Source organism: Microbispora cellulosiformans (assembly GCF_008728085.1).
Taxonomy (GTDB): Bacteria; Actinomycetota; Actinomycetes; order Streptosporangiales; family Streptosporangiaceae; genus Microbispora; species Microbispora amethystogenes.
In genome coordinates this window covers 114,389-345,074 of sequence record NZ_VYTZ01000006.1, presented here as the reverse complement: position 1 = coordinate 345,074, position 230,686 = coordinate 114,389, and the positions used below count along the sequence as shown (strand labels likewise).

At 73.0% G+C, this 230,686-nt stretch carries 194 protein-coding genes and 1 pseudogene (2 of these 195 cut by a window edge); 72 read left to right on the top strand and 123 right to left on the bottom strand.

Features of this window, described 5'->3' with window-relative positions; all coding sequences use genetic code 11:
* The 3 genes from F5972_RS18650 to F5972_RS18640 all read left to right on the top strand — a co-directional run.
* On the top strand, positions 1 to 255 hold the 3' portion of the coding sequence (locus F5972_RS18650; RefSeq protein WP_150934827.1) for a helix-turn-helix transcriptional regulator. The gene continues 717 nt to the left of window position 1, outside the view; only the last 255 of its 972 coding nucleotides appear in the window; its start codon lies beyond the left edge, outside the window; it ends in the stop codon at positions 253 to 255.
* A 49-nt stretch (positions 256 to 304) separates the two neighbouring features.
* Complete coding sequence (locus F5972_RS18645) at positions 305 to 1,120, top strand: DUF4253 domain-containing protein (protein WP_150934826.1); 816 nt, start codon at positions 305 to 307, stop codon at positions 1,118 to 1,120.
* A gap of 137 nt (positions 1,121 to 1,257) precedes the next feature.
* A complete protein-coding gene (locus F5972_RS18640; protein WP_225311621.1) occupies positions 1,258 to 2,115 on the top strand; it encodes an SAM-dependent methyltransferase in 858 nt (285 codons plus the stop codon).
* Positions 2,116 to 2,137: 22 nt separating this feature from the next.
* Here the strand turns inward: F5972_RS18640 and F5972_RS18635 are convergent, their stop codons facing one another.
* From F5972_RS18635 to F5972_RS18625, 3 genes are all read right to left on the bottom strand, one after another.
* On the bottom strand, positions 2,138 to 3,136 hold the full coding sequence (locus F5972_RS18635; protein ID WP_150934825.1) for a lactonase family protein: 999 nt from the start codon (positions 3,134 to 3,136) through the stop codon (positions 2,138 to 2,140).
* A 136-nt stretch (positions 3,137 to 3,272) separates the two neighbouring features.
* A complete protein-coding gene (locus F5972_RS18630) occupies positions 3,273 to 4,016 on the bottom strand; it encodes a sensor histidine kinase (RefSeq protein ID WP_191910196.1) in 744 nt (247 codons plus the stop codon).
* Between the two features lie 123 nt (positions 4,017 to 4,139).
* A complete protein-coding gene (locus tag F5972_RS18625) occupies positions 4,140 to 4,883 on the bottom strand; it encodes a TetR/AcrR family transcriptional regulator (protein ID WP_225311620.1) in 744 nt (247 codons plus the stop codon).
* A 194-nt stretch (positions 4,884 to 5,077) separates the two neighbouring features.
* Between F5972_RS18625 and F5972_RS18620 the strand changes: the two genes are divergently transcribed.
* From F5972_RS18620 to F5972_RS18610, 3 genes are all read left to right on the top strand, one after another.
* Positions 5,078 to 6,100, top strand: coding sequence for an aldo/keto reductase (locus F5972_RS18620; protein WP_150934823.1), 1,023 nt, complete (start codon positions 5,078 to 5,080; stop codon positions 6,098 to 6,100).
* Between the two features lie 62 nt (positions 6,101 to 6,162).
* Complete coding sequence (locus F5972_RS18615) at positions 6,163 to 7,125, top strand: alpha/beta hydrolase family protein (protein WP_150934822.1); 963 nt, start codon at positions 6,163 to 6,165, stop codon at positions 7,123 to 7,125.
* A 147-nt stretch (positions 7,126 to 7,272) separates the two neighbouring features.
* On the top strand, positions 7,273 to 7,653 hold the full coding sequence (locus F5972_RS18610) for a hypothetical protein (protein WP_150934821.1): 381 nt from the start codon (positions 7,273 to 7,275) through the stop codon (positions 7,651 to 7,653).
* Positions 7,654 to 7,704: 51 nt separating this feature from the next.
* On the opposite strand, the gene F5972_RS18605 is transcribed toward F5972_RS18610, so the two are convergent.
* The 3 genes from F5972_RS18605 to F5972_RS18595 all read right to left on the bottom strand — a co-directional run bounded on the left by F5972_RS18605 (position 7,705) and on the right by F5972_RS18595 (position 10,367).
* A complete protein-coding gene (locus F5972_RS18605; RefSeq protein WP_150934820.1) occupies positions 7,705 to 8,292 on the bottom strand; it encodes an Rv1733c family protein in 588 nt (195 codons plus the stop codon).
* A gap of 369 nt (positions 8,293 to 8,661) precedes the next feature.
* Positions 8,662 to 9,651 (bottom strand): Acg family FMN-binding oxidoreductase, encoded by a 990-nt coding sequence (locus F5972_RS18600; protein ID WP_150934819.1) that lies wholly within the window; start codon positions 9,649 to 9,651, stop codon positions 8,662 to 8,664.
* Positions 9,652 to 9,704: 53 nt separating this feature from the next.
* Complete coding sequence (locus F5972_RS18595) at positions 9,705 to 10,367, bottom strand: CBS domain-containing protein (protein ID WP_150934818.1); 663 nt, start codon at positions 10,365 to 10,367, stop codon at positions 9,705 to 9,707.
* Positions 10,368 to 10,623: 256 nt separating this feature from the next.
* Here F5972_RS18595 and F5972_RS18590 point away from each other — a divergent pair, with 256 nt between their 5' ends.
* Positions 10,624 to 11,325, top strand: coding sequence for a CBS domain-containing protein (locus tag F5972_RS18590; RefSeq protein ID WP_150934817.1), 702 nt, complete (start codon positions 10,624 to 10,626; stop codon positions 11,323 to 11,325).
* A gap of 177 nt (positions 11,326 to 11,502) precedes the next feature.
* Positions 11,503 to 12,387, top strand: a complete 885-nt coding sequence (locus tag F5972_RS18585; protein ID WP_191910195.1) for a PRC-barrel domain-containing protein — start codon at positions 11,503 to 11,505, stop codon at positions 12,385 to 12,387.
* 157 nt (positions 12,388 to 12,544) lie between these two features.
* Here the strand turns inward: F5972_RS18585 and F5972_RS18580 are convergent, their stop codons facing one another.
* The 5 genes from F5972_RS18580 to F5972_RS18560 all read right to left on the bottom strand — a co-directional run bounded on the left by F5972_RS18580 (position 12,545) and on the right by F5972_RS18560 (position 18,933).
* Positions 12,545 to 13,084: an FxsA family protein gene (locus F5972_RS18580; protein ID WP_150934815.1), complete on the bottom strand. Its 540-nt coding sequence runs from the start codon at positions 13,082 to 13,084 to the stop codon at positions 12,545 to 12,547.
* An 83-nt stretch (positions 13,085 to 13,167) separates the two neighbouring features.
* Positions 13,168 to 13,911 (bottom strand): polyprenol monophosphomannose synthase, encoded by a 744-nt coding sequence (locus F5972_RS18575; RefSeq protein ID WP_150934814.1) that lies wholly within the window; start codon positions 13,909 to 13,911, stop codon positions 13,168 to 13,170.
* Positions 13,911 to 15,479 carry an apolipoprotein N-acyltransferase gene (gene lnt, locus F5972_RS18570; protein ID WP_225311619.1) on the bottom strand — a complete coding sequence of 523 codons (1,569 nt, stop codon included), beginning with the start codon at positions 15,477 to 15,479 and terminating at the stop codon, positions 13,911 to 13,913. Before lnt ends, F5972_RS18575 begins: the two co-directional genes overlap by 1 nt.
* 542 nt (positions 15,480 to 16,021) lie before the next feature.
* Entirely contained in the window at positions 16,022 to 18,358 is a 2,337-nt protein-coding gene (locus tag F5972_RS18565) for a HelD family protein (RefSeq protein WP_150934813.1), read from the bottom strand.
* Positions 18,359 to 18,459: 101 nt separating this feature from the next.
* Complete coding sequence (locus F5972_RS18560) at positions 18,460 to 18,933, bottom strand: Lrp/AsnC family transcriptional regulator (RefSeq protein WP_150934812.1); 474 nt, start codon at positions 18,931 to 18,933, stop codon at positions 18,460 to 18,462.
* 502 nt (positions 18,934 to 19,435) lie between these two features.
* Here F5972_RS18560 and F5972_RS18555 point away from each other — a divergent pair.
* Both F5972_RS18555 and F5972_RS18550 read left to right on the top strand, forming a co-directional pair.
* Positions 19,436 to 19,810, top strand: a pseudogene (locus F5972_RS18555) (IS110 family transposase); the annotation flags it as partial.
* 490 nt (positions 19,811 to 20,300) lie between these two features.
* Complete coding sequence (locus tag F5972_RS18550; protein ID WP_191910194.1) at positions 20,301 to 20,807, top strand: DUF2716 domain-containing protein; 507 nt, start codon at positions 20,301 to 20,303, stop codon at positions 20,805 to 20,807.
* A gap of 87 nt (positions 20,808 to 20,894) precedes the next feature.
* Here the strand turns inward: F5972_RS18550 and F5972_RS18545 are convergent, their stop codons facing one another.
* Positions 20,895 to 22,436, bottom strand: a complete 1,542-nt coding sequence (locus F5972_RS18545; RefSeq protein WP_150935052.1) for an acyl-CoA carboxylase subunit beta — start codon at positions 22,434 to 22,436, stop codon at positions 20,895 to 20,897.
* A gap of 382 nt (positions 22,437 to 22,818) precedes the next feature.
* Here F5972_RS18545 and F5972_RS18540 point away from each other — a divergent pair, with 382 nt between their 5' ends.
* Positions 22,819 to 23,292 (top strand): SgcJ/EcaC family oxidoreductase, encoded by a 474-nt coding sequence (locus tag F5972_RS18540; RefSeq protein ID WP_150934810.1) that lies wholly within the window; start codon positions 22,819 to 22,821, stop codon positions 23,290 to 23,292.
* A 114-nt stretch (positions 23,293 to 23,406) separates the two neighbouring features.
* Here the strand turns inward: F5972_RS18540 and F5972_RS18535 are convergent, their stop codons facing one another.
* Together F5972_RS18535 and F5972_RS18530 are read right to left on the bottom strand one after the other, a co-directional pair.
* Entirely contained in the window at positions 23,407 to 24,150 is a 744-nt protein-coding gene (locus F5972_RS18535; protein ID WP_225311617.1) for a DUF2306 domain-containing protein, read from the bottom strand.
* Positions 24,151 to 24,207: 57 nt separating this feature from the next.
* Positions 24,208 to 25,392: an acyl-CoA dehydrogenase family protein gene (locus F5972_RS18530; protein ID WP_150934809.1), complete on the bottom strand. Its 1,185-nt coding sequence runs from the start codon at positions 25,390 to 25,392 to the stop codon at positions 24,208 to 24,210.
* Positions 25,393 to 25,810: 418 nt separating this feature from the next.
* Here F5972_RS18530 and F5972_RS18525 point away from each other — a divergent pair, with 418 nt between their 5' ends.
* Positions 25,811 to 27,208, top strand: coding sequence for an FAD-dependent oxidoreductase (locus tag F5972_RS18525; RefSeq protein ID WP_150934808.1), 1,398 nt, complete (start codon positions 25,811 to 25,813; stop codon positions 27,206 to 27,208).
* 86 nt (positions 27,209 to 27,294) lie between these two features.
* Positions 27,295 to 28,473 carry an epoxide hydrolase family protein gene (locus F5972_RS18520; protein ID WP_150934807.1) on the top strand — a complete coding sequence of 393 codons (1,179 nt, stop codon included), beginning with the start codon at positions 27,295 to 27,297 and terminating at the stop codon, positions 28,471 to 28,473.
* A gap of 52 nt (positions 28,474 to 28,525) precedes the next feature.
* Here F5972_RS18520 and F5972_RS18515 read toward each other — a convergent pair whose 3' ends face one another.
* The 4 genes from F5972_RS18515 to F5972_RS18500 all read right to left on the bottom strand — a co-directional run bounded on the left by F5972_RS18515 (position 28,526) and on the right by F5972_RS18500 (position 32,609).
* Positions 28,526 to 29,287 carry a DUF899 domain-containing protein gene (locus F5972_RS18515; RefSeq protein ID WP_225311616.1) on the bottom strand — a complete coding sequence of 254 codons (762 nt, stop codon included), beginning with the start codon at positions 29,285 to 29,287 and terminating at the stop codon, positions 28,526 to 28,528.
* Positions 29,288 to 29,476: 189 nt separating this feature from the next.
* The gene (locus F5972_RS18510; protein ID WP_150934805.1) at positions 29,477 to 30,286 is read right to left on the bottom strand and encodes a TIGR03084 family metal-binding protein; all 810 of its coding nucleotides are present in this window, start codon (positions 30,284 to 30,286) and stop codon (positions 29,477 to 29,479) included.
* A gap of 77 nt (positions 30,287 to 30,363) precedes the next feature.
* Positions 30,364 to 32,043: an FAD-dependent oxidoreductase gene (locus tag F5972_RS18505; RefSeq protein ID WP_150934804.1), complete on the bottom strand. Its 1,680-nt coding sequence runs from the start codon at positions 32,041 to 32,043 to the stop codon at positions 30,364 to 30,366.
* On the bottom strand, positions 32,040 to 32,609 hold the full coding sequence (locus F5972_RS18500) for a DUF5987 family protein (protein ID WP_150934803.1): 570 nt from the start codon (positions 32,607 to 32,609) through the stop codon (positions 32,040 to 32,042). The genes F5972_RS18505 and F5972_RS18500 overlap by 4 nt, the downstream gene beginning before the upstream one ends.
* Positions 32,610 to 33,144: 535 nt before the next feature.
* Between F5972_RS18500 and F5972_RS18495 the strand changes: the two genes are divergently transcribed.
* Both F5972_RS18495 and F5972_RS18490 read left to right on the top strand, forming a co-directional pair.
* Positions 33,145 to 34,134, top strand: a complete 990-nt coding sequence (locus F5972_RS18495; protein ID WP_150934802.1) for a ParB/RepB/Spo0J family partition protein — start codon at positions 33,145 to 33,147, stop codon at positions 34,132 to 34,134.
* 446 nt (positions 34,135 to 34,580) lie between these two features.
* A complete protein-coding gene (locus F5972_RS18490) occupies positions 34,581 to 35,333 on the top strand; it encodes a helix-turn-helix domain-containing protein (RefSeq protein ID WP_150934801.1) in 753 nt (250 codons plus the stop codon).
* Positions 35,334 to 35,430: 97 nt separating this feature from the next.
* On the opposite strand, the gene F5972_RS18485 is transcribed toward F5972_RS18490, so the two are convergent.
* The 9 genes from F5972_RS18485 to F5972_RS18445 all read right to left on the bottom strand — a co-directional run bounded on the left by F5972_RS18485 (position 35,431) and on the right by F5972_RS18445 (position 50,569).
* Entirely contained in the window at positions 35,431 to 36,855 is a 1,425-nt protein-coding gene (locus tag F5972_RS18485; protein ID WP_150934800.1) for a cytochrome P450, read from the bottom strand.
* Positions 36,852 to 37,412 carry a flavin reductase family protein gene (locus F5972_RS18480; protein WP_150934799.1) on the bottom strand — a complete coding sequence of 187 codons (561 nt, stop codon included), beginning with the start codon at positions 37,410 to 37,412 and terminating at the stop codon, positions 36,852 to 36,854. The genes F5972_RS18485 and F5972_RS18480 overlap by 4 nt, the downstream gene beginning before the upstream one ends.
* Positions 37,409 to 37,897, bottom strand: coding sequence for an acyl-CoA thioesterase (locus F5972_RS18475; protein WP_225311615.1), 489 nt, complete (start codon positions 37,895 to 37,897; stop codon positions 37,409 to 37,411). Before F5972_RS18475 ends, F5972_RS18480 begins: the two co-directional genes overlap by 4 nt.
* Positions 37,898 to 37,899: 2 nt before the next feature.
* Positions 37,900 to 43,845, bottom strand: coding sequence for a type I polyketide synthase (locus F5972_RS18470; protein WP_150934798.1), 5,946 nt, complete (start codon positions 43,843 to 43,845; stop codon positions 37,900 to 37,902).
* Positions 43,842 to 44,855, bottom strand: coding sequence for an enediyne biosynthesis protein (locus F5972_RS18465; RefSeq protein WP_150934797.1), 1,014 nt, complete (start codon positions 44,853 to 44,855; stop codon positions 43,842 to 43,844). The genes F5972_RS18470 and F5972_RS18465 overlap by 4 nt, the downstream gene beginning before the upstream one ends.
* Positions 44,852 to 46,912, bottom strand: a complete 2,061-nt coding sequence (locus F5972_RS18460; protein WP_150934796.1) for a CRTAC1 family protein — start codon at positions 46,910 to 46,912, stop codon at positions 44,852 to 44,854. The genes F5972_RS18465 and F5972_RS18460 overlap by 4 nt, the downstream gene beginning before the upstream one ends.
* The gene (locus tag F5972_RS18455) at positions 46,909 to 47,892 is read right to left on the bottom strand and encodes a DUF1702 family protein (RefSeq protein ID WP_150934795.1); all 984 of its coding nucleotides are present in this window, start codon (positions 47,890 to 47,892) and stop codon (positions 46,909 to 46,911) included. Before F5972_RS18455 ends, F5972_RS18460 begins: the two co-directional genes overlap by 4 nt.
* A gap of 594 nt (positions 47,893 to 48,486) precedes the next feature.
* Positions 48,487 to 49,488: a DUF1702 family protein gene (locus F5972_RS18450; protein WP_150934794.1), complete on the bottom strand. Its 1,002-nt coding sequence runs from the start codon at positions 49,486 to 49,488 to the stop codon at positions 48,487 to 48,489.
* A 103-nt stretch (positions 49,489 to 49,591) separates the two neighbouring features.
* The gene (locus tag F5972_RS18445; protein WP_191910193.1) at positions 49,592 to 50,569 is read right to left on the bottom strand and encodes a hypothetical protein; all 978 of its coding nucleotides are present in this window, start codon (positions 50,567 to 50,569) and stop codon (positions 49,592 to 49,594) included.
* 763 nt (positions 50,570 to 51,332) lie between these two features.
* On the opposite strand from F5972_RS18445, the gene F5972_RS18440 reads away from it, so the two are divergent.
* Positions 51,333 to 53,003, top strand: coding sequence for an FAD-binding oxidoreductase (locus F5972_RS18440; protein ID WP_225311614.1), 1,671 nt, complete (start codon positions 51,333 to 51,335; stop codon positions 53,001 to 53,003).
* Positions 53,004 to 53,117: 114 nt separating this feature from the next.
* On the opposite strand, the gene F5972_RS18435 is transcribed toward F5972_RS18440, so the two are convergent.
* Positions 53,118 to 53,765 (bottom strand): streptomycin biosynthesis protein StrG, encoded by a 648-nt coding sequence (locus F5972_RS18435; protein ID WP_150934793.1) that lies wholly within the window; start codon positions 53,763 to 53,765, stop codon positions 53,118 to 53,120.
* 289 nt (positions 53,766 to 54,054) lie between these two features.
* Between F5972_RS18435 and F5972_RS18430 the strand changes: the two genes are divergently transcribed.
* Genes F5972_RS18430 through F5972_RS18420 form a run of 3 tightly spaced genes read left to right on the top strand, consistent with a single transcriptional unit; the run spans position 54,055 to position 57,375 of the window.
* On the top strand, positions 54,055 to 55,347 hold the full coding sequence (locus F5972_RS18430; RefSeq protein WP_150934792.1) for an activator-dependent family glycosyltransferase: 1,293 nt from the start codon (positions 54,055 to 54,057) through the stop codon (positions 55,345 to 55,347).
* Positions 55,348 to 55,363: 16 nt separating this feature from the next.
* On the top strand, positions 55,364 to 56,314 hold the full coding sequence (locus F5972_RS18425) for a putative sugar O-methyltransferase (protein WP_150934791.1): 951 nt from the start codon (positions 55,364 to 55,366) through the stop codon (positions 56,312 to 56,314).
* A complete protein-coding gene (locus F5972_RS18420; protein ID WP_150934790.1) occupies positions 56,311 to 57,375 on the top strand; it encodes an NAD-dependent epimerase/dehydratase family protein in 1,065 nt (354 codons plus the stop codon). The genes F5972_RS18425 and F5972_RS18420 overlap by 4 nt, the downstream gene beginning before the upstream one ends.
* Before the next feature lie 36 nt (positions 57,376 to 57,411).
* Here F5972_RS18420 and F5972_RS18415 read toward each other — a convergent pair whose 3' ends face one another.
* From F5972_RS18415 to F5972_RS18400, 4 genes are read right to left on the bottom strand one after another with little or no spacing between them, the layout of a single operon-like run.
* Positions 57,412 to 58,014 (bottom strand): dTDP-4-dehydrorhamnose 3,5-epimerase family protein, encoded by a 603-nt coding sequence (locus tag F5972_RS18415; protein WP_150934789.1) that lies wholly within the window; start codon positions 58,012 to 58,014, stop codon positions 57,412 to 57,414.
* Positions 58,015 to 58,017: 3 nt separating this feature from the next.
* Entirely contained in the window at positions 58,018 to 59,268 is a 1,251-nt protein-coding gene (locus F5972_RS18410) for a class I SAM-dependent methyltransferase (RefSeq protein ID WP_150934788.1), read from the bottom strand.
* A 57-nt stretch (positions 59,269 to 59,325) separates the two neighbouring features.
* The gene (locus tag F5972_RS18405; RefSeq protein ID WP_150934787.1) at positions 59,326 to 60,447 is read right to left on the bottom strand and encodes a DegT/DnrJ/EryC1/StrS family aminotransferase; all 1,122 of its coding nucleotides are present in this window, start codon (positions 60,445 to 60,447) and stop codon (positions 59,326 to 59,328) included.
* A 30-nt stretch (positions 60,448 to 60,477) separates the two neighbouring features.
* Entirely contained in the window at positions 60,478 to 61,755 is a 1,278-nt protein-coding gene (locus F5972_RS18400; RefSeq protein WP_150934786.1) for an L-evernosamine nitrososynthase, read from the bottom strand.
* A 322-nt stretch (positions 61,756 to 62,077) separates the two neighbouring features.
* Between F5972_RS18400 and F5972_RS18395 the strand changes: the two genes are divergently transcribed.
* Positions 62,078 to 63,142 (top strand): glucose-1-phosphate thymidylyltransferase, encoded by a 1,065-nt coding sequence (locus F5972_RS18395; protein ID WP_150934785.1) that lies wholly within the window; start codon positions 62,078 to 62,080, stop codon positions 63,140 to 63,142.
* A gap of 72 nt (positions 63,143 to 63,214) precedes the next feature.
* On the opposite strand, the gene F5972_RS18390 is transcribed toward F5972_RS18395, so the two are convergent.
* The 7 genes from F5972_RS18390 to F5972_RS18360 all read right to left on the bottom strand — a co-directional run bounded on the left by F5972_RS18390 (position 63,215) and on the right by F5972_RS18360 (position 70,831).
* Positions 63,215 to 64,231 carry an alcohol dehydrogenase catalytic domain-containing protein gene (locus F5972_RS18390; RefSeq protein ID WP_150935048.1) on the bottom strand — a complete coding sequence of 339 codons (1,017 nt, stop codon included), beginning with the start codon at positions 64,229 to 64,231 and terminating at the stop codon, positions 63,215 to 63,217.
* Between the two features lie 5 nt (positions 64,232 to 64,236).
* Positions 64,237 to 65,469, bottom strand: coding sequence for a cytochrome P450 family protein (locus tag F5972_RS18385; protein ID WP_150934784.1), 1,233 nt, complete (start codon positions 65,467 to 65,469; stop codon positions 64,237 to 64,239).
* A 117-nt stretch (positions 65,470 to 65,586) separates the two neighbouring features.
* On the bottom strand, positions 65,587 to 67,212 hold the full coding sequence (locus F5972_RS18380) for an MFS transporter (protein WP_150934783.1): 1,626 nt from the start codon (positions 67,210 to 67,212) through the stop codon (positions 65,587 to 65,589).
* A 59-nt stretch (positions 67,213 to 67,271) separates the two neighbouring features.
* Entirely contained in the window at positions 67,272 to 67,733 is a 462-nt protein-coding gene (locus F5972_RS18375; RefSeq protein ID WP_150934782.1) for an SRPBCC family protein, read from the bottom strand.
* Positions 67,730 to 68,083: an ArsR/SmtB family transcription factor gene (locus F5972_RS18370; protein ID WP_150934781.1), complete on the bottom strand. Its 354-nt coding sequence runs from the start codon at positions 68,081 to 68,083 to the stop codon at positions 67,730 to 67,732. The genes F5972_RS18375 and F5972_RS18370 overlap by 4 nt, the downstream gene beginning before the upstream one ends.
* A 71-nt stretch (positions 68,084 to 68,154) precedes the next feature.
* A complete protein-coding gene (locus F5972_RS18365; RefSeq protein WP_150934780.1) occupies positions 68,155 to 69,546 on the bottom strand; it encodes an NDP-hexose 2,3-dehydratase family protein in 1,392 nt (463 codons plus the stop codon).
* Between the two features lie 160 nt (positions 69,547 to 69,706).
* Entirely contained in the window at positions 69,707 to 70,831 is a 1,125-nt protein-coding gene (locus F5972_RS18360) for a M24 family metallopeptidase (protein WP_225311613.1), read from the bottom strand.
* A 221-nt stretch (positions 70,832 to 71,052) separates the two neighbouring features.
* Between F5972_RS18360 and F5972_RS18355 the strand changes: the two genes are divergently transcribed.
* Both F5972_RS18355 and F5972_RS18350 read left to right on the top strand, forming a co-directional pair.
* A complete protein-coding gene (locus F5972_RS18355) occupies positions 71,053 to 72,099 on the top strand; it encodes a PP2C family protein-serine/threonine phosphatase (RefSeq protein ID WP_225311612.1) in 1,047 nt (348 codons plus the stop codon).
* A 25-nt stretch (positions 72,100 to 72,124) separates the two neighbouring features.
* Positions 72,125 to 73,015 carry a 5'-3' exonuclease gene (locus F5972_RS18350; RefSeq protein ID WP_150935046.1) on the top strand — a complete coding sequence of 297 codons (891 nt, stop codon included), beginning with the start codon at positions 72,125 to 72,127 and terminating at the stop codon, positions 73,013 to 73,015.
* Here the strand turns inward: F5972_RS18350 and F5972_RS18345 are convergent.
* Complete coding sequence (locus F5972_RS18345; RefSeq protein ID WP_150934778.1) at positions 72,999 to 73,691, bottom strand: MBL fold metallo-hydrolase; 693 nt, start codon at positions 73,689 to 73,691, stop codon at positions 72,999 to 73,001. The genes F5972_RS18350 and F5972_RS18345 overlap by 17 nt on opposite strands.
* A 212-nt stretch (positions 73,692 to 73,903) precedes the next feature.
* On the opposite strand from F5972_RS18345, the gene pdxR reads away from it, so the two are divergent.
* Complete coding sequence (pdxR, locus tag F5972_RS18340; RefSeq protein WP_225311611.1) at positions 73,904 to 75,343, top strand: MocR-like pyridoxine biosynthesis transcription factor PdxR; 1,440 nt, start codon at positions 73,904 to 73,906, stop codon at positions 75,341 to 75,343.
* A 44-nt stretch (positions 75,344 to 75,387) separates the two neighbouring features.
* On the opposite strand, the gene F5972_RS18335 is transcribed toward pdxR, so the two are convergent.
* The gene (locus F5972_RS18335; RefSeq protein ID WP_150934776.1) at positions 75,388 to 76,743 is read right to left on the bottom strand and encodes an FAD-binding oxidoreductase; all 1,356 of its coding nucleotides are present in this window, start codon (positions 76,741 to 76,743) and stop codon (positions 75,388 to 75,390) included.
* A gap of 231 nt (positions 76,744 to 76,974) precedes the next feature.
* On the opposite strand from F5972_RS18335, the gene F5972_RS18330 reads away from it, so the two are divergent.
* The 3 genes from F5972_RS18330 to F5972_RS18320 all read left to right on the top strand — a co-directional run bounded on the left by F5972_RS18330 (position 76,975) and on the right by F5972_RS18320 (position 79,765).
* The gene (locus F5972_RS18330; protein ID WP_150934775.1) at positions 76,975 to 77,664 is read left to right on the top strand and encodes a cytidylate kinase family protein; all 690 of its coding nucleotides are present in this window, start codon (positions 76,975 to 76,977) and stop codon (positions 77,662 to 77,664) included.
* 105 nt (positions 77,665 to 77,769) lie between these two features.
* Positions 77,770 to 79,188: an RNB domain-containing ribonuclease gene (locus F5972_RS18325; RefSeq protein ID WP_150934774.1), complete on the top strand. Its 1,419-nt coding sequence runs from the start codon at positions 77,770 to 77,772 to the stop codon at positions 79,186 to 79,188.
* A gap of 85 nt (positions 79,189 to 79,273) precedes the next feature.
* Positions 79,274 to 79,765 carry a hypothetical protein gene (locus tag F5972_RS18320; protein WP_150934773.1) on the top strand — a complete coding sequence of 164 codons (492 nt, stop codon included), beginning with the start codon at positions 79,274 to 79,276 and terminating at the stop codon, positions 79,763 to 79,765.
* Here F5972_RS18320 and F5972_RS18315 read toward each other — a convergent pair.
* From F5972_RS18315 to F5972_RS18295, 5 genes are all read right to left on the bottom strand, one after another.
* Positions 79,660 to 80,766 (bottom strand): GDP-mannose 4,6-dehydratase, encoded by a 1,107-nt coding sequence (locus F5972_RS18315; RefSeq protein WP_150934772.1) that lies wholly within the window; start codon positions 80,764 to 80,766, stop codon positions 79,660 to 79,662. The genes F5972_RS18320 and F5972_RS18315 overlap by 106 nt on opposite strands.
* A gap of 47 nt (positions 80,767 to 80,813) precedes the next feature.
* Positions 80,814 to 83,240, bottom strand: coding sequence for a beta-ketoacyl synthase N-terminal-like domain-containing protein (locus F5972_RS18310; protein ID WP_150934771.1), 2,427 nt, complete (start codon positions 83,238 to 83,240; stop codon positions 80,814 to 80,816).
* A 40-nt stretch (positions 83,241 to 83,280) separates the two neighbouring features.
* A complete protein-coding gene (locus F5972_RS18305) occupies positions 83,281 to 88,527 on the bottom strand; it encodes a type I polyketide synthase (protein WP_150934770.1) in 5,247 nt (1,748 codons plus the stop codon).
* Between the two features lie 61 nt (positions 88,528 to 88,588).
* Positions 88,589 to 90,349, bottom strand: a complete 1,761-nt coding sequence (locus tag F5972_RS18300; protein ID WP_225311610.1) for a fatty acyl-AMP ligase — start codon at positions 90,347 to 90,349, stop codon at positions 88,589 to 88,591.
* Positions 90,339 to 91,583, bottom strand: coding sequence for a cytochrome P450 family protein (locus F5972_RS18295; protein WP_225311609.1), 1,245 nt, complete (start codon positions 91,581 to 91,583; stop codon positions 90,339 to 90,341). The genes F5972_RS18300 and F5972_RS18295 overlap by 11 nt, the downstream gene beginning before the upstream one ends.
* Before the next feature lie 559 nt (positions 91,584 to 92,142).
* On the opposite strand from F5972_RS18295, the gene F5972_RS18290 reads away from it, so the two are divergent.
* A complete protein-coding gene (locus F5972_RS18290; protein ID WP_150934769.1) occupies positions 92,143 to 93,342 on the top strand; it encodes a glycosyltransferase in 1,200 nt (399 codons plus the stop codon).
* Between the two features lie 31 nt (positions 93,343 to 93,373).
* On the top strand, positions 93,374 to 94,642 hold the full coding sequence (locus F5972_RS18285) for a cytochrome P450 (RefSeq protein ID WP_150934768.1): 1,269 nt from the start codon (positions 93,374 to 93,376) through the stop codon (positions 94,640 to 94,642).
* Between the two features lie 28 nt (positions 94,643 to 94,670).
* Here the strand turns inward: F5972_RS18285 and F5972_RS18280 are convergent, their stop codons facing one another.
* The 7 genes from F5972_RS18280 to F5972_RS18250 all read right to left on the bottom strand — a co-directional run bounded on the left by F5972_RS18280 (position 94,671) and on the right by F5972_RS18250 (position 101,925).
* Entirely contained in the window at positions 94,671 to 97,388 is a 2,718-nt protein-coding gene (locus tag F5972_RS18280) for a DEAD/DEAH box helicase (protein ID WP_150934767.1), read from the bottom strand.
* 183 nt (positions 97,389 to 97,571) lie between these two features.
* Positions 97,572 to 98,462 (bottom strand): diacylglycerol/lipid kinase family protein, encoded by an 891-nt coding sequence (locus F5972_RS18275; protein ID WP_150934766.1) that lies wholly within the window; start codon positions 98,460 to 98,462, stop codon positions 97,572 to 97,574.
* A 48-nt stretch (positions 98,463 to 98,510) separates the two neighbouring features.
* Positions 98,511 to 99,380: a twin-arginine translocase subunit TatC gene (tatC, locus tag F5972_RS18270; RefSeq protein ID WP_150934765.1), complete on the bottom strand. Its 870-nt coding sequence runs from the start codon at positions 99,378 to 99,380 to the stop codon at positions 98,511 to 98,513.
* A 38-nt stretch (positions 99,381 to 99,418) separates the two neighbouring features.
* Positions 99,419 to 99,745, bottom strand: a complete 327-nt coding sequence (tatA, locus tag F5972_RS18265) for a Sec-independent protein translocase subunit TatA (protein ID WP_150934764.1) — start codon at positions 99,743 to 99,745, stop codon at positions 99,419 to 99,421.
* Positions 99,746 to 99,809: 64 nt separating this feature from the next.
* Positions 99,810 to 99,998 carry a hypothetical protein gene (locus tag F5972_RS18260; RefSeq protein WP_150934763.1) on the bottom strand — a complete coding sequence of 63 codons (189 nt, stop codon included), beginning with the start codon at positions 99,996 to 99,998 and terminating at the stop codon, positions 99,810 to 99,812.
* Between the two features lie 35 nt (positions 99,999 to 100,033).
* Entirely contained in the window at positions 100,034 to 100,987 is a 954-nt protein-coding gene (locus F5972_RS18255) for a helix-turn-helix transcriptional regulator (RefSeq protein WP_225311608.1), read from the bottom strand.
* Positions 100,984 to 101,925, bottom strand: coding sequence for a helix-turn-helix transcriptional regulator (locus F5972_RS18250; protein ID WP_150934762.1), 942 nt, complete (start codon positions 101,923 to 101,925; stop codon positions 100,984 to 100,986). Before F5972_RS18250 ends, F5972_RS18255 begins: the two co-directional genes overlap by 4 nt.
* Positions 101,926 to 101,963: 38 nt before the next feature.
* Here F5972_RS18250 and F5972_RS18245 point away from each other — a divergent pair, with 38 nt between their 5' ends.
* Complete coding sequence (locus F5972_RS18245; RefSeq protein WP_150934761.1) at positions 101,964 to 103,055, top strand: DUF3866 family protein; 1,092 nt, start codon at positions 101,964 to 101,966, stop codon at positions 103,053 to 103,055.
* Here the strand turns inward: F5972_RS18245 and F5972_RS18240 are convergent.
* Both F5972_RS18240 and F5972_RS18235 read right to left on the bottom strand, forming a co-directional pair.
* Positions 103,001 to 103,477, bottom strand: coding sequence for a DUF3291 domain-containing protein (locus F5972_RS18240; protein ID WP_150934760.1), 477 nt, complete (start codon positions 103,475 to 103,477; stop codon positions 103,001 to 103,003). The genes F5972_RS18245 and F5972_RS18240 overlap by 55 nt on opposite strands.
* 14 nt (positions 103,478 to 103,491) lie before the next feature.
* Positions 103,492 to 104,193 carry a helix-turn-helix transcriptional regulator gene (locus tag F5972_RS18235; RefSeq protein ID WP_191910191.1) on the bottom strand — a complete coding sequence of 234 codons (702 nt, stop codon included), beginning with the start codon at positions 104,191 to 104,193 and terminating at the stop codon, positions 103,492 to 103,494.
* A 73-nt stretch (positions 104,194 to 104,266) separates the two neighbouring features.
* Here F5972_RS18235 and F5972_RS18230 point away from each other — a divergent pair, with 73 nt between their 5' ends.
* Positions 104,267 to 105,154 carry a chitosanase gene (locus tag F5972_RS18230; RefSeq protein WP_318527606.1) on the top strand — a complete coding sequence of 296 codons (888 nt, stop codon included), beginning with the start codon at positions 104,267 to 104,269 and terminating at the stop codon, positions 105,152 to 105,154.
* A 137-nt stretch (positions 105,155 to 105,291) separates the two neighbouring features.
* On the opposite strand, the gene F5972_RS18225 is transcribed toward F5972_RS18230, so the two are convergent.
* The 5 genes from F5972_RS18225 to prcB all read right to left on the bottom strand — a co-directional run bounded on the left by F5972_RS18225 (position 105,292) and on the right by prcB (position 110,251).
* On the bottom strand, positions 105,292 to 106,254 hold the full coding sequence (locus F5972_RS18225; RefSeq protein ID WP_150934759.1) for an FKBP-type peptidyl-prolyl cis-trans isomerase: 963 nt from the start codon (positions 106,252 to 106,254) through the stop codon (positions 105,292 to 105,294).
* 71 nt (positions 106,255 to 106,325) lie between these two features.
* The gene (gene pafA / locus F5972_RS18220; protein WP_150934758.1) at positions 106,326 to 107,684 is read right to left on the bottom strand and encodes a Pup--protein ligase; all 1,359 of its coding nucleotides are present in this window, start codon (positions 107,682 to 107,684) and stop codon (positions 106,326 to 106,328) included.
* Positions 107,685 to 107,753: 69 nt separating this feature from the next.
* Positions 107,754 to 108,434, bottom strand: a complete 681-nt coding sequence (locus F5972_RS37310) for a hypothetical protein (protein WP_191910190.1) — start codon at positions 108,432 to 108,434, stop codon at positions 107,754 to 107,756.
* Positions 108,435 to 108,577: 143 nt separating this feature from the next.
* On the bottom strand, positions 108,578 to 109,408 hold the full coding sequence (gene prcA, locus F5972_RS18205) for a proteasome subunit alpha (protein ID WP_150935042.1): 831 nt from the start codon (positions 109,406 to 109,408) through the stop codon (positions 108,578 to 108,580).
* 27 nt (positions 109,409 to 109,435) lie between these two features.
* The gene (prcB, locus tag F5972_RS18200) at positions 109,436 to 110,251 is read right to left on the bottom strand and encodes a proteasome subunit beta (protein ID WP_204285672.1); all 816 of its coding nucleotides are present in this window, start codon (positions 110,249 to 110,251) and stop codon (positions 109,436 to 109,438) included.
* A gap of 370 nt (positions 110,252 to 110,621) precedes the next feature.
* Here prcB and F5972_RS18195 point away from each other — a divergent pair, with 370 nt between their 5' ends.
* From F5972_RS18195 to F5972_RS18185, 3 genes are all read left to right on the top strand, one after another.
* Positions 110,622 to 111,845: a Gfo/Idh/MocA family protein gene (locus F5972_RS18195; RefSeq protein ID WP_225311607.1), complete on the top strand. Its 1,224-nt coding sequence runs from the start codon at positions 110,622 to 110,624 to the stop codon at positions 111,843 to 111,845.
* Entirely contained in the window at positions 111,805 to 114,927 is a 3,123-nt protein-coding gene (locus F5972_RS18190) for a glycoside hydrolase family 38 N-terminal domain-containing protein (protein ID WP_225311606.1), read from the top strand. Before F5972_RS18195 ends, F5972_RS18190 begins: the two co-directional genes overlap by 41 nt.
* A gap of 108 nt (positions 114,928 to 115,035) precedes the next feature.
* Positions 115,036 to 116,586: a phosphatase PAP2 family protein gene (locus F5972_RS18185; RefSeq protein WP_150934754.1), complete on the top strand. Its 1,551-nt coding sequence runs from the start codon at positions 115,036 to 115,038 to the stop codon at positions 116,584 to 116,586.
* Between the two features lie 154 nt (positions 116,587 to 116,740).
* On the opposite strand, the gene F5972_RS18180 is transcribed toward F5972_RS18185, so the two are convergent.
* Positions 116,741 to 116,953 carry a ubiquitin-like protein Pup gene (locus tag F5972_RS18180; protein WP_117408698.1) on the bottom strand — a complete coding sequence of 71 codons (213 nt, stop codon included), beginning with the start codon at positions 116,951 to 116,953 and terminating at the stop codon, positions 116,741 to 116,743.
* A 256-nt stretch (positions 116,954 to 117,209) separates the two neighbouring features.
* Here F5972_RS18180 and F5972_RS18175 point away from each other — a divergent pair, with 256 nt between their 5' ends.
* Positions 117,210 to 118,361 (top strand): serine/threonine-protein kinase, encoded by a 1,152-nt coding sequence (locus F5972_RS18175; protein ID WP_191910187.1) that lies wholly within the window; start codon positions 117,210 to 117,212, stop codon positions 118,359 to 118,361.
* A 46-nt stretch (positions 118,362 to 118,407) separates the two neighbouring features.
* On the opposite strand, the gene F5972_RS18170 is transcribed toward F5972_RS18175, so the two are convergent.
* The 3 genes from F5972_RS18170 to F5972_RS18160 form a co-directional block, all read right to left on the bottom strand.
* Positions 118,408 to 118,797 carry a PepSY domain-containing protein gene (locus F5972_RS18170; RefSeq protein WP_150934752.1) on the bottom strand — a complete coding sequence of 130 codons (390 nt, stop codon included), beginning with the start codon at positions 118,795 to 118,797 and terminating at the stop codon, positions 118,408 to 118,410.
* 35 nt (positions 118,798 to 118,832) lie between these two features.
* A complete protein-coding gene (locus F5972_RS18165; protein WP_150934751.1) occupies positions 118,833 to 120,143 on the bottom strand; it encodes a sensor histidine kinase in 1,311 nt (436 codons plus the stop codon).
* Between the two features lie 253 nt (positions 120,144 to 120,396).
* Entirely contained in the window at positions 120,397 to 121,077 is a 681-nt protein-coding gene (locus F5972_RS18160; RefSeq protein ID WP_150934750.1) for a response regulator transcription factor, read from the bottom strand.
* A gap of 157 nt (positions 121,078 to 121,234) precedes the next feature.
* Between F5972_RS18160 and F5972_RS37305 the strand changes: the two genes are divergently transcribed.
* Entirely contained in the window at positions 121,235 to 121,849 is a 615-nt protein-coding gene (locus tag F5972_RS37305) for a hypothetical protein (protein WP_191910186.1), read from the top strand.
* A gap of 129 nt (positions 121,850 to 121,978) precedes the next feature.
* On the opposite strand, the gene dop is transcribed toward F5972_RS37305, so the two are convergent.
* From dop to F5972_RS18130, 4 genes are all read right to left on the bottom strand, one after another.
* Positions 121,979 to 123,496, bottom strand: a complete 1,518-nt coding sequence (gene dop, locus F5972_RS18145; RefSeq protein ID WP_150934747.1) for a depupylase/deamidase Dop — start codon at positions 123,494 to 123,496, stop codon at positions 121,979 to 121,981.
* Positions 123,497 to 123,571: 75 nt separating this feature from the next.
* A complete protein-coding gene (locus tag F5972_RS18140; RefSeq protein ID WP_225311605.1) occupies positions 123,572 to 124,783 on the bottom strand; it encodes an acyltransferase family protein in 1,212 nt (403 codons plus the stop codon).
* 202 nt (positions 124,784 to 124,985) lie between these two features.
* The gene (gene arc, locus F5972_RS18135) at positions 124,986 to 126,749 is read right to left on the bottom strand and encodes a proteasome ATPase (protein WP_117408706.1); all 1,764 of its coding nucleotides are present in this window, start codon (positions 126,747 to 126,749) and stop codon (positions 124,986 to 124,988) included.
* A 205-nt stretch (positions 126,750 to 126,954) separates the two neighbouring features.
* Complete coding sequence (locus F5972_RS18130) at positions 126,955 to 127,818, bottom strand: tRNA (adenine-N1)-methyltransferase (RefSeq protein ID WP_150934746.1); 864 nt, start codon at positions 127,816 to 127,818, stop codon at positions 126,955 to 126,957.
* Between the two features lie 129 nt (positions 127,819 to 127,947).
* Here F5972_RS18130 and F5972_RS18125 point away from each other — a divergent pair, with 129 nt between their 5' ends.
* Entirely contained in the window at positions 127,948 to 129,060 is a 1,113-nt protein-coding gene (locus tag F5972_RS18125; protein WP_150934745.1) for a GNAT family N-acetyltransferase, read from the top strand.
* 157 nt (positions 129,061 to 129,217) lie between these two features.
* On the opposite strand, the gene F5972_RS18120 is transcribed toward F5972_RS18125, so the two are convergent.
* Positions 129,218 to 130,441: an aminotransferase class III-fold pyridoxal phosphate-dependent enzyme gene (locus tag F5972_RS18120; protein ID WP_150934744.1), complete on the bottom strand. Its 1,224-nt coding sequence runs from the start codon at positions 130,439 to 130,441 to the stop codon at positions 129,218 to 129,220.
* A 75-nt stretch (positions 130,442 to 130,516) separates the two neighbouring features.
* Positions 130,517 to 131,419 carry a carbohydrate kinase family protein gene (locus F5972_RS18115; RefSeq protein WP_150934743.1) on the bottom strand — a complete coding sequence of 301 codons (903 nt, stop codon included), beginning with the start codon at positions 131,417 to 131,419 and terminating at the stop codon, positions 130,517 to 130,519.
* A gap of 52 nt (positions 131,420 to 131,471) precedes the next feature.
* Between F5972_RS18115 and F5972_RS18110 the strand changes: the two genes are divergently transcribed.
* Complete coding sequence (locus tag F5972_RS18110; RefSeq protein ID WP_150934742.1) at positions 131,472 to 132,065, top strand: TetR/AcrR family transcriptional regulator; 594 nt, start codon at positions 131,472 to 131,474, stop codon at positions 132,063 to 132,065.
* Positions 132,066 to 132,145: 80 nt separating this feature from the next.
* On the opposite strand, the gene F5972_RS18105 is transcribed toward F5972_RS18110, so the two are convergent.
* Together F5972_RS18105 and F5972_RS18100 are read right to left on the bottom strand one after the other, a co-directional pair.
* Complete coding sequence (locus F5972_RS18105; protein ID WP_150934741.1) at positions 132,146 to 133,768, bottom strand: FHA domain-containing protein; 1,623 nt, start codon at positions 133,766 to 133,768, stop codon at positions 132,146 to 132,148.
* Between the two features lie 251 nt (positions 133,769 to 134,019).
* Positions 134,020 to 135,150 (bottom strand): site-2 protease family protein, encoded by a 1,131-nt coding sequence (locus tag F5972_RS18100; protein WP_150934740.1) that lies wholly within the window; start codon positions 135,148 to 135,150, stop codon positions 134,020 to 134,022.
* A 193-nt stretch (positions 135,151 to 135,343) separates the two neighbouring features.
* Between F5972_RS18100 and F5972_RS18095 the strand changes: the two genes are divergently transcribed.
* The 3 genes from F5972_RS18095 to F5972_RS18085 all read left to right on the top strand — a co-directional run bounded on the left by F5972_RS18095 (position 135,344) and on the right by F5972_RS18085 (position 138,565).
* A complete protein-coding gene (locus tag F5972_RS18095; protein ID WP_150934739.1) occupies positions 135,344 to 136,204 on the top strand; it encodes a RecB family exonuclease in 861 nt (286 codons plus the stop codon).
* 200 nt (positions 136,205 to 136,404) lie between these two features.
* Positions 136,405 to 137,823, top strand: coding sequence for a sensor histidine kinase (locus F5972_RS18090; RefSeq protein WP_150934738.1), 1,419 nt, complete (start codon positions 136,405 to 136,407; stop codon positions 137,821 to 137,823).
* A 58-nt stretch (positions 137,824 to 137,881) separates the two neighbouring features.
* Positions 137,882 to 138,565, top strand: a complete 684-nt coding sequence (locus F5972_RS18085; protein WP_150934737.1) for a response regulator — start codon at positions 137,882 to 137,884, stop codon at positions 138,563 to 138,565.
* Positions 138,566 to 138,797: 232 nt separating this feature from the next.
* Here the strand turns inward: F5972_RS18085 and F5972_RS18080 are convergent, their stop codons facing one another.
* From F5972_RS18080 to metH, 8 genes are all read right to left on the bottom strand, one after another.
* Complete coding sequence (locus F5972_RS18080) at positions 138,798 to 139,865, bottom strand: ABC transporter ATP-binding protein (protein ID WP_191910184.1); 1,068 nt, start codon at positions 139,863 to 139,865, stop codon at positions 138,798 to 138,800.
* On the bottom strand, positions 139,862 to 140,887 hold the full coding sequence (locus F5972_RS18075; protein ID WP_150934736.1) for an ABC transporter ATP-binding protein: 1,026 nt from the start codon (positions 140,885 to 140,887) through the stop codon (positions 139,862 to 139,864). The genes F5972_RS18080 and F5972_RS18075 overlap by 4 nt, the downstream gene beginning before the upstream one ends.
* Entirely contained in the window at positions 140,884 to 141,903 is a 1,020-nt protein-coding gene (locus tag F5972_RS18070) for an ABC transporter permease (protein WP_150934735.1), read from the bottom strand. The genes F5972_RS18075 and F5972_RS18070 overlap by 4 nt, the downstream gene beginning before the upstream one ends.
* A gap of 87 nt (positions 141,904 to 141,990) precedes the next feature.
* On the bottom strand, positions 141,991 to 143,748 hold the full coding sequence (locus F5972_RS18065) for an ABC transporter substrate-binding protein (protein ID WP_225311604.1): 1,758 nt from the start codon (positions 143,746 to 143,748) through the stop codon (positions 141,991 to 141,993).
* 77 nt (positions 143,749 to 143,825) lie between these two features.
* Positions 143,826 to 144,815 (bottom strand): ABC transporter permease, encoded by a 990-nt coding sequence (locus tag F5972_RS18060; RefSeq protein WP_404803063.1) that lies wholly within the window; start codon positions 144,813 to 144,815, stop codon positions 143,826 to 143,828.
* 395 nt (positions 144,816 to 145,210) lie between these two features.
* Entirely contained in the window at positions 145,211 to 145,693 is a 483-nt protein-coding gene (locus tag F5972_RS18055) for a cellulose synthase (RefSeq protein ID WP_150934733.1), read from the bottom strand.
* A gap of 74 nt (positions 145,694 to 145,767) precedes the next feature.
* On the bottom strand, positions 145,768 to 146,409 hold the full coding sequence (locus F5972_RS18050) for an HAD family hydrolase (RefSeq protein WP_150934732.1): 642 nt from the start codon (positions 146,407 to 146,409) through the stop codon (positions 145,768 to 145,770).
* 100 nt (positions 146,410 to 146,509) lie between these two features.
* Positions 146,510 to 149,974: a methionine synthase gene (gene metH / locus F5972_RS18045; RefSeq protein WP_150934731.1), complete on the bottom strand. Its 3,465-nt coding sequence runs from the start codon at positions 149,972 to 149,974 to the stop codon at positions 146,510 to 146,512.
* 219 nt (positions 149,975 to 150,193) lie between these two features.
* Between metH and F5972_RS18040 the strand changes: the two genes are divergently transcribed.
* Positions 150,194 to 151,048: a PAC2 family protein gene (locus F5972_RS18040; RefSeq protein ID WP_150934730.1), complete on the top strand. Its 855-nt coding sequence runs from the start codon at positions 150,194 to 150,196 to the stop codon at positions 151,046 to 151,048.
* A gap of 129 nt (positions 151,049 to 151,177) precedes the next feature.
* Here the strand turns inward: F5972_RS18040 and F5972_RS18035 are convergent, their stop codons facing one another.
* The 7 genes from F5972_RS18035 to F5972_RS18005 form a co-directional block, all read right to left on the bottom strand.
* Positions 151,178 to 151,891, bottom strand: a complete 714-nt coding sequence (locus F5972_RS18035; RefSeq protein ID WP_150934729.1) for a sirohydrochlorin chelatase — start codon at positions 151,889 to 151,891, stop codon at positions 151,178 to 151,180.
* Positions 151,892 to 152,017: 126 nt separating this feature from the next.
* Positions 152,018 to 153,181 carry a uroporphyrinogen-III synthase gene (locus F5972_RS18030; RefSeq protein WP_150934728.1) on the bottom strand — a complete coding sequence of 388 codons (1,164 nt, stop codon included), beginning with the start codon at positions 153,179 to 153,181 and terminating at the stop codon, positions 152,018 to 152,020.
* Positions 153,178 to 153,534, bottom strand: coding sequence for a nitrite reductase small subunit NirD (gene nirD / locus F5972_RS18025; protein ID WP_150934727.1), 357 nt, complete (start codon positions 153,532 to 153,534; stop codon positions 153,178 to 153,180). Before nirD ends, F5972_RS18030 begins: the two co-directional genes overlap by 4 nt.
* On the bottom strand, positions 153,531 to 155,984 hold the full coding sequence (gene nirB / locus F5972_RS18020; protein WP_150934726.1) for a nitrite reductase large subunit NirB: 2,454 nt from the start codon (positions 155,982 to 155,984) through the stop codon (positions 153,531 to 153,533). Before nirB ends, nirD begins: the two co-directional genes overlap by 4 nt.
* 14 nt (positions 155,985 to 155,998) lie before the next feature.
* Complete coding sequence (locus tag F5972_RS18015; protein ID WP_150934725.1) at positions 155,999 to 157,399, bottom strand: FAD-dependent oxidoreductase; 1,401 nt, start codon at positions 157,397 to 157,399, stop codon at positions 155,999 to 156,001.
* Positions 157,396 to 159,516, bottom strand: a complete 2,121-nt coding sequence (locus tag F5972_RS18010; RefSeq protein ID WP_225311664.1) for a molybdopterin oxidoreductase family protein — start codon at positions 159,514 to 159,516, stop codon at positions 157,396 to 157,398. The genes F5972_RS18015 and F5972_RS18010 overlap by 4 nt, the downstream gene beginning before the upstream one ends.
* A 248-nt stretch (positions 159,517 to 159,764) precedes the next feature.
* Positions 159,765 to 161,135, bottom strand: a complete 1,371-nt coding sequence (locus F5972_RS18005; RefSeq protein WP_150934723.1) for an MFS transporter — start codon at positions 161,133 to 161,135, stop codon at positions 159,765 to 159,767.
* A gap of 537 nt (positions 161,136 to 161,672) precedes the next feature.
* Between F5972_RS18005 and F5972_RS18000 the strand changes: the two genes are divergently transcribed.
* Positions 161,673 to 162,500: a peptidoglycan recognition protein family protein gene (locus F5972_RS18000; protein ID WP_225311603.1), complete on the top strand. Its 828-nt coding sequence runs from the start codon at positions 161,673 to 161,675 to the stop codon at positions 162,498 to 162,500.
* A 27-nt stretch (positions 162,501 to 162,527) separates the two neighbouring features.
* Here the strand turns inward: F5972_RS18000 and F5972_RS17995 are convergent, their stop codons facing one another.
* The 12 genes from F5972_RS17995 to F5972_RS17940 form a co-directional block, all read right to left on the bottom strand.
* Complete coding sequence (locus tag F5972_RS17995) at positions 162,528 to 163,337, bottom strand: class I SAM-dependent methyltransferase (protein ID WP_150934722.1); 810 nt, start codon at positions 163,335 to 163,337, stop codon at positions 162,528 to 162,530.
* Positions 163,338 to 163,351: 14 nt separating this feature from the next.
* Positions 163,352 to 164,329 carry a dTDP-glucose 4,6-dehydratase gene (gene rfbB, locus F5972_RS17990; protein ID WP_150934721.1) on the bottom strand — a complete coding sequence of 326 codons (978 nt, stop codon included), beginning with the start codon at positions 164,327 to 164,329 and terminating at the stop codon, positions 163,352 to 163,354.
* Positions 164,326 to 165,393: a glucose-1-phosphate thymidylyltransferase gene (locus F5972_RS17985; protein ID WP_150934720.1), complete on the bottom strand. Its 1,068-nt coding sequence runs from the start codon at positions 165,391 to 165,393 to the stop codon at positions 164,326 to 164,328. Before F5972_RS17985 ends, rfbB begins: the two co-directional genes overlap by 4 nt.
* A 16-nt stretch (positions 165,394 to 165,409) precedes the next feature.
* A complete protein-coding gene (locus F5972_RS17980; RefSeq protein WP_150934719.1) occupies positions 165,410 to 165,823 on the bottom strand; it encodes a GtrA family protein in 414 nt (137 codons plus the stop codon).
* Positions 165,820 to 166,770, bottom strand: a complete 951-nt coding sequence (locus tag F5972_RS39395) for a WxcM-like domain-containing protein (RefSeq protein ID WP_150934718.1) — start codon at positions 166,768 to 166,770, stop codon at positions 165,820 to 165,822. Before F5972_RS39395 ends, F5972_RS17980 begins: the two co-directional genes overlap by 4 nt.
* On the bottom strand, positions 166,767 to 167,762 hold the full coding sequence (locus F5972_RS17970; RefSeq protein WP_150934717.1) for a glycosyltransferase family 2 protein: 996 nt from the start codon (positions 167,760 to 167,762) through the stop codon (positions 166,767 to 166,769). The genes F5972_RS39395 and F5972_RS17970 overlap by 4 nt, the downstream gene beginning before the upstream one ends.
* Before the next feature lie 4 nt (positions 167,763 to 167,766).
* On the bottom strand, positions 167,767 to 168,876 hold the full coding sequence (locus F5972_RS17965) for a DegT/DnrJ/EryC1/StrS family aminotransferase (protein ID WP_150934716.1): 1,110 nt from the start codon (positions 168,874 to 168,876) through the stop codon (positions 167,767 to 167,769).
* A 116-nt stretch (positions 168,877 to 168,992) separates the two neighbouring features.
* Positions 168,993 to 171,236: a hypothetical protein gene (locus F5972_RS17960; RefSeq protein WP_150934715.1), complete on the bottom strand. Its 2,244-nt coding sequence runs from the start codon at positions 171,234 to 171,236 to the stop codon at positions 168,993 to 168,995.
* Between the two features lie 176 nt (positions 171,237 to 171,412).
* Positions 171,413 to 173,587 (bottom strand): hypothetical protein, encoded by a 2,175-nt coding sequence (locus F5972_RS17955; protein WP_150934714.1) that lies wholly within the window; start codon positions 173,585 to 173,587, stop codon positions 171,413 to 171,415.
* Positions 173,588 to 173,882: 295 nt separating this feature from the next.
* Entirely contained in the window at positions 173,883 to 175,286 is a 1,404-nt protein-coding gene (locus F5972_RS17950) for a polysaccharide biosynthesis protein (RefSeq protein ID WP_150934713.1), read from the bottom strand.
* Positions 175,283 to 176,386: a glycosyltransferase family 4 protein gene (locus F5972_RS17945; RefSeq protein WP_150934712.1), complete on the bottom strand. Its 1,104-nt coding sequence runs from the start codon at positions 176,384 to 176,386 to the stop codon at positions 175,283 to 175,285. Before F5972_RS17945 ends, F5972_RS17950 begins: the two co-directional genes overlap by 4 nt.
* A gap of 21 nt (positions 176,387 to 176,407) precedes the next feature.
* Entirely contained in the window at positions 176,408 to 177,643 is a 1,236-nt protein-coding gene (locus tag F5972_RS17940; protein WP_150934711.1) for a hypothetical protein, read from the bottom strand.
* 354 nt (positions 177,644 to 177,997) lie between these two features.
* Here F5972_RS17940 and F5972_RS17935 point away from each other — a divergent pair, with 354 nt between their 5' ends.
* The gene (locus F5972_RS17935; RefSeq protein WP_225311602.1) at positions 177,998 to 179,275 is read left to right on the top strand and encodes a hypothetical protein; all 1,278 of its coding nucleotides are present in this window, start codon (positions 177,998 to 178,000) and stop codon (positions 179,273 to 179,275) included.
* 72 nt (positions 179,276 to 179,347) lie between these two features.
* Here F5972_RS17935 and F5972_RS17930 read toward each other — a convergent pair whose 3' ends face one another.
* Positions 179,348 to 180,445, bottom strand: coding sequence for a glycosyltransferase (locus tag F5972_RS17930; protein ID WP_150934709.1), 1,098 nt, complete (start codon positions 180,443 to 180,445; stop codon positions 179,348 to 179,350).
* A gap of 376 nt (positions 180,446 to 180,821) precedes the next feature.
* Here F5972_RS17930 and F5972_RS17925 point away from each other — a divergent pair, with 376 nt between their 5' ends.
* The 5 genes from F5972_RS17925 (at position 180,822) to F5972_RS17905 (ending at position 186,498) form a co-directional block, all read left to right on the top strand.
* On the top strand, positions 180,822 to 181,979 hold the full coding sequence (locus F5972_RS17925) for a glycosyltransferase (protein WP_225311601.1): 1,158 nt from the start codon (positions 180,822 to 180,824) through the stop codon (positions 181,977 to 181,979).
* The gene (locus F5972_RS17920; RefSeq protein ID WP_150934708.1) at positions 181,976 to 182,929 is read left to right on the top strand and encodes an NAD-dependent epimerase/dehydratase family protein; all 954 of its coding nucleotides are present in this window, start codon (positions 181,976 to 181,978) and stop codon (positions 182,927 to 182,929) included. Before F5972_RS17925 ends, F5972_RS17920 begins: the two co-directional genes overlap by 4 nt.
* A gap of 163 nt (positions 182,930 to 183,092) precedes the next feature.
* Complete coding sequence (locus tag F5972_RS17915; RefSeq protein WP_150934707.1) at positions 183,093 to 184,088, top strand: NAD-dependent epimerase/dehydratase family protein; 996 nt, start codon at positions 183,093 to 183,095, stop codon at positions 184,086 to 184,088.
* The gene (locus F5972_RS17910) at positions 184,085 to 185,116 is read left to right on the top strand and encodes a glycosyltransferase family 4 protein (RefSeq protein ID WP_191910183.1); all 1,032 of its coding nucleotides are present in this window, start codon (positions 184,085 to 184,087) and stop codon (positions 185,114 to 185,116) included. Before F5972_RS17915 ends, F5972_RS17910 begins: the two co-directional genes overlap by 4 nt.
* 2 nt (positions 185,117 to 185,118) lie before the next feature.
* Entirely contained in the window at positions 185,119 to 186,498 is a 1,380-nt protein-coding gene (locus F5972_RS17905; RefSeq protein ID WP_191910182.1) for a polysaccharide biosynthesis tyrosine autokinase, read from the top strand.
* Between the two features lie 48 nt (positions 186,499 to 186,546).
* Here the strand turns inward: F5972_RS17905 and F5972_RS17900 are convergent, their stop codons facing one another.
* The gene (locus F5972_RS17900; RefSeq protein ID WP_150934704.1) at positions 186,547 to 188,325 is read right to left on the bottom strand and encodes a DUF4012 domain-containing protein; all 1,779 of its coding nucleotides are present in this window, start codon (positions 188,323 to 188,325) and stop codon (positions 186,547 to 186,549) included.
* 18 nt (positions 188,326 to 188,343) lie between these two features.
* The gene (locus tag F5972_RS17895) at positions 188,344 to 189,243 is read right to left on the bottom strand and encodes a hypothetical protein (protein ID WP_150934703.1); all 900 of its coding nucleotides are present in this window, start codon (positions 189,241 to 189,243) and stop codon (positions 188,344 to 188,346) included.
* A 294-nt stretch (positions 189,244 to 189,537) separates the two neighbouring features.
* On the opposite strand from F5972_RS17895, the gene F5972_RS17890 reads away from it, so the two are divergent.
* Positions 189,538 to 190,251 carry a class E sortase gene (locus tag F5972_RS17890; protein ID WP_225311600.1) on the top strand — a complete coding sequence of 238 codons (714 nt, stop codon included), beginning with the start codon at positions 189,538 to 189,540 and terminating at the stop codon, positions 190,249 to 190,251.
* Between the two features lie 11 nt (positions 190,252 to 190,262).
* Positions 190,263 to 190,403 carry a hypothetical protein gene (locus F5972_RS37300; RefSeq protein WP_191910180.1) on the top strand — a complete coding sequence of 47 codons (141 nt, stop codon included), beginning with the start codon at positions 190,263 to 190,265 and terminating at the stop codon, positions 190,401 to 190,403.
* Between the two features lie 42 nt (positions 190,404 to 190,445).
* Here F5972_RS37300 and mshC read toward each other — a convergent pair whose 3' ends face one another.
* The 6 genes from mshC to F5972_RS17860 form a co-directional block, all read right to left on the bottom strand.
* The gene (mshC, locus tag F5972_RS17885; protein ID WP_150934702.1) at positions 190,446 to 191,657 is read right to left on the bottom strand and encodes a cysteine--1-D-myo-inosityl 2-amino-2-deoxy-alpha-D-glucopyranoside ligase; all 1,212 of its coding nucleotides are present in this window, start codon (positions 191,655 to 191,657) and stop codon (positions 190,446 to 190,448) included.
* 10 nt (positions 191,658 to 191,667) lie between these two features.
* Positions 191,668 to 192,492: an NRDE family protein gene (locus F5972_RS17880; protein ID WP_318527604.1), complete on the bottom strand. Its 825-nt coding sequence runs from the start codon at positions 192,490 to 192,492 to the stop codon at positions 191,668 to 191,670.
* 94 nt (positions 192,493 to 192,586) lie between these two features.
* Complete coding sequence (locus tag F5972_RS17875; protein ID WP_150934700.1) at positions 192,587 to 193,363, bottom strand: SCO1664 family protein; 777 nt, start codon at positions 193,361 to 193,363, stop codon at positions 192,587 to 192,589.
* Between the two features lie 48 nt (positions 193,364 to 193,411).
* Positions 193,412 to 193,978, bottom strand: coding sequence for a DUF3090 domain-containing protein (locus F5972_RS17870; protein WP_117409432.1), 567 nt, complete (start codon positions 193,976 to 193,978; stop codon positions 193,412 to 193,414).
* 9 nt (positions 193,979 to 193,987) lie between these two features.
* Positions 193,988 to 194,689, bottom strand: a complete 702-nt coding sequence (locus tag F5972_RS17865) for a histidine phosphatase family protein (RefSeq protein ID WP_150934699.1) — start codon at positions 194,687 to 194,689, stop codon at positions 193,988 to 193,990.
* Positions 194,686 to 195,504 carry an undecaprenyl-diphosphate phosphatase gene (locus F5972_RS17860; protein ID WP_150934698.1) on the bottom strand — a complete coding sequence of 273 codons (819 nt, stop codon included), beginning with the start codon at positions 195,502 to 195,504 and terminating at the stop codon, positions 194,686 to 194,688. Before F5972_RS17860 ends, F5972_RS17865 begins: the two co-directional genes overlap by 4 nt.
* A 35-nt stretch (positions 195,505 to 195,539) precedes the next feature.
* On the opposite strand from F5972_RS17860, the gene F5972_RS17855 reads away from it, so the two are divergent.
* Both F5972_RS17855 and F5972_RS17850 read left to right on the top strand, forming a co-directional pair.
* The gene (locus F5972_RS17855; RefSeq protein ID WP_150934697.1) at positions 195,540 to 196,487 is read left to right on the top strand and encodes an aldo/keto reductase; all 948 of its coding nucleotides are present in this window, start codon (positions 195,540 to 195,542) and stop codon (positions 196,485 to 196,487) included.
* Positions 196,488 to 196,628: 141 nt separating this feature from the next.
* On the top strand, positions 196,629 to 197,648 hold the full coding sequence (locus F5972_RS17850) for a hypothetical protein (protein ID WP_150934696.1): 1,020 nt from the start codon (positions 196,629 to 196,631) through the stop codon (positions 197,646 to 197,648).
* 15 nt (positions 197,649 to 197,663) lie between these two features.
* On the opposite strand, the gene fabI is transcribed toward F5972_RS17850, so the two are convergent.
* Both fabI and F5972_RS17840 read right to left on the bottom strand, forming a co-directional pair.
* Entirely contained in the window at positions 197,664 to 198,428 is a 765-nt protein-coding gene (fabI, locus tag F5972_RS17845; RefSeq protein ID WP_150934695.1) for an enoyl-ACP reductase FabI, read from the bottom strand.
* Positions 198,429 to 198,499: 71 nt separating this feature from the next.
* Positions 198,500 to 199,204 carry a beta-ketoacyl-ACP reductase gene (locus F5972_RS17840; protein ID WP_150934694.1) on the bottom strand — a complete coding sequence of 235 codons (705 nt, stop codon included), beginning with the start codon at positions 199,202 to 199,204 and terminating at the stop codon, positions 198,500 to 198,502.
* Positions 199,205 to 199,280: 76 nt separating this feature from the next.
* On the opposite strand from F5972_RS17840, the gene F5972_RS17835 reads away from it, so the two are divergent.
* Positions 199,281 to 200,774 (top strand): TldD/PmbA family protein, encoded by a 1,494-nt coding sequence (locus tag F5972_RS17835; RefSeq protein ID WP_150934693.1) that lies wholly within the window; start codon positions 199,281 to 199,283, stop codon positions 200,772 to 200,774.
* Positions 200,771 to 202,189, top strand: a complete 1,419-nt coding sequence (locus F5972_RS17830; RefSeq protein WP_225311599.1) for a metallopeptidase TldD-related protein — start codon at positions 200,771 to 200,773, stop codon at positions 202,187 to 202,189. Before F5972_RS17835 ends, F5972_RS17830 begins: the two co-directional genes overlap by 4 nt.
* A 27-nt stretch (positions 202,190 to 202,216) precedes the next feature.
* Here F5972_RS17830 and F5972_RS17825 read toward each other — a convergent pair whose 3' ends face one another.
* On the bottom strand, positions 202,217 to 202,432 hold the full coding sequence (locus F5972_RS17825; RefSeq protein WP_117409424.1) for a dodecin: 216 nt from the start codon (positions 202,430 to 202,432) through the stop codon (positions 202,217 to 202,219).
* A gap of 86 nt (positions 202,433 to 202,518) precedes the next feature.
* On the opposite strand from F5972_RS17825, the gene F5972_RS17820 reads away from it, so the two are divergent.
* Positions 202,519 to 202,842, top strand: a complete 324-nt coding sequence (locus tag F5972_RS17820; protein WP_204285579.1) for a DUF3099 domain-containing protein — start codon at positions 202,519 to 202,521, stop codon at positions 202,840 to 202,842.
* A 264-nt stretch (positions 202,843 to 203,106) separates the two neighbouring features.
* On the opposite strand, the gene F5972_RS17815 is transcribed toward F5972_RS17820, so the two are convergent.
* From F5972_RS17815 to moaA, 3 genes are read right to left on the bottom strand one after another with little or no spacing between them, the layout of a single operon-like run.
* Positions 203,107 to 203,394: a DUF6457 domain-containing protein gene (locus tag F5972_RS17815; protein WP_150934691.1), complete on the bottom strand. Its 288-nt coding sequence runs from the start codon at positions 203,392 to 203,394 to the stop codon at positions 203,107 to 203,109.
* The gene (gene mobA / locus F5972_RS17810) at positions 203,391 to 204,050 is read right to left on the bottom strand and encodes a molybdenum cofactor guanylyltransferase (RefSeq protein ID WP_150934690.1); all 660 of its coding nucleotides are present in this window, start codon (positions 204,048 to 204,050) and stop codon (positions 203,391 to 203,393) included. The genes F5972_RS17815 and mobA overlap by 4 nt, the downstream gene beginning before the upstream one ends.
* A gap of 12 nt (positions 204,051 to 204,062) precedes the next feature.
* Positions 204,063 to 205,052: a GTP 3',8-cyclase MoaA gene (gene moaA / locus F5972_RS17805; RefSeq protein ID WP_150934689.1), complete on the bottom strand. Its 990-nt coding sequence runs from the start codon at positions 205,050 to 205,052 to the stop codon at positions 204,063 to 204,065.
* A gap of 128 nt (positions 205,053 to 205,180) precedes the next feature.
* On the opposite strand from moaA, the gene F5972_RS17800 reads away from it, so the two are divergent.
* Positions 205,181 to 205,513, top strand: a complete 333-nt coding sequence (locus tag F5972_RS17800) for a cupin domain-containing protein (RefSeq protein WP_150934688.1) — start codon at positions 205,181 to 205,183, stop codon at positions 205,511 to 205,513.
* 75 nt (positions 205,514 to 205,588) lie between these two features.
* Here the strand turns inward: F5972_RS17800 and F5972_RS17795 are convergent, their stop codons facing one another.
* The gene (locus F5972_RS17795; RefSeq protein WP_150934687.1) at positions 205,589 to 206,038 is read right to left on the bottom strand and encodes a hypothetical protein; all 450 of its coding nucleotides are present in this window, start codon (positions 206,036 to 206,038) and stop codon (positions 205,589 to 205,591) included.
* 281 nt (positions 206,039 to 206,319) lie between these two features.
* Between F5972_RS17795 and F5972_RS17790 the strand changes: the two genes are divergently transcribed.
* Positions 206,320 to 207,474: an RtcB family protein gene (locus F5972_RS17790; protein WP_150934686.1), complete on the top strand. Its 1,155-nt coding sequence runs from the start codon at positions 206,320 to 206,322 to the stop codon at positions 207,472 to 207,474.
* Here the strand turns inward: F5972_RS17790 and F5972_RS17785 are convergent.
* From F5972_RS17785 to F5972_RS17775, 3 genes are all read right to left on the bottom strand, one after another.
* Complete coding sequence (locus F5972_RS17785; RefSeq protein WP_150934685.1) at positions 207,462 to 208,778, bottom strand: cytochrome P450; 1,317 nt, start codon at positions 208,776 to 208,778, stop codon at positions 207,462 to 207,464. The two genes, F5972_RS17790 and F5972_RS17785, sit on opposite strands and share 13 nt — an antisense overlap.
* 85 nt (positions 208,779 to 208,863) lie before the next feature.
* Positions 208,864 to 210,072, bottom strand: a complete 1,209-nt coding sequence (locus F5972_RS17780) for a cellulose binding domain-containing protein (RefSeq protein ID WP_150934684.1) — start codon at positions 210,070 to 210,072, stop codon at positions 208,864 to 208,866.
* A 145-nt stretch (positions 210,073 to 210,217) separates the two neighbouring features.
* Positions 210,218 to 211,534: a hypothetical protein gene (locus tag F5972_RS17775; RefSeq protein WP_150934683.1), complete on the bottom strand. Its 1,317-nt coding sequence runs from the start codon at positions 211,532 to 211,534 to the stop codon at positions 210,218 to 210,220.
* Between the two features lie 92 nt (positions 211,535 to 211,626).
* Here F5972_RS17775 and F5972_RS17770 point away from each other — a divergent pair, with 92 nt between their 5' ends.
* Genes F5972_RS17770 through F5972_RS17760 form a run of 3 tightly spaced genes read left to right on the top strand, consistent with a single transcriptional unit; the run spans position 211,627 to position 213,559 of the window.
* Positions 211,627 to 212,271, top strand: coding sequence for a glycosyltransferase family 2 protein (locus tag F5972_RS17770; RefSeq protein ID WP_150934682.1), 645 nt, complete (start codon positions 211,627 to 211,629; stop codon positions 212,269 to 212,271).
* Positions 212,268 to 212,951 carry a TIGR04282 family arsenosugar biosynthesis glycosyltransferase gene (locus F5972_RS17765; protein WP_225311598.1) on the top strand — a complete coding sequence of 228 codons (684 nt, stop codon included), beginning with the start codon at positions 212,268 to 212,270 and terminating at the stop codon, positions 212,949 to 212,951. The genes F5972_RS17770 and F5972_RS17765 overlap by 4 nt, the downstream gene beginning before the upstream one ends.
* Positions 212,948 to 213,559, top strand: coding sequence for a methyltransferase domain-containing protein (locus F5972_RS17760; RefSeq protein WP_191910179.1), 612 nt, complete (start codon positions 212,948 to 212,950; stop codon positions 213,557 to 213,559). The genes F5972_RS17765 and F5972_RS17760 overlap by 4 nt, the downstream gene beginning before the upstream one ends.
* A gap of 31 nt (positions 213,560 to 213,590) precedes the next feature.
* On the opposite strand, the gene F5972_RS17755 is transcribed toward F5972_RS17760, so the two are convergent.
* On the bottom strand, positions 213,591 to 214,463 hold the full coding sequence (locus F5972_RS17755; RefSeq protein WP_150934681.1) for a UbiA family prenyltransferase: 873 nt from the start codon (positions 214,461 to 214,463) through the stop codon (positions 213,591 to 213,593).
* A 100-nt stretch (positions 214,464 to 214,563) separates the two neighbouring features.
* Here F5972_RS17755 and F5972_RS17750 point away from each other — a divergent pair, with 100 nt between their 5' ends.
* The 10 genes from F5972_RS17750 to F5972_RS17705 all read left to right on the top strand — a co-directional run bounded on the left by F5972_RS17750 (position 214,564) and on the right by F5972_RS17705 (position 225,460).
* Positions 214,564 to 215,652 carry a type III polyketide synthase gene (locus F5972_RS17750; RefSeq protein ID WP_150934680.1) on the top strand — a complete coding sequence of 363 codons (1,089 nt, stop codon included), beginning with the start codon at positions 214,564 to 214,566 and terminating at the stop codon, positions 215,650 to 215,652.
* A gap of 54 nt (positions 215,653 to 215,706) precedes the next feature.
* Positions 215,707 to 216,264, top strand: a complete 558-nt coding sequence (locus tag F5972_RS17745; protein WP_150934679.1) for an isoprenylcysteine carboxyl methyltransferase family protein — start codon at positions 215,707 to 215,709, stop codon at positions 216,262 to 216,264.
* On the top strand, positions 216,261 to 217,322 hold the full coding sequence (locus F5972_RS17740) for an NAD(P)/FAD-dependent oxidoreductase (RefSeq protein WP_150934678.1): 1,062 nt from the start codon (positions 216,261 to 216,263) through the stop codon (positions 217,320 to 217,322). The genes F5972_RS17745 and F5972_RS17740 overlap by 4 nt, the downstream gene beginning before the upstream one ends.
* 279 nt (positions 217,323 to 217,601) lie before the next feature.
* On the top strand, positions 217,602 to 218,315 hold the full coding sequence (locus F5972_RS17735) for a sensor histidine kinase (protein ID WP_150934677.1): 714 nt from the start codon (positions 217,602 to 217,604) through the stop codon (positions 218,313 to 218,315).
* Between the two features lie 230 nt (positions 218,316 to 218,545).
* The gene (lanKC, locus tag F5972_RS17730; protein ID WP_318527603.1) at positions 218,546 to 221,218 is read left to right on the top strand and encodes a class III lanthionine synthetase LanKC; all 2,673 of its coding nucleotides are present in this window, start codon (positions 218,546 to 218,548) and stop codon (positions 221,216 to 221,218) included.
* A 6-nt stretch (positions 221,219 to 221,224) separates the two neighbouring features.
* Entirely contained in the window at positions 221,225 to 221,350 is a 126-nt protein-coding gene (locus tag F5972_RS17725) for a SapB/AmfS family lanthipeptide (protein WP_150934675.1), read from the top strand.
* 72 nt (positions 221,351 to 221,422) lie between these two features.
* On the top strand, positions 221,423 to 221,548 hold the full coding sequence (locus F5972_RS17720; RefSeq protein ID WP_150935030.1) for a SapB/AmfS family lanthipeptide: 126 nt from the start codon (positions 221,423 to 221,425) through the stop codon (positions 221,546 to 221,548).
* A gap of 124 nt (positions 221,549 to 221,672) precedes the next feature.
* A complete protein-coding gene (locus F5972_RS17715) occupies positions 221,673 to 221,801 on the top strand; it encodes a SapB/AmfS family lanthipeptide (RefSeq protein WP_150934674.1) in 129 nt (42 codons plus the stop codon).
* A 105-nt stretch (positions 221,802 to 221,906) separates the two neighbouring features.
* The gene (locus tag F5972_RS17710) at positions 221,907 to 223,628 is read left to right on the top strand and encodes an ABC transporter ATP-binding protein (protein ID WP_150934673.1); all 1,722 of its coding nucleotides are present in this window, start codon (positions 221,907 to 221,909) and stop codon (positions 223,626 to 223,628) included.
* On the top strand, positions 223,625 to 225,460 hold the full coding sequence (locus tag F5972_RS17705; RefSeq protein ID WP_150934672.1) for an ATP-binding cassette domain-containing protein: 1,836 nt from the start codon (positions 223,625 to 223,627) through the stop codon (positions 225,458 to 225,460). Before F5972_RS17710 ends, F5972_RS17705 begins: the two co-directional genes overlap by 4 nt.
* Here the strand turns inward: F5972_RS17705 and F5972_RS17700 are convergent.
* The 3 genes from F5972_RS17700 to F5972_RS17690 form a co-directional block, all read right to left on the bottom strand.
* The gene (locus F5972_RS17700) at positions 225,362 to 226,018 is read right to left on the bottom strand and encodes a response regulator transcription factor (RefSeq protein WP_150934671.1); all 657 of its coding nucleotides are present in this window, start codon (positions 226,016 to 226,018) and stop codon (positions 225,362 to 225,364) included. The genes F5972_RS17705 and F5972_RS17700 overlap by 99 nt on opposite strands.
* 241 nt (positions 226,019 to 226,259) lie before the next feature.
* The gene (locus tag F5972_RS17695; RefSeq protein ID WP_150934670.1) at positions 226,260 to 227,216 is read right to left on the bottom strand and encodes a hypothetical protein; all 957 of its coding nucleotides are present in this window, start codon (positions 227,214 to 227,216) and stop codon (positions 226,260 to 226,262) included.
* 171 nt (positions 227,217 to 227,387) lie between these two features.
* A complete protein-coding gene (locus F5972_RS17690) occupies positions 227,388 to 228,053 on the bottom strand; it encodes a hypothetical protein (protein WP_150934669.1) in 666 nt (221 codons plus the stop codon).
* A gap of 78 nt (positions 228,054 to 228,131) precedes the next feature.
* Here F5972_RS17690 and F5972_RS17685 point away from each other — a divergent pair, with 78 nt between their 5' ends.
* Complete coding sequence (locus tag F5972_RS17685; protein WP_150934668.1) at positions 228,132 to 228,488, top strand: hypothetical protein; 357 nt, start codon at positions 228,132 to 228,134, stop codon at positions 228,486 to 228,488.
* Between the two features lie 126 nt (positions 228,489 to 228,614).
* Here F5972_RS17685 and F5972_RS17680 read toward each other — a convergent pair whose 3' ends face one another.
* Positions 228,615 to 230,474, bottom strand: coding sequence for an AMP-dependent synthetase/ligase (locus tag F5972_RS17680; RefSeq protein ID WP_150934667.1), 1,860 nt, complete (start codon positions 230,472 to 230,474; stop codon positions 228,615 to 228,617).
* Between the two features lie 168 nt (positions 230,475 to 230,642).
* Here F5972_RS17680 and F5972_RS17675 point away from each other — a divergent pair, with 168 nt between their 5' ends.
* Positions 230,643 to 230,686, top strand: the 5' end (the start) of a protein-coding gene (locus F5972_RS17675; RefSeq protein WP_150934666.1) for a peptide MFS transporter. 1,462 nt of this gene lie beyond the right edge of the window; only the first 44 of its 1,506 coding nucleotides appear in the window; the start codon lies at positions 230,643 to 230,645; the stop codon falls past the right edge of the window.

The following is a 230,686-nucleotide window of genomic DNA, read 5'->3' as shown; positions in this document are numbered from 1 at the left end:
GGCTCGATCCAGGGCGCGGTCGTCGCCGAGCGCCCCTGCGTGCTGCCGTACGACCTGACCACCCGGGAGGTCGAGGTGCTGACCCGGGTCGCGCGGGGCGACTCCAACCCCCAGATCGCCGCCGCGCTCGTGCTGAGCGTGCGCACCGTGACCACCCATCTGGAGCACATCTTCGCGAAGCTGGGCTGCGACAGCCGTACGCGTCTGACGACCAAGGTTCTCGCTGAAGGATTGGGCCGGCTCGACATCGCATAATGATCGCCCTGGCGGGACGCGCCGGGGCCAGGTCCGACATTATTGGCGCATGTCGGTTCACGAGCGTCGGCGGCTCCCCACGGGTCTGGAGCTGCTGTTCGGCGACGGCGGCGACGGCCGGGTGCTGTCCGCCGACCTGCCGTCGGGGTCCCTCGTGTGGCCGGACCCCGACTACGACAGGATGCGCACCCATCACCGCCCGTCGTTCTGGCTGAGCGACGAGCCGGTGCCCGCCGGGCTGTGGGCCCGGCTGCGCGCCGAGCACCCCCGATCGGGCCTGTGGCCGGTGCTGCTGGAGGACGGTGTGCAGCCCTGGGCGGCCGGGCAGATCGCCCCCGACTCGCCCGACCAGGTCGACTACTTCAGCGCGGCCGGGTTCATGGCCGAGGCGTGGCAGGACCTGCTGCTGGGCCACGAGGCTTACCTCGCGCCGTACGGGGCCGAGTGCCCGGGGCCCGCGCCGCCCGCCGCGCCGGTGGCCGACCCCGACGTGGTGGCCGACTGGTACGCCGACGTGATCGCCGAGCGCATGACGCTCCTGGGCCTGACCGCGGTGGGCCGCGGCGCCGACGCGATGGTCGCGATCGGCTGGCAGGGGGCGCTGCACCACAACGAGTGGACCGTGCCGCTGGCCGCCGTCGTGCGCAGCTGGGAGGAACGATTCGGGGCGCGGGTCGTCGGCATGGGGTTCAACACGCTCGATCTCAGCGTCGCCGCGCCGCCCGCGACTCCGGCGCACGCGTTGCACGTCGCGGCGGAGCACTGGACGTTCTGCCCCGACAGCGTCCTGCAGGGGCCGGGAACACTGGCCGACTACGCCGAACAGCTCGTGGGTAGCAACGCCTGGTCATTCTGGTGGGATTAAAGGTTTTCGCGGTTTTCCAGAGTGATCGGCATCCGACACAACGAACTTACCGGAATAATCAATCTTGGTTGATCCGGAGCGAGGGAGGCCGAGTGGACGGCGCGGAACTGGGTGGCCCGGACTCGGGCGGCCCAGACATGGCTGGCGCTGACATGGGTGGCGCGGGCTCAGGGGGCCGGGAACCGGACGACTCGTGGACCGCCAAGGTGGCGGGCCTCGACCCCAGCCGGGCCAACATCGCGCGGATGAGCGACTACCTGCTCGGGGGCAAGGACAACTTCGCCGCCGACCGGGAGTTCGCCGAGAGCCTGATGGCCATCGCCCCCGAGGTGAAGACGATGGCCGTGGACACCCGGACGTTCCTCGAACGGGTGGTCCGCTTCCTGGTCGACCAGGGTGTGCGGCAGTTCCTCAACGTGGCGTCGGGGCTGCCGACCCGCCGCAACACCCACGAGGTCGCCCAGGAGCTCGCGCCGGACGCGCGGGTGGTGTACGTGGACGACGACCCGGTGGTGCTCAGCCACGCCCGCGCCCTGCTCGCCCGCACCCCCGGCACCGGGGTGGTCAAGGGCTCGATCCTGCGCCCGGCGGAGATGCTGGCCGACCCCGAGATGCTCAGGCTCGTCGACTTCCGGCAGCCGGTCGGGCTGCTGATCCCCGCCCGGCTGCAGTATCTCCCGGACTCCGCCGAGCCGTACAAGTGCGTGGCGTACCTGCGCGACCACCTCGCCCCCGGCAGTTACCTCGCCGTCGGCCACGCCGTCTTCGACACCCGTCCCGAGCTGGCCGGACCGCTCGTGGAGCTGTTCCGCCAGATCGTGGCCCGGGCCGACGAGGTGCCGCGGACCAGGGAGAAGGTGCTGCGCTTCTTCGACGGGACCGAGCTCGTCGAGCCCGGCCTCGTCTACATCCGCCAGTGGCGGCCGGAGGCGAAGGAGAGCGTCGCAAGGGCCCAGCGGGTGTGGATCGTCGGCGGCGTCGGCCGCGTCCCCTGACCGTCCCGCCCGCCGGGGCCGGTCAGCGGACGAGCACGCACGAGGGGGTGCCCACGGCCAGCGCCTGGCCTCCGTGCTCCGGCAGCCCTTCCTTCAGCCCCAGCGCGACGACCACGTCCGACCGCTGGCAGGCCACGTAGAGACGGTCGCCGTCGATCGCGAAGTGCCGCGGCCACCGGCCCCCCGCGGGCGCCTCGGCCACCATCGTGAGCCGGGGCCCGTCGACGGCGAAGACGGCGACGGTGTCGGGCCCCCGGTTGGCGACGTACAGGTGACAGCCGTCGGCAGACAGGGCGAGGTGGGACGGCAGGTTCTCCCCCTCGGCGCCGCTCGCGCGGACCGTCCCCGCCTCCCGCCAGGAGGCGTCGTAGACGCGCACGGTCCCGTCGAGCTCGCCGGTGACGTACCAGTGACCCTCGTGGTGCAGGAAGTGCCGGGGGCCGCTGCCGGAGGCCAGCCGTACGGAACCCTCGGGGTGCGGGCGCATGCCGGGCAGGAAGCGGCGGACCTCGTCGGTGCCGAGGTCGGTCACATACAGCACGCCGTCGGGACCGAAGACGGCCATGTGGGCGTGCGGGCCCTCCTGCCGCTCGGGGTGGGGGCCCCGGCCCTCGTGCGGGAACGTCAGCGGGCCGGGCTCGGGCATGCCGTCCTCCCCCAGCCGGTACGCCGTGACGGTCCCGTCGCCGTAGTTGGCGATCGCGAGCCACTCGGCCCGGTCGTCGAGCGCGAGATGGCACGGCAGCGACCCGCCGCTCGGGTGCTCGGCCAGCAGGCGCGGAGCGGCCCGGTCCTCACCGGCGGCGAGGACCGCGAGCCCGCCCTCTCCTTCGCGTTCGAGCACGGCGTAGAGCAGCGGCAGGCGGGGGTGCCCGGTGACGAAGGACGGCCCGGACACGGCCGTCTCGGCCACCGGCTCCAGCCGCCCCTCCGCGTCCGGCCGGGCCACCGTCAGGCCGGGGCCCGATCCCTCCGTGTCGGGCGTGTATCCACCGATCACCAGGTCGCCGGGTCGGGGCATCGTCACTCCAGGGGGATGAGTCGGGCCAATAAGTGATCGAATGCTATCGGCGCGGCGGCCCTCGTCCGTCAGGAACCCGTCAGGCGGCGGGTCAGATATCCCGTCAGGGGCCCTGTCAGGCGGCCCCGAGAGCCTGTCAGGCGGCGGGCAGGCGGAGCACGAAACGGGCGCCGCCCGACGGCGCCTCCTCGACCTCGACGCTGCCCCGGTGGGCCTCGGCGATGACCCGGGTGATCACAAGTCCGAGCCCGCCGCCGTCGTGGTCGCGGTGGCCGCCGAGCCGGGTGAACCGCTGGAACACCCGCCTCCGGTCGGCCTCGGGGACGCCGTCCCCGTCGTCGTCCACGAGCATCCGCGCCATGCCGTCATGCCGAGACACCTCCACCACCACGCCGCGGCGGGCGTACCGCTGGGCGTTGTCCAGCAGGTTGGTGAGCACCTGGCGCATCTGCTCGCGCACGGCGCTGACGTTGACCTGGCCGGACAGGCGCACCGTGACCGGGAAGGGATCGCGGCGCGAGGCGACCTCCCGGCCGACGAGGTCGCCCAGGTCGACCAGTTCGCGCCCCTCGTCACCCGCCTGCCGCCCGGTCAGCAGGAGCATGCTCGTGACCACCGCCTCCGCCCGGTCGAGGCTGGGCAGCAGGCGCTCGGTCAGCGACACGACGTCGGCTTCGGCGTCCTGGGCCGCGTCCTCCAGTTCGAGCCGTACGGCCGTGAGCGGGGTGCGTAGCTCGTGTGACAGGTCGGCGGCGAACCAGCGCAGCCGGTCGCACTCGGCCGCGAGAGCCTTCCGCGCGCGTCGTTCCATCATCGTGGCGGCGGCCGCGTACACCAGCAGGCCCGCACCCGCGTAGACCGAGATTCGCTTAGTCAGCATCAGAACGCCCCGTACCCCTATCTCTTCTTTAGACATATACGACAAGAAGGGTTATGGGGTTGCAGCGACGTATCTTTTACCTAAATGGCGACAGAGATGACGAAAACGGCAAGATTCCCGCGCTCAAGAGTGAGCCTGCCTCGCATCGGCGCCGTAGCGGAGCCCGTCGACGAGCAGCCCGACCATGCGCCGGCTGAAAGCCGCTCCCTCGCCCGCCATGGGCAGGCACAGGTTGGCGACGGCATGGAGAAGGTCCTCGGGGCCGACGCCGGTGCGGATCTCGCCGCTCGCCGTGGCGGCGTCGAGCAGGGACCCGAGTGCGGGCCCCAGCCGTCCCATGAAGTAGCCCGGCAGGGCGTCGAACGCCGGATCGCCCGAGTGGAGGGCGGCGGCGAGGCCTCGCTTGGTCGCGACGAACTCGGTGTACCGGTGGAGCCACCGGGCGAGCGCCTCTCCCGGCCCGTGTTCCGCCATCAGCGCCGGGGCCGCCTCGGCGCAGGCGTCCACCTCGCGCTGGAACACGGCCTTGACCAGGTCGGAACGCTGCGGGAAGTGCCGATACAGCGTGCCGACTCCGACCCCGGCCAGGTCGGCGATCTCCTTCGCGGGCGCGTCCACGCCCGAGGTGGCGAAGACGGATTTCGCCGCCGTGAGCAAAGAGTCGACGTTGCGCTGTGCGTCGGCGCGCAGCCGGCGCGGCGCGCGCCCGGGCGCGCCGCCCGTGCCGGTGGCGTCAGTGGCGCCCGCCCTGCCGGCACTGCTCGTACCATCCGTGCCGCTCGTGCCGCTCGTGGCGCCCGAGCAGCCCGTGCCGCCGGTCGAGCCGGCGGCCGCCACCGCGTTCCCCGGCACAGCGTTCTCCGTCACGGCCCTCCTTCGCTTGCATAACCGGAAAGCCGTTCCGTATAGTCGTTTCCGGAAAGTCGTTCCGCTTCGTCTCAGGATACGGCACGCCCCGGCGTCCCGCACTCCGGCCTTCACACCCCCGTGCCCGCACGACCGGCGGCCCCTGCCTGGTCACCGCCCGGTCACCGTCACCACTCGTCGTCAGGAGTTCCCGCATGCGTTACCGACCCCTGGGCCGCACCGGCATCAAGGTCAGCCCCTTCGCCCTCGGCGCGATGATGTTCGCCACGTCCTTCGGCAACCCCGACCCCGACGACTCGATCCGCATCATCCACAAGGCGCTGGACGCGGGGATCAACTTCATCGACACCGCCGACGTCTACGGCGACTCCGAAGAGGTCGTGGGCAGAGCGCTCCGGGGACGTCGCGACAACGTCGTCCTGGCGACCAAGATGGGCCGCCCGATGGGCGACGACCCCAACCGGCAGGGCGCCTCGCGGCGCTGGGTCATGACCGCGGTCGAGAACTCGCTGCGCCGGCTGGGGACGGACCACATCGACCTCTTCCAGATCCACCGGCCGGACCCCGACACCGACGTCGAGGAGACGCTCTCCGCGCTCACCGACCTGATCCGCAGCGGAAAGGTCCGCGCGATCGGATCGTCCACGATGCCCGCCTCCGACATCGTCGAGGCGCAGTGGGTCGCCGAGCGGCGCGGCCTCGAACGGTTCCACACCGAGCAGCCGCCCTACTCGATCCTCAACCGCGGCATCGAGAGCGAGGTGCTGCCGGTCGCGCAGCGCTTCGGGATGGGCACGCTGGTGTGGAGCCCGCTCGCGCAGGGGCTGCTCACCGGCCGCGTCCGCAGGGGGCAGCACAACGACCTGCGCCGCGCGGGCCTCTTCCGGCACCTGAACGACGAGCGCCGGCTCGACGCCGTCGAGCGGCTCATCCCGGTCGCCGAGAAGGCGGGCCTGCCGATGACCCACCTCGCGATGGCGTTCGCGATCGCTCATCCCGGCGTGACCAGCGCGATCATCGGGCCGCGCACGATGGAGCACTTCGACGACCTGCTCGCCGGCGTCGACGTCACACTCACGGACGAGATCCTCGACCAGATCGACGAGATCGTCCCGCCCGGCACCGACGTCGGCGCGCTCGACCAGGCCTACCGGCCCCCGGCGCTTCTGCGCCCGGACCTCCGCCGCCGGCCGGTCACCGAACGCTCCGCCGCCTGAACGCCCCCCGCCACCGATCCCGCCCGCCGGTCCCGCCCGGCGCCCAGCTCAAGGAGTCTCGTATGAGCACGCCGTTCACCGAAGCCGCCGGCATTCCCGTCGGCGATCCCACCCCTGTCACGACCTTCAGCCCTGTCGTGCTGCCGGTCCCGGGCCGGGCCGTCGATCTGCGGATCAAGGTCTCCGCGCCCGCGACCGGGGGCGACCTGCCCGTGATCCTCCTGTCGCACGGCCACGGGCCGTCGAACTTCGTCTCCTCCCTGCACGGCTACGGGCCCCTCGCGGACTTCTGGGCCGCCCACGGTTTCGTCGTGATCCAGCCCACCCACCTGGACTCGATGACGCTGGGGCTGCGCGAAGCGGACGACCCGGAGGCGCCGGTGTACTGGCGGTCCCGGGCCGAGGACATGCGCCACATCCTCGATCACCTCGATCGGATCGAGGCCGCCGTACCGGGCCTCGGGGGACGCCTGGACCACAGCCGGATCGCCGCGGCCGGGCACTCGATGGGCGGCCACACAGTAGGACTGCTGTGCGGCCAGGGGGTCGCCGATCCGGCCGACGGGACGCCGGTGGACCTCTCCGACGCCCGCGTCGGGGCGGGCGTGCTCCTCGCTCCGCCGGGCGGAGGTGAGGACCTCGCCGCGTTCGCGTCCGAGCACCTCTCCGTCCTGAAGACCACGGACTTCGCCTCGATGACCACGCCCGCCCTCGTCGTCGTCGGCGAGAACGACCACAACCCGGCGTTCTCCGACCGGAAGGACTGGCACGCCGACGCCTACCACCTCAGCCCCGGCCCCAAGAGCCTGCTGACGCTGTTCGGGGCCGAGCACGGCCTCGGCGGCGTGGCCATGTACGACGGTGCGGAGACGACCGACGAGAACCCCGAGCGCGTCGCCGCGCTGCGGGCGCTCGTCTGGGCCTATCTCCGCACCACGCTCTACCCCGGCGACTCCGCCTGGGCCGAGGCGACCGCCGCGCTGAACGCCATGCCCGAACCGTTGGGGGCGGTGGAGTCGAAGTGAACCGGTGGGTGCCGGGCCGTAACGGTCGTTTCGCGGGTAATTTCCCTTCCCCTGCTTCCCCAAGGCGCATGCCTCGCCCCAATAGTGCGGGTACGGAACATATGTCGCTTGTGCCCACTTAGTGCCGGATTTGTAGGAGGTTCTCCGGTGGTGCCTCTCCGCGCGGAAGCTCTCCGATCCGAACCTGCCCCGCCGGTCCTGCGCCTCGGCGTGGCCGCGCTGCTGGCCGCCGCGGCGGCCGCGGTCACCCTGGCCGCACCGCCTCCGGCGGACGCCGCGACGGCGCACCGCCATCGGCCGCGCGCCGTCGCGGCCAAACCCGGTCCGGGCGTACGGCAGGTGGCCCGGGGCTCCCGGACCCACGCGAGGGCCTACCGGTCCGGCAACGGCCGGTACAACCAGAATCTCGTCGGCGTCTACACGCCGTCCTTCCTGGGCGGCCCGCAGCAGAGCACCGTCACCAACGCCGGGCAGAACAACGTGCAGAACGCCTCCGGTGGCGGTGACGTCTGCCAGTTCATGCGCTGATCAAGGCCGGTGACCGCCTCACCGGCCTCACTGATCCCGCGGTGAGACCGGTCAGATCCGATGCCTGCGCCACCGCTGGTCGGCGTCGGCCCAGGCGGCGTCCCACGCCTGGTAGCGGGCGCGGTCCAGCCGCCGCCGCGCGAGGACGAGACCGGCGGCGGCCAGTGCGAGGGCACCGGCCATGACGCCGAAGGCGGCGAGCCCCGCCCGGGCGGTCATCTCGGCGCGATGCGGCGGCGGCGTTACCGGTCGGCCCTCGCCGTCGATCCACAGCCGGGCCCGGGGCCCGTCCCGCAGCAGGAGGGCCGCCGGCACCATGCCTTCGCGGACCCCGCCGTCCGGCAGCGGCCAGCGCGCCGCCGTCGCCCCCAGCAGGACGTGCGCGTCGGCCGCGCTCGCGGTGGCCCCGCCCGTCAGCGTCGCCTCGACCAGGTGCCGCGCCCCCGGCCCCGCCGCCGCGTGCCCGCCGCCGTACGCCGCGCGGGCGGCCAGCACGGCGGGCCACACCGCGAGCAGGACCGCGACCAGCACGGCCGCCACGAGCCCCGCCTCGATCCGGTCCGACCGGCGGCGCAGCGGGTTCCGGTCGGGCCGGTAGCGGCGCAGCCCCGCCACGACCCAGCGGGCGATCGATCTCATGGCACACCTCCCACGCATGGTCCACGCCACCGTCAGCCCCCAGAGCAAGCCCCCAGAGTGAGCCTTGAAGGGTCGCTGCCGGAGGTCCGGCCGACCGGACGGCGTGGGCGGGACCTCGGGCGGGCCGGCGGTCCGTCTCCACTGCCCACGGCTCCGCCTTCCACGCACGCGCAGACCACACGAAAGCGAGGAAATCCGGCCGATAGCACTCAGGCCGTGCATACTCGCCCGATCCGCAGAGGCGCGCCGCTCGCGGCGGGCAGCGGGGTGCGGCGTACCCGGCAGTTGGCACCCGACACGCGGCACGCGCCGCCCAGCACCCGGCACGCGCCGCCCGGCACGCGGCAGGCGGCGGCACGCGGTGGAGGCTTACTCCAGGACGTCGGAAGGGGTGCGCCGGACGCTCTCGCTCTCGTCGAGGACGAAGCCCATTCTCATGATCATCTGAGGCGCCTCGCCGGAGCACAGGTGCCTGCGGATGAACTCGCGCAGCTCGCACATCTCCAGCGCCTGGGTGTGGAAGGCGACGCTCACCCCGTACGCGGAGGCGTGCAGCAGCATCCGCTGCAGTCCCTCCCCCGCGGTCAGCCAGTCCTCCCGGGCGTCGCCCGGCGTGCTGAGCAGCGCCACGAGGCCGGTCGAGGTGGACACCCGCTCCTCGGGTGCCGCCCCCCACTCGTGCCCCCTGCTGTAGTCGCGGGACGCGAAGTGCTGCGGGTAGGTCCGCCGGGGATCGGTCGGGTAGCCCGCCACCGGCACGCCGTCCCGCCGCACACTGCCCGGAGGCCGGGCCCAGCGCGTGAGTTCGAGCACGAACTGCCGGTCCTGCGCCTGCACGTCCTGGGCCGCCCCGGTGAGTGCGGCGAGCACCCGTGCCGGAGCCTCCGACCTGACGGGCGCGAGGTGCGCCCCCTCGGCCGCGGCCTCCCGTACGAGCGCGTCGGTCAGCGGGTCGGGCATGGGCAGTGCGGTGAACCCGGCCCGGTGGGTGCGGCGGCGCTGGACCTCGCCGTACAGCAGGCGGGTGTGCTCGCCCGCTTCGCGTCCCGGCCGCACCCGAACGGTGGCCAGCAGCATCGGGCCCTCCGGATTCGGCAGCCGGCGCACCTCGGGCTCGTACCCGAGCGCCATCAGCGTGATCCGTACGTTGAACAGCGCGGCGCCGCAACTGATGGTCATCTGACGGCCGGTGGGATCGGAGACGCGCAGCCTCCGGTCCGGGTCGGCACGCAGGCTGATCTCGTCGCCGGAGACGGCGAACGACCAGGGCTGGGTGTTGTGGATCGAGGGCGCCCACAGGGCGGCCTCCACGGCCTCCCGCGCCGCCTGCGCGATCCCTTCAGATGTGCGAGTGTTCACGGTCTTTCCCCCTCGCAGGGCGCGTACCGGCCCCGCCGCCGTAGCGTGCCGCGCTACAGCAGCGGCGGCGCGATGAGCAGGTCGTCGACGAGGAAGGCGAGGTCGTCGGCGTCGACCTCCACGACGCCCTCGACCCGGCGTACGGCATGCAGCAGCGGCTTCACGACAGATCTGCGGGGCACCTGCCCCTTGATCGTGACCACTCCGCCGGAGACGGCGACGTCGAGGTCGCCGAGGTCGAGATCCATCCGGCCGGCGACCCGCTCGATCTCGGCCCGGATCTCCGCCGCGGGCCGTGCGAAGACGCGCAGCAGGTCGCCCTGGTGGACGGTGCCCACGATGCGGCCGCTCATGGCGTCGATCACCGGGAGCTGCTTGACGCGGTTGCGGTGCATCAGCCGGGCCGCGTCGCGCACGGGAGTGCCGCCGGTCACCGTGATCGCCGGTCGCGTCATGATCTCGCCGGCGTTCGTGCCCGCCGCCTTGCGCTGCTCCACACGCCGGCGCGGACCGCCGAAGACGCGCTCGCCCAGGTCGATCTCCTTCAGCAGCATGTCGTCCTCGGAGACCACTCCCACCGGGCGCCGGTCGGCGTCGATGACCGTGACCGCCCCCACGCCGAACCGCCGCATGGTGGCGACGAGATCCGCGAACGACGCGTCCATCCGCACCGCGATGGCCACCTTGCCCATGACATCCTTCACCTTCGCCGTCATGACGACGCCTCCCGTCTCTCCATGCCAGCGTGCCCCGCCGGCGTTCCCCCGGGTGAGCGGTGAAGGTCCCGAGTGGGCGGGACTTTCGGCCACCGCTCCCTCCGGGGGCGGGCACGCCCGCACCGGGGTTGGTGGCGAAGGGCCCGCACCGGGGTGGTGGCGAAGGGCCCGGCCAGGAGGGTCGTCGGTCCCTTCGCGCCGGGTCCGCGGCGCGGTGCGATGGGAGATGAAGGACCACGTCCGGAAGGAGCCGATCATGCACATGAAGGTGCGGGACGTCATGACGAGTGAGGTCGCCTCCGTCAATGGCAGCACGCCGTTCCGCGACGTGGCCGAGATCATGATCGCCCATGGGGTCAGCGCGGTGCCCGTCGTGGACGGCGAGGGCCACGTCATCGGCCTGGTCTCCGAAGCCGACCTGCTGCGCAAGGAGGAGTTCCGCGAGCAGTTCTACCGTGAGGGCTACCGGCCGCCCCTGCGCGCCCGGCTCCGCGAGGCCGTGGGGCACGGGACCGTACGGACCCAGGAGCGGGCCCGGGGCGTGACCGCGGCCGAGCTCATGTCCGCGCCCGCGTTCACCACCCGGCCGTACACCAGCGTGGTCAGCGCGGCCCGCCTGATGAGCGAGCACGGGGTGAAGCGCCTGCCGGTCGTGGACGACGAGGACGTGCTCGTCGGCATCATCAGCCGGCACGACCTGCTCAAGGTCCTCGCCCGCGGCGACGCCGACATCGCCCGCGAGATTCGCGACGACGTCGTCGGCACCTGCCTGTGGGCCGACCTGTCGGGCGTCGAGGTGTCGGTCGAGAACGGGGTGGTGACCCTCACCGGCTCCGTCGGACGCCGCTCGCAGGCCCGCGTCCTCACCCGGATGGTCGAGCGGACCAACGGAGTGCTGGGCGTGGCCGACCGCCTCGAATGGAAAGAGGACGACCTCGGCCCCTGGGAAGGACACTGACGAATTTTTCCGCCGGGGTTCCGTACCGCGGCGGGCACCGTTCACCTGGGCCGATGCGGACGGAGAACGGGTGCGGGGAAGACGCGGATGCCCGTGTTTTTGCGCGGAAGTGGTTTTCGCCGGCCGATCGGCGGTAGCCAGACAAGGACCGATAAAGCGAGAGACAAGGAGAAGCGCGTGATCACTCACGAGCAGATCCCCATGGTGCTCGACCACCCGGTCCACGACTCGAACGGCGACAAGATCGGCGATGTCGCGCACGTCTTCCTGGACGACGCGACCGGCCTGCCGAAGTGGCTCTGCCTGAAGACCGGCCTGCTGCACACCAAGCAGGCTTTCGTTCCCCTCCACGAGGCGAACGTGACGGCCGACGGGATCGAGGTCCCGTACGACAAGGAGCACGTCAAGAACGCCCCCGACGTCGACCTGGAGGAGGGCGGGCACCTGTCCGCCGAGCAGGAGCGCCTGCTCTACCGCCACTACGACATGGGCTGGGACGAGGCCTGGGAACGCGCCAACGAGCCCGGCAGCCTGACCGGCTGGGCCGACAGCGTCGGGCGGCGCGAGCGTGAGCGCCTGGGCCGCCCCGGCGAGACCGCGGACGGCACCGTCGATGACACCGTCGACGCGGGTACGGGGACGGACTACGCGGTGACCCACCGCGGGGAGCGGTACGGCACCGACGACCCGTCGCTCGGCTCCATGGACCGGCTGGACGCCGAGATCCCCGGTACGCGGCCCGGTGAGCCGCTCGCGCCGCGCGACCCGGCCACCCGTTCCGGCGAGCTCTTCGGCGGCGGCGACACCGGCGTCACCTCGAGCGAGCCGTACGACATGGACGATCCGGCGAGCAGGTCACAGGAGCGGTTCGAGGACGGCGACCCGGTGAGCGGTTCCGGGGAACGGTTCGCCGGCGACGCCGACACCCGCGCCGAGAAGCGTTTCGACGCCACTCCGGACATCCGCGCCGGGCAGCGTTTCGGCACCGACGCGAAGAACCGCGACCGTTACGAGGATCCGGACGCCGAGCGGGACCGCGACCATCGGGGCCCCGGCCTCTGATCCCGGTTCCGGCACGGGCGTTCGCCCGTAACCAGCCCCGTTGCCCCGGTGTGCCTCCGCCGCCGGGGCAGCGGCGTGTCCGGACCCCGTCCGCTCCACGCGTCGACGCATCCGGGGCCGGGCCGCGGCGGCGAGGCGTCCTGGGCCGGGGCTCGGGTCAGTGCGAGCGGTTGTCGCCGGGGGTCGAGAGGGGGTCCTCCTCGATCACCTCGCCGCGCACCACCCGGCCGCGGGAGCCGTCCCCGCGCCCGGACCGCGCCCGACCGGTTGCCGCCGGGTCCGGCTCCACCTGGCCGAACAGCGGCGCGTACGGCGAGCGGGCGGCGAGCGACCGTACGCGGCGGCCGAGGAACCACGACAGCCACCGGCGGGCGATCGGCCGGGTGAACGGGAGGATCAGGAAGAACCCGAACACGTCGCTCAGGAAGCCGGGGGTCATCAGCAGGGTGCCGCCGGCCACGATCATCGCGCCGTCGGCGAGCTCGCGGTCGGGCATCCGTCCCGACTCGACGGCGCCGCGCAGCGCGGCCCACGCCCGGCGTCCCTCACGGCGCACCAGCCAGGCTCCGACGAGGCTGTCGGCGATGAGCAGGGCGACCGTCTGCCACCCGCCGATCACGCTGCCCACCTGGATCAGAAACCAGATCTCCAGGACGGGCACCAGGAGGAACCCCAGGAACAGCCCGATCCGCACCATTTCTCGCCCCACTCACCCCGGCACCCGTACGTTGCGGTCAACGTCCCCGCGCCCGCCGGGGTTCCTGTGGATCGCCTTCGCGCTTATCGCCGTGGGCGAAACCGCTCCCCCAGGCCGGCGATGCCCCAGAGGGCGACGCGCCAGAACGCCTCAAGGATGATCTTACGGCTCATCTTGCTGCTGCCCACGGTGCGCTCGACGAACGTGATCGGCGCCTCCTTGACCCGCAGGCCCTGCCGTACGGTCCGGAGCGTGAGGTCCACCTGGAAGCAGTAGCCCTGCGACTCGACGCCGTCCAGCTCGATCTTCTCCAGGGTGGCCGCGCGGTAGGCGCGGAAGCCCGCCGTGGCGTCGCGGACCGGGATGCCGAGCACCAGCCGCACGTAGGTGTTCGCGCCCCGGGACAGGAACTCGCGTGAGACCGGCCAGTTGACGGTCTTGCCGCCGGGCACCCAGCGCGAGCCGATGGCGAGGTCGGCGCCGTCGGCCACCAGGTCGAGCAGCTTGTGCAGCTCCTCGGGCTGGTGGGAGCCGTCGGCGTCCATCTCCACCAGCACGTCGTAGCCCTCGGCGAGGCCCCACCGGAACCCGGCGATGTAGGCCGCGCCCAGCCCCTGCTTGCTCGTCCGGTGCATGACGTGCACGTGGTCGTCCCGCTCCGCCAGCTCGTCGGCGATGCGGCCGGTGCCGTCCGGGCTGTTGTCGTCGGCGACGAGGAGGTGGACGTCGGGCAGCGCCTCCCGGAGCCGCCGCGTGATCAGCGGGAGGTTCTCCCGCTCGTTGTACGTGGGGACGATAACGAGCACCCGCCCTGGGGTCCGCTCCATCAGCTTCTCCTCCGCCCAGAGATGGCCCCAGAGATGGCCGCCACCGTCGCTCCGGCTCCCATGAGTACCAAAACCCACTCCGGTAGCGCACCTACCCGCGCCGCCACCGTCTTCTGTGTCCTGACCGGCACATCCAGCACGTTCATGCCCGCCACGAGCTCACCGGTCCGCCAGCCGACCCGGCCGTCCGGGCCGACGTACGCGGAGATCCCCGTGGTCGCGGCGGTGACCACCGCGCGGTTGAACTCCACCGCGCGCAGCTGCGACATCGCGAGCTGCTGCGGGGGCAGGTTGGTGAGCGCGTAGCTGGCGTTGTTGGTCTGCACCACCAGCGGTGTGCCGCCCGCCAGCACCGTGTCGCGCACCGTGCCGTCGAACGCGACCTCGTAGCACTCCACCGCGCCGATCGTGACCGGCCCCATCCGCAGCGCGCCCGGCCGGTCGCCCGAGACGGACTGCCGGCCGACCAGGTTGGCCCGCGACGACAGGGCCAGGAACAGATCCTTGAACGGGGTGTACTCCCCGAACGGCACGAGCCGCCGCTTGTCGTAGTACGCGCCGGGCCCGGTGACCGGGTCCCAGACCACCCCGCGGGTGGCGCGGTTCTCGGCCCCGATCTTGACGACCGCGCCGACCAGGATCGGCACGCCGATGTCCTTGGCCGCCGAGTCGATGACCTCCCGGGCGTACGCGTTGTCGTAGGGGTCGATGTCGGTGGAGTTCTCCGGCCAGACCACGATGTCGGGGCGCGTGAGCGTGCCGGCGCGCACGGCCTGCGCCATGCGGTGCGTCTCGTCGGCGTGGTTGCGCAGCACGACGGCGGGTTCGTCGCCGAGGAAGTTCATCCCCCGCCCAGGGACGTTGCCCTGGATGACCCCGATCCGCACAGTCCTGCCCTCGTCGCCGGGCCGGGGCACGACAAGCCCCAGCACAGGTACGGCTATCGCGGCGAGGAACGTTCCGGCAACCACCCGGTCGGCGCGCCACCTCTGCGGACGCCCCCTGACCAGCGCGGCGAGCAGTGCGCCGGTGAGGGCCACGGTGAAACTTACAAGCGGGGCGCCGCCCAGCGCGGCGAAGCCCGTGTACGGCGACTCGCCCTGGCTGAAGGCCAGCCGCGCCCAGGGGAAACCCCCGACGGGGAACAGCCCCCTGGCCCATTCCTGCGCCACCCACAGGCAGGCGACCCACAGCGGCCACAGGCGCAGCCGCATCACGAGCACGGCCGCGACGGCCAGCCCGGCCCAGAACAGGCTCTCGACGCCCACCAGGGCCAGCCAGGCGTCGTCCCCGATGGGGCGGACCCACGCCAGCGTGGGCAGCAGGAACGCGAGCCCTCCCGCGTACCCGATCCAGGCGGCCCGGCGGAGGCGGGCGCCGCGCAGCGCGAGGGCGAGCAGCGCCACGCCCAGCGGGGCGCAGAACCACCAGCCGGACGGCGGGAAGGCCAGGTAGAGCAGTACGCCGCCAACGACGGATGCGGCGAGGCGGGCCGGCGCCTCCGGCGCCCGCCACGAGCCCGCGCGGGAGGCGGCCGACGCCGGCTCCTGCGCCGTCTTCAATGCCACGGAGCGGTCTCTCCTCGCCTCTTCCGAGCACCGGTGCGTCTGTTGGAAGCCCGATGACCTGCCGCGAGCCGGTGCCACGCCTGCCCCGTACTCACCGAGGTCCAGGGTCGCAGACGACTCCGGAGCCCGCCAAACCGAGCCCCGGCCACTCTACGGCCGCCGCAGTGGTGATCTTCGCGAAGAGGAGAGGGGGAAAGGGGTCCCGGGCGCCCTTCGGACCGGTTCCGTCCCGTCGGCGGCGGGCGCGGAGCTCCGTTGTCTACTGGGCGCCCGGGCCCCTCCTGGGTCCAACCCCCCGGCCGGCTGGGGTGCCCCGCCTAGGCGGGACGCGGCTCTGCGCCTGGTGTGCTGACGGAGGTGTTCCCAGGTCAGGCCCGGGAGCCACGCTCCGTCATCGACGCAGGAGCCGACGGCGCCACAGTACGGCCAACCGGTCAGTCCCGTGCTGGACTGCGCAGCAAACTACCGACCTCAGCGCAGTTGTCAACCACCCTCCGACCAGCGCAAACACCACGTTTCCGCAGGTAGGAGGGGTGTCCGGCTCAGCGCCGTCCCAGGCCCTCCAGAACCTCCGGCAGCTCACCCCTGTGGACGACTCCGAGGCGGCTCGTGGCGCGGGTGAGGGCGACGTAGAGGTCGCTCGGCCCACGGGACGACTCGCGCAGGATCAGCCCCGGCTCGACCACGATCACCGCGTCGAACTCCAGCCCCTTGGCCTCGGCGACCGGCAGCACCGCGACCGGCGCGTCCAGCGCCGCCGGGCCCGTCCCGACCGCGGCGCCCGGCACCGCCGACCGGACGATGTCCCCGATCTCCGCCGCCATGCCCGCCGGGACGATCACCACGACGCGGCCCTCCTCGACCACCTCCGCGGCGGCCAGCGGGCCCGTCTCGGCCAGGGAGGCGACCGGCAGGGCCCACGGCCGCTCCCCGGTCTCCCGCACCGACTCCGGCGCCTTGAGGTCGGGGCCGACGAGCTGGAGCACGCGGGCGGCGACCTCCATCAGCTCGGCGGGGGTGCGGTAGTTGACGGTGAGGCGCTCCTCACGCCACCGGCCCGCGACGTACGGGTCGAGGACCCGGCCCCAGCTCGCGGCGCCCGCGGCCGACCCGGTCTGCGCGATGTCCCCGACGATCGTCATCGACCGGCTCGGGCAGCGGCGCATCACCATCCGCCAGGCCATCTCCGACAGCTCCTGCGCCTCGTCCACGATCACGTGGCCGAAGGCCCACGTACGGTCCCTGGCGGCCCGCTCGGCGGTCGTGAGGTAGGGGTCGTCGGCCTGGTGCCGCTCGGCGAAGCGCTCGGCGTCCATCACGTCGGCGAGGCCGGTCAGCTCCAGCACCTCACGGGCGTAGGCGATGCGCTCCTCGCGCTCCTGCTCGGCCCTGCGGGCCGCGCGCAGCACGCCCTCGTCGATGTCCCCGAGCAGCTCGGCGGCCTCGTCGAGCAGCGGCACGTCGGCCTCGCTCCACCAGTTCTCCCCCTGCTTGTCGCCGGGCCTCTCGCCCGGCCTGGGGGGCTCGCGCAGCAGCAAATCGCACTCCCGCGCGTCCAGCCCCGCCGCGGTCATCCGGCCGCGGTCGGTGAACAGGCCGATCAGCAGCTGCTGGGGCGTGAGGTACGGCCACAGCCGGTTGAGCGCCACCCGCACCGGTTCCTCGGTGCGCAGCTCCTCGCGCAGGTCGGCGAAGTCGGCCTCGTCGAGCGAGGCCCGCCCGAGGTGCCGGGCCGCCTGCCGGGTGAGCGCGGTCAGCAGGTGCCGGACGAACACGGCCCTGGCCTGGTTGTGCGGCCGGCGCGAGCGGCCGGCCTTAGAGCGGGCCGCCTCCAGCGTCTGCCGGTCGAGGGTGAGGGTGAACTTGTCGAGCCTGATCTGCACGGGCGTGCGCGGCATCCGCTGGCGCTCCCGCACGGCCCGCTCGATCACCCGGGCCATCGCGCCCCGGCCCTTGACCGCGGCGGCCTCGGCGGGCTCCCGCCTGCCCGGGGTGACCCCCGGATACAGCTCGCCGGCCGTGGACAGCAGCACGTCGGTCTCGCCGAGGGACGGCAGCACCTGCTCGATGTAGCGCAGGAACGTCGGGTTGGGCCCGAGGATCAGCACGCCGCGCCGTTCCAGCCGCTCCCGGTAGGTGTAGAGCAGGTAGGCCGCGCGGTGCAGGGCCACCACGGTCTTGCCGGTGCCCGGCCCGCCCTGGACGACGAGCACGCCGTTCAGGTCGCTTCGGATGATCTTGTCCTGCTCGGCCTGGATCGTCGCGACGATGTCGCGCATGCGGCCGGTGCGCTTCTCGCCGAGCGCGGCCAGCAGGGCCGCCTCGCCGTTCAGCGTGGCCCGGTCGGCCTCGCTGATGCGGTCGAGGTCGAGCAGGTCGTCGTCGATCGAGGTGACCGTACGGCCACGGCTGTGCAGGTGGCGCCGCCGGGTGACGCCCATCGGGGCGGCCGGGGTGGCCCGGTAGAACGGCTGCGCGACCGGGGCCCGCCAGTCGATCAGCAGCCGCTGCTGGTCGTCGTCGGACAGGCCGATGCGGCCGATGTAGAGCCGCTTCTCGTCGACCTGGTCCTGGCCGGTCTGGTCCTCGCCGGCGTGGCTCTCCTCCGCCCGGCTCTCCTCCGGCTCGCCGTCGTCGGCGAGGTCGAGGCGGCCGAAGCACAGGCCGTGCTCCACGGCCCACAGACGGGCGAGACGCTGGGCGTACATGCCGGCGAACGAGTCGCGCTCCGAACGGTTCTGGTGGGTGCCGGAGGCCCCCTGGGCCAGCACGGCGTCGAGCTGCCCGCGCGTGCGTTCCCGCAGCACGTCGAGGCGCTCGTACAGCGTCGCGACGTACTTCTGCTCCCGGGCCAGCTCGCCCGTCGAAGATGGTGGCATAGGCCGCCAGATTCTACGTGCCGTCCCGCCCTTCCCCATCATCGGGCGTGACGAAGTCACATATGCGTCCCCTGGTGGGACGTTTGCCCGCTTTGGTTAGGTCACCCCTCGGCGGCGCCCACGTCCGGTTCCCTTCCGAGCACCGGGGAGCGGTAGTCGTACGGCGTGCTGAGGACGACCGTCGTGCGGGTGCTGACGTTCGCGGAGGCGCGGATCTGCTGGAGCAGTTCCTCCAGGGCGAGCGGCGAGGCGACGCGAACCTTGAGGATGTAACTTTCATCCCCCGCGACGCTGTGGCAGGCCTCGATCGCGGTCAGATGGCTGAGCCGCACCGGGGCGTCGTCCGGCGCGGAGGGGTCGTTCGGCTTGATCGAGACGAACGCCGTCAGGGGCAGACCGATCTCGTCGTAGTCGACGAGCGCGGCGTATCCACGGATCACTCCGCGCTTTTCGAGCCTGCGTACGCGCTGGTGAACGGCGGAGACCGACAGCCCGGTCTCCTTGGCCAGATCGGTGAAGCTCATCCGGCCGTCCGCCGCCAGCAGCGTGACGATGCGGCGATCTATCTCCTCCACCCCTGCAACGGTAGCGGCGGCGGGACCCGGCCGGGGAATCGCCGCCGGACCCCGGTGACGGTGGAACGATCTCACTCCCGGGCCCTCACCGGCGCGGCCTCACTGCGCCTCCTGATAGAGGGGCTAACGGTGATCGCTAGGAAGGAGCGGGCGGGTATCGACGCCTACGGCCCTCCCGGGGTTGGAACCCTTCTCTGAGACTGCAGCGCGTCCGTCCCATAACCCCTGGCGATCACCGTTGGTTGTGATGGAAGTTCGTGTCCGGAGCCGCCTGCAGGGCTATCTCTGCCGTTGCGTGAGCCGGTGAGCTCTTGATCGAAACGGGGGACCCTGCGGTCTGCTGGGGTCGTGAACGGCTTGTGGGAGGTCGGGCCAAGAGCCCTGCTATTAGGACGCACGCCTGCCCCCGTACGGCTTCGACCAGCAGTTATGCCGAACAGAAGGGGAGAAGTCGGACATCACCTGCGGGATCGACTGGGCCGAAACCCATCACGACGTCGCGTTGGTCGACGCCGCGGGCACGCGCGTGGCCAAGTTACGCATCAGCGACGACGCCGCCGGCTTCGCCGCCCTGCTGACGCTGCTGGCCCAGCATGGCGACACACCGGACGATCCGATACCGGTCGCCATCGAGACCTCACGAGGGCGGCTGGTGGCCTGCCTGCGCGCGACCGGCCGCCCGGTGCAAGCGATCAACCCGCTCGCGGTCGCCCGCTACCGCGAGCCCTACTCGATGGCGCCTAAGAAGTCCGACGCGGGGGACGCGATGCTGCTGGCCAACATCCTGCGCACGGATGCCGCCGCGCACCGGCGGCTTCCCGACGACTCCGAGCAGGTTCAGGCGATCCGTGTCCTGGCCCGCGCCCAGCAAGACGCCGTGTGGGATCGCACCCAGCTCCTGCTGCGGCTGCGCAGCCTGCTGCGCGAGTACTTCCCCGCGTTCTTGCAGGCGTTCGGCAAGGCCGACGAAGGCCTGGCCGTTGCGGTCCCCCGCACGCTGCTGGAAGCCGCCCCCGACCCAGCCGCCGCCGCAGCCCTGACGCCCGAGCAGATCGCCGACCTGCTCATCAAGGCCGGACGGCAGCGCTTCATCACCAGGACCGCTCAACGCCTGCATGAGCTGTTCCAGGCGCCGCAGATGCGGCAGCCACAAGCGGTCGAGCGGGCGTTCGGCCGGCAAGCGCTGGCCCTGCTGCGCCAGTTCAACGCCGCCATCACCAGCTGCGACGAACTCGCCGCCGCCACCGTGGAGGCGTTCGAACAGCACCCCGACGCGCAGATCATCGCGCCTTCCCACCGGGCCACAACCATCAGCACGAGCAGGTCCCGCCCCGGACCCGCCGGCACCCATCGCTTACGGTCACCTCGTGACCGCCCCCGCCTGGCAGCAGATCAAGCCGGAACGCTACGAGGACTTCTGGGCGCCCTTCGACGCCCGGTTCAGCTTCCGGCCCGGCTACGAGCAGAACGGCGAACCCGCACTCAACGAGCCGATCCCGTCGGTGACCATCAACCTGGCCCCCATCTTCACCGGCGAGCCGGCCCAGTTCGCCGCCGCCGGAGACGCCATCAACGCGCTCGGCCTGCTTGCCATGACTCGCGCCTTGCCCGCCTCACAACGGCTGCTCGTGCTCGACTGGCAGCACCCCAGCTGGTGGTTTTGGCCCCACCGTCAGGCCCTCGACCCCGAACCACGCTGGCCAGTGGAGGTCTTCCCCAACGGGGACTACTACGTCTTCCTGTCCGAAGACATGACCACCGGCACCTTCGGCCACCCATGGGAACAGACCCTGTGCATCTTCGGCGACCCGCTGGTCAACGCTTTGGCGCCGCTCCTGACGTCATGGCTGCCGACCAAACGCGTCAAACCATGACGTCACCACCATCGCAGGGGGCTCCGCCCCCTGCACCCCCGGCCCTCGGACGGAGATGCGCTTGACAGCCAACCCCTGTGGGAGGTCTCAGAGGGGGATGTTGCCGTGCTTGCGGGGAGGCGGCTGCCGGCGCTTGTTGCGCAGCATCGCGAGCCCCCGCGCGACCGCCGCCCGGGTGTCCGCCGGATCGATCACGTCGTCGACCAGCCCCCGCTCCGCCGCGAAGTACGGATGCATGAGCTGCGCCGTGTATTCCGCGACGAGCTCGGACCGCAGCCCGTCGGGATCGGCGGCGGCGGCCAGTTCCCTGCGGTGGATGACGTTCACGGCGCCCTCGGCCCCCATCACCGCGATCTCGTTGGTGGGCCAGGCGAGCGAGAGGTCGCCGCCGATGGACCGCGAGTCCATGACGATGTACGCCCCGCCGTACGCCTTGCGCACGATCACCTGGACGCGCGGCACCGTCGCCTCGCAGTAGGCGTACAGGAGCTTGGCGCCGTGCCGGATGATCCCCGCGTGCTCCTGGTCGGTTCCCGGCAGGAAGCCCGGCACGTCGACCAGCGTCACCAGCGGGATCCCGAAGGCGTCGCAGAAGCGCACGAACCGGGCCGCCTTCTGGGCGGCGTCCGCGTCGAGCACCCCGGCCAGCACCATCGGCTGGTTGCCGACGGCTCCGATCACCTCCCCGTCGACGCGGCCCAGGGCGCAGACGACGTTCCGCGCCCAGCCCTCGTACACCTCCAGGAACTCCCCGTCGTCCACGATCTCGGCGAGCACCGTCCGCATGTCGTACGGCTTGCTCGCCTCCACGGGCACGATCTCCGGGAGCCGCGGGCGCACGTCCGTCGTCGCGCCGCACGGCGGCAGGGCCGGCGAGGGTTCCATGTTGTTGCCCGGCAGCAGCGAGACGAGGTAACGCACGTCCTCCAGGCAGCTCTCCTCGTCGTCGTGGACGAACGCGGCCACCCCCGTGCGCCTGCCGTGGACGTCGGCGCCGCCGAGTTCGTCGTGGCCGACCTCCTGCCCGGTGACGGCCCGTACGACGTCGGGGCCGGTGAGGTACATCCGCGCGACGTCGCGCACCATGAAGGTGAAGTCGGCGAGCGCCGGGGAGTAGGCCGCTCCCCCGGCGCAGGGCCCGAGGATGACGCTGATCTGCGGCACGACCCCCGACGCCTGCACGTTGCGGCGGAAGATGCCGCCGTAGCCGTCGAGGGACATGACCCCTTCCTGGATGCGCGCCCCGCCGCTGTCGTTGATCCCGATGAGCGGCGCGCCGTTCTCGACGGCCAGGTCCATCACCTTGTGGATCTTCTCCGCGTGCGCCTCGCCGAGCGAGCCGCCGAAGACGGTGAAGTCCTGGGCGTAGACGAAGACCCGGCGGCCGCCGATCGTCCCGGAGCCCGCCACGACGCCGTCGGTGTGCGGGCGCTGCTCGGCCATGCCCAGGGTGTGGGCCCGGTGCCGCCGGTAGATGTCGACCTCCACGAACGACCCCTCGTCGAGCAGGAGGTCCAGCCGTTCGCGTGCCGTGCGCTTGCCGAGGGAGTGCTGCCGGTCGACCTGTTCGCGCCGCCCGGCCAGGATGCGCCGCCGCAGCCGCCCGTGCTCCTCGCGGAGCACGGGCATCGGCCGCGCCTGGTCCGCCGGCTCGGGCACCCGGCCGCCGGCGGGAGGGCGTCCGTCCCGGCTCCCGCCGCCCTGACGGGGCACCGCCACCGGGAGGAATTCAGTCCGCGGAGTCGCCACCGCCTCTCCCCTCCTCGCTCGTCGTTTTCGCCGTCCTCGCCGTATCGTCGCTTTTTCCGGCCGGGCCGGGCATCTCCTGAATTGCGCACAGAACAGCAGGTGAAACGCCGGAATTCGCGGCTCCGCATTCTCGGATATGCGGGCCGGTACGCCCGGTGGAACGATGCGAGAACGCGGGAATTCATTTACGGGCGTTTTCCGCGTGGCCGGACCGGCCCGGCGCCGACCGGCCGCTCGCGCAGAAAGGCGAAAGGGAACAGCGATGACCAGTACACGCCCCACAGCCGGGACCCCCGCGGCGCCGGCCGTGACCGTGAGTCAGGACGACGCGGCGGCCGTGCTCTCGGTGATGCGGTCCCTGTCCGGCGCGTGGGCCGGGCACGACGCCGAGACCATGGCGAAGCTCTACACCGACGACGCCACCCTGATCCTGCCCGGCGTCACCTACCTCAAGGGCCGCGCCGCGATCAGCGACTACATGGACGCCGCCTTCGCGGGGAAGTGGAAGGGCACCCGGGTGGCCGGTGTCCCCCTGGAGCTCAGGTACGCCGCCGACGACGTGATCGTGCTGGTCTCGCAGGGCGGGGCCTACCGGCCGGGGTCGGCCGAGGTCACGGCGGAGGACGCCATCAGGGGGATGTGGCTCTTCACCAGGCGGGACGGGCAGTGGGCCATCAGCGGCTACGTCAACACGCCGCTGGGCGCCGCGGTCCCGCTCCCCGACACAGCCGGCTGAGACACGGCCGGACACGAGGAAGGGCGGAGGCGCCGGTCACCCGGCGCCTCCGCCCTTCTCCGTCACTTCATGCACTTCACTTCATGCACTTCATGAGACGTCACTTCGTGGAACTCACCCGGCGAGCCCGGCGAACCCGGCGGCGGGACGGGTGCGCCTCCGGTCGATCCACCACTGCACGACGACGAGGTTCACGACCCAGCCCAGCCAGCGGGCGGCCTCGATGAGGTAGACCGGGTCGACGGCGACCGGCAGGTGGGTCCCCACCACCACGATGGCCAGGCCCGTGTAGTTGATGCCGGCCACGATCGCGAAGTTGTAGAGCATCCAGCGGCGGTGCTCGGCGAACCGGCGGCGCCGCGCCATGCGATACCCCATCACCGTCGTGACCAGCCAGAGGACGGCCGCCGTGGAGACGCCGACGCGGCCGGGCACGGGCGTGAACGGCAGCATGACGACCGCCGCCACCGCGCTCGGGATCGCACCGGCGAAGACGTACACGCGTCCGGACCACCGGTGGACCGCCGGATGGCGCCGGCGCAGCCACGGCCACATCTGCAGGAAGATCGTCACCTGCGCGACGGTGCCGAAGACGATGTGCCCGATCAGCACGGCGTACTTCGGCGGAAAGGCCGCGGGCAGGACGACCCGGGCCCGGGCCGGGTCCAGCGTCAGGTACGGCGGCAGCTCGTAGGCGAGGAAGGCCGCGACCACGATCCCCAACGGGATGATCCACGGCCTGCGCCACCAGGCGCGGGGCCGCCGCGCCGCGGGGGCGGGCGGGCGGCCGCCGGGCCGCCCCTCCGGCCGCCGGACCGGCGTCGCCCGCGGCGCCGTCCTCTCCGTGTCCGGAATCACCGTCGGTTCCTCCTGTCGGCATCGGTGCGTCGCCGCCGGGACGGCCGGGGGCGCGGATCAGATGTAGAGCGTGTTCGGTTCGAGCCCGCACAGGACGCGCCCGTACAGCTCGTAGTTGGTGTCGGGGTGCAGGATGGCGTGCAGGTTGAGCGTCTGGGCGTCCCGCGCGATCCGCTGCATCGGCACCGAGGTGTAGACGGAGGAGGCCCCGCTCGCGGAGTTGTAGACGTCCACGGCCTCCTTGGCCCGCTCGTAGGCGCAGCCCAGGTCGAGCCGGATGCGGGCCCGCTCCTCGATCTCCCACTCCTCCCCCGCGGCGCTCTTGTGGTCCAGCAGCGCGGCCGCGCGGTGGGCGTGGAACTCGGCCTCGTCGATCAGCGCGGCGGCCTTGGCCACCTTCAGATGGGTGATCGGCGCCTCACGCTGGCTCTCGTAGGCGGTGTAGGTGATCTTCCGTCCGGGCAGCCGCTCGAAGAAGACCTCCCGCGCGGCCCGGGCGAGGCCGAGCACGGTGCCGACGGTGGAGGTGGCGGCGGTCGGCAGCATCGGCGTGCGGTAGACCGGCGTCGCGGCGTTCCGCTCGGACGCGTAGTGCTCCTGAAGCACCGGGCCCATCGGCAGGACCCGCCGCATCGGCACGAACAGGTCCCTGGCCACGGTCGTCACGCTGCCGGACGCCCGGAGCCCGGAGGTGTGCCAGTCGTCGACGATCTCCAGGTCGGACACCGGGACCAGGGCCAGGACCGGCCACTGACCGGCGCCGTCCGGGGTGGGCGCCATCGCGACGATCGAGTTCCACTCGCTGTGCAGCGCACCGGTGTTGAAGGCCCATCTGCCGTTCACCGTGAGGCCGCCGTCGGCGGGGGTCGCGGCGCCGCCCGGGCTGAGCAGCCCGGACACCCGCACATCGGGGGTGGCGAAGACCTCGTCCTGGACCTCGTCGGGGAACAGGCCGGTCAGCCAGGAGCAGATCGACCAGACCGCGAAGGTCCAGCCGGTGGACGCGTCTCCCCGCGCCAGCTCGGTCACGACGTCGACGACGGTGCGCGTGTCGCACTCGTAGCCGCCGTACCGGGCGGGCACGCGCAGCCGGAGCAGGCCGGCGTCCGCGATCGCCTCGACGACCTCGTCGGGCAGCCGTCTGTTCTCCTCCGCCCAGCTCGCGTGCTTCTGGAGCAGCGGCACCAGTTCCGAGGCGCGACGAACCAGTTCGTCCCTCGTCGGTGCTGTTGCGATGTCCATGGAGCGCTCCTCGTGAAGGCAGCCCCGCCGGTGCCGCGCACCGCCGAGGTCGTCGACGTCCTGGCCGGGCCACGCCGCCGGAACCCGCACGTCGGCGGTGGCGGCGCGGTCGCATATCCGACCCTCGCCCATTCGTTTCTCGCGGCGCTTCTTCTGGATTGCACTCACAGCGCAATCGATGAGAAGCCCTCGCATCGGCCGGTGGAGAAGCATTCATGGTGGCGGTGCGCCGGCTCGCCCGAAGGCGTCCGGCGGCCCGGGCCGGTCGCCGTACGGCGCCGCGGCTTTCCGCGTGCGGCGTCCTGCGGAAAGCGCCGCGGAAACGGTGCGCAAACAGCGCGGAAGCAGTGCCGCACGGAAATCGCGCCGCGCGGAGACAGGCCCTTTTCCTTATCGAGCGTTCGAGGAGATGACCGCAATGGGCAACCGGGTCGCGGACCGAGTGGTGCTGCTGGGCGGGAGCATGTGCGGCCTGCTGGCGGCCAGGGTGCTCGCCGACGCGTTCGCCGAGGTCGTGATCGTGGACCGGGACGACCTGACGGACGTCACCGGCCCCCGGCGGGGCGTGCCGCACGGCCGCCACGCGCACGGCCTCGTCGCGCGCGGCCACCAGATCCTGGAAGGGCAGTTTCCCGGCCTCACCGAGCAGATGCGCGCGGCGGGCGTCGAACCGGGCGACTTCAACGGCGACATCCGCTGGTACGTCAACGGGCGGAGGCTCAAGCCGTCCCGGTCAGGGCTCGTCTCCGTGCCCGCCACCCGGCCGGTCCTGGAGCACCACGTCCGCCTGCGGGTACGGAACATCCCCAACGTGGTCTTCATGGAGGGGTACGACGTCGCCGGACTGGCGACGACCCCGGACGGGGACACGGTGACCGGGGCCCGGATCCAGCGGCGGGCGGAGGGCTCGCGGGAGGAGGTGCTGGACGCCGACCTCGTGATCGACGCCACCGGCCGGGGGTCGCGCGCCCCGGCGTGGCTGGCCGACCTGGGCTACGCGCGGCCGGAGGAGGAACGGGTCACGATCGGGCTGGCCTACACCACCCGCCACTACCGGCTGCGTTCCGACCCGTTCGGCGACGACCTGGCGATCATCCCGGCCCCGACGCCGGATCATCCGCGCGGCGCGTTCTTCTACAAGCTCCCCGGCTACGGCGGGCGGATCGAACTGTCGCTCACCGGGATGCTGGGCGACCACCCGCCGGCCGACCCCGAGGGGTTCGAGGCCTTCGCGCGGTCGCTTCCGGTGCCCGAGATCTACGAGGCGATCCGGGACGCCGAACCGCTGGACGACCCGGTGACGTTCCGGTTCCCGGCGAGCGTCTGGCGGCACTACGAGCGCCTCGGCCGCTTCCCCGAGCGCCTGCTCGTCATGGGCGACGCGGTGTGCAGCTTCAACCCCCTGTACGCCCAGGGGATGACCGTCACGGCGCTGGAGTCGCTGACGCTGCGGCGGCACCTCGCCTCCGGCCGGCTGCCCCGGCCCGCGGCGTTCCTCCGCGACGTCGCCGCGAACGTGCGCGGGCCGTGGGAGTTCTCCGCCGGGGCCGACCTCGGCTACCCGGGTGCCGAGGGGCGGCGCACGCCGCGGACCCGGCTCGCGAACGCGTACGTGGCCCGCCTGCAGAGCGCGGCGGTGCACGACGCACGGCTCGGCGACGCCTTCATCCGGGCGGCCGGGCTCATCGACCCCCCGCAGGCCCTCCTACGTCCCGCCAACGTGGCGCGCGTCCTGCGGCACATGTGGCGACGGCCCGCCGAGGACGACCCCGAGACGCGGGCGGTACGGCGGAGCGACGCGGTCGCCGACGTGTGACCCGGGCCCGTCACGCACAACCGTGACCCAGAGCCGTGATCCAGAGCCGTGACCACGGCAGACGACGAACCCACGAGGTGGTGTCCATGCGCCAGTTCCATATCGACATCCCGGAAGCCGACCTCGACGACCTCCATCGGCGGCTGGCCGCCACCCGGTGGCCCGGGGAGGCGCCGGGCGGCGGGTACGCCGGCTGGGACCGCGGGGTCCCCCTCGACTACCTGAAGAGCCTCGCCGGCTACTGGCGGACGGGCTTCGACTGGCGGGCCGCGGAGGCGCGGCTCAACCTCCTGCCCCAGTTCGTCACCGAGATCGACGGGGTCGACGTGCACTTCGCGCACGTGAGGTCCCCCGAGCCGGACGCCCTGCCGCTGGTCGTCACGCACGGCTGGCCGGGCTCCTTCGCCGAGTTCGCGGGGATCGCCGGGCCGCTGACCGACCCGGCCGCGCACGGCGGAGACCCCGCCGACGCCTTCCACCTGGTGATCCCCTCCATGCCCGGCTACGGCTTCTCCGGCCATCCCCGGGAGGAGGGGTGGTCCACCGACCGGGTGGCGCGGGCCTGGGCGGAGCTGATGCGGCGGCTCGGCTACGACCGGTACGTCGCCCAGGGCGGCGACTGGGGCATGCCGGTCTCCCTGCGGCTCGGCCTGGCCGACCCCGCCGGAGTAGCGGGCGTGCACCTCAACATGTTCGCCGCGTTCCCGCCCGAGGACCCGGCCACCTGGGGCGAGCTGAGCCCGTCCGACCTGGAGCGGCTGGACTTCGCCCGTCGCTTCGAGGAGGACGGGTCGGGCTGGCGCAAGATCCAGTCGACCCGCCCGCAGACCCTCGCGTACGCGCTGACCGACTCGCCCGCCGGTCAGCTCGCCTGGATCGTGGAGAAGTTCTTCGAGTGGACGGACTCCGCCAGGGCGCCGGAGGACGCGGTCGACCGCGACCAGATGCTGACCATCGCCGCCCTCTACTGGTTCACGCGGTCGGCCGGCTCCAGCGCCCAGCTCTACTACGAGTCCAGCCACCACGACGCGGACTTCGTACGGACCTGGGGCGGGCCGTGGTCGCTCCGCGCGCCGGTCGGCGTCGCGTGCTTCCCGGCCGACGCGGTGCGGCCGGTCCGCTCCTTCGCCGAGCGGGTCCTGCCGTCGCTGGCGCGGTGGACCGAGTTCGACCGGGGCGGCCACTTCGCGGCGATGGAGCAGCCCGCGCTCCTGGTGTCCGACATCCGCGAGTTCGCCCGCACGCTCCGCGATCCAGGCAGGTGACGACGCCGCCCGGTGAGCGGCACAGCCGGCCGGTGTGGCGACCGGCCGGCTGTCACGCGTCCGGGCCGTACTCGTCGTGGCGGCGGACCCAGGACATGAAGGGGCCGTCGCCGCGGCCCGGGGGCGACTCCCAGTCCTCCTGCCGCCCGAGCGCGGTGAGGTCCAGCCAGTTGTAGGTCGCCGTGAGCAGGTCGGTGCCGCGCGCGTACGTCGAGTAGGTGTGGAAGACCGCGCCGTCCCGCCGGTCGCGGAGGAACACGCTGACGCCGTGGATCTCCCGTAGCTCCGCGCCGGTGTACCAGGGCTCGCCGGCCCGCTCGTGCTCCGCCTTCGTGCGGTAGTTGTAGAAGATCGGGGCGACCGACTCGTCCACGGTGACGTGGAAGTCGTGGTTGAAGTCGCCGCCGTAGGACGAGTACCAGGGGATCTGCCAGCCCATCCTGGCCCGGTACGCCTCGATCGCGCCGAAGGGGGCGCGGGACACCAGGGCCAGCGTGGTGTCGCGGGCGTGCAGATGGGCCAGGTGGCCGATGCCGTCGACCGTCAGCGAACAGCTCCGGCAGCCGGCGTCCCAGCCAGGGTCGAACATGAAGTGGTAGACGATCAGCTGGCGGCGGCCCTCGAACAGGTCGGGCAGCCTCGCCTCTCCGTGCGGCCCGGTGAAGAGATACTCCTTGCCGATCCTGACCATCGGCAGCGACCGGCGCCGCGTGTTGACGGCGTCGCGGGCGCGGGTGAGCGCCTTCTCCTCGGCCAGCAGTTCGACGCGGGCGGCCAGCCACTCGTCCCGCGACGCCACGCGGGGCAGGTTCACGTTCCTGTCCGGTTCTGTCGTGCCCGGTTCCATGCGGTTCCTCCGGGTTCGTCTCAGGCTTCTTCCGGTCGTGCGACGGCCCCGGTGCCGTAGGGCACCGGGGCGCGGGAGAGGATAGCCGATCCGGTTACGTACCGCACACCCCCTGTCACTCTTCGCCCGGACCGCTCTTCGCACGGGCGCGGTCTCCTACCCGTTCGCCGCGTCCAGGGCCGCGAACTGGCCCGGCGTACGGCCCTCACCGGCCGGCCCGCGGTAGGCCTGGGCGATGCCGAGCCACCGTTCGGCGTCGGGGCCGACGGCGGTCAGCGCGAGGTCGTCAGGGTGCCGCCGCCGGGTCACCAGCAGGCAGAAGTCGGCGGCGGGGCCGCTGATCCGCTGCTCGGCGTCCGGCGGGCCGAAGGCCCACACCTCGCCCGACGGTGCGGTCAGCTCGTAACGGAACAGCACATCCGGCCGGGTCAGGCCACGCGACTGGTAGCCGAAGTCCCACACCATGACCGCGAACCCGACCAGGTGCCTGATCCGGTCGGTCCACTCGCGCCGTACGCCGAGGGCGTCGTAGACGTCCTGGCCGTGCGCGACGACCTCCATGAGCCCGGCGCAGGCGAGCACGGACGGCGGCAGCGGCCGCACCAGCCAGGGCACCGTCCGGTCCGGCGGGACCGCGGCCAGCGCGCCGATCGCGGAGGTGCGCTCGGCCCGCCAGCGGGCGAGCAGCTCCGGCGGCTCGGCCAGGTACCGCTCGACGGCGGCGTTCACCGCGCCGTTGAAGTCGCGCGAGGCGGCGCTGGTCATCGTGGTGAACGCCTCGGCGTCCGAGGCGGCCGTACCGGCGAGGTTGAAGATGAAGGCGAGGTGCGCGATCTGGTGCGCGACCGTCCACCCGGGCGCGGGAGTGGGCAGCGCCCACTGCGCGGGTTCCAGGTCGGCGACCAGCTTGTCGAGTTCGTCGCTCTCCGCGGCCAGATCGCGGAAGACGTCCGGCGAGTCCGTCATCTGTCCGTCCTTTCGGCGGTGGATTCTCGGGTTGATTCCGGTGGTCGAGCAGGTTCGCGGGCTCCGCGGCGGCGGCGTCACCGCCTGGTCAGGCCGCCGGCCAGGGAGGCCACTCCGCGCCGCCCGCTGGTGGAGCCGTCGGGCGCGGGCGCGCCGTACCTGACCGGGACGCCCCGCTCCCGCGCCGCCTCGACGATGGCGGGCATGGCCCGCTCGGCGAGCGCGGCGATGGTCATCGCGGGGTTGACCGTCAGCGCCCCAGGCACGGCCGAGCCGTCGGTGACGAAGATGCCGGGATGTCCGCGCAGTTCGTGGCGGTCGTCCAGCGCGGAGCTCGCGGGGTCGTCGCCGATGCGGCAGGACGCCAGCGGGTGCACGGTGTAGGCGCCGACCACGTCGTTGGTCCACGGCATGACCTCGGCCAGCCCGTCGCGCTCCAGGATGTCGCGCACCGCGGCGTCCGCCTCGCTCCAGCCGCGCAGCGTGTTGGCGGTGGGGTGGTAGCTCAGGTTGCCGCGGCCCAGCATCTGCTGGGAGAGGCGCATCGCGTTCCCGGTGGCCGGAGGCGGCCCGAAGACGCCTTCGTTGTCGTCCTCGACCATGATGAAGACGGTCAGCCACGACTGCCAGCGCCGCAGGATCTCCTTCTTCTCCACGCCGAACCACGCGGGCCCGGTCGCGCCGGGCGCCTGGGCGAGGATCGTGCCCAGCCCCGGCGGGAAGTACAGCTGCTCCAGGGAGAACCGGGAGTGCTCGGGCAGCGACGGGTCGAGCCGGTCCCAGTTCGCCACGACCGGGCCGCGGCCGATCTGGTTGGCGGCGTACGCCAGGCCGTCGCCGCGCTCCAGGCCGAGAACCTCCCGCACCCGATCTTCGTCGACGATCGCGGTGTTGAGCCGTTCGCCGTTGCCGGAGAAGTAGCGGCCCACCGCGTACGGCATCGGGCCCAGGGCAGGCTCGGAGCGTTGCAGGATCACCGGCGTCGCGCCGGCTCCGGCCGCCAGCACCACCAGCTTGGCGTCGATGACGCCGCTGGAGTCGTGCACCCGGTAGTCCTCGCCGTCGACGACGTTGTAGTGGACCCGGTAGCCGCCGTCGTCGGTGCGCGACAGGTGCTGCACCTCGTGCAGCGGCCGGATCTCGGTGCCGTGCGCGATCGCGGCGGGCAGGTAGTTCAGCAGCAGGGACCTCTTGGCGTCGAACCTGCAGCCGGCCATCATCCAGTTGCAGTTGGTGCACCTGTCGTTGTCCACCGCGACGGGCACCGGGTTGGCCGTGCCGCCCGCGTGCGCGCACGCCGCCGCCCACAGGCCGCCCGCGTACGTCACGTCCGGCCAGTCCTGCCGGCTGACGGGCAGCGCCTCGGCGACGCGGTCGTACCAGGGGTCCAGGGTGTCCCGGGTCAGGGCCGCGGGCCACATCCGCCTGCCGATGCTGCCCCTGCGCTCGAAGACGAACCCCGGCGCGCGGGGCATCGCCGCGAAGTAGACGACGCTGCCGCCGCCCACGCAGTTGCCGCCGAGCACGCTCATCCCGTCGCCGACGACGAAGTCGAAGATCCTGGTGTAGGAGGAGCCGAGCTTGAAGTCGTGGTCGAAGTCCTCGCCCTTGAGCCAGGGGCCGCGTTCGAGCAGCACGACCTTGGCGCCGCCCGCGGCGAGATGATAGGCGGCGATCGCCCCGCCGAAGCCGCTGCCGATGACGAGGACGTCGGTGCGCTCCGTGGCACTTCCGGTGCCGCCTCCGGTGCCGCTCATGCCGGGCTCCCCGATGCCGTGGTGCCGGGATGACGCCGCGCCAGCGGCCGGCCGTACGAGTACTCGGGGAAGCGCCACAGCCCGTCGGAGTCCGGCGCGGCGAGGTTCATGGCGGCCAGCCCCGGATGTCCCGCCGCGATGGCGTCGAGGGTGTGCATGTGCGCCGCGGTGTCGAACGCCATGTTGCTGAACAGCGCCAGGCTGATCCACAGCTCCTTCTCCGGATGGCCGGGGGCGGTGAGCGTCTGGACCAGGGCGACCCGGTCGTCGAACGGCAGGGCGACGAACCCGGGCAGCGCGGGATCGAGGGAGAGCCCCTCGCGGGCCGCGTGCTCCCGCGCCCGCTCGTTCAGGGTCGTGACATACCAGTCCAGCCCCTGCGACAGCCCGGCCGCCGGCGTCTCGATCAGTTCGACGGCCCCCGCCGCCACGGCTCCGGGGCCGGACGCGGCGCCCGCGACCGCCCGGTCGCCGGGGAACCGCTTCTCGCCCGGGACGATCGTGTCCGCGAACGCTTCGAGCGTCAGCACTCTGACCTTCACATCGTCGTTTTCCTCCGGCCGCACGATATTCACCTCCTGTTGCCGCGTCCGTTCGATTTCTCGCGGATTTCGACCGCGTCCTTTCGGCACGTCCTTTTCCGCGCATCCTTTTCGGCGCATCCTTTTCGGGGCGCTCTCGGATATACCGGCCGGACATCCGCCAATCCATCGTCCGAGCCCGGCCGGGCGCCGCGCATCTTTCAAAATGTCATCCCGATGTCGCCCCGCGGCGGCGGCCGCCGATATGCCCGGCCGTACGGCGAGGGCGGGGGCGCCTGCGACGCGCGGTCCAGGATGCCGCGGCGCGAGACCGAACTTGACGCGTTTGCCCTCCTTTGTGCGGGGTAGCCAGGACATCGCCTCGACGTTTCGCAAGGAGCGGAGAGGATCGGCGCGACCAGGTGAGAAAGAGCGGACGACCGGCCGAGGTCCCCGCTCCGCGCTCGCATGCGCGCGCGAATGTTTGACAAAACGGCCTGGCCCGTCGCCTGCCCGGCGGCTCGCCCACCAGGTCCTCTCGGAAGTCCGGCTCGTGCGCGGAAGGGAGGAGTGCTGGACGATGGGATCGCGAGCGCGCCCCGGAGGGTCGGAGACCCACGTCGTCGCGGTCGACGCGCTGATGCCGGGGTTCTCACCGCGACACGTCGAGGACCGGGCCCACGCGCAGCGGCTGGCGCAGACGGAGACACCGCTTCCCCCGATCCTGGTGCACCGGGACACGATGCGGGTGATCGACGGAATGCACCGGCTCAGGGCCGCGCGGTTGAACGGCCGCCGGCACATCGAGGTGACCTTCTTCGACGGGAGCGAGGAGGACGCCTTCGTCCGTGCGGTCGAGGAGAACGTCGCGCACGGCCTGCCGCTGTCACTGGCCGACCGCAAGGACGCCGCGCTGCGGATCCTCGCCGCCTATCCGCAGTGGTCGGACCGGGCGATCGCCACGCGCACCGGCCTGGCCGCCAAGACCGTGGGCGCGCTGCGCGACTGTTCGTCCGGCGAAACGCCCCAGTCGAACACCCGGCTCGGCTCCGACGGGCGCGTGCGCCCGCTGAGCGCGACGGAGGGCAGGAAGCGGGCGGCCGAGGCGATCAGCGAGCTGCCGGAGACGTCGCTGCGGGAGATCGCGAAGATCGCCGGAGTCTCCCTCGGCACGGCCCACGACGTCAGGGCCCGGCTGCGGCGCGGCGACGCCCCTGTTCCGGCCGGCCGCCGGGGCGGCGGGCGGCGGGGGCAGGAGCCGTCCCGCCCTACCGCGGGTGCGGGCGGGCGCGCCGTACGCGCGGCCACCGCCCGGGACAACTCGGCTCTGCTGCGGAGGCTGATGCGGGACCCGGCGCTGCGGCACACCGACCCGGGCCGGCAACTGCTCCGGCTTCTGCAGGGCCGGTCCATCGCCGTCGAGGACTGGGCCCGGCTGGTCGACGCCGTTCCCGCGCACTGCGCGGAGGCCGTCGCGGAGATCGCCCGGCGGTGCGCCGCCAGCTGGGCCGAGTTCGCCCGCGAGCTGGAACGCCGCCGCGTCGCGGAGCGGGACCCGGCGACCGAATAGGCGCCCGGCGTCGCGCGCCGAATTCAGGCGGAATTCGCCCGCCACATCGTGTGCCGATGACGGCTGCCCGTTTTCCGGACCGGTCCGTCTTTCCGCCTGCCGTTTATCGCGGTGTGCCGATCGCGTGACCGCCTGCCGCGCTTCACGGGCGGGTCGCGTTCAAACGCGGCCGATTGACTGAGAATACGCAGCTGCTAGCCTTGATTCATGCGCTTGACAACCTTGACAACACCTGCTCCGGGCTGCGGCGCATATCGGAGTGCGACCGGCCGGCCCGCAGGTCGGAGAACGACCGGGCCTGGGCGCTGACAGGCACCGTGCCGGGGCTCGCGCTCCTCCCTTCATCTCGGATCTGCTGATCCCGACTGCTACAGGAATTACGCCGTCCTGCCGTCGTGTCTCTCGCGGCGGGACGGCGGCACCCCGCGACTCCGGGAAGGAATTCGATGAACGACGGCAGAGAACAGGCCGTGCGGCGCGCGGTCAGATCCATCAGGGAGAATTTCGGCGAACCACTCACCATCGACGACCTTGCCCGCGCGGCGATGTTCAGCAAGTTTCACTTCACCCGCGTTTTCCAGCAGGTGACGGGCGTGTCCCCGGGGCGGTTCCTGTCCGCCATCCGGCTGCAGGAGGCGAAGCGGCTCCTGCTCTCGACCACGCTGAGCGTCACGGAGATCAGCAACCGGGTCGGCTACACCAGCGTGGGCACCTTCAGTTCGCGGTTCAAGAGCAGCGTGGGCCTCTGCCCCAGCACCTACCGCCAGGTCGGCGGGGTCGCCTCCCGTATCCCGACGGAGGAGCGCCGCCCCGGCTCCCACCGGGTGGCCCTCCGCGGGGAGATCTCCTCGCCGCAGGTCCCCGGGCAACGCACGATCTTCGTCGGCCTGTTCCCCGACGCCATCCCGCAGGGGCGGCCGGTCCGGTGCCGGGTCCTGCACCACCCCCAGCCGTTCGTGCTGGAGGACGTCCCGCAGGGCTCGTGGCACCTGCTGGCCCAGTCCGTCACCGGCGGGCGCGAGGAGTACATCGACGACCTGCCGCCCTTCGTCGCCGCCTATGGGCCGATCACCGTGCGGCCGGGCGTGAGCATGGCGCCGGTGCGCCTGAGACTGCGGCCCATGCGCGACCTCGATCCTCCCGTGCTGCTGGCCCTTCTCGACGCCCGCCGGACGGCGCTCCAGGCCACCGCCGGCTGAGCCCGTGTGACTCCGCGCCCAGAACACCGCCGAGAACACGTGACGACGACCCCGGGCCGGGGGTCGTCGTCACGTGTGTGAAGCGGCCGGTCTCCCGTCAGCCCCGGCTCTTCGCCCGTGAGTCCCGGGAGGCGGCGTGCACGGTCATCGGCAGCCCGCCGCGTACGCGCAGGGAGAGCATCGGCTCGGGCACCACCGCGTGGCCCGGCAGCCCGGTCAGCCGGAGGTCCCGGGCCACCATGGCGACCACGAAGACGGCCTCCATCATGCCGAGGTGGTTGCCCACGCAGAACCGGGGGCCCGCGCCGAACGGGATGTAGGCGTAGCGCGGCCGGTCGTCGCGCCGTTCGGGGTCGAAGCGGCCGGGATCGAACCGCTCCGGCGCGTCCCAGAACGCCGGATGCCGGTGCAGCGTGTACGGGCAGACCAGCACGTCGGAGCCGGCCGGCACGTGGTAGCCGCCGATCTCGTCGTCCTGGAGCACCTGCCGGGTGAGGATCCACACCGGCGGGTAGAGCCGGATGGCCTCCTCCACGACCATGGCGGTGTACCGCAGCCGGTGCAGGTCCTCGTACTCCGGCAGCCGGTCGCCGAGGACGTCCCGCGCCTCGGCGTGCACCCGGTCCCTGACCTCGGGATGCCGGTCCAGCAGGTGGAATGTCCAGCCGAGCGTGCTCGCCGTCGTCTCGTGCCCGGCGAGCAGCAACGTGACCAGTTCGTCCCGCAGCCGCTTGCGGCCGACCCGGGGATCGGCCTCCTCCCGGGCGGAGACGATCAGGCGGGACAGGGCGTCTTCACCGCCGGCCGGGCCGGTCGAGCGGTCGGCGACCAGCCGGTCGACGACCCGCTGCAACTCGGCGCGGGCCCGGCGGAACCGCAACTGCTTGGGCAGCGGCACCCACGTCGGCACCATGCCCTGCGACACCATCTCGAACATCGCCTGGTCCTGCACGGTCTCGAACGCGTGCCCGAGCGAGCGGAACGGGCCGAGGTCGGCGTCGAGCAGCGTGCGTCCCAGGACGCCGAGGGTGAGGCCGGTCATCTCCCGCAGCACGTCCACCGGCCCGCGGCCCTCGCGGGCGCGCAGCCGGCCCACCAGGGCCGCGGCCTCCGCCGCGACGGCCCCGGCCTGCAGGGCGATCCGCCGGTTCTGGAACGCGGGCTGGACCGTCCTGCGCTGCTCGCGCCACAGCTCGCCCTCGCTCGTCAGCAGCCCGTCGCCGAGCGCTCGCTTGGCCTGCGTCAGGCCGATGCCCTTGTGGTAGTTGGCGCTGTTGTCGGCGAGCACGTGCTTGGCGTGGTCGGGATGGTTGAAGAAGTAGAGCGAGCGCGGCCCGATGCGCAACCGGACCGCGTCGCCGTAGCGGGCCGCCGTGGTCATCAGCGCGAGCCGGTCCACGGCCAGTTTCCGCAGCAGGCCGGGCGTCGCCCACAGGGACGGCCCCGGCGGCGTACGGCCCGGAGGGGCGCCCGCGGGCGCGCCCTGCCGGTGACCGTGCTGGAGGCGGGTCGTGGCGGTCATGCGGTCACCTCGCTGTGCTCGGGCATCAGCCGGCGGAAACGGCCCCCCAGGAACAGCAGCGCGTCACGGTCGCCGGTTCCGTCGAGGGACAGCACGTTTCCCAGGAAGATCGTGTGGTCGCCGCCGTCGTAGCTGCGCCACAGCGCGCACTCGAACCGGGCGAGCGCGCCGGAGATCAGCGGCACCCGCGTGCGCGGGCCCGGCAGGCACTCCGCGGCGTCGAACGGGGCGCCGCCCAGCGAACGCCAGTGGTTGGCGAAGTGCCGCGCCAGGTCCTCCTGGTGCGCGGCCAGCACCGACACGCCGAAGAAGCGCGCTGCGGCGAGGCGCTCGTGCATGACGGCGTCGCGGCGGACGCAGACCAGCACCAGCGGTGGGTCGAGCGACACCGAGGTGAAGGAGTTCGCCGTCATGCCGTGCGGGTGCGGGCCGCCGACCGTCACGACGGTGACGCCGGTGGCGAAGGTGCCGAGGGCCTCACGCAGCCCCCTGCCGTCCGCCCCGCGCGGGGACGGCGCGGTCTCGCGGCGCGGGGACGGCATGGTCTCGCGGCTCATGAGGCCCTCCCCGCCAGCGCCGGCGCCGGCGCCGGGTGCGCGTACGGGTCGAGCGCCCGGGTGAGCGACTCGGGCACCCGGGAGGGCACGGTGCGGCTGTTGGGCCCGCGCATGCAGGCCACCCGCTGCCGGCCCCGGGCGACCAGCGTCTCCCCGCCGCCCGGGTCCTGCCGTACGTAGTCGAAGGCGAACTCGAGCTGGGTCTGCGCCAGATCGACCAGGCGCATCCTGATGGAGAGCTCGTCGAAGGCCGTGATCTCGGCGAAGAACTCGCAGTCGACCCTGAGCGTGAACAGCTTGAGGTCGTCGCGCAGCTCCTCCAGGACCGCCGGGGCGCGTTCCTTCAGGAACATCTCCCGGCAGCGGCCCTGCCAGCGCAGATAGTTGACGTAGTACACGTTCCCGACGAGGTTGGTCTCCTCGAAGCCGACCGTGTGCCGGTACTCGAAGTAGGTCTCCATCCCGTTCCCCTTGTCGTCGTCCATCGCTATCTCCGCCCTTCGGCGAGCACCGCGAACACGACCGGGCCGGGCTCGCCGCGCAGGGTGGTGACGAGCGTCCCGATCCGCAGGCCGCCGGAGACGAGGACCGTCCAGTCCGGCGCCTCCGGCGGCGCCAGGGTGAGCGGCGCGTCCGCGGGCAGGCCCGCCTTGCGCAGGCACTCCGCGGCGGCCCACACGCGGGTGGCGGCGGCGTCGCGCCCCTCCCCCGTCTCGTCGGCGACCAGCCCCGCCAGGCGCCCGTACGGGCCGAGCAGGGCCTGCCATTCCTCCGCGGGCCGCTCCGCCACCGGTTCGACGTCGCAGGCCACGGTGGCCGCCGGACCGTCCCCGGCGACGCAGAGGGTGACGTCGGCCCCATGGGAGGCCGAGATCGCCGGGCCGCCGGTCTCGCCGCCGAGCTCCGGCCGGCCGTCGGGGCGGTGGCGCACCTCCGCCCGGCGGCCGAGGACCCGGCCCGCCGCCAGCTCGGTGAAGGCCCCGCGGCCGGTGCCGTCGCCGTTGGCGCTCGCGCTTCCGTTGGCGCTGCCGTTTCCGTTTCCGTTGGCGGTCCCGTTGCCGTTTCCGTTGGCGTTGGCCTGCTCGCGCGGCGGGTCCGGCTCGACGGCCACCGCCGCCGCGACGCCGAGCAGCTCTTCGGCGGTGCGCTCCAGGTAGGGGCCGAGCAGCGGCGCCGGCCACGGGCCGCGCCCGTCTCCCTTGCGCACCGCCCGCAGGCGCAGCCCCTCCCAGCGCTCGACGACCTCGCCGGCGTCCGTGCGGACCGCGACGTCGTAGACGTACAGGTCGCCGTCCCGGTAGCGCTCGGCGGCGCGCAGCCGCAGCCTGCCGCCGGTGGGCACCTCGCCGAGCGGATGGATGCGGTCCACCCCGGCGGGCAGCAGCGTGGCGTGCGGGACGCACACCTGCAGGCCGTGCATCAGCGCGTCGCGCAGGCCGGGGTCGCCGAGCAGCAGGTCGCCGGAGAGGAACCCGGCGAACCAGTCCTGCGCCGCCACGGCCGCCACGTCGGCGTCGACGTCGTGCGCCGCGGCCCGGTGGTAACCGAGCAGCCGCTGGAACCTGCGGCCCTGGAACAGCAGGCCGCCGTACAGGTCGCCCGCCGGGTCCAGCCGCACCTCGGGCACGTCGTCCCCGACCGGGTACGGCGGGCCGTCCGGGACCGGCTCCCCGGTGAACAGCAGCCGGGCGCGGAAGTGGTCGGCGGCGAAGCCGGTCTCCTCGCTGCGGATCACCGCCTCGACGACGTCGTCACCGGTGGCCGCGACGGCGATGCGGATCTTCGTCGACCCGCCGGGCGGCACCACGACGGGCCGGAGGAACTCCGCGTCCTCGATCACCGGTGTGGTGGTCCGGCCGGTCGCGGCGGCGGCGTTCTGGGCCATGGCCTCCATCCCGAAGACCGCCGGGAACAGCATGTTGCCGTCGAGCAGGTGGTCGTCGAGGTAGGGATCGGTGCCGGAGCTCAGCTCCGTCTCGGTGACCAGCTCGACGCCGTGGTAGCGGACGAGCGGCCGGTCCACGAAGCGCAGCAGGGGCAGCGGCGGCAGGTCGTACCGTACGGTGCGGATGCCCTCGGTGCGGCCGCTGATCACCACCACCGGCGGCGCGGCGGGGTCGGCCACCAGCCTGCGCAGGATCTCGACGCCCTGCGTCGGCGGGATAGGGGTGATGCCGTCGCGCGACAGTGACTCGACGACCGACAGCCTCTCCCCCATGCCCACGCCGGACCAGACCGACCATTCCAGGCAGAGGGCCCGGCAGCCGGGGTGCCGCTCGGCCAGGTCCTCGGTGAGGGCGGCCAGCCACTCGTTGGCCGTGGAGTAGTGCGCCTCGCCGCGCAGCCCGGCCCGGCCGATGATGCTGCCGAAGGTCACCAGCAGCCGCAGGCGCCCGGCGTCCACCACGTCCAGCACCGCCTTGAGGCCGTCCACCTTGGGGGCCAGGGCGTCGCGGAAGGCGGTCATGTCCAGGCCGGTGAGCGCGGCGGGCTCGTTGCGTCCGGCGCCGTGCAGCACCGCGGTCACCGGGCCGAGCGCCCGCTCGGCCTCCGCGACCGCCGCCCGCACCTCGCCGGGGTCGGTGACGTCGGCCCGGCCGTACCAGACGGTCACGCCGGCCTCGGTCATGCGGCTCAGGTTGGCGGCCAGCTCGTGGTCCTGCTCGGGGTCGGAGCGGCCGATCAGCGCCAGGCGGGCGCCGCTGCCGGTGGCCAGGGCCAGGGCGCACTCCGCGGTGATGCCCTTGCCGCCGCCGGTCACGAGCAGCACGTCGCCGTCGCCGATCGGGTGCCGTACGGCCTCGGACCTCACCGGCATGGCCCGCAGCGTGGGCACCCGCCGGGTTCCGCCCGCGTCGTAGCAGACCTCCGTGAAGTCCGTCGTCGCCGCCACCTCGGTGACGATCCGATCCGTCAGAGTGCCGTCCACCGGAACGCCGTCCGCCGCGTGGTGGCCCGTCTCGTGGTCGTCCGGGAGGCGCACGACGGTGACGCGCAGGTGGGGCGCCTCCAGCCGGAGCGTCTTCGCCAGCCCGGTCGCGCCGCGCCGGCCCTGCTGGACCAGCACGAACCGGCCGCCGGACGGGCCGGCCAGGGCCGCCCGCGCGCCCTCCAGCGCCGCTTCGAGGTGCTCCTCCGCGCAGTCCGGCGGCAGGCACACCAGGGCGCCGGCGCCGGCTCCCGCACCTTCCAGAGCGCGGCCGAGGGAGGCGGCGAAGGGGTGCCCCTCCGGCGCGTGGACCGTCCACGGGCCGTCCGCCTCGCGGGCCGGGCGGGCCGGCGGCTCCGCCGGGTCGAAATCGACGGCGAAGGGCCGGATCCAGGGCGCGGCCCCCGCCACGATCGGCGCCGGCCGCGCGTCGCTCTCCTGGCCCGTTCCGGCGAGCTCGTCGAGGGCCTCGGCGAGCTCCCTGACGGTCGCGGTGGCGAAGTTGGTCGGCATCGCGACCGGGGGCATACCCAGTCGTTTGGCGGCCTGGTTGACGATCTGGCCCACGGTGATCGAGCTCAGGTGCAGGTCGTCGAGCAGGCGGCTGTCGTCTCCCACGGCGTCCGGCGGCAGTTCGGCGCGCTCGGCCGCGAGGGAGCGCAGCAGGCCGGCGCTCGACTCCGAGGGGTCGGCGGGTTCGCCGTCGCCGCCGGTCGCGTCCTCGCCGCTCGCGTCGGCGGAGGACGGCCGGGGGCTCTCCGGGACGCCGACCGTGGGAGCCTGCTCGCACGGGCTGGCGAAGAACGTGAACTCCGCGCCGATCTCCAGCGGGCGGACCAGGCGGCCCTCGAACAGCGCTCCGTGGACGACGGGGGCGCCGGTCACGTAGGCGGCGCCCGCCACCCCGAGCAGCGTGCCCAGCGACTCGTCGTCGGTGTCCAGCGCGACCGCCGGGACGTCCGTGATCGCCGAGGCCAGCCCGCTGAGCACCCGGCCGGGACCGACCTCGACGAGCAGGTCGACGTCCCGCACCGACGCGAGCGCCTGCGCGAACCGCACAGGGCTGGTGATCTGGCGGCGCAGCAGCGGCGCGACCTCGGTGTCACGCGGCAGCGCCTCGCCGGTGACGGTCGAGACGACCGTACGCGTGACCGGCCCGAACTCCGCTCCGGCGAGCCACTCGGCGAACGCGTCGGCCGCCGGCGCCACCAGCGGGGAGTGGAACGCGTGCGAGACGGGCAGGCGCGTGCAGGTCACCCCGGCGCGCTCGGCGGCCCGCCCGAACGCCTCGACGGCCTCGACGGAGCCCGCGACCACGGTCTGGCCCGGCCCGTTGTATCCGGCGATCACCACGGGGATGCCGCCCGCCAGGCCCTCGACCACGTCGCCGGGGGCGGCCACGCCCGCCATGGTGCCCTCGGCGCTGTGCTCGGCCATGGCCCCGCCACGGGCGCGGGCCACCCTCAGCAGGGTCTCCTCGTCCATGGCGCCGGCCCAGTGCAGCGCCGTGATCTCCCCGAGGCTGTGGCCGACCGCGGCGACCGCGTCCACGCCGAGGACCGACAGCGCCCGCAGGCCCGCGGCCGACCCGGTCACGATCCGGGGCTGGGCCACCGCCGTCGCCACCGTGTCGCCGGTCGCGGGCAGCGCCGCCCTGCCGTACAGCTCGTCCACCTCGGCGAACCGCCGCCGCAGCGCACCGCCGCCGGTTCCGGTGCCCGAGCCCTGGCCGGGGAACAGGTACCCGACCCGCGCGGGGCCGTCCACCCGGCCGAGGAAGGTGCGGCCGTCCGAGGCGTACAGGGACGTCTGACCCGCGTAGAGGGCCTCGCGCACCCGCCGCAGCCGGCGCTCGGCGTCCTCCGGCGAGGAGACGACGACCGCCGCGCGGTACGGCAGGTCGCGCAGCTCGCCCTGGAGCACGGCGGCGAGGTCGGCGAGCTGGGCGTAGGACAGCCCCGGCACGAAGTCGATCAGACGGGTCAGCCGGTCGCCCAGTTCCTCCGCCGAGGAGCCGTCCACGAGCAGCAGTTCCGCGTCCTGGATCGAGGCCGCCACGGCCCGGGTGAGGGAGTCGAAGCCGGAGCGGCGGCGCGGGCCGTTCTCTTCGGGAACGCCGTCGCCGTCCAGGACCAGGTGGGTGTTGATGCCGCCGAAGCCCATGGCCGTGACCCCGGCGCGCAGGTGCGCGTCCTCGGGCCAGGGCTCGGCCGCGCGCAGGGCGCGCAGCGCCGCGCCCTCCTCGGTGAGCAGTTCGTGCGGCTCCAGGCAGCCCACGGCCGGCGGCAGCACCCGGTGGTGCACCGCCATCGCGGCCTTGATCAGGCCCGCCACCCCGGCCGCCGCCTTGGTGTGGCCGATCATCCCCTTGACCGAGCCGATCGCGGCGGGCGGGGCCGCCGGGTCGGCGTCCGTCCTGGCCGTCGACAGGGCCTTCAGCTCGGTCGCGTCGCCGACCGCCGTGCCCGTGCCGTGGCCCTCGAACAGCGCCGCCGTCTCGACGCCGAAGCCCGCGCGCTCGTAGGCGCGGCGCAGCGCCAGCCGGTATCCGTCGAGCTCCGGGCGGGTGATGCCGCCCCGGCCGTCGGACGACACGCCCCAGCCCGCGATCGTGGCGTAGACGCGGTGCCCCGCCTCCAGGGCGTCCCGCTCCCGCATCAGCACGACCATGCCGCAGCCCTCGCCCGGCCAGAAGCCGTTGGAGCGGCGGTCGTACACCCGCATCTCCTCGCGGGCGAGGGCTCCGGTCTTGGCGAACCCGATGATCTCGAAGGGGTCGATGGACAGGTCGACGCCCCCGGCGACGGCGATGTCGATCTCGCCTTCGAGCAGCGACCTCGCGGCGGTCACCACCGACAGCAGCGAGGAGGAGCACGCGCCGTCGACGGTGTAGCCGCCGCCCTTGAGGTCGAAGTGGTTGCAGACGCGGCCGGCGATCGTGTTGGACAGGCCGCCCGCGAGGGTGTCCTCGTCCACCGGCGGGAACGGCCTCTTGTACGCCGCCTCGAACTCGCCGAGGAACCCCGCGAGCCGGTCGTCGTCCCAGCTCTGCTCCTTCAGCGCCGCGGCGAGCAGACGGCGCACGTACGGCCAGCGCAGGCGCATCTGGTTGGCGCGGACGAACTCGCCGGTGAGCGTGTTGCCCACCACCACCCCGGTGCGTTCGCGGGCCAGCCCCTCGGCGGCGGGGAACCCGGCGTCGGCCAGCGCCGCGCCGGCCACGTCGAGCGCGAGCCAGTGCGTCAGGTCGGTGGACCGGTACGTGCTGCCCGCGATCTTGTGAGCCACCCGGTCGAAGGCGTAGCCCTCGATGACCGCGGCGTTGCGGGCGTAGAACCGGTCCGGGGCCGCGGGGTCGGGGTCCCAGTAGTCCTCCAGCCGCATCCGCACGTCGGGCAGGCGGCGGAAGGCGCGGCGTCCGGCCACCGCGTTGTCCCACAGCTCGTCCGGGGAGGTGGCGTCGGGATAGCGGCAGGCCATCCCGACGATCGCGATCCTCGTCATGCCGGCACCGCCTTCCGGCCGTTGGCGACGGGCTGCTTGGCGTCGGGCTGCAGGGTGCCGGGCGTCACGCTCGGGACGGCCGGCTCGGCGGCCGCGCGCTCCTGCGCCTCCCGCCGGAGCCTGGCCCGCTCGGAGACGTGCAGCGCCCACAGGTACGTGCCGCGGACGAGGCAGACCGCCGCGGTGGCGAAGAACAGGCCGTACGCGATGTGGATCGCGGTCAGGATCCCGTAGACGGTCGCGACCCCCGCCCCGAAGGCGAACTGCGCGGCGGGCCGCGACGGCGTGGTGCCGGGGTCGGTGATCATGTAGTTGGTGTAGAGGACGAACGCGACCCCGGTGACCACCGCGAGCGCGCCGGGGATCGCCGTGCCGAAGACGAGACCGCGGACGACCGCCTGCAGGGCGAAGAAGCTCACCCAACCGGCGACCAGCCACATGCGGCCGGTCAGCTTCGCGTTGATCATCGTGCCCGCGACCAGGATGATGGCCGGGATCAGCCAGTCGAACGGGGCGCCGACACGCTCGGTGAAGTGGTAGCCCGGCGCGATGCTGGCCCACGGGAACAGCAGCAGGATGACCGCGATGCCGAGGTTGGAGGGGTTCATGAAGTGGCGCAGCCTGCCGCGCACGGGCGCCCGCAGCACCCACTTCGCGCCGACGGCGACGACCACCCCGAACATCATCACCTGGACCTGGTCGTTGACGTAGATCAGCATGTTCACGGCGAGGCTGGTGATGTGCGCCGGATAGAGGAACTCGACCAGGCCGCGCACGCCGTTCCCGGCGAAGCGGGGCCGGCGTCCCTCGGCCCGGGCGCCGAGCGTCTCCAGCGTGATCTCGACCGTGTAGCCGGTGGCGAGGGCGATGAAGGGCCACAACCATGGCTGCTCGAAGCCGAGGACGGTGTAGCCCAGGGCGTTGAACACCGAGATCGAGATGGCGAAGCGCCGCAGCGCCGTGATGACCTTCGGATCGTGCCGGGGTGGTGTGCTGGTCTGGGTGGTCATGCCGCCTGCCTCTCCTTCGCCTGCGTGCCGAGGCGCAGCGAGTGCCATCCCGGCCGCAGCCACAGCTCCTGTTCGCGTATCTCGCCGGTGCCGTCGCGCCAGCACAGCCGCACCTGCACGGGCTCCCAGACGTTCTGGCCCAGGCCCACGTGCACCTCGCTGCTGCGCTTGCCCGAGTGCCCGCTGCCGCCGTCGACCCGGGAGACGAGCCTGCGGCCGTCGGGCGTGGTCACGGTCACCTGCGTCCCGACCGCCGGCGTCCCCGGGCCGTCCGGCGTCCCCTGCGCGGACCCGGCGGAGCCCGGCGCGGGGTCGCGGGTCAGCCGCAGCCCGAGGAACGAGCCTGTGGAGGGGCTCTGGTTGTGGTAGAACACGGGCTCGCCCCACTGCCGCGCGACGGCGAAGTCGAGCCGGCCGTCGCCGTCGGCGTCCCCGGTGGCGATGCCCCTGGTCGGCGTCGGCACGGCCAGGCCGAGATCCCCGGCCACGTTGGCGTACCCGCCGTCGTCGCGCCTGGCGAAGAAGTTCAGCGTCTGGTGGCCGGCGATGTCGTCGTTCGCCCTGACGTTCGGCCACAGCCAGGGGTGCTCCACCACCAGGTCGTTGGCCGCGGCCAGCTCCTGCAGCTGCGGCCACCGGTCGGTCTGGCCCTTGACGAACCCGTCCGCCTGCACGATGGCGAGCCGGCCGCTGTTGTCGAAGTCGGCCATCTTGACGTCCCAGCCCCAGCCCGACCAGGCCGTGCCCATCTCGGCGCTGCGGTCCTCCCACGGCGCCGTGCCGCCGGCCAGGTCCGCCCGTACGGCGGAGGTGTCACGGGCGGTCGACATGTACTGGAAGTTGCTCTCCTGCACGCCGTAGGAGGTGGTGATGTTGCTGACGAACATGTCGTAGACGCCGTCGCCGTTGAGATCGCCGAAGTCGACGCCCATGCCCTTGAACGAGTCGGCGCCGATCCGCTTGGACTTGGGGGTCATCGGCGTGCGCACGCCCGACACCGGAGTGAACTGGATCTTCCCCGGGGTGGACTGGTTGTGGAGCAGGGCGTCCCTGCCGTGGTCCTGGGCGAGGTACAGCTCCGGCCGCATGTCGCCGTCGAGGTCGTTGGCTCCGGCGGCGAGCACCCAGCCCTTGGAGACGTCCTCGGGCAGGACGTTCTCGACGCACTGGAAGGAGACCGACGGGCGGGAGCCGCCGGTGGCTCCGGTCCACCGCAGGACGAAGTCCGCGCCGCCGTTCATCGCGTTGGACAGCGACCGGTTCATCGACACGCCACCGCTGACGGTGTCGTCGAGCACCGGCCCGTCGGGGAAGTAGTTGCCGATGTAGATGTCGTCGTGGCCGTCACCGTCGAAGTCGTCCACGACGGCCGTGTTGGAGTTCCACTGCGGTCCCGTGTACGTGCCCGTGCCCGAGCCGGGGACCAGCTCGACCGGCACGTACGCCTGGGCGGTCAGCGCGTCCGCGCCGGCCTTCGCGCCGGCCGTGACCGTCTTGGCATCGGCCTTGGCGCCGGTCTTCGCGTCGGCGCCGGTCTGGGCGCCGGCCTTGGCAAGGTAGACGATCGGGGTGCGGCCCCACATGTAGACGAGCAGGTCCATCCTGCCGTCCTCGTTGAAGTCGCCGGGGACGCAGCCCATCGGGGCCATCGCGTGGTTCATCGGCAGCGGGCGCGGGTCCAGCGCGAACGGCGCGTACCGGCCGGAGCGCGCTCCCGGGACGGGGGTGACGACCACCTGGTCGATGCGCGGGTCGGTGACGCACAGGTCGTTGGCGAGGCCGTCGCCGTCGAGGTCGTTCATCGCTATCCCGGCCCCGACGGAGGAGATCCAGGCGTCGATGTCGGCGTAGTCCTTGTTCACCTTGCGGATCGTCTGCTCGGGATATCCGCTCGGCATCCCGATCGACATCGGCGCGAAGGCGTACCTCTGCGCCACGCTCGCCGTCTCGGCGGCGGAGGGCACGGGCGGGCGGACCACCAGGAAGCCGACGACCATGACGGCCAGCGCGACGATTCCCGGCAGTTGCCCGCGCAGCCGGCTGAGTGTCCCTGTCATCGTGAAACCCTTCCGGACTCGGCGAAGCTGTCCGCGACCCGCCGGCGCCACATCTCGTAGGCCGCGGGATCCCGCCTGGCCTCGTCGTCACCGGGGCGCGCCACACGGGAGACGCGGGCCGCCTCCTCCGGCGTCGTGTCGCAGAACACCGCCGTGGCGACGCCCGTGTGGGGCACGATCAGACCGGCGCGGATCCGGGCCTCGGCCGCGAACGCGGAACCCTGGGCGACCTGGGGCCGGTACTCCCCGGCGCGCCACGCCAGCGAGCGCAGCTCCGCCTCGTCGGCGCCGCCCGCGTACGTGGCCGCGAGCCCGGTGCCGCTGTACAGGTCGGCCCGCCGGTGCTCGGGGAACCTCTCGATGAGCGTGGCGACCTGGTCGACGTCGGTGCCGCCCACGAACCACAGCGCCCGTCCGATGCCCTGGTCGATCGCGTGCGGGGCGTACGCCCGGCCGGCTCCCCCGGGCCAGGGGAACCGCGGGTCCTGGTACTGCTCGTGGACGTACCTGCGCGTGTGGAAGTAGGCCTGGTGGAAGCCGTAGCCGTCGAGCGCGAGCCACTTCAGCAGAGGGTCCATCTCCTCCGCGTGCGGCCAGCGGAACCTCGGGACCCGCGCCATCGCCCATCCGACGCCGACGTAGACCATGTAGTCGTGGTCGCGCCCGCGTCCTTCCAGGAAGCGGGCGATCCGCCGGCCGCCCAGGGGGGACAGCGCGTCGACGACGGCGAACCCCATCGCGGCGCCTTCGTAGGCGAATCCCCGGAACCGGTCCGGAATCTCTTCCAGTCGAATTTCCGCGTCCGCCGGATAACGCGCCTCGGCGGCGTCCGCGAAACCTGTGAGAAACACCCGGCCGATCGTCTCCAGAAGATCGCGGGCGGCTGGGTTTTTCTCGTGAAAACCGCGTATGTCGAGTCTTGTGGCCGAAACGTTCGGCGTCAGCATGCGACGCCTCAGGGCCCGTGCTGCCTTGGTCAACTCGTCCTCCCGCCATCCTCTGATTTCCGGCGTGCAGATTCTCGTAATCCACGTCAGCGTAAGCAGAGCGGCCGAACCGCTGTCATCTCCGAATGTGCGGAGGGCCGGGACGGCATATTAAACGTGAGATGGCTGTCGAGCACGCCGGAAGAATGTATTCAGTCGCAACCGGTAATCCGGATGACCCTTTTCCGGGCGGTTTCCGGGCGTGGCGGAGCGGCACCGAGGTCCGGCCCGGAGACGCGGGCACGGCGATGCGGGGACGGCGATCGGGAAAGCATCGATCCCGCCCGCGCCGTCAGGGCGTACGCCGTTCGTAGGGCACGCCGTGATATCCGCCCTGGGGCTCGCCGGTGGGCATTCGCCGGGGGATTCGCTGGGAAAGGACCCGCGCGGACCGCGCCGGGGTAGTTCGTCCGCCGGCGGACCCGGCGATGCGACCGGCGTCCCGGGGCGGACCCGGGACGCCGGTCACATCGAGCCGCGTTGCCCACACCTGGGCGTGGCGCCGACATCTCGGTGCCGGTGCCTGGGCGCCGGTCCGGAGACTCCGTCAGGAGACGTCACGAGACTCACGAGACCTGGGGCGAGACCTCAGGACGCGGACCGGGAGACGCCGGCGGGGGCGGCGAAGTGGTGGCGCACCCCGCGCCGCCACAGCTCGTACGAGGGCACCTCGCCCTTGGTGCCGGGATCGACGGCGCAGTCGTCGGCGAGGGCGACGGCTCTCTCGACCGAGAGCCCGGCGAAGGCCTCGGCGGCCGCCGCCGTGTGCGCGGGGACGCACCCCGAGTAGTGGCGGGCCTTGAGGGCGAAGACCGCTCCCTGGGCCAGGTCGGCGTGGTGTTCGGCGGACAGCCGCCGCACCTGCGCCAGGCCGGCCGGGTCGCATCCGCCCGCGAACGCCGCGGCGAGCCCGACGCCGCTCCACAGATCGGCCCGCCTGCCGGAGGCGAAGCGGCCCACGGCCACGGCCACCTCCGTGGCGACGGCGCCGTGGATGAACCACAGCGCCCGGCCGATGCCCTGGTCCACCGCCCGCGGGAAGTAGCCGGGCGAGCCCTCCCACGCATAGGGGGCCGGTCTCTCCTGGCGGTCGACCCAGCGCCGGGTGTCGAAGTAGGCGCGGTCGAACCCGAAACCGTCCACCGCGAGCCAGCTCATCGTGGGGTGGTACGGAGACCCGGTCAGGTCCGGGACCGCCTTCTTCCAGAGCTGCCTCGGCAGGCGCGCCATGGCGAACCCGATGCCGATGTAGGCGAGGAAGATGTGCGGCCGTCCCGGCCCCAGAAGCAGGCGGCGCGTACGGTCGCCACGCCGCGGGCCCATCGCGTCGAGGATCGTGAAGGCCATCGTCGCGCCTTCGTACGCGAAGCCGCGCATCTCGGGCTCCACCAGGTCGAGCCGGCGCTCGACCTCCCACTGGTCCTGCGCGTCGATCCCCCACTCGAAGCCGCAGACGACCGACTGCGGGACGGCCTCGAGCCGCCGGGTCGCGTCCGTGGCCGTGACCGGGAATCCACGCCGTTCGAAGGTGACGTCCCGAAGCGACGGCGTCAGCAGAAGCCTGCGCAGCGAGCCGAAAGCGGTCGGCATCGGTCCTCCCTCATCCTCTGTCCTTGACGGAAAGTGACGTTCTCATCCTTGTCCGTGCTGATTTGGGGCGCATCTCCCGGATTGCCCTGTTGCCGGATCACCGTCAGGCCCAGGGAGCGGTGGGGTACCACGGGATGACCCCACGCCCGGCGAGAAGCCTGACGTCCCAGTACAGGAAGGTGAAGACACCCGCGACGATCAGCAGCGCCGCCGTCACGACCGCGAGCCGGTACGGCGTGGCGGTCAGCCACCGGTTCAACCGGCCTCCGGCGAAGTAGACCAGGATCAGGAACAGCAGGGCCATGACGGCGATGTTCCCGATCGACTGCAGGGCGAAGGCCAGCGCGCCGTACAGCGGGTTGCCGCTCTCCGCCGCGTCCCTGAACAGGTGCCGGAACAGCGGGAACGGCCGCCCGATCAGGAAGCCGCCGACGAGCGCTCCCATGAAGACCACCCGCGCCTGGGGGAAACGCCGGGAGATCCGATCGAAGGGGTCGGGCACGATGCCGAGCGCGGCGAGCCCGAGGTAGGTCATCGACAGGCCGATCAGACCGAAGATGACCATCGACTGGATGGTCCGGGCCGACAGCCCGCCCGCCGCGTTCTGCGTGGTCGAGAACTGCGGCATCCGCGTGCCCACGAACCCGACGACCGCGCCGTAGCAGGCCGAGACGGTCAGCATGCCCGCCGCCAGCCATCCCAGCGGCCTGAGCGCGAGCAGCAGGCGGCGCCTCCGGCCGCCGGCCCCGTCCAGCATCGGCGCCAAAGCGCCGAAGACGGCCACGTTGCAGGCGGTGAACGTGCCGGCCAGGCCGGAGACGAAGGCGAAGACCGTCCCGGCCACCACCCCCGTGATCGGCGTCTCCAGCGCCGGATGGCCCAGCAGCGAGCCGGCCACGTTGCCGCCGATGGTCCGGTCGACGAACTCGGCCGACCAGACCACGGTCAGCAGGAAGCCGGCCAGGCCGCTCAGCACGGCGACCAGTGCCCGCGAGGGCGGGAACCGGCCTCCGGCCGGTGCGGGGGTCGCCGCCGGTGCGGCGGCCCGGAGCGGATCATGCGTGATGCCGCTACGCGCCATCGTCGTCTCCTCGTCACGGTCTCGCGGTGATCAGGGCACTCCCGGACCGGCGAACGCCATCCGCACCGCCTCGGGCGGGCCGGGCACAGGCCCGGGCAGAGGCCCGGGCAGAGGCCCGAAACACAGTGCCGGGACCTCGGGCCGGTCCCTGTGGGCACACGTCCGGGCAGAGCTCCGGGCACGCATCCGGACACAGTCCGGGACACAGGTCCGGAACACGGTGCCGGAACACGGTGCCGGAACACGGTGCCGGAACACTCAGGCCGGTCCCTGCGGGCACAGGTCCGGACACTGCGTGGAAGGACGTCGCCGCCGACCTGGTGGGATCGGCGTCGCGACCACCCACGTCCTCAGGATGACCGCCCGCGCCCGCCCCGGGCCTCTTCTGAAGTGCGGCCCTCCCCGCCCACATCGCCCGCCCGGGGACCGGTCCCCGTCCGACGGCCGCCCCGCGTCCCGCTCCGGGGTCTGGCCGGAGCGCCGATGCGGCCGAAGCGACGGCCTGGCGAACGTCGTCGTCCGGCACGGTCACTCCGGCGCGAAGTGACATGGCCCACCGGAGCGAGCGCGTGGCACTCGCTTTCACGCGGGCGGTTTCGGCTGTGCAAGACCGCAATTCAGGAGATGCGCCCCCACAACGTAAATGATCATGATGGTGCCGCGACGGCACGCCGCGTTCGTGCCGTCCCGTGCGAGTGAGGCGGCTCCAGGAGGCGCCCGTCTGGACGCGCTGCCGGGAGGCGCCGCGGAGAGGAGACAGGCTGTGGAGGGTTTGGGACGTCGTGCTTTCCTGACCGGCGCCACCGTCGGCGGAGCCGCCGCGCTCATGTCGGCGGCGGGCGTGCCCGCCGTGGCACGCCCGGCGCGGGCCGCCCCGCCCGCGGACGGATGTGAACGGCCCTTCGGACCGGTCGTCATCGGCCCCGGCGATCCCCGCTACGACAGTCTGCTGCTCAGCCACAACCGGCGTTTCCGGGGCCGGCCCCAATCCGTGCAGGTGGTGGGCTCGGCCGAGCAGGTCGCCGAGGTGGTCGGCCGGGCGGTGGCGACGGGCCGGCGGATCGCCGTACGGAGCGGCGGGCACTGCCTGGAGAACTTCACCGCGTCGCCGGAGGTCGAGACGCTGATCGACCTGTCGCCCATGTCCGGCGTCACCTACGACGAGCGGCGCAGGGCCTTCGCCGTAGGAGCGGGCGCCACCCTGGGACAGGTTTACAAGGCGCTCTTCACGGGCTGGGGCGTGACGATCCCCGCGGGCTCCTGCCCCTCGGTCGGGGTCGGCGGCCACATCACGGGCGGCGGCTACGGCTTCCTCTCCCGCAGGTACGGCCTGGCCGCCGATCACCTGTACGCCGTGGAGGTCGTGGTCGTCGACGCCTCCGGCCGGGCCCGGGTGGTCGTGGCGACGCGCGACGCCGGGGACCCCGAGCGGGACCTGTGGTGGGCGCACACCGGCGGAGGCGGCGGCAACTTCGGCGTCGTGACGCGATTCTGGCTGCGCTCCCCAGACGGCGCCCCAGACGGCGCCCCAGACGGCGCCCCAGACGGCTCCCCGGGCGCCGACGGCACGGACCCGGCGCGCCTGCTGCCGAAGGCCCCGGCCGCCATGCGCAGGAGGATCGTCATGTGGCCGTGGGAGTCGATGGACGAGAAGACCTTCTCCCGGCTCCTGCGCAACTACTGCGACTGGTACGAGGCGAACAGCGCGCCGAGCTCACCGTACGCCGCTCTCTGGGGGGTGCTCCTGGCGAGCCACCGCTCCGCCGGGCAGCTCGGCTTCATCGTGGGCGGCGACGCCGGCGTCGCGGGCGTGGAGAGCCTGATGGCCGCGCACGCCAAGGCGGTGACGGCGGGCATCGGCATCGAGCCGGCGTCCGACACGCTGGAGCTGCTCCCCTACCTGGACGAGGCGAACTGGGTGAACGAACCCGCGGGCCGGTCCAAGAACAAGGCCGCCGACCTGCGCAAGGGCTTCACCGACCGCCAGATCGCCGCCGTCTACCGGCATCTCAGCCGCGAGGACTACACCAACCCGGGCGCCAACCTGAGCCTCACCGGCTACGGCGGGCGGATCAACGCGGTGGCCTCCGACGCGACGGCGACCGCCACCCGCGACGCGATCCTCCGCGCCTACTTCACCACCGGCGGCTGGGCCTCACCGGACGACGACGCCCGGCACATCGGCTGGATGCGGGACTTCTACCGGGACGTGTACGCCGACTCCGGCGGCGTGCCCGTGGACGGACCGGTGAACGCCGGCAGCTACATCAACTACGCGGACGCCGACCTGGCGGACCCGAAGTGGAACACGTCGGGCATCTCCTGGGAGACCCTCTACTACAAGGGCAACCACCCCCGGCTGCAGAAGATCAAGAAGCGCTACGACCCCCGCGACGTCTTCCGGCACACCCTGTCGGTCCGGCTCCCCAAGTGACCCCGGCCCAGGCGGCCCCGGCCGGATGACCGGGGAGACGTGAGGGCGGCGGCCGGCCGGTCGGCCGGGCGCCGCCCTCTTCTGTGCCGCCGACGTGGGGTCACAGCACGTCGGTCATAGCACGTCGAAGTAGTCGCCGATCCACAGCCCCCGCTTGGCGTCCACCGTACGGAGAGTGGAGGGGTTGTAGTCCGACAGCCGGATGCACCGGAAGTCGAAGCTCACCCGGGTCGACCCCGTCTCGTTGATCTTGTTTCCGTGGCTCCAGTCGACCGAGTCGAACACCAGCACCTGACCGGGGTCCAGCGTCATCGGGCGGTAGTCCCCCGATCCCAGCTCCCGCTCGATCCAGACGGAGTTCGTGTCGTAGGCCGGGGTGAACGGAACCCAGAAGTTCACCTCGCCGTCTCCGTGGTTGTAGTCGCGGTCCCGGTGGAAGTCGCCCACCGCCACATTGCCGGGGAAGTGCACCCGGAACGTCGGGACCCGCTGGAAGCAGAACTCCTCGGTGCCGAGGACGCCGGGGACGAACGCCGCGACGAACTCCCGGTAGAGGGGCTTCAGCTCCGCCTCGAACGCCTCGTAGAACTTCGCGTGGAAGTCGGTCGACTGGTCGGTCCTCCAGGTCATGACCTCGAGCTCGCCCTCCGGGCGGAGACGGGCCAGGTCGTCGACGTCGTAGATCTTCCGGAGGATGTCCCCGAAATCGAAGCGCGCCGCGTCGTAGTCGTAAATCACGGGCTCGTGAACTACGGGGTGCATCTCGTCGCCTCCCGAACTGGTTCGCCGGCATTTCCAGCCGGCCGTCTCCGCCGTTTCCGGGAACGGCCGGCTTGTTTCCCACTATTCGCAGCGCCGGCCCGGTGCGGCTACTTCTGACGTGCCGTTCCGGCCCGGACCTCGCCCTGAAACGGTCCGCCGCGCGGGCGGTGCGCATTCTGGAAGATGCGCGGCCGGACACCTCCGGAAAATCGTGGAACAACGTGCCCGTTTTTCGGGCCGAGGGCCACCCGCCCGTCACCAGGCCCGCTCGTCTCCAGGAAGGACCGACATGCGCGTTCTCTTCGCCACCGCCCCCTTCCGGTCGCATCTGTTCGTGCAGGCGCCGCTGGCCTGGGCCCTGCGTACGGCGGGACACGACGTGCGCGTCGCCGCCCAGCCGGACATGGCCGACGACATCATGCGCTGCGGGCTGACGGCCGTACCGGTCGGCCGGGGCGTGGACCTGAACACGCAGATGTCGGCCGCCGAGCCGCAGGAGAACCCGGCGGACCCGAGGAACCCGGGTCCCGGGCTGCCGGTGCAGACCGACTACGCCCGCGACGACCCGCTGGCGGAGCTCGGCGCCCACGTGGGGGGATGCCGGGCGCTGTTCAACCCCGAAGCGGTGATCGAGGAACTCGTCGAGTTCGCCCGCGACTGGGAGCCCGACCTCGTCGTCTGGGACACCTTCGCCTTCGCCGGCGTCGTCGCCGCGCGGGCGTGCGGCGCGGCCCACGCCCGGATGCTGTTCGGCGCGGACGGCCTGGGGCAGTTGCGCGCCGCCTGCCGTCCGATCTGGGACGGGCAGCCGCCGCAGGCCCGCACCGACCCCCTGCGCGAGTGGCTGGAGCCGGTCCTGGCGCGGTACGGCTGCGCCTTCGACGAGGAGACCGCCCTCGGCCAGTGGACGATCTTCCCCATGCCGACCTGGGTCTGGCGGCCCCCGGGCATCCACTACCTCCCGATGCGGCACATGGCCTTCAACGGCCCGTCGTCGGTGCCGAAGTGGCTGCACCGGCCGCCCACGCGTCCGCGCGTCTGCGTGACGCTCGGCCTCTCCCACCGTGAGCGCGACTTCGGCGTCGTCGCCTCGGCCGCGGACCTGTTCGCGGCGGTCGACGGCCTCGACGTCGAAGTGATCGCCGCACTCGACGCCACGCAACTGCGGTCGGTCACCCACGTGCCCGAGAACGTGCGGGTCCACGACTTCGTGCCCCTGAACGTGCTGCTGCCCACCTGCTCGGCCATCGTGCACAGCGGCGGCGCCGGCACCTTCGCCTCCGCGCTGGAGCACGGGGTGCCGCAGCTCATCGTGCCCAACATCTACTGGGCGGAGAAGTGGTGGGGGCCGGTGCTCATGGCCAACGGGCTGGAGGACCAGGGGGCGGGCGTGTACGTCGCCGACGCCGACCACCTGACCGCCGGCACGCTGCGCGACCGGCTGGTCCGGGTGCTTGAGGACCCGTCGTTCGCCGGCAACGCGGAACGGCTGCGGCGGGAGACGCTGGGGATGCCCACGCCCAACGACGTCGTGCCGATCCTGGAAAGGCTCACCGCGGCCCAGCACGGCCGGTCCAAGTGACGGGGCGGAGACGACGATGACGACCACCCGCAGGTACGGCCAGAGCCCGCTCTGGGAGAGCAACAACAGGATCCAGGTGACCGAGAGCGCCGTCGCCGATCTCCGGGGCTTCAAGTCCGGCACGGTCAACTTCAAGCTGGCGCTGTGGGACCCCCGCACCAACGGCATGCGCTACCTCAAGACGCTGATCTTCAACCTCGCCGCCGGGCTGAGTGAGGCCAACCGGGCGCGGCTCCGCCGCATCCGCAACCGCGACGTGGGCGACCCCATCACGGTCAGGTACGACGGCGAGGACGTCTGCATGGACTACCTCCAGTCCGTTCTGGAGCTCGACTTCATGAGCCGGGCCGTCCCCCTGGACGGCCTCCGGGTGCTGGAGATCGGCGCCGGGTACGGCCGCACCTGCCACGCCCTGATGTCCAACCACGACCTCGTCTCCTACGACATCGTCGATCTGGACAACGCCCTGCGCCTGTCCCGCGCCTACCTCGGCGCCGTCCTCGACCCCGGCCAGTTCGCGAAGATCCGGTTCCACTCCGTGGACGAGGTGGACGCGCTGCCCGCGGACCAGCGGTTCGACCTGTGCGTGAACGTCGACTCGTTCGCGGAGATGAACGCCGAGACGGTGCGGGCCTACCTGGACCTCGTGGCCGGACGCTGCCGCCACCTGTACGTGAACAACCCGGTGGGCAAATATCTGGACCCGTCCCTGGACGGCCACGCCCAGGGCGCGGAGGTCGTGGCGCTGGCCCTGCGCACCGGCCCCCTGCTGGACGTCATCGACATCCACGACAACCACGCGGTGGAGGCGCAGTCGCGCAGGTTCCTCGCCGCCTACCGGCCCGCCGACGACTGGACCTGCGTCGCCGACGCCCGGGCCGTGCCGTGGACCTTCTACTGGCAGGCCGTCTACGAGAAGAACGCCCCCGGGAAGGGCGGCCGCGAGCAGACGGACGCCCGATCGTGAACCGGCCGGGCACCACGCCGGGCGGCGGCCCTCCGCTGGTCGCCGTGCTCGGCGCGTCCGGCCTGGTGGGCTCGGCCGTCACCGCCCGGCTCGCGCGCCTGCCGGTCGCCGTACGCGCGGTCTCCCGCCGCCCCGCCGCGACGGGCACGGCTGAGTCGGGCACGGGCGGCGCGGGCGGGGTGGAGGTGCTGGCCGCCGATCTCACCGTGCCCGCGAACCTGGAGCGTGCGGTGGCCGGGGCGAGCGCGGTGATCCACCTGGTCCTGCACTCCGGCGGCTGGCGGGGAGCCGACGAAGACCCGGCGGCCAGCGAACGGGTGAACGTGGGCGTCATGCGCGACCTCGTCGGCCTGCTGCGGTCACGCCCCCGGAGTGGTCCCGCGCCGCTGGTGGTGTTCGCCGGCTCGGCCTCCCAGGCCGGCCCGGGCTCCGGCACGCCGATCGACGGCACCGTGCCCGACCACCCGGTGACGGCGTACGACCTGCAGAAGCAGGCGGCCGAAGACCTGCTCAAGCGGGCCACCTCGGAAGGGGTCCTGCGCGGAGTCTCCCTGCGCCTGCCGACGGTCTTCGGGCCGGCCCCGTGCGGCGCCGCCGACCGGGGGGTGGTGAGCGCGATGGCCCGCAGGGCGCTCGCCGGAGAGCCGCTCACCATGTGGCACGACGGCACGATCGCGCGTGAGCTGCTGTACGTCGGCGACGTCGCGGACGCCTTCCTGGCGGCCCTCGACCGGCCGGAGGCGCTGGCGGGCCGGCACTGGCCGCTCGGCCACGGCCGCGGCGAGCCGCTCGGCGACGTCTTCCGGAGGATCGCCCTGCTCGTCGCCGAACGGACCGGACGGCCTCCGGTGCCGGTCGTGCCGGTCCCTCCGCCCGCGAGCGCCCGGCCGGGCGACTTCGACAGCGTGGTGATCGACTCCTCCGCGTTCCGGGCGGCCACCGGATGGCGCCCGCGGGTTCCGCTCGACGAGGCCCTGCGCCGGACCGTCGCCGCTCTCGACACCCACGCTCTCGGCACCCCCGCTCTCGACACCTGCGGCACGCGCCCCCGGGAGTCGTGACTCCCTCACCCCCCACTTCGCCCGTGGCCGGGCCGTTCAGACGCGGCTGCCCGCCTCGATCTCGGCGCACACCCGGTAGTCCGGCAGGAGGCCGGCCGCTCTCGCCTCCTCCAGGCGGGGGGCCGCCCGGTCCCGCTCCGACAGGATCGGCGTGAGGTCCCCCGGGACGGGCAGGTCCAGCCCCGGGTCCAGGGGGGAGATCGCCAGCTCGTCGGCGGCCACGTACTCCCGCGACAGCAGGTACGACATCACGGTGTCGTCCTCCAGAGCCACGAACAGGTGCGCGACCCCCAGTGGGAAGTACACGGCCCGGAAGTCGAGGGAGTCGAGCACGACGCTGTCCCAGACGCCGAACGTGGGAGAGCCGACGCGGACGTCGAGGACGACGTCGAGGGCCCGGCCGCGCGGGCAGTGGACGTACTTCGCCGTGCCCGGCGGCGTCGCCGTGTAGTGCAGCCCCCGCACCACTCCCCTGCGCGAGACGCTGCTGCTCGCCTGCGCCACGGGGAAGAGCGGGCGTCCCACGGCGTCGCCGAACACCGATTCCTGGTAGTGCGACAGGAACCGCCCCCGGTCGTCGGGGAACTCCTCGGGCGTGAAGACGTACGCGCCCTCGACCGCCAGGCCGTTCACCCGCATGGCTCACACCACCCGGACGTCCGGCACGTAGAGGATCCACCGGCCGCCGGCGTCGCGGAACTCCTGCTCCTTCGCCATGATCTCCTCGGCGTGGTTCCAGGCGAACAACAGCGCGTAGTCGGGGTAGCCGCCGTCGGACGAGGCCGGGGAGAACCGTTCCGGCGGCACGACCGGCAGGTGGGCTCCAGGGGTCAGCAGCCCCTGTTTCTGCGGGGTGGTGTCGCACACCCACTCGACCAGTCCGGCGTCGAGACCGCAGAAGTTGGTCACGGTCGCGCTCTTGGCGGTCGCGCCGTACGCGACGACCCGCCGCCCCTCCTCCCGCAGCCGGCGCAGCAGCGCCGTCAGGTCGTCCCGTACGCGTTCCACGTCGGCGGCGAAGCGGCGCAGCGTGTCCGGAGCGGTCAGGCCGCGGGCCCGTTCCCGCTCGACGGTCTCCGCGACGGCCGCCGCGGGCGTGGCGGCGCCGCGGCGGGCGATCGTGTAACGCAGTTCGCCGCCGTGGACGGACAGCCGTTCCACGTCGACCAGTTCGAAGCCGAACCGCTCGGCGGCCGCCCGGACCGAACTCGCCGTGAAGAAGTAGAAGTGCTCGTCGTAGATCTGGTCGAACGACGTCTTCTCCACGATGTCCCCCCAGTAGGGATCCTCGAAGACGAACCGGCCGCCGGGGGCGAGCAGCGCGTCGACGCCGCGGAAGATCGACTCCAGATAGGGGATGTGGCAGATCGTGTTGGCCGCGTAGATCACGTCCGCGGGCCCCTCGGCCGCGCGCACCTCGGCCGCCGTCGGCTCCTCGAAGAAGTCGGTGCGCACCCGCACGCCGCGGCGCCGCGCCACCTCGGCCACCTTCCCCGAGGGCTCGAACCCGAGATGCCGCACGCCGGCGTCGCGCACCGCGCCGAGCATCACCCCGTCGTTGCTGCCGATCTCCACCACGAACGGGTCCGGCCCGGCGTACGCCGACTCCAGGAAGCCGTGCGCGGTCCGCGCGAAGTGCTCCCGCATCACCGACGAGCCCGACGAGTGGTACGGATAGTCCTCGCGGAACATCAGCTCACGCGGGACCTCCTCCATCAGCTGCACCATCCCGCACGACGCGCAGGCGCCGACGGCGAGCCGGTAGAAGAACTCGCCGGGAATCTCCCGCTCGGTCAGGAAACGGTCGGACAGCGGCTGCCGCCCGAGGTCCAGGAACTCGCCGAGCGGCCCGCGGCACACCCGGCACGTCGTCTCGCCGACTGGGGTCGTCATCGATCTTCTCCTCCGGATCGTACGTGTCGGGGTGGGAGGGCGGGGCGCGGCGCGCTCTCACAGGGTCGTCAGGACCTCGCGGAGCGCCTCGATCACCCGGTCCTGCGTGTCCGGCGGAAGCGACGGGTACATCGGCAGCGAGAAGATCTCGCGGGCCAGCCGCTCGGTGACCGGCAGCGACCCCTCCGCGTAGCCCAGCCGCTCGAAGCCGGTCATCGTGTGCACCGGCCAGGGATAGCTGATGTTCAGGTGGATGTCGTACGCCCTGAGCCGCTCGATGATCTCGTCGCGGCGCGGGTGGCGGACCACGTAGACGTAGTAGACGTGGTCGTTTCCCTCCGTCACGGACGGCAGCCGCAGCCCGGACGGCCCCGCGACGCCGGCCAGCCCCTCGGCGTAACGATCGGCCACCTCTCGGCGCCGCTCGATGTAGTCGTCCAGGCGGCCGAGCTTGCGGCGCAGGATCTCCGCCTGCACCTCGTCGAGACGGCAGTTGTGCCCGGGGGTGCGGACGACGTAGTACCGCTCCTCCATGCCGTAGTACCGCAGCCGCCGCAGGTTGCCGTCGACCGTGTCGTCGCCGGTCAGCACCGCCCCGCCGTCGCCGTACGCCCCGAGGACCTTGGTGGGGTAGAAGGAGAAGGCGGCGGCGTGCCCCATCGTGCCGGCCAGGCGGCCGTGGTGCCGGGCGCCGTGCGCCTGGGCGCAGTCCTCCAGGACGGCCAGGCCGTGCTCGGCGGCGAGCCGGGTCAGCGGCGCCATGTCGGCGCACTGGCCGTAGAGGTGGACCGGCACCAGCGCGCGGGTGCGGGGGGTGATCGCGGCGGCCACCTGTTCGGGGTCGACGAGGTGGTCGTCCTCGCGCACGTCGGCGAAGACCGGCGTCGCGCCGACCGAGTCGATCGCCACGACGGTCGGGGCGGCGGTGTTGGAGACGGTGACGACCTCGTCCCCCGGGCCGACCCCCAGCGCCTGCAGGCCGAGTTTGATGGCGTTGGTCCCGTTGTCCACGCCCGTGCAGTGTCTCGTCCGGTGGTAGGCGGCGAACTCCTCCTCGAAGCGCCGGACGCTCTCCCCGAGGATGAGCTGCCCGGATTCGAAGACCTTCTCGACCGCGTCGAGGACGTCCGTCCTCTCCTTCTCGTACTCCGGCAGGTAGTCCCATACGCGAATAGCCATGCGCGCCTTCTCCGATGCTCGCTCCGCACGTCACTGCCGGGCTCGGGGGCCGAGCGCCCGGAAGCTCATGTAGTCGTTGTCCCGTTCGAGGCCCAGGGCCTGCCCGCTGAGGTAGTCGACGCCGTCCACGTACGTGTAGGGCTGCATGAACCACCCGGCCCGCACGTCCCGGGAGAGGCGGGCCAGCGGGTGGTCCGCCGAGTAGGCGGCGCCGCCGGCCAGCGTGAGGCAGTCGTTGACGATGCCGAGCGCGAGCGTGTTGACCGTCATCTTCGCGCACTGGAAGGGGGTCATCATCGCCCTCCCGCGCTCGGCGGGGTCACCGCCGCGGTCGGCGGACCAGATGTCGGCGTTGACCAGGGCGGCGCCGGCCGTCGCCCGGAGGGCGTAGAGACGGGCGTCGGTCTCCGCGACCAGGGTGCGCACCGCCGCCGGGGGCGGGCCGGGGCGGCGGGCGGCCGCGCCGGTCGCGATGTCCCTGGCCGCCTGGGCCACCCCCGCGTAGATCCCGAGCATCGTGATCGAACTGACCGTCTGCCCGGCCAGGACCGCGTCGTCGCGGGCGTTGACCCGGCTGCGCTCCAGGACGTCGCCGGCCGCGACGGGGCAGGCGTCGAAGGCGATGTCGGCGGTGCCCGAGGCGCGCATGCCGAGGCCGTCCCAGGTGTCCAGCACGCGCAGCCCCCGGCTGTCCCGCCGCACGAGCGGGACGACCAGGCCGGCCGGCCGCCCGTCGGCCCGCCGCTGGGCGTGCACGAAGAAGTGCGTCCCGATCGGGGCCAGGCTCACCAGGGTCTTGCGGCCGGACAGCAGCCAGCCGCCCGACCCGTCGGGGACGAGTTCGGTGACGACGCCGGGAGAGTCCTTGAGCGCCCCGCAGACCACGGCCTCGCCGGTGGCCATCGAGCGCAGCAACCGCTCGGCCAGCGCCCGCGCCGAGGGCGAGCCGTGCCGCCACTCGTAGGTCAGCGTCAGGCCACGGCTGAACTGCACGTGCAGCGCCAGCGCGGCCGAGGCGTCCGCCTCCGCCAGCGTCCGGAGCGCCACCGCCACGTCGTACAACCGGCCGACCCCGAGGCCGCCGAGTTCGGCGGGGACCGTGCCGCCCAGCACGCCGTCCTTCGCGAAGCCGTCGAACGTCTCGTACGGGAACGCGCCCGCGCGGTCGTTCACGCCGGCCTCGTCCCGGACCCGCTCGACGTATCCGGCCAGCAGATCGGCGAGGACCCGGCCCTGCGGCGTGACCGGGGCGCCCAGGTCCGCCGCCCGCTGCGAATGCGCGCCGTCGTGCGCGCCGTCTGCAGACATCGCCCGCTCCCGTTCTCCGTTGCGGTCCGTTCGCGAACCCGTTTTCCCGGCCCGCGCGAGAGTGCCGGCAATTCGCCTTCCATCCGTTTTCCGGCCACGGTCATCGTAACTACCGGTCATTCCCGGGCCGCATCTCCCAAATTGCCCTGAACGAATTGCGGACCCCTGTCCGGCCGCCTCACGTCGGGCGCGGCGAAACGGCGGCCGCCGGTCGGCACGTTTTCCCGGCAGGGGCGGCACGCCGAAAGATGCGGCGGCGATCCGGTGATGAGACATTGCGATGAGCGAAATCGGCGGTATCACCAGTCGAGGGGAAAGCGGAATGAAGGCATTGGTGTTGTCGGGCGGGTCGGGCACCCGCCTGCGTCCTTTCAGCCATTCCATGCCCAAGCAACTGATCCCGGTGGCCGGCGAGCCGGTGCTCGCGCACGCGCTCGGCGCCGTCGCCCGCCTCGGGGTGACCGACGTCGGCGTCGTCATCGGCGGGTGGGAACGCGAGATAGCCGAGGCGATCGGCGACGGCTCCCGTTTCGGGGTCCGTGTCACCTATCTCCGGCAGGAGCGCCCCGACGGCCTCGCCAGCTGCGTGGCCCTGGCCCGGCCGTTCCTGGGCGACGACGACTTCGTCATGTATCTCGGCGACAACGTGCTCCCCGACGGCATCCACGGGCTCGCGGCGGAGTTCCGGGCCCGGCGCCCCGCCGCCCACATCGCCGTGCAGAAGGTCGAGGACCCGCGCGCCTTCGGCATCGCCGAGCTCGCCTCGGACGGCTCGGTGGTCCGCCTCGTGGAGAAGCCCGAGCCGCCCTGCGGCGACCTCGCCGTGATCGGCGTGTACTTCTTCACCGCCGCGGTGCACGCCGCCGTGGCCGCGATCCGGCCCAGCGCCCGCGGGGAGCTGGAGATCACCGACGCGCTCCAGTGGCTGCTCGACCAGGGCGCGCGGGTCACGGCCGGCGAGTACGCCGGCTACTGGAAGGACACCGGGCGTCCGGAGGACGTCCTCGCGTGCAACCGCCGCCTGCTCGGCGACCTGTGCCGGGAGGTCCGCGGCGACGTGGACGCCGCCAGCACGCTGTCCGGTCCCGTCCTGGTCGAGCCGGGCGCCCGGGTGGTGCGGTCGCGGATCGACGGCCCGGCGATCATCGGCGCGGGGGCGGTGGTGAAGGACAGCCACGTCGGCCCGCACACCTCCGTCGGGCGCGACTGCCTGCTGAACGCCGCCGGCGTCGCCGACTCCGTCCTCCTGGACGGCGCCACCATAGCGGCGGTCCCGGACCTGCGCGGCTGCATCGTCGGCCGGTCCGCCACGGTCACCGGAGGCGCCCGGCGCGTCCACCATCGCCTGATGGTCGGCGACCACGCCTCCGTCGAACTGCCGGGATGACCCGCGCACGGGTGCGGCCCGCGCGGCGCTCCGCGCGGGCCGGCCGGTGGCCCGTGTCGGTACGGGGCGCCGTCAGTACCGGACGACGGCGCGGAAGCGCACGGCGCCCTTGTCGACGGCCTCGACGGCGTCGGCGACGTCCTCCTTGGGGAACTCCTCCACCATCGGCGTCACCCTGCCCTCCGCCACGAGCCGGAACGCCTCGGCGAGCCGGTCCGGGCCGTCGTGGGTGACGCCGGTGACCCGCAGGCGCTTCGCCCAGACCAGGCTGGACGGCCCGAGCTCCAGCGCGCCCACCGGGTCGATCGTGGCCAGGGCGACCCGCCCGCCGGGCCGCATGCCCTGCAGGGCCTCCGTGGCGGCGGCGTACGACGTGTTCGTGACGAGGAGCACGTCCGCGCCGCCGGCGTCCCGCAGGCCCGCACCGCCGGACACGACGGCCCCGGCGCCGAGTGACGTCGCGAGTTCGCGCTTGTCGGGCGACCGGGTGACGGCGACGGTCTCGAACCCGCAGGCCCGCGCGAACTGCAGCGCGAGGTGCCCCAGGCCGCCGACGCCCAGCACGGCGACCCGGTCGCCCGGGGCCGGCTCCGCCGCCCGCAGGGCGCTCCACGCGGTGTAGCCGGCGCAGAGCACGGGCGCTGCGGCCTCGTACGACACACCGCCGGGGAGCAGGACCGTGCTGCTCGCCTCCACCGCCACGTACTCGGCGTGGCCGCCGGGGGCGGTCATGCCGGTCAGCACCGGCGCCGCGCAGCACATGGCCGTCTGGCCGGTGGGCGGCAGACCACGCGCGCAGTAGTCGCACCGGCTGCACCCCCGCTGCACCCAGGTGGCGCCGACCCGGTCGCCCACCTCGCGGGTGGTCACCCCCGGGCCCACCTCGACGACCTCCCCGGCCGCCTCGTGCCCGACGATCACCGGGTCGAGCGGCGGGAAGTCGTACACACCGTTGGTCAGCCACACGTCGTTGTGGCAGACGCCGCAGGCCCGCACGCGGATCAGCACCTGGCCCGGACCGGGCCGCGGCACCGGGACCTCCCCGAGTTCCCACCGGGCGCCGGGCGCGGGGACGACCGCCGCCTTCATCGTGCTCACGACGCGCCCCCGCCCTTCAGCAGGACCGGCAGGTTCCGCAGGCCGTTCATGATGAAGGTGCCCTGTGGCTCGATCCGGTCGGCGGGCACGGCCGGCCTCATCCCGGGGAAGCGCTCGAACAGCGCGGGCAGCGCGATCTCGGCCTCCATCAGGGCGAGCGGCTTGCCGATGCACCGGTAGATGCCGGCTCCGAAGGACAGGTGCTCCCTGTCGGCCCGCCCGGGGTCGAAGACGTCGGCGTCGGGGCCGTACCGGTCGGGGTCGCGGCCCGCCGCCGCGAAGTTCATCAGCACCGGATCGCCCTTGGCGATGGTGACGCCGCCGATCTCGACGTCCTCCGTCGCGAACCTGAACGGCAGGTGCGCGACCGGCGCCTCCACGCGGACGGCCTCCTGGATCACGTCCGGCCAGCTCAGCTCTCCCCGCGCGACCCGCGCGAGGTGGTCCGGATGGGTGAGCAGCAGGAGCACCGTGTTGGCGATGAGGTTCTTCACCGGCTCGGTCCCGGTGGCGAGCATGATGTGCAGGGTGCCCACCATCTCGGAGTCGCTCAGCGGCGAGCCGTCCTCGTCGCGGGCGGCGACCAGGTCGGTGGTCAGGTCGTCGCCGGGGTGGTCGCGCTTGGACCGGACGAAGTCGAGCATCAGCCGCTGCCACGCCGCGACGTTCGCGGCGGCCTCCTCGGGCGTGATGCCGGTGTCGACGTTGACCTCACCGCCGTGCAGCATGGCCTGGCGGTCGGCCGCCGGGACGCCGAACAGGTCGCAGATCACCGCGGCGGGCAGGGGCTTGGCGAACTCCGCCTTGAGGTCGACGGCCTCGCCCGGGGCCACCTCGTCGAGGCGGCCGAGGAGCTCGTCGGTGACCTTCTGCACGCTCCCGCGCAGGGCCTCCACCCGGCGCGGCGTGAACGCCTGGGCGCACGGCCGCCGCAGCCGCGTGTGGTCGTGCCCGTACGCGGTGGTGAGGTTCTCCATGAGGACCCAGCCGATCATCGGGAAGTCGTCGCCGATGCGGCCTTCGACGAAGTCGGTCCAGTGCTTGCGGGGGTCCTTCGAGAACCGGTGGTCGCCGAGCACCTGCCTGGCCACGTCGTGGCCGGTGACCGACCAGGCCATGACCCCGCCGGGGAGCACCACCCGGGAGACCGGTCCGCCGGCTCGGATGCGGGCTCCCTCGGCGTGGATGTCGTGTCCGGCCGGGTCGAGGACGACAGGGCGGATCGTCATGGATCCTCCTAGGCGTGAGGCGCGTGGGTTCCGGACCGCGGAGAACCCGTCCGGCCGGTCACGCCCGCCGGCGACGGCCCCGGCGCGTGGCGCGGGGCCCGTCCTCCGGAAATCCGCTCAGTCCGACGATGGCACCCGGCCGGCCGGCCGCGCATCTTCGATGGTGCGCTCAGGAGGCCCGTCCTGGCCCGCCTCCTGGGCCGTGTCAGGGGCCGCCTCAGAAGCCGCCGCCTCCGGGGCCTCCTCTGGGGCCTGCCGCAGGGCGTAGGCCGCGAGCACGGCGAGCGCCAGGCACAGCAGCGCGGCGAACGCGGCGACCACGTGCAGCCCGGAGGTGAAGGCCGCGTGCGCGGCCGACAGCAGCTCGTCCGAACGCTCGGCGGGCAGGTCCCGCGCGGCCGGGGCCGCGCCCGCGATGCTGTCGGCGGCCGGTCCTGCCGGCCCGCGATAGGTGTCGGCGAGAGCGTGCCGGTAGACCAGGGCGGCGATGCTGCCGAACACGGCCACGCCCAGCGCGATGCCGAAGTCGCCGCCGGTCTGGGAGACCGACGCCGCGGAGCCCGCCTTGGCCGGCGGCGCGGAGCTCACGATGAGGTTCTGGGTCAGCGAGGCCACCGGGCCGATGCCGAAGAAGACGACGACGGCGCCGGCCACCAACACGGGCAGCCCGCCGGGAACCGCGCGGGTGAGCAGCAGGTAGCCGATCGCGGTGACGGCCATGCCGGCCGCGACCGTGGGCCCCGGGCGCAGGAGCCGGGCGGCGTGCGGAGCCAGCAGGGAGCCCGCGACCATGGCCAGCGACCCCGGCATCAGCCACAGCCCCGTCGCCACCGGCGACAGCCCCTCGACGATCTGCATCTGCTGGGTGACCACCAGCATGATCCCGCCCTGGGTGGCCACGGCGAACATCAGGACGACCAGCGCGGCGGTGAAGGCCCGGCGGCGGAACAGCCGCAGGTCCAGCAGCGGGGTGTCCAGGCCGCCCTGCCTGCGGACGAACGCCGCGCCGAAGGCCAGCCCGGCGACGATCGCCAGGATGGCGACGACTCCGGGGCCGTTCCTGGTCAGCTCCTTCAGTCCGTACACGACGGGCAGCGCGGTGGCGAGGAACAGCAGGGTGCTCGGCAGGTCGAGGCGGCCGGCGGAGTCGTCGCGATACTCGGGGAGCAGCCAGGGGCCGACGGCCAGCAGCAGGACCATCACCGGTACGGCCAGCAGGAACACCGAGCCCCACCAGAACGCCTCCAGCAGCAGCCCGCCGACCACCGGGCCGATCGCGGCGCCGCCCATGAAGCAGCTCACCCAGACGGCGACCGCCGTGGTGCGCTGCCTCTCGTCGGCGAACATGTTGCGGATCAGCGCCAGCGTCGACGGCGCCAGGGTGGCGCCCGCGACACCCAGCAGCGCCCGGGCGGCGATGAGGGTCTCGGCGGTCGGCGCGTACGCGGCCAGCAGGGAGGCGACGCCGAACGCAGCCGCGCCCGTCATCAGCAGCCTGCGCCGCCCGACGCGGTCGCCGAGGGTGCCCATGGTGACCAGGAACCCGGCGACCATGAACCCGTAGATGTCGGTGATCCACAGCTGCTGCACCGAGTCGGCTCCGAGATCGTCGCTGATGTGCGGCAGAGCCAGGTACAGCACGCTCAGATCCAGTGCGAGCAGCAGGGTGGGCAGGGCCAGCACCGCCAGCCCGATCCACTCTCTGCGTCCGGCGCGGGGCGGCGCCGCGGTCCTCGTCTCCATCGGGCCCCCTCCTGTCCGTTCTCGGTTCGGGTCAGGCGCGTCGAGTCAGGCGCGTCGGGTCAGGCGCGGGAGGTCTCCCGCTCCAGGTGCGCCGCGAGCGTCTCCAGCCAGTCGCGGGTGCCCTGCTCGCGCCATTCCGGACGGTCGTGCCCGTCGAGGAAGGCGACCTGCTCCGTCAGCTCCAGGCGGGTGCCGCCGTCGGCGGGGGCGAACTGGACGGTGGTCACCGACACCGACGCGAGCGTCGAGCCGACGTACAGGTCGTAGGCGTAGACGATGCGCTCCGGCGGGACGATCTCGTGATAGCGGGCGTCGAAGGTGATGACGGGGCCGCCGCCCTGGCTGCCGCGGTTGACCTCCCTGCCGCCGACCCGGAAGTCGAGGCGGTAGTCGTCCCCGCCGCCGGCGAACCAGTCGGCCTTGGCCTTCTCCTCCGCCCAGGCGGTGAACACCCGCTCGGGCGAGGCGGCGTAGGCGCGCTCGATGGTGAAGTTGGCGTGTTCCACGCGACGATCGGTCATTTCTCGTCCTCCGTATCCCACTCGTCGGGCTGCTCGGCGAGGTAGTCGCCGAGCCGGTCGAGGCGGTGCTCCCAGGTCCTGCGGCGCTCGCCGGCCCACTGTTCCACCGCCGTGAGCGCCCGCGGCTCCAGATGGCACGCGCGCACCCGGCCGACCTTCTCCGACCGGACCAGCCCGCAGGCCTCCAGCACCTTCAGATGCTGGACGATCGCGGCCAGCGACATGGCGAAGGGCCGCGCGAGCTCGCTCACCGACGCGGGCCCGCGGCTCAGCCGCTCGACCATGCTCCGCCTGGTGGGGTCGGCCAGCGCCTGGAACACCCGGTCAAGCGAAGCAGCTTCGTTAAGCATGTTCTTAACCGTACGACGCCAAGACGGGAAAGTAAAGCAACTTCTTAAGTATTGTGCGGCCGGCGAGGGGGTCACAGCTCGGCGGCCCGGCTGTTCAGCACCGCGAGCAGGGTGCGGGCCTGCACGTTCACGTAGTGGCTGTGCCGCGCCAGTGAGTTCAACTGCCCGGGAGTGACCCACATGAACCCCGGTGGAGGGTCCGCCGCCGCGGTCCGCTCGTCGGCGTCCACCAGCAGATAGCGGCTCTGCGCCCGGTAGAAGCGGCCGCCCTCCTCCGCGTGCACGGCCTCGTAGCGGATCCGGCCCGGATCGGCGCCGAGGACGGTCGCGAGGAAGCGGGGCCTGCGCGACACCGGAAGATGGACGTAGGACTCGGGGGTGCACTGCACGGTCGGTCCCAGTTCGACCGTGCCGAGGAACCCGCCCTCGACCCGGGCGCGCACCAGCAGGTGCGGCACCCCGCCGAACCTGCGCACCAGGAACGCGGCGACGCCCGCCCCCAGCGGCTCGAACAGCGGCTGGGTCCACCGGTGGACCTCCCGGCTCCCCGCCTCGGCCGACACGGCGATCACCCGGAAGTACCTGTCGCGCTCGTGGTCGATGGACCACTCCCCCGTCGTCCAGCCCGACACCTCGTCGAGCGGGACGAGCCGGGTGCGCACCTCATGCCGGCTGCGCTCCGCGGTGAACCACGACACCAGTTCGGTGTCCGACAGCGCCGCCCCCGCCTCGGGCGGCGCGGCGGGCGCGCAGGCCAGGACCGTGCGCGCGTCCATGTTCACGACGTTGTCGCGGCGCAGCAGGCGGCCGATCTGCCCGAGGGTCAGCCAGCAGAAGTCGTCGCCCACCTCGACGTTGTCGCGGGTCTCGACGATCATGTTCCGGTTCGACTTGCGGAAGAACCAGGAGCCGTGCTCCGACTGCAGCACGTCGACGAGCACCCGGCCGCGTTCCTGGCCGCGCTCCTGGCCGCGCTCCTGGCCGGTGAAGTAGCCGAGGTATCTGACCGGTGCGCCGCCGTGCACCCGCGTGTAGTTGCTGCGGGTCGCCTGCACCGTCGGCGAAAGCTGCACCAGCCTCGGGTTGCCCGGCTCCATCTTGGCCTGCATGAGGAAGTGCAGCACGCCGTTGAACTCCTTGGCCAGGATGCCGAGGACGCCGATCTCGGGCTGCACGATGATGGGCTGGCGCCACTCGGGCACCGGGTCCTCGCCGGCGACGATGTGCAGCCCCTCGACGCTGAAGAAGCGGCCGCTGCGGTGCGCCAGGTTGCCTCCCGGCCCGAACGACCACCCGTCCAGCAGGCCGAAGGGGATCCGCTCGACCCGGAACCGGTGCGCCCCGGCCCGCCGGGCGAGCCAGCCCGCCACCTCCGGCGTCGACATCCACACGCCCGCCGTCTCGGCCGCCGACCGGGCCAGGCGGTCCTGCACATCGACGTCATCACGCGGCCGTAATCGCATGCCGGGCACCTCCGGATCCCGCTGACCCGTACACCGCCCGACCCTCGCATCCCCCGCGCGCCGCCCGCATCTCCTGGAATGCGGGGGTGCCGCCGCGCTCATCCCACCCGCATCCCACCTGGGCATACGCGGGAGTTCGGGACCGCTCACCGCACGGCGATCACACGACGACGAGCTCCCTGGTGGTGCCGTTCAGGCGCTCGCCCGCCGTCTCACCGCAGACGACGATGTCCTCGATCCGGGCGCCGTGACGCCCCGGCAGGTAGATGCCGGGCTCGACGGAGAACGCGAACCCCGGCCGCATCTCCTCGGTGTTGCCCGCCACGATGTACGGCTCCTCGTGGGTCTCCAGGCCGATGCCGTGGCCGGTGCGGTGGACGAAGTACTCGCCGTACCCCGCCTCGGCGATCACCTCGCGGGCGGCGGCGTCCACGGACTCGCAGGTCACCCCGGGCCGCACGTGGGCGCAGGCGGCCTCCTGGGCCGCCCTGAGCACCTCGTAGTACGCCGCGAAGTCGGCCGGCGGCTCACCCACGCAGTACACCCGGGTGGAGTCGGAGCAGTAACCGCTCGGCATCGTGCCGCCGATGTCCACCACGATCGGCTCGCCCGGCCGGATCACCCGGTCGGTCAGCTCGGCGTGCGGGCTCGCGCCGTTCGGGCCGGAGCCCACGATCACGAAGTCGACCCGGGCGTGCCCCGCCCCGACGATCGCCTCCGCGATGTCCCTGCCGACCTCGCGCTCGGTGCGGCCCGCCTTGAGCAGCCCGGGGACGAGGGCGTGCACGGCGTCGATGGCCGCCCCCGCCTCCGCGAGCGCCGCCTTCTCGGCGGGCGACTTGCGCATCCGCAGCTCGCGCAGCACGTCGCCGGCCAGCGTCTGCTCGGCGCCGGGCATCGCCGCGCGGAACCGCAGCGACTGCAGCGCCCACATGCGGTCGGCCAGCCCGACCCGGGCGACCGGGCCCAGGCGGCGGGCCACCTCGGCGAACGGGTCGTCGGTCTCGTCCCAGGCGACGAACTCGACGCCGAGCCGGGAGGCGGGCGAGTGCTCCGCGGCCGGCAGTTCGAGGCGCGGCACCATCAGGAACGGCTCGCCGGACGCCGGCACGACGAGACAGGTCAGCCGTTCGAGCGGCATCGCGTCGTACCCGGTGACGTAGCGGAGATCCGGGCCGGGCGTCAGCAGCAGCGCGTCGAGACCGGCGCGGCCGGCGGCCTCGCGCACGGCGGCGGGACGGGTCGTGGGATACAGGTCGGAGGCATCCGGGGACGTCGTTGTCACGGTGCCCAATCTAACGAGATCCGGCCCCGATGGCGCACACCGGCGGTGCCCGCAGGACACATAGCACAGACGCCGCGCGGGCATGCCGCGAGAGGCATTGGCTTATTCCACGCGGTAGAAGAAAACTAACCCCCGGGACAAGAACTACTGCTACGCTCCGCGTCAGGACGATCACGAACCGTCCCTACGACAGTGCAAGAGCGGCATCGAGAGCGAGACAAATGGTCGGCGTAGTGGGCGGCGCGATGCCCGCCCTTCCCCCCGCGGACGGCCCGGACGTGGCTCCCGTCGCCGCCCCCGTCGGCGTCCTTCCCGCCGGGGCGCCCCCGGGCGCCGCCCCGCCCGAGCCGGAGCCCGCCGGGTACGCGTCCCCGCCGGCGTTGCCGGCGTCCGTCCCCGAGCGGGTGCCGGAGACGGTCGCGGACGCCGGCGGGCGGCGGTGGGCGGAGATGGTGGTGAGCGAGTCCAGGCGGCAGGCGCAGGAGGCGCGTGAGCGCGCCGCCGAGGAGCGGCGCGAGGAACGGCGCGAGGAACGGCGCGTCACGCTGGCGCTGCGGGAGGCGATCCTGCCCGAACCCGGCGCCTCGATCGAGCTTCCGTACGCCCGGATCGCGGTCCGGTACGTCCCGGCCGGCCGGGAGTCGAGCCTCGGGGGCGACTGGTACGACGCGGCCCCGCTCCCCGACGGGCGCATGTTCCTCGCCGTCGGCGACGTGTCGGGGCACGGCCTGCCCGCGATCGCGGAGATGGCGCAACTGCGGCACGCCCTGCTCGGCCTGAGCATGACCGGGGCCTCCCCCGGCATGCTGCTGTCGTGGCTGAACGCCCTGGTGCTCACGCGCCTGGACGACACCACCGCCACGGCGGTGTGCGGCCACTTCGACCCGGCGTCCCGCCTTTTCACGTGGGCACAGGCGGGGCATCCCGCGCCGATCCTGGTGCGCCGCGGGGGCGTGCGCCAGCTCGGAGCGCCCCGGGGAGTCGTGCTCGGGGCGACGTCGAGCCAGCCGTACGGAGTGGCCGACGTCCGCCTCGAGCCCGGCGACCTGCTGCTGATGTTCACCGACGGGCTGGTGGAGCGCCGGTCGCGCGACATCGAGGCCGGGGTGTCGCTCGTCATGCGGGCGGCCGCCTCGACCGGCGCGACCGGAGCCGACCTCGACGCGAGCCTCGACCGCCTGCTGGAGGCGATCGGCGGCCCCAACCCCGAGGACGACACCTGCCTGCTGGCGGTGGCGGTGACCGGAGACGGCCCGCGCACGGCCTGACAGGCGTGACAATGGTCGGGTGCTGATGCTTCTCGACACCCCGTCGCTGTACTTCCGTGCCTTCTACGGGGTTCCGGACTCGGTGACCTCGCCGGACGGCATGCCGGTGAACGCGGTGCGCGGGCTCCTCGACATGATCGCCACCCTCGTCCGGCAGCACTCGCCCCGGGAGATCGTCGCGTGCATGGACGCCGACTGGCGTCCCGCGTTCCGGGTGGCGGCGATCCCGTCGTACAAGGCCCACCGGGTGGCGAGCGGCGACCAGGAGGAGGTGCCCGACACGCTGGCCCCGCAGGTGCCGGTCATCGAGGAGGTCCTGGACGCGCTCGGCATCGCCCGCGTCGGGGTCGACGGCTACGAGGCCGACGACGTCATCGGCACGTTCGCGATCGCCGCGACCACGGCCGTGGACATCGTCACCGGCGACCGGGACCTGTTCCAGCTTGTGGACGATGACAAGCCGTGCCGGGCCCTTTACACAGTAAGGGGAATCCGGAACCTGCAGGTCGTCGACGAGTCCTTCGTCCGGGAGAAGTACGGCATCCCCGGCCGGGCGTACGCCGACTTCGCGACGCTGCGCGGCGACCCGAGCGACGGCCTGCCCGGCGTCCCCGGCATCGGGGAGAAGACGGCCGCCGCGCTCATCACCCGCTTCGGCTCCCTCCCGGCCCTGCTCGCCGCGCTGGACGAGGGCGGCGCGGACGGTTTCCCGGCGGGCGCCCGGAACAGGCTCGCCGCCGCCCGCGACTACCTGGAGGTCGCCCCCGCCGTGGTCAGGGTGGCCCACGACGTGCCGCTGCCGGACGTCGACGTGAGCCTCCCCGCCGCGCCCCGCGACCCCGAGCGGCTGGTCGCGCTGTCGCAGAAGTACGGCCTGGACAGCCCGCTCAACCGCCTGCTCACCACCCTGGGATAGGCGCGGCGGCTGGTACGGCCCCCGGCGGCCGGTCCGGCGGGCGACGTGCGCGTACCGGCTGTGTCGCGCACCGATCGCTAGCCGGGGGTCCCGTCGCCGCGAGGTAGTCCTCGATCACGTCATCGGTGCCGTTCACGTCGCCGAGCATCGGAATCAGGACATCGGAGAGCATGTCGCCCGCGACGAGAACCCCTCGTTCTTCGATCAGCAGCGCCGCGTGGCCCGGGGCATGCGCCTGATGCTCGATGATCCGGACGTGAGGGCCGTCCCAGGGGATCCGCGCGGTTTCGGCGGGCAGGCCGGTGATGAGGCCGAGCAGGTCCAGCGGTACCTGCCCGGCGATTTCCGTCTCCAGCAGGTGCGCGGCGATGCGGGCCTTCGCACCCGCGTCCGACAACTGACCTCGGACGTTGGCCGCGCAGCGCGCCGTGCCGTAACGGGGCACCTCGCCGAGCCGGGCGTGCCAGAGCAGGTGGTCCCAATGCGGATGTGTGGAGAACCCCGCCGCAACGGGCCGGCCCGGCTCGTGAAGGTCGTTCGCGAGGCAGTCGAGCTCGGACCCGGTCACCCCGGGGTCGATGAGCAGCACACCGGCCCGGCCCTGTACGACGACGGCGTTGCTCTGCACGAACTCGCTCTGGTGGATCAGCACACCCTCTGCGACCTGCCTCAGCACGGGCACACCTCGCGGTCCGGGAACGTGACGTCGTCGGCGGGCGTGGCGTCCCCGGGGTGGCGGGTGAGCATGGAGATCGGTCTTTTCCAGGCCTGCGGCTCGGTGTCGTTCATTCGTCGCCTCCTGCGATCTGCTTGCCGGTTCGTACCCGGCGGGTCACTCAGCCTGGCAGGAATTGGTACACGCCGGTAAGGTCCGATCCCGTGGGGCGCTTGGGGACCAATTCCGGGCCGGCCGAGGAGCTGTTCATCACGCTGGACCGCGACGCCGGGGTGCCGTTGCACCGGCAGATCGAGACGTCCATCCGCGCCCGCATCCGGGCCGGCCTGATACGGGCGGGCGCGTCGCTGCCACCCACCCGCACCCTCGCGACGGGGCTCGGGGTCTCCCGCGGGGTCGTGGTGGAGGCCTATCAGCAGCTCGTCGCCGAGGGCTACCTCGTCAGCCGGTCGGGCGGTTACACCCAGGTCGCCGCGTCGATGCCGCCGGCCGCCGCGGCGTCGACGGCGCGGCCGGCCACACGCGGTGCCGATTCCAGGGCCGGCTCCGGGGCCGGTAGCCGGGTCGACTTCGGGTACGGGCGCACCGACGTCTCACAGTTCCCGCGGGCCGCATGGCTGCGCTCGGTCCGCACCGTGCTCACCACCACGCCCAACGAGCGGTTCGGCTATCTCGACGGGCGTGGCGTGCCGGAACTGCACGAGGCCCTGTGCGACTACCTCAACCGGGTGCGCGGCACCTCGGCCGTCCCCGGCGACATGGTGATCTGCAACGGCTACGGGCAGGGCATCTCCCTGCTGATCCAGGTGCTCGTCCGGCGCGGTGCCAGGCGGATCGCCCTGGAGGACCCGTCGTCCAACGACGACGCCCGGGTGCTGGCCGGCGCCGCCGGTCTAGACGTGGTCGGCATCCCGGTGGGGCCGGACGGCGTTCAGGTCGACGCGCTCCACCGGGCCGACGCCGATGCGGTCGTGCTCACGCCGTCACACCAGTGGCCCACGGGGGGAGTGCTGTCGGCCGCGGCGCGGGCCGAGGTGATCCGCTGGGCGGAACGCCGCGGCGCGATCGTGGTCGAGGACGACTACGACGCGGAGTACCGCTACGACCGGTCGCCGGTAGGCGCCATGCAGGGCCTGGCGCCCGATCACGTCGTCTACTGCGGTACGGCCAGCAAGACGCTCGCGCCGGGGTTGCGGCTCGGCTGGCTGGTGGTGCCTCCCCATCTGGTCGCCGACGTCGCCGCGGCGAAGGTGCTCGCCGACCGCGGTTCGCCGGTGATCGACCAGTTGGCGTTCGCCGACTTCCTCGCACGCGGCGAGTTCGACCGGCATCTGCGCCGGATGCGTCCGGTGTACCGCCGCCGCCGCGACGCGCTGCTGGGCGCCCTGCGCGCCCATCTGCCCGATCTGGAACCGGCCGGAATCGCCGCCGGGCAGCATGTGGTCGCCTGGCTCCCGCCCGATCTCGACGAGGACGCGGTGGTGACGGCCGCCGCCCGGCACGGGCTCGCCGTCCGCGGCGTCGGCCCCTACCGGATCACCGGCACCGGACCGGGCGGCCTCATCTTCGGCTACGCCACGCTCGGAGAGACCGCCATTGCCGAGGGGGTCGCGCTGCTGGCGGCGGCCGTCCGGGACGTACGGGGACCCTGATCCTCCGCAGGCGCTCCGCCGGCGGCTCGTCCGGGACACGCGCGTCAGCACGCCGGGCGGATGTTCTGGTTCAGATGGAACACGTTGCCCGGGTCGTACGCGGTCTTCACCGCGGTGAGCCGGGCCAGCTTCGCGGCCGGATACGCCCGCCGTACGCCGCGCTGCCCGTCGGCCAGCTCGTCGGCCGTCAACATGTTGACGTACACCCCACTCGCGTACGGCTCGAGCGCCGCACCGGCGGCGCGGGCGGCGCCCATCCTGGCGTCGTCCTCGACCGGGTCGCTCCAGCGTGAGCCGGCGCCGAACTCGAACATCGTGTCGCGGTGACCGAACGCCGCGTCCGCTTCCGGGACGTCGGCGATCGCGCCGCCGTGCGCCTGCAGGCCGACGCCCGGCAGGTCCGGGCTCGCGCTCAGGTCGGCGGCGCCGCGCAGCAGGAACGCCTCGATCGCCGCGGTGGGAAAGCTCCGCAGGTAGTGCCCCTTGGAATAGCGGCGGTAGGCGTGGCCGCCGGTGGAGTCGTCACGCCGCTGAAGTTCGAGGTACGACGGCGTGGTGACGCGGGAGGCGACGGGACGCCCGAGCGCCCGCATCGCGGGGAGCAGCCGGCGGCCCTCGGCCGGGTCGCCGACCCACACGAACCCCAGCGTGGCGATCGGGCCGGCGGGACCGCTGCCCACGTCGGCGGTGAACGTCGCCTGCCGGGGCGCGACGGCGTTCAGGTCCCGCCAGCCCTCGATGACCGGGACGGCGTCCTCGGCGCGGAAGTCGAACTCGGCGACCAGCGTCCGCGTGCCGGCGCGATGCAACTGGAACTCGAACTCGGTGACGATGCCGAAGTTCCCACCCCCGCCGCGCAGGCCCCAGAACAGGTCGGGGTTCTCGGCGCGGCTCGCGGTCACCACCTCCCCCTCGGCGGTGACCACCGTGTAGGAGACGACGTTGTCGCAGGCCAGGCCGTACTGGCGGGCCAGCCAGCCCATGCCGCCGCCGAGCGTGAGCCCGCCGACGCCGGTGTGCGAGACGTTGCCCGCGGTGGTCGCCAGGCCGTACGCCTGGGACGCCCGGTCCAGCGCGCCGAGCAGCGCGCCGCCCTGCACCCGGGCCCGGCGACGGGCCGGGTCGATCCGCACGCCCCCCATGAGCGTCAGGTCGATCATGAGACCACCGTCGGGCACGGCGAAGCCGGCGACGTTGTGGCCGCCGCAGCGCACGCCGATCTCCAGGTCCAGTTCCCGGGCCATCCGGACGGCGGCGACCACCTCGGAGACGCTCACCGGGCGGACGATCATGCGTGGACGCCGGTCGACCATGGCGTTCCAGACGGTGCGGGCGGCGTCGTAGCCGGCGTCGCCAGGCGTGAGGAGCCGGCCGTCGAAGCGGGTCGATGTCGTTGTCATGCCACTCAGCCTGACGGCAATCGGTACACCCGATAAGGTCCGATCTCGTGGTCGAATCGAGGACCAATTCAGGGCCGGCCGAGGACCTGCTCGTCGCGTTCGCACGACCACCTGACCGGCTGCGCCGCCGTCATGCGCCCGGTTACCGTGATAGGCATGGCGCTCTCTCGCGAGCCGGCGACCGCAGCCTGACGTGCGGTGCCGAACAGAGACACGGGGAGAGGAGCGGCAATGGAACAAGGCACCCGCGGCGAGCTCGTCAGCCAGCTGGCCGAGGCGGTCAGGTCCGTCACGGCCGCGCACCCGTTGCGGGTGGCCATCGACGGGCCGCCCGCCTCCGGCAAGACCACGCTGGCCGACGAGCTCGCCGTCGTCCTGCGCGCGCAGGACCGCGACGTCATCCGCGCGACCATCGACGACTTCCTCGTCCCGCATGCACAGCGCTACCGACGCGGCCGGTACTCGGCCGAAGGCTGCTACTTCGACGCCCACGACCACGCCGCGCTGTGCCGGGTCCTGCTCGATCCGCTGGGGCCAGGCGGAGACCGGAGGTTCCGGCACGCGGTCTACGACAGAGACACCGAGACCCCGTCGTCCCCGCCGGCCAGGACCGCACCAGCGGACGCCGTACTGCTCTTCGACGGCGTCTTCCTCCTGCGCCCGGAACTCATCGACCGGTGGGACCTGCGCATCTTCGTGTCCGTCCCCTTCGAGAAGACGGTGGCTCGCGCCCGGGACCGAAACGCAGCACCGGCCGGGCCCACCGCCGACACCGCCGAAATCGAACGGTCCTGGCGCGACCGCTACATCCCCTCCCAAAAGCTCTACTTCGCCACGGTCCGCCCAACCGACCACGCCGACGTCATCGTGTACAACGACCAGCTCCAACGGCCGGCCTGGGAGGTCCGGCACAGGATCTGACGATCGCGCGCCACCGGGTCGGGTCCAAGGGGAGGCGGCGTGACCTCTGCAGGTCGTTTACGGCCTGTTATGTCCGCTCCCGGGTAGGTTGATCGCGTGCCGTACATGACGATCCGCCTCCGGGACACCGCGAACGGCCTCCGCGACGGGTTCGCCCGCATTCGCGGCGACTACGACCTCCCTGACGGCTTCCCCGAGCCGGTGCAGGAGGAGGCCGAACGGGCCGCGAAGGCTCCGGACGTACCCGCCGGGGATCACACCGGCCTGCCGCTGGTGACGATCGACCCGCCCGGCTCGATGGACCTCGACCAGGCGCTGTGCATCGAGCGGCGCGGGCCGGGCTACCGGGTCTGGTACGCGATCGCCGACGTCGGAGCGTTCGTCCGGCCGGAGAGCGCGATCGACGGCGAGGCGCGCAACCGTGGCGAGACCGTCTACATGGCGGACGGACGGGTGCCGCTGCATCCCCCGGTCCTGTCGGAGGGCGCGGCCAGTCTGCTCCCCGGGCAGACCCGTCCCGCCGTGCTGTGGCGGCTCGACCTCGACGCCGGAGGCGAGATCGAGGCCGTCGACCTGCGCAGGGCGCTGGTCCGCAGCCGCGACCGGCTCGACTACGAGACGGTCCAGGCCACCGTGGACGCCGGCCGGGCGGAGGGCACGCTCGCCCTGCTCGCCGAGGTGGGACCGCTCCGGCTGGAACGGGAGCGGGCCCGGGGCGGGCTGTCGCTGCCGACGCCCGACCAGGAGGTGGTCGCCGACGGCGCGGGCGGCTACCGCCTGGAGTTCCGCGGCAACCAACCCTGCGAGGCGTGGAACGCGCAGATCTCCCTGCTCACCGGCATCGCCGCCGCGCGGATCATGCTGGAGGCGGGCGTCGGCGTGCTGCGGGTGCTCCCCCAGGCCGGCCCCGAGGACGTCGAGAAGGTCCGCCTTGTGGCCGCCGCGCTCGGAGTGCCCTGGCCGGACGGCGCGACGTACGCCGACGTCGTGCACGGCCTCGATCCCGCGCTCCCCGGGCACGCGGCGTTCCTGCACGAGTCGACGGTGCTGCTGCGCGGCGCGGCCTACACCGCCTTCGACGGCGGCCCGCCCGGGCAGTCGCTGCACTCCGCCGTCGGCGCGCCGTACGCGCACGTGACCGCGCCGCTGCGGCGCCTGGTCGACCGGTACGGCACGGAGGTCTGCCTGGCGGCGACGGCGGACCGGCCGGTCCCCGAAGACGTCGCGCGGGCGCTGCCCGACCTGCCCGGCCGGATGGCCGAGGGCGGCAGACGGGCCGCCGGGGTCGGGCGGGCCTGCGTCGACCTCGTCGAGGCGGCCGTGCTGCGGCCCCGGATCGGCCAGGTCTTCGAAGCGGTCGTCATCGACGTCACCGACGGCAAACCGGGCGGGCAGGTCCAGGTGGCGGACCCCGCCGTCATCGCCCGCTGCGACGGCGACCGGCTTCCGCTCGGCGAGCGCATCCCCGTACGGCTGACCCGCGCCGACCCCGCCACCCGCGAGGTCCGCTTCACCGCCGTCTGACCGGAAGCAGGCGTATTCCGGCGAATCGCCGCTGGGCAGAGCCGCCGTCGTTATCCTGCCGGTGCGGGCCATCGGCGGAGGATGCATGACGACGGACGATTCCGCGCGGGAAGCGGGCCGCGGCCCCCGCCCCTGGAGCGAGTACGCGCTCATGGTCGCCGGGCTCGCGGTCCTGTGGGGCGCCTCCCAGTGGCTGAAGGAGAACTGCGAGCCGCCGGACGCCGTGTGGGCGGCGGGCATCCCCGCCGTCGTCCGGTTCTTCAGCGCCAATCCGCTGCGGGCTCTCGGGTACGTCGCCGAAGGCCTCCGGATGACCACCGCCCCGGCCGTGCTGTTCATCTGCCAGGAGCTGCGGGCCACCCGCCCGCTGCGGCAGTACCTCGCGCTGTCCCTCACGCTGCTCGGGGTCGCGCTGCTCACGGGGGTGACCGGCTCCCTGCTCGCGGCGGACGTCGTCGCCCACCAGATCGTCTACCACGTCGCCATGGGCCTGCTGCTCGGCACGGCCCTGCCGGGCGCCGCCGGGCTCGTCCACGTCACATTCGCCCGGCTCAGGGACCGGAAGTCGGGCCGCTGAGGGGTCGCCTCGGCGGCGCCGCTCTCGGCGCGGACCTCCGCGTCCAGGTCGGCCTCGACCATCATGGCGACCAGCTCCTCGAACCCCACCTCCGGCTTCCAGCCCAGGACGTACTTGGCCTTGCTCCAGTCGCCGACGAGCAGGTCGACCTCGGCGGGCCGGACGAAACGCGCCGAGGTGCGCACGTACGGGGACCAGTCGTCCACGCCGATGTACGCGAACGCGGCGTCGAGGAACTCGCGCACGGAGTGGGCCTCTCCGCTCGCGATGACGTAGTCGTCCGGCGAATCCTGTTGCAGCATGAGGTGCATCGCCTTCACGTAGTCGCCGGCGAACCCCCAGTCGCGCCTGGCGTCCAGGTTGCCGAGGACCAGCTCGTGCTGCGTGCCCAGCGCGATCCGCGCCACCGCGCGCGAGATCTTGCGCGTGACGAACTCGGGGCCGCGGCGCGGCGACTCGTGGTTGAACAGGATGCCCGAGCTGGCGTGCATGCCGTAGGTCTCGCGATAGTTGACGGTCATGTGGTGGCCGAAGACCTTCGCGACCCCGTACGGCGAGCGCGGCCACAGCAGGGTGGTCTCGTTCTGCGGGACGGCCTGCGCCTTGCCGAACATCTCCGAGCTCGACGCCTGGTAGAAACGCACCTGCCGGCCGCTCCGCTCCTGCTGGAGGCGGACCGCCTCCAGCATGTTCAGCACCCCGCCCCCGGTAACGTCCGCGACCATGCGGGCGTTCTCCCAGGAGTAGGCGACGAAGGAGATGGCGCCCAGGTTGTACACCTCGTCGGGATCGGCGCGGGCGAAGGCGCGGATGAGGCCGGGCAGGTCGAGCAGGTCGCCGGTGAGGACGCGCACGTCGGGCAACTCGCGCTCCAACCAGGCGGCCTTGGGGTTGTTCTGGCCGCGTAGCAGCCCGAACACCTCATAGCCCTTGGCGAGCAGCAGCTCCGCGAGATAGGACCCGTCCTGACCGGTGATTCCGGTGATCAAGGCTCTGCGCACGGTAGTTCAGCACCCTCTCTCGACGAGGCCCCACTGGCCGGTAGCGGTCATTCCCGCGGCTCCTTCGCGTCCCGCCCGCCGGGCGGCGGGCTCCACCAGTGCCGCCGGTCCGCCCACGGATAGGGCGGCAGGTCGACATGGCGTCCCGTGGGATACAGGACGTCCCACCGCACGTCCACACCGCGGCAGTACAGCCGTCCGAGCGCGTCCAGCACCGACGTGCCGGGGTCGTCCGCGCCGGGATCGGGGCCGGGCGGCACGCGGACCGGGCCGATCTCCACGACGCCGTGCCGGCCGTCCCGCGCCAGTCCGGACGCCGCGGCGGCGAGCGCGGCCGGGTCGTCGTAACGGCGCAGCGCGGACGGGCCGCCCTCGTCCGGGAGGCCGACGTCCGGGCCGTCGTCCGCCAGCACCGACTTGATCGTGTCTTCCAGCGATCGCCCGCCGACGAGGTGACGAGCGGCCGGCACGCCCAGCCCCGTGCACAGCACCAGGGCCGGTTCGCCGGTCAGCGACCGCCACCAGCTTCCCAGGGCGATCTGCGCCAGCACGGTGAGCGCCCGCGCCGCCGCCGGGTCGTACGGCGCTCCGCCCGGCCCCAGGACGGGACGGCCGGATCGGTGGGCGGCGGCGAGCTCCGCCCAGTCGGCGGCCGCCGGATCGACACCGGTCTCGGCGGCCACCAGGGGCGCCGCCTCGGCGAGGAGCCGGCGGACCGGTTCGCCGCGGGCGAGGGAGGCCATGACCGGCCAGTCGGCTCCGGCGCCCAGGCACCACGCGGTGCGCACGGCGACGGAGGCCCGCCCCGCCCGCGCGGCGGGCCCGCTCCGGCCCTCGGCGAGCCGGCGCAGCGCCGTGACGAGGTCTCCGGCCGTGCGGCCGGTCACCGCCCCCCGGTGCGCGTGGTGCGAACGCCGCCGCGCAGCCGTGTACGCCACGTCGGCCGGGGTGATCCCGGGGCCGCCGCGTTCCAGCAGGTCCGCGAGCCCGGCTGCCAGCGCGCGCGAGGCCGCCTCGTCGTGGGCCGACACCGGGACCAGAACCGGGCGCAGGCCGTCGTCCGCCGCGGGCCCGCCGCCGGTCGCGGCCCCGGCCGGCGGGTCGGTCACGACCAGGTGGGCGTTGCTGCCGCCGGCGGCGAACGCGCTGACACCGGCGACCCGCCGCTCGCCGCCCCGAGGCCACTGGCGCGCGGCGCCGGGGATGACGATCGCCGGGGGAAGCGGGCCGAGGTCGGGATGCGGCCGGGTGAAGTGCAGGTTTCCCGGGATCTCCCCGTGGTGCAGGCACAGCACGGTCTTGATGAGTCCGATGACGCCCGACGCGGCGAACAGGTGTGACACGTTGGTCTTGACGGCGCCCACCACGAGCGGCCGGTCGGCCGGGCGGCCGGGGAGCAGCTCCGCGGCGAGCGCGCGCAACTCGGCCGCGTCGCCCATGGGGGTGCCGGTGCCGTGGCTCTCCACGTACGTCGCGCTCCACGCCGGGACCCCGGCGTCCTCGTAGGCCGCGCGGATGACCTCGCGCTGGGCGGAGACGGCCGGGACGCCGTACCCGGGCCCGCCGCCGTTGTGGTTGACCGCGCTGCCGCTCAGCACGGCGAGCACCCGGTCGCCGTCCCTTTCCGCGTCCGCGAGGCGTTTGAGCACCACCACGCCGCAGCCCTCGCCGATCCCGTAGCCGTCCGCCCCGGCGTCGAACGTGCGGCAGCGGCCGTCCGGCGACAGCGAGCCCGCCTCGGCGATGCCGGCGCCCGAGGACTCGGCCATCATCAGGTTCACCGCCCCGACCAGCGCCGCGTCGCACTCGCCCGTCCGCAGGCTCCGGGCCGCCAGGTGGGTCGCGAGCAGGGCCGACGAACAGCCGGCGTCGACGGTCAGGCTCGGGCCCCGTACGCCCAGCAGGTGCGACATCCGGGCGCAGGCGGTGCTGTGGGAGTTGTTGAGCACGGCGTGGTCGTGCCGCGGCGCGGTGCCGAGCCGGGAGACGCCCACCTGCCAGTAGTCGTGGGTGCCGAGGGTCAGGAAGACGCCGGTCACGCTGCCCCGTACCGTCTCGCGCGGCATGCCCGCGTGCTCGAGCGCGTCCCAGGCCGTCTCCAGCAGGAGCCGCTGCTGGGGGTCCATGACGGCCGCCTCGCCCGGCGGGATGCCGAAGAACTCGTCGTCGAACCGGTCGACGTCGTCGAGGTAGGCGCCCGGCAGGCCGGTCACGTACCCGCCGGGCGAGGCGCCGGCCTCGGCCGTCCGCCGATCGAGCGCGCCGACCAGATCGGCGCCGTCCCGCAGGGCACGCCAGAACTCGGCGGCGCCCCGGATCCGGCCGGGCAGGCGGCAGCCGACCCCCACCACGGCGATCGGCGCGGCGATCGGCGCGGCGCGGTCCCGCTCCGCCCGCCGGAGGCGGGCCTCCAGATCCTCGATGGTCGCCAGCGCGCGGCCGAGCAAGACCCGGTGCGCCGGATCGATGTCCATACGGTCCCTTCCCTCATCGCGCGGTCACGGACGCGGGCGGTCAGCGGAGCAGCTCCAGCTTCTCGGCCAGCCGCCTGATCAGCTCGTCCTGTTCCTCCAGCGGGTCGTGCCCGTACGGCGCCGCTTCCGCCTCGGCGGCGTGGGGCGGGTCCGCCGGCGAGGGCAGGTCCGCCCGCAGGGGCGCGCCCGCGGCGGCCGCCGGTCCGCCGTCGCCTCCGGCGGAGCCGGGACGGCCGGCGGGGACAGGACGGGCGGAGAAGGGGGCCGGCTGCCCGGCCATATCCCCTGCCACGCCTCCCGCTGTAATCCCCGCCACGCCTCCCGCCGTGTTCCCCGCCACGTCACCCGCCGTGTCTCCGGACAGGGCGACGGCCAGTTCCTCGATGGTCGGGAACTCGAAGACGAGGGTCGGCGGCACCTCGCGGCCGAGGCGCCGCTCGATCCGGGCGCGCAGCTCGACGCTCATCACCGAGTCGAGCCCGAGCTCGAACAGGCCGACCCGGGGGTCGATCTCCGCCGGATCTTCGACCCGCAGGACGGCGGCGAGCTCCGCGCGCAGCATCCCGCGCATGCCGTCCACGTCGTTCAGGGCGTTCAAGGCGTTCAAGGCGTTCACGGCGTCCACGGCGTCCGGGCGGGGCGCGGCCTGGGCTTCCGGAGTCCCGTCCGCGCCGCCGGGGACGGCCGCCCGCGGTGTGGCGGCCTGCGGTGCGGCGGCCTGCGGTGCGGCGGCCCGAACGCCGTCGTCGCGGACCGGCGCCGGGCTCCCCTCCGCCGGCTCGGCCGCCCGAGGCTCGGCCGTGGCCGGCCGGGCCGCGCCCGCGACCGTGTCGAGCACGGGCACCGCACGGCCGGACCGGTAGGCGCCCGCGAGCACCGGCCAGTCGACCGCCGCCACCGCGCGGTGGGTCGCGTCTCCGGTCAGCAGCGAGCCGAGGATCGCCAGGCAGTCGCCGGGCGGCATGAGACGGAACCCGTCGTCGCCGACCAGGTCGACGTCGGGCGAGTCCGGCATGTCCCAGGCGCCCCAGCCGACGCTCAGCGTCGGCTCCCCGGCGCGGGTGCGCTCGTGCGCCAGGGCGTCCAGGAAGCCGTTGGCCGCGGCGTAGTGCCCGCCCGATCGCCATCCCAGGCACGCCACGGCGGAGGAGAAGAAGACGAGACGGGACACGCCGCGGCCGTCGCACAGCCGGTGCAGCAGCCAGCCCCCGCGCACCTTCGCCGCCAGCCTCGCGTGCGCGTCCTCGGCGCGGGTGGTGGCGAGGCGGCCGATCCCCCGGCTCGTGGCCAGGTGATACACCTCGCGCAGCGGCGGCAGGTCCCGCCCGAAGCGCTCGAACAGCGCCGTCATCGCGGCCTCGTCGGCGACGTCCGCCCGCACCGTCGTGACCTCGACACCGAGGTCGGCCAGGGCCCGCAGCCCGGCCTGGTGCCGGGGGCCGGGGCCGGTGCGTCCGGTCAGGACCAGGTGGCGGGCGCCGCGCCCGGCGAGCCACCGCGCGACCTCCGTCCCGAGCCGGCCCAGGCCGCCGCAGACCAGGTAGGCGCCCTCGGGGTCGGCGTCCGGGGCGGCACCGGGCCGGGCGGGCTCGGCGGCGGTGAGCCGGGCGACGAAGCGCCTCCCCTCCCGGTAGGCCACCTCGTCCTCCGGCCCCGCGGCGAGCAGTTCGTCGGCCAGGCAGCGTGCCACCAGCGCGGGGTCGTCGGCGCCGACGTCCAGCAGGCCGCCCCACAGGCCGGGGTGCTCCAGCCGCACCGTCCGGGCCAGGCTCCAGAGCGCCGCCGACGCCACGTCGACCGGTTCGCCCCGCCCGGACACGGGCTGGGCGCCCCGGGTGACCCACCAGGCGCGCGCCCGGTCGCCGAGCCCCGCCGCAGTCAGGCCGGCGACCAGCGCGGTGGTCCGCGCCAGACGCCGTTCGGCGAGGTCCGGCGGGATCGTCTCGTGGTCCTCCTGGGTGTCGGTGAGGGCGCGCAGGTCGACGACGAGCCAGGGCTGCTCCCCCTCGCGCAGGCGCCGCAGCACGTGCTCGTCGAGCCGGTCCGGCCGGACGAGGAGGCATCGCCGTCCGCGCCGGGCCAGCTCGACGACGACCGCCGTGCCGTACGGGCCGTCGTCGCTCAGCACCAGCCAGCCGTCGTCACGGGCGGCGGGCGCCGCGGGCGGCGGTGCCGGGTGCCACGTCACGCTGTACTGCCCGGGCGGCGAGGCCGGAGGCCGGGTCGCCGCGGACGAGCCCGGCGACCCCGCCGGCTCCGGCGCGGCGGTCGCGGCCGAGGCCGGACCGGCGGGGCTGCGCTCCTGCGGGGTGAACCAGTACGGCCGGTGCTGCCAGGGATAGGACGGCAGCGGGACGATCTCGCCCCGCGGGTAGCGGGCCGACCAGTCCACCGCGACGCCCCGGCAGTGCAGCTCGGCCAGCGTCGCGAGCAGCGACTCCCACGACGGCACGTCACGCCGGACGGAGGACAGGACGGCCGGCCGCGCGGACCCTCCTGCGGGCAGCGTGCGGTCGATCGAGTGGACCAGCACCGGATGCGTGCTGATCTCCAGGAACACACCGAACCCACGCGCGGCCAGGTCCTCGACCGCGGGCCGGAAGTGCACGGTCCGCCGCAGGTTGCGTAACCAGTAGGCGGTGTCGGCGACCGGGTTCCACACCCCGGTGTCCACGGTGGACACGAACGGGACGGCCGGCGTCCGCGGCGTGATGCCGCTCAGCTGTTCCCCCAGCTCGGCCAGGATGGGTTCGACCAGCTCCGAGTGGCCGGCCACCCGGGTGGTGAGGCGGCGGAAGCGGACGCCCTCGGCCTCGCACCGCTCGCCCAGCGCGGCCAGCGCCTCGTCCGGTCCGGACACGACGACCTGTCCGGGCGCCGCGTCGACGGCGATCGCGAGGCCGCCGCCGGAGTCCCGGAGCGCCCGCTCGTACGGCAGGTCCACCGCCATCATGGCGCCGCGGCCGGTGAGCGTCTGCAGCAGCCGGGCCCGCCGGCAGATCACCCGGGTGGCGTCGGGCAGGTCCAGCGCGCCCGCGACGTACGCGGCCGCGACCTCGCCCGCGCTGTGCCCCACGACGGCGTCGGGCGTGACACCGGCGGACCGCCACCAGGCCGCCAGAGCGACCTGCACGGCGAAGGCCGCCGGCAGCAGCACGTCCAGCCGGTCTTCCGGCGCGGTCGCGCGTTCCCGCAGGATGTCGCGGACGTCGAAACCGGCCTCCTCGGCGATCAGCGGCGCGACCTGGTCGATGGTGTCCCTGAACGGGCCGGGCACGGCGTACAGGGCCCGGCCGGCCTCGCCCGGGTCTCCGGCGTACCCGGCGAAGCACCACGCCACCATCGGCGCGACACCGCGGGCCAGCCCGGCCCGCACCCCGGCCGGATGACCGCCGTCGGCGAAGGCGCGCAGCCCGGCCGCCAGCTCCTCCCGGCTGTGCCCGGCCACGGCGAGGCGGTGCTCCAGGTGGGTCCGGCGCCGGGCCGCGGTGAAGCACAGGTCGCCCAGTGACGCCTCGAGTTCGACGGTCTCGGCCAGCCGCCGGGCGGACCGCGCCAGCGCACCGGCGTCGCGGGCCGACGCCACCAGGACGTGCGGCCTGCCGTCCGCCGGGTCCGGGTCTGCGGGGACCTGCGGCGTCTCGGCGTTCGCCACCACGACGTGCGCGTTGGTGCCGCCGAAGCCGAAGCTGCTGACTCCGGCGACCCTCCGGGGGAAGGCGGCGGGCCAGTCGGTCACGGCGGTGGGCACGAAGAAGGGCGTCCCCTCAAGCGGGATCCGCGGGTTGGGCCGCCGGAAGTGCAGGTTGCCGGGGATCCTGCCGCGCTGCACGCACAGTGCCGCCTTGACCAGCCCGACGAGCCCGGCGGCCGCCTCCAGATGCCCCATGTTGGTCTTCACCGATCCGAGCGCGCAGCGGACGCCCTCGTCGCCGAACACCTCGGCGAGCGCGGCGACCTCGATCGGATCGCCGAGCCGGGTGCCGGGGCCGTGGGTCTCCACCAGGCCGACGTCGGCGGGCGTGACGCCCGCCTCCCGCCAGGCGCTGCGTACGACGTCGGCCTGCGCGGCGGCGCTTGGCGCGGTCAGGCCGTTCGTCCGCCCGTCCTGGTTGATCGCGCTGCCGCGCAGCACCGCGATGACCGGGTCGCCGTGCCGTACGGCGTCGGAGAGCCGTTCCAGCAGGACGACGGCCACCCCCTCGCCCCTGACGATGCCGTCGGCGTCGGCGTCGAAGGCCCGGCATCGCCCGGTCGGCGAGATCCCGCCGAGGAGGCCGTAGTTGAGCCCGATGACCGGGGACAGCGCGAGGCTCACCCCGCCCACGAGCACGGCGTCGCTCTCTCTGTTGCGCAGGCTCTGCGCGGCCAGATGCACGGCCACCAGCGACGACGAGCAGGCGGTGTCCACCGACAGGCTCGGTCCGCGCAGGTCGAAGGCGTACGACAGCCGGTTCGCGGCGATGCTCAACGCGCTGCCGGTGCTGGTGTAGGCCCCGATTCCGGCGCCCTCCGCGTCCTGCATCCGGCCGTAGTCGTAGTTGGCGATCCCGACGAAGACCCCGGTCCGGCCGGTGCGCAGACGGTCCAGCGGCACGGCCGCCCGGTCGATCGCCTCCCAGGCGACCTCGAGCAGCAGCCGCTGCTGGGGATCCATCGCGACGGCCTCGCGTGGCGAGATGCCGAAGAACCCGGCGTCGAACTCGTCGACCCGCTCCAGCAGCGCCCCCCAGCGGCACGCGGCCGGATCCGCGCCCGCCCGCCGGACGGCCTCGGCGTCCAGCGACCAGCGCTCCGGCGGCGTCTCGCGCACGGCGTCGGCTCCGTCGCACAGCAGCCGCCAGAAGCCGTCCGGGGAGTCGACGCCGCCGGGGAGCCGCAGCCCGATGCCGACGACCGCGATCGGCTCGGCGACCGGCCCGGCGTGCGGCCCGTGCGGCCCTGCGCCGTCCGCCGCCGCGGGGCCGTGCCCGGCGGCGGACACGCCCCGCGCGCCGGCGGCGGAGTCCCCGCCGAGGAACCGCGCCAGCCGCGCCGGGCTGCCGTGCTCCCAGACGACCTCCGCCGGCACCGTACGGCCGAGCCTGTCCTCCAGGGCTCCGTGCAGCGAGACCAGCGCCCGCGACGACAGCCCCAGGTCCCGGAAACTCGCCTCCGGGTCCACCTCGTCCGGCGCGATCCCGGCGGCCGCCGCGATCTGCTCGGCGAACCACGCCTGCAACGCCACCGAACTGAGCCGCCCGGCGGGCGCGGCCTCCGGGCCGCCGATCGATTCCCCGTTCGCCATCAGATCCCCATCCCCGATGCGGCGGCCCTCTCCGGGCCGCCGACCGATTGAATGCTCGCCATCAGTTCCCAACCGGCGCGGCCGCCGGCTCCGCGACTACCAGATCGGCGGCGAACGCGCCGTCCGCGTAGAGCCGCCGGCTCTGGCGCCGCTGCAGTTTCCCGCTGGTCGTGCGTGGCAGTGCGCCGCGGCGGACCAGCACGACGTCATACGGCGACACGCCGTGACGGTCGGCGAGCGCCCGGCGCACCGCCGCGCGCACCGCCGCCGGCGTGAAGCCGGGGGCGCGCCGGTCGACCTCGGCGAGCACCACGAGGGCCTCCCCTTCGGCCGTGTCCGCGGGGATCGCCGCGACACCCCCGACGACGACGGCCGGATGCGCCTGTCCGGCGGTCTCCTCGACGTCCGCCGCGTGGTGGTTGCGTCCGTCGACGATGATCAGATCCTTCAGCCGTCCCACGACGAAGATCTCGCCCTGGTCGAGAAATCCCAGGTCTCCCGTACGCAGCCAGGGACCGGGCCCTGCCTCGTGGCGGGTGAGGAACGCGCCGGCGGTGCGTTCCGGCCGCCGGAAGTAGCCGGCGGTGACGTTCGGGCCGGACACCCACAGCTCGCCGACCCGGCCCGGCGGGCACACCTTCCCGGTGCCCGGGTCGACCACCCGGACCTCCTGGTCGGCCGGGACGCCGCAACCGACCAGGACGGTGGTGCGCTCCGCCCCGTCGTCCCCGGGCGAACCCGGCCCGGCGGGCCGGACCTCGCCGCGGCCGAGCGCCGCGCGGTCGACCGGCAACCGCCGGGGCGGCCCCGACGCCCGGAACCCGGACACCAGCACGGTCGCCTCGGCCAGGCCGTAGCTGGGGCGGAAGGCCGCCGGGTCGAACCCCTGGCCGGCGAACGCCTCGGCGAACAGGTCGAGGGTCCGCGGCCGGACCGGCTCGCTGCCGTTCCCGGCGATCCGCCAGCCGCGCAGGTCCAGGCCGGCCCGCTGCGGCGGGGCGATCCGCTGCACACAGTGCCGGTAGCCGAAGTCGGGCGCCATGGCGTTGGCGTCGGCCTGCTGGGAGATCAGCTCGAGCCAGCGGCGGGGATGGCGGATGAACGTCCCGGGCGTCAGGTGGATCGAGCGGATCCCGGACAGCGCCGGCAGCACCACCATGGTCAGCAGGCCCATGTCGTGGAACAGCGGGAGCCAGTTGACCAGGACGCTGTCGGAGGACACGGCGTAGGCGCGCCGGATCTGGCCGACGTTGGCCACCAGGTTGCGGTGGGTGACGACCACCCCCGCCGGGTCGCCGGTGGAGCCGGAGGTGTACTGCAGCAGCGCGGGCTCGTCACCCCGTGCCGTCATGGGCTCCGCGTGCAGCGGTCCCGGCGTGCGGACCTCGTCGATGAGCGCCAGCCGCGGCGTGCGCAGGACGCCGCCGTCCAGCCAGTCGCGCACCGCCCGGCGGTGCCGGGCCGAGGTCAGGACGAGGGCCGGATCCGCGTCGCGGACCACCGCGTTCAGGCGGGCGGCCGTCCGCTGGGCGTCGGGCGGATACAGGGGAACGGCGACGACTCCGGCGTACAGGCAGGCGAAGAAGGCGACCGGGAACTCCAGCCCGGACTCCTGCAGGATGGCCACCCGGTCCCCGGCCGTGGTGTGCCGCCTGATCTCGGCGGCCAGCGCGGTGGCCCGCGCGTCGAGATCGGCGAAGGTGAGGCGCTCGGGGGGCAGGTCGGCGCGCTCGCCCGCGAGCTCGAAGACGGTGACACCGGGCATCCGGCGGACGTGCCGGCGCAGCAGCTCGACCGGTCCGGGCGAGGTCTCAGCGGCCACCGCGGGCACCTCCCATCGCCAGCGGCCCGGCCGGGGCCGCGGACCGTCCGAGGCCGTGCGGCGCGACCGGGAGGGAGTTCAGGCCCCGCAGCGTGATGCTGGGATGCCAGGTCAGCTCGTGCCGGGGCACGGCCGGCTCCATACGGGGGTAGCGCCGCAGCAGCTCGCCGATGGCGATCCGGCTCTGCAGCCGTGCCAGCGGCGCCCCGACGCAGTAGTGGATCCCCGCGCCGAACCCCAGATGGGGGACGGACGGCCGGGTGACGTCGAGCCGCTGCGGATCGGCGAACCGGTCGGGGTCGCGGTCCGCCGCGGCCACCACGGCCATCACCAGCTCCCCCTCCGGGATCAGCACCCCGGCGAGCTCGACGGGCTCGCCGGTGACCCGCAGGCTGCAGATCATGACCGATCCCTCGTAGCGGACCAGTTCCTCGATCGCGCCGGGGAGCAGGTCCGGCCGGCGGCGGAGCAGCTCGGCCTGGTCCGGGTGGTCCAGCAGCGCCAGCGTGGCGTTCCCGATGAAGTTGACGGTCGTCTCGTGCCCGGCGATCAGCAGCAGCAGCGCCATCGCGATGAGCTCCGGCTCGCTCAGACGCCCGTCGCCGTCGCGGGCCTCGATCAACGCGCTCAGCAGGTCGGACGTGGGCCGGGCACGCTTGTGCCGGATCAGCGCGCCGAGATACTCGCTCAGCTGGTCCAGCGCGGCCCGCCGACCGGCCGCGAGCTCCTCGGTCGACCGGGCGGGCCCGTGGTCGGAGACCAGCGGGAGCGACCACCGCCGGAAGTCCTTGCGCTCGGCCGCGGGGATGCCCAGCATCTCGCAGATCACGGTGGTCCCGATGGGCACCGCGAACCGGCCGACGAGGTCGATCTCGTCGCACGCGTCGAACTGCTTGAGCAGTTCGTCCACCACGGTCCTGATCATCGGCTCGTATCCCGCCACCCTGCGGGGCGTGAAGGTCGCCGACACCAGCCGGCGAAGCCGGGTGTGGCGCGGCGGATCCGAATAGAGCAGGTGCTTGCCGACGAAGCGGTTGAGGCCCCCCAGCCCGGGGTCGGCCTCCTCGATCGGCACGGGCCAGCGCGCCGGTTCCTTGACGAAGCGCGCGTCGGTGAGGACCAGCCGGACCTCGTCGTAGCTGGTGACCAGCCATACGGGCACGCCGGCCCGGTACACCCGCCGGACGGGCCCCGTCCGGCGCAGATAGTCGTACGCGGCGTACGGGTCACTCACGAATTCCCGTGAGTAGAAACCGGGAAGTGCGGAACCTGATTGCGACATTGGCATTCCCCTGGCAGCTTCGGCGTCCGGGGTGACACGCCGGACGCCGCCGGCAGACCTCACGAGGTCCCGATGTCCCCATATTCGCCACCCATCCCCGCGAATCAAACTCCTAAGGGCGGCGGCGGCACCCCTGTCACCCATCGGCGGATTCAAGGGTTGCCCTCCCCATTTCCCCCGCGAAGCGGCGGACTAGCATATCCGCCCAGGCCAGACGGCTTATATCCCTGGTCGTCGCGGACCGGAGGGCTAGGGGTTGCCGAACCTTCTGACCCCGCTTAACGTGCCAAATGTGGCCAATTCGGGAATGCGCATCACACCAGATCGGCGCCCCATCCTCTTCGCCGCGGCGGCACACTCCGGGTTGCTGAATCCACTTGTCTCAATCGCCGGAGAACTGTCCCGCCGGAATACTCCGGATCTGCATTTCGCCTCCGAGGAGGACGCCCGGCGGCCGGTGGACGCGGCGGGCGCGGGCAGCCCGATCTCGTTCCATTCCTGCGGCGAAAAGATGATCAAAGTCGACGGCGCGATGTACGCCGCCATGACCCGGGGCCCGCGGACCACCGCCGGCACGGTGGCACTGGCGCGGCTGGTGCGTGACAGGGCGGTGCTGCGGACGTTCTTCCGGCACACCCTGGAGCAGATCGACCGGATCCGTCCCCGTCTGATGGTGATCGACAACCTGAACGTCGGCGCGATCGACGCGGCCTGCGCGCGCGGGGTGCCGTACGTGCTGAGCATCGCCTTCCCCCCGAGCGGGGTGTACCTCGGGCGGCTGCCGTGGAGCTACCCGACCCCGACGTCCGGCCTGCCACTCCGGCTGAGCGGCACCCAGCGGATCGCCAACGTCGCGTTCCGGATCCGGATGCGGGCGGCGATGGTGCGCTGCGCCGACCTCACGGCCGCCCGCGAGCGGCGGGCACACGGCATCGCCAACGTCTTCGCCGACCCGGAACGGCACAGCGACGACGCCGTCGCGGTGCTCGGCTACTCCGTCTTCGGGCTGGAACATCCCTTCCCTGCTCCCCCGCACCTGCACATGGTGGGCGCCGTGATCCCGCCGGCGCCGGCCCAGGCGGACCGGGACGACGAGCTGAGCGGCTGGCTCGACCGGCACGAGTCCGTCGTGTACGTGAACATGGGCACCCTGATCAAGCTGTCCGCCGACCGGCTGCGGGAGTTCACCGAGGCGCTGCGGCGGATCGGCCCCGGCAACCAGGTGCTGTGGAAACTGCCCGCCGACCAGCGGGCGCTGCTGCCCGCCGAACTGCCGGCCAACGTCCGTACGGTCGAGTGGGTGCCGGACCACTTCGGGGTGCTCACCCACCCGCACGTGCGCGCCGTCGTCTGCCACGGCGGCAACAACATCTTCCACGAGGCCCTCTACTGCGGGCAGCCCATGCTGGTCATGCCGTTCTGGCTGGACTGCTACGACCTGGCGGCCCGCGCCGTGGACTCCGGCGTCGGGCTCGCCCTGGACAGGCCGCCCGCCTTCGACGCCGCCGAGGTCTCCGCCAAGCTGCTCCGGCTGCTGTCCGGCGATTCCCACCGGCGGCGCAGCCGGCACTGGGGCGACCGGCTCCGGCAGGCCGGGGGCGTCGCGCGGGCCGCCGACATCGTCCTGCGGGCGGCCCGCCTCACACCCGGCGACCGGCTGACCGCGGTACGGCCACAGGACGCCGCGGTCGCGGTAGCACCGGACGCATGAGACCGATGACGACGACAAGGAGGTGACCAGGATGGACCTGCAGTCCGCCCTGGCATGGCTCATGGGCCCCGAGGGGATCGAGGATCCCTACCCGGCGTATCAGGCGTTGCACGAGCACGGCCCGGTCGTGCAGGTGACCGACAGCATGTTCGTCGTGGTCGGCTACGACGCGGCCAACCAGATCCTGCGCGACCCCTCCATCTCCGTGGTGAACGAGGCGCGCCTGGACCGTGACTGGCCGGCCTGGCGGACGAACCGGGCCGCGACGCTGCTGACCGAGACGGTGCTGCTGACCGACCCTCCGGACCACGGCCGCGTCCGCCCCCTGCTCGCCGGCTGGTTCAGCGCGCGACGGGTGGCGGACCTGCGCGGCTTCGTCCGCGAGCAGTCGGACCGGCTGGCCGACGGCGTCGCCGGACGATGCGCCGACGACGGCGTCGCCGACCTCGTGAAGGACTTCGCGCTGCCCCTGCCGGTGTGGATCATGTGTCACATCCTCGGCGTGCCGCCTTCCGACCACCGCTGGTTCGAGGAGCGCGCCGGAGACCTGCTGATCGTGATGGAGGCGTCTCCGCAGCCCGAGGAGCTGGAGCGGGGGAACCGGACGACGCGGGAGATCGAGGCGTACATGACCGACCTCGTCGCCGCCCGGCGCCGCAGGCCGGCGGACGACCTGCCGAGCGCGCTCATCGCCGCCCACGACCGCGACCGGACGGCCCTCACCGCCCAGGAGATCCTGTCCCACCTGGTGCTGCTGATGGCCGCCGCGCTCGACTCGACCGCGTACCTGCTGGCGAACGGCCTGCTGCACCTGCTCCGGCACCCGGAGCACGCGGCCCGGCTGCGCGCGGACGACGGGTTCGCGCAGCCGTACGTCGAGGAGCTGCTGCGCTGGGACGCGCCGTCGCAGTTCACCGTGCGCCGGGCGACCTCCACGATGCAGGTCGCCGGCACAACGCTGCCGCCGGACGCCGAGATCCTGATCCTCCTCGGCGCGGTGAACCGCGACCCCCGGCGCTTCGACTCGCCCCAGGAGTTCCGGCCCGACCGGCCCGGCAACCACTCGCTCTCCTTCAGCGCGGGCCCGCACTTCTGCTTCGGGGCCCCGCTGGCCCGGCTGGAGGCGCAGATCGCCCTTCCGGCGGTCCTGCGCCGGCTGCCGGACCTCACGCTCGCGGGCGAGCCCACCCGGCTGAACCGGCGGGCCATCCGCTGGTACGGCCGCGTCCCCGCGACCGTCCCCGCGACCGCCACACAGACCACCACGGGGGCCGTACCGCAGACTGTCAGCGTGGCGTGACGCGGCGGCGCCGGGCCCGGCGCAGTGATCAGCTCACGGAGGAGTAGGCGACGACTCCGCGGCGCATGGCGTCGACGGCCTTGCCGGCGTTCTCCGCGACCTTGCCACCCCGGGGAGCGGCCTCCCTGATCTGCCCGAGCAGGTCGAGCAGCTGCTTGATCCAGCGGACGAAGTCGCCCGCCGCGAGGTCGCAGTCGGTCAGCACGGCATCGAGGCTGTGGCCCTTGGCCCACCGGAAGGCCGCCCAGGCGAAGCCGACGTCGGGCTCGCGGACGAACGACAGGCCGTGGTCCTGCTCGATGCCCTCCAGCTCGCCGAACAGGCGCACCATCTCCGCGAGCGCGTCCCGGGCCGCGCCGGCCGGGATCTTGGGGCTGCGCATGTCGTCGGACTGCCGCGACTCGTAGACCAGCGCCGACACGCAGGCGGCCAGCTCGGCGGGGTCGAGCCGGTCCCACACTCCGGACCGCAGGCACTCGGAGGTGAGCAGGTCGAGCTCGGTGTAGAGGGAGGCGAGCCTGCGGCCCTCCTGGGTGACGGTCTCGCCCTCCAGGTAGCCGAGCTGGTCGAGCACCCCGCAGACCCGGTCGAAGGTCCGCGCGATGACGTGGGAGCGTCCCTCGACCCGGCGGCGCAGGCCCTCGGTCTCGCGGAGCAGCTTGTAGTAGCGCTCGGCCCAGCGGGCGTGGTCCTCCCGCTGGTCGCAGCCGTGACAAGGATGCTGCCGCAGCTCGCGGCGCAGCTGGAGGATCTCCTCGTCCTCCGCCGCGTGGTCGCGGGCCCGGGGCGGCTTGCCGAGGTCGCGGTCGCCCAGCTTCGCGTGCACGGTCGAGACGAGGTTGGCCCGCTCCTTGGGCGAGCGGGGGTTGAAGCCCTTGGGGATCCTGATCGTGTCGACGGGCTCCACCGGCACCGGGAAGTCGGCCGCCGACAGCCGCTTCACCTGCTTGCCGATCGTCAGCACGAGCGGCGCCGGCCCCTCGTGACCCCGGGCGTTGGTGCCCGGGTCGAGCACGACCGCGATGCCCGCGCGCCGCCCGCCCGGCACCCGGATGACGTCCCCGGGCTTGAGCTCCTCAAGGGACTGCACGGCCTGGGCCCGCCGTGCCGCGCCCCGCTGGCGCGACAGCTCCGCCTCACGGTCCGAGAGCCGCCTGCGCATCGCCGCGTACTCCTGGAAGTCGCCGAGATGGCAGGTCATCGCCTCGGAGTAGCCCTCCAGGGCGTGCTCCGCCTTGCGGAGCTGGCGGGCCAGCCCGACCACGGCCCTGTCGGCCTGGAACTGGGCGAAGGAGTCCTCGAGCAGCGTCCGCGCCCGCTCCCGGCCGACCTGCCCGACGAGGTTGACCGCCATGTTGTACGAGGGCTTGAAGCTGGAGCGCAGCGGATAGGTGCGGGTGCCCGCGAGGCCGGCGACCGCGAGGGGGTCCATCCCGGGCTGCCAGACCACCACCGCGTGGCCCTCGATGTCGATGCCGCGCCGCCCGGCCCGGCCGGTGAGCTGGGTGTACTCCCCCGGAGTGAGGTCGGCGTGGGTCTCGCCGTTCCACTTGTCCAGCTTCTCGATCACCACCGACCTGGCCGGCATGTTGATGCCGAGCGCCAGCGTCTCGGTCGCGAAGACCGCCTTCACCAGGCCCTTCGTGAACAGCTCCTCGACGACCTCCTTGAACGCGGGGAGCATGCCCGCGTGGTGGGCCGCGAGGCCGCGCTCCAGGCAGTCGCGCCATTCGAGGTAGCCGAGCACCGCGAGGTCCTCGTCGGGCAGGTGGGCCGTCCGCTCGTCCACGATCTGGCGGATCTCGTGGCTCTCGGGCTGGGTGGTGAGGCGCAGCCCGGAGTAGAGACACTGCATGACCGCGGCGTCGCAGCCGTTGCGGGAGAAGATGAAGGTGATCGCCGGAAGCAGGCCCTCGGCGTCGAGCTTCTCGATCACGTCGGAGCGGCTCGGGGTCGTGCCCCGGCCGGGCCGCGAATAGCCCCGCCTGCCCCGGGCCTGCGCCAGCCGCATCTCGTCACGGGAGATCCGCATCAGGGACGGGTTCACCCGCAGGACGCCGTCGCCCTCGTTGACGAACAGGTCGTACATCCGGTTGCCGACCAGCATGTGCTGCCACAGCGGCACCGGCCGGTGCTCGTCGACGATGACCGTGGTGTCGCCACGCACCTCGCCCAGCCACTCGCCGAACTCCTCGGCGTTGCTGACCGTCGCCGACAGGGCCACCACCCGCACCGACTCCGGCAGGTGGATGATGACCTCCTCCCACACCGCGCCGCGGAACCGGTCGGCGAGGTAGTGCACCTCGTCCATCACGACGTACGCGAGACCGGTCAGCGTGTTCGACCCCGCGTACAACATGTTGCGCAGGACCTCGGTGGTCATCACGACGATCGGGGCCTCGCCGTTGACGCTGTTGTCACCGGTGAGGAGGCCGACCTTGCGCGCGCCGTACCGCCGGACCAGGTCGTTGTACTTCTGGTTGGACAACGCCTTGATCGGCGTGGTGTAGAAGCACTTGCGGCCCTGCTCCAGGGCCAGATGGACGGCGAACTCCCCCACCACCGTCTTGCCCGACCCGGTGGGCGCGGCCACCAGCACGCCGTCCCCCGCCTCCAGCGCCTGGCAGGCGTCGATCTGGAACTCGTCGAGCTCGAAGTCGTAAAGTTCGCGGAACGAGGCGAGAGCCGGCCCGGCACCGGACTGCCCCTCACGGAAAGCGGCGTAGCGTTCCGCTGGCGTACTCATACGTCAACCCTACCGATACCCGCTACACCGCCGGGGAGCGTGCTTCCCGCTTCACCATCGGGGCGCTCACTTCCGCCATGTCGTGCCGGAGGCGCGCCATAAGCGCTTCCCTCGTCGCTCGTCCCTCGCTCCTCAGTCCAGATCGGCGGCGCGCCCCTCCGGTTCGCTCCAGTCTTGCGGTCTTTACGTTGTAGATTCGGGGGTCAGGACGTGGAGGGCGGCGGGCTCGACCGCGCAGCTGAGGGGGACCGGGCCGATCCGCTCGCCGTCCGCGTACGCGACGGTGTCCGGGGCCTCGATCTCCACCCGGCGGGCCCGCCGCAGGGTCACCGCGGGGTGGCCGACGTGGGTGCCCCGGTAGACCCGGGGGAACGTGCGGAGGAACTCCCCCTTGGGGATCGCTCCGAGCACGAGCACGTCGAGCAGGCCGTCGTCGGGCCGGGCGTCTGGACACACCCGCATCCCGGCGCCGTACGAGCGGGTGTTGGCCACCGCCACGAGCATCGCCTCGCGTTCGACGGTCTCGCCGTCGAGGGTGATCCGGAACGGGATCGGCGTGAACGAGCGCAGTTCCCGCGCGAGCGCGACAAGATACTTGGCCATTCCGGGCGGCCACGTCATGACGTTGGCCCGTTCGTTGACGCGGGAGTCGAACCCGCAGGCGAGGACCCCCGCGAACCACTCCCCCGTGCCGGTCCTGCCCGCGTCCACGGCCCTGGACGCGCCGCGGGTCACGACGTCCGCCGCGGCGAGGAGGTCCCGGCGGGGCACGCCGAGGGCGGCGGCGATGTCGTTGCCGGTGCCCGCGGGCACGATGCCGAGCGGAACGGACGTTCCCGCCACAGCCTGTACGGCGAGGTGGACCAGGCCGTCGCCGCCGAAGGCGACGAGTGCGGCGGGGCCGGCCGCGACGGCGGCGCGGGCCCGGTCGAGCGCGTCGGCCGCCGAGGTCCCGACGACCACCGAGACCGGCCGGCCTCCCGCGCGCAGCCGGCGCAGCACCGGGGCGAGCAGGCGCAGCGTACGGCCGCCCCGGGCGGCGGGGTTCACCAGGACGACGAGCTCATCGCGCACAGGCGGAACCTACCGCCGCCCACGCGGCGGCACCAGAGGAATCCTCGGTCAGTCCCGGGCGTCGACCGAGGCCGAGTCCGCGGTGGCGGACGGCCCGTCGAGCTCCTCTTCGATGGCACGTGCGTGCGCCGCGTCGGCGGCGTCGCGCCTCTTGTCGTGGAAGTACATGAAGGCCATCGCGACGAAGAACAACGCGATCATCGGGAGCGCCAGGGCAAGCATGGTGATGGGGTCCTGGCTCGGCGTCGCGACGGCCGCGAAGACGAACATCAGGAACACGACCATGCGGGTGTGCTTCGACACCATCCGATAGCGCACGACGCCGATGACGTTGAGGAACACCAGCAGCAGCGGCATCAGGAAGGAGATACCGAAGATGATGAGCATCGCCAGCGCGAAGCTGAGGTACTCGTTGATGCTCACCAGGGTCAGCGTGCCGTCGGGCGCGAAGCCGAGCAGCAGCGCCAGGCCCTTGTCCATGGTGATGTAGGCCAGGGCCGCTCCGGCCGTGAACAGCGGCACGGAGAGGCCGAGGAACGCCACGGTGTACCGGCGCTCGTTCTGGTACAGGCCCGGGGTCACGAAGGCCCAGAGCTGGTAGATCCAGAACACCGCCGACACCACCAGGCCGAACATCACCGCGACCTTGAGGTTCACGAAGAACGAGTCGAAGACTCCGTTCACCACAAGGATGCACTGGTCCTTGTTGAACTGGTGGGCCTGCGGCAGGCGGCAGTACGGCTGCTTGAGGAAGTTCCAGATCGGGTCGAAGTAGATGAACCCGACAGCGGTTCCGACGACCACCGCCAGGATGGCCTTGACCAGCCGGTTGCGCAGCTCGCGGAGATGCTCCATGAGCGTCATCCGCCCGTCCTCCGACGTGGACGTGACGGGGGTCGACCGTTTCAGCAGCGCCATCTAGCTCGTCCTGGGATCGATGGGGGTGTGCGGCGTGGCTAGTTGGAACGCGGCTCGTTCTGCGAGCTCACCGGCTGCTGCGTCTCGCGCAGCTTCCGGTTCTCCTCCTCCAGCGCGCGCAGCCGCTCCTCGACCGACGGGGTGGCCGGCGGGATCTGCGCCGGCGGCGGGGCGACGGTCTCGGCCTCGGCCCGCACCGTGGCCTGCTTCGCCTCGTCCTCGTCGCTCAGCTTGCTGGTCTCCTTCTTGAACAGGCGCAGCGACTGCCCCAGAGCCTTCGCGGTGTCGGGGAGCTTCTTGGCGCCGAAAAGAAGGATCAGAACCAGGAGGATCAGGATCCATTCCATGGGTCCGAGGTTGGGCATGTCGTGTCCTTACCGCGAGGGCCGTACCTACTCCACCGATCGTACGCGCAGAACGGCCTGAAGTTCACCTGCTGTCCGGATCGGCTGTTGGGCTGATCTTGGAAAACGCCTCCTCCCGGGCCCGGACGCGGCTTCTGGCCAGGTCGACCTCGGCCCGCAGCGCCCGCGCCGCGGCGAACACCCGGGCGGCCGGCCAGGCGAGGACGGCGAGCCCGGCCACGGCCGCCCCGGTGAGGGCGAAGATCCAGGTCATGCCGGTCCTCTCGCAGGTCAGACGGGGTGCCGAGGTCAGACGGCCGTCTCGTAGGCGGCCAGCGCCTCTGTGGCGGCGGCCGACACCCGATCGGCCAGCGACGCCGGGGACACCACCCGGCCGCTGTCGCCCAGCCGGAGCGCGAGCCGTACGAGCCAGGACTGGTCACGACCCCGCAACGATACGCGCAGGCGGCCCTCCCCCAGCTCGGCGACCTCCTCGCACGGGTAGTACTCCGCGACCCAGCGCCCGGCGGGGGTGAGCTCCAGCTCCACCACCTCGTCGCCGTCCGACGGCCGGAAGACGCCCCGGGTGACGTCCATCGGCTCCGCCTCGGCCGGTGGGTCGGCGGCGACGTCAAGCACCTCGACGTCCATGATCCGGTCGACGCGGAACATCCGCATCGCCTCCGCGCGGTAACACCAGCCCTCCAGGTAGTGCTGCCCGTCCACGAGCACCACCCGCAGCGGGTCGACCTCCCTGGGGGTGATCTCGTCACGGCCCGGCACGTAGTAGCGCAGCGAGAGCCTCCGGCCCCGCCGGGCGGCGTCGGTGATGACCGCGTGGGCGTCCGGGGCCGCGCCGATCTCCACCTGGACCTGGCTGCTCACCGTGGCGGCGCCCTCGCCGGCCGCCTGCTCCAGCTTCGCGATGACCCGTCCGAGCACGTCGCGGTCCTGGAACTCGGGCAGCTCGTCGAGCATGCGCAGCGCGACGAGCAGGGCACTCGCCTCGTCCACGCCGAGCTTCAGCGGGCGGGCGATCGCGTCGGCGTTGTCGATGAGGATCTCGCCGCCGTCCCACGAGACGTCGATCAGGTCGCCCGGGGTGTGCCCGGGCAGGCCGCACATCCAGACGAGCTGGAGGTCGTCGACGAGCTGCTTCTCCGACAGGCCGAACAGGCGCGCCACCTCGGGCACCTGCGCGCCCGGGTGCGACATCAGGTACGGCACGAGCGCGAGCAGCCGCGGCAGCCGGTCCGAGCTCACTGCAGGGCCCCCTTCAGACGGCGGATCACGGCCTCGCGGGCGTCCGGCGGCTCGACCACCACGGCGTTGCGGCCGAGGCTCGCGAGCCAGCCCGCCAGGCGCTCGGGGTCGGCGAAGGTCACCTCGGCCTCGTCCCACTCCTCCGGCCCGGTCCGTACGGCCTGGGCGGCGTGGCGCAGCCCGAGACAGGTCCCCTTGCGCACGCGCACCAGCGCGACCCGCTCCGTGGGCAGGTCCTGGTAGCCCACCATCGACCGCAGGTCGAGCTCCTCGGGGACGGTGAAGGCGCCCGGCCGCCCGAGAGTGGAGACGGCCCCGGTGATCCGGCTGAGGCGGAAGACCCGGGGCGCGCCGCGGTCGCGGTCGTGGCCGACGAGATACCACCTGCCGCGCCGGCTGACGACGCCCCACGGCTCGACCGTGCGCCGGAGCACCGACTCGCTGCCGGCCGAGCGGTAGTCGAACGTCACGGCCCGCCTGTCCCGCACGGCCTCCCACAGGGCGGGGAACGCCGGGTCGCGGGTGTCCACCCGCAGCTCCAGGGGGCTCTCCGGGAGGTCGGCGTGCACGCCTCCGGCCGTGAGCTTCAGCAGGGCTCCGCTGGCGGCCTCCGCCAGGCTGGCCCGCTGCCACACCTGGGCGGCCAGGCCGATGACGGCCGCCTCGTCCGGCTCCAGCGTGATCTCGGGCAGCTCGTAGGACTCGCGGCTGATCCGGTAGCCGGGGTCGTCCTCCCACGGGTCCTTGTGGACCTCGATCGGGATGCCGATCTCGCGCAGTTCGTTCTTGTCGCGCTCGAACATGCGCTGGAAGGCCTCGTCGTTGTCCGGGTCGTACCCAGGCACGGCCTGCCGGATCTGCTCCGCGCTCAGCGGCCGCCGCGTCGCGAGCAGGCAGATCACCAGATTGAGCAGCCGCTCGGTCTTCCGCCGCGACATCGGGCCTCCCTTCCGTCGGAAACGCTACCCTTTCCGGCGTGATCAGATGGCGCAAGGGCGAGGTGGTGCGGGTTCGGCGCGAGTGGCCGGGGGCGGTGGAACTCGACGTCGCCGTCGCCGAAGGCGAGTGCCGGGCACTCGCCTATCCCCCGCTCGTCGGACGCCCTGAGGTGGGCGACACCGTCCTGCTCAACACGACCGCCCTCGCCATGGGCCTCGGTACGGGAGGGTACGCCATGGTGGTGGCCGTCCCGGACCGTTTGCCGCAAGATCCTTCCGGCCCCGGCCACCTTGTGAAGGCACGCTACACCCCCCTGCAGGCCACCGTGCTCGGCGCGGACGAGCAGGGCTCCCCCCACCACGAGGCGCTGCGCGAGGCCGACTCCGTCGACGGCATGCCGGTCGTGGTCGCCGACCTGCACTCCGCGCTGCCGGCGATCCTGTGCGGCCTGTACGCGGGCTCCCTCCCGGACACCCCGGCGGGCTCACCGGGGATCAGGGTGGCGTACGTGATGCAGGACGGCGGGGCGCTGCCGGCCTGGTTCTCCATGTCGTGCGCGAAGCTGCGGGAGGTGGAGTGGCTGTGCGGGGTCGTGACGACCGGCCAGTCGTTCGGCGGTGACGTCGAGGCGGTCACGCTGCACACCGGTCTCCTCGCGGCCCGCCACGTGCTCCACGCCGACGTCGCGGTGGTGGCGCAGGGCCCGGGCAACCTCGGCACCGGCACCCGCTGGGGGTTCTCCGGCGTCTCCGCGGGCGAGGCGGTGAACGCCGCCGCCGTGCTGTCCGGGCGGCCCGTGGCCGCGCTCAGGGTGAGTGAGGGCGACCTGCGCGAGCGGCACGTCGGGGTGTCGCACCACTCGATCACCGCGTACGGCCGCGTGGCGCTGGTCCCGGCCCAGGTCGTCGTGCCCGACCTGCCCGGCGCGTTCGGGGTGACCGTACGCGAGCAGGCCACGGCCCTCGCCGGCCGGCACGAGATCGTCACGGTGCCGGTGGACGGCCTGCACGAGGCGCTGAAGGCGTCACCCGTGCGGCTGTCGACGATGGGCCGCGGCCTGGAGGAGGACCTCGCCTACTTCCTCACCTCCGCCGCCGCCGGGCGGCACGCCGCCTCGCTGCTCCCGTAGAACTCACGGAACGTGAACGCCTCCGGGCCCGCCCCTTCGGCCCGGAGGACGCTCAGGCGTGCCATGGCCTCGTCGACTGTCGGAAGGTGCCCCTCGGGCACCCACCACAGCACCAGGTACGGCTCGGCCATCCGGTGGAACCACTCCCGGCGGCGCCGCATCACCTCCAGATGGGCGCTGCGGTAGGCGAAGTTCCACAACGTCTCGCGGGACTCCCAGACCGAGAGGTTCACGAGCAGCAGCCGGTCGTTCTCGTACTGGATCAGGTCCGTGGCCAGATTGCCCTCCTGCATGCGCCAGACGAAGCCGGGCGCCGAGTCCGACACCTGGTAGATCGGTTCCAGGGCCTCGAGGAAGCCGGTCAGCGCGGGCGAGTCGATGGGCTCCCGTAAACGGGCGATGTTGAGCTGGGCGAGATGCATGCCCCGATTCTAAATCAATCTTCATTGTTTTTAGAAGAGGCGGCGCTCTGGGAGATGGCGCCCGGGCCGAAGGCGACGCAGCACTCCTCCGGGCGGGGGTCGAGCATCGCGGTGATCCCCGTCTCGCCCAGCCCGGCCAGTAGTCCCCGGCACAGCGCGAGGTTCATCGAGCAAACGAGCACCGGATGGGTCTCCGCCAGCACGTGGAATGGACAGTTGCGCAGCCGGATCCGCCCCTCCTCCTCGTACGGCTCGTAACCCCGCTCCCGCAGCACCTCCACGAGATCTCCGGCCTCGCCGGAGGCGTCCCCGGAGGGCGCCACGGAGGCCAGGCGCTCCCCGGCCCGGCGGGCGGCCTCCTCGGCCTTCTCCTCACCACCCAGGAGGTCGACGGTCTCGGCCAGCACGAGCGCGAGCGTGCGGTAGTCGCGGGGCGGCAGGCTCACGGACCGCTCCTCCCGCGCCCGCCGGTAGACCTTGGCCGGGCGCCCGCTGCCCGGCCCAGTCCGGCCGGTGAGCCGCCTGAAGCCCGCCTCCAGCAGGCCCGCCTCCACCAGTTTGTCGAGATGGAAGGCCGCCAGCGTGCGCTGGATCCCGACGGCCTCGGCCGCCTCGTTGCGGCCCACGTCCCGCCCCCGCTCGCTCACGAACCGGTACAGCGCCCGCCGCACCGGATCGCCCAGCGCGCTCATCGACTCCAGGTCGTCGCTCACCACAGCGGGAGTCTAGGTCGTAAGCTGCGGATCTCCCGCGGCCGTACCGGCGCGGGCGGAGATCGGAGCGACACGCGTGAAATCCCCCCTCATCAGGCCTGTCCCCCGGCGGGCGGTGCTGCTGCCGGCCCTCGCGGCCGTCACCGCACTCGCGGCCGTCGCCCCCGCGACGGCGGCGCCGGGCGCGCACGCGGCGCCCGGCCCGGGCGCGTCCCCCGGGCCCGCCCTGTCGATCACCGTACGGCCCGCGCCGACCGGCCTCACGGACACGAGAAAGAAGGAGATCGCGATGGAGCTCGTCTCCAGCGCGGAGAACTCGTCACTCGACTGGAAAGCGCAGTACGCGTACATCGAGGACATCGACGACGGGCGCGGCTACACGGCGGGGATCATCGGGTTCTGCTCCGGCACCGGTGACATGCTCGGCCTGGTCGTCCTCTACACCAGGCGCAGGCCCGGGAACCCGCTCGCGGGATATCTGCCGGCGCTGCGGCAGGTGAACGGCACCGACTCGCACCGGGGACTCGGCCCCGGCTTCGTGAAGGCCTGGCGCGCCGCCGCGGCCGACCCGGTCTTCCGGCGGGCTCAGGACGACGAACGCGACCGGGTCTACTTCGGCCCGGCCGTCGCGCGGGCCGAGGCCGACGGCCTGCGCGCCCTCGGCCAGTTCGTCTACTACGACGCGATGGTCATGCACGGTCCCGGCGCCGACCCGGTCAGCTTCGGCGGCATCCGGGCGACGGCCATGAGAAAGGCGAGGACCCCCGCCCAGGGCGGCGACGAGGTGACCTATCTCAACGCGTTCCTCGACGCCCGGAAGGCGGCGATGAGGACCGAGGAGGCGCACGCCGACACCAGCCGGGTCGACACGGCCCAGCGGGTGTTCCTCAGGAGCGGCAACCTCGACCTCGACCCTCCGCTGCGCTGGAAGGTCTACGGCGACGCCTACGAGATCGCCCGCTGATCCGTCGCTGATCCGACGGCCACGTGCCCGGACCTGGCGGGGGCGCCGGGTGCCTCCGGCGAGGCGAAGGCACCCACGCGGCCGGCTCCCATCCGGCGTCCCGCCCGGCGAGCGGGCGGGGCCGGGGCGGGGTGCGGTCAGGCGGCGCCGAGAACGTCGACGACGAAGACGAGGGTGTCGGTGCCCTTGATGCCGCCCTGCTCGTTGCCCTTCTTGCCGTAGCCGAGGTCCGGCGGGATCGTCAGGAGCACGCGGCTGCCGACCGGGACGCCGGTCAGGCCCTGCGCCCAGCCCTTGACGACCTGGTTGAGGGCGAACGTCGCGGGCTGGCCGCGGTCCCAGCTGGAGTCGAACTTCTTGTCGGTGCCCCAGATCTTGCCGACGTAGTGGGCGAGGACCGTCTGGTCGGCCTTCACCTCCGGGCCGCCGCCCTTGATCACGGTCTTGACCGTGAGCTTCTTCGGGGCCTTCTCGCTGGTCTTGGTGGTCAGGCCGGGGGCCTTGTCGCCGGCGGAGCCGTCCAGCTTGACGCCGGTGACCCCCGGGTCGACCGCGGTGCCCTGGACCGACTTCAGCGTGGCCGAGACGACGTCGATGACCAGCACCTGGGAGGTGCTGTCGAAGTCCTGGCCCTGCTGCTTGGCCTGGGTGACCTGGTCGGCGGAGAGGTTGTCCTTGGCGACCACGGCCATCACCCGGCCGCCGGGCTTGGCGCCGACCAGCGCCTCGTGCAGCGCCTTGGGCAGCTGCGGGCTGACCGTCACGAACTCCGACTTGCCCTGGTCGTAGTCGGAACCGGCCGCCTTGTTCTCCTTGCCGTCCCAGTTGTAGACCGTGACCTTCGCGGTGAGGACGTCACCGTCCACGGCGGGCGTCCCCTGACCCTCGAGGACCTTGATAGAGGCCGAGGTGAGAGAGGGCTTGCCCGAGGGGAAGGTCAGGGTCGGCTTCTGGCCGGCCTCACCGGTCACCTTGATGGCCGAGGCGGCCGCCTGGCCGCTGGAGGCGGGGCTCGCGGTGGACGTGCTCTTCTGCGCGGTTCCGCAGGCGGCGGCGAGCAGGAGAGGCAGGGCGGCGACGAGTGCCGTACGACGGCGCATATGGGAATCCTCAAACAGACAGCGGGTCCGGGCCAGGCTACCCGAACCCGCCGTCAGAGCGGTGTAAGAGATCACATACCCGCGATGAGCTTGTCGACCCTCTCGTCCACGCTGCGGAACGGATCCTTGCACAGCACCGTCCGCTGGGCCTGGTCGTTGAGCTTCAGGTGGACCCAGTCAACGGTGAAGTCACGCCGCTTCTCCTGCGCCTTGCGGATGAACTCTCCGCGCAGCTTGGCCCGCGTGGTCTGCGGCGGAACCGATTTGGCCTCGAAGATCCGGACGTCGTCGGCCACCCTCTCGACCGCTCCCCTCTTCTGCAGGAGGTAGAACAGGCCGCGCTTGCGGTGGACGTCGTGGTAGGCGAGGTCGAGCTGCGCCACCCTGGGCGAGGACAGCGGCAGGTCGTACTTCTGCCTGTAACGTTCAATCATCTGGTACTTGGTGACCCAGTCGATCTCCCGCGAGACGAGGTCGAGGTCGCCGGTCTCGACCGCGCGCAGCGTGCGTTCCCACAGCTCCAGCACCCGCTTGGCGGTCTCGTCCCCGCCTCGGCGGTCGACGAAGTCGCGCGCCTTGGTGAGGTACTCCTGCTGGATCTCCAGGGACGACGCCTCCCTGCCGTTGGCGAGGCGCACCCGGCGCCGCCCGGTCATGTCGTGGGACACCTCCCGGATCGCCCTGATCGGGTTCTCCAGGGACAGGTCCCGCATCACGATTCCGGCCTCGATCATGCGCAGCACCAGGTCGGTGGCGCCGACCTTGAGCAGCATGGTGGTCTCGCTCATGTTCGAGTCGCCCACGATGACGTGCAGGCGGCGGAACCGCTCGGCGTCCGCGTGCGGCTCGTCGCGGGTGTTGATGATCGGCCGGGACCGGGTGGTCGCCGAGGAGACGCCCTCCCAGATGTGCTCGGCCCGCTGGGAGACGCAGTAGACGGCTCCGCGCGGGGTCTGCAGCACCTTGCCCGCGCCGCAGATGATCTGCCGCGTCACCAGGTAAGGGATCAGGACGTCGGCCAGCCGCCCGAACTCCCCGTGCCGGCCCACGAGGTAGTTCTCGTGGCAGCCGTAGGAGTTGCCGGCCGAGTCGGTGTTGTTCTTGAACAGGTAGATGTCTCCCGCGATGCCCTCCTCGCGGAGCCGCTTCTCGGCGTCTACGAGGAGACCCTCCAGGATCCGCTCCCCCGCCTTGTCGTGGGTCACCAGCTCCACGACGTTGTCACACTCAGGGGTGGCGTACTCGGGATGGCTGCCCACGTCCAGGTAGAGACGTGCGCCGTTGCGTAGGAAGACGTTGCTCGATCGGCCCCAGGACACCACTCGCCGGAACAGGTACCGCGCCACCTCGTCCGGCGACAGCCTCCGCTGCCCGCGGAACGTACAGGTGACGCCGTACTCGTTCTCCAGCCCGAATATGCGTCGATCCATCACCTCACCCTATTCCCCGGAACCGGCGGCCGAACAGTGATCAGGCGGGGGAATGCGGCGGCGACGGGCTCAGGGGGCGTAAATCTCCACCACCTTGACGATCTGACTCCTCCGCACCGTGATGAGTGCCCGCAGGTCACCGGCGTCGGCCCGGAGGATCAGCTTGTCCCGGGAGCAGTGCTGCGTGCCCAGATAACGGCTGTTGATCGTCTGGTCGTTCCCCTTGCATCCGACGGCGCTGAGGAACACGACGTCCTTCGCGAGGGGCGCGGCGAAGGCCATCACGTCGCCCTCGGGCGGCCCTTCGAAGTGGCCGTTCGTGCTGCCGCCGACCTCCGGCACGAACTTGATCGGCCGGTACTCCGCCACGTTCTCGTCCTGCATGGTGACCAGTTGCCCGCGCAGCACGCCGTCCCTGCTCGGGCTGAGGCCCTTGGTGAAGTCGTGCCCGGGGTCCGACTGGAAGGTCTCGCCGAAGATGCCGGGCGTCGCGGCGGTGATCGGCGGGCCGGCCTTCTCCGTCGTCCGGGGCGCGGGGGTGGTGGCTTCTGGGGTGTCCGATGTGCCGGGGCTCTGCGAGGCCTCCGGGGTGCTACCGGACGGCTCCGCCGGGGAGGCCGGGGCCGTCACGGTCACCGTGGCGGTGGCCGTGGCCGTGGCGCCGGAGGAGCCGGAGCAGGCGGTCAGCGACAGGAGGGCGACGGCGGCGGCCGGGAGGCCCGCACGCCGGAAAAGATCAAATGTCGTCACAACCGGGTGAGACTACCGAAACAGGGCTTTGGTTGAGCCGGAATCCCTGAGGCCGCCCGATCCCCGAGGCGGCTGGAGACGCGGCGGCGCCGCGCCCCCGGGGAGGGGACGCGGCGCCGGCGCGCGTACGGCGAGGAGGAACCCTACTCGCCGGAACCCGTGTCGATGTCGCCCTCGGGGGCGATCGGCGGAGCCGTGGGCGGCGGCACCGCGGGAGTGGTGTCGGGGGCGTGCTCGGCGGTGGCGTCGTCCGCGGGCGTCTCGCCCGCGGCGCCTCCGCCGCCCTCCCGGCCCTCCCGCAGGATCCGCTCCAGGCGCGGGGGGGTCAGGCGCAGGAACTTGCGGTGCTCCCGGGCCCGGTCGAGCACGGCGACCTCGAGCTGCGTCGCGGGCGGACGCTCGCCGCCGGGCTCGGTGAGGGCGGCCAGTGCGGCGTCGAGCGCCCGCGGCAGCGGCAGCCCCTCCTGGTAGCGCTCCTTGAGCCGCCCCGCCACGGCTTCGGCCTGGCCGCCGATCACGGCCATGCCCTGCTCGTCGAAGACCGAGCCGTCGAAGGTGAGCCGGTAGATCTGGTCGTCCTCGGGCCCGTCGCCGACCTCGGCCACGACGATCTCGACCTCGAGCGACTTGATCGACTCGGTGAAGATCATGCCGAGGTGCTGGGCGTACAGGTTGGCCAGGCCGCGCCCGGTGACGTCGCTGCGGTTGAAGGTGTAGCCGTTGATGTCGGCGTAACGGATGCCGGCGAGCCGCAGCGACTCGAACTCGTTGTACCGCCCGACCGCGGCGAAGCCGATGCGGTCGTAGATCTCACTGATCTTGTGCAGCGCCCTGGACGGGTTGGGCGCCACGAACAGGATGCCGTCGGCGTACTGCATGACGACCACGCTGCGGCCTCGGGCGATGCCCTTGCGGGCGTACTCCGCCCTGTCCCGCATGATCTGCTCGGGTGAGGCATATCCTCCGAAGGGGATGGACACCGGGGGTGATCCTCTCTTGGGTTAGCGCAGCGGGGCGGTCGGGCCTTCTGGAGCCGCCATCCGCGTCTCCAGCATCGACTCGACGAACTCGGCGACCTCGTCGTCCGGCAGGCGGCGGAAGCCGTCGGCGGTGATCACCGACACGACGGGCCAGATCCGCCGCGTGACGTCGGGCCCGCCCGTCGCGGAGTCGTCGTCCGCCGCGTCGTACAGCGCGTGCAGGCAGGCCAGGACGGCGTCCTGCGCGCTGCTGTTCTCCCGGTACAGCTTCTTCAGCGAGCCCCGGGCGAAGATCGAGCCCGAGCCGATCGAGTGGTAGCCGAACTGCTCGTACGGCCCGCCGCCCACGTCGTAGCTGAAGATCCGGCCGCCGTCGCGGGCCGGGTCGTAGGCCGCGAACAGCGGCACGACCGCCAGGCCCTGCATCGCCATCGCCAGGTTCTCGCGGATCATGGTGGCCAGGCGGTGCGCCTTGCCCTCCGTGGACAGCGAGCGGCCTTCCCGCTTCTCGTAGTGCTCAAGCTCCACCCGGTAGAGGCGGGCCACCTCGATGCCGAGGCTCGCCGTGCCCGCGATGCCCATGCAGGAGTAGTCGTCGGTGCGGAACACCTTCTCGATGTCCCGCTGCGAGATGATGTTCCCGGAGGTCGCCCGCCTGTCGCCCGCCATCACCACGCCGCCCTCGCAGGTCGCCGCGACGATGGTGGTCGCGTGCGGGATCTGCTCGCCCACCGGGGCCGCCAGCGTCTGCGCGCGGGTCGGCAGCAGGTTCGGCGCGTGCGCGCCGAGGAACTCGGTGAACGACGACGACCCCGTATCTATGAAGAGGCTGTTCATCCAGGCTGGCTGAGATGCCACGCGACTCCCTCCAAGCATGCGTTGTTACGCCCGACCCTACTCAGGTAGGCGCACTGGTTGCACTCTTCCCGATCAGCTCAGCGCGAACCGAGATCAACCGGCGCGCCGGTCCACGACCCCGGCTCGTTCGCCGGACCCTCTCTTTACGCGGTGGCGCTCGTCCGCCTGGACCGGCGTGTCCGCACGTCAGGGCGTACGGGAAGGGCGTGCGGGAGGGGCGTGCCGGAGGAGCGCGCGGGGAGGGTGAGGTTGTGCGCCGCCGCCGGTGGGGAAGGTGCAGGGGCACGGGACGCCGGACGTCGGACACGGGACGTCAGACACGGGACGCCGAGCCGGGGAGGGTGACGACGTGGAGACGGTGAAGGTGGGCATCGCCGGGCTGGGGGTGATCGCGCAGGCCGTCTACCTGCCCCTGCTGGCGCGGCGGCGTGACCTGTTCCGGATCGCCGCCGTCTGCGACCTCGACCGCGACCTCGCGAAGGCCGTCGGCCGGGAGGCCGGCGCACCGGCGTACGACGACCCGGCGAGGATGCTCGACGACGGTGGGTCCGGCGGGTTCGACGCGGTGCTCGTGCTGACGCCGGGGTCCCATGGGCTGCTCGTGCGGGCCGCGCTCGAACGCGGCCTGTGGGTGCTGGCCGAGAAACCGCTCGCCTACAGCCGCGCCGAGCTGGACGGCCTGCCCGGCGACCGCCTGATGGTCGCCTACATGAAGCAGTACGACCCCGCCTCTCAGCGGCTCCTTGAGGCGCTGCACGAGGCGGGCGGGCCGGACGTCGTCCGACACCTGGACGCCACTGTGCTGCATCCGTCGGAGGACTCCCAGCTGTTGTTCGCCCGCGTGCGCCGCGGACGGCCCGGGCCCGAGCGGGCCGCCCCCTACGCCGAGGCCGACGAGGCGGCGCTGACCGCCGCGCTCGGCACGTCGTCGGAGCGGCTGCGGCGGCTGTACGCCGAGGTCGTGCTCGGCAGCCTCTGTCACGAACTGTCGCTCATGCGGCTGTTCACCGGGTCGCCCGACACCGTGGACCACGTCGCCGTGTGGCCTCCCGACGTCTTCCCGCCGTCGGTCGAGCTGAGCGGGACCCTGCCCGCCGGGAGTTCCGGCAGGTACGGCGTCCGCTGGCACTACCTGCCGAGCTACCCCGCCTATCACGAGATCGTGACGTTGCACCACGAGCACGGCTCGATGGAGCTGCGCTTCCCCTCGCCGTACCTGCTGAACGCGCCCACCCGCCTGACGGTCGCCTGCCGGGTCGGGACCACCGAGCGGACGATCGTCCACGAGGACGTCGCGGAGTCCTTCGAGCGGCAGCTTCTCGCCTTCCACCGGTTCGTCACCCAGGACGAACGTCCACTCACCGGACTGGACGGGGCCCTGGAAGATATCGTCACGGCGCAGCGGATCGTCCACCGGTACGCCCGGTGGGCGGGTATCCCCATCGCCGGGGAGTGCGCGGGCGAGACCACGGGCGCTCCGCCGGAGGCGACCGCCGGGGGCGCCGACAGCAGCGACGCCGAGGAGGGCGCGAGTGGAGCCGGTCACGCCGAGGAGCGCGTCAGCCGACCCTGAACCCCCCGCCGCCCCCGCTCCCACCGATGCCGCGCCAGAGTTCGCGAACGCGGACGAATCCGCCCCCGCTCCCACCCACGCCGACCTCCGGCCCGCGAACGGGAACGCGGACGAGCCCCTGCCCGCCCCAGCCGCCACCGGCTCCGAGCCGCGGCCCGCGAGCACGGGCCACCCCGAACCCCCGGCCGTCCCCGCCACGGACGGTGCGGCGGAGCCCGTGCCCTCAGGGAACGGATCGGGCGCGGACCCGGAGATCGTGGTGGTTCCGCACACGCACTGGGACCGCGAGTGGTATCTGCCCTTCCAGCGGTTCCGGGCCGGCCTGGTGCGCGTGCTCGACGAGGTCCTGGACGCCATGGCGGCCGATCCCGCCTACCGGTTCACGATGGACGGCCAGTTGGCGGCTATCGAGGACTACCTGGAGCTCCGGCCGTCGCGGCGCGGCGACGTCGCGCGTCTCGTGGCCGAGGGGCGGCTGGCCGCCGGGCCCTGGCTGATCCTCGCCGACGAGTTCCTGTGCTCGGGCGAGACCCTGCTGCGCAACCTGGAATACGGCATGCGGGGCGCCGCCGCGCTCGGCGGGGCGATGCCGGTCGGCTACCTGCCCGACCAGTTCGGCCACTGCGCGCAGATGCCGCAGATCCTGGCGCTGGCCGGGCTGCGCCGGGCCTGCCTGTGGCGCGGTGTGCCGGCCCGCGTGGACCGCGACGTCTTCGACTGGACCGGCGCCGACGGCACGACGATCAGGACGAGATATCTGCCCGGCGGGTACGGCAACGCGTCCGGCCTGTTCACCGGCCCAGCGGAAGGCCTCCCCGACCGGGTGGCCGCCTTCGCCGCCTCCATGGAGGGCTGGGCGACGGGAGGAAGCCTGCTCGCGATGTGCGGCGGCGACCACTCTGCCCCCGTCCGGGAGGTCACCACGTCCGGCCTGCGCGTCGCGACCCTCACCGAGGCTCTCACCGCCGACGGCCTCGCACCGGAGCACAACCACGGCCGGGCCGGTGGAAACGGCCCGGCGGTGCCGCGGGTCCGGGGTGAGCTGCGCTCGCACGCGCGGGCGAACATCCTGCCCGGCGTGATCTCGGCGCGTGTACCGCTCAAACAGGCCATGGCGCGGGCCGAGCGGACCCTCGTCCGCTACGCCGAGCCGCTGTCCGCGCTGTGGCTCGCGAGGCCGTCGTCCCGGCGGCACGCCGCCGGGAATGCTCCCGGGGGACGGCCGCCCGGGTCCGCCGTACGCGCGCACCCCCTCGGCCCCGGCCACGAACCTCCCGGCGACGCCCCCGTACAGCGGCTGCTGGACATGGCGTGGCAGGCGGTGATCGCCTCCAGCGGGCACGACTCCGTCACGGGATGCTGCTCCGACGAGACCGCCCTCCAGGTGGCGGCGAGGATCGCGGAGGCCGGGCAGACGGCCCAGGCGGTCGTGGACCTCGTTTCCGCCGCGCTCGCAGGGGCCGCCCCGAAGGGCTCCCTCGTGGTCGTCAACCCCTCGCCGTTCGAGCGGACCGGCCTGGTGCTCGCCGACCTGCCGGAAAGCCGCGCCCGGCTGGTGGACGCGGCGGGGCGCCCGGTGCCGCTCCAGCGGCTCGGGCACGCGCCCACGTTGCTCGACGAGACGGTCATGGACGACCTGCGGCTGCTCCTCGGGCGGATCCACGAGCGTGAGCTCTACGGCCACCAGATCGTCTCCTGGGACGCGGCGGACGGCGTCTTCACCGTGACCGTGAGCCGTCACGCCTCCGGCCACTACTCCTATGAGGACCTGCGGCGGGCGATCCTGGAGGCGGGCCCGGGGTTCTGGGTCGTCCGCACGGTGGCCGAACCCGTCGTCACCGTGGCGGCGCTCGTCACCGTGCCCCCGCTCGGCCGCGCCGTCCTCGCCTCCGGCTCTCCCGCGCCCGCGGGGCCGGCTGCCGTGGCGCATCCCCTGCGGGTCGATCCGTACGGCTTCGAGCCGGTGCTCGACAACGGGCTGCTGCGGGTGTGTGTGGCCGGCGACGGCACGCTCTCGCTGCGCGCCGCCGACGGCACCGAGGTTCACGGGGTCGGGCGGGTCGTCCACGGCGGGGACGTCGGAGACACCTACAACTACGCCCCGCCGCCGATCGACCGGCTGCTCGACCGGCCCGTGGACGTCTCCGTCGAGGAGATCTGCTCGGGCCCGCTCACCGGTGTGTACGAGATCGCCCGGACGTACGACTGGCCGGCCGTGATCGGGGACGGCCCCGAGCGGTCCGGCGGCACTGACCAGTCCGGCGGCGAGGACGTCCGTACGGTCGTGACCACGCGGGTGGAACTGCGGGCGGGCGAGCCGTTCGCGCGGTGCGAGGTCAGCATGGACGTGCGCTGCCGCGACCACCGTGTCCGCTGGCACGCGCCGCTGCCGCGTCCGGCGGCGGAGTCGCACGCGGAGGGGCAGTTCGCGGTGGTGCGGCGGGGCCTGACCGCCGAGGGCGGCGGCGGCGAGCGGCCGGTCCCGGTCTTCCCCGCGGAGTCGTTCGCCGCCGCGGGCGGCCTGGCCGTGCTGCTCGACCACGTCGGCGAGTACGAGATCACCGGGGACGGGACGGAGATGGCGGTGACGCTGGTCCGGTCCGTCGGCTATCTGTCCAGGAACCGCAACCCCTACCGGGACGAGCCGGCGGGCCCCGAGATGCCGGCTCCGGCCGCCCAGTGCCAGGGGCCGCTGTCGGTGCGCTTCGGCGTCCTTCCGTACGCGGGCGAGTGGCACGAGGCGGGGCTGCCGAGGCTCGCGGAGGAGTTCCGCCACGATCTGCTCGCCGTACCGGGCAGCGGCGCCGGCGCCGCGTCCCCGCCGGGCCGTGAACCGGCGCTTTCGGTGTCAGGAGAGGGGGTGGTGATGGCGGCGCTGCGCGAGCGGGACGGACGGCTGGAGGCCCGCCTGGTGGCCGAGCACCCCACGGCCACCGAGGCGGTCGTACGGGGCGATTTCACCGCCGCCTGGACGGCCGACGCTTTGGGCTTCCCCGTGGACCCGCTGCCGGTGCGGGACGAATGCGTACGGCTCCGCCTGCGGCCCTTCGAAATCGCCACGATCCACCTGTCGGAGAGCTGAGCAGCCGTACTCGCTCGTACTGCGGTTTTTCTTCCGGCCCGGCCCGGGTAGTGGAGATATTCACTCGCCTTGAGGCACCGACGAGCACCAGTGGGGCAGGAGGAGGGCATGCTGGACCGGTCGCACCGCCTGGAGCCGGGCCGTCTGGAACGCTTCGCTCTCCGCGACGCGCCGGGACTGGCCGTGCTGACCCTGGCGGGCACCGGTTTCGCACTGCTGGCCGGTCTGGTGGCCGGCCGGTGGGAGCCGTTGTACGCCGCCGACCGGGCCGTGACCGACGACCTCAACCATTTGGTGGCCGGTGACACGCTCGTCCTGGACGTCCTCGGGACGCTCACCGACTTCGGCGGCGGCACCGTACTGACCTGTGTGCTGGCCTTGGCCACCGCGTTCCTGCTCGTCCGGCGCGAGGTACGGCCGGCCGCCTACGTCGTGGCCACGTCGCTGGGCGCGTTGATCCTCTACCCCGTGCTGAAGCTGCTGATCGGCAGGCTGCGTCCCGTCGTGGCCGAGCCCGTGGCCACGGCGACCGGGATGAGCTTCCCCAGCGGCCATTCCATGAGCTCCCTGGTCTCCTACGGTGTGCTCCTGCTGGTCTTCGCGCCGCTCGCGCCCCGGCGGGCACGCGCCCTCGCCGTCGCAGCCGTCGCCGCCCTCGTCGTGCTCGTCGGCTTCACCCGCGTCGCTCTCGGCGTACACCATCTGAGCGACGTGATCGGCGGCTGGCTTCTCGGGCTGGTCTGGCTCTGGGTCACCGCCGCGGCCTTCCGGCCCTGGCGACCGGAGGCGGTGCCCGGGGCGCAACCGGGTGCGGGACCGGTTTCCTGTCCCGAGCCGCAGATGCCACCTCAGCGGAGCGAAGGACCGCTGTCCCACCCCTGGCGCGTCGCGGCGGAGGCGCTGACGGCCTGGGTGCTCGTCCTCGGGGCGCTGTTCGGGACCGGGTTGCTGCTCACCAAGGCGTCCGGGAGCACGGCCCTGGCCGTCGCCGATCGCACGGTCATCCGGTGGGTCGCCGGCCTGCGAACCCCGGTGCTCGACGCGGTGGCCGCGTTCGGCGGCCGGATCGTCGGCGTTCCGTGGATCCTCGCCGGCACCCTCGCGGCCTGCGCTCTCGCCCTGGCCGTGCTGCGGCGCCCACGGCCGGCGGTGTTCCTGCTCGTGGTGACGGTGGGGCAGCTGGCCCTGTTCCTCACCGCCTCGGCGGCGGTCGGCCGTTCCCATCCCGCCACGCCCGTCAAGCTGCCCGGCGACCTGACGATCGTCCCGCCCACCAGCCCGCCGGTCGCGCCACCCGGCGATCCGGCGGCCGACCTGGCGATCGCCGTACACGAGTCATGGCCGCCGCTCGCGTCAGGTTTTCCCTCCAGCCAGGTCGCCGGCGTGGTGGCCCTCTTCACGGCGATCATGGTCCTGGTCCGGCGCGCTACAACACGCCGTGGATGGCGACTGGCAGCGGGCGCGGCGGCGGTGCTCGTCCCGCTGCTGTGCGCCCTGTCGCAGATCTATCGTGGAACGCAGCACCCTGTAGGCGTGCTCGCGAGCGCGCTGCTGGCGCTTCCGTGGGTCACCGTGGCGTGGTGGGTGCTGCTCCGCGACCGGCCGCACCGGCCGCTCGACACCGCCCGCCCGGCACCGCTCGACAGCCGGCGCCAGTAACGGGCCGCTGCTCCATATCGCCCGCCCGCTAACGCCCTATAGCCGACGCCTGTGACCGGCCGGGCTCTCGCCCGGCCGGCACATCGGGAGCGCGGCGGCCGGCGCACCGGATCGCTCCGGGCGCCGCCACCGGCCCAGACGTCTCCCCCCTGGGTTACTGTCCGCCCTTCTGCACGTAGGAGCGAACGAACTCCTCCGCGTTCTCCTCCAGGACCTCGTCGATCTCGTCCAGGATCGCGTCGACATCGTCAGTGAGCTTCTCGTGGCGCTCCTGCACGTCCGAAGACGCTTGCGCCTCGACTTCCTCGACCTCGTTCTCCTGGCGGCCAGTCTGCTTCTGGCCGCCGCCGGTTTCCTTGGTCGCCATCCCTGACACCTCCGCTGCTCGGGGGGACGCCTCTCCCCATATCTTCCCCGAACCGACCGACAATGCGCGCGCCGGGGCACGCGATCTTTGGAACGGTGTCCGCGACGGGCGTGCCGGCCCTCGGCGCGGGCCTTCTCGACATCGGATCGTTATCGACGTCACACTCTTCGTGGCCGCCTTTCGGCGTCGTACCCCCACCCGCGGGACGACAATGGGGGATCACGGATCTGGGCTGGCTCTAGCGCACGGGTGGTCGATGGCATCGCACGCACGGCAACTGCTGGCGGATCGGTACAAGCTGCTGACACCCTTCCGGCGGGACGGCGGAGGGATCATGTGGAAGGCCCATGATCTTCGCCTCAAGCGCGATGTCGCGATCAAGGAAGTGCAGCCGCCGTACCGTGTGGACGTGGCGGACCTGCCCGCCGCCCGCAGACAGGCGTTGCGGGAGGCCCGCTCGGCGGCCCGGCTGAGCCATCCGGCCGTGATCACGGTGCACGACCTCCTGGAGGACAAGGGCCGGCTCTGGATCGTCACCGAACTGCTCCAGGGGCTCACCCTCGGGGACACCGTGCGGCATCTCGGGCGGCTGCCGGTCCACTGGGCCACCTGGGTCGGTTTCCAGCTTCTCTCGGGCGTACGGCACGCGCACGCGATGGGCGTGGTCCACGGGGACATCCGGCCGGGCAACGTGACGCTGACCGAGGACCGGGTGGTGCTGACCGACTTCGGCATCGCCGCCTTCGACCGGGACCCGACGGGACCGACGACGGTGCCGGTGACGCGGTCGGGGGCCTATCTCGCGCCCGAGCGCCTCCGGGGCGAGGCCCTCACCCCCTCCGCCGACCTGTGGTCGTTCGGCGCCACGCTGTACTGCGGTGTGGAGGGCAGGCCGCCGTACCCGAGCATGGGCCCGCTGTCGGCCGGGATGATGTCCGGCCGCGAGCCGGACCCGCCGCGCCGTGCGGGCCCGCTGCGGCCGTTGATCGAGGGCCTGCTGCGACGCGACCCGCTGGAACGGTTCACGATCGCGCAGGCCATGGACATGCTCGTGGAGATGCTGGGGCGGCAGGGCATCCCCGCAGCGGCGCCGGGCCGGACCTCCGGCGAACTGCCCAGCCGCGCCCGGACGAACCCGTACGGGCACTCCCCCGCCATCGGCGCGCCCCCGCGGCAGCCAGAGCTGACCACCGGGTCCTCGTACGGCGAGAGCCGCCAGCGTGGGAGCGCCCCGCGCTGGCCCGCGCCCCCAAGCCGTCCACGCCGTCACGCCGGTCCGGGCAGTCCGAGCGGTCTGGGCAGTCCGGGCAGTCCGGGCAGTCCGGGCAGTCCGGGCAGTCCGGGCTATCCCCCGAATCTCGGTGGAGGTCACCCGGACGGCCCGCGCCCGCCGGCCGCCCCTCTATGACGCATGCCGTCCAGGCGGTCCGGGTGGCCGGAATCCACCTGCTCGGTCAGCTGTGGTGGCTGCGGAACTTGACGATCCGTCCGGTGGCGATCGAGACGTAGACCCGGTACTCCCGGTGGCCCCTGCGCAGCTCGACCTTCCAGGTACGGTGGCCGTGCTCCCACTCCCGCTCGACCTTGGTCACCCGCGCGCCGGGCACCCGCCTCTTCGCGATGATGATCGCCTCCCGCCGGGTGAACCGGGATCTGGAGACGACCGAACGTGCCGGGGTCGCGGAGGACAGGGCCGGGGTGTGGGCGCGCGCCTGAACAGGGGCGGCCTGGACGGAAGCAGGCGCCTGGACCGGGGCGGAGGCCGAGGCGACCGCCGTTCCCCCGGCGGCCAGGGCGGCGATGGTGGCGGCGGCTGCGATGGCGATGCTCGTTGTCTTTCTCATGACCCCACCGTCGCAGCGATCATGCTAGAGCCGCGCTAAGCGATCCCTAAAAGGAGGCGCACCTCCGCGCCGCCCAGATCGGAGTCTCCAAGAGATAGGCGCCCCCCCGACTGCTCCGCCACGCGGCGAGCGATGTCGAGGCCGAGCCCGGTCGACCCCGCTCCGCTCTCCCCGCGCCGCGACGGGTCACCGGGGCCGAAGCCCGGCCCGGCGTCCGACACCGTCAGCAGGACCCCGCCGCCCCGGCCGCCGTCCATGCCGTCCATGCCGTCCGCGCCGGTCGTCCCGCCGGCGGCCAGGCGGACCCGGAACGACGCGCCGTCCGGGGTGTGGGCGAAGACGTTGCCCACCAGCGCGTCCACACAGGCGGCGAGGTCGTCGGCGGAGGCCGCCACCCGCAGCGGGCCGGCCGCCAGGTCGAGCGTGACGGTCCTCGCCTGGTCCTCGGCGAGCACCGACCAGAACGCCACCCGGTCGCGCACCACCGGGACGGCGTCGCAGGAGGCCCGCTCCCGGGAGCGACGGCGGACGTCGTTGATCACGACCGTCACCGCCCGCTCCAGCGCGTCCACGCGGGCCTCGATCCTCGCCGCCTCATCGGGGTCCGACAGCGACTCCGCCTCCAGCCGCAGGCCGGTCAGGGGGGTGCGCAGCCGGTGGGAGACGTCCGCGACCATCTCGCGCTCCTCGGCGAGCAGGTCGGAGATCCGCTCCGCGAGGTGGTTCAGCGCGAGACCCGCCGTACGCACCTCAGGCGGGCCCTGGGGGCGCGCCCTGGCCGTCAGGTCACCCGTGGCGAGGTGATGGGAGACCTCGGCGAGGGCCGTGGTCGGCCCGACGATCGCACGCGCGAGCCGGTCGGCCACCAGCATCCCCACGCCGACCAGGACGATCCCGAGGACCAGCAGCGCGAGCCACGTCCGGTGGACGCCCTCGTCGAGATCCTCGTCGGCGAGGAAGGCGCGGATGACGGCGGTGCCGCCCGGCGCGCCCTGCACCGCCACCAGGATCTCCCGCCCACCCGGCGCCGACGCGGTGAGACTGCGCCCCCGGGCGGCGAGTTCCACGGCGGGAGTGCGGGCGGCGGAAGCCCCGAGCACCCGGCCGTCCGCGAGGAACACGGTGACCGGATGGCCGCTCGACGCGCCCGCCTGCTCGGCGGTCAACCGCAGCGTGTCCTCGTCGACCGCCCCGACGGCCACCGCGACCGACTCCGCCGCCCGGGTCGCGGAGCCGATCGCCTCGCTCCGCGCCACCGACCGCACCAGCAGGGCGAGCGGCACCAGCAGCGACACCAGGACGAGCGACGTGGTCGCCGCGACGAGGGCCGCGAGCCAGCGCCTCATCGCCCCCCTCCCAGGCGGACGACTGTCGCAAGGCCCCGCTCAGGGCCGATTAGGACACCGATCACCACGCGGGTCACGAGGCGGGCCGCCGGGCCGCTCCATGGGCAGATCACCGTGACGCTCGGTAGGCCGCTCCCCGAGCCGGTTACCGGGCCGAGCACGGCCCCGGTCACGATGCCGGTCACCACGCGGGTCACGAGGCGGGCCGCCGGGCCGATCGGTAGGCCGCTCACCGAGCCGGTTGCCGGGCCGGTCATGAGGGGGCGGCGAGGCGTACGCCCACGCCTCGCACGGTGTGGAGGTAGCGCGGCTGCTGGGCGGTCTCGCCCAGCTTGCGGCGGAGCCAGGAGAGGTGGACGTCGACCGTCTTGTCCGTGCCTCCGTAGGGGATCCGCCAGACCTCGGTGAGCAGCTCACGCTTGGTGACGACCTGCCCGGCCCGCGCCGCCAGATAGTGCAGCAGGTCGAACTCGCGCGGCGTCAGGTCCAGCGCCGCACCGTCCAGCGTGGCCTCGCGCGTCGCGGGGTCCACCCGCAGCGTCCCGACCGTCAGCGAGGTGTCCGTACGGCCGGTGTCCACCCGGCGCAGCACCGCGCGGATGCGGGCGTCGAGCTGCGCGGCGCTGTACGGCTTGACCACGTAGTCGTCGGCGCCGGCGTCGAGCAGGCGGACCATGTCCGCCTCCCCGTCCCTGGCGGTGGCCACGATGACCGGGACACGGCTCACGGCGCGGAGCATTCGTAACAGGTCGGCGCCGTCCATGTCGGGCAGGCCGAGATCGAGCACGATGAGGTCGGGGCGGTCCTCCATGGCCGACCGGAGGCCGTCGAGGGCGGTGGAGGCGGAGGAGACGGCATGGCCGCGATCGCGCAGGCCCCGGGTGAGGGAGGTGCGGATGGGGGCGTCGTCTTCGACGAGGAGCACGCTTGGCATTTGCCCGTCACGGTATCCGCCGGATCGGATGCGACATAAGTCCGTTATCCGGGTCTTAGCGATCCCTTAGCGTCCGGCGTTGCCGGAGCGGAAGCGGCATGAGTCCGTTATCCGGACCTTAGCGATCCCTTAGCGTTCGCGGTGGGAGAGTGGCGGCGTGCACAGCCGTCTCGTACTCGCCGTCGCCGGATGGCTTCTGGCCGCCGCGCTCGCCACCGGCGCGGGCGTCGCGGTGCTGGGCCTGCTCGGACGGCCGCCGGGCGGCCCGGCGGAGCGGCCGATGGCCGCCGAGGAGATCCGCCTGGCGCTCGCCCGGGCCACGCCTCACCCGGACGCGTCCGGCGCCCCGGCCCCCGGCGACCGCTCGCCCGGCTCCTCCCTCGGCGACTCCACGGACGGATCCTCGGCCGACTCCTCGGGCGGGCAGGGCGAGGCGTCCACGGCGGCGCCCCCGGAGGCGTCCGGTCCGGCGCGGTCCCCCGGCACCAGCACGCCGGACACCCGTACACCCGAGACCCGTACGCGCGGCGTGGAGCCGGCGACGGCACGCAAGCTGATCTCCACGGGCGCGGGCAGCGTCATCGCCCGCTGCGACGGACGGCTGGCGCGCCTCCAGTCGTGGACCCCCGCCCAGGGCTTCCGGGTCGACGACGTCGACCCGGGCCCGGACGACCGCGCCCGCGTGAGGTTCGAGTCGGACGAGGGCAAGCTGGAGATCGAGGTGCGCTGCGCCGGCGGCGTGCCCACCCCGCGGATCTCCCGGCACGGCTGACCCGCCACGGCGACCCCGCATGACCGGCCCGCCCGATCCACCTTCTCCCGGCATTCCCGGCATGGCTGAGCGGTCGCCCGACCGCCGCATTCGCGGCGGTCGGAGCCGCTGGCCTCAGCCGGTGCCGCGTCAGGCCTCGCCGGTGAGGGCGGCGACGAGGTCGGCCGCGGTCCGGCACCGGTCGAGCAGGTCGCCCACGTGCGCCTTGGTGCCGCGCAGCGGCTCCAGGGTCGGCACGCGCTGGAGCGACTCGCGGCCGGGGATGTCGAATATCACCGAGTCCCAGGAGGCCGCGGCGACCGACTCGCTGTACTGACGCAGGCACCGGCCGCGGAAGTAGGCCCGGGTGTCGGTGGGCGGCGTCTCGACCGCGCGGTCGACGTCCTCGTCGGTCACCAGGCGCTGCATCCGGCCCCGGGCGACCAGGCGGTTGTACAGCCCGCGGTCGGGACGGATGTCGGAGTACTGCAGGTCCACCAGCTGCAGGCGGGGATGCGACCACGGCAGGTTGTCGCGGGTGCGGTAGCCCTCCAGGATCTCCAGCTTGGCCACCCAGTCGAGCTCCCGGGAGAGCTGCATCGGGTCCTCGGCCAGCCGGGTGAGCACCGACTCCCAGCGGTTGAGCACGTCCTTGGTGAGGTCGTCCACGCCCGAGCCGAAGCGGTCCTCGACGTACTTGCGGGCCTGCTCCAGGTATTCCATCTGCAGCTGCACGGCGGTCATCTTCCGCCCGTTGCGCAGCGCGATCTCGTACTTGCAGGTCGGGTCGTGGGACACCGCGCGCAGCGCGGCGACCGGCGACTCCGGCGCCAGGTCGATGGTGAGGAACCCCTCCTCGATCATCGCCAGGACCAGGGCCGTCGTACCAAGCTTCAAATATGTCGAAATTTCCGACATGTTCGCATCGCCGATGATCACGTGCAGGCGGCGGTACTTCTCCGGGTCGGCGTGCGGCTCGTCCCGGGTGTTGATGATCGGCCGCTTGAGCGTCGTCTCCAGCCCGACCTCGACCTCGAAGAAGTCGGCGCGCTGGCTGATCTGGAAGCCGTCGCCGCGCGAGTCCTGGCCGATGCCGACCTTCCCCGCGCCACAGATGACCTGCCGGGACACGAAGAACGGGGTCAGGTGCCGGACGATGTCCGCGAACGGCGTGGCCCGGCGCATGAGGTAGTTCTCATGACACCCGTACGACGCGCCCTTGGCGTCGGTGTTGTTCTTGTAGAGCTGGATGGGGGCGTTGCCGGGGACGGCCGACGCCCGGACCGCCGCGTCGTACATCACCCGCTCGCCCGCCTTGTCCCAGATGACCGCCGCCCTGGGGTTGGTGCACTCAGGCGTCGAATACTCCGGATGGGCGTGGTCGACGTACAGACGCGCGCCGTTGGTGAGAATCACGTTGGCGAGCCCGAGGTCCTCGTCGGTGAGCTGGCTCTGGTCGGCCACCTCACGGGCGAGATCGAATCCCCGGGCGTCGCGGAGCGGGTTCTCCTCCTCGAAGTCCCATCGGGCCCGGCGAGCGCGGGCGGCCGATGCCGCCAGGTACGCGTTGACGACCTGTGAGGAGGTCACCATCGCGTTCGCCCCCGGTTGACCGGGCACGGCGATGCCGTACTCGGTCTCGATGCCCATCACCCGCCGAACCGTCATTCCCACCCCGCCCGTGTCAGGCCGTCGTCGTCATATCCGAGCCTAGCCCTTTCTCTATGCCCTGCTACCGAACAGTTACGGCACAGATGCCTCGGGACTTTGCGCCGGAATCGGCGGCACCGTCCGGGAAGGGGTGCCCCGGCCGCGCCGGCGGGACCCGCGCGAGCGGTCGAGCAGGGCCCCCAGCCTGGACCGGAGCCATCGCTGGCCGGGCCGGTCGACCAGCCGGTAGACCGCGTACGCGAGCGCGATCGAGACCGCCATCGTGATCCCCGTCAGCAACCACGGATCCAGCACGTCCCGGTACGCCGGGATCAGGACGGCGGAGATCGTCTGGTGCAGCAGATAGAGGGGATACGTGAGGGCCCCCACGGTGACGAGGGGACGCCACCGCAGCCACCGCAGCCAGCCGAGGGCGACCGCGGCCATCAGGAGGTAGACGACCGTGATCGCGACGATGACGGCCTCCGGCGGCGCCGGGTAGCGGGCGATGCCGATCAGCCGCACCCGCTCCCCCACGCGCTCCATGGCGGCGTGCAGGGACATTCCGTAGCCCACCGCCACGAGCAGCCACGGCATGAGGGCCGCCGACCGCGCCCCGAAGCGGTGGATCAGGAAGAAGGCCATGCCCGCGATGAAGTACGGCGCCTGCCGCGGCATGAAGACGAAGACCAGCACGTCGTTCTGGGTGATCTCGGCGAGCAGGGCCAGGCCTGCCCAGGCCGCCAGGAACACCAGGCAGCGCCGCAGCGTGATCCCCACGAGGGAGAAAAGCGCCAAGAGGACGTAGAACCGCAGCTCCACCCAGAGCGACCAGAAGACGCCTCCGGCGTGCCCGACGTCGAACGCCCCCTGCAGCATCGTCAGGTTGAGCAGGTACTCCCCCGTGCTGAGCTTGGGATCGAACCCGGAGACGCCGCTGAAGCGGTACAGGATGAAGATCACGATCACGGCGAACCAGTACGCCGGGTACAGCCGGGAGACCCGCGACACGGCGAACTCGCCGACCGTGTGGCCCCACACGCTCATCAGGATGACGAACCCGCTGATGAGGAAGAACAACTCGACGCCGAGGATGCCCAGCGTGGTGAGGCGGGCGACCGGCGCGAACAGCTTCGTCGGGAACTCGTCCCACAGGGATTTGCTGGCCGCCATGTAGTGGAAGGACATGACGGCGAACGCGGCGACGAAGCGCAGGACGTCGAGTTCGACGAGGCGCCGGCGCCTCTCGCCCCGGCCGTCGCCGGGCGCGTCCGGCGCGCCCGCAGGGGGGACGGAATGTCGCACAGGCCTCACAGGGCCCACCCGCGCGCGCCAAGAAAGATCACGCCACCTTTGACGTGATCACATGCCGTTCCGGTTCCCTCCGAGATCGACACGTGATCCGCGATCTCCGGGCGACCCGGAAAACCGGAGGAGCGGCGCGATACGGGATCGCGCCGCTCCTCGCCGTCGGCCCGTCAGGGCCGGACGATGCCTCCTACGGGTCCTACAGGTACTGACCGGTGTTGGCGACCGTGTCGATCGAACGGCCGGCCTCGGTGCCCTGCTTGCCCTGCACGAGCGTGCGGATGTAGACGATCCGCTCGCCCTTCTTGCCGGAGATGCGGGCCCAGTCGTCGGGGTTGGTGGTGTTGGGCAGGTCCTCGTTCTCGGAGAACTCGTCCACGCAGGCGGCCAGCAGGTGGGAGATCCGCAGGCCCTTCTGCCCGGTGTCGAGGAACTCCTTGATGGCCATCTTCTTGCCCCGGTCGACGATGTTCTGGATCATCGCGCCGGAGTTGAAGTCCTTGAAGTACAGGACTTCCTTGTCGCCGTTGGCGTAGGTCACCTCGAGGAAGCGGTTCTCCTCGCTCTCGGCGTACATCCGCTCGACGGTCCGCTGGATCATCCCGGCGATCGTGCCCTCACGGCTGTCGCCGTGCTCGCTCAGATCCTCCGGGTGCAGCGGCAACTCGCTGACCAGGTACTTCGAGAAGATGTCCTTGGCCGCCTCGGCGTCCGGCCGCTCGATCTTGATCTTGACGTCCAGGCGGCCGGGCCGCAGGATCGCCGGGTCGATCATGTCCTCGCGGTTGGAGGCGCCGATGACGATGACGTTCTCCAGGCCCTCGACACCGTCGATCTCCGACAGGAGCTGGGGGACGATGGTGTTCTCGACGTCGGAGGAGACGCCGGAGCCGCGGGTCCGGAAGATCGAGTCCATCTCGTCGAAGAACACGATCACCGGGGTGCCCTCGGAGGCCTTCTCCCTGGCCCGCTGGAACACCAGGCGGATGTGCCGCTCGGTCTCACCGACGTACTTGTTGAGGAGCTCGGGGCCCTTGATGTTGAGGAAGAAGCTCTTGCCGGACTGACCGGTCTTCTCCGCGACCTGCTTGGCCAGGGAGTTGGCCACGGCCTTGGCGATCAGCGTCTTGCCGCAGCCGGGCGGGCCGTACAGGAGCACGCCCTTCGGCGGGCGCAGCTGGTGCTCGCGGAACAGGTCGGCGTGCAGGTAGGGAAGCTCGATGGCGTCCCTGATCTGCTCGATCTGCCGGCTGAGGCCGCCGATCTCCTCGTAGGAGATGTCGGGGACCTCCTCCAGGACGAGCTCCTCCACCTCCGACTTGGGGATGCGCTCGTAGACGTAGTTGGAACGGGGTTCGAGAAGCAGGGAGTCGCCGGCGCGCAGCGGCTGGTCCAGCAGCGAGTGGGCGAGCTTGACGACCCGCTCCTCGTCCGCGTGGGAGATGACCAGCGCTCGGTCGCCGCTCTCCAGCAACTCCTTGAGCATGACGATCTCGCCGACGTCCTCGTATCCGAGGGCCTCGACGACGTTGAGCGCCTCGTTCAGCATGACCTCCTGGCCACGCTTGAGCGAGTCGGCGTCGACGGCCGGGCTGACGTTCACCCGGAGCTTGCGCCCGCCGGTGAACACCTCGATCGTGCCGTCGTCCCTGGCCTCCAGAAAGACGCCGAAACCGGACGGCGGCTGCGCCAGCCGGTCGACCTCCTCCTTCAGGGCGACGATCTGGTCCCTGGCCTCTTTGAGAGTGGCGACCAGACGCTCGTTCTGGCTGGTGAGAGCGGCCACCTGTGCCTGCGCCTCATGAAGGCGCTCCTCGATGACCCTGGCCTGCCGGGGAGACTCGGCCAGCTTCCGGCGCAACGCGGTGATCTCCTCCTGCAGGAAGGAGACCTGTGTTGTGAGATCGGCGACCTCCCGTTCGCGCTGCGCGGCTCGAGCCTCAGCGTCGTCGCGAGCTGCCACGCCCCGTCACCTCCTTCCCCGTCGAGAACGACTACTCAAGACCCTACCTATCTTGGCGCTGTACGTAACCTGGCCGGGCAGTGTTCGTGTAGTTACGTTGGATGTTCGGCGTTTGATGCCTTATGGACCGAATCTTCGGATCAGCATTAGCAACGCATCCGAATGCTCCCGTGTCACGTGGCTTTGCCGGGATGTGGCCGAATCGTCACACTTGTTCGGTCCCCTCTCCGTACGCCCCCTTGGCGGGACGCCTGCGCCGCGGCGGGGGCGTGACGCCGTCCGCCATGCGACGGGCCATGACGAGGAAACCCGTGTGGCCGACCATCCGATGGTCCGGCCGGACCGCGAGACCCTCGACATGCCAGTCGCGAACCAGGGTCTCCCACGCGTGGGGCTCGGTGAAACTCCCGTGCTCCCGCAGGGCCTCCACCGTCCTGGACAACTGGGTCGTTGTCGCAACATAGCAGCAGATAACTCCCCCGGGTGTGAGGGATTTCGCCGCCGCGTCCACGCACTCCCAGGGGGCGAGCATGTCGAGGACGACGCGGTCCACGTCGGTCTCGTCGAGCGCGTCGACGAAGTCGCCGACCACCAGGCGCCACTGTCCCTGCGGGCCGCCGAAGAACTTCTCCACGTTCTTGGTGGCCACCTCGGCGAAGTCCGCGCGCCGCTCGTAGGAGGTGACCTTCCCCTCCGGCCCGGCCGCCCGCAGCAGGAAGCAGGTGAGCGCGCCCGATCCCACCCCGGCCTCGACGACCCGCGCGCCGGGGAAGATGTCGGCCATGGCCACGATCTGCGCCGCGTCCTTCGGGTAGACCACCGCCGCGCCGCGCGGCATCGAGACCGCGTAATCGGCCAGCAGGTGCCGGAACGCCAGGTAGGACGTGCCGCCGGAGGACCGCACCACGGACCCCTCGGGCTGCCCGATCAGGTCGTCGTGCGGGATCGACCCCTTGTGCGTGTGGAAGACGCCGCCCTCTTTGAGCGTCACCGTGTGCCGCTTGTTCTTGGGGTCGGTGAGCTGAACCTGATCTCCAGCCCGGAACGGACCGTGCCTGCGAAAACCCATGCGGAAAAGGCTAGTGCCGCGACCGTCGAGGTTTGCCCGTCCGGGGGTTGTGGCCCGGAGTGGTCCTGGGAGCTCCGGCCGGCCGAAAACGCCTGGCCGTGGTGGGGACACCGCTGGTAACAATGGGACATGTTGCCCCAAGAGGCCATTCCCGCCGGTCCGGTCGTCCTGCGCCTGCCGACCGAGGGGGACGCCGACCAGATCGCCCGTGCCTGCTCCGACCCCGAGATCGCGCGGTTCATCCCGTTCATACCCTCGCCGTACACCTGGGACGACGCGCTGACGTGGATCACCAAGACCCTGCCCGCGATGTGGGAGAACGGCGGCGCCGGCTTCATCGTCGCCGATCCCGGGACGGACGAGGTCCTCGGCACCGCGGGGCTCCAGCCGCCGGACCGCTTCGGCGCCTCGGAGGTGGGCTACTGGCTGGCGCCGTGGGCCCGGGGGCGCGGCGTCGCCACGGCCGCCGTGCGGACGCTCGCGGAGCGGGCCTTCGCCCTGGGCGTCTCCCGGATCGCGCTGCTCGCCAACGTGGAGAACGTCGCGAGCCAGCAGGTCGCCCTGCGCTCCGGCTTCGCCTACGAGGGCGTGCTGCGCGGGGCCGGCGCTCCCTGGGGCGCCGGCCCCGCCGACATCGCCGCGTTCGGGCGGCTGAGCACCGACCCCGGCGACCCGATCACGCCCTTCCTGCCGTTCTTTCCCGGAGGGGCGTCCGGCGGCTCACTCACCGATGGGGTGGTGCGGCTCACACCGCTGACCACCGCCGACACCGCCGATTACTTCGCCCTGGCGTCCGTGCCCGACGTGATGGACTCGCACGTGCCGCCCCGGCGACCGGCGTACGCCGGCAGCGAGCTTGTCTGCAGGTACACGCGCCATCGATGGCTGACCGGGCAGCGGCTGGACGCCGCGATCAGGGATGCCCGCACCGGAGAGTTCGCCGGGGACATCCAGTTGACCGGCGTCGTCCCTGACCTCGGCCAGGCCATGCTCGGCTACAGCCTGCTCCCCGCCTTCCGCGGGCGCGGTCTGGTGACGCGGGCGGTGAACCTGCTGGTCGGCTGGGCGTTCGAGCGCACGCCGCTGCGCCGGATCGTCGCGGGGACCACACCGGGCAACACGGCGTCGCACCGGGTGCTGGAGCGGGCCGGCTTCACCCGTGAGCATCTCGTACGCGGACTGCTGCCCGGCCCCGGGGACACCCGCGTCGACGACCTCCAGTGGGCCCGTACGCGCGACTGAGCCGTTCCGGGACGCCGGGAGACCTGGCATCGGGGAGGATCGCGGAACGGGCCGCGCCGCGCCCGGGTGCCGCCCGGAACCCGGCACCCGGGCGCGGTGCGTTCGCGGCCCGCCACGCCCACCAGGGCGTCCCGGCCCGCCGACGACGGCCGGGCCCTCAGTCGGCGCCGTACGCGGCCCGCAGCTTGGCGAAGGCGGCGTCGGTCCCCTGGAGCGCGCGGTCGATCTCCTCGTCGGTGTGGGCGGCCGACAGGAACCAGTTGTGCCAGGGATGCAGATAGACGCCCTCCTCCAGGCAGGCCCCGGCCCAGTGGATGCCCTTCTCCAGCGTGTCGTCGCCCTCGAAGGACAGCCACGGCACCTGCACCGGGCCGGTCTGCCGCACCACGAAGCCGTGCGCGGCGGCCTGGGCGGCGAGGCCCTCGCGCAGCCGGGTCCCCGCCCGGTGCATGAGCGCGGGCCCGTCGCTCTCCCGCAGGATCTCGATCGTCGCCTTGGCTGCGGCCATCGCGGTCGCGGAGAACCAGAACGAGCCGGTCGAGTACAGCGACTGGGCCGCTCCCCGCAGCGCGTCGGCGCCGGTGAGCGCGGCGATGGGGAAGCCGTTGGCCATCGCCTTGCTCCAGGCCGTGAGGTCGGGGCGCACGCCGAGCGGCTCCCACGAGCCACGCAGGTCCAGCCGCCACCCGGCCCGCACGTCGTCGATCACCAGCGCCGCGCCGAGGCGGTCGGCCAGCGCCCGCACGCCCCGGGCGAACTCCGCGTCGGCGGGCTCCTGGTCCTCGAACGAGTCGTGCTTGAAGGGGGTGACGAGGATCGCGGCGACGTCACCGTCCGCCTCCGCCGCCGCGGCCTCGGCGCTCGCGAGGTCGTTGTAGGTGAACTCGACCGTGTCCGCCCGCTGGTTGGGGGTGACCCCCGACAGGCCGGGCGTGCACCAGGGGTCGGCGCCGTGGTAGGCGCCATGGGCGACGAGGACCTTGGTCCGGCCCGTGGCGGCCCTGGCCACCATCAGGGCCTGCGTGGTGGCGTCGGTGCCGTTCTTGGAGAACATGGCCCAGTCGGCGGACGGGATCAGGTCGACCAGCAGCTCGGCCAGCTCGACCATGACCGGCCCGGGGCCGTTCAGGCAGTCGCCCGACGCCTGCTGCGCCGCGGCGGCGGCCTCGACCCGCGGCTCGCGGTGGCCGACGATCATCGGGCCCCAGCTGCACATCAGGTCGACGTACTCGCGGCCGTCGGCGTCCCACTGACGGGCGCCCTCGGCCCGGACGAAGAACTGGGGATAGCGGTCTCCGTGCAGGACCGCGTTGAGGTGGCCGTACATGCCACCGGGGATGACCTTCGCGGCACGGGCCCGCAGGGACGCGTCGACGGACATGGGCGGACTCCCGGGTTTCGGAGGAAGGGGAACCGAAGAGGCAGAGACCGGAGGGGGACCGGAAGAAGAGGGACCTCAGTCGTCGAGGGGGCCGTCCAGGCCGGCGTCGGAGCCGAGCCCGCCCGCGACCCGCGCGGCGGCGGCCGTGCCGAGGCGGGCGGCGCCGAGCACGTCCCGGCCGCGCAGCAGGCCGGCGGCGAACCCGGCGCAGTACGCGTCGCCGCAGCCCGTGGTGTCGACCACGGGCACGTCCAGCGCGGGGACGGCCGTGACGCCGCCGGCGGTGGCCACGAGGCTTCCCTCACTCCCGCGCGTGACGATCACGCCCTTCGGGCCGTCGCCGAGCAGCGCGGCGGCGGCCTCCTCCGGGGTGGCCGCGCCGCTGAGCATGAGCGCCTGCTCCTCGTTGGGCAGCAGGTAGTCGACGTGCGGCAGGAACGCCCGTACGGCGGGCATGAGGTCCGGCAGGTTGGACAGCAGGTCCAGCGTGACGATCGTGCCGCCCTCGCGGGCCTTGCCGAGCAGCGCGTAGAACTCGGGGTCGTGCAGGCCCCACGTGACGTCCATGCCGCCGAGGTGCACCAGCTTCGCGGCGGTCAGGCGGCCGGCGTCGAGGTCGGCGGTCGAGAGGCCCAGATTGGCGCCGGGCACGTGGAACGAGGGCCGTCCCCCGTCCGGCCGGATCGGCAGGATGGAGGCGGCGGTCTGCTCCCCCGTCCGGCGCACGACGCCGCTCACGTCGACGCCGTGGCGCGCCATGATCATCAGGAGGAAGTCGCCCAGCTCGTCGTCGCCGACGGCGCCCATGGTGGCCACCGGCACACCGATCTTGGCGAGGGCCACGGCCGTGCCGGCGGCCGCCCCCGCGGCGGTGATGCGGATCTGCTCCAGCAGGTGGGTGTCCTGGCCGGACGGGATGGACTCGACCGGTCGGGCCAGGACGTCGACGATCTGCACGCCGACTGTCACAACCGTCATGTGCGGATAATAGACGGGCGCCCGACTAAAATGTCAACCGAGGTGAGAGAGCATGCCGAAGATCGTCAACCATGAGGAACGCCGGGAGGAGGTCGTCGCGGCGGCCCGCCGGATCATCCTGCGCAACGGCATCGAGGCCGCGACGACCCGGGCCATCGCGAAGGAGGCCGGCTACTCAAACGGGGTGCTCACGCACTATTTCGCCGACAAGGACGAGATCCTGCTGTCGGCGCTGGAGGCCTCCCACCGGCGCATCGCCGACCGGCTGCGGGAGAAGCTCTCCGGCCGCACCGGCCTGGCGGCGCTGCGTGAACTGCTGCTCGACAACGTCCCCCTCGACGCCGAGCGCGCCGGGGAGACCGGGCTCGAAGTCGGCTTCTGGGGGCGCAGCCTGACCAGTCCCGCACTGCTGGAGGTGCAGCGGCGGGAGGCCGCCGAGCTTCGCTACGTGGTGACCAGCCTGCTGAGGTCCGCCGCCGAGGCCGGCGAGATCCGTACGGACGAGGACCCGGAGGACGTGGCGGAACGGCTCCTCGCGCTGGTGGACGGCCTCAGCGTGCACCGGCTGCTGTATCCCGCGAACGTCACCGCCGACCGGCTGGAGCGGCTGTTGCTGCGCGAGATCGACCACCTGCGCGACGGCTGACCGGCCGCCGGGAGCCCATACTCCAGGGTCCCCGGCGGTCCGGCCGCGTCACGCGGCGTCAGAGGTCCGGCAGGCGGGCGTCAGGCGGGCCGGTGCGCCTCGTAGCGCATGGTGCGGGAGACCCCGATGCGCACGGTCGTGCCGGGCAGGATCGACACCGGCTCGTTCGGCGGGATGTCGTAGAAGTTGGGGTCACCCGGCGGCTGGATCTGCGTGCCGTTCACCGAGCCCAGGTCGAGCAGGTTGACGTCCCAGTTCTCCAGGAAGACCCGCAGGTGCCGGCGGGACACCGAGCCGTCGGGGCTGGTGACCCTGGCCGGCCGGGCCTCGCCCGACTGCACCTCGGGAGCCCGCTCCGGGTCGCGGCCCAGCAGGTAGTCGGCCTCCAGCGGCAGCGCCATGCCGTCGTCGAGCAGGAGCGCGCCGAGCGGCGGGCGCGGGCCCTTGTACGGCACCACCGCCCGCTGGTCGATGGGGACGCCGCAGACCGCGCAGTAGGGCGCACGCGGGTCGTTGAAGTGGTCGTTCTTGCAGTCGACTCCGTAGACCATGGGCCGCTGCTCCGGGTCGGGCGCCATGTCGAGCTGGGTCGCCTCCCCCGGCTCCTCGTCGGAGGCCTGCGGCGCCCCCTCGAACGGCCCGTCGAACAGGCCGCCGAGCGGTCCGGTTCCCGGCCCGTCCGGCGAGCCGCCCCGATCCTGACCCCTCTCCTGGGCTCCCCGGTCCTGGGCGGGCCCGTCCTGGCCGTCCTGGGGCCCGCCACGGTCGTCGGGCGGCTCGGGCAGCCCCGGGGGCTGCTGCGGGCCCGAGTGGGACGGGGTGTAGGGCGGGGCCGGCTGGGGGCCGGAGTGGTGCGCGGGCGCCGGGTCCGACAGCCCGGACGGCACCGGCGGCAGCGGCTGCGAGACGTGCGGCGGCTGGGAAGGCGGGGGGACGGGCGGGGACGACAGCCCGGACGACTGCGGAGACGGCTGGGGCGGCGCGTGCTCGCCCGACGGCCCGGGGCCGGACAACGGCCCACCGCCGAACGGCGAGACGGGCGGCGAGACGGGCGGCGAGAGGGGCGGCTGGGCGGGCGGGGAGACGGGAGGGGGCGGCACCACGGGCCCCCGCGGGCCGATCGGCTCCGGCACCCCGCCCGGCGGGGGCTGCGTCCCCGGGTGCTGCCCCTGATGCTGCGGCGGGCGCGGAGGCAGCGGCGGGAAGGCGAGGTCGCCGTGCCGGGTCAGGTCGCACTCCAGCCCGGCTCCCGTGACGACGCCGCCGTCCAGCCGGGCGTACGGGCTCGACGGGCCGGCTCCGGGCAGGCGCAGCAGCACCGTGGACACCGGGCCGTTGACGAGGCGGTCGGTCCAGGTCAGCGCGTCGTGCCCGGCGAGGCGCACCTCGCCCTCGGGGCCGGACACGGTCGCGTACGCGGCCCCGCTGACCAGCACGGCCACGCCTCCCCCGGCGGGCCCGGCGACCGCGCAGGCCACCGGCTCACCGGTCGAGCGGTCCATGGCGCGTGCGAGGACCTGGGCCACGCGCCGGGCCAGCGCCCGGCCGTCCCCGCCCGTCGTGGCGGTCTCGTGCATCGCGCTCAGCAGGCCCTCGACCGGCTGGTCGCCGCCTGTGGCGCACACGAGCAGCAAACCGTTCAGATGGGCGACCACGCCCTCTCCCGGCAGCGGGCGGACCACCCCCACGCCCTGTTCCGTCACAGAACTTCTCCCTCCGGAAACGCCACCGGATGTCCGGCATCATCGCCGGCACGCCGTGTGCCGGATCGATCACCCCAGAAAGTAGCAAAAACTATGGTGAACCGGCCTGCCGGAGCGCGCGTACGGGTGACCGAGCGTGCTCGGGCCCCGGTCTCGCTCAGCACCCTAGTCCCCGGCCGCCCCGAAGACGAGTGCGCGGGCCGCGCTCCAGGCCGCCCCGGCGCGCGCCGCCCGGAGGGCCGGGGCGCCGCTCACACCCCGCTGAACATGCGGTTGACGTCGGCGGTGGCGAGCACGCCGTAGATCTCGCCGCCCCGTTCGACGAGCAGGTATTCGGGCGCCGGAGAGCCCCGCATGGCGTCGAGCAGCGACTCGCCCTCCAGGTCGGCGCCGAGCACCAGCGCGGGCTCCAGGGTGCGGGACAGGGCCCCCACGTTCACCCACGGCCTGCGCTGCTCGGGAGTGGCGTTGACCGCCGCCTCGTTCACGATGCCCACCGGGTGCCCGTCGTGGTCCACCACCACCATCGCCCCGGCGCCCGACTCGCGCGCCCGGCGCAGGCCCTCGGAGAGCGGCACCTCGGCGGTGACCGGGATCGCCCTGCGCGCCAGCGCCCTGGCCCGCAACTGCGGCAGCCGGGCCCGCACCCGGGCGACCCGCAGCGACTGGGAGGCCCCGAGCCAGATGAACGACGCCAGCACCACCGTCCAGAGCATGCTGCCGATGCCGGGCTCCTGCCCGGCCATCACGTTCATCAGGAGCGGCACCACGACCACCGCGACCGCCACGCCACGTCCCACCCAGGCGGCGACCATCGTGCCCGTGCCCGAGTCGCGCCTGACCTTCCACACGGCCGCCCGCAGCATCCGGCCCCCGTCGAGCGGCAGGCCGGGCAGCAGGTTGAACACGCCGACGATCAGGTTGGACAGCCAGAGCTGCCACATCAGCACCTGGGCCAGGCCGCCCGGCGGCACCACGAAGGCCTCCACCAGGGCCCCGATCCCCGCCAGCCCCAGCGACAGCAGCGGCCCGGCGAAGGCCACGTTGAACTCCCGGCCCGCCGTCTCGGGCTCGCACTCGATCTCCGAGACGCCGCCGAGCATGTAGAGGGTGATCCGGCGCACCGGCAGGCCGTAGTGCTTGGCCACCACGCAGTGCGCCAGCTCGTGCAGCAGGACCGAGACGTACAACAGGACGGCGAAGGCCAGCGCGACCAGGTAGGTGGCGGACTCGCCGTAGCCGGGCAGCATGTCGGCGAACCGCGGCTGGAAGCTGATCGTGATGAACGCCGCCACGATGAGCCACGTCGGCGAGACGTAGACGGGAATGCCGAACGGCCGCCCCATCCGCAGTCCGGTGGACTCCTTGACAGGTGTGCTCATGTGGCCGCCTTCCCTCCCGCGCCCCTCGATGCTACGCGGCGCGACGTGAGATCAGCCTAAGAGCTGCCCGCCCGCCGCGGAGCACGCGATCGTCCCGGCCGTACGGGAACGGCGGCGGGGAGACGGGAGACGGCGAGGGGGGAGACGGCCCGCGCGGACGCGTTCTGTCGGCTCGATGTCCTACAGTTCCGGCATGACCCTCGCCGAAGAGCGCGCCGTTATCGGGGCGCTGTCCCCCTCCCGGGCCGGTGACTTCATGACCTGCCCCCTGCTCTACCGGTTCAGGGTGATCGACCAGCTGCCCGAGCGTCCCTCGGCGGCCGCGGTCAGGGGCACCCTCGTCCACGCCGTGCTGGAACGGCTGTACGACCTGCCGGCCGAGGCACGGACGGTCGCCGCGGCGCAGGAGCTGCTGGAGCCGCAGTGGCGGCGGCTGCTGACCGAGGAGCCCGACTACGCGGGGCTGTTCGAGAGCGACGAGGAGCGCGACGCCTGGCTGACCCAGGCCCGCGGCATGGTGGAGCGTTACTTCACGCTGGAGGACCCGCAGCGGCTGGAGCCGGCCGAGCGGGAGATGTACGTCGAGGCCGTGCTCGACAGCGGGCTGCTGCTGCGCGGCTACATCGACCGGCTCGACGTGGCCCCGACCGGCGAGACGCGGATCGTGGACTACAAGACGGGCACGGCGCCGGGCCGCGAGTGGGAGGCCAAGGCGCTGTTCCAGATGAAGTTCTACGCGCTGGCGCTGTGGCGGCTGAAGGGGCAGGTCCCCCGGATGCTCCAGCTCATGTACCTCGGCAACGGCGAGATCCTCCGCTACGTCCCCGACGAGGCCGACCTGCGGGCCACCGAGCGCAAGGTCGAGGCGCTGTGGGCGGCGATCGAGCGCGCGGTGCGCACCCGGGAGTGGCGCGCCCGCCGCTCGCGGCTGTGCGACTGGTGCGACCACCAGGCGCTCTGCCCGGAGTTCGGCGGCACCCCGCCGCCCGTGCCGGACCGCGAGCCCGGCCTGTCGGCCCGCGTGAACAGACGGTCCGCCGCCGACGAGATCTAGTGCCCCTCCCGCCGATCCCTGCCCCCTCGCATCGCCCCGGGCGGAGCGTCGGCACCGGTCCGCCGGGGCGGGTTCCGGCGGTCGTGACGTCGGGCCCCGGCCCATGTCACCGGGCCAGGGTGCGCATCCTCCGTACGGAGGAGGCGGGATTTCCCTCCCGGGCAGGGTGGACACGCGCGGGGACGGCCTAAATTTGGTACGTGCGCACCACCCCCGGCAGTACGCGGTCCTGGCTTCGGGCTCATCCCCTGGTCTTCGACGCGATCCTCGCGGTGGTGCTGACGACCGCGTCCCTCTGGTGGATCGCCTCGGCCGGCCCCAGTGAGGGGGCCGGCTGGCTCCGGTCCGCCACGCCCCGGCCGGCGGACGCGTTGAACCTGGTCCTCGCGGCGGCCTGCACACTGCCCGTGGCCCTGCGGCGCGACCGGCCCCTCCTTCTGCTCGTGGCCACCTGCGTCCCCCAGGCGGCGCTCGACGCCTTCCACTACGACCCCGGCCTGAGCGAGTTCGGCGGGCTCGTCCTGCTCTACTCCGTGGCCGTCTACCGGGGGCTGGCGCTGAGCCTGGCCGCCCTCGGCGTCTCCTTCTCCTCCTACCTCGCGAGCGCCGTCAGCGGGGTCATCACCCCGTCCTGGACCGACCACGCCGTCGTCACCGCCGTCCTGCTGCTGTGCTGGGTGTGCGGCCGGGCGCTGCGGCTGCGCCGCGCCTACCTCGACGAACTGGTCCAGCGGGCGCACCGGCTGGAGCGGGCGCGGGACGCCGACACGCGGGCCGCCCGGGCCGAGGAACGCTCCCGGATCGCCCGTGAGCTGCACGACGTGGTGGCCCACCACGTGAGCGTGATGACCGTGCAGGCCGCCGCGGCGCAGCGGATGCTGGACACCAAGCCCGACGTCGCCCGCGACGCCCTCACCGCCATCGAGGAGATGGGCCGTACGGCGATGGCCGAGATGCGCAACATCGTCGGCGTGCTGCGCACCGACGGCCCGGCCGAGCGCGGGCCGCAGCCGGGCATGGGGGACCTGCCGGCGCTGGTCGAGCAGATGCGCGAGGCGGGCCTGCGCACCGAGTTGCGCGTCGAGGGCGACCGCCGCCGCCTGCCGCCCGGGGTCGACCTCGCGGCCTACCGCCTCGTGCAGGAGGCGCTCACCAACAGCCTGCGGCACGCCGGCCCCGCCGCCCGCGCGTGGGTCACCGTACGGCACGAGGGGAACGAGCTGACCCTCCAGGTCGAGGACGACGGGCGCGGCGCGGCGGAGGAATCGGTGCGGATCGGTGGCAAAGGTCACGGGCTCGTCGGCATCCGCGAGCGCGTGGCCCTCTATGGTGGAGTCCTGCGGATCGGACCCCGCGTCGGGGGCGGGTTCGAGGTCCGCGCCCGGTTTCCCTTGAAGGACAGCCCGTTGAAGGACAGCCCCCTGAAGGACGGCCCCGCCAGGAACGGCTCCCTCAAGGGCGGTGCGGGCAAGGACCGTCCTCCCAGGCACGGCTCCCCCGAACCCGGCACGACCGAACACGACACGGGCGAGCACGACACGGGCGAGCACGGCGCCCCCGGGCACGCCCCCGCCGTGGACGACCCCCTCACGCACGGCCCTCTGAAGGACACAGCATGACGATCAGGGTGCTCTCCCCCGCCCGGCGGGTCACCGCCCCGCACAGGACGTACGGATCATGACGATCCGGGTGTTGCTGGTCGACGACCAGCCGCTGCTGCGCACCGGGTTCCGGTTCATCCTCGAGGCGGAGCCCGACGTCACCGTCGTGGGCGAGGCCGGCGACGGCGCGACGGCGATGGACCAGTCGCGCGCCCTGCTGCCCGACGTGGTGCTCATGGACGTCCGCATGCCCGGCACCGACGGCATCGAGGCGACCCGCCGCATCGTGCGGGAGGCCGCGCCCACCGCCCACGTGCCGAAGGTGCTCGTGCTGACCACGTTCGACCTGGACGAGTACATCGTCGAGGCGCTGCGCGCCGGCGCGAGCGGGTTCCTGCTCAAGGACGTGCCCCCGGACGACCTGATCCAGGCGATCCGGGTGGTGGCGGCGGGCGACGCCATCGTGGCGCCGAGCGTCACCCGGCGGCTGCTCGACCGGTTCGCCGCCCGGCTGCCCTCCGCGCACCAGCAGGCCACCCCCGCGCGGCTCGACCGGCTCACCGAACGCGAGCTCGAGGTCCTGCGCCTCATCGCCAAGGGCATGTCGAACGCCGAGATCGCCGCCACGCTGGTGGTCAGCGAGACGACCGTCAAGACGCACGTGGGAAACGTGCTGACCAAGCTCGGCCTGCGCGACCGGGTGCAGGCGGTCGTGCTCGCCTACGAGACCGGGCTGATCATCCCCGGCGCCTTCTCCTGAGCCTCCCGGCGGGCGGGCGCTCCTCCTCCAGGAGTAGCGAAGCCCGGCGCATCCTCCCCCGGGCGCAGGCGCGGGCCGTACGCGCGGCCGATGCCCGGCGGGGCCCGCACCCGGTAGCGTCGGAGACAGGGCGTGGCCGTGGGGGCGCGGCACACGCCCCGCCGGTACGGCTCCCGCGGACCGTCTGGGGGGAAGACGGCGGGAGCCGTACCGGCGGAGGACGATCAGACGGTCAGGCGGGGTCGGTCCCGGCCGGGACCGCGCCCGTGGAGGCCGCGCCTCCCGAGACACCGCCCGCGAGACCGCCCGCGAGGCCGGGGGCGTTCTCGGGGAAGTGGCAGGCCACCTGGTGGCCGGGGGCGAGCGTCTCCAGCGGCGGCTCGACCTGCGTGCAGATCTCCTGCGCCTTCCAGCAGCGGGTGTGGAACCGGCAGGCGGGCGGCGGGTTCAGCGGCGAGGGGACGTCGCCCTGCAGCCGGATCCGCTCCCGTTCCTTGCGCCGCTTCGGGTCCGGGATCGGGACCGCCGACAGCAGGGCGTTGGTGTACGGATGCATGGGCGACTCGTACAGGCCCTTGCGGTCCGCGATCTCGACGATCTTGCCGAGGTACATCACCGCGACGCGGTCGCTGATGTGCCGCACCACCGACAGGTCGTGCGCGATCACGACGTAGGTCAGGTCGAGCTCCCCCTGCAGGTCCTCCAGCAGGTTGACGACCTGGGCCTGGATCGACACGTCGAGCGCGGAGACCGGCTCGTCCGCGATGATCAGCTTGGGCTTCAGCGCCAGCGTCCGGGCGATCCCGATGCGCTGCCGCTGGCCGCCGGAGAACTCGTGCGGATAGCGGTTGTAGTGCTCGGGGTTCAGGCCGACGAGCTCCAGGATCTCCTGGACCGCCTTCTTCGTGCCCTGCCCGGTCTTGATCCCCTGGATCCGGAACGGCGCGCCGACGATGGCGCCGACCGTGTGACGGGGGTTGAGCGAGCTGTAGGGGTCCTGGAAGATCATCTGCACGTCGCGCCGGAGCGGGCGCAGCCGCCCCTGGGACATGTGCGTGATGTCCTGGCCCGCGTAGACGATCTTCCCGGCGCTCGGCTCGATCAGCCTCGTGATGAGGCGCCCGGTGGTGGTCTTGCCGCATCCCGACTCGCCGACCAGGCCGAGGGTCTCCCCCTTCCTGACGTCGAAGCTGATGCCGTCGACGGCCCTGACCGCGCCGACCTGCCGCTGGAGCAGGCCCTTCGTGACCGGGAAGTGCTTCTCCAGCCCCTGTACGGACAGCAAGGGCTCCTCGTTCACGAAGCCTCCAGGTTCGGCTTGATCTCGTTGCGCCAGATGGCGCGCCTGCGCTCGGCGGGCAGGTGGCAGCGCACCAGGTGGCCGCCCTCGGTCTCCCGCAGTTCGGGGACCTCCGCCTTGGCCAGGCCGGCCGTACGCTCCTCGAACGCGCAGCGCGGGTGGAAGGCGCAGCCGGACGGCACGTTGATCAGCGACGGCGGCGAGCCCTTGATCGGCATCAGCCGCTCGGTCGGCTCGCGGTCCAGCCGCGGCATCGAGCCGAGCAGGCCCCACGTGTAGGGGTGCTCGGGCCGCTCGAAGATGTCGTCGGACGTGCCGTACTCGACGCATTTGCCGCCGTACATCACGAGGATGTCGTCGGACAGCTCGGCGACCACGCCGAGGTCGTGGGTGATGACGATCAGCGCGGCGTCGAAGTCACGCTGCAGGTCGCGCATCAGGTCGAGGATCTGCGCCTGCACGGTCACGTCGAGCGCGGTCGTCGGCTCGTCGGCGATCAGCAGCTCGGGGTCGCAGCTCAGCGCCATCGCGATCATCGCGCGCTGCCGCATGCCACCCGAGAACTCGTGGGGATAGCTGTCCACCCGGCGGGCCGGCTGCGGGATGCCCACCCGGCCCAGCATGTCGATCGCGTGCTTGCGCGCGACCTTCTTGCTGACGTCGTTGTGGATGCGGTAGGCCTCGATGATCTGGTCGCCCACCGTGTAGAAGGGGTGCATCGCCGACAGCGGGTCCTGGAAGATCATCGCCATCTTCTTGCCGCGCAGCGTCCGCACGTGCTCCTGGCTCGCGCCGACGAGCTCCTCGCCGTCCAGCCAGATCTCACCGGAGATGCGGGCCCGGCCGCCCTTGTGCAGGCCGAGGATGCCGAGGCTGGTCACGCTCTTGCCGGAGCCGGACTCGCCGACGATGCCGAGCGTTTTGCCCCGCTCCAGCGTGAACGACAGCCCGTCGACGGACTTGACCAGGCCGTCGTCGGTCGGGAAGTGGATCCGCAGGTCCTTCAGTTCCAGGAAGCTCATCCCAGCCTCACCCTCGGGTCCACGACGGCGTACAGGAGGTCGACGATCAGGTTCGCGAAGACCACGAAGAACGCGGCGACGAGCGTCACGCCCATGACCTTCGGCAGGTCCTGGTTGGTGATCGCGTCGATCGCGTACTTGCCCATGCCGGGCAGCGAGTAGGTGCTCTCGGTGAGCACCGCGCCGCCGAGCAGCAGGCCGAGGTCGAGGCCGAAGATCGTGAGAATGGGAGTGAGCGCGCCGCGCAGGCCGTGCTTGACCACCACCACCCGCTCGTTCAGGCCCTTGGCCCGGGCCGTGCGGATGTAGTCCTCGTTCATCGTCTCCAGCATGCCCGCCCGGGTGAGCCGCGCGTATCCGGCGGCGTACAGGAAGGCCAGCGTGATCCACGGGAGGATCAGGTTGTACGCCCACATCGCCGGGTTCTCCTCGATCGGCGTGAAGCTGCCGCCCGGGGCGGTGATGCGGAACGGATGGCCGTAGCTGAAGACGACCAGCGAGACGATGCCGGTGAAGAAGATCGGCAATGACACGCCGGCCAGGGCGACGCCCATGGCGGCGCGGTCGAACAGGCTGCCGCGTCTCAGGGCGGACAGCACGCCGGTCGCCACACCGGCGATCATCCAGATGACGGCGGCCCCGAAGGCCAGTGACATCGTGACGGGCAGCCGGTCCAGCAGGTCGGGCCAGACGGGGAGCCGGGTGAGGAAGGAGTAGCCGAAGCAGGGCGCCGGGCAGTGCTCCACGCCGGGACCGTAGTCGTAGTCGGCGCCGGCGACGATGCCCTTCGCGAACCGCCCGTACTGCACGATCAGCGGATCGTTGAAGCCGAGCTTCTCGGCCGCGACCTTGACCTGTTCCGCCGAGGCGGTGCGCCCGACGTAGCGCGCGGCCAGGCTCTCCGAGGTGGCGCCGGCCAGGCGCGGCACCAGGAAGAAGATGGCGAACGTGATGATGCTCACGATGGAGAGCATCACGACCGCCCAGATCAGCCGCCGGATGATGTATGTGACCACAGTCCCCCCGGCTCCGGGGGCCGGTCCGGTCGGCCCGGCCCCCCTGCCGCGTTCACGCGTCTATCGGATGTGTCTGGTCGCGGGCGCTTACTTGACGCCCATGCCGAGGTAGTCGTACATGCCGTACGCCTCGTTGACGAAGATGTTCGTCGCGTTCTTGCTCCGCACGAGCAGGGTCTTCGTCCACACGTTCGGCAGGACGAAGGCGTCCTCCATGACCTTCTTGTCGATCTGCGTCCAGATCGCGTTGCGGGCGTCGGTGTCGGTCTCCAGCATCGCCTTGTCCACGAGCTTGTCGACCTCGGGGTCGCGGACGCTGATGTTGGAGGAGCCGCCGGTCTCGCGGATGACGCGGCTGTCCGTGATCTGCTGCAGGAAGCCGAAGCCGTCGGGCCAGTCGGACTGCCAGCCGTTCATGGCCAGGCCGATCTTGTTGTCCTTGGCGTAGCCCGGCTTGCCGGCGTACAGCGCGAAGTAGTCGGCCTGCGGGAACGGCTTGAGCGTGAGCTTGATGCCGACCCGGCCGAGCGACTGCTGCAGCGCCTCGGCGGCCGCCTTCTCCTTCGGCCGCTCGGCGCGGTAGGAGATGTTGGTCTCGAAGCCGTTGGGCTGGCCGCAGGCGGTCAGCGCCTCCTTGGCCTTGTTGATGTCGCCCTTGTTGTCGGCGCCCGGCGGGTAGAGGTTGAAGTCCTCGTGCCCGGGAATCGCCGGCGGCAGCATGCTGGTCGCGATCTGCCCGCCGGAGAACTCGCCGCCCCAGGCGGTCTGGAGGGCCACCTTGTCCACGGCGTACTGGACGGCCTTGCGGCAGTCGATGTTGTCGAACGGCGGGACGTTGCCGTTGATCGAGGTGTACCAGAGGCGGGTGCTGGTCGGGTTGTCGGCGTTGGCCTTCATCGCGGGGTCGGACAGGACCCGGCCGAGGGCCGCCGACTGCACGCCGATGCCCGCGACGTCGATGTCGAGGTCGCCGGCGATGATCCGGTTGTCGATGTCGTCGGCGTTGACGTTGGTGGAGACCTCGTAGCCGTCCGGCAGCGCCTTGCGGTTCGGGTCGGTCGCCGGGTCCCACTGGTCGTTGCGGACCAGCGTGAAGCCCTTGCCGATCTCGTTCTTCTCGAACTTGTACGGCCCGGTGGCGATGATGTGTTCCTTGTACTTCGCGCCGGTGTCCTTGTCCTTGGGGACCGGGATCGTGGCGGGAAGCTGGGCGAAGTAGTCGAAGTTGCTCAGCGGCTGCTTGAGGTGGAAGACGATCGTGTAGTCGTCGGGCGTCTCGATCGCGCTGTCGGTGTTGACGTCCTTGGACTTGTACGCGCCCTTGTAGTCCTTCGGCCAGGCGAGGAAGTCGTTGAAGTAGGTGTACCCGTCGGGGAACACCTCCTTGTCGAACGACCGCTCCACGGCGTACTTCACGTCCTTGGCCGTGACCGGAGTCCCGTCCTCGAACTTGACGCCCTTCTTGATCTTGTACGTCCAGGTCTTGGCGTCGTCACTCGGCTTGCCCAGGTCCTCGGCGAGGTCGGGGGCGAGCTGGTTGCCCTCCTTGCCCACCGCCGACTTGAACATCAGCAGCGACCGGCCGTACAGCCGGATGAAGTTCCAGGAGTAGCCGTAGTAGGTGTCACCCGGGTCGAGGGAGTCCCAGTCACCGCCGTTGGCGAACTTGAGGATGCCGCCCTTCTTGTCCGACGGGTTGACCACCCCCGTCATCGCGGCGTTGAACTCGCTCTTCGAGTCCGAGCCGCCGGCCGCGGCGCCGCCGGAGGACGACGGCGTGCTGCTGCCCGAACCGCCGCCGCACGCGGCCACGGCGAGGGCGAGCACGGCGCCGGTGGCCGCCATACCCAGTCTTCTTCTTAGCATTGCAAACCCCTTGGTGATAGGAGCCGGGGGACTTTTAGGGGGGAGGGGGGAACCGCTCAGCGGGCCTTCGGGTCGAGGGCGTCCCGCAGTCCGTCGCCGAACAGGTTGAACGCCAGGACCGTGATGAAGATCGCCATGCCGGGGAAGAACATGAAGTGCGGGATCGTGTAGAACCGCACCGCGTCCGACAGCATGCCGCCCCAGGTGGGGGTGGGCGGGCGCACGCCGACGCCGAGGAACGACAACGCCGCCTCGAACAACACGTTCGTGGGGATCAGCAGCGTCGAGTAGACGAGAACCGGCGCGACCAGGTTCGGCAGCAGCTCGCGGAAGATGATGTACGGCCCGCGCGCCCCGAGGCTGCGCGCCGCGTCCACGAACTCGCGCTCGCGCAGCGACAGCGTCTGCCCCCGGATGATCCGCCCGATGTACGGCCAGTTGAAGAAGCCGATGATGAACACCAGCAGCGAGACGCGCAGCGTGTCGCCGGTCAGGCCGAACGCCGAGTCGGGGACGATGCCCGCCAGCGCGATCGCGAAGACCAGGATCGGGAACGCCAGGAAGACGTCCATCGTCTTGCTGATGATCGAGTCGACCAGGCCGCCGAAGTAGCCGGCGGTGACCCCGAGCAGGGTGCCGATGATCACCGAGAGCAGCGTGGCCAGGAAGGCGATGAGCAGCGAGATCCGCGCGCCGTACACGATCCGGCTGAAGATGTCGCGGCCGTTCACCGGCTCGATGCCGAACAGGTGCTGGGCACCGATGCCGGTGCCCGTCTTGGGCGCCATCGTGGAGGAGTCGATGAGGTCGGAGTTGAACTGCATCGGGTCCTGCCCGAACGCCCCGACGATCAACGGCGCGAAGACGGCGACGAGGATCAGGAAGACGACGAGCAGACCGCCCGCCAGGGCGACCTTGTCGCGCTTGAGCCGCATCCAGGCGATCTGGCCGAGCGAGCGGCCCTGGATGGGGGCGCCGCCGGCGATGGCGACGGCCTCCGGCTCGGCGCGCATCTCCTGACCGGAGACGTCGAGAGGGGCGCTCACCAGGCCCCTCCGGGCCCGCCCGCGGCCGGCGTGCGGCGAGCGGCGCACTCAGGAGAGCCGGAGTACGGCGCTGAGGCGGAGGAGCGAAGTTCGCTCATGACCTTGCTTCGCGCGGCCATTTGGTGTACGGCCCCCTGGGTCCCAGACGACATTGTCCAGCGGGGTCCGGTGTGTACGGCTCCCCGCAAACGGACAATGTATGCGTTGAGCTGGGATTACCAGTCCCCAGAGCAGGCCTGTGGCTCAACTGTGATTCACCAGAAACTTATTCGTGTTGATCTTGAAGGGATTGTCGGAGTCCCGTTTCGATTGTGTCGTGGAACTGTAACATTGCACCCGCGGGTAACTTGGTCCCACGATGTGGGATGTTCGGCGGGGGATGTTCGGCGTGGGGCTCAGCCGATCCCGCGCCGCTTCAGGATGTCCTCGATCTCGGAGAAATCATCCGCCGCGGGCTGTTCGACCTGACGTGGCGCAGGCTTCGCGGTCTGCACCTTCTTGGGCGCTTCAGCCTTCGGCGCGGCGGCCGGCGCCGCCTCGGCGGCGCCGGGTCGGGGCGTACGGGCCCGCGAGAGCGAGCGGCCGCGCATCGCGCCGGACACGACGAACAGCACGGCCGACAGCCCCGCCACCGCCACGCCGGCCCACGCGAGCGGCGACAGCACCAGGCCGGTCACGAAGCGCACGGCGGCCGTGCCGATGTTCCACAACGTGGCCTGCGCGCCGGTGAGATATGCGGCCAGCGGCAGCAGGGACCAGGCGGCGGCCCGCAGGCCCGTGGCCGCTCCCCTGCGGCGGAAGGCCAGATAGGTGAGCACGAGTCCCACCGCCGTCAGGCCGCCGCACACCGGCAGCCAGGCGATGTCGTTGTAATTCATGGCGGGGCCCCTTCGTCACGTACCTCCATCCTGGCATCCGCGACGCGATCATGCGGGGCCCGCGCCACCCCGATTCAGCGGACGAGAGCCCGGAGGAAGTCCACGTCCACGTCGAGCAGCGACGGCATCACGACCCGCCCCGGCGCCTGCGCGATCGGCAGCACGCTCGGCACGGCGACGACCCGGCAACCGGCCGCCGTCGCCGACGCCACGCCGTTCGGCGAGTCCTCCAGCGCGACGCACCGCCCCGGGTCCACCGACAGCAGGCCCGCCGCCGTGAGGTACGGCTCAGGGTGGGGCTTGGTGCACGTGACGTCGTCGGCCGTCACGATCACTTCGAAGTGCTCCCGGCCGACGGCCTTGAGCACGGCGTCGGCGATGATCCGCAGCGACGACGTGACGAGCGCGGTGCGCACGCCGTGGTCGGCGAGTCCGCGCAGCAGGTCAAGGGCGCCCGGCATCGGCGTCACGTCGGCCGACAGCCTGCTCTCCATCCCGTCGATCAGCCACTGCCCCACCACCATGGGATCGACGTCCGTCCGCGTCAGCTCCAGCATGTAACTGACGGTGCGGTCCCAGGAACCGCCCACGAGCTGCTCCTGGTGCTCCGGGCCCCAGGTGCCGCCGAGGCGGGTGACCACCTCGGTCTCGACCTCGAACCACACCCCTTCGGTGTCGACGAGCAGCCCGTCCATGTCGAACAGCACGGCGTCCACGTGGCCCCTTCCCCCCGGCGACCCCCCGATGAGGGGGGACTGACATGGTACGGGGGCCGCGTGGACGCGCCGACGGCCGGTCAGGCCTTCCACATATCCGTCAGACGTTGAAGTACTTCGCCTCGGGGTGGTGGACGACGAGGGCGGAGGTCGCCTGCTCGGGGTGGAGCTGGAACTCCTCCGACAGCCGCACGCCGATCCTCCCGGGGTCGAGCAGCTCCATGACCTGCACCTGGTCTTCCAGGTTGGGGCAGGCCGGGTAGCCGAAGGAGTAGCGGCAGCCGGTGATGTTCACCTTGAGCATGTCCGCCAGCGACTCGTCGCCGCCGATGCCCAGCTCGGAGCGCACCCGCGCGTGCCAGTACTCCGCCAGCGCCTCGGTGAGCTGCACCGAGAGACCGTGGAGCTCCAGGTAGTCGCGGTAGGCGTCCTTCGCGAACAGCTCGCCCGCGGCCTCGCTGACGCGGTTGCCCATCGTGACGATCTGGAAGCCGACGACGTCCACCTCACCCGACTCGCGGGAGCGGAAGAAGTCGGCCAGGCACAGGTGGCGGTCGCGGCGCTGGCGCGGGAAGGTGAAGCGGGTGCGCTCCTTGCCGTCCTCGTCGAGGATGATCAGGTTGTCGCCCTCGCTCACGCAGGGGAAGTAGCCGTAGACGACCGCCGCCTCCAGCAGGTTCTCCGTCTGCAGGCGCTCCAGCCACATCCGCAGCCGGGGCCGGCCCTCGGTCTCCACCAGTTCCTCGTACGACGGGCCGTCGCCGCCCCTGGCGGCCTTCAGGCCCCACTGGCCCATGAACGTCGCCCGCTCGTCGAGGAACGCGGCGTAGTCGGCCAGCGGGATGCCCTTCACCACCCGGTCGCCGAGGAACGGCGGGACGGGCACGGGAGCGTCCGCCGCGACGTCGGAGCGGGCCGGCACGTCCTCCTCGGCGGTCCGCGTCAGCACCGCCCCGGTCTTCACCCGGCGCGCCCGCAGCGGCGGCAGCGACGCGCCGTCCTCCCCGCGCTTGACCGCCATGAAGGCGTCCATCAGGCGCAGGCCCTCGAAGGCGTCGCGGGCGTAGCGGACCTCGCCCCGGTACACGTCGGCCAGGTCCTGCTCGACGTACGCCCTGGTCAGCGCGGCGCCGCCGAGGAGCACCGGGAACTTGCCCGAAAGACCCCGGGAGTTCAGCTCCTCGAGGTTCTCCTTCATGACGACGGTGGACTTCACCAGCAGCCCGGACATGCCGATCACGTCGGCCCGGTGCTCCTCGGCGGCCTCCAGGATCGCCGACACCGGCTGCTTGATGCCGAGGTTCACCACGTCGTAGCCGTTGTTGGACAGGATGATGTCGACGAGGTTCTTGCCGATGTCGTGCACGTCGCCCTTCACCGTGGCGAGCACGATGCGGCCCTTGGTGCTGCCCTCGACCTTCTCCATGTGCGGTTCGAGGTAGGCCACGGCCGTCTTCATCACCTCGGCCGACTGCAGCACGAACGGAAGCTGCATCTCGCCGGAGCCGAACAGCTCGCCGACGACCTTCATGCCGTCGAGCAGCACGTCGTTGATGATCTCCAGCGCGGGCCGCTGGGTGAGGGCCTCTTCGAGGTCGGCCTCCAGGCCCTTGCGCTCACCGTCGATGATCCGCCGCTTGAGCCGCTCCCACAGCGGCAGCCCGGCCAGCTCGGCCGCCTTCCCGGCCTTCATCGACGCGGCGTCCACGCCCTCGTACAGCTCCATGAACCGCTGCAGCGGGTCGTAGCCCTCGCGCCTGCGGTCGTACACGAGGTCGAGCGCGACCTGGCGCTGCTCGTCCGGGATCCGGTTCATGGGCAGGATCTTGGAGGCGTGCACGATCGCGGAGTCGAGCCCCGCGTTGACGCACTCGTTGAGGAACACCGAGTTCAGCACGATGCGCGCGGCCGGGTTGAGGCCGAACGACACGTTGGAGAGGCCCAGTGTGGTCTGCACGGTGGGATAGCGGCGCTTGAGCTCGCGGATCGCCTCGATCGTCTCGACGCCGTCGCGCCGGGTCTCCTCCTGGCCGGTGGCGATCGGGAACGTCAGGCAGTCGACGATGATGTCCTCGACCCGCATGCCCCAGTTGTTCACCAGGTCCTCGATGAGGCGGGACGCGACCCGCACCTTCCACTCGGCCGTGCGGGCCTGGCCCTCCTCGTCGATGGTCAGCGCGACCACGGCCGCGCCGTGCTCCCGCACCAGGCGCATGACCTTCTGGAACCGCGAGTCCGGGCCGTCGCCGTCCTCGTAGTTCACCGAGTTGACCACGGCCCGGCCGCCGAGCATCTCCAGGCCCGCCTCCAGCACGGCCGGCTCGGTCGAGTCGAGCACGATCGGCAGCGTCGAGGCGGTGGCGAAGCGGAACGCCAGCTCCTTCATGTCGGCCACGCCGTCGCGGCCGACGTAGTCGACGCACAGGTCGAGCAGGTGCGCGCCGTCGCGGGCCTGCGCCCGGGCGATCTCGACGCACTCCTCGTAGTTGCCCGCCAGCATCGCCTCGCGGAACGCCTTGGAGCCGTTGGCGTTGGTCCGCTCGCCGATGGCCAGGTACGACGTGTCCTGCCGGAACGGCACGTGCTGGTAGAGGGAGGCCGCGCCGGCCTCGGGACGGGGGCGGCGCTCGCCGCGGGTGTGCCCGCCGACCCGCTCGACCACCTGGCGCAGGTGCTCGGGGGTGGTGCCGCAGCAGCCGCCCACGAGGGCGAGCCCGTAGTCGCGGGTGAACGTCTCGTGGGCGTCGGCCAGCTCCCCCGGGCTCAGCGGGTAGTAGGCGCCGTCGGACGTGAGCTGCGGCAGCCCGGCGTTGGGCATGCACGACAGCGGCACGCGGGCGTGCCTGGCCAGGTAGCGCAGGTGCTCGCTCATCTCGGCGGGGCCGGTGGCGCAGTTGAGCCCGATCAGGTCGACGCCGAGCGGCTCGATCGCGGTCAGCGCGGCGCCGATCTCGGAGCCGAGCAGCATCGCGCCGTTGGTCTCGATGGTGACCTGGGTGATGATCGGGACGTCCCGCCCGGCGGCCTCGACGGCCCGCTTCGCGCCGACGACGGCCGCCTTGACCTGGAGCAGGTCCTGGCAGGTCTCGACGATCAGGGCGTCGGCCCCGCCGGCGATCAGGCCGGCCGCGTTGTCCCGATAGGCGTCGCGCAGCGTCTCGTACGGCAGGTGGCCGAGCGTGGGGAGCTTCGTGCCGGGGCCCATCGAGCCGAGGACGAACCGGGGCCGGTCCGGCGTCGACCAGTGGTCGGCCCGCTCCCTGGCCAGCCGCGCGCCGGCCTCGGACAGTTCGAAGATGCGGTCCTCGATGCCGTACTCGCCGAGGGCCGCGCGGTTGGCGTTGAAGGTGTTGGTCTCGACGCAGTCGACACCCACCTCCAGGTACGCGTCGTGGACGGCGCTCACGATGTCGGGACGGCTCACGTTGAGCACGTCGTTGCAGCCCTCGTGGCCCTGGAAGTCGTCAAGAGTGGGGTCGTAGGACTGCAGCATCGTCCCCATTGCCCCGTCGGCGATCAGAACTCGCTCGGACAGCACGGTACGGAAGGACGGTCTGCTGGTCATGGAGCAAGACTATCGGCCCGCGGGCGGATCACCGATTCCGCGCACGGAAAGAGAAAGACCGGTGGGCACGGGGGCGGGACCTCTCCGCACCTTCGGACATCACCACAGGCCGGAGCCGCGCCACGGGCGGGTGTGCCCGGCGAAGGTGACGGGCGGGGCCCCTCACCGAATAGTCTTGGAGTGAGCCATACTGCATAGGGCCAGTGAGGGAGGCGGCGCGTGATCGAGTTCGAAGGGCTCCCCGAGCTCGTCGACCCGGTGCTGATCGCCGCGTTCGAGGGGTGGAACGACGCCGGCGAGGCGTCCAGCGGCGTGCTCGCGCACCTCGAGGCCGAGTGGAAGGCCACGCCACTCGTGGAGCTGGACCCCGAGGACTACTACGACTTCCAGGTGACCCGGCCGGTGATCGAGCTCGGCGACGGCCTCACCCGCTCCGTCGTCTGGCCGACCACCCGGCTGCTGCTGGCCCGCCCGCCGGGCGCCAAGCGCGACGTGGTGCTGCTGCGCGGCATCGAGCCCAACATGCGGTGGCGCTCTTTCTGCGCGGAGCTCGTGGGGCTCTGCCACGACCTCGGCGTCGAGCTGGCGATCCTGCTCGGCGCGCTGCTCAACGACTCGCCGCACACCCGCCCGGTGCCGATCACCGGCTCCGTGAGCGACCTCGGCATGGCCCGCGCGCTCAACCTGGAGCTGAACAAATACGAGGGCCCCACCGGCATCGTCGGCGTGCTCCAGCACACCCTGGGCACGGCCGGGCTGCAGACCGTGTCCCTGTGGGCGTCGGTCCCCCACTACGTCGCCCAGCCGCCCAACCCCAAGGCGACGCTGGCGCTGCTGCGCCGCATCGAGGACATGCTCGACATCCCCATGCCGTACGGCGACCTGGCCGAGGAGGCGCGGGCCTGGGAGCACGGCGTGGACGAGCTCGCCGCGCAGGACACCGAGGTCGCCGAGTACGTCAGGGAGCTGGAGGAGCGCAAGGACGCCGCCGAGCTCCCCGAGGCCAGCGGAGACGCGATCGCCGCCGAGTTCGAGCGCTACCTGCGCCGCCGCGACCGCGGCACCGACCGCTGACGCAGCCCCGGCCGAGAAGGCCGCCGCCAGAGAGCCGGCGGAACGGGAAGGAAAGACCGTGTCACGACTGGCCCGGGAGTCCTTCGCCCGCTACCTGCGTGACCACGCCGCCTGACCCGCGCCCGGACCCTAGCCCGCGAGGGCGGGCAGGCCGGTGGGGTGGCGGCGGGTGAGGGCCTCGTCGAAGCGGGTCCAGACGAGGGCGGCGAGGTCGTCGTCCACGCCGAGGGGCGCGCTGACCAGGTCGGCCCCGGCGCTCTCCAGGCGGTCGTGGAAGAAGCCGGGCGCGAGCAGGTAGGACGCGACGGCGACCCGCGGCGCGAGGCCCGACCTGGCCCGTTCCATCGCCTCGGCGACCGTCGGGGTGCCGGACGAGGCGAAGGCTGCGGTGACGGGACGCGACAGCCGTACGGACAGCAGGCGCGCGGCGGCGCGGACGTCGTCCAGGGCGGCGGGGTCGGAGGACCCGGCCGCGCCGAGGATGACGGCGTCGCAGGGCCGCAGGCCGGCGGCGGCCAGGCGCCGCGCCAGCACCGAGGTCAGCAGCGGGTGCGGGCCGAGTTGCCCGGCGACGACCGCGTCGGGCCGGGTGCGGGCGACGACGGCCGGCAGGTCGATGTGCGCGTGGTATCCCCCGGCGAGGAGCATCGGGACCACGACGACCGGTCCCGGCGCCCCCGCGAGAACGTCGGCGAGCAGCGGCGAGCTGATCTCCAGGAACCCCAGCTCGGCCCGCGCGCCGGGCCGGGCCCGGCGCACCCGCGCCGCGAGCGACTCCATCACCGACTCCCAGTGCCCGCTGCGCGCCCCGTGCGCCGCCATCACCAGAGTTGGGGTCTCCATCTCGCGCTCCTCCGCCCCGAGGCCCACAGGGCCTCCGCCGTCGTTCCCGCCGTCCAGCCGCCTCACCGCACGGGTCGCCTCACCATGGGCCGCCTCACCGCACGGGTCGCCTCACCACGGGCCGCCTCACCGGTCGTCGCGGCCGCAGGCGAGGCGGTAGCCGCGCTTGACGACGGTCTCGACGATGCCGGATGGGCCGAGCGCCCGGCGCAGCCGGGTGATCGCCATCTCGACGGCGTGCTCGGCCGAGTCGCGGGAGGGCCCGCCGGGCAGCACGACCCGCAGGTCGGCGCGGCCCACCACGTGCCCGGGGCGCTCGGCGAGCCGCTTGAGCACGGCCATCGGGGCGGGCGGCAGCGGCTTGAGGTCGCCGTCGACCACCACGGCGTGGCCGCGGATCTCCAGCTCGTGGCCGCCCGCGACGAGCCGGGTGACCCCGCTCTCCGGCAGGTGGCGGGCGAGGGTCCGGGCGAGCGCGCCGAGGCGGGCCCGGTCGGGCTGGACGACCCGTACGCCCCGCTGGGTCAGCGGCCCGGCCGTGACCGGGCCGACGCAGGCCGCGACCACGCGGGTGTCGAACGCGGCGAGCAGGGCGTCCTCCAGCCCGTCGGCGCGGGCGGCGCCCAGCATGGCCAGCACGGCGGGCGCGCTGGTGAAGGCGACCGCGTCCACCGATCCGGTGATGGCCTGGCTGATCAGGCGGCGCAGCGGCGAGGTGTCGCGGTAGGGCAGCCAGCGGTAGACGGGCACCTCGATGACGTCGGCCCCGGCCTCGCGCAGCGCGGCGACGAAGCCGTCCAGCGGCTCGCCGTGCAGCTGCACGGCGATGCGGCGCCCCCGCAGGTCCTGCGCGAGCAGGTACTCCTTGACCTCCTCGCACGACTCGGTGCCCGGCGTCCAGTAGTCCGCCAGCCCGGCAGCGCGCACGGCTCCCCTCGCCTTGGGGCCGCGGGCCAGCAGCCGGGCGCCGGCCAGGTGGGCGTTGAGGTCGGTGGACAGGCCCCAGCCCTCCGCGGCGGCCATCCAGCCGCGGAACCCCACGCCCGTGGTGACGACCACGTCGTCGATCGGTGCCTCCAGGCAGGCCCGGGTCGCGGCGAGCAGCCCGGTGTCCTCCGCCAGCGGCACGATGCGGATCGCGGGCGCCCGCACCACCCGGGCGCCCCGCCGTTCCAGGAGCGCCGAGAGCTCCTCGCTGCGGCGGGTCGCCGTCACCCCGATCGTGAACCCGGCCAGCGCGTCCGGCGCCGTCTCCAGGGTCATCGGGGCCTCCTCTAGCAGCGCGGTCATACCACGCTCACCTCCACGGTTCCGTCCGTCACACGAATGGGATAGGTCGGCACGGCGACGGCGGGGTCGTCCACGCACACGCCGGTGACCAGTGAGAACACCTGCTTGTGCATGGGCGAGGCCACGGTCGGCTCGCCACCCCTGGTGCCGACGATGCCCCGGCTCAGCACGTACGCCCCGCTGAAGGGATCGAAGTTGCCCAGGGCGTACAGGGCACCGTCGAACGTGCGGAACACCGCGACCTGCATGGTGCCGACCAGCACGGCCGCGCCGCGCTCGGGGAGCAGGTCGGTGTAGGAGCAGACCGGGGTCCAGCGGTCGGTACGGGTCGCCGTCTCGTTGAGGATGGTCATGAGCGCACTGCCTCCAGAGGAATCAGCACCGGCTTGATCTGGTCGCGTTCGGTCTCGAAGGAGATCGAGGGGTCGGGGATGCCCGGGGCGTTCACGAAGCTGACGAAGCGGCGCAGCTTGTCGGGGTCCTCGATGGCGGCGCGCCACTCGTCGACGTACGTGGCCACGTGCCGCTCCATCTGCGCGTCGAGGTCGGCGCAGATCCCGAGCGAGTCCTCCATGATCACCTCACGGAGGTAGCCGAGACCGCCGTCCAGGCCCTCCAGCCACGCGGCGGTGCGCTGCAGCCGGTCGGCGGTGCGGATGTAGAACATCAGGAACCGGTCGATGGTCCTGACCAGGTCGTCGGTGGACAGGTCGGCGGCCAGCAGGTCGGCGTGGCGGGGCTTGAAGCCGCCGTTGCCGCCGACGTACAGGTTCCAGCCCTGCTCGGTGGCGATGACGCCGAAGTCCTTCGACCTGGCCTCGGCGCACTCGCGGGCGCATCCGGAGACGGCCGACTTCAGCTTGTGCGGCGAGCGCAGCCCGCGGTAGCGCAGCTCCAGCGCGATGGCCAGGCCGACCGAGTCCTGCACGCCGTACCGGCACCAGGTGGACCCGACGCACGACTTCACCGTGCGCAGGGCCTTGCCGTACGCGTGCCCTGACTCGAAGCCGGCGTCCACGAGGCGGCGCCAGATGGCGGGCAGCTGCTCGACCCGGGCCCCGAGCAGGTCGATGCGCTGCCCGCCGGTGATCTTCGTGTAGAGCCCGAAGTCGCGGGCCACCTCGCCGATCACGATGAGCTTGTCCGGAGTGATCTCGCCGCCCGGGATGCGCGGGACCACCGAGTAGGTCCCGTTCTTCTGGATGTTGGCGAGGAAGTGGTCGTTGGTGTCCTGCAGCGTGGCCTGCTCGCCGTCGAGGATGTGGCCGCGGCCGAGGGAGGCGAGGATCGAGGCGACCACCGGCTTGCAGATGTCGCAGCCGCGGCCCGTCCCGTGCTCGGAGATGAGCTGGGAGAACGTGGTGATCCCCCGCACGCTCACGATGTCGAACAGCTCGGCCCGGCTGTGGGCGAAGTGCTCGCACAAAGCCTTGCCGACGTCGACGCCCGACTTCACCAGGATCTGCTTGAGCATCGGCACGCAGCTGCCGCAGGTGGTGCCGGCCCGGGTGCAGTCCTTGATGCCCTGCACGTCGGTCAGTCCCTTGTCGGCGATGGCCGCGCAGATCTTTCCCTTGGTGACGTTGTTGCAGGAGCAGACCTGGGCGTCGTCCGGCAGGTCGGTCGACGTGGTGCCCGCGCCCGCGAAGAGCAGGTCGCTCGGCGCGCCGGGCAGCGGCCTGCCGACGAAGGGCCGCAGCGCGTTGTACGGCCCGGCGTCGCCGACACAGATGCCGCCGAGCAGGGTCGTGGCGTCGTCGCTGACGAACAGGCGCTTGTAGACGCCGGCGACCGGGTCCATGTAGGTGACGTCGAGCGCGCCCGACATGGCCCCGAACTGCGCCACCTCGACGCCGAGCAGCTTGAGCTTGGTGGACATGTCGGCGCCGGTGAAGGCGGCCGAGCCGCGCAGGATGCGGTCGGCGGCGACCTCGGCCTGGGCGAAGCACGGCGCGACCAGGCCGTAGACCATCCCGGCCGCCAGCGCGCACTCGCCGACCGCGTAGATGTGCTCGTCGGAGGTGCGCATGCCCTCGTCCACCACGATGCCGCCGCGCTCGCCGACCTCCAGGCCGCAGTCCCGCGCGAGCTCGTCGCGCGGCCGCACGCCCGCGGAGAAGACGACGACCTGGGCGTCTACGGCCTCGCCGTCCGGCCTGACCAGCGCGGCCACCCGGCCGTCCGGCCCGGCCTCGATCGACCGGACCCCGGCGCCGGTGTGGACGGTGAGCCCGAGCGCCTCGATGTGGTTGCGCAGCACCGAGCCGCCGCCCTCGTCCACCTGGCGGGGCATCAGCCAGCCGCTCATCTCGACGACGTGCGTCTCCAGGCCGAGCCCGCGCAGGGCGTCTGCCGCCTCCAGGCCGAGCAGGCCGCCGCCGATGACCACCCCGGCGCGGGCGTCCCGCGACGCCTCCCTGATCGCGTCCAGGTCGTCGATGGTGCGGTAGACGAAGCAGCCCGGCAGGTCTTTGCCCGGCACCGGCGGCACGAACGGCGCCGACCCGGTGGCCAGCACCAGCATGTCGTACGGCTCGGTGTAGCCGGCGTCGGTGGCGACGGTGCGGGCGGCGCGGTCGACGGAGACCACCTTCACGCCGGTCCGCAGGCTCACGCCGTCCGGCACCCGGTAGGTGAGGTCGTCCACGCTCTTGCCGCTGAGATAGGAGGTGAGCGCGACCCGGTCGTAGGCCGGGCGGGGCTCCTCCCCGAACACCGTGATCGTCCCGTCGAAGCCCCGCTCGACGAGCGTCTCGATCAGGCGGTGGGCGGTCGGTCCGTGTCCCGCCACGACGAGTCTCATGCCTGGACGTTCCCTCATGCGCTCACGCCTTCCTGTTCACACAGCCAGCCGACGATGCCTTCGACCGCGTCGCGGCAGCCGCCGCACCCGGTGGTGGCCCTCGTCGCGGCGGCCACGGCCTCCACGTCACGCGCGCCGGACTCCCAGCACGCCCTGATCTGGCCCTTCGTCACGTTGTTGCACTGGCAGACCCGGGCCGAGTCCGGCATCCGGGTCGGGTTGTCGGCCGTCGCCGCGGCGGCCACGCCGGGGAACAGCAGGCCGGTCCGGTCGCCCGGGAGCGGCCCGCCCCGGTCGAACAGCTGGGTGAGCGTGCCCACGGCGGAGGTCTCGCCCAGCAGGATCGCGCCGACCAGCCGGCCGTCGCGGATGACGAGCTTGCGGTAGGTGCCCTTGTGCCGGTGGGAGAAGCGGACGATCTCCGCCTCCTCGTCGGTCAGGTGGGTCTCGCCCATCGCCGCGAGCTCCACGCTCTTGGCCTTCAGCCGGGTGACCAGCCGCGAGCCCCGGTAGCGTGCGCCCTTGTCGGCCCCGGTCAGCAGGTCGGCGAGCACCGACGCCTGCTCCCAGGCCGGTGCCACCAGGCCGTAGACCCGGCCGGCGTGCTGCGCGCACTCCCCGATGGCGAAGATCGACGGATCGTCGGTGCGCAGCTCGTCGTCCACGACGACGCCGCGCTCGACCTCCAGCCCCGCGTCGCGGGCGAGCCCGACGACCGGGCGCACGCCGCAGGCGACCACCACCAGGTCGGCGTCGACGAGCTCCCCTCCGGCCAGTTCGACGTGGCGCTCCCGCACCGCGGTCACGGTGACGCCGGTGCGGATGGCGACGCCGAGCGAGCCGAGCGTCTCCCGCAGGATGAGCCCGGCCTCCGCGTCGAGCTGGCGCTCCATCAGGTGGTCGCGCACGTGCAGCAGCGTCACCGGGACGCCCCGGCCGGCCAGCCCGCGCGCGGCCTCGATGCCGAGCAGCCCGCCGCCGATCACGACCGCGCTGCGCGCGCTCGCGGCGGCCTCCCTGATGCGGTCGCAGTCGTCCAGCGTGCGGAACGCCGTCGCCCGCTCCACGCCGGGGATCGCCGGGATCACCGGCTCGCTGCCCGTGGCCAGCACGAGCACGTCGTACGGCTCGCGCGTCCCGTCGGCCGCGACGACGGTCCGGGCGTCACGGTCGATCGCGACGACCTCGACGCCGAGGTGCGCGGTCACGTTGTGCTCGGCGTGCCAGCGGGGGCCGAGCAGCCGGACCTGGTCCGGCCGCGAGGTGCCGGCCACCACGTTCGACAGCAGCACCCGGTTGTACGGCTGCCAGGCCTCGGCGCCGAAAACGGTGATCTTGACGTGCCGGTCCCGGGCGCGCACCTCGCTGACGAGACGCGCGCCGGCCATGCCGTTCCCCACCACGACGAGCCTCACGCGCCACGCTCCCTGTCCTCGGCGGAGTCCCCACCTGTGCACCGTTCGAGAGCGGCGGCGCAGACCTTGAACTCCGGCATCCGCGACATCGGGTCGAGCGCCGGGTTGGTGAGCAGGTTGACGCCCTCCCAGTGGAACGGCATGAACACGGTGTCGGGCCGGATCGAGGTGTTGACGCGGGCCACCGCCTCGGCGGCGCCGCGGCGGCTGCGCACCCGCACGAGGTCGCCGGACGCGATGCTCAGCCGTTCGGCGAGCTCGGGGTGCACCTCCACGAAGACCTCCGGCGCGACCTGGTTGAGCGGCCGGATGCGGCGCGTCTGCGCCCCCGACTGGTAGTGGGCGAGCACCCGCCCGGAGGTCAGATAGAGGGGGAACTCCTCGTCCACGTCCTCGGCGGGCGGGCGGTGGTCCACCGGCACCATGCGGGCCCGGCCGTCGGGGGTGGCGAAGCGGTCCAGGAAGGGCCGCGGCGTCCCCGGGTGCGGTTCCGTCCCCGCTTCGGTCCCGATCTCGGTGGCGGGGCAGGGCCAGAACACGCCGGTCTCGGCCGCGATCCGCTCGTAGGTGATGCCGGAGTAGTCGGCGACGCCTCCGGCGGAGGCCCGGCGCAGCTCGTCGAAGACGGTGCGCGGGTCGGCGGGGAACTTCTCGCCGCAGCCGAGCCGCTCGGCGAGGCCGCCGAGGATCCGCAGGTCGCTGCGCGCGCCCGGCGGCGGCGCGGCGGCCTGGCGGCGCAGCAGCACCCGGCCCTCCAGGTTGGTCATCGTGCCCGACTCCTCGGCCCACTGGGTCGTGGGGAGCACGACGTCGGCCATCGCCGCGGTCTCCGACAGCACGAAGTCGGCGACGACGAGCAGGTCCAGCGCGGCCAGCCGCTCCGTCACGTGCCCGGCGCGCGGCGCGGAGACGACGGGGTTGGAGCCGAACAGCAGCAGCGCCCTCGGCCCCTCCGGAGTGCCGAGCGCGTCGAGCAGTTCGTACGCCGACCTGCCGGGTCCGGGCAGGTCGTCGGGGTCGACGCCCCACACGGCCGCGACGTGCGCCCGCGCCGCCGGGTCGTCGATCTTGCGGTAGCCGGGGAGCTGGTCGGCCTTCTGGCCGTGCTCCCGGCCGCCCTGGCCGTTGCCCTGGCCGGTCACGCAGCCGTACCCGGAGCCCTCCCGGCCCGGCAGGCCGAGGGTGAGCGCCAGGTTGACGAACGCGGTGACGGTGTCGGTGCCCTTGGCGTGCTGCTCCGCGCCCCGGCCGGTCAGGATCATGGCGCGTCCGGCCTCGCCGAGGATGCGCACCGCCTCGCGCATCTGGGCGACGGGGACGCCGGTGAGGCGCTCCACCCGCTCGGGCCACCAGGCCGATACGGAGTCGCGCACGGCCTCGAAGCCGGTGGTGCGCGCGGTGAGGTAGCCGAGGTCGGCGTAGCCCTCGGCGACCGCGATGTGCAGCAGGCCCAGCGCCAGCGCGAGGTCGGTGCCCGGGGTGGCCTGCAGGTGCAGGTCGGCCAGCCGAGCGGTCTGCGTGAGGCGGGGGTCGATCATGACGAGCCGGCCGCCCCGGGACCGCATCGCGGTCAGGTGCCGCACGAAGGGGGGCATGGTCTCGGCGACGTTCCCCCCGGCGAGCAGGACCGCGTCCGCCCGGCCGATGTCGGTGATGGGGAACGGCAGGCCGCGGTCCATCCCGAAGGCGCGGTTGACGGCGGCCGCCGCCGAGGACATGCAGAACCTGCCGTTGTAGTCGATCTGGCTGGTCCGCAGCGCCACCCGGGCGAACTTGCCGAGCTGGTAGGCCTTCTCGTTGGTCAGCCCGCCGCCGCCGAACACCGCCACGGCGTCCGGGCCGTGCTCGGCCCGGATGGCCCGCAGGCGCCCGGCGGTGTAGTCGAGCGCCTCCTCCCAGGTCACCGGCTTCCCGTGGAGCAGCGGGGTGGTGATCCGTTCGGGCGAGGTGAGCAGTTCGGCCGCCGTCCAGCCCTTCTGGCACAGGCCGCCGGCGTTGGCCGGGATGTCCTCCCTGGGGGTGATCTCGCCGTTCGCGACGTGCATGCCGCACTGCAGGGCGCAGTACGGGCAGTGCGTGGCCGAGCCCACTGTGGTGTCCCCGTGGACCTGTGACATCACAGGACCGGGAGCGTGCAGTGAGATCGGCATGGATCCGATGGTGGGTACAGGCGGTTTCACCGCTGGGTCCCTTCTGTTACCGCTGTGCTACAAGGCGCCAACCGCGCTAACTTCGGCGATCGCGGCGTGGTGAGAGACCTCGTCGTCTCCGGAGCTCACTTGTGCTGTCGCCGCCGGTGAGACGTACGGCGGAAAAGAGCGGGCGCCGCACTGGCGCCCGCCGGGGTGGGGGGTCCGGTGACGGGTCAGACGCGCGCCGCCGCCAGGCTGGGGGCCGCCTTCGCGCCGAGGGTCCGCATGTAGCAGAACCAGGTGACGGCGAAGCACAGCGCGTAGAAGGCGGCGAAGGCCGCCAGCGCCGCTCCGGCGCCGCCCGTGGCGGCGATGGAGCTGCCGAACCCGCGGTTGATGAAGAAGCCGCCGAACGCGCCGATCGCGGAGATGAAGCCGATGGCCGCCGACGCGTCGCGCTTGCCGATGCGCAGCGCCTCCTCGTACGCGGGCGTGCCGGGCTCGACGCCCGCGACGGCCTTGGCGCGGAAGATGGCGGGGATCATCCGGTACGTGGAGCCGTTGCCGATGCCCGCGGTGCCGATCAGCAGCATGAAGGCCACGAAGAACAGCGCGAAGTTGTGGGCGGACATGGCCTGCCACACGAGGAGCACCGCGCCGATCATCGCGGCGAAGTTCCAGAACGTGACCGCGGCGCCGCCGAGGCGGTCCGACAGCCAGCCGCCGGCGGGCCGGATGAGCGAACCGACCAGCGGGCCGAGGAACGCCAGCGAGACCATCGAGGCGTGCTCGGCGAACTGCGACTTGATCAGCAGCGGGAAGGCCGTCGAGTAACCGATGAACGAGCCGAACGTGCCGATGTAGAGGAGCGACATGATCCACGTCTGGGCCCGGCCGGCCGCCTTGGCCATCTCCCTCGGCTCCGCCTTGGCCGAGGTGAGGTTGTCCATGAAGAAGTACGCCCCGGCGGCGGCGAGCAGGATGAACGGCACCCAGAACAGTCCGGCCGCGGCGAGCCCGAAGCCCCCGATGACCAGCGGCATCAGCAGCTGCACCGAGCTGACGCCGATGTTGCCGCCCGCGGCGTTCAGGCCGAGGGCCGCGCCCTGCTTGTTCTGCGGGTAGAAGTAGGTGATGTTGGCCATGCTGGAGGCGAAGTTGCCGCCGCCGACCCCGGCCGTCGCCGCGATGGCGAGAAACGCCCAGTAGGGCGTGCCCGGGTCGCTCACCGCGACCGCCAGCAGCACCGCCGGCACCAGCAGCAGCAGCGCGCTGACCACCGTCCAGTTGCGCCCGCCGAACCGCGCGGGCGCGAAGGTGTAGGGGATGCGCAGCGCGGAGCCGACGAGGTTGGGCAGGGAGACGATCCAGAACAGCTGGTCGGTGGAGAACTTGTAGCCGCCGAGCTTGACGGCGACGATGCTCCAGACGGTCCACAGCGTGAAGCCCAGGTGCTCGGCCAGGATCGAGAACACCAGGTTGCGCCGGGCCGTCCTCTTCCCGGTGCCCTCCCAGAACGCGGGATCGTCCGGCCGCCAGTCACCGATCCACCGGCCCTTCCCTGGCTCGCCGGTAGCCGTGTTCGCCGCCTGCGTCACGGTCATCTTTCCTCCTGCGTCTCGTGTCAGCTGGGGGCGTCTTTCTCAGCTGGGGACCGGTACCGACGCTAGGAAGGGGTCGTTACGCACTTTGACGATGTGTGATCGTGCGGCCGTTACATGTGCCGCACCCCGGAAACATGCAATCCACAGGCATAACGGATGCAACACCGCGGAAACGATCGGTCGCCCGCGCGGGGCTCCGCGTTAAGGCGGCGTGTCACCGGCCGCACCCGTGCCGCCCGGCGCCCGGTACGCGGTGGTCGCAGGCCGTCACGGAAGGCCGGCGCCCTGGCCACAGAGAATTCGGGGAGCACCTCATGCGGCCATTTCACGACATTCCCGTGATCACGGTACTGCTGTTTCGTGACCGGGGTGCGCCGTTTCCGCCCCCGGAGTGGCACCGGCATGGCACGGACATTTCGGCTGACATGTGACCGGTTTCCCGGCCGCAGGAATATCCGCGGTGACGGACGGGGATATCGAAGCCGCCTCCCGCCTGATGCGGGCCCGTGAGGGCCCGCGCCCACCCGGGAGGACGGATTGCCAGCGATCTCGCGTCGCGCGTTCCTGTCGTCGGCGTACCTGTCCGTGGCGCTGCTGTCCGCGCAGGGCGGGATCACCGCACTGGCCGGGCCCGCCCTGGCGGCCCGTGGCCCCCGGCGGCCGCGCGTGTACACCCGCTCCGAGTGGCGGGCCGACCCGCCCAGGAGCAAGGCCGAGGTGCTCGACCGGGCCCCCGACCGGCTCGTCGTCCACCACACGGCGACCGCGAACACCGGCGCGGCCGACCTGGAGGCGGCCTTCCGGCTGTCCCGGTCGATCCAGCGCTACCACATGCGGCGCAACGGCTGGGAGGACATCGGCGAGCAGTTCACGGTCAGCCGGGGCGGCTACGTCCTGGAAGGCCGCAACCGCTCGCTGCCGGCCGCCGAGGCGGGTAAGCACGTGCTGGGGGCGCAGGCGGCCGACCACAACGACCACACGCTGGGCATCGAGACGGAGGGGACCTACACCTCCTGCCTGCCGCCCGCCCGGCAGCTGGCCGCGCTGACCTCCCTGCTGGCGTGGCTGTGCGACGCGTACGAGCTGGACCCCCGTGTGGCCATCGTCGGCCACCGCGACCTCAACCGGACCGCCTGCCCGGGCGACCGCCTCTACGCGTACCTGCCGCAGCTGCGGGCCGACGTGGCGCGCCGCCTGGGCGGCCGGGCGCCCCGCCGCCTCGGGGCCGTGCCGCCGTGGCCGGCGCTGCCGGACGGCTCCGTCGACGGCTACGGCGAGGGTACGGCGCTCGTCGGCGACCTGCCGTTCGAGCACGGCCCGGCGGTCGGCCCGCACGACCTGACCCGGCACCCCCGCGTCCTCTGACGGACGCGGGGGCGGGGGCAGGCGGCGTCAGAGGCGTCCGGCGTCGAGGCCGCGGCGCTCCAGGGCCGGCAGCCCGCCGCCCGTCACGCCGATGAACTTGCCCTCGTACTCGAAGACCCGGAAGGCCGGCTGGCGCTCCGCGTACTCCCGGAAGACCAGGTTGTCCTGGATATCGTCCATGACCAGCACGTGCTGCCGGGTCAGGTGCGGGCGCACGCGCCGCAGGAAGAACTCCCGGCCCTTCCTGGTCTTGTCCGAGTCGTAGTGGACGAGGTCGACCATGGTGTCCGGGCTCAGCAGCTCCTCCAGGTTACGCCGGTCGCCCCGGACGCGCAGCGTCCACCGGTGCCTGAGGTCGCCGGGGACGACATATCCGATGTACCGCTCGGGATCGGGCAGCCGGAAGAAGGGGAAGTCGCTGGACAGCAGGCGGCCGTTCGCGTTGGCGCGCATGGCGGCGAGGATCGCGGTGGTGGACCAGCCGGCCGCCACGCCCGTCTCCAGGGCGAGCGCGGGCCGGACGATCCTCGTCAGCAGGTAGAGAAGCTCGACCCCGCCCCCGCCGCCGAGGTTCACGCCCGCCTCCGCGAGCCGCTCCAGCCGTGGCCGCACCGCGTCGGCGTGGGCGCGGGCGAACGCCCGGCCCTCCCGCCACACCACGGGGTCGACGGCGCTCCCCCAGGCGTCCAGGTCCCGCGCGTGCCACGCCGCCCAGCGGCGGGCGGCGTCCCTCTCCCGGTCGTGCCCGTGGCCGAGGCGCACCCACGCCTTCCGCAGCATCACCGGCAGGTACGAGGGCCGGGCGGCGTTCCTGACAACGACTCGGACGTTCCTCACGACGTGCCCTCCCCTCACGCTCGGCGGCCCAGCAGGGGGCGCCACCAGTCTTGGTGGTCCCGGTACCACCGGATCACCTCGGCCAGCCCTTCGTCGAAGTCCATGCGGGGCTCGTGGCCGATCGCGCGGATCCGGCCGCTGTCCAGCGCGTAGCGCCGGTCGTGCCCGGCCCGGTCGGGCACATACTCGACCATCTCCCACCCGGCGCCGAACGCGTCGAGGATCCGCCGCGTGAGGTCGAGGTTGCTGAGCTCCACTCCCCCGCCGATGTTGTAGACCTCGCCGGGCTCCCCCTTGTCCAGCACGACCTGGATGCCCCGGCAGTGGTCGTCGACGTGCAGCCACTCCCGCACGTTGCGGCCGTCGCCGTACAACGGCACGGGCCGCCCGTCGATCAGGTTGGTGACGAACAGCGGGACGACCTTCTCCGGGAACTGGTACGGCCCGTAGTTGTTCGAGCACCGCGTCACCCGCACGTCCAGCCCGTACGTGCGGTGGTAGGCGCGGCACAGCAGGTCGGCGCCGGCCTTGGCGGCGGAGTAGGGCGAGTTCGGCAGCAGCGGCTCCGCCTCCGTCCACGCGCCCGCGTCGATCGACCCGTAGACCTCGTCGGTGGAGACCTGGACGAAGGTGCCGACGCCCGACTCCAGCGCGGCCTGCAGCAGCCGCTGCGTGCCCAGCACGTTGGTCGTGACGAAGTCGCCCGCACCGCTGATGGAGCGGTCGACGTGCGTCTCCGCGGCGAAGTTCACCACGACGTCGTGCCCGGGGACCAGGTCGCCCAGCAGGCCCGCGTCGCACACGTCGCCGAGGACGAACACGAGGCGGGGATCGCCCGCGACCGGGGCGAGGTTCGCCGGGTTGCCGGCGTAGGTCAGCTTGTCGAGCACCGTGACCCGGGTGTCCTCGTGCCCCGGGTAGACCCCCGCCAGCAGTGACCGCACGTAGTGGGAGCCGATGAACCCGGCGCCCCCGGTGACCAGGATCCTCATGCGCGCACCTGCACCTTGCTGTGATCCCCGACCATGAGCTGATAGGTGTTCGGCACCCCCGTCGCCCGGGTGACCTCGACGTACCGGCCGATCAGCGAGTGGGTGAGGCCGGAGACGCCCCTGATGGCCGACTCGCCGAGCACGATGCTGTAGTCGACCTCGGCGTCGTCGAGCACGCAGCCCTCCCCGATGGAGGTGTAGGGGCCGACGTACGAGCCGATGATCTTGGTGTCGGCGCCGATGACGGCCGGTCCCCGGATGACCGAGCGCTCCACGACGGCCCCGGGGGCGATGACGACCCGGCCGGTGATGTCGGAGAGGCCGTCCACGCTGCCGCCGACGTCGGGCTCGATCGCCTCCAGGACCATGCGGTTGCACTCCAGCATGTCCTCCAGGCGCCCGGTGTCCTTCCAGTAGCCCGTGACGAAGTGCGACTGGACGCTGCGGCCGGTGTCGATCAGCCATTTGATCGCGTCGGTGATCTCCAGCTCGCCCCGGGCGGACGGCCTGATCGCGCGCACCGCCTCGTGGATCGCCGGCGAGAACGTGTAGACCCCGACGATCGCGAGGTCGCTGCGCGGGAACTCCGGCTTCTCCTGCAGCCCGACGATCTCCCCGTCCGGCCCGAGCTCGGCCACGCCGTAGAACTGGGGCTCGGCCACCCGGGTGAGCAGGATGCGCGCGTCGCAGCCGGCCGCGCGGAAGGCGTCGACCAGCCCCGTGATGCCGTCGACGAGGAAGTTGTCGCCGAGATACATCACGAACGGCTCGTCGGCCAGGAACTCCCTGGCGATGAGCACGCAGTGCGCCAGACCGAGCGGGGCCTCCTGCTCGATGTAGGTGACGTCGAGCCCGAACGCGGAACCGTCGCCGACGGCATCCCGCACCTCACGGCCGGTGTCCCCCAGGATGATCCCCACGCTGGTGATGCCGGCGTCCCTGATCGCCTCCAGCCCGTAGAAGAGCACCGGTTTGTTCGCGACCGGGACGAGTTGCTTGGCCGAGGTGTGGGTGAGCGGGCGCAGCCTCGATCCCTTGCCGCCCGCCAGAACGAGTGCCTTCACCGCTCACGCAGTCCTTTCATACTCTGCTCAGACTCCCTGCGTCCTCCTTCGCGGGCTGCTCCCGCGAAGCGGCCTTCACCAGCACGTGCCGGGTCATCGCGAACGTGAGCGGGACGGTCACGCACATCGTCAGCGGCAGGGCCGCCCGGCCGTCGACCCCGATCCGCGTCAGCAGCGTCAGCAGGGCCAGACCGGTGGCGTACTGGGCCAGGTAGACGGCCGGGAAGCGGACGGCGGAACCGGCCGACGCCCTCACCCGGAACACGAACACGCTGTTGACGACGTAGGACAGGGCGATGCCGAGCAGGAAGACGGCCGAATAGGCGACGGCGGGCGGCAGCCACCGCGAGAGGACCACGAAGAGCCCGTACGTGACGGCGGTGTTCAGCGCGCCGCCGGTGAGGAAGCGGGCGAACCTGGAGCTCCTCACCCGCGCGCCGCTCGTCCCGCGGCGAGCTTCCGGAACTCCTCGTACGCGCCGACGTAGTCGTCCGGGTCGTAGTGGTCGGAGGCGAACACCAGGAGCACGGCGTCCGGCGAGTACCGGTACTGCGTGCCCCAGATCATGGCCGGCATGTGGACGCCCAGGCTGGGGCGGTCCAGCGTGACCTCACGGCGGTCGTGCCCGTCGTCCAGCAGGACCCGGCACGAGCCGCGCGCGCAGACCAGGAACTGCTCGCAGCTGCGGTGCGCGTGCTCGCCCCGCACCTCGTGGCCCGGCACGCCGGAGACCAGGAAGAAGCGTCTGGGCGTGAACGGCAGCTCGCGGCCGAACTCGCCGACGGAAAGCTCGCCGCGCGGGTCGCGGAAGAGGCGCAGTTCGTGCAGGCTCGCCCCGCCGACGCCGAGTTCTGTCCTGCCCGGGCGCGGCGTGCCGTCGCTCTCCGCGGGAGTGGCGGGTTTCCGAGCCACGGCGGTGTATCCGCTGACCCGCGCCGGGTTGCCCACCACGATCGCGTTCGGCGGCACCGGGCGCGTCACGACGGCTCCCGCGCCCACCATCGCCCCGGCGCCGATCTCCACGCCGGGCAGGATCGTGCTGTTCGCCCCGATGGACGCGCCCGCGCGGACCACCGTACGGGCGAACGTGGCGGGACGGACCCAGCTGCGCGGGAAGGGGTCGTTGGTGAACGTCGCGTTGGGGCCGACGAACACGTCGTCCTCGATCGTGACGCCGTCCCAGAGCTGGACGCCGCACTTGACGGTCACCCGGTCGCCCACGACGACGTCGTTCTCGACGAAGACGCCGTCGCAGATGTTGCAGTCGGCGCCGATCCGCGCCCCCGGGAGCACGTGCGCGAAGGCCCAGACCCGGGTGCCGGCGCCGACGTGGGCGGTCTCACAGAGGGCCTGCGGGTGGATGCGGGGCTGCTTCACGGCCGCCTGCCGGAGTGAAGGAGATCGGAGAGGGCGCCGGAGGTCCCGGGGGCGCCGTCGAAGGAGAGCGCCGAGCTCACCAGGGCGAGGGGCCGTTTCTTGGTGTTCTCGTAGCTCCGCCAGACGTAGGAGCCGAGGAACCCGAGGCCGAGGGTGTTGAGCGCGCCGAAGAACGTGATGACCAGGATGGTGGTCGTGTAGCCCGCCGCCGCGATCTGCCCGGTCAGCCGCATGACGACGACGAAGACGGCGAGGAAGGCGGCGAACGCGAACCCGAGCGCGCCGAGCACCGTGAGGATCCGGATCGGCAGGTCGGTGAAGGCGAAGACGCTGTCGAGCAGATAGTCGACCTTCTTGCGGAACGTCCAGGTGCTCTTGCCGAACGCCCGCGCGCGCCGCTCGAACGGCACCTCGCTGCGCCGGAAGCCGAGCCAGTAGACGAGCCCGACCAGCGAGCTGTTGGCCTCCTCCAGCCGCAGCAGCTCGTCCCTGATGCGCTTGTTGCAGCCGAAGACGTCGACGCCTCCGCGCGGGATGTCCCGGACGACGAACCGGCGGTAGAAGCTCCAGAAGACGCCGGCCGCCAGGCGGGAGGGGCCCGGGTCCTCACGCGACCTGCGGACGCCCACCGCGATGTCCGCCCGGTCCTCCACGAGCTCGTCGAGGAAACCGAGCAGCAGCTCCGGGGGTTCCTGGAGGTCGGCGCTGATCACGGCGAAGTAGTCGCCGCGGGCCGCCCGCAGGCCGGTGCGGATGGCGGCGAAGGCGCCGAAGTTGCGCGCGTGCAGCAGCAGCTGGGAGCGGAACGGCGCCTGCGCCAGGGCCGTCCGCAGCAGCTCGTGGCTGTCGTCCGGGCTCGCGTCGACCACGAAGACGAACTCCACGGGCATCCCGTGGCGTTCCGCGACGGCCGCGCTCACGCCGCCGAACTCCGCGATCAGCGCGGGGACGAACTCCGCGTTCCGGTAGACGGGAACGATCACCGAGAACATCGCGTCACCACGCGCCGACGGCGGAGATCACCCGGGTGACCTCCTCGTCGGTGAGCTCGGGGAAGCAGGGCAGCGTCAGGACCGAGGCCGTCAGCGCGTCGGTGACCGGAAGGGCGACCGGAACGTCCCGGTCACCGGCCCTGCCCGGCACGGCCTGGCGGTGGTCGGCCACCGGGTAGTGGACGTCCGTCAGGATCGACGCGCGGGCGAGGTGCGCCCGCAGCGCCTCCCTGTCGTCGCTCACGACGACGTAGAGGTGGGCGGCGAACTCCTCCCCGTACACCGGCGGGCAGGTCACCCGCGCGCCGCGAATCTCCCGGGAGTAGCGGGCCGCGATCTCCCGGCGCCGCCGGTTCCAGCCGTCGAGCAGGGGCAGCCGGGCCCGCAGGACCGCGGCCTGCACCTCGTCGAGGCGGCTGTTGCGCCCGCCCGCCGTCGCGACCCGGTATTTCGGCTCCCAGCCGTACTGCCGCAGCCGCCTGACCCGCTCGGCCACCTCGGCGCTGCCGGTGACGACGGCGCCGCCGTCGCCGAGAGCGCCGAGGTTCTTGGTCGGGAAGAAGCTGAAGCTCGCCGCGGCGCCGAAGGAGCCGGCGCGCCGGCCGTCCCGGCGGGCGCCGTGGGCCTGGGCGCAGTCCTCGAGGACGGGGACCCCCGCCCGGTTCGCGAGGTCCAGCACGGTCTCCATGTCGTGCAGCAGCCCGTAGAGGTGGGTGACGACGACCGCGTCGAGGACGTGCTCGTCCAGGACCTGCTTGAGGTGAGCGAGGTCCATCAGCCTCGTCTCGTGGTCCACGTCGACGAACACCGGCCGCGCGCCGAGCGCCGTCAGGGCGGTCGTCGTGTAGGGGCCCGCGTTGGCGACCGTGGCCACCCGGCCGCCCGGGCCGGCGCCGAGCGCGCGCAGCCCGAGCTCGATGGCGTCGGTTCCGTTGGCGACGCCCACGCAGTGGGCCGTGCCGCAGAACTCGGCGAACTCCTTCTCGAAGAACTCGCACTCCTCGCCCAGGACGTACCGGCCGCTGCCCAGCACCCGTCCGACGGAGGCGCTCACCTCCTTCTCCGACACGCGCGCGTGCCGGCGGAGGTCGTTCACCGGGATCTGCTCAGCCACGTCTTCCCTCGCTGTCTCGAAACGCTCGACGTGCTCAGCGCGATCAGACCACCGGCTCCCCGCCGCAGGACGCTCCGACGCAGGCCGCGATCGTTTCTTTGCCCTTCATGACGGGATCAGTGACCCCCGCCGCCCGGCACCCGGTAAACCGCCCAGTCACCGGAGCGGAAGCGGAGGCCGGCGAACCGGCCGATGCTCGTCCCCGGCCCGGTGAGCCGTTCGTCGGCGACCAGCCAGCGCACCCCGTAGCGGTCGCGCAGCAGCCCGATCGCCGCCGCCGAGGGGGTCGTGAACGCCGCCTCGTTCGCCGCCATCTTCCGCCCGTCCCAGAACGGGAGCACGGTCGCCGGCCGGTCCGGCCGCCAGGCGCCCTCGCTCCTCTCCGAGAAGGCCCAGCCTTCGACCAGCACCCTGCGCTCCGACAGCGCGGACACCCAGAAGTGGCGGCTGTCGCAGTGGCTCTCCGTGCCCCGCAGGCAGTGCGCGTTCGTGGCGACCAGGTCGCCGGGGGCGGAGTGGTCGCGCAGCCAGCGTCCGGCCGCCATCGCACCCGCGGGCACATCGGGCGGCACTGACTGCGCCCGCTCCGCCGCGACCGCACCACCCGAGCCGCCTCGCCCGGGCAGGTGCCCGAGGACGAACCCGTGGGCGTCGGCGAGCAGGCCGGCGCCCGCGAGCATGACGAGCGCCACGGCCGTCCCGCGGCGGCGTCCCCGCATCCGGGCCACGACGACCGCCGTGAGCACCGTGAGGGCCGCCAGCACGAGGTAGGGCGTGACGAGAGCGGCGTCCGGCCGGCCGGGGCCGAGCGGCACCCGGACCCCGCACAGGGCGGGGACCACGTAGGCGGCGGCCACCCCCGCGCAGGCCGCGGCGGCCGTCACCCGGCGCGGCTGCCGCGCGCGCCGCACGGCGGCGACGAGCCCGCACACCGACGCGATCACGAGGTAGGGGTAGGCCCCCCAGAGGAAGAAGAGGTGACTGCGGTTGGGATGGCCCAGCAGCAGCGCCGTGCCGAGGCCCGCCGCGCCCATGCCCAGCATGAGGGCGAGCGGTGGCCGCAGCGGCGACCGGGGCCGGATCAGCAGCCCGGCCGTCCCCGACCAGGTGACGAGCCAGCCCAGCAGCCACACCCCCGTCATGGCCCACAGCGAGCCCGGCGACGGCGACGCGAGCTGTCCCCGCCCGGTGAGCTCCTGCCAGGACGCCCGTACGGTGTAGAGAGGCGCGACGACGACGGCCTGCCGGGCCCCGCCGAACAGGACGAACTGCGCGTACAGGAGACAGCCGCCGGTGAGCGCCAGCATCGCGAGGGCGTGCCGGGACGGGCGGCCACGCCTGAGGGTCTCCGTCACGGCCACCGTCACCAGCCCCGCCGCGAGCAGGGGAAGATACGTCGCCTTCGCCCCCATGACCGCGAGGAGCAGGAGCGCCGCCAGGGCCCACGCTTCCCGGTGGCGCGGATTCCGGCGCGTGTCCACCAGCAGGACCACGAGCGCGGCGAACAGCACCGCGCCGAAGGTCTGGGTGGGGCTCGTCCAGGCGAGGTCGGGGATGCCGCCCCACGTGAACGACCCGTTGGAGCCGAGGTAGAGGCTGGGCAGCGCGACGAGCACGGCCCCCGCCACCGACAGCGAGGCCGCCGCCCACAGGCCCGTGACGCGCCGGGCCGTCATCCCGATCAGGACGACGAGGGCCGCGAGCATGGGCAGCACGGCGAGACGCGCCAGCAGCACCAGCGGCTCAAGCCCGCTGACCCAGCTCGCCGCCGCGAGGTGCGCGTAGACGAACCAGTGATAGAGCAGCGGCTCGCCGGCGACCATCGGCAGGCTGGGCGGCACGTGGTGCTTCAGCTCACCGGCCAGGGCCAGGTGGAAGGGAAGGTCGCTCACGAACCGGCCGAGATCCGGCCAGGTCAGCGGGTTCGGCCGGAAGTAGGTGACCGCGCCCCAGGCGGTCAGATAGGCGAAGGCGAGGGCGAGCGACCAGGAGTACCAGACGGGAGGCGCGCTCCGGCCTCGGCCGCTCCGCCAGTGCCGGCGCAGCCCCGGCACGGCCAGGAAGAGGACGTACGTGGCGACCGGCCAGCCCGCCACGAGCAGCGGCGCGCCCAGGGCGCGGGCCCCGATGTAGGCGAACACTTCGGTGGCGTACCCGCAGGTCAGGCCGAGAGCGATCTCCTCGGCCGCCGTACGGCCGCCGCGGTGGAGCGCCCGGACCCACAGCACGCCCGGCGCCGCGATCCCGAGCCCCGCGTACGCCGTGAAGCGGGCGACCTCCACGGCGGAGACGCCGTAGCGGAGCACGGCGGCCACCGCGAAGGCGGCCGCGAACGCCCCCGGCAGCCACCGTGCCCCCAACAGACGCCGCGCCGCCCTCGCGGCGGCCCTCCGCCGATCCCCCGGGTGCCGCCGTCCCGTCGCGGCGGATCGCGGCTGACGCCGAGTTTCGACCATGCGGTGAAGCCTGACGGCGGACGGCCGCCCCACGGCGGCGGGACCCCGCCGGCGGACCCGATCTTGCCGGGTCTTTTACGTCAGGGGAGCCGGTAGACGGCGTAGTCGCCCGAGCGGAACCGCAGCGCGGCGACCCTGCCGATCACCGCCGGTGAAGCGGCGGAACGCTCGTCGGCCATCAGCCAGCGCACGCCGTACCGGTCGCGGAGCAGCCGCAGCCCCTCCGCCGAGGGGGCGGTGAAGGCGAGGTCGTTCAGCCGCAGCCGCTCGGCGTCCCAGAACGGGAGGTTCTCCACCGCCTCCCCCGGCCGCCAGCGCCGCTGGTTCGTCTCCGTGTACGCCCAGCCCTCGGCGAGCACGCGCCGCTCGGTCAGCGCCGACACCCAGAACTGCCGGGTGTCGCAGGGGTCGGCGTATCCCCAGCGGCAGTGCGCGTTCGTCGCCACCAGGTCGTCCGGCGCGGCGTGCGCGCGCAGCCACCGCGCCGCCGGCACCAGACCCTGAGGCACGGCATCGGCGGCCACCGGCGGCACGCCCGTGGGGGTGCCCGGCGGGACCGGGTCCACGACCGACAGCGCACGGGCCGTCCAGGCGGCGGGCCAGCCCACCGCGCAGAACGCGACGAGCAGGCACGCCCAGGCCCCCGCGCGGCGCCGGGCGCGCCTCAGGCGGAAGACCACCGCGACCGCCGTCACCGCGACGACGGCCAGCACCGCATAGGGCCGGTAGAGGACGCCGTCCGGCTGTCCGGCGGGCAGCGGCGACCGGACGTCGCAGAGCAGCCGCACGAGGTTCGCGCAGACCACCCCGGCGCCTGCCGCGTACGTGACCGTGCGCGCGGGCAGGGCCGCGCGGCGGACCGCGGTGACGAGCCCGAAGGCGGCGACGATCATCAGGTACGGGTAGGCGGCGCCGAAGAAGTAGAGCTGACCGGCGGCCGGGTGGCCGAGGAGCAGGACGGCCCCCACCGACGCGGCGCCGGTGCCGAGCAGCAGGGTCACGTCGGGCCGCAGGAACAGCCGCGGCCGGTGGCCCAGGCCGAGCATCCCGCCCCAGGTGACCGCGAGGCACGACAGGTAGAGCGCGGTGATCCCCGCGACCGACACGGCGGGCGGAACCGCGCCGGGGTGGCCGGTCAGCTCCCCCCAGGCACGGCGGAGCAGCGACAGCGGATCGACCCCCATGGCCAGCCGCGCCCCGCCGAACAGCACGAACTGCGCGTACGCGGCGCACGCCAGGGTCAGGCCGAGCATGGCGAGCTCCGGCCACGGCGGACGCCGGCTCCTGATCGCCCGCACCGCCGCGACCAGCGCGAGACCGGCGGCCAGCGGCGGAAGATGGGTCGCCTTCGCCCCCGTCACCGCCACGCAGAACACGCCGTACAGGAGCCAGGCGCGCGGGTCCCGCGCGCGGGACCGCAGCAGTTCGATCGCCACCAGCGCGAGGAGCGCGAACAGCAGCGCGCCGAACGTCTGGCTCGGGCTGGTCCAGGACTGGAAGCCCCGCCAGGTGAACGTCCCGATGTTCGCCCCCCGGTAGAGGTTCGGGGCGGTCATGAGGACGGTGCCGGCCAGCGCCACCAGCGCGCCGGCGGACGAGCCGGTGACCCGCCGGCCGATCATCGCGAGGAGGACGACGAGGGCGGCCATCATGGGCGGCATGCCGAGGCGGAACAGCAGCACCAGCGGCTCGACGCCGGTGATCCGGCTCGCGGCGGCGAAGTGCGCGTAGACGAACCAGTGGTACGACAGCGGCTCTCCGGCGACCATCGGCGACATCGGCGGCATGTGGTGCCGCAGCTCGCCGATCAGGGCCAGGTGATAGGGCATGTCGGCGTCGGCGAAGGCCAGCGCCGGCCAGGTGAGGGCGTTGCCCCGGAGGAACGTCGCCACGGCCAGTGCCAGCAGGTAGACCATGGTCAGGGCGAGCGCCCACGACCACCACAGCGGCGCGGGCCGGCGGGACGGCCGTCTCCAGTGGCCGCGCAGGGCAGGCCACGCCAGGAACAGGGCGTACACGGTGGCGGGCCAGGCCAGGACGAGCAGGGGCGGCCCGGCCGCGCGGGCGGCGATGTAGGCGAGCGTCTCCAGCGCGTAGCCGAGAGCAAGGCCGAGGGCCGCCTCCTCCGCCGCCGTACGGCGGCCCGGCAGCAGGGCCCGGATCAGCAGCACGCCGGGACCGGCCAGGCACACGACGACGTACGCGGTGAAGGCGAGCAGGTCGCGCGGGGAGACACCGAAACGAAGCAGCGCCACCGCCGTGAGCGAGGCCGTCGCCGCGGCGGGCAGCCACGGCGACCGCAGGGCGCGCCGAGCCGGCCCCCGGTGCGTTGTCGGGTTCGTTGTCGGGTTCGTAGTCCGGCGCGTTGCCCGGCGTGTTCTCAGGGCCGCGCCCGGGACCGGCGCGGCGTCGGGAGCACGGACGGGCGAGGTCGTCTCCATGCGCGTCATCCTGACGAGGCGCAGGTGACGTGACCGCGCCGACACCCGGCGCGCGCTCTTTCCTTGCCGCGCCTTTGGGGTGCGGGGGCCGTGGGGTGCGGGGTGCTTGTCAGGGCCGGGGCGCCGGCCCGCGGACATCCGCCGGACCCGGCCGTCCGGGGGCATGGCTGGGAACACTCGGGACACTGCCGGGGACGCCGCTCGGGACACTGGTGGGGACACGGCGGAGGAGTCGCCGCGCTGACAGGAGCCAGAAGGCGGTGCCGAGGACGGCGAGGGCCAGTGTCCCCCAGGCGAACAGGCGGGCCGTCGCCGGGGCGTCCGGCGCCGCCCAGGCGGCCGCGAGCAGCGTCGCGACGAGCAGGGCGGCCTCGGCGCCGAGGTAGGTGAGCCGCCATCCCGACCTGCCCAAGGCCAGGGGCAGCACGTTGGACCAGCAGGCCGCTCCCTTCACGCAGGCGGCGCAGAGGAGGGGCACCGCCACCGCGCCGGCGCCCGCCTGACCGGGGCCGTAGACCAGGGTGATGACCGGGACCAGGACCGGCACCGCGACGGCGGCCGTCGTCACGCCGCCGATGGTCATCAGCCGCGTCACGCGCGCGACGTCCCGTCTCATGACGGCCGCGCCTGCGCCCTCCGCGACGGCCCGGGCGAGCCGCGGATACAGCATCGCGGCCACCGGAATCGCGAGGTTGGCGTAGAACCGCCCGGGAGCCATGGCGATCTTGAGGAGGGTGACGAGCGGCGGACCGCCGACGAGGCCCGCGACGGCGAGGATGCCCGAGTCGGACATCCCCGCGATCGTCGTGCCGGCCGTGGCCGGCACAGTGAACCGGAGCAGCCCGGCGGGCAGCGGCGGGCTCCCCGAGGGCGCACCGAGCGCCCGGGCGACCGCCCTCCCGGCGAGCAGGCAGAATCCCGCCGCCGCCAGCAGGGCGGCCGCGGCCTGACCGGCCAGGTAGAGCAGCGGACCGCCGGCGAGCAGCCCCGCGAACGAGAGCGCGACCGACAGCAGCGCGCCCAGCACGCGGACGACCCCCGACAGGGCCAGCCGGTCGGCCAGCGCGAACCCCGCGAAGGCCGTGCCGTACGGCGCCGTGGCTCCCCGGCCTGCCACCGACAGGGCGAGCGTGAGCGCGAAGCCCTCCGAGGTCAGGCCCGCGAGCCAGGTGCCCAGCACGACCGCGAGCGCCAGTGCGGTCGCCGCGAGGCCGATCCCCGCGTCCAGGCGCAGGAGACGGAGGAAGAGCGCGGTGCCGCGCCCGCCGCGCGCCTGTTCCAGGGGGACGAACCGCTGGGCGGCGTTCTCCAGGCAGGGATCGCCCAGCAGGAACCACAGGTTGGCGAGGGACTGCGCGAAGACGACCTGGCCGGTGGCCTCGGTTCCGGCGATGCGGACGAGGGCCACCAGACCGAGGGTGGGCAGCAGGGCCTCGCCGAAACCGGCCGCGCTCAGGGACGTGAAGGCCCGCAGGTGCCGCCGTCCAGGCGGCCGGACCCGGCCCCGCGTCACGGCCCCGCCGGTGCGGGAGTCCTGTGGACGACGCGTTCGTACAGCCGCTCGACGCGCGCGGCCACCAGCGGCCAGTCGAGATCCTCCACGGCCCGCATCCCCTTCTCGGTGGCCTGCGGCGGCAGGCCGTCCCGGTCGAGGAGGTCGCGCAGCCCGGCGGCCAGCCCGGCCGCCGATCCAGAGCGGAACGTCCGGTAGCAGTCCGGCGGGACCACCGGGTCGAGCGAGGCGTCCGACGACGCGAGGACGGCGGTGCCGAGGGCCAGCGCCTCCAGGGCCGCCAGAGGGATCCCCTCGCCGACGCCGGGCAGCCGGCGCGACGACTGCACGAAGACCTCCGCGCGGCTCACCAGCGCGCATACCTCGTCCCCGGACAGGTGCCCGGCGAGCTCCACTCCCGGGCACGTCGCCGCCAGCCGCCGCAGCCGGTCGCGTTCCGGCCCGTCTCCGGCGATGACCAGCCGCGCGTCCGGCCGGGCGGCCCGCACCCGGCCGAACGCCTCGATGGTCAGCTCGTGGTTCTTCACCGGCACGAGCGATCCCACGCTGACGACGAGGCCGCGCTCGCGCGGGCCGGATCGGAACCGGCGGAGACGGCCGAGGTCAACGCCGCTCGGCACGACCCGGATCAGCCGCCCCGTTACGCCGGCGGCGAGCAGGTCGGCCCTCGGCCGCGCGCCCACCACCGCGAAGCCGGCCACGTGGCGGAACGCGCGCGGCATGACCAGGCGGTGGCGCATCGCGAGGGCGCCGTGGACGTGCAGCACGAGCGGGACGCCGAGGCGCCGCGCCGCCGGGCCGAGCGTGAGCGCCTCCCGATGGTCCCCGTGCAGATGGACGACGTCGAGCGGGCCCGCGGCGGGCAGTGCCCCGGCGCACTCGACGGCGAAGCCCGCCTCGTCCGACCGCAGCGAGACGACCCGGGCGGGCCAGGTGCGCGCCGGGCGCAGCGGCTCCGTCCCTGGCAGGGGATCACCCCGCCGGTGCGCGACGACCACCTCGTGCCCGCGCCGCAGTTGCTCGCGGACGAGCCGTCCGACATAGCGTTCCTTGCCGCCGGGCTCGGGTGGCAGGCGATGGGCGATGTGCAGAATCCTCACGGCCGGCTCCTGGCTGGTGTGTCACAGACGCGCGTGTTCCCGGGGCGAGGCCGCCGTGGACATCGTGCGGGAGCGTTTGCGGGAGTGCGTCCACCCCACCGCCGACAGCAGACTCACGACCATCACGATCGGCATCCGCTGCCGGAAGATGAGGCCGATGTTGCTCATGCTGGTGGCGTAGGCGACGGTGCAGGGGACGACGAAGACCAGGAGGAGCATGAGGGCCCGGCGGTTGTGCCGCCACAGGTGCCGCCCGCCCCGCACCGCGCAGAAGAGCAGGTAGTACCAGAGCAGGGTCTCGATCTTGCCGAGCTGCAGCACGAGGCTTCCGCCCGTCCACGGGAACGGGGACAGCAGCGTGTAGAGGAGTTTCGGCGCGAACGCGCCCCACGGGTCGCCGCCGTCGGCGAAGACGACTCCCGAGCCGCCGTCGGCGTTCGCGCTGCGGACCGTCTCCGACTGCGCCTGTTCGAACTGCTGCTGCGGCGTCTCCACGGCCAGGTTCGTGGTCGCCTCGGGAAAGAAGACGAACAGCGACAGGGCGCCGGCCAGCAGGGCCAGCGTGCAGAGCGGAAGCGCCCGCCTGGCCCCCACGAAGCCGAACAGGAGCGGTCCCGCGCACATGAACACCATGTACGGCCGCACGTTCCACAGCGCGCCCAGCAGCGGTACGAGCAGCACCAGTTTGCGGAGGTCGAACCGCCGCGCGTTCGCGGCGGCCAGCCCGAGGCACGTCACCACGAGGAAGGCGTTGAACCCGTCCTTGAAGGTGTCCGCGGTGTGCAGCAGAAAGGCGGGCATGAACGCCGTGAGCACGAGCAGCCGGAAGGCGGCCCGCTCGTCGGCGCCGACCACCCTGGCGAACCGGTACATGACGACGCACAGCGCGCAGGCGACCAGCGCCACCACGGACGTGCAGGCCAGCGAGGCCCGGCCACCGCACAGGTAGACGACGAGCGCGAAGATGTTGCACGGCACGGCGACGTGCTCCAGGCTCGGCAACTGGTCGGAGGTGACGAACCGGATGCCGGCGTGGTTCCAGTACGCCGCGATCTCCAGGGCCCTCTTCTCGTAGCCGTAGTTGTCGCCGCCGTACGGCAGCAACCCGGTCTGCATGACCAGGGAGTGGATGAGCAGGCGCACGGAGAACGCCAGGAGCAGCACCCCTGTGACGGGCCCCGCCGCCCGTCTGTCCAGGCACGCGTGCGCCAGGAAGACGAGCGTTGCCGCGGCCACCGCGACGATTGCGTACTCCACGAAGAAATCACCCGAACGCTGTGGTGAGAAGGGCTCCCGCACTTCCCGTCAAGGTAACCGGAAGCCACCGGAGAACACCGGCGCGGAGGGGCCGGAGAACGCCAAGACCCCCTAAAGAAACCAAACGCGCCAGGGAATCGCCGGATCGTGGCGTGCCTGTGCCCGGCCATCGCGCCATGCTGTTACAACGGCGTCATGGCAGAACTCTTGACCAGGACGACGGCTCCCCCGGAAGGTACCGCCCAGGGAGAATCGTCGGCCAGGACGCGCCGCGTCACCACAATCGTCACGGCGGGGTTGCTGTTTCTTCTCACAATGGCCCGGCGCCCCGCCCGGGAATTCCATTACGACGCCATGTCGTACTGGGCCGGTTCAAAGGCCGGGTGGGAGGTGCTCCTCCACGGCGGCTGGGCGACCAAGGCAACGTTGCGGCCGATGACCGGCGGCGAGACCGGTCCCACCGGGACCGCGGTGCTCGACACCATGTTCGAGTTCCCCCTTCGCCTCCGGGGGGTTCTGACCTACCTCGTCTACGCGCCGGCGGCCCTGGTGGACCGCGTTCTCCCCGGCGCGGGCGCCGTCGCGGTCCTCGCCGAGAACGCGCTGATCCTGGCGGTGGCCGGGGCCGTGCTGCTGCCGGCCATCGCCTGGCGGCTCGGAGCGCGAGGCCCTCTGGTGGTCTGCCTGTGCGCGGCCCTGGCCTGGATCGCCGGCGCGCGTTTCGCGCCGTATCCGCTGATGGACCTGCCCGCGGCCGCCGCGTTCGTCTGCGCGGTCCTGTTCGCCTCGGCGAGGTCCCGGTGGGCGATCGCCCTGACGGGACTGTTCGCGGGGGTGGCCTTCAACATCCGGCCGGCCTACCTCCTCCCCCTCGTCGCGGTGGCCGCGGCGTCGGCGGCCGTCCACCGGCTGCGCGCCCTGTGGACACTGCCCGGCCTCGCCCTCGCCCTGCTTCCCCAGTTCGCGCTCAACCTCGTGCTGAACTACGGCTGGCTTCCCGCGCCGCCGCTCACCGCTCTCCTGGCGCGCTACCAAGCCGAACTCGGCTCCTACATCGTCCGGTACGACACCGTCCTGCCCGGCGCCCCCCGGTTGTTCTACTGCGATCCCCTGATGGCGTCCGTCTCCCGGGGCGGGCCGGCGCGGACCCTGCTGGCCGGCCTGCCGTGGTCGCCGGGCTTCCTCGCGGAGAAGTTCTCGGCCGCACTGGCCTGGTCGGGGTCGACGCCGTACAGCGCCCCGCCCGGTGTGGAGGGCTTCGGCCTCCTGCTGCCGATCGCGGCGGTGACCGTGTGCGGAGGAACGGCGCTGGTCGCGTCGGCGGTGCGCGCCCGCGCGGGGGTGCCGCGCGGTCACGCGCTGACGGTGGTCGCGGCGTTCCTGGGAGCCGCCGCCACGCTCGTCACGACGACGACCGAGGCGCGCTTCGCCCTTCCCGTGGTGCTGCTCGGCGCGGCGGGCTGCGCCCTGCTCGTTCCGCGCGTTCTGGGAAGAGAATCCCGGATGAGCCGCGGCTGGTGGCTCGCGGCCGGGACGGTGACGGCGCTCGTGGTGGCCTTCGCCGTGCTGGGCCTGCGGCACCCCCTCGCGTCGGGGCCGACGGACCCGGCGGCCTGCGCCGCCCTGCGCTGACGCTCCACCGGGCTGTTCACCCCGCTCGACTCATTGGGCTCGACTCACCGGGCTCGACTCACCGGGCTCGACTCACCGGGCCAGTTCCTCGTAGAGCTGCTCGAACCACTCCGCGGTGCCGGCCATGTCCAGCCCCTCGGCGGAGGCCAGGGCTCCGGCCCGCAGGTCCCGGTGCGTACGCGGTTCCATGGCCTGCAGCATCGCCCCGGTCAGGCCGGGCGCGGAGCCCGGCTCGGTCAGGATCCCGTTGTGACCGGAGACGACCAGGTCGGGCACTCCCCCCACCCGGGTGGAGACGACGGGCACCCCGGCCGCGAGCGCCTCCATCACCACCACCGGGAGCCCTTCGTGGTCGGAGGAGAGGACCAGGACATCGGCGGCGGCGACCAGCCGGCCCGCCCTGGGGACCTGCCCCAGGACCTGTATCGAGCCGTCCAGGCCGAGGGCCGCCACCTCCCGGGTGATCTCGTGCCGCAGCGGGCCGTCGCCCGCGAGCAGGAACAGGGTGCCGGGCCTGCGCCGTACGACCTCCGTCGCCGCCTCGACGAGCAGCCGGTGGTTCTTCTGCGGGCGGAAGTTGGCCACGCAGGCGAACAGGAACGCGTCGCCGGGCACCCCGAACTCGCGCCGCACCTCGGCGGCCCGGGCGCTCCACCTCCGCTGCTCCGCCACGTCGACGCCGTGGACGCGGGTGAGCACGCGGCGGCAGCCGGCCGTGGCCTTCGACCGCGCCACGAGCGGCGACACCGCGACCGTGCAGTCGTCGAGTCCACGGGTCAGGCGGTCGAGCCTCCCGAACCTGCGCCAATGCTCGTTGTGCACGGTCCTGACCAGAGCGGGCCGGCCCGAGAGCCACCCGGTGAATCGGACCAGGGGGCGTAGGACGACGGCGGGCGCCGGAGAGTGCACGTTCAGCACGTGGGGCGCGAGCCTGCGAACCGTGGCGGCGAGCCTCGCGTAGACGAGCGGACGCGGGCATGCGCTGAGATCGACGACGGTCACACCGGCCGCCCGGAGGCGCTCCACCAGTTCGCCGGTGGACGCGCGCATGCAGACCACGGTGTAGTGGAGGACGTCCGTGCGGGCCCGGATCAGCCGCTCCACGAGCAGCACCTCGGCGCCGCCGACGTCGAGGGTCTTCACGACCTCGCACACCCGGAGATCACTCATAGCTTCCAATCGCGTTCCGGCCGTCGTGCGCCGATTTCTTTGTCCGATCGGGGCGAAATCGCGGTCCGGACCGGACCGTCGCCGCCCGTTACGACCCGGCAGCGCAAGGAAAATCGCTGGAAACCCCCGGCGACAAGCCGCACACGGCGTCTTGGCCTTTTCTTTCCGGCAAACTCCGGCCGCTTTTCCGTTGATTCAGCGCCGTCCATTCGGTGATCAGGTGATCGATCACGCGGGAGTACCGGATTCGGAAACTCTTGTCCCGCACGGTGGGCACGTCGCGGCGCGGGCGGGGCGGCGGGTTAGCTTTTGTCCTCGTGAAACAGCTCTGTGAGCGAGGAGCCCCGTGCTGACGTCGGACGGCCGTATTCGTGTCATGGAAATCATCGCGCGCATGAACGTCGGCGGTCCCGCGACCCAGGTCATGGGACTGTACGAGGGTCTCGACCGCGAGGAGTTCGACCACCGCCTCTACACCGGCCACGTCGACGGCGACGAGGCCGACCGGCTCGGCGACCGGCTTCTCGACGGGGACGGCACGACGCGGGTGCACCGCGTCGCCGGTCTCGGCCGGGCGGTCCGGCCCGCCGACGACTGCCGCGCGCTCGCCCGCCTGACCGGCGCCATGCGGGAGTTCCGGCCGCACATCGTGCACACCCGCACGGCCAAGGCCGGGGCCCTGGGGCGTACGGCCGCCTGTCTCGCCGGCGTCCGCGCGGCCCGGGTGCACGTGTTCCACGGGCATCTGCTCCACGGCTACTTCTCGCCGGCGAAGCGGCGCCTCTACGTCATGGCCGAACGGCGCCTGGCCGCGATGACCGACCGCCTGGTGGCCGTCGGCGCCCGGGTCCGCGACGACCTGCTCGCCGCCGGGATCGGGCGGCCGGAGCAGTACATCGTGATCCCGCCCGGCGTGTCGCTGGGCCGGGTCCCCGGCCGCGCGGCGGCACGCGCCGCCCTGGGCCTTCCGCCGGATGTGCCCGTCGTCGCCTTCGTCGGCCGCCTCACGCGGGTGAAACGGCCCGACCGGTTCCTCGCCACCGCGCATGCCGTGCTCCGCCGCCTGCCCACGTGCCGGTTCGTCGTCTGCGGAGGCGGCGAGCTGACCGGGGAGGTGGAGCGCGGCGCGGCGGAGGCGCCGCGCTCCTTCCATCTGCTCGGGTGGCGGCGGGACGTCGAGACCGTGTACGCCGCGGCCGACGTGGTCGTCCTCACCTCCGACAACGAGGGCACGCCCCTGACGCTCGTCGAGGCGGGCATGACCGGGACTCCCGTGGTCGCCACGAGGGTGGGCAGCGTCGCCGAGGTCGTCCACGACGGCTCCACCGGGCTGCTCGCGGCTCCCGACGCCGGTGAACTGGCCGGGCACACCGTGCGCCTGCTGTCCGATCCCGCGCTCGCCGCCCGGATGGGCGAGACCGCGCTGCGCTGGACGACGGCGGCCTTCGGCGTGGAGCGGCTGGTCGCCGACACCGAGGAGCTCTACCGGTCGCTGGCCGCCACGTCACGACGTCTCAGGGGGAGCGTCGCATGAGGGTCCTCGTCACCGGCGGCGCCGGATTCATCGGCGCCAACCTCTGCCGGACGCTCACGACCCGGCCGGAGGTCGAGAGCGTCACGGTGCTGGACGACTTCAGCACCGGGAGCCGCGCCAACCTCGACGACGTGGGGGTCCGCGTGGTGGAGGGCAGCATCCTCGACCGGGACCTCCTGGCGGAGATCGTCCCCGGCGCGACGCACGTGATCCACCTCGCGGCCCGGCCGTCGGTGCCGAGGTCCCTGGCCGATCCCATCGCCTCGCACACCGTGAACGCGACGGGCGCCCTCCACGTGCTCGACGCCTGCCGGGCCACCCGGCCGCACGTCGTGCTCGCGTCCTCGTCGTCGGTGTACGGCGACTGCCGCGAGCCCCGCAAGCACGAGGACCTTCCGGCGCGGCCGCTCAGCCCGTACGGCGCCGGCAAGCTCGCGGCGGAGGCGTACGCGCTGGCGTACGCGGAGAGCTACGGCCTGCCGGTCCTGCCGTTCCGCTTCTTCAACGTCTACGGGCCGCTCCAGCCGGCCGGTCACGCCTACGCCGCCGTCGTCCCGGCCTTCGTGTCCGCCGCCCTGGCCGGGCGGCCGGTCCAGATCCATGGGGACGGCGAGCAGTCGCGCGACTTCACCTTCGTGGGGTCGGTGGCGGGCGTCGTGGCCGAGGCCGCCGTACGCCGGATCACCAGCCGGAGACCGGTGAACCTGGCGTTCGGCACCCGGGTGTCCCTGCTCCGCCTCAGACAGGCCCTGGAAGCCGTGCTGGAGCGGCCGATCGAGGTGGAGTTCCGGCCGGCGCGGGCGGGCGACATCAGGCACTCCCGGGCGTCGTCCCGCCTGCTGCTGGACCTGCTCCCCGGAACCCGGCCCGTGCCGTTGGACGAGGGGCTCCACCTGACCGTGAGCTGGTTCGAGAAGGGGCCGGGGAAGGCCCTGCCCGCGGGCGGCTGACCGCCGCGCCACCGTGTCCGATCCCCGTGTCCGATCCCCGTGTCCGACCCCCGTGTCCGATTACCGACGCCTATCACCGACGCCATTCAGCGACACGATCCACCGACGCGATTCACCGGTGCGACCCCGTCGACCGCCATCTACGTGGAGAGAAGTGTTGACCATGCCGAGCGCACACACCACCTATCTGATAACGGGCGGAAGCGGCTTCGTCGGATCCCATCTGACCGACGCCCTGCTCGCGCGGGGCGACTCGGTGACCGTCCTGGACGACATGTCGACCGGGCGCCGCGAGAACCTCGCGCAGCATGCGGGCGATCCCCGGCTGCGGCTGGTGCAGGGCTCGGTCCTCGACCCTCTCCTGGTCGACGAACTGGTCCACCAGTGCGACGTGGTCGTCCATCTCGCCGCCGCGGTGGGCGTGAAGCTGATCGTGGAACGCCCGCTCCGCTCGCTGACCACGAACATCCGCGGCACGGAGACCGTGATCGAGGCGGCGCACCGCCACCGCCGGAAGGTCCTCCTGACGAGCACGAGTGAGATCTACGGCAAGAACTCCGCGGGGCCGCTCAGCGAGACGTCCGACCGCGTCCTCGGCAACCCCGGCGTCGTCCGCTGGTCCTACAGCACCGCCAAGGCCGTGGACGAGATCCTGGCCAACGCCTACCACCGCGAACGCGGCCTGCCGGTCGTCGTCGTCAGGCTGTTCAACACGGTCGGCCCCCGGCAGAGCGGCGCCTACGGCATGGTCATCCCGCGCCTCGTCAGACAGGCGGTCGCCGGTGTCCCGCTGACCGTCTTCGGCGACGGCACCCAGACCCGCTGCTTCACCCACGTGCTCGACGTCGTACGGGCCCTGGTCGAACTGCTGCACCACGACGGCGCGGTCGGCCGGACCTTCAACATCGGCCGCAGCGACGAGGTGAGCATCCTGGAGCTCGCCAAGCTGATCGTCGAGCTCAGCGGGAGCACCTCCGGCGTCGACCTCGTCCCCTACTCCGACGCCTACGGTGCGGGCTTCGAGGACATGGCCCGCCGGGTGCCCGACACCACCCGGCTGCGCGAGCTCACCGGATGGACACCCCGCCGGACGCTCGACGACATCCTGCTGGAGACCATCACCGAGGCCCGGGCCGAACAGGCGGCGGCGCGGCGATGAACGGCCCGGTTCTCCTCACCGCGGCGGCGGGCGCCTTCCTGCTGTCGGCCGCGGCGACGCCCCTGCTCAGACGTGTGGCGTTGCGCTGGGACGTCACCGACCGGCCCGGCGGCCACAAGGCCCACCGGCGTCCCACGCCGTTCCTGGGCGGTCTCGCGATCACGCTGGGCGCGGTCGTCCCTCCGGCCGCCCTCGCGGGCCCGGCCGACCCCCGCGCCGTCGCGATCGTCGCCGGCGCGCTGGCCGTGGCTCTGCTGGGACTGATCGACGACCTGCGGCAACTGTCCATGGGGGCCCGGCTGGCGGTCGAGTCGCTGGCGGCCGGAGGAGTGGTGCTGACCGGCGTGCAGGCGCCCGTCACCGGAGGCTGGCCGGACATCCCGATCACCATGCTGTGGATCGTCGTCATCACCAACTCCTTCAACCTTCTCGACAACATGGACGGCGCCCTCGGCGCGGTCGCCGCCGCGAGCGCGGCGACCCTGGCGGCGGTGGCCTTCCTGTCCGCCCAGCCGGTGATCGGGATGGTGCTCGTGAGCCTGCTGCTGTCCGTCGCGGGGTTCCTTCCGTACAACTGGGCGCCGGCGAAGATCTTCATGGGGGACGCCGGATCGCTGTTCATCGGGTTCGTCCTCGCCTGCTCGGCGGCGCTGCTGGTCACCGGCCGGGACCGCGTCACCGCGGTCGCCGGTCTGCTGCTGCCGGCCTTCGTCGCGACCGTCGACACGGGGGTCGTGCTGCTGTCCCGGAAGAGGGCGGGACGTCCCCTGACGCAGGGCGGGACCGACCATCTCTCTCACCGCCTGTGCGGGCTCGGGCTCGGCCCGGCCCTCACGGCCGTGACCCTGGCCGTGATCGCGGCCGTCGCCGGCCTTCTGCACCTCGTGATGCTGCTGGGCTGGATCACCCCGCTCGGCGCGGCGTCCGCCGGCGTGGTGGCCGCCTGCGCGCTCATCGGCCTGCCGCAGCGGGTGCGGGTCTACCCGCGGGCCCTTCCACAGACGTCATCTCCGACCGGAAAGCGATGATCATGGACTCTCTCTACTACACCCGGCTCGTCCGCGGAAACTGGCCGGCGCTCCTGCTCGCGCTGGGCATCGGGGTGGGCGCCGGCCTCGCCGTCACCGCCTACACCCCGCCGAAGTACGTCGCGACGATGACCATGCTGCTGACCGCCGACGAGACGGACGACGACATCTCCGCCGCCCTCCAGGCCTGGTCGCTGTCCACCCAGCGGGTGCAGTCGTACGCCGCCCTCCTGACCAGCCGCAGGGTGGTGAGCCAGGTCGCCGCGGACGGGGACGCCGGGGCGCTCCAGGGGAGCATCACCGCCGAGGTCGTGCCCAGCACCTCCATGCTCCGCGTGAGCGTCACCGACAGCGATCCGGCGCGGGCGGCCCGGGCGGCCAACGCCCTGGGCGCCGTGTTCACGAACGTGGTCAACGAGATCGGCGGGCCCGCGGCGGGCGACCACCCCGTGCTCCGGACCAGCGTGATCGACCCGGCCGAGACCCCGAGCACGCCGGTCTCGCCCAACCCGCCGGCCAACGCCGCGCTCGGCGCGCTGATCGCGCTGTTCGCCGCGATCGGCGGCCTGGTCCTGCGCGACCGGCTGGACACCACCATCAGGACCACGGAGGCGTTGCGGCAGGCCACCGGAGGCACCGTGCTCGGCACCGTCGCCATCGAACGGGAGGCGCGGGACCACCCCCTGATCGTCGGGGACGCCGGCCGGTCGCCGCGAGCGGAGTCCTTCCGCGCCCTCCGGACGAACCTGCACTCCAAAGGAGTCGGCCGGGAGGTGAGGTCGCTGGTGGTGACCAGCTGCCTGCCGGAGGCGGGCAGGTCCTCCACCACAGCGAACCTCGCGATCGCCATGGCCGAGGCGGGCCGGCGCGTGCTCCTCGTCGACGCCGACCTCCGCCGTCCCCGCCTTGGCGGTCACCTGGGCATCGAGGCGAGCGCCGGCCTCAGCGACGTGCTCGTCCAGCATGCCCGGCTGCGGGACGTCATCCAGACGTGGGGCCGGCCGGGCCTGTCCGTGCTGCCCAGCGGCAGGATCCCGCCGAACCCCGGCGAGCTGCTCGCCTCCCGGGGCATGGGCGCGCTGCTGGCCCAGCTCCGCGAGGAGTACGACATGGTCCTCATCGACGCGCCGCCGCTGCTGCCCGTCACCGACGCCGCCGCCCTCTCGGCGATCTGCGACGGCGCCCTGCTCGTCGTGCGGCACGGCAGGACGCGGCGCGAGCACGTGCTGCGCGCGGAGGAGACGCTGTCGTCGGCCGGCGCCCGTCTCGTCGGGACGGTCCTGAACTTCGTGCCGGTGAAGCGGAACGACCGCTACGGGTACGCCTCCGGACCCCAGGCGGTCCAGGAGACGCTGCCGAGCACCGCTCCGGCGCACGTGTGAGCGGCCGCCCCCGGGGCCACGGCCCCGGGGGCGCCGGGCCTTCACGGTTCAGGGCGAGCAGCCTCTGTCGTCGGCGGTCACCGTCGTGCGCTGCGGACGGACCAGCGGCTGCACGGGGACCACCGGAGCCGTCCGCGCGTACGGTTCGAGCAGGTCGAACTCCAGCGTCCGCGACTGGCCCGGCGCGAACTCCAGCACCTTGGAGAACACGGGATGCGACCGCTCGGTCTCCGAATAGAACGGGATCGGCCGGCCGTCGAGCCGGACCGCCGCCGCCTTGGCCCCGGTCGCGGCGTACAGCGACACCCACAGCAGGTTGGAGCCGGCCGCGTGCGGACGCCGCGGGGTGTCGAGGCGGCCCGTGACGTACGCCGGGAGAGTCCCGCGCGGCACGTCGTTGGTCAGCCGGATCCGCACCGTGGAGGCGCGCGTGCCGTCCGGCCGGCACGGGCCGAGGGCATAGGTGAGCGAGCGGTCCAGGTAGTAGTCCAGCTTGGTGCCGGCCGAATTGTTCACCACCAGCCCGGCGTACGGCCCCGGCCGTTCCGGCAGCACGCCGCCGAGCGGGGTCTCCGCGAGACGGCGCTGCTCGCCGGCGGCCCGGCTCCAGACCCGCAGCCGCTGCTCGCCCACCATGCGGGAGAGGGCCGGCAGCAGCCGGACGGGATCGCTCAACCGGCGGGTCAGCGCCTCGCTGACCGCGCCGGCGATGCCGATCAGGTACTTCTTACGCTCGCGGGGATCGGGGTAGCGGGCGTAGGCCGCCCGCTCCGTCAGGTCGACCACGCCGCCCTCCGTCACCGTCTCGCCGCCGGGCAGCCGCACGGGCCCGATCACGTCCAGGAGGTAGGACAGGCCGACCGGGTCGGTCGCGACGGCTCCGTCGAGCGTCTGGCCGGTCTGGCGCCGCCACAGCCCCGTCCAGGTCGTCGCGGCGTACGGGAAGTGCGGGGAGAGGTTGGAGACCGACAGCATGGTGGTGGGGCCGCGCCCGTACCGCGAGAGGAACCGCGGGCCGAGGTCGGCCACGGGCTCGGGGCTGCTCGCGAGGCCGTTGTCGGCCGACAGCCGCGTCACCGACAGGCTGCCGTGGTCGGCCGTGAGGACGCCGATCGCGCCGACGAGGCCGCCGGTGCCGCGCGCCTCGGCGTTCGTCTCGAAGGCCAGGAAGTAGCGGCGGGGGCCGTCCCGGCCGAGCATGGGCGGCAGGAGCGCGGCGGCCTCCGCCCCCTGGTCCAGGAAGCCGCGCAGCCGGGCCGCCTCGCGCAGCACGGCGCCGCGCGCGCCGTCCAGCGCGGCCAGCCCGGTCGACGCGGGAGTACGCGCCACGAGCGCCCTCGCCGTCTCCACCCGGATGGCGGCGTCGCGCAGCACCGGCGCCATCGCGTCGAGGGCGTCGATCGCCCGCCGCAGATCTCCCGGCGCCCGGGCGCCCGCCGTGAGGAGGGGCGCGGCCGAGCGCTCCACCCGGACCAGCGCGCCGGTGATGTCCGCGACCGACGCGGCGAGGCCCCGGGCCGTGGCGGCGCCGTCGCCCACCACGGGCAGGTGCGTGAGCATCGCCCAGTAGACGCCGCCGCTCAGCCGCCGCGCCTCGGCCGCGTGCCTCAGGGCGTCGGCGAGCGCCGCGGCGGCCGGGCTGTCCGGTCCCAGGGTTCCCGGGTCGAGGTCGCCGGGCCGCGCCCGGAGCAGTGCGGCCCTCGCCGCCTCCAGGTGGTCGCGCACGCCGAGCCCGAGGTGGACCGCCCAGCCCCCGGCCAGCGTGAGGCCGAGGGCCAGCGTCGGCAGGCCGGCGATGGCCAGCCTGCGGGTTCTTCCAGGTGTCACCGGACCACCGCGTCGGTGCTACCCGGCATCGGTGGAGCGCCGCCGCCGCGCGGCGACGAGGGTGCTGCCGAACGCGACGGCCAGCAGGCCCGCGCCGGCGACGGCCACGCTCGCGGGCGCGCCCGTGAACGGAAGCTGGGCGCCGCCCGCCGGGCCGGCCGCGGCGACCGGCGCGGGACCGGCCATCTCCTCGGGCGCGACGCCGGGCATCTCGTCCGCCTCATCCGCCTCGTCCGCCTCGTCCTCGTCGGACTCGTCCTCGTCGGTGGTGTCCTTCTCGGGGAACTCCTCCTCGCCCGACTCCTTCCCGGGCTCCTTCTCCGGAAGCCCCTCCTCGTCGGTGGCCTCCTTTCCGGGAAGCGCCTCCGGCTCCCCCTCGACGGCCGAGGCCTTGCCCGCTCCCACCGGCGCCTCCGGCCACTGCTCCGCGCTCTGCGTCGCGTTCTGCAGCGGCGCGACCGCGCCCTCGGGCGCACCGGCGCCCGCACCGGTGCCCGGGCCGATCGCCGGGCCGATGCCGGTGACGCCGGGGCCCCCAGTGCCGAGACCCGTGCCGAGACCGTTGCCGAGACCCGTGCCCGCGCCCGCGGGCGCGGCGATGGGCTGCGCGTTGCCGGACTTGGTGTCGTTGTAGGTGTAGGCCAGCGGATAGCTCCAGCCGAAGTTCTGGTTCCACATCCCGCCGTTGTTGTTACACGTGTTGCCCGTGCAGACGGGCTGCTGCGCGGCCGTCCCCGGCTCGTTCTCCTGCACGACCGGGCTCACGTCGACGTCCTCGCCCGGCTCCTCGGCGTTCTCCAGGGTGACGGGCTCCGGCGAGAGGCCCGGCTCGTCCTCCGCCGGGGCGGCCGGTGACATGACGGTCCGCGCGGCCGCGGCCGCGGGGATCCCGAGCGTCAGGCCACCCGCGACCGTCACCGCCAGAAGAATGGGTAGGGTGTTTTTTCGCGCCACTTTGGACTCCCGATAACGGCGTTCACATAAATGAGCATCTGCCCCGGCGACTGTTATAAGCGGCGACGAAGATCGGCTCGGTCGCGGCGTACGGCACTTACCGAACGATCGGCCAGGGTTCTCGGTACGTTGACCGCGACCCGCTCACCGTTCCCGCGCCCCTCCGTGACCGCGCGTGCCGAAGATCGCGTGCCAAAGATTTCGTCAACGCCCCCGCGCGACGGCCGCCGATCGGCGCCGGAAGGCGATACTCGGTCCGTGCGCGGAGACGGCGGCGGAGACGGCGGCGGAGACGGCGGCGGAGATGGGGCCGGAGATGGGGGCGGAGAGGGCGGCGGAGCCGTGACGGCGACCGTCCGGGTGGTCGGCGAGCTGTGCCTGCCCGCCGGGCTGGTCCTGCTGTTGTTCTACGCGTACCTGCTCTGGGGCACCGGCGCGGAGACCGAACGGGAGCAGCGCGTCCTGCAGTCGCGGCTGGGGGAGGTCTTCCTGCGGCACGAGGGGCACGGTTCCCCGGGCGGGGCCGGGATCGGCGACGCCCTGGCGCTGCTGCGCATCCCGCGCCTGGGCGCCGGGTACCGGTTCGCCGTCGTCGAGGGCATCGGCCCCGACGAGCTGCGCAAGGGCCCCGGTCACTACCCCGGCACCGCCCTGCCCGGTCAGGTGGGCAACTTCGTGCTCTCGGGGCACCGCACCACCTACGCCGCGCCGTTCAACCGGATCGACGAACTGCGGCCCGGCGACGACGTCGTGGTGGACGCGCCGGACGCCCGCTACACCTACCGGGTGCGGGGCAAGGAGGTCGTGGACCCCGGCGACCTGGACGTCGTCGATCCCGTCCCGGGGCATCCGGCGCGGCGTCCCACGCGGGCGCTGATGACCATGACCACGTGTGATCCCAAGTTCTCCGCGGCACGGCGCCTGATCGTGCGGAGCGAGCTCGTCCGCCGCGAGGAACGCCGGGATCGGTAGGGGGATCTCCTATGTACAGGTTCCTGTGGCGGCGGCTGCCCGGCGGCACCCCGCTCCGGCTGGCGATCACCGTGCTGCTGACCGGAGCCGTGGTGGCCGCGCTGTGGTACGTCGTGTTCCCCTGGCTGGCGCCGCGCCTGCCGATGGGATGAGCCGGTCGCCGGGCTCACGAACCGCCCGGCGACCGCACCCGGTCAAAGGGCGATACCGAGCAGCGCGTCGGCGACGTCGCGGACCAGCGCGGGCGAGGAGGCGTCGTCGCCCTCCCCGGCCGCCCAGGCGTCGATCGCGGCGAGCGCGCCGGGCGCGTCGAGGTCGTCCGCGACCCGCTCGCGAACCGCCGCGAGCACGGCGTCGCCCGCGGGCCCCGCCGGACGCGCCACCGCCGCGCGCCACCGCGCCAGCCGGGCCTCCGCCTCGGTGAGCTGGTCCGCCGTCCACTCCCAGTCGGTGCGGTAGTGGTGCGCCAGCAGGGCGAGCCGTACGGCCATGGGGTCGGTCACCGGCCGCAGCCGGGAGACGAACACGAGGTTGCCCTTGGACTTCGACATCTTCTCGCCGTCGAGGCCGACCATGCCGGCGTGCACGTACGCCCGCGCGAACGGCCACTCGCCGGTCGCCACGTGACCCTCGCAGGCGCCCATCTCGTGATGGGGGAAGATCAGGTCGGAGCCGCCGCCGGCGACGTCGAACCCGGTGCCGAGGTTGCGCAGGGCGATGGCCGTGCACTCGACGTGCCAGCCCGGCCTGCCCCGGCCGAAGGGCGAGTCCCAGGAGGGCTCGCCGGGCCGCTCGGCCCGCCACAGCAGCCAGTCGAGCGGGTGACGCTTGCCCTCCCTGCCCGGGTCTCCCCCGCGCTCGGCGAACAACGCGAGCATCGTCTCCTCGGAGTATCCCGAGACCGCGCCGAACTTCGGCGCCGCCGTGACGGAGAAGTAGACGTCGCCGTCGATGTCGTAGGTCGCGCCGCGCTCGGTCAGCCGGCCGATCACCTCGGTGATCTCGTCGATCGTCTCGGTGACCCCAACGTACTCACGGGGCGGCAGGATCCGCAGCGCCTCCATGTCGGAGCGGAACAGCTCGATCTCGCGCTCGCCCAGGGACCGCCAGTCGGTGCCGGTCGCCGCCGCCCGCTCCAGTAGCGGATCGTCCACGTCGGTGGCGTTCTGCGTGTAGTGCACGTCGTGGCCCGCGTCGCGCCAGGCCCGGTTCACGAGGTCGAAGGCGAGGTAGGTGTTGGCGTGCCCGAGATGCGTGGCGTCGTACGGCGTGATGCCGCAGACGTACATCCGGGCCTCACCCGTGGGGGCCGTCTCCCGCACCTCTCGGGCGGCGGTGTCGTACAAACGGAGCGGAAGGCCCGGACCAGGCAGCCTGGGGACATTCGGAGCAGACCACGATCGCATGGTGTGCAGCCTATCCGCGCGCCCGACGACGCCGGCCGGGCGGTCTGCCCCGGGACGTGTCGATCTCGTGCCAGGTGGAGGGGTCGTCCGGCTGGGGGCAGAAGTCGTAGCGCAGCCCCTCCGGGGCCAGGGCGACCAGCGTCACCGACAGGCTCGCGAAGATCCGCCCGTCCGGGAGGCGCCGCCGCACGATCAGGGCCCGGGGGTCGTCCCAGGCCACCGCGCCTCCCACAGCGTCCCCCACCGTGCCCTCTGCTGCGCCGCCCGCCGTGCCGCCCATTCCGGCGCCGGAGGCCGGGTCCAGCCACTCCCCCCAGAAACGCTCCGTGGAGCCGCCGGCGGTCCACTCCGGCCGGGCGGCGCGGGCGAACCGGGGCCGGAACCAGGCGGTCCGCGGGTCGCGGTCGGACCGGTCCCAGCCCGTGTTCACGATCATGTGGACGCCCGCGGGCAGCTTCTCCTCGGCGAGCCGTTCGCCGTCCCAGCTCCACAGCCGCACGCCGTCGAGACCGCCGAGGACGAGGTGGAAGGGGTCGTAGCGGAACAGGTCGACCGGCGGCAGCTCCCCCGCCTCGGCGGCCAGCAGCGGCAACTCGCCGCGGGATCGCCGCCCGGCCGCGGGGGCCGCCGTGCCCTCGCCGTTGAGCAGCGCGGCCACGCGCCGCTCCGCCGGGCCGGCGGCCAGCCAGGTGCCGCCCGCCTCCAGGTCGCGGCCACCGACCAGCCCGGGGTGATCGGGCCAGTGCCGGTCGGGCGACATCCACGGCCGCGTGACGAACTCGTCACGCACGCCCACCAGGAGCACCGGTGTGCCGGCCTCCGGGTCGACGCTCACGATGACCGTACACACTGCGTGTTCCCTCCAAAAACGGTAGAGACCCCTGCAGAGTGCACAATACGTACGTTCTGCGCAAGTTCCGGACGGACCATCAGATCGGCGGCCACGGGATGGCGGGCCAGTCGTCGGAGGGGTGCGGGTGGACGCCGGTGGCCAGCAGTCTCTTGACCCGCTCCCAGGTCGCCTCCACCTCGGCCTGGGTGAGCAGCTCGCGCAGCCGCCGCCCGAGACGGCCCCGCTCGATCTCGCGCTCCAGCCGCTCCAGCACGTTGACCGCCTCGCGCGGCAGCGTCCTGCCCCGCCACTGCCACAGCACGGTGCGCAGCTTGTCGTCCACCGAGAAGCACACTCCGTGGTCGACGCCGTACACGTGGCCGTCCGGCAGCGGCAGCAGGTGACCGCCCTTGCGGTCGGCGTTGTTCACCACCGCGTCGAAGACGGCCATGCGGCGCAGGGCGGGGTTGCGGCTGCGCATCAGGGTCATCAGGTCGGCGTCGGGATCGGCGTCGATCCACAGTTGCACCATGCCCGGGCCGAAGGGGCCGTCCCGGAGGACCGTCGGCGGCACGATGCGCCAGCCGGTGGCCGCCGCCACCTCGTAGGCGGCCACCTCGCGGGCCGCGAGCGTGCCGTCGGGGAAGTCCCACAGGGGCCGCTCGCCGCGCACCGGCTTGTACACGCACGCCGCCGCGTGCTCGCCGGTGGCGACGGAGCAGTAGAGCGTCATGTTCGTGGCCTCGACGAGTCGCCCGGCCACTTCTAAGGTGCCCTCCCGCAGCAGGCGCATGGCCGCCGCGTCATCCAGCCCTGTCCTGTCAGGTCCGGCTCTGTCCACGCCGCCGATGCTCGCCTCGTCCTCAGCCGTCATCCGGATCCCGCCGCGCGTGCGGCCCCGCCTCTCACAAGGACCTGCCTCTCACGCGGACAGCCCTCCGGGATGGTGACCGTTGAGCCGTACGCAGATGTGGCCCTCCGGGTCGAGGGGCCGGCCGCACAACGGGCACGGAGGCCGGCCCGCGGCCACCACCTCCAGGGCCCTGCGGCTGAACGCGCGGGCGGCGGCGGCGCTGATCCGCACCCTGAGGACGGCGGGCTCGGGCCGGTCGTCGGCCGGCGGCTCGTCCTCCTCGTCGCCCTCGCCCGCCTCCTGCGCCTCGATGACCACCTGGGAGGTCTCCGGGTCCCAGGCGAGCGCCATCGTGCCCACCCGGAAGTCCTCGTCGAGCGGCAACTCGAGCGGCCCCTCGTCGGTCAGATCGGCGGGGGCGACGGCCGGGACCGGCGCGCGCCCGCCGCTGCGCCGCAGCACCTCGTCGAGCAGCTCGTCGAGACGGTCGGCCAGCACGGCGACCTGGAACTTCTCGAGCGCCACGGTGGTGATCCTGCCGTGGCCGCGGGCCTGCAGGAAGAAGGCTCGTGCGCCCGGTTGCCCAACGGCACCGGCCACGAACCTGTCAGGCGGATCGTAATCGAAGACCGGCATAGCCCGACCTTATGTGCTCCCTGCTCCGCCGCCGACGGCGGCGTCGCTTCCGGTGATGGTTTCTCCCCCGTCGTCCCGCGACGGAACCTCGGGCGGGGGCACCAGGTTGGCCACTCCCCCACCCACGTCGTTGGCCCTCAGCAGGAAGGGACGCAGCGGAGTGTAACGGATCACGGTGACGGAGGCGGGGTCGGCCGTGACGCGCTGGAACTGGTCCAGGTGCAGCCCCAGCGCGTCGGCCACGATCGCCTTGATGACGTCCCCGTGGCTGCAGACGAGGTAGGTGGCCTTCTCGCCGAGCCGCTCGTTCCAGTCCCGCACGGCCCGCACGGCCCGGCTCTGCACCTCCGCCATGGCCTCTCCGCCGGGGAAGACCGCCGCGCTGGGATGGGCCTGCACGACCCGCCAGAGCGGCTCCTCGGCGAGCTCCTTCAGCGGCCTGCCGGTCCAGTCGCCGTAGCCGCACTCGCCGAACCTGTCGTCGGTCTGCACGGTGACCGGGCGGCCCTCGGCGATGGCGGCGGCCGTCTCGAGGCACCGGTCGAGCGGGCTCGACACGATCGCGTCCAGCTCCAGCGGCGCGAGTCGCTCGGCCACCGCGCGCGCCTGCTCCCGGCCGCGCTCGTCCAGGTGGACGCCGGGCGTCCAGCCCGCGAGCACCGGGCCGGTCAGGTCGGTCAGGCCGTGCCGTACGAGAAGGACGGTCGTCATGACTGGAGCACCCCCAGGTAGAGGAGGGTGAGGAGGAACGTTCCGGCGAAGACGCGGTAGACGACGAAGACGATCGTGGAGTGCCGCGCCACGTAACGCAGCAGCCAGGCGATCGAGGCGTACCCGACCACGAACGAGACGACGGTCGCGATCAGGGTCGGCACGAGCGGCGGGCCGCCGCCGTCGCCGATATCGCGCAGCTCGAACAGGCCCGACAGCACCACGGCCGGGATGGACAGCAGGAAGGAGTAGCGGGCCGCGGCCTCGCGGGTGTAGCCGAGGAACATCGCGCCGGTCATCGTGGAGCCCGAGCGGGAGGCGCCCGGGATCAGCGGCGCCATCTGCCACAGCCCCACGATCAGGCCGTCGCGCATGGTGAGGTCGGCGACCTCCTTCTTCTTCCTGCCGAACTGCTCGGCCGCGAGCAGCAGCAGGCCGAACGCGATCAGCATGGTGGCGTTGAGCCACAGGTTGCGGGCCGGGCCCTCGATCGCGTCCTTGAACAGCAGGCCGGCCACGCCGATCGGGATCGTCCCCAGCCCGATGTACCACCCCATGCGTGCGTCGAGGTCGCCCCGCAGCTCCGGCGTCCACAGGCTGCGCAGCCAGGTCCAGAGGATCCGGACGATGTCGCGCCAGAAGTAGAGCAGCACGGCCAGCATGGTGCCGAGCTGGATCACCGCGGTGAAGGCGGCGCCGGGGTCGCCCCAGCCGGCCAGCTTGGGCACGATCAGCAGATGGGCGGAGCTGGAGATGGGCAGGAACTCGGTGAGACCCTGCACGACTCCCAGCACGATGGCCTGTAGTACGTCCATGGTGCGGACAGCCTATCGGCTAGTCTGTCCGCACAATGGACCAGCGACTTGTCGGGCGCAGCGGGCTCTCGGTGTCCCGGATCGGGCTCGGCACGATGACCTGGGCCCGCGACACCTCCGCCGAGGAGGCGACCGCCCAGCTCACGGCGTTCGCCGAGGCCGGCGGCACGCTGATCGACACCGCCGACGTGTACGGCGGGGGCGACGCGGAGCGCCTGATCGGCCGGCTCATCCGCGACGTGGTGCCGCGCTCGGAGCTGGTGATCGCGACCAAGGCGGTCCTCATGCCCGGCGGCGAGCGCGACGCCTCCCGCCGTCATCTCATCCGCGCCCTCGACGCGTCCCTGGCCCGGCTCGGGCTGGAGGAGGTCGACCTCTGGCAGCTCCACGCGTTCGACGACCGGGTGCCGCTCGACGAGACGCTCGCGGCCGTCGACTTCGCCGTCTCGACCGGCCGCACGGCCTACGCCGGAGTGTGCGACTACACGGGCTGGCAGCTCGCCGCCGCCGCGACCTGGCAGCGGTGCGGCGACGCGCGCGCCCCCCTCGTCGCGGCGCAGGCGGAGTACTCCCTGCTCGCCAGGGAGCCCGAGGAGGAGCTGATCCCCGCCGCCGCGCACGTGGGCGCCGGGCTGCTCGCCTGGTCGCCGCTGGGACGCGGCGTGCTGACCGGGAAGTACCGCACCGGGATCCCCGCCGACTCGCGCGCCGCCACCCCGCACTTCGCCGAGTTCGTACGGCCCTATCTCGACGAGCGGTGCCGCCGGATCGTGGAGTCGGTGACCACGGCGGCCGAGGGGCTCGGCGTGTCGCCGCTCGCCGTGGCGCTCGCCTGGGTGCGCGACCGCCCGGGCGTGTCGTCGGCCATCGTGGGCGCCCGCACCCACGCGCAGCTCCTCGGCGTGTTGCAGGCCGAGGAGCTGACCCTGCCATGGGAGATCAGGGAGGCCCTGGACGACGTGTCGGACGTCTCCGACCCCTGACCTGCCACGGGCCGAACGAGAATCGTCTTCACGTATCACACATCGATACCGAACTGCAACTTTTTACTGCATAACCCCGCGCTCTGGCGAAGAGTGGCGGGTATGTCGGGAGACGGACCAGACGACCGCGGAAGGGGACACATGGGCACCGCACGCAAGGCCTCCGCCATCTCCGCCGGGGCTATCGCGATCGCCCTGGGCGGCGGGCTCCCCCTCGCCGCGTCCCCGGCATGGGCCGACTGCACCACCGGCGGCGGGCTCGTCTCGGGCCTCACCGGCGGCGTCTGCAATCTCGTGGACGGCGTGAGCCGCGTGGCGGACGGCGTCACCGACGTCGCGGACAAGGCCACCGGAGGGGCGACGAAGCCGGTCACCCAGGCCGTGGACGACACCGTGCAGACCGTCACCGGCGCCGCCGGCACGGCCGTGGACGACATCGGCAAGACGGTGGACGACACCGTGAAGGACACGGTGGAGGACACCGTGAAGACGGCGGGCGGTGCTGCCGGGGCGGCGTCGGACGCGGTGGGCTCGGCGGGCAGCGGCGTCACCGGCGGCGTGACCGGAGGCGGCTCGGGAGGCTCGTCGTCCGGGAGCGCCCCCGCTCCCGTGCAGGATCTCACCGACGGGCTGAACCAGACGATCCAGGACACCTGCCTGCCCCTGGTGGCCGGCGAGCGCTGCGCGGACGGCGGCGAGACGGGCGCCGGGGACGACGAGAACGGCCGGAAGCGCCGCCCTGCCGGGACCGCCGGCCACTCGGCGCGGCCGAAGGCCTCGCACGCCCCCGAGGGCGCTCTCCCGACGGAGCCGTACCGGCCGGGGCCGGCCGTCGAGGGCGGCCGGACGCCGGTCGCGCCCTCCCGCCCCGTCGTGGACCCGGACGCGGACGGCCTGATCCCTCTCCTGTGGCCCGGGCAGAAGATGCCCGGGATGCCGTGGCTGCCCGGCAGGGTCACCGGCGCTCCTCTGCGGGACCAGCGGCCGTACGACGCCGTGGGGACGGCCCTCACGGCGGCGCTGCTGCTGTCGGCGGTGCTCGCCACCCGGGTCGTCTCGGCGCGCCGGGCCCGCGCCGGGCAGCAGGAGCCGCAGGAGTCGATCCCGTTCGAGGGCGGCCTGCGACTGCCCGACCGGTCGGGCCGCCACCGGCTCGCCTGAGCGCGCCGTTCGCCGTCAGACGCCCATCGCGTGGACGCCGCCGTCCACGTGGACGATCTCGCCGGTCGTGGCGGGGAACCAGTCGGACAGCAGCGCGACGCACGCCTTGGCGGCGGGGGCGGTGTCGGTCAGGTCCCAGCCGAGCGGCGCGCGCTCCGGCCAGGAGTCCTCGAACTCCTGGAACCCGGGGATGCTCTTGGCCGCCATCGTGCGGAGCGGGCCGGCGGCGACGAGGTTGACCCGGATGCCGTGCCTCGCCAGGTCGCGGGCCAGGTAGCGGGAGCACGACTCCAGACCGGCCTTGGCGACGCCCATCCAGTCGTAGACCGGCCACGCCTTGGTCGCGTCGAAGTCCAGGCCGACGACCGCGCCGCCCTCCTTCATCAGCGGCAGGCAGGCGACGGCGAGCGACTTGAACGAGAACGTCGAGACGTGGATCGCCGTGGCGACGTCCTCCCACGAGGTGTTGAGGAAGTTGCCCCCCAGGCAGGACTGCGGGGCGAAGCCGATGGAGTGGACGACCCCGTCCAGCCCGTCGAGGTGCTCGCCGACGCGGTCGGCGAGCGTGTCGAGGTGGTCGGTGTCCTGCACGTCGAGCTCGATCACCGGCGGCGGCTCGGGCAGCCGCTTGGCGATGCGCTCGACCAGGCTGAGGCGGCCGTAGCCGGTCAGCACGACCCGCGCGCCCTCCTCCTGGGCCAGCCTGGCGACGTTGAAGGCGATCGACGAGTCGGTGAGGACCCCCGTGACCAGCAGTCGCTTACCGTCCAGCAAACCCATGTCCTGCTCCGCTCAGTTAGTGCTCGGTGACCCGGCGGCCCAGTGGCCGAGTGCCCCAGTGGCTAAATGGCTCAGTGGCCCATGCCGAGGCCGCCGTCGACGGGGATGACCGCCCCGGTGATGTAGGAGGCGTCGTCGCTCGCCAGGAACCTGACGACCCGCGCGATCTCCTCCGCGTGCGCCTGCCGTCCGAGCGGGATGCTCTTGCGGATCTGCTCCTGCTGAGCCTCGTCGAGCACCGCGGTCATGTCGGTCTCCACGAACCCGGGCGCCACGACGTTGACCGTGATGCCGCGCGAGCCGAGCTCGCGGGCGAGCGAGCGGCCGAAGCCGACCAGCCCGGCCTTGGAGGCGGCGTAGTTCGTCTGGCCGGCCGAGCCGGAGAGGCCGACGACGGAGGAGATCAGGATGACGCGCCCGCGCCGCATCCGCAGCATGGGCCGCACGGCCCGCTTGGCGACGCGGTAGGCGCCGGTCAGGTTGGTGTCGATGACGTCGGTGAAGGTCTCTTCCTTCATCATCGGCAGCAGGGTGTCCTTGGTGATCCCGGCGTTGGCGACGACCACCTCGACCGGTCCGTGCTCGGCCTCGGCCTTCTCGAAGGCGGCGTCGACGTCGGCGGCTCTCGTCACGTCGCAGCGGACCCCGAACAGGCCCTCCGGGGGCTCTCCGGAACGGTAGGTGACGGCGACGGCGTCTCCCGCGGCGGAGAGCTCACGAGCGATCGCGAGGCCGATACCGCGGTTTCCACCGGTGACGAGAACAGAACGAGCCATGCAACCGACCGTATCGGCTACCCGACGGTAACCGCTTGTCCGCAGGACACAAGATCACAGGGCTAGGATCGTGGACATGCGCCAGATCGACCCGGACTTCCTCGCCCTGCCACTGCGGCGGCTGGCGGACGCGGCCCTGCAGCGCGCCCGTGACCTGGGCGCCGAGCACGCCTCCTTCCGCCTCGAACGGGTGCGCGCCGAGACGCTGCGCCTGTTCGACGCCCGCCTGGAAGGGTCCTCCGACGCCGACGACCTCGGGTTCGCCGTACGGGTGATCAAGGACGGCACCTGGGGCTTCGCGTCCGGCATCGAGCTGACCGCGGAGGCGGCGGCGCGGGCCGCCGAGGAGGCCGTGCGGGTGGCGGCCGTCAGCGCGCCGATCAACCGCGAGCCGGTCGGGCTCGCCCCCGAGCCGGTGTACGACGACGTGACCTGGGTGTCGGCCTACGACGTCGACCCGTTCGACGTGCCGCTGGCGGACAAGACGGCGCTGCTCGCGGAGTGGTCGTCCGGCCTGCTCGGCCGGGCCGACCACGTCTCCGCCTCGCTCATGCAGGTGAAAGAGCAGAAGTTCTACGCCGACTCGGCGGGCACGGTGACCACCCAGCAGCGCGTGCGGCTGCACCCCGTGGTGACGGCGATGAAGACGGACGGCGACCGGTTCGACGACATGCGCACGCTCGCGCCGCCGGTCGGCCGGGGGTACGAGTACCTCACCGGCGCCGGCTGGGACTTCCCCGCCGAGCTGGCCGAGCTGCCCGACCTGCTGGACGAGAAGCTCAAGGCGCCCTCGGTGGAGGCCGGGCGGTACGACCTGGTGGTCGACCCGTCCAACCTGTGGCTGACCATCCACGAGTCGATCGGGCACGCGACCGAGCTGGACCGGGCGCTCGGATACGAGGCGGCCTACGCCGGCACCTCGTTCGCCACGTTCGACCAGCTCGGCAGCCTGCACTACGGCTCGCCCGTGATGAACGTGACCGGGGACCGCACGGTCGAGCACGGCCTCGCCACCGTCGGCTGGGACGACGAGGGCGTCGCGGGCCAGTCGTTCGACATCGTCCGGGAGGGCACGCTGGTGGGCTACCAGCTCGACCGCCGGATGGCGCTGCTGAAGGGCCTCGGCAGGTCGAACGGCTGCGCCTTCGCCGACTCCCCCGGGCACATGCCGATCCAGCGGATGGCGAACGTGTCGCTCCAGCCGGCCCCGGACGGCCCGTCCAGCGAGGAGCTGATCTCCCGGGTGGAGCGCGGCGTCTACGTCCTGGGCGACAAGAGCTGGTCGATCGACATGCAGAGATACAACTTCCAGTTCACGGGGCAACGGTTCTACCGCATCGAGAACGGCCGGCTGACCGGGCAGCTCCGCGACGTGGCCTACCAGGCGACCACCACGGACTTCTGGCGTTCCATGGAGGCCGTGGGCGGCCCCGGGACGTACGTGCTCGGCGGCGCCTTCAACTGCGGCAAGGGCCAGCCGGGCCAGGTCGCGCCGGTCAGCCACGGCGCCCCGGCGGCGCTGTTCCGCGGCGTACGGATCCTCAACACCGTCCAGGAGGGTGGCAAGTGAGCGACCATTTGAGCGACGGGGTGAGCGGCGGGGTGACCACGCCGCAGGAGACGGTGGAGCGGGCGCTCGCGCTGAGCGAGGCCGACGGCTGCGTCGTCATCGTGGACGAGGGCTCGACCGCCAACCTCCGGTTCGCCGGCAACACGCTGACCACGAACGGCGTCGCCCGCTCCTCGCGGCTCACCGTGATCTCCGTGGTGGGCGCGGGGGTCGGGGTCGTGTCGCGCTCCGCCATACGGGACGGGCAGCTCGCCGACGTGGTGGCGGCGGCCGACCGCGCCGCCCGCGAGGCCCGCCCGTCGGAGGACGCGCGGCCCCTGGTGGAAGCGGATGCTGCGGGCACGGCGGGCGCGGGCTGGGACCGGCCCGTGGAGCCGACGTCCATCGACGTCTTCGGCGAGTTCGCCCCCGCCCTCGGCGAGGCGTTCGCCGCCGCCGACTCCTCGGGGCGCAAGCTGTACGGCTTCGCCGAGCACATCGTGACCTCCACCTTCGTCGGCTCGTCCACCGGCCTGCGGCTGCGTCACGACCAGCCGACCGGCCGGCTGGAGCTGAACGCCAAGTCGGCGGACCTGGCGCGTTCGGCCTGGACGGGCGTCTCCACCCGCGACTTCGCCGACGTGGACGTGGCCGCGCTCGACGCCACGCTCACCCGGCGGCTCGACTGGGCCAAGCGGCGGATCGACCTGGAGCCGGGGCGTTACGAGACGATCCTGCCGCCGACGGCGGTCTCCGACCTGATGATCTACCTGTACTGGTCGTCCGGCGCGCGCGACGCCGCCGACGGGCGGACGGTGTTCTCCCGGCCGGGCGGCGGCACGCGGGTCGGCGAGCGGCTGTCGCCACACCCGATCTCGCTGTACAGCGACCCGGCCCACGCCGGGATCGCGTGCACGCCGTTCGTGGTCGCGCACGCCTCCGGCCGCGAGCAGTCGGTCTTCGACAACGGCATGCCCCTCGGCCGCACCGAGTGGATCAGCGACGGCACGCTGGCCAACCTGGTGCAGACCCGGCACTCGGCGGAGCTGACCGGCCTGGCCGCGACCCCGCAGATCGACAACCTGGTGATGGAGGGCCCGGCTGGCGGCCGCTCACTGGAGGAGATGGTCGCCTCGACCGAGCGGGGACTGCTGCTGACCTGCCTGTGGTACATCCGGGAGGTCGACCCGCAGTCGCTGCTGCTGACCGGGCTGACCAGAGACGGGGTGTACCTGGTCGAGAACGGCGAGGTCGTCGGCGAGGTCAACAACTTCCGGTTCAACGAGTCGCCGGTGGACCTGCTCGGCCGCCTGACTGAGGTCGGCGCGAGCCTGCCCACGCTGCCCCGCGAGTGGGGCGACTGGTTCAACCGCGCCGTCATGCCGCCTGTTCGCGTGCCCGACTTCAACATGTCGACGGTCAGCCAGGCGAGCTGAGCCCGCCTGGTTAGGCGCTGTTCGGCGCTATTCGGCGTCCTCGAGGCGGAAGCCCACTTTCATGCCGACCTGGAAGTGGGCCACCTCGCCGTCCACGATGTGGCCGCGTACCTCGGTCACCTCGAACCAGTCCAGGTGCCGCAGCGTCCGGGCGGCCCGCCGGACGCCGTTGCGGATGGCCTGGTCGACGCTCTCCTCCGAGGTGCCGACTATCTCGGTCACCCGATAGGTGCGATCCGACATCACGTCCTCCTGCCTGTGCCTGTCCGCGTGATCGTAACCCCCCCGCGGACGTCCCCCCGCTCCCTTCGGGGTCTACCGTGGAAAACGTGAATCCATGGCGCTGGTTCAGAAAAGACCGCCCGGTCGTTCACCAGGTGACGGACGCGCAGCCCTCCCTGTCCAACGACATCCGCAAGCGTGAGATCAGTTATCTCATCAAGATGGGCATCCGGATCGTCTGTCTCATCCTGGCCGTCGCGGTCCCCTCCCCCTGGCCTGTCAAGGCCCTCTTCGTCGCCGGGGCGGTTCTTTTGCCGTACGTTGCCGTTCTCGGGGCCAATCAGAGAGGTCACGAGCCCCCACCGCGCATGGACTTGACCTCGCCTAACCAAAACGAGATACCACGGCATCGACGCGAGATCGGGTCGTGACAAAGTCTTGACGCAACCCATGGGTTGGAGGTGTACAGTTTAGCCAAGCGCTCTGGTCCCCCGTCGGAGCGCTAGTGCCGGCGTTCCGGGCCCCCGTCGGAACGCCGATGAAGCGACGCCGGGTGGTTTGCCCCCGTAACCACCCGGCGTCGCCCTTTTCCAGGGTCTTTCCCTTTCCGGCTTTCTCCGGCCTGCGATGTTTGCTATGTGCACCCTTTTCGCCTGCCGACCGGAAAGCGGCCGTTCCCGCGCCACTTCCGGGGGTCAGGTGTCGCCCGGGGCCTCGACGGGCGGGGTCTCGATGCTCCGGGTGCCGGCGGTCTCCTCCGCCCAGTCCTTCGCCATCCGCGACAGCCGCCCGGCGGCGTCCGGCCCGGCGGTGCCGGCTCCCTGCGCGAGCCCGAGCAGGTAAGCGGTCAGCGGCGCGGCCGGCCGCGCCACGCCGTGCGCGACATCCCTGGTCAGATCGAGCACCAGAGTCCGATCCACCTGGGCGGGGTCGACGCCGAGTTCGCGGCAGACCCGAGCCGTCCACTCCTCCAGCACGTTCACGCGCGCTCCCTTCGTTCGCCGGCCCGGACGCGGGCCGCGCGGAGATCCTCGATGCTGTCGCAGTCGAACCACGGCGGCGCCGCCCCAGCCGCCAGGCGCACCGGCACCGGCGCGAGCGGGCCGAGCAGCCCCCACAGCGACCGGCCCTCGTACGCGCCCAGCGCGGTCCGCAGCGCGGCCGTCCGCCACGCCCCGGCGAGCCACTGCTCCCTGCCTGTGTCGTCGACGAGCACCGCCCCCGCCGCACCGGCCGAACCGCTGCCCTCGCGCAGCGCGGCCAGCAGTTCGGCGACGTGGGCGGCCTCGAGAAACGGCATGTCGGCGGCGAGCAGGACGACCGACGGAGACGTCACCTCGGCGAGCCCGGCGCGCAGCGCGGGGACCGGCCCGCCGCCCGGCGGGTCCTCCCTGGTGAAGACCACCCCGGGCAGGTCCCTGGGCGGGCCTGCGACGATCACGGCGCGCGCCGCGCGGACCGCCGCCACCACCCGCTCGACGAGCGGCACCCCGCCGACCAGCGCGCCCGGTTTGTCCGCGCCGCCGAACCGCTCGGCCCGGCCGCCCGCGAGGATCACCGCGTCGTACGGCTGACCGCCGCCCGCCTCGCCTGCGCTGGACCGGCCTGTGCCGGGCTCTTCTGTGCCGGAAAGCCGCACGGAGACCCCCGGTCAGCCGCCGATGGCCGACATCGGCCGGGCAGGCTGGAGGAAGGCGGAGTCGTCGATGCCGTGCCCGGCCTTCTTGCCCCGCACCGCCGCCACCCAGCGCGCCGCCAGGTCGTCGTCGGAGGCGCCCGAGCGCAGCGCCGTACGCAGGTCGGACTCCTCGGTGGCGAACAGGCAGTTGCGCACCTGGCCGTCCGCGGTGATCCGCACGCGGTCGCAGGCCCCGCAGAACGGGCGGGTGACCGAGCCGATCACGCCGACCCTCCCGGGTCCCCCGTCCACCAGGAACAACTCGGCGGGAGCGCTGCCGCGCTCGCGCGGGTCGTCCTCCGTGAGGTCGAAGGAGTCCTTCAGCAGCCCGAGGATCTCGTCGGCCGTCACCATGTCGTCGCGGCGCCAGCCGTGCTGGGCGTCGAGCGGCATCTGCTCGATGAAGCGCAGTTCGTATCCCCGGTCGAGGCAGTGGCGCAGCAGCGGCACGGCGTCGTGCTCGTTGATCCCCCGCATCAGCACCGCGTTGACCTTGACCGGCGCGAGCCCGGCGGCGGCCGCCGCCGCGAGGCCGTCCAGCACGTCGTGCAGGCGGTCGCGATGGGCGAGCCGGGCGAACACCTCCCGGTCGAGCGTGTCGAGCGAGATGTTGACGCGGTCGAGCCCCGCCTTCGCGAGCGGCTCGGCGAGCCGGGCCAGGCCGATGCCGTTCGAGGTCAGCGACACCTGCGGACGCGGGCGCAACGCGGCGGCGGCGGTGACGATGTCCACGAGCTCGCGTCTCAGCAGCGGCTCGCCGCCGGTGAAGCGGACCTCCCGGATGCCCAGCCGCTCCACGCCGATCCGCACCAGGCGGACGACCTCCTCGCCGGTGAGCAGGTCGGGCTTGGGCAGCCAGTCGAGGCCCTCGGGCGGCATGCAGTACGCGCACCGCAGGTTGCACCGGTCGGTCAGCGACACTCGCAGATCGGTCGCGACCCGGCCGAAGGAGTCAACCAGCACAAAGGACCTCCGTCATCAGAGCCACCAGCCTAAGCCCTGCCGTCACGACGACGACAACCTCCTTTCCGCCGCCGCGATTCCCCGGGAGGCCGGATACGCCCCGCCGCCGCAGGGGGCAGACTGGGGGGATGGAGACGATCGCTCTCGAAGCACGCGTACGCGAACTGCTGGAACGCGCGCGCGGAACCTCCGGCGGCCGCGCCGCGGAGACCCTGTACGGCGGCCACGAGCACGCGCTGCGCCAGACGCTGCTCGCCCTCACCGCCGGGGCCGGCCTCGCCGAGCACGAGAGCCCGGGTGAGGCGACCCTGCTGGTGCTGCACGGTCATGTACGGCTGAGCAGCGGCGACGCCTCCTGGGAAGGACGGTCCGGTGATCTCCTGACCATCCCCGGCGCACGGCACGCGCTCGACGCCGTCGAGGACAGCGCGGTCCTCCTCACCGTCGTCAAAGGCCCCTGACCGCACACGTCCGCAGTGTTCCGGCCCTCGGGCCGGGGATCGAAAAGACCGGAGGTCCACCCGTCCGGGAGCGCGTCAAACGGCCTGGAGGACCCACCCCAGGGCGGCCAGCGACAGGACCTTCACGATCTCCAGCGCGACGTACCACAGGTGGGCCCGCGACCGCGTCCGCGCCGGGTCCTCGCCCGCGAGGACCCGGTCGGACCTGCGGTTCAACGGCGGGCGGACGAGCACGAGCTGGATCACCAGGACGGCCGCGGCGACGGCGGTGAGCACCACCACGATGGTGGGAGGCGATCCGATCACGACCGCCGCGATCACGACCGTGCCGATCACGACCGCCGCCAGCACCGCCTCGGCGGCGTTCAGCGCGCGGAAGACGAGACGGCCGATGCCCAGGCCGATCGGGACCGTCACCCCCGGTGCGCGGAACTTCAGCGGCGCCTCCAGGAACGAGATCGCCAGCACCATCCCCAGCCAGACGAAGGTGGCGGCCGCGGCCACGGCCGCCGAGGTGTGGTTCATCGTGCGCCTTCCCGTCGTCCGGCCGCGGGGCCGGAAGTCGTCGTACCGCGTCGCCTCCCGTGTCGCCCCATCGCGGCATGATCCGGGCTGGAGGGGTAGGGCGGCAACCGGCTTTCCGCCGCCGGCGACGCCGGTGACGACGATGCCGATGACGACGATGCCGATGACGACGTTGCCGACGACGACCGCCGATAATTCGGTTGGGATTCCCGCATGACGCCCGGCACAGTGGATCTCGGTGCGGATCCCGGTGTGGATCTCGACCGAGGAGGAGAACCACGATGCCGAAGCACATCGCCCCCAAGGTACTGTCCTGGGCGAGCGAGATCGACGACGGGGCGGCCGTCCAGGCCGCCCGCGCGGCGCGCCTGCCGTTCGTGCCGGGGCACGTCGCGCTCATGCCGGACGCGCACGTGGGCATCGGCGCGACGGTCGGCTCCGTCATCCCCACCGAGGGCGCGATCATTCCGTCCGCCGTCGGGGTGGACATCGGCTGCGGCATGGTCGCGACCGAGACCACGCTCACCGCCGCCGACCTGCCCGACTCGCTCGATCCGCTGATGCGGCTGGTGGAGCGGCGCATCCCGGCGGGAGTGGGCAAGGGGCACTCCGACCGCGCGGTGGACCGCGCCCTCGGCGAGCTGGGCCGGCCGCACACCGGTCTCACGCCCAAGCAGGAGACCACCGTGGCCTGCCAGTTCGGGACCCTCGGGTCGGGCAACCACTTCGTGGAGGTCTGCCTCGACGAGCGCGACCGGGTGTGGACGGTGCTCCACTCGGGCTCGCGCGGCATCGGGAACCAGCTCGCGACCGCGCACATCAAGGGCGCGAAGCAGCTCATGCGACGCATGGAGATCGGGCTGGAGGACCCCGACCTCGCCTACTTCACCCAGGGCACCCCGGAGTTCACGGCGTACGTCGAGGACATGCTGTGGGCGCAGCGGTACGCGATGGCGTCGCGGGCGCGGATGGACCGGGTGCTGGGCGAGGCGCTCTTCCGGGTCGTCGGTTCCGGCTCCCGGGTCCGGACGATCAACTGCCACCACAACTTCACCCAGATGGAGACCCACGAGGGCAGGGATCTGTGGATCACCCGTAAGGGGGCGATCAAGGCGGACACCGGGGACGAGGGCGTGATCCCGGGCTCGATGGGCACCCGCTCCTACATCGTCCGCGGGCGCGGCAACCCGCTGTCGTACAACTCGTGCTCCCACGGCGCGGGGCGCCGGATGTCGCGGTCCCGGGCCAAGCGCGAGCTGTCCGCGGCGTCGCTGCGCGAGGCGATGCGCGGCCGGACCTGGAACGCCGACCGGGCCGCCGCCCTGGTCGACGAGCACCCCGAGGCGTACAAGCCCATCGACCAGGTGATGGCGGACCAGAAGGACCTCGTCGAGGTCCGGCACACGCTGCGCCAGGTGTTCAACTACAAGGGATGAACCTGGGGGCGCGACCGTGATGCCGACCGTGATACCGACTGTGCGGCCACCGGCTCGCGGGGGACGGTCGCGCCCACGGGCCGCAGTACGAAACCGCTGGTCACCCTGGCCGGGATCCGGTACGGCGAGACCGTGAGGTCCTGCGGAGGCAGGGTGTAGTCCAGCCCTGCCAGCCGGGGCGCGAGCGCCTCCAGCAGGCCCACGGCGACCGGCTCCCCCGGGCACCGGTGCCCGGCCGCCGGATCGCCGCCGCCCTGCGGGATCAGGTCGTACGGCCCGATCTCCCGCCCGACGAACCGCTGCGGGTCGAACGAGCACGGGTTCGGCCAGAGGGCGGGGTCGTGGTTCTGCCCCCAGACGTCCAGCAGCACGAGCCAGTCGGCCAGGATCGGCTCGCCCTTCCAGGTGAGGTCCTTGACCGCCTTCCCCGCGACGAACGGGACGAAGGGATAGAAGCGCCGCACCTCATGCGCGAACGCCTCGGCGTAGGTGCCGTCCAGGTCGTCGTTCATGCGGACCCGGGTGACCGGCCAGTAGTGCATGGCGTGCGCGGCGAACGTGAGGAACCAGGCCACGGCGACGGTGGGACGCACCAGGTTGAGCAGTTCGACCGCCGCGAGCCGGGGCGCGAGCGGCTCCCCGTCGGGCTCCCGGTGGAAGGCGACCGCGCCGAGCGCGTTCGCGGGCGCCGAGGTGGGTGGCACCTGCGAGCTTCCGCGCCGCACCTCCTCGACGATCTCCGCGAGCCACGCCTCCCGCCGGGCCCGGGCGCCGCGGGCCCGCCAGTGCCGGGCGCCGGGCGAGCCGAAGCCGTCGACCATCGCGACCAGGTCCGCGGCGAGCGGGCCGGCCTCCTCCTCGCCGAGGGGGATGCCCGCCCAGCGGCACACCCCCGTGGTCAGGACGCGGGCGGCCTCGTCGAAGAGCACGACCTCTCCCCTGCCGGGCCACGTCGCCACCGCCTCGTCCCAGGCCGCGGTGGTCTCGCGTACGAGGGAGGCGACGCTCTCGGGGGTCATCAGCCCCATGAACACGGCCTTGCGCGCCCGGTGCGCGGCCTGGTCGAGACTGTGCACGGCTCCGTGGCCGAACAACGTGCTCTTGATCGGCTCAGGCAGCGCGGGGGCGCGCTGGACATGGTTGTCGTCGTAGAAGAAGCGGACGGCGTCGGGACCGCGCAGCACCACGGCGCGCTGGCCGAGGAGGCGGGTCCGGATCATCTCCCCTTGGGCCTCCCGCCACCGGGCCGGCAGCCAGGAGTAGCCCTCTAGCAGCAGAAGCAGCGTGGTGTCAAACAGCGGCATATGTCCTGACTGCCCGCACTCGTCCCGGAGAAACGGTCCCGCCGTACGACCCTGCGGCGGGGGCCGTACGGCGAGCACGAGATGATCAGCTCTTCACGCAGGCGCCGTTGTTCAGCGTGAACGCGGCCGGATCGGGGTTGGCCCCCGTCCGCCTGCCGGTGAAGCCGATCAGGACGGACCTGCCGGGATCGATGACCTTGTTCCAGCTCAGGTTCACGGCGGTGACGTCCTTGCCCGACTGCGACCAGGTGGCCGAGTAGCCCTGGGCGACCTTCTGTCCCGCGTCGGGGAAGGCGAAGCGCAGCGTCCAGCCGCTGACGGCGGACGAGCCGGTGTTGGTGATCTTCACGCTCGCCGTGAAACCGCCGGGGAAGCTCCAGGAGCCGTACTCGACCTTGCAGGTGGCCGGGGGCGAAGGCGAGACCGGGGGTGAGGCCGGGGGTGAGGCCGGGGGTGAGGCCGGGGGCGAGTTCGTCCCGGGGTAGCCTCCGGACGCGATCACGTCGATCGGGTCGGAGGGGAGGCTGAGGTTGCCCGCGGCGTCCCTGGCCACGATGACGTAGGTGTACGTCCGGCCGGTGACGAGGTTGCCCTCGAGGAAGTTCCAGGTGCCCGCGGGCTTCGTGCCCACGAGAATCCAGGCGGTGTCCGTGCGCCGGTAGATGTCATAGGCGGCGACGCCGACGTCGTCGGTGGACTCCGACCAGCACAGCGACGTGCCGCGGAAGTCGGGCAGGCAGTTGGCCCGGAGGCCGGCCGGCTTGCTCGGCGGGGTCGTGTCCCCGGCGACGGGGGTCGGCGACACGGACGTGCCCGTGACCGCCGGGGTGCTGATGGGCGCGGTCGGCTTGCTGGTGTTCCCTGCGGCGTCCCTGGCCACGATGTAGAACGTGTAGGTGCGTCCGGCGGTCAACCCGGTGGCGACGAAGCCGGCGGACGTGGTGGAGGCCGCCTTGACGAAGCCGTCCGACGTGAGGCGGTAGACCTCGTAGCCGGTCACCGCGACGTCGTCGGTGGACGCCGACCAGCACAGGCCGATCACGCCCTGGGAACCGCCCGTGGGCAGGGGCGGCAGGCACGGGTACACCGTCGACGGCGTGGAGGGCGGGGTGACGTCCGTTCCCGCGGTCCCGCTCGCGACCGGCCGCGGAGCCGCGTGGTCCGCGAACACGGCGGCGTTCACCGGTGGCGCGCTCACCGCGAGGACGGGCGGCGCGGCGACGTTGGCCGCCAGCAGCGCGACGGCTCCGGCGCCCGCCGCCGTCCACGCGACCGGCCACGAAAGTCTGGGCACGTTCTCACCTCTTCGTCGGCGAAGATCGGCTTACGACATCGCCCGGATCATCCGGCGGCCCGGCACGGCCGTCAAAGAATCACTCGCCCGCTCCGCGGTCGCCACCGGTCGTACCGGCAGGAAACGTGCAACTTTCACTCCCCTGTCACCAGGGCGACCGGACGAGCCCCTGCAGCAGCAGGCCCGTCAGCGCCTGCGCGGCGAGCAGGCGGCGGTCCCCCACGCGCCCGGCCGCGGCGGTGAGCCACAGGGCGTAGGGCAGCCAGATGCGCTCCACCTCGCCCCTGGTGACTCCGCTGAGGTCGAGGGCCAGCACCGCGACGAGCGCGGCCACGGGCAGCACCCGCCCCGCCGACGGCCCTGCGGACAACCGGGGCGCGGTGAGTCCGGCGGCGGTGGCGGGTCCCGTGACCAGGGCGAGCACGGCCAGGTTGGCGAACAGGAAGTACAGGTACGGCCGGGCCGCCCCGGGATCGGCCGTCCACTCGGCGTGCGTGGCGGCGACCCCGTCGGGCCACCAGAAGCCTCCGGCGGCGAACAACGCGCTCACCGCCGCCATCCCGGCCAGGCAGGCGAGCACCGCCGCGCTCGCCGCCCTCACCCCCGTGCCGCCCAGTACGACGGCTGCCGCGACACACGGGATGAGCAGGTACGGCACCAGGCCGTAACTCAGGTACGGCAACGCGCCCAGCGCCACCCCCGCACCCAGCCCGAGCGCGACCCGGTCCACCCGCCCGCGTGCCCGGGATCCGCCGTCGCCGCGCAACGCGAGCAGCAGCAGCGCCGTCCCCCACGCCCCCACTCCCGCGAAGAACGCGTCCATCGTCGTCGCGACCCACACCGCCGCCGGAGACAGGGCGAGGTACGGCAGCGCGCGCCGGGCCGCCTCCTCTCCCGAGACGCGCCGCACCGCCAGCCCGATCGCGACCGTGGCCGAGCATCCGACGACGACGACGAGGACGGCGGCCCAGAACGGTCCCGGCAGCCCGGCCGCGTCCAGTGCCCACAGCACCAGCACCGGCAGCGGGGGGTGTCCCCGCACGTGCGTCGGGTAGGCCGGCAGGTCGCGGGTGAACCCGGCCAGCCAGCCGAGCGGGTCGTCGCCCGCCACCCCCAGCACGGCCAGGTACTCCTGCGGGTGGGTGAACGGCCACGCCAGCCCCTCCCCGGACACCGCCAGCAGGACGGTCCACGCGAGCGACACGCCGAAGGCCGCCGCGAGCGCCGCCCGCAGGGGCAGGTGCGCGGTCAGCCGGGGCAGCACGGGCACCGCGACGGCGGCGAACGCGGCCGCCGGAACGAGCGCGGCCATGCTCGCCGCCGTGGGCCGCCGGGCGAGCGCGTGCAGCGGCGGCAGATGGTCGATGGACAGCACCCCGCGCGCGTGCAGCACCCCGCCCACCGCGAACGCGCTCCCCACCAGGCCGGCCCAGGCCACCGGCAGGCCCCGTCGTGTGATCACGACCCACAGGCTAGGCAACCGGAGCGGTGGGCCCCTGTCACGTAGTCACTTCGTAAGAACTGAGCGGCCCGGGCGGCCCTACCGTCGGCGGCATGCAGATCGATGTGGTGCTTCCCTGCCTCGACGAGGCGGAGGCCCTGCCCTGGGTGCTCGGCCGGATGCCCGACGGCTGCCGGGCCATCGTGGTCGACAACGGGTCCACCGACGGGTCGGCCGAGGTCGCCGCCCGGCACGGCGCGCTCGTCGTGACCGAGTCCGTTCCGGGTTTCGGCGCCGCCTGCCACGCGGGTCTCACGGCCGCGACCGCGCCCGTCGTCTGCTTCATGGACGCCGACGCCTCGCTCGACCCGCGGCAGCTGCCGTACGTCGCGGAGAGCGTGCTGGACGGCACCGCCGACCTGGTGCTGGGCCGCCGCCGGCCCGTCGCCCGCGGGGCGTGGCCCGCGCACGCCCGCCTGGGCAACCGGCTGCTGGCCTGGCGGCTGCGCCACCGCACCGGCGCCGCGCTGCACGACCTCGGGCCGATGCGCGCGGCCCGCCGTACGGCGCTGCTCGGCCTGGGCCTGCGGGACCGCCGGTTCGGCTATCCCCTGGAGATGGTGCTCCGGGCGAGCGAGGCGGGCTGGCGCATCGGCGAGGTCGAGGTCGACTACCTGCCGCGCGTCGGCCGCTCCAAGGTCACCGGCACCGTTCTCGGCACGGTGCGGACGGTCCGCGACATGTGGCGGGCGGCGTGACACAGCTCGCGCGCGTCCCCCCGCAGATCACCCCGCAGATCACCCCGCAGATCATCGTCATCGCCAAGGAGCCCCGGCCGGGGAGGGTCAAGACGCGGCTGACCCCGCCGTACACGCCCCGCCAGGCCGCCGCGCTCGCGGAGGCGGCGCTGCGCGACACGCTCGCGGCGGTCGCCGCCGCTCCGGCGGCGCGCCGGGTGCTGGCCCTGCTCGGCGAGCCCGGGCCCTGGCTGCCCGCCGGGTACGACGTGGTCCCGCAGCGGGGGGACGGCCTCGCGGAGCGGCTGACACACGCCTTCGACGACGCCCGGAGCGCCTGCCCGGCACCGGCCGTGCTGATCGGCATGGACACCCCGCAGGTCACCCCGGGCCTGCTGGCCGAGGCGGGACGGCTGCTGGACGAGCACGACGTCGTGGTCGGCCCGGCCGCCGACGGCGGGTTCTGGCTGCTCGGGCAGCGCGAACCCGATCCCGCGCTGCTCTCCGGGCTGCCGATGTCGCGCTCCGACACGGGGGCGCTGCTGCTCCGCCGGATCCGGGAGGCGGGTCTGCGGACCGCCCTGCTGCCCGAGCTGACCGACGTGGACACCGCCGCCGACGCCCGCGCGGTGGCCGAGCGGGCCCCCTCCTCACGGTTCGCGGCGGCGGTGGCGGCCCTCGGCATGGACGTCCCGGCGTGATCGGCCCCCTCTACGCCGAGTCGCTGGACGGCGCGCGGGTCGACGTCGAGGCGGCCGACGGCAGGACGTGGCCGCTGGAGTCGTGGCGCTGGCTCGACGGCGCCGAAGGAGACGAGGCCATGCTGGCCCGCTGCGGCGACCCCACGCTCGACGTGGGCTCCGGCCCCGGGCGGCTCACCGTGGCGCTGACCAGGCGCGGGGTGGGGGCGCTCGGCATCGACGTCACGCCCCGGGCCGTCCGCCTCACCCGCCTGGCCGGCGGGCGGGCCCTGTGCCGTGACGTGTTCGGGCACGTGCCGGGCGGCGGGCGCTGGGCGACGGTGCTGCTGGCCGACGGCAACATCGGCATCGGCGGAGACCCCGAGGCCCTGCTGCGGCGGGCCCGCGAGCTGCTGCGGCCCGGTGGCGAGGTGGTCGCCGAGCTCGGCCCTCCCGGCACCGCCACCCGCTCGGAGCGGGTCAGGCTGCGCCGGGACGACACGGTCACCGGGTGGTTCGCCTGGGCCCGCGTCGGGGCGGACGGCATCGGCCCGCTCGCCCGGCGTACGGGCTTCGGCCGCGCGGAGGTGTGGACCGAGGCGGGACGCTGGTTCTGCGCCCTCGGCTGAGAGTTCCCCGAAAACGCGGCCCCCGAGCGGCTCAGATGGCGACGACGCCGGCGCCCGTGGCGGCGAGGAGCAGGACGTCGATCCCGGCGGCGGCGATCGCGGCGGCGAAGGGCGCCTTGGGCAGGCGCCGGCCGAGCGCCAGACCGGCCGCCGCGCACCCGGCCACCCCGGCGAGGGCGAGCCACTCCGCCGGGCCGGGCGGGCCCGGCGGTGCGACGACCAGGAGCAGGGACGCCGCCAGCGGCGGCACCGGCATCAGCGCCCTGACCCGGGCCTCACCGAGCCGCTGGGGCCAGCCCCGCACGCCCGTCGCCAGGTCCGTCGCGATGTCGGGCAGCACGTTGCCGAGGTGCGCCCCGCAGCCGAGCAGCGCCGCCGCGAGCACGGCCCACCACGCGGGCAGCGGCGGGCCGGCATGGTGGGCCGGCATGCCCCCCGCCACGAAGACCGGCACGGCGCCGAACCCGATCGCGTACGGCGCCCACGACGCGGCCGTGCCCTTCAGCCACAGGTTGTAGGCCCAGGCCGCCGCGACGGCGAGCAGGTGCGCCGCGGCCGGCAGCGGCCCGCAGGCCAGCGAGAGCGGCACGCACGCCGCCAGCGCCGTGAAGGCCGCGGCGCGCACCGTGCCCGCGGTCACCAGGCCGGCGACGATCGGCTTGCCGGTCCGCCCGGCCGCGGCGTCCCTGGCGGCGTCCACGGCGTCGTTGCACCAGCCCACCGAGAGCTGGCCGGTCAGCACGGCGAGCGCCACCGGCACGGCCCCGGCGAGGCCGCGCCCGGCGAGCACCACGAGCGCCGTGACCAGAACGGTCACTGCGACGGCCGGGCCCGGATGGCACGCGCGGGCCAGCCCGGCCACCTGCCGCGGCCCGTCGCCGGGGAGTGCTCTGGAGCAGGTCATCGTCACGAGCGTAACCGGATGATCCGGGTTGGGAGGTATGTGAGCCGCCTGGACGGGCAAGAGTGCAGGTAGCTTCCTCCGCCAGCCAGTGGGATGTGAGATGACGCGGATCGCGGCCGTCCATGGTGTCCTTCCTCCTCATCGCCACTCCCAGAACGAGATCACGGACACGCTGGCGAGGGTCTGCCTCCCTCCGGGCGCCGACCGCCGGCTCCTCGACAGGCTGCACGCGAGCGCGCGGGTGGAGCACCGCAACCTCGTGCAGCCGCTCGACCGGTACGGCAAGCTCGACGGCTTCGGCATGGCCAACGACCTGTTCATCGAGGCCGCCCTCGACCTGGGCGCGGAGGCCGTGACCGGCGCGCTCGACGCCGCAGGCCTCACCCCGGCGGACGTCGACATGATCATGTGTACGTCGGTCACCGGCGTCGCCGCGCCGTCCCTCGACGCCCGGCTGGTCAACCGCATCGGGCTGCGTCCCGACGTGAAGCGGGTGCCGGTGTTCGGCCTCGGCTGCGTGGCGGGGGCGGCGGGCATCGCCCGGCTGCACGACTACCTGCGCGGGTGGCCCGGCCATGTGGCGGTGCTGCTCTCGGTCGAGTTGTGCTCCCTCACCCTCCAGCGCGACGACTCCTCCACGGCCAACCTCGTGGCGGGCGCGCTGTTCGGGGACGGCGCCGCCGCCGTGGTCGCGTACGGCGACGACCGTGAGATCCCCGGCCGTGACATCCCTGAGCTCCCTGGGGGACGGCCGGGCCCGGCCGTCGTGGCCACGCGCAGCCGCCTCTACCCCGGCTCGGAACGGGTGATGGGGTGGGACGTCCGCGACAGCGGGTTCCGGGTCGTCCTCGACGCCGGGGTGCCCGACGTGGTGCGCACCCACCTCGCCGGAGACGTGGGCGGGTTCCTCGGCGACCACGGCCTGGACGTCGGCGACATCACCGCGTGGGTGTGCCATCCCGGCGGCCCCAAGGTGCTGGAGGCGGTCGCGGAGACGCTCGCGCTGCCGGACGGCGCGCTCGACCTCACCTGGCGCTCGCTCGCCGCCATCGGCAACCTGTCGTCCGCGTCCGTGCTGCACGTGCTGCGGGACACCCTGGCCCTGCGGCCACCACCGCCGGGCACCTTCGGGATGCTCCTGGCGATGGGCCCGGGATTCTGCTCCGAGCTCGTTCTGCTGCGCTGGTGAAGGCGCTGGTGAAGGGGGCCGGCGGGAGCCGGCCGGGAGGGATGGAGGGAACCGATGTCGCCCTGGTACGCGCTGCTCGTCGCGCTCGTCGGCGTGGAACGCCTCGCGGAGCTGTTCGTGGCGCGCCGCAACGCCCGCTGGAGCATGGAGCGCGGCGGGGTGCTGTACGGCACCGGGCACTATCCCTGGATGGTGGCCCTGCACACCGGCCTGCTCGCCGGGTGCCTGCTGGAGGCGGCGCTGGCGGACCGGCCGTTCGTCCCGGCCCTGGGCTGGCCGATGCTGGCGCTCGTCGTGGCCGCGCAGGCGCTGCGCTGGTGGTGCGTCACGAGCCTCGGCCGCCAGTGGAACACCCAGGTCATCGTCGTGCCCGGCCTGCCGCTCGTGACGCGCGGGCCGTACCGGTTCGGGTGGCTGCGGCACCCCAACTACGTCGCCGTGGCGGTGGAGGGCGCGGCCCTGCCGCTCGTGCACTCCGCGTGGCTGACCGCGCTGGCCTTCACCCTGCTCAACGTGCCGCTCATGGTCGTCCGGCTGCGGTGCGAGAACGCCGCCCTCGCGACCGCCGCCCCCCGGTCCGCACCCGCCCCCGCCTCCGAAACCACACCATGATCGACGTACTGGTGGCCGGGGGCGGGCCGGCGGGGCTGGCCACGGCCATCCACGCGGCGCTGGCCGGCCTGGAGACGGTCGTGGTCGAGCCGCGGGCCGTCCCGGTCGACAAGGCGTGCGGGGAGGGCCTGATGCCCACCGGCGTCGCCGCCCTCGCCGGCCTGGGGATCGATCCCAAGATCGCGCTGCCGGAGAGCAGGCCGTTCCTGGGCATCCGCTACGTCGACGGGCGGCACGGGGTGCAGGCGGAGTTCCGGGACGGCACCGGGCTCGGCGTGCGGCGCACCGCGCTGCACGCTGCCCTGGCCCTGCGCGCCCGGGAGGCCGGAGTCCGGGTGGTCTCCGGGCGGGTCGCCGGCGTGCGCGCCGGTGACGACGCCGTGCACGCGCGGGTGCCGCCCTCCGGCGGCGTCCCGGACGGTCTCGACCTGCGGGCGCGCTGGCTGGTCGCGGCGGACGGCCTGCACTCGCCGATCAGGGCGTCCCTCGGGCTGGACCTGCCCGCGGGCGGCCCCCGCCGGTACGGCCTGCGCCGCCACTACCGGGTGGCGCCGTGGACCGACTTCGTGGAGGTGCACTGGGCGCCGGGCGGCGAGGCGTACGTCACCCCGGTGGGCGACGACCTCGTCGGCGTGGCCGTGCTGAGCGGCGAGCGCCGGGGATACCACGAGCACCTCGCGGCGTTCCCTGACCTGCTCGCCCGGCTGGACGGACCGCCCGCCACCCCCGTGCGCGGAGCCGGGCCGCTGCGCCAGCGGGTCAGCCGGCGGGTGGCCGGGCGGGTCCTGCTCGTGGGCGACGCGGCGGGCTACGTGGACGCGCTCACCGGCGAGGGCCTGTCGCTCGCGCTGCTGTCGGCCCGCGCGCTGGTCGGCTGCCTGCGCGCCGGCCGACCCGAGGAGTACGAGGCCGCGTGGCGGCGCCTGTCGCGGCGGTCCCGGCTGCTCACCGCCACGCTGCTGGAGGCCCGGCGGCACCCCCCGGCGGCCCGGATGATCGTGCCGGCCGCCCGGCGGCTGCCGGTGCTGTTCCGCGCCGCCGTCCGATCGCTCGCCTGAGCGGCCGACCGCGCCGCCCGGTGAGCGGCCCCCCCCGAGCGGCCCGGGAAAGCGACCCGTGGGAGCAATCTGGACATAGCGCAATTTGTCCATGGCCGGAATTCACAGTTCGCGAACGCCCGTTTTTAGGTGCGGCCGCACCGTCTTATATCCCCGGACGTTAGAACTTACTTCGACATGAACGAAGTGGCCATCTTTTGTGACAGGTATGCAAGGATATAGCGCATGCACCGAAAGGCGAGACCGATGTTACGGCGAGGATGACTGGAGGGTCGTCACTTGCCTGACTTCGCGATACTCGCCCTGTTCACGTCACTCGGCGCGCTCCCCGTCGCCGCGCTGGCGATCCTGGCTCTCCGGCTGCGCCGGCTGCGCGCCATGCAGGCCGAGGCCGTCCGCCAGGCCGCGGCCGAGGCCCGGGAGCAGTTCGGCCGGGACGTGCACGACCTCGTGAGCAGCCGGCTGTGGCTGGCCACCCTGCGCAGCGAGCTCGCCTACCGCCTCGCCGAGGAGGACAACCCGCTGCGGCCCGCCCTGGCCGACGTGGTGCAGGCGATCCGCCAGGCCGCCGCGGACATCCGCAACGTGACCCGCTCGTTCCAGGACGTCTCGCTGCCGTCGGAGCTGGCCAACGCGCGTGCCGTGCTCCGCGCGTACGGGACCGACTGCAAGATCGAGGTGACCGACGCGGAGCTCTCGGACGAGATCGGCGCGACGCTCGCCATCATGGTCCGCGAGGCCGTGACCAACGTCGTGCGGCACAGCCGGGCGACCCTGTGCGTCATCGAGATCGCCCTGCGCGCCGGCACGGTGACGCTGACCGTGGCCAACGACGGCGTCGACCCCTCCGCTCCCTCCGGCGCCGGCAGCGGCCTGGACAACCTCCGCACCCGCGCGGCCGCGCTCGACGGTGTCGTGGGAACGGTCCTCGACCCCGACGGCTGGTTCCGCCTGGTCGCCGAGATCCCCAGCAGGGGCAACATCCGCCGCTGAGCGGACGGACCGCTCCAAAGCACTCCACGCCGCCTCCGGCGTCCCCCCGCGCTCTTGACCTGCCATTTGACAGATGACCTCACCGCGGCCTCACCCGCCGCCTCCCGGTGACCGTGGAGAGCGTCACCACCCGACCCGTGACCGCGTCATGGTTCGTTATGTGCAGATTTCACATAGCGCAGTTGACGGGCGTAACTTGGCCCGTCCCCACAATTCCGGAATTCTTACTTGTGACCGGCCTAAGGGGACATCTGGTGATTAGTAAGTACGAGATTTACTGCCTCGCAGATCCCTTGTTCTACGACACCCTCGACAGCAAGCGCGCGGAGCACCCGGATTTCTCCGTGGCCGCGCGGCCCACCCCCGAGGGGTGGGCGCATCTCGCGACCGGAACGTGGCTGCACTACGCGCCGGCCGGCGCCACGTTGCCCACCCAGGGCTGGAAGATCCACATCTCCTCCTCCGTACGGGAGGCGGAGCGGGTGATCGCCGCGGCGTGGGACTACTGCGTGCCCCGCGGGCTGGCCTTCAAGTTCCTGCGCGGCCGGCGCGTGATGACCATGCAGAACTCCAAGTACGCCTTCCGGGGGTCGAGCGGCAAGCTGGTCACCATCTACCCGGTCGACGAGGCCCAGCTTGAGCTGACGCTCAAGGAGCTGGCCGAGGTCCTCGACGGCGTCGAGGGCCCGTACATCCTCAGCGACCTGCGCTACGGCGACGGACCGATGTACGTGCGGTACGGCGGGTTCGCCGAGCGCCACTGCCTCGACGAGAGCGGCGAGCAGGTCCTCGCGATCGAGAACGCCGACGGCGAGCTCGTCCCCGACGTGCGCGGCCCGGGGTTCTCCCTGCCCTCCTGGGTGCCCCTGCCGGCCTTCCTCGAACCCCACCTGGCCGCGCGCAACGCCGTGACCATGGAGGGCGTGCCGTACCAGGTCGACAGCGTCCTGCACTTCTCCAACGGCGGCGGCGTCTACCTCGCGCACGACACGCGCACCGGCGAGAAGGTGGTGCTGAAGGAGGCGCGCCCGCACGCCGGCCTCGACGTGGAGGGCCGCGACGCGGTCACCCGCCTCCGGCACGAGGCCGAGATCATGGAGCGCCTCGCCGGGCTGGACTGCGTCCCCCGCCTGCACAGCCACTTCACCGTCGGGGAGCACCACTTCCTCGCGCAGGAGTACATCGACGGCACCTCGCTCAGCCAGCTCATCGCGCAGAAGCACCCCCTCACGCGGGCCGACCGCACGCCGGAGATGAGCACGGACTACGCGGAGTGGGCCGTCACGATGCTCGGCAAGGTGCGGGCGGCGGTCTCGGCCCTGCACGAGCGCGGCGTGGTGTTCGGCGACCTGCACCCCTTCAACATCCTCGTCGACGGCGACCGGGTGGTGCTGATCGACTTCGAGGTCTCCTCGCCGGTCGAGGAGCGCAGACGGCCCACGCTGGCCAACCCCGGTTTCGTCCCGCCGAGCGGCCTCGCCGGCGTCGAGGCCGACGAGTACGCCCTGGCCTGCCTGCACCTCGGGATCTTCGCCCCGATGACCACCATGCTGCTGCAGCTCCACCGGCCCAAGGCCGCCCAGCTCGGCAGGCTGGTGAAGGAGACGTTCCCGGTGCCGCCCGAGCTGATCGACGGCGCGGTGACGATACTCCTCGGCGACACGACCGGCGTGCACTCCACCGTCCATTCTGCCGTCCATGCTGCCGAACCGGAGCCGAGCCGGCTCTCCGAGGGCTGGCCCGCGCTCCGGGACGCCCTGGCGACGGCGATCCTCGCCTCGGCGACGCCGGGGCGCGACGACCGGCTCTTCCCCGGGGACATCGTCCAGTTCGAGCCCGGCGGCGGCGTGAGCCTCGCCAACGGCGCGGCCGGCGTGCTCTACACGCTGGCCGCGACCGGGGCCGGGCGCTTCCCCGAGCACGAGGAGTGGCTGGTCAGGCGGGCGGCGGAGCCCGGCATCGGGATCGGCTTCTACAACGGGCTGCACGGTGTGGCGTACGCGCTGGAGGAGCTCGGCCGGCGCGAGGACGCGCTCGGCGTGGCCGAGCGGTGCCTGCGGGAGCCCTGGGAAGGGCTCGACCTCAGCCTCTACCGCGGCCTCTCCGGCGTCGCCCTCGCCCTGATGCGCCTGCACGACGCGACCGGCGAGCCCGAGTTCCGCGAGCGGGCCGCGCGCGTCGTCGCCGCGGTGGCCGACCGGCTCGGCGGCCCGGACGACGTCCCCGAGATCAGCGGAGGCAGGTATCCGCACGCGGGGCTGATGTACGGCTCGTCGGGGCCCGCCCTGATGTTCCTGCACGCCTACGAGCGCACCGGTGACCCCGGTCTGCTCGACCTCGCGGCCACCGCGCTGCGCCAGGACCTGCGCCGGTGCGTCGGCCGCGAGGACGGGCAGCTCCAGGTGCAGCAGGGCTGGCGGACCAACCCCTACCTGGACGAGGGGTCGGCCGGCATCGGGCTGGTGCTCGACCGCTACCTCGCCCACCGTGACGATGCCCAGCACGAAGACGACGACTTCGCCGGGTCGCTGGCGGCCATCCGGTCGGTGCTGACCCTTCCGTACTACGTCCAGTCGGGGCTGTTCGCCGGCCGGGCGGGCATGATCGCCTGCCTGTCGTCCGGCTCGCGCCCCGACCCCGGGGCCGCCGAGGCGCAGATCGCCCGGCTGGCCTGGCAGGAGCTTCCGTACCAGGGCGGGCTGGCCTTCCCCGGGGCCCAGTTGCTCCGCCTGTCGATGGACTTCGCCACAGGGAGCGCCGGCGTGCTGTTCGCGCTCGGCACCGCGCTGCACGACCAGCCGGTCCGCCTCCCGTTCCTCGAGCCCCCCGGACGGTCCCAGGCGCAGGCCCCCCTGCGTACCGCCGCCGGGTCGCATGTCCCGACCAGCCACGGAAGGAGGTGAATCGCAATGGCGCTTCTCGACCTGCAGACCCTCGAGGCCCCCGGTGGCCACGGTGGCGGCGGCGGCAGCAACCTCAGCCTGCTCGCCTGCACCCCGCACGAGAACAGCAGCCTCAGCCTCATCTGCGGCTGACGCACCCCGCTCGGCCCCACTTCCGGGGTGAACCATCCAGGCAGTGAACCATCCCAAAGGGAGATGATCCACATGGCGCTTCTCGACCTGCAGACCCTCGAGGCCCCCACCGGTGGCGGCGGCACCACGGGCAGCAACCTGAGCCTGCTCGGCTGCACCCCGCACGAGAACAGCAGCCTGAGCATCATCTGCGGCTGACGGCACCTCGCACGACCCGACTTCCGGCACCGTGCTCCAACACCCGTGCTCCAACACCCGTGTTCCAGCACGGTGCCGGGTGAACCATCCAGGCAGTGAACCATCCCAAAGGGAGATGACCCACATGGCGCTTCTCGACCTGCAGACCCTCGAGGCCCCCACCGGTGGCGGCGGCGGCACCACGGGCAGCAACCTGAGCCTGCTCGGCTGCACCCCGCACGAGAACAGCAGCCTGAGCATCATCTGCGGCTGACAGTCGCGGCTGCTGACGCATGAAGCGAAGGTCTGGGCGGTCGTCGCGGCCGCCCAGGCTTCCGCGTTTCCGGGCTGGAGGCGTTTCGGGACTGGAGGACCCCTGGTGAGTTCCCGTACGGCGGACCTGCTGATCGCGCGGGCCGTCCGGCGCGGCGGTCCCTGGCTGGCGGTGCTGACGGTGACGGCACTGGCGGGCGCCGCCGCCGACCTGCTCGTCCCGGCGGCGCTCGGCCGTGCGCTCGACGCCGTCGTGCGCGCCTCCCCCGACCTCCCGGAGACGGTCGCCGCCGCCGCGCTGCTGGCCGGGCTCGTCGTCGCGTGCGACGCGCTGGGCGTGCTCGCCGCGGGGGTGAGCGGCGCGCGGGCCGCCCGGTGGCTGCGCACCCGGGTCGTGACCCACACCCTGTCGGCCGGCACCGGGATGACCCGGCATCTCGCGCCCGGGGAGATCGTCACCCGCGCCGGCGTGAACGTCGAGGAGGCGGGGCGGACCCCGGAGGCCGTCGTGACGGCCGCCACCCTGGTCATCCCATCGGCTGGCAGCGTCGTCGCCCTCGCGCTGATCGACCCGTGGCTCGCGGTCACACTGGTGGCCGGCCTGCTGCTGATCGTGGCCGTGCTGCGCGCGTTCATGCGGAAGACCACCGCGGCCTCCGGCGGATACCAGGAGGCGCAGGGCCAGATCGCGGGCATGCTCGTCGGGGCGCTCGCCGGGGCCCGCACCATCAGCGCGGCCGGCACCGAGGACCGCGAGGCCGCACGGGTGCTGGCCCCGCTCCCCCGGCTGCGCGCCCACGGCCTCGCGTTGTGGCGGCTGCAGGCGCGGGCCGGTGTGCAGGCCGCCGTCGTCGTCCCGCTCCTGGAGATCGCGGTGCTCGCCGTCGGTGGGCTCCGCCTGTCGGCGGGCGGCCTCACCGTGGGCGAACTGCTCGCCGCCGCGCGCTACGTCGTGCTCGGCGCGGGCCTCGGATCGGCGCTCGGCTACGCCGCGCGCATCGCCCGCGCCCGGTCGGCCGCGCAGCGCCTGGAGCAGCTTCTCGCCGTGCCGCCCCCGGCGTACGGATCCCGCACGCTGCCGCCCGGCCCGGGGACCCTGGAACTGCGTGACGTGACCGTACGGGCCGACGGGGTCCGGCTGCTGAGCGGGATCAGCTTCGTGGTGCCGGGAGGCACCTGCACGGCGGTGGTCGGCCGCTCCGGCTCGGGTAAGTCGTCGCTGGCCGCCGTCGCCGGTCGGCTCGCCGACCCCGAGCGGGGCGTCGTGCTGCTGGACGGCGTGCCGCTGCGGGAGCTCGGCAGGGAGCCGCTGCGGCGCGCGGTCGGGTACGCCTTCGAGCGCCCGGCCCTGTTCGGCCGCACCCTGGGCGAGGCCGTCGGCTTCGGCCTCCCGGCTCACGACGAGAACGACGAGAACACGGTGCGGGCCGCCGCCGTCGCCGCCTGCGCCGACTCCTTCGTCCGCAGGCTGCCTCTCGGGTACGCCACACCGGTCGAGGAGGCGCCGATGTCCGGCGGCGAGATCCAGCGGATCGGCCTCGCCCGCGCGTTCGCGCAGGCCGGGCGGGTGCTGATCCTGGACGACGCCATGTCGAGCCTCGACACGGTGACCGAGCGGCAGGTCGGGCGCGCGCTCACGGGCAGCCTGGCCGACCGCACCCGCCTGGTGGTGGCCCACCGGGTGACGACCGCGGCCCAGGCCGACCAGGTGGTGTGGCTGGAGGACGGGCGGGTCCGCGCGATCGGCACGCACGAACGGCTGTGGGCCGACCCCGGCTACCGGGCCGTCTTCCAGGCACCCGTCTTCCAGGAACAGGAGGCGTCGTGAGGCGGCGGGTCGTCCTGGACGCGCTGTGGCGCGAGCCGTCCCGGCTGCTGCGGCTGGTCTGCTGGTCGGTGGCGGAGGCCCTGCCCTCGCTGACCGGCGGGTACGCTGTCGCGCGCGCGGTGGACGACGGGTTCGCGGCCGGCCGGCCCGGCGTCGGGATGGCCTGGCTCGGGGTCCTCGCCGCCGCGTGGGCGGTGGCCGCGGTGTCCGCCCGGCAGGTGCTGCTGCTGATCGCCGGGATCGTCGAGCCGTTCCGCGACGACCTGCTGAGGCGGGTGGTGACCGGGGCATTGCGGGCTGGGCGGGGCGGCGACAGCGCGGCCGTCGCCCGGATGAACCATCAGGTCGAGCTGGCCAGGGACTCCTTCGGCGCCATCATCACGGTGGTCAGGTCGTTCGTGTTCACGCTGGTCAGCGTGGCGGTGGGGCTGTCGACCCTGGCGCCCGCCGTGGTGCCGCTCGTGCTGCCCCCGGTGGCCCTCGGGCTGGGCCTGTTCCTCGTCTCCCTGCCCTCGCTCGCCCGGCGGCAGCGGGAGTTCATCGTCGCCGACGAGTGTACGGCGGCCGCCGTGGCCGCGATGGCGAGCGGGCTGCGCGACGTGACCGCCTGCGGCGCGGAGGAGCGGGTCGCGGCCGAGGTCGGGCAGGCGGTGACCCGGCAGGCGGCGTCCGCGCGGGCGCTCGCCCGGGTGACCGCGACGCGGACGCTGTCACTGGCGGTGGGAGCGTGGCTGCCGGTCGTGCTGCTGCTCGCGGGCGCGCCCTGGCTCGTCCGCCAGGGGATCACCGGCGGGGTCATCCTCGGCACGCTGACCTACGTGATGCAGTCGCTCGCCCCCGCGCTGGGCGGCCTGGTGCAGGGCCTCGGCGTCAGCGGCGTACGCCTCGCCGTCACCCTGGAGCGCATCCTCCACGTTCCCGGGCCGCCGGCTCTGCATGGCGACACCGAGCCCGATACCGAGCCCGATACCGAGCCCGATACCGAGCCGGACGGCGCCCGCCTGGTGCTGCGGGGCGTCCGCTTCGCGTACGGCGCCGCCGGCCGGAAGGCCCCCGAGCCGGTCATCGACGGCCTGGACCTCGACGTGCCGGAGGGCGACCACCTGGCCGTCGTCGGCCCGAGCGGGATCGGCAAGTCCACGCTGGCGGCGCTGGTCGCCGGCCTGCTCACGCCGGACGAGGGCGAGGTCCTCGTCGGCGGCGTCCCGGCCGCGCGGGTCCGCCCGGCCGCCCGCGCGCTGATCCCCCAGGAGGCGTACGTCTTCCCCGGCACCCTGGCCGAGAACCTGACCTATCTCGCGCCCGGCGCGACGCCGGAGCGGGTGGACGAGGCGGTCGCGGCGTTCGGGCTCACGGACCTCGCGCGGCGCTGCGCGGGCGGCCCGCTCGACCCGGCCGAGCTGTCGGCGGGCGAACGGCAGCTGGTCGCGCTGGCCAGGACGTACCTGTCCCCCGCACGGCTGGTCGTGCTCGACGAGTCGACCTGTCACCTCGACCCGGTGGCGGAGGCACGGGCGGAGGCCGCGTTCGCGGCGCGCGGCGGGACGCTGGTCGTGGTGGCCCACCGCATCTCGTCGGCCCTGCGCGCCAAGCGGGTGCTTGTCATGGACGGCACCCGGGTCAGGCTCGGCTCCCACGAGGAGATGGTGGCCGCGTCACCCCTGTACGCCGACCTCGTGGGCCACTGGACCGGTCACTGGGCCGGCCGGAGCGAGGAGCTCTGTAGTGAAGGACTATCGGCGGGGGCGGTAGCGGAGGATGCCGATGTCTCGCCCGGACGGCGGCCAGAGCCAGCCGCACTCGGAGGCGATCTGAATCGCCTCGACGCGTGAGCGGGCGCCCACCTTGCCGAGGATGCGGGACAGGTAGTTGCGCACGGTGCCCTGCGACAGGGACAGGCGGGCGGCGATCTCGCAGACGGTGGCCCCGCCGGCGGCGGTCTCCAGGACGTCCAGCTCGCGAGCGGTCAGCGGGTTGCTGTCGGCGTCGAGTGCCGCCACGGCCAGTTCGGGGTCGATGACCCGCTCCCCCGCGGCCACCCGGCGGATGCAGTCGATGAGATGGGCCGGGGAGGCGTCCTTCACCACGTAGCCGCGCACGTTGGCGTCCAGGGCCTTGCGCAGGGCCGTGGGCGTGCCGAGCCCGGTGAGCACGACGGTCTTGCAGGAGGGTAATCGGCGGTGCAGCTCGGCCGCCGCGGTGAGGCCGTCGACGCCGGGCAGCCCGATGTCGAGCACCGCGACGTCGGGGCGCCGCAGACAGCCCAGCCGCACGATGTCCTCCCCCTTGTCCGCCTCGGCCACGACCTCCAGGTCGTCCTCGCTCGACAGCAGAGCGACCAGCGCCTTGCGGATGAGGTGCATGTCCTCGGCGAGCATCAGTCGGATCAACCCAGACTCCCTACCACGTGAAGCGAGCGGGTGCTCGCCCTGTGTGACCGCGACCTCACCCACTATGGCCGCCGAATGTGAGCACCGGGACCTCTCTACCCGAACTGTCATCTTTAATCTGCGGATGAGTCAGGAAAAAAACGGGACGCCCGGCTCCTTGAGGAAGCCGGGCGTCCGTGAACTGCAAATTCGTTCGTTTTCCCAGGATATTCCCAGGTTGTCTCTCCGGGCTGGGTGTCTCTTAGTGGTGGTGCCGGATCACCTTGACGTAGTCGGTGGCCTCGGAACCCTTGAGACGCCGGGTGCCGTCGAAGCGCACGCCCCAGGTGCCCGACTGGTAGGCCCGCACCCGCGTGGCGAAGTCGCCGTCGCCGTCGGTCCTGATGGTGTCGACGTACCGCCACTTGCGGGAGCCCGCGGGCAGGAAGTAGACGCCGACCTCCTGGGAGCCCAGCCAGTGCCAGTCGTGCCAGTAGTCACGGCTGTCGTAGCAGTTGTCGTCCCCGCCGCGGCGGCCACTGTAGCCGTTCCAGCCGAAGTACCAGTCGGAGTAGCACTGCGCGACCTGCAGCTCACCCTTGAGGGTCAGCGCACGGCCCTTGCGGACCGGCTCGGGCGTGGCGTCGAAGCCGACGATGCGGGTCGCCTTCGGGCCCGACGGACGCGGCGCGTGCCAGTCATTGCGCTTGACCCTGAAGGAACGCTCCGCGGTCAGCGTCCGGCCGTCGAGGCCCTCGGCCTCGATCCGCACGCTGTAGACGCCTTCCCTGTCGTGCCTGTCGAAGCTCCACGACTGCGAGAAGGTGTCGAAGGACGGGCCGTCGTGCGGGCCGCCCTTACGCTTGCCCCACCAGGGGCCGTCGTGGCCACCGTGGCCGCCGCCGTGCCCGCGGGACCCGGACAGGGTGAAGGTGACCTTCCTGACGTCCTTGGTCCTGACCGAGGCGGAGACCGTGGCGGAGCCACGTCCGCTCACGACGACGACGTCGGGGTTGACGCTGAACCCGAGGATGCGCGCCTGAGGCACGTACGGGCGCCGGCCTTCCGGGGTCGGGGTGGGCGTGGGGGTCGGCGTCGGTGTGGCCGAGTCTGTGGGCGTCGGCGTTGATGTGACCGGGTCCGCGTACGCGGGCGCGGTCGCGAGCGCCGTGGCGCCCATGGCGATCACTGCCAGGGCGGTAGCAGCTCGTTTCACCATGAGGGTGTGTCCTCTCCCCGTGTTCACTCGCGCCCCCGGGTTGGGGCGCGCCACCGTCATAGACGTAAAAAGGAAAAGGAAAGTTGCCAGGTTTCTCAGAGCAAAGTGTAACAAGTCTGTAACTGTCGCTTATATGCCACTTCTGCCCTTTATATGGCATTCAAGGGCGGTTTATGCCTCTCGTTCCGAGCTGACGTCGGCGGCGTAGCGGGGCGAGCCCGCGTACTCGGCCCGCCAGGCGCCCTGGCCGTCCTCCCGCGTTCGGGCGCTGAACCAGCCGTCCCTCCGGGTGACCGCCTCGCCCACGGGCCGCCACTCGGACGACCCGCTGGGCCGGAAGGAGATCCTGACCCGCTGCCCGGGGAAGGGCCGGTAGTCGACCCGCCCGCTCGGGTCGACGCGCAGCAGCGTCCCGGTGACCCGGGTCTCGTCCCCGCCCCGGCCACGGGCGACCTTGAGCCCCTCGATCTCGGTCGCCCGCCGCAGATGGAACACCGCCCGCGCGACGGCCGTCCCGCCCCGGGCGTCCACGGCGGTCGCGGTGACCGTCCAGGGCCCGCTCGGATACCACCGCGACAGAGGCCGGTCGGGCAGGAAGCGCCACGTCTCCCATCCCCCTGCACTGCCTCTCCCGGCGGTGCTGCCTCTCCCGGCGGTCCCGGCCCGGAGCGGCCCGGCGGCCTGTCCGTCCCTGGCCGCGCCGACGATGCCGGGCATCGCGGTGGCCAGGCCGCTCAACCCGGGCACCCCCGGAACCCCGGGCACCGTCGCGGGAAAGGCGCCGGGCACGCCTGGTCGTACGGGGAAGCGCGGGCGCACGGCCGGGGACCTGGGCATAGGTTCGGGCCTCGAACGCGGCGATCCCTGCCAGAGACCACCCGGTCCGAGCACCGGGCCCGGCACATGATCCTGCTCATGACCCTGCACAGGACCCTGCACAGGACCCGGAAGTGGCACGGCGTCACCGGACTGCGGCGGGAGGTCGCCGCCCGGCTCCCCTCCACCGTGCTCCCCTCCACCGGGCTCTTCCCCACCTGGGCCCTCACCACCGGATTCGTCACCACCTGGTTCCCCGCCACCGGGTTCGTCACCACCGGCGGAGGGGGCGCGGCCGGGTTCGAGGACGACCGAGACGCGGTTCGCGCCGCGCGCCATCACGTCGACGACCAGCCGCACCGATCCGGCCGGCCCGACGACAGGGTCGGACGGCCGCACCACGATCGAGCGGATCGCCGTCTCACCGCCCGCCGGGACCACCGGCGTGAGGGGTGACGCGGCGAGGGATGACGCGACAAGTGCGGGCACGAGGAAAGGCGTCGTCATGCCCCGAGACCGTACGCACGACCGGCCCGCGTCCCGCCCCCGACACTCTCCCCGGCCGGTAAAAGTTCCCCCGGCTCAGCCCTCCGCGTACAGTTCCTCGATCAGGTCGGCGTACCTGGCATGCACGACGCGGCGCTTGAGCTTGAGGCTCGGGGTGAGCTCCTCGGTCTCGGCCGTCCACTCGACCGGCAGCAGCCGCCACCGCTTGACCTGCTGCACCCGGGCGAGCTTGCGGTTGGCGGTCTCCACCGCCGCCTCGATCTCCTTGAGCAGGTCCGGATGCCCGGCCAGATCGGCGAGCGACTCGAAGGCGATGCCGCGGGCCCGCGCCCACTCGGGGGCGACCTCCCCGTCGAGGGTGAGGATCGCCACGGGGTACGGCCGTCCCTCGCCGTAGGCGAGTGCCTGCCCGATGAGCGGGTGCTCCTTGAGGTGGCCCTCGATGCCCGCCGGGGAGACGTTCTCCCCGCCGGAGGTGATGAACAACTCCTTCTTGCGGTCGACGATGCGGACGAATCCGTCCTCGTCGATCGACCCCACATCGCCGGTGTGCAGCCAGCCGTCGGCGTCCAGCAGTTCGGCGGTCGCCTCGGGCAGGCCCAGGTAGCCCCGGGTGTTGAGCGGGCTGCGAGTGAGGATCTCGCCGTCCTCCGCCACCCGCACCTCCACACCGGGCTCGGCCCGTCCCACCGTGCCGAGCCGGAAGACCTCCGGGCTGTTGACCGTGAAGGCGCCGGTCGTCTCGGTCATGCCGTAGACGTCGATCACCTTCAGGCCCAGACCGCCGAAGAAGCGCTGCACCTCCGGCGGCATCGGCGCGGCGGCGGTGGCGCACCAGCGGGCCCGGTCGAGCCCGATCAAACCGCGGATCACCGACAGCAGCGCGGCGTCCGCCCGCTCGTACGCCTCCCGCACCTCGGACGAGACCGTGTGGCCGTACTGCTGCCCCTCGATGTAGGCGAGCCCGGCGGCCATCGCGGCGCGGACGTTCTCCTGCTGTTCGGCGGGCTGGGAGGCCAGCAGCGCCTGCAGCCGGGCGGCCATCTTCTCCCAGACGCGGGGCACGCCGAAGAACAGCACCGGGCGCACCTGGCCCAGCGTCGCGGCGAGCGCGTTCAGGTCCGTGCAGAAGTACACGTGGTTGACCTTGAACAACGGCAGGTACAGGCTGAGCGCCCGCTCGGCGATGTGGGCGTAGGTGAGATAGGAGATCTGGGTCCCCTGCTCGGGCAGGTCGATCATCCGCTGCGTCGCCGCGATCTCGAAGAGCACGTTCGCGTGGGTGAGCGGGACGCCCTTGGGCATGCCGGTCGTGCCCGAGGTGTACAGCACGCTCAGGACGTCGTCCGGGGCCACCTCCCGCGAGCGCCGCTCGACCGCCTCCGGGTCGGCGGCGTACGCCCGCGCGCCGATCGCCAGGAAGTCGTCCCAGCTCATGAAGCGGTCGTCGCCCTCTGGGGCGCCCTCCAGCATGATGATCCTGGTCAGCCCGGGCAGCTCACCGAACACGGGCGCCCAGCGGGCGAGGTCGCCGGGGCCGCCGAGCACCGCGATGCGCGCCCCGACGTCCCGGGCGACGTACGCGACCTGCTCGGGGGCGAAGGTCGCGTAGATGGAGCAGGAGACGGCGCCCGCGTGGACGGCGCCGAGGTCGGCCAGCACGTGCTCGCTCCGGTTGACCAGCATCAGCGCGACCGCCTCACCCGGCCGCAGGCCGAGCGCGGCGTAGCCGGCGGCGATCTCCAGCACACGCCGCCGCGCCTCGGCGTACGTCAGCGTGCGCCAGCCGCCGGCTGCGTCGGAATCGGAGGGGGCGGGATCGGAGTAGGCGGGCGCGTCCGGGTGCTCCTGCGCGGCCCATCTGAGCTGTTCGCAGAGGGTCCTGCCCGCGATTTCGCGTTCGATCGCGGCCCGCTCCTCGAGAACACCGGCCATCGTGCCTCCCACCGGGTATGTCGCACGCGTGGCCTGCATCGCATCACAGGGGATCACCGAGGACAAGACTCCGCGGGCGGGGAGCGCACGAAAGCGTCATCTCAAACGGACAAACAGGACATAAAGGCATATAAAGTTGCTGAGATGATGCGTGATCGGGGGGTACGCATGGCATCCGGACAACCAGGGCCGCCTGCCGGGGAGCGGACGTT

Bases quoted from the DNA above. Each gene is read 5' to 3' on its own strand.
- F5972_RS18240 (WP_150934760.1), bottom strand. From the start codon at position 103,477: ATGCATCTCGCCCAGCTCAACATCGCCCGTTTACGGGAGCCCATCGAC.
- F5972_RS18075 (WP_150934736.1), bottom strand. From the start codon at position 140,887: ATGAGCTTCCTGGAACTGAAGGACCTGCGGATCCACTTCCCGACCGAC.
- F5972_RS18325 (WP_150934774.1), top strand. From the start codon at position 77,770: ATGACGATCCGCCTCCGGGACACCGCGAACGGCCTCCGCGACGGGTTC.
- F5972_RS18605 (WP_150934820.1), bottom strand. From the start codon at position 8,292: ATGAGATCGATCGCCCGCTGGGTCGTGGCGGGGCTGCGCCGCTACCGG.
- F5972_RS18100 (WP_150934740.1), bottom strand. From the start codon at position 135,150: ATGAGCACACCTGTCAAGGAGTCCACCGGACTGCGGATGGGGCGGCCG.
- F5972_RS17910 (WP_191910183.1), top strand. From the start codon at position 184,085: ATGAACGGCCCGGTTCTCCTCACCGCGGCGGCGGGCGCCTTCCTGCTG.
- F5972_RS18120 (WP_150934744.1), bottom strand. From the start codon at position 130,441: ATGTCCGTCGACGCGTCCCTGCGGGCCCGTGCCGCGAAGGTCATCCCC.
- F5972_RS17740 (WP_150934678.1), top strand. From the start codon at position 216,261: ATGATCGACGTACTGGTGGCCGGGGGCGGGCCGGCGGGGCTGGCCACG.
- F5972_RS18480 (WP_150934799.1), bottom strand. From the start codon at position 37,412: ATGAGCCGCGAGACCATGCCGTCCCCGCGCCGCGAGACCGCGCCGTCC.
- F5972_RS18640 (WP_225311621.1), top strand. From the start codon at position 1,258: ATGGCTGGCGCTGACATGGGTGGCGCGGGCTCAGGGGGCCGGGAACCG.
- tatA (WP_150934764.1), bottom strand. From the start codon at position 99,745: ATGCCCAACCTCGGACCCATGGAATGGATCCTGATCCTCCTGGTTCTG.
- F5972_RS18395 (WP_150934785.1), top strand. From the start codon at position 62,078: ATGAAGGCATTGGTGTTGTCGGGCGGGTCGGGCACCCGCCTGCGTCCT.
- pafA (WP_150934758.1), bottom strand. From the start codon at position 107,684: ATGGATCGACGCATATTCGGGCTGGAGAACGAGTACGGCGTCACCTGT.
- F5972_RS18005 (WP_150934723.1), bottom strand. From the start codon at position 161,135: ATGACCGTGACGCAGGCGGCGAACACGGCTACCGGCGAGCCAGGGAAG.
- F5972_RS18225 (WP_150934759.1), bottom strand. From the start codon at position 106,254: ATGCGCCGTCGTACGGCACTCGTCGCCGCCCTGCCTCTCCTGCTCGCC.
- F5972_RS18465 (WP_150934797.1), bottom strand. From the start codon at position 44,855: ATGACCACCCAGACCAGCACACCACCCCGGCACGATCCGAAGGTCATC.
- F5972_RS18415 (WP_150934789.1), bottom strand. From the start codon at position 58,014: ATGCGGGTGAACGGCCTGGCGGTCGAGGGCGCGTACGTCTTCACGCCC.
- F5972_RS17870 (WP_117409432.1), bottom strand. From the start codon at position 193,978: ATGCCGGTCTTCGATTACGATCCGCCTGACAGGTTCGTGGCCGGTGCC.
- F5972_RS17905 (WP_191910182.1), top strand. From the start codon at position 185,119: ATGGACTCTCTCTACTACACCCGGCTCGTCCGCGGAAACTGGCCGGCG.
- F5972_RS17875 (WP_150934700.1), bottom strand. From the start codon at position 193,363: ATGACGGCTGAGGACGAGGCGAGCATCGGCGGCGTGGACAGAGCCGGA.
- F5972_RS37300 (WP_191910180.1), top strand. From the start codon at position 190,263: ATGTACAGGTTCCTGTGGCGGCGGCTGCCCGGCGGCACCCCGCTCCGG.
- F5972_RS17770 (WP_150934682.1), top strand. From the start codon at position 211,627: ATGCAGATCGATGTGGTGCTTCCCTGCCTCGACGAGGCGGAGGCCCTG.
- F5972_RS18310 (WP_150934771.1), bottom strand. From the start codon at position 83,240: ATGGACATCGATCCGGCGCACCGGGTCTTGCTCGGCCGCGCGCTGGCG.
- F5972_RS17860 (WP_150934698.1), bottom strand. From the start codon at position 195,504: ATGGACGTACTACAGGCCATCGTGCTGGGAGTCGTGCAGGGTCTCACC.
- F5972_RS18635 (WP_150934825.1), bottom strand. From the start codon at position 3,136: ATGCCCCGACCCGGCGACCTGGTGATCGGTGGATACACGCCCGACACG.
- F5972_RS17935 (WP_225311602.1), top strand. From the start codon at position 177,998: ATGTCGTACTGGGCCGGTTCAAAGGCCGGGTGGGAGGTGCTCCTCCAC.
- F5972_RS18405 (WP_150934787.1), bottom strand. From the start codon at position 60,447: ATGGCTATTCGCGTATGGGACTACCTGCCGGAGTACGAGAAGGAGAGG.
- F5972_RS18260 (WP_150934763.1), bottom strand. From the start codon at position 99,998: ATGACCTGGATCTTCGCCCTCACCGGGGCGGCCGTGGCCGGGCTCGCC.
- F5972_RS18575 (WP_150934814.1), bottom strand. From the start codon at position 13,911: ATGGAGCGGACCCCAGGGCGGGTGCTCGTTATCGTCCCCACGTACAAC.
- F5972_RS18590 (WP_150934817.1), top strand. From the start codon at position 10,624: ATGCACATGAAGGTGCGGGACGTCATGACGAGTGAGGTCGCCTCCGTC.
- F5972_RS18630 (WP_191910196.1), bottom strand. From the start codon at position 4,016: ATGCTGACTAAGCGAATCTCGGTCTACGCGGGTGCGGGCCTGCTGGTG.
- F5972_RS18540 (WP_150934810.1), top strand. From the start codon at position 22,819: ATGACCAGTACACGCCCCACAGCCGGGACCCCCGCGGCGCCGGCCGTG.
- F5972_RS18170 (WP_150934752.1), bottom strand. From the start codon at position 118,797: ATGAGAAAGACAACGAGCATCGCCATCGCAGCCGCCGCCACCATCGCC.
- F5972_RS17835 (WP_150934693.1), top strand. From the start codon at position 199,281: ATGCGCCAGATCGACCCGGACTTCCTCGCCCTGCCACTGCGGCGGCTG.
- F5972_RS18305 (WP_150934770.1), bottom strand. From the start codon at position 88,527: ATGGCGAACGGGGAATCGATCGGCGGCCCGGAGGCCGCGCCCGCCGGG.
- F5972_RS18185 (WP_150934754.1), top strand. From the start codon at position 115,036: ATGCTGGACCGGTCGCACCGCCTGGAGCCGGGCCGTCTGGAACGCTTC.
- F5972_RS18390 (WP_150935048.1), bottom strand. From the start codon at position 64,231: ATGAAGGCGGCGGTCGTCCCCGCGCCCGGCGCCCGGTGGGAACTCGGG.
- F5972_RS18645 (WP_150934826.1), top strand. From the start codon at position 305: ATGTCGGTTCACGAGCGTCGGCGGCTCCCCACGGGTCTGGAGCTGCTG.
- F5972_RS17725 (WP_150934675.1), top strand. From the start codon at position 221,225: ATGGCGCTTCTCGACCTGCAGACCCTCGAGGCCCCCGGTGGCCACGGT.
- F5972_RS17715 (WP_150934674.1), top strand. From the start codon at position 221,673: ATGGCGCTTCTCGACCTGCAGACCCTCGAGGCCCCCACCGGTGGCGGC.
- F5972_RS17915 (WP_150934707.1), top strand. From the start codon at position 183,093: ATGCCGAGCGCACACACCACCTATCTGATAACGGGCGGAAGCGGCTTC.
- F5972_RS18365 (WP_150934780.1), bottom strand. From the start codon at position 69,546: ATGCGATTACGGCCGCGTGATGACGTCGATGTGCAGGACCGCCTGGCC.
- F5972_RS18160 (WP_150934750.1), bottom strand. From the start codon at position 121,077: ATGCCAAGCGTGCTCCTCGTCGAAGACGACGCCCCCATCCGCACCTCC.
- F5972_RS18620 (WP_150934823.1), top strand. From the start codon at position 5,078: ATGCGTTACCGACCCCTGGGCCGCACCGGCATCAAGGTCAGCCCCTTC.
- F5972_RS18130 (WP_150934746.1), bottom strand. From the start codon at position 127,818: ATGGGTTTTCGCAGGCACGGTCCGTTCCGGGCTGGAGATCAGGTTCAG.
- prcB (WP_204285672.1), bottom strand. From the start codon at position 110,251: ATGAACAGCCTCTTCATAGATACGGGGTCGTCGTCGTTCACCGAGTTC.
- F5972_RS18505 (WP_150934804.1), bottom strand. From the start codon at position 32,043: ATGAGCGGCACCGGAGGCGGCACCGGAAGTGCCACGGAGCGCACCGAC.
- F5972_RS17970 (WP_150934717.1), bottom strand. From the start codon at position 167,762: ATGTTCTCGGTGATCGTTCCCGTCTACCGGAACGCGGAGTTCGTCCCC.
- F5972_RS18055 (WP_150934733.1), bottom strand. From the start codon at position 145,693: ATGAATTACAACGACATCGCCTGGCTGCCGGTGTGCGGCGGCCTGACG.
- fabI (WP_150934695.1), bottom strand. From the start codon at position 198,428: ATGGGTTTGCTGGACGGTAAGCGACTGCTGGTCACGGGGGTCCTCACC.
- F5972_RS18495 (WP_150934802.1), top strand. From the start codon at position 33,145: ATGGGATCGCGAGCGCGCCCCGGAGGGTCGGAGACCCACGTCGTCGCG.
- F5972_RS18125 (WP_150934745.1), top strand. From the start codon at position 127,948: ATGTTGCCCCAAGAGGCCATTCCCGCCGGTCCGGTCGTCCTGCGCCTG.
- F5972_RS18565 (WP_150934813.1), bottom strand. From the start codon at position 18,358: ATGCCACCATCTTCGACGGGCGAGCTGGCCCGGGAGCAGAAGTACGTC.
- F5972_RS18280 (WP_150934767.1), bottom strand. From the start codon at position 97,388: ATGAGTACGCCAGCGGAACGCTACGCCGCTTTCCGTGAGGGGCAGTCC.
- F5972_RS17800 (WP_150934688.1), top strand. From the start codon at position 205,181: ATGGAGACGATCGCTCTCGAAGCACGCGTACGCGAACTGCTGGAACGC.
- F5972_RS18320 (WP_150934773.1), top strand. From the start codon at position 79,274: ATGACGACGGACGATTCCGCGCGGGAAGCGGGCCGCGGCCCCCGCCCC.
- F5972_RS17850 (WP_150934696.1), top strand. From the start codon at position 196,629: ATGGGCACCGCACGCAAGGCCTCCGCCATCTCCGCCGGGGCTATCGCG.
- F5972_RS17855 (WP_150934697.1), top strand. From the start codon at position 195,540: ATGGACCAGCGACTTGTCGGGCGCAGCGGGCTCTCGGTGTCCCGGATC.
- F5972_RS18035 (WP_150934729.1), bottom strand. From the start codon at position 151,891: ATGGAGACCCCAACTCTGGTGATGGCGGCGCACGGGGCGCGCAGCGGG.
- F5972_RS18470 (WP_150934798.1), bottom strand. From the start codon at position 43,845: ATGACGAGGATCGCGATCGTCGGGATGGCCTGCCGCTATCCCGACGCC.
- F5972_RS18285 (WP_150934768.1), top strand. From the start codon at position 93,374: ATGGACCTGCAGTCCGCCCTGGCATGGCTCATGGGCCCCGAGGGGATC.
- F5972_RS18290 (WP_150934769.1), top strand. From the start codon at position 92,143: ATGATCAAAGTCGACGGCGCGATGTACGCCGCCATGACCCGGGGCCCG.
- F5972_RS18525 (WP_150934808.1), top strand. From the start codon at position 25,811: ATGGGCAACCGGGTCGCGGACCGAGTGGTGCTGCTGGGCGGGAGCATG.
- F5972_RS18530 (WP_150934809.1), bottom strand. From the start codon at position 25,392: ATGGACATCGCAACAGCACCGACGAGGGACGAACTGGTTCGTCGCGCC.
- F5972_RS18580 (WP_150934815.1), bottom strand. From the start codon at position 13,084: ATGGTGCGGATCGGGCTGTTCCTGGGGTTCCTCCTGGTGCCCGTCCTG.
- F5972_RS18375 (WP_150934782.1), bottom strand. From the start codon at position 67,733: ATGACCGATCGTCGCGTGGAACACGCCAACTTCACCATCGAGCGCGCC.
- F5972_RS18380 (WP_150934783.1), bottom strand. From the start codon at position 67,212: ATGGAGACGAGGACCGCGGCGCCGCCCCGCGCCGGACGCAGAGAGTGG.
- F5972_RS18450 (WP_150934794.1), bottom strand. From the start codon at position 49,488: ATGCCGACCGCTTTCGGCTCGCTGCGCAGGCTTCTGCTGACGCCGTCG.
- F5972_RS18545 (WP_150935052.1), bottom strand. From the start codon at position 22,436: ATGCCCGTGCTCCGCGAGGAGCACGGGCGGCTGCGGCGGCGCATCCTG.
- F5972_RS18370 (WP_150934781.1), bottom strand. From the start codon at position 68,083: ATGCTTAACGAAGCTGCTTCGCTTGACCGGGTGTTCCAGGCGCTGGCC.
- F5972_RS18460 (WP_150934796.1), bottom strand. From the start codon at position 46,912: ATGACAGGGACACTCAGCCGGCTGCGCGGGCAACTGCCGGGAATCGTC.
- F5972_RS17680 (WP_150934667.1), bottom strand. From the start codon at position 230,474: ATGGCCGGTGTTCTCGAGGAGCGGGCCGCGATCGAACGCGAAATCGCG.
- F5972_RS18165 (WP_150934751.1), bottom strand. From the start codon at position 120,143: ATGAGGCGCTGGCTCGCGGCCCTCGTCGCGGCGACCACGTCGCTCGTC.
- F5972_RS18475 (WP_225311615.1), bottom strand. From the start codon at position 37,897: ATGGACGACGACAAGGGGAACGGGATGGAGACCTACTTCGAGTACCGG.
- F5972_RS17825 (WP_117409424.1), bottom strand. From the start codon at position 202,432: ATGTCGGATCGCACCTATCGGGTGACCGAGATAGTCGGCACCTCGGAG.
- mshC (WP_150934702.1), bottom strand. From the start codon at position 191,657: ATGCGATCGTGGTCTGCTCCGAATGTCCCCAGGCTGCCTGGTCCGGGC.
- F5972_RS17925 (WP_225311601.1), top strand. From the start codon at position 180,822: ATGGAAATCATCGCGCGCATGAACGTCGGCGGTCCCGCGACCCAGGTC.
- F5972_RS18065 (WP_225311604.1), bottom strand. From the start codon at position 143,748: ATGGCGGCCACCGGCGCCGTGCTCGCCCTCGCCGTGGCCGCGTGCGGC.
- F5972_RS18010 (WP_225311664.1), bottom strand. From the start codon at position 159,516: ATGTCACAGGTCCACGGGGACACCACAGTGGGCTCGGCCACGCACTGC.
- F5972_RS18615 (WP_150934822.1), top strand. From the start codon at position 6,163: ATGAGCACGCCGTTCACCGAAGCCGCCGGCATTCCCGTCGGCGATCCC.
- F5972_RS17695 (WP_150934670.1), bottom strand. From the start codon at position 227,216: ATGGTGAAACGAGCTGCTACCGCCCTGGCAGTGATCGCCATGGGCGCC.
- F5972_RS17840 (WP_150934694.1), bottom strand. From the start codon at position 199,204: ATGGCTCGTTCTGTTCTCGTCACCGGTGGAAACCGCGGTATCGGCCTC.
- F5972_RS17690 (WP_150934669.1), bottom strand. From the start codon at position 228,053: ATGCCCAGGTCCCCGGCCGTGCGCCCGCGCTTCCCCGTACGACCAGGC.
- F5972_RS17755 (WP_150934681.1), bottom strand. From the start codon at position 214,463: ATGACCTGCTCCAGAGCACTCCCCGGCGACGGGCCGCGGCAGGTGGCC.
- F5972_RS18435 (WP_150934793.1), bottom strand. From the start codon at position 53,765: ATGCACCCCGTAGTTCACGAGCCCGTGATTTACGACTACGACGCGGCG.
- F5972_RS18425 (WP_150934791.1), top strand. From the start codon at position 55,364: ATGACGACCACCCGCAGGTACGGCCAGAGCCCGCTCTGGGAGAGCAAC.
- metH (WP_150934731.1), bottom strand. From the start codon at position 149,974: ATGACCAGCAGACCGTCCTTCCGTACCGTGCTGTCCGAGCGAGTTCTG.
- F5972_RS18400 (WP_150934786.1), bottom strand. From the start codon at position 61,755: ATGTCTGCAGACGGCGCGCACGACGGCGCGCATTCGCAGCGGGCGGCG.
- F5972_RS18110 (WP_150934742.1), top strand. From the start codon at position 131,472: ATGCCGAAGATCGTCAACCATGAGGAACGCCGGGAGGAGGTCGTCGCG.
- F5972_RS18085 (WP_150934737.1), top strand. From the start codon at position 137,882: ATGACGATCCGGGTGTTGCTGGTCGACGACCAGCCGCTGCTGCGCACC.
- F5972_RS17790 (WP_150934686.1), top strand. From the start codon at position 206,320: ATGCCGAAGCACATCGCCCCCAAGGTACTGTCCTGGGCGAGCGAGATC.
- F5972_RS17750 (WP_150934680.1), top strand. From the start codon at position 214,564: ATGACGCGGATCGCGGCCGTCCATGGTGTCCTTCCTCCTCATCGCCAC.
- nirB (WP_150934726.1), bottom strand. From the start codon at position 155,984: ATGAGACTCGTCGTGGCGGGACACGGACCGACCGCCCACCGCCTGATC.
- dop (WP_150934747.1), bottom strand. From the start codon at position 123,496: ATGACGGTTCGGCGGGTGATGGGCATCGAGACCGAGTACGGCATCGCC.
- F5972_RS18180 (WP_117408698.1), bottom strand. From the start codon at position 116,953: ATGGCGACCAAGGAAACCGGCGGCGGCCAGAAGCAGACTGGCCGCCAG.
- F5972_RS18485 (WP_150934800.1), bottom strand. From the start codon at position 36,855: ATGACCGCCACGACCCGCCTCCAGCACGGTCACCGGCAGGGCGCGCCC.
- nirD (WP_150934727.1), bottom strand. From the start codon at position 153,534: ATGACCATCCTCAACGAGACGGCGACCCGTACCGACCGCTGGACCCCG.
- F5972_RS17795 (WP_150934687.1), bottom strand. From the start codon at position 206,038: ATGAACCACACCTCGGCGGCCGTGGCCGCGGCCGCCACCTTCGTCTGG.
- F5972_RS18330 (WP_150934775.1), top strand. From the start codon at position 76,975: ATGGAACAAGGCACCCGCGGCGAGCTCGTCAGCCAGCTGGCCGAGGCG.
- F5972_RS18115 (WP_150934743.1), bottom strand. From the start codon at position 131,419: ATGACGGTTGTGACAGTCGGCGTGCAGATCGTCGACGTCCTGGCCCGA.
- F5972_RS17785 (WP_150934685.1), bottom strand. From the start codon at position 208,778: ATGCCGCTGTTTGACACCACGCTGCTTCTGCTGCTAGAGGGCTACTCC.
- F5972_RS17930 (WP_150934709.1), bottom strand. From the start codon at position 180,445: ATGAGTGATCTCCGGGTGTGCGAGGTCGTGAAGACCCTCGACGTCGGC.
- F5972_RS18520 (WP_150934807.1), top strand. From the start codon at position 27,295: ATGCGCCAGTTCCATATCGACATCCCGGAAGCCGACCTCGACGACCTC.
- F5972_RS18175 (WP_191910187.1), top strand. From the start codon at position 117,210: ATGGCATCGCACGCACGGCAACTGCTGGCGGATCGGTACAAGCTGCTG.
- F5972_RS18410 (WP_150934788.1), bottom strand. From the start codon at position 59,268: ATGACGACCCCAGTCGGCGAGACGACGTGCCGGGTGTGCCGCGGGCCG.
- F5972_RS18385 (WP_150934784.1), bottom strand. From the start codon at position 65,469: ATGACGATCCGCCCTGTCGTCCTCGACCCGGCCGGACACGACATCCAC.
- F5972_RS18355 (WP_225311612.1), top strand. From the start codon at position 71,053: ATGGTCGGCGTAGTGGGCGGCGCGATGCCCGCCCTTCCCCCCGCGGAC.
- F5972_RS18595 (WP_150934818.1), bottom strand. From the start codon at position 10,367: ATGACGGCGAAGGTGAAGGATGTCATGGGCAAGGTGGCCATCGCGGTG.
- F5972_RS17745 (WP_150934679.1), top strand. From the start codon at position 215,707: ATGTCGCCCTGGTACGCGCTGCTCGTCGCGCTCGTCGGCGTGGAACGC.
- F5972_RS18490 (WP_150934801.1), top strand. From the start codon at position 34,581: ATGAACGACGGCAGAGAACAGGCCGTGCGGCGCGCGGTCAGATCCATC.
- F5972_RS17920 (WP_150934708.1), top strand. From the start codon at position 181,976: ATGAGGGTCCTCGTCACCGGCGGCGCCGGATTCATCGGCGCCAACCTC.
- F5972_RS18445 (WP_191910193.1), bottom strand. From the start codon at position 50,569: ATGGCGCGTAGCGGCATCACGCATGATCCGCTCCGGGCCGCCGCACCG.
- F5972_RS18350 (WP_150935046.1), top strand. From the start codon at position 72,125: ATGCTTCTCGACACCCCGTCGCTGTACTTCCGTGCCTTCTACGGGGTT.
- F5972_RS18030 (WP_150934728.1), bottom strand. From the start codon at position 153,181: ATGACCGCGCTGCTAGAGGAGGCCCCGATGACCCTGGAGACGGCGCCG.
- F5972_RS17720 (WP_150935030.1), top strand. From the start codon at position 221,423: ATGGCGCTTCTCGACCTGCAGACCCTCGAGGCCCCCACCGGTGGCGGC.
- F5972_RS17685 (WP_150934668.1), top strand. From the start codon at position 228,132: ATGACCCTGCACAGGACCCTGCACAGGACCCGGAAGTGGCACGGCGTC.
- F5972_RS18250 (WP_150934762.1), bottom strand. From the start codon at position 101,925: ATGTCGCGGCGGAAGACCGAGCGGCTGCTCAATCTGGTGATCTGCCTG.
- F5972_RS18430 (WP_150934792.1), top strand. From the start codon at position 54,055: ATGCGCGTTCTCTTCGCCACCGCCCCCTTCCGGTCGCATCTGTTCGTG.
- tatC (WP_150934765.1), bottom strand. From the start codon at position 99,380: ATGGCGCTGCTGAAACGGTCGACCCCCGTCACGTCCACGTCGGAGGAC.
- rfbB (WP_150934721.1), bottom strand. From the start codon at position 164,329: ATGAGGATCCTGGTCACCGGGGGCGCCGGGTTCATCGGCTCCCACTAC.
- F5972_RS17865 (WP_150934699.1), bottom strand. From the start codon at position 194,689: ATGACGACCGTCCTTCTCGTACGGCACGGCCTGACCGACCTGACCGGC.
- F5972_RS18095 (WP_150934739.1), top strand. From the start codon at position 135,344: ATGACCCTCGCCGAAGAGCGCGCCGTTATCGGGGCGCTGTCCCCCTCC.
- F5972_RS18335 (WP_150934776.1), bottom strand. From the start codon at position 76,743: ATGACAACGACATCGACCCGCTTCGACGGCCGGCTCCTCACGCCTGGC.
- F5972_RS18510 (WP_150934805.1), bottom strand. From the start codon at position 30,286: ATGACGGACTCGCCGGACGTCTTCCGCGATCTGGCCGCGGAGAGCGAC.